Here is a 229888-nt window from a genome sequence, read left to right as displayed (position 1 = left end):
CACGTCCGAGGCGCGCGGCGTGCGGATCGCCGCCGACCGCGCGGCGGAGGCGGGCATCGACTGGCGCGACTGCCCGGCGGACTGGGGCCTCGAGAAGCCCATCCAGTGCGGCTGGGTCACCGTGCCCGTCGACTACGCGGAGCCGAACGGCCGGAAGATAAAGATCGCCGTCGACCGGATCGGCAACACCGGCTCCGCGGAGGACCGCCAGGGCGCGCTGCTCTACAACCCGGGCGGCCCCGGCGGCTCGGGCCTGAGGTTCCCCACCCGGGTCACCAAGAAGAACCCGGTCTACACGAAGATGGCCGCGGCGTACGACTTCGTGGGCTTCGACCCGCGCGGCGTCGGGCACTCCTCGCCCATCTCCTGCGTCGACCCGCAGGAGTTCGTCAAGGCGCCGAAGCCCGACCCGGTGCCCGACAGCGAGGCCGACAAGCGCGCCCAGCGCAAGCTCGCCGCCGAGTACGCGGACGGCTGCCAGGAGCGCAGCGGCTGGCTGTTGCCGCACATGACCACGCCCAACACCGCGCGCGACGTGGACGTCGTCCGCGCCGCGCTCGGCGAGAAGAAGCTGAACTTCCTCGGCGTCTCGTACGGCACCTACCTCGGCGCGGTCTACGGAACGCTGTTCCCGGGCCACGTCCGCCGCATGGTCGTCGACAGCGTGGTCAACCCGTCGAAGGAGAAGATCTGGTACCAGGCCAACCTGGACCAGGACGTCGCCTTCCAGATGCGCTGGAACGACTGGAAGGCGTGGGTCGCCGAGAACGACGCCACCTACCACCTCGGCGACACCCCCGAGAAGGTCGAGCAGCAGTGGGTGAAGCTGCGCGCCACCGCCAAGAAGAGTCCGCTCGGCGGCGTCGTCGGCCCCGCCGAGCTGATCGGCTTCTTCCAGAGCGCGCCGTACTACGACTCCGCCTGGGCGTCCACCGCCCGGACCTGGAGCAAGTACGTCGCGGGTGACACGCAGGCGCTCGTCGACGCGATCGCCCCCGACCTGTCGGACACCGCGGGCAACGCCGCCTCGGAGAACGGCAACGCCGTCTACACGGCCGTCGAGTGCGCGGACGCCAAGTGGCCCACCAACTGGAGGACGTGGGACCGGGACAACACCAGGCTGCACCGGGACCACCCGTTCATGACGTGGGCCAACGCCTGGATGAACCTGCCCTGCGCCACCTGGTCGTCGAAGCAGCAGACCCCGCTGAACGTCAAGTCCGGCAAGGGGCTGCCGCCGGTCCTGATCGTGCAGGCCGAGCGTGACGCCGCCACTCCGTACGAGGGCGCCGTCGAGCTGCACAAGCGCTTCAAGGGCTCCCGCCTGATCACGGAGAAGGGCGCCGGCTCGCACGGCGTCACCGGGATCGCCAACCCGTGCGTCAACGACCGGGTCGACACCTACCTGCTCACCGGGAAGACCGGCAGCCGCGATGTGACGTGCGCCCCGCACGCCGCACCGAAGCCGTAACGGTCTGAACACGGGAGGGGGCGGCCGGAGTTTCCGGCCGCCCCCTCCTCGCGCCTACCGGCCGGCGAGCCAGGCGTCCTCCTGCGCGTAGTCGAACGGCCCGTCGCCCCCGGGGGCGTACCTCTGCGACAGCTTGGGGAACGCCTCCCGCCAGTCCTGGTCGCGGAGCACCTCCGCCAGCCATTCCACGGTGGCGGGCAGCGAATCGGCGTAACCGGTGACAGCCCGGTAGCCGAGCTCCCGCTCGGCGGCGGACATGTCGTAGACGATGGGGTGGCCGTTGCCGCTCCAGGGGGTCTCCCCGACCGAACCCACCGGCGGGGGCCCGTCCACCAGCACCAGCTCGCTCTCCACCCCCATGACCGCGTCGATCGCCGTACTGATCTCCGCGACCGTCGGCACGTCCGGATCGCCCCCGTTGAGCACCCGGGAGCCGGGCCGCGCCGCCGCCAGCCGGATCAGCTCCCCGAGGTTGGAGACGTGCACCGGGTGGAACCGGCTGAGCCCGCCGTACGCCAGGACCCGCACCGGCCGCCCGTCCAGCGCCCGTTTGACGAAGTGGATCTCGCGCGGAGTCCGGCAGTACGGCCCGTGGACCGCGCCAGCGCGCAGCAGGGTCGTCGGCAGCCGGTCGCCGGCGGCCAGCAGGCGCCGCTCGACGGCGATCTTCCTGGTGCCGTACGTCGCGTCGCCCGGTGCCACGGTCGCCTGGGTCTCGCGGATCGGCACCGGGTACCGCGGGAACCCGTCGGGCTCCTCCTGGGTGTCGAAGCCGCGGCCCTTGTCGTCCTCGTAGACGGCGCCACTGGAGATGACGACCGCGGAACCGATCCGGTCCGCCAGCCCCGTCAGCTGCGCCGCGTGCCTCTCCTCGAACGCGACCATGTCCACCAGGACGTCGCAGCCGTCGCCGAGCGCGGCCGCCAGCGCCGCGTCGTCCTCCCGGTCGACCGCCACCGCCCGGACCTCCCGCGGCCAGGTCGCGTCGCGGCCGCCGCCGCGCGATCCGGCTCTCACGTCCCAGCCGTCCTCGGCGAGCGCCCGTACGGCGGCCCGCCCGATCTGTCCTGTTGCTCCGACGACGAATGCGCTTCCTCTGGTCATACGAGGGACGCTACGCGCGGTTCCCCGCCGGCGGGGAACCGTTCGCCGTCCGCTGATCCGCCGTCAGCGCAGCTTCCTGGGGAACTTCTTCACCCGCTCCTGTTCCTGCTCCGCCTTGACCTCGGCCGCGTACCGGTCGACGTACTCCTGACCGGACAGACCGAGGATCGCGTACATGATCTCGTCGGTGACCGCGCGGAGCGCCGCCTTCTCGTCCTCCATGCCCGCGTACCGCGAGAAGTCCAGCGGCTCACCGAACCGGATGGTGACGCGCTTGATACGGGGTACGGTCTGTCCCGGCGGCTGGATCTCGAACGTACCCACCATCGCGCACGGCACCACGGGCACCTGTGCCTTGAGCGCCATCGCGGCGACCCCGACCTTGCCCTTGTAGAGCCGGCCGTCGTGCGAGCGGGTGCCCTCCGGGTAGATGCCCAGCAGCTCGCCCTTGCTCAGCACCCCGAGGCCCTCGCGGATCGCCGCCTTCCCCGCGTCCTTGCCGGACCGGTCGACGGGGATCTGTCCCGCGCTGCGGAAGAACGCGGCGGTCAGCCGGCCCTTGAGTCCGGGGCCCGTGAAGTACTCCGCCTTGGCGAGGAAGGTGATGCGCCGCTTGATGATCGCGGGCATCAGGAAGTGGTCGGAGAAGGACAGGTGGTTCCCCGCCACGATCGCGGCCCCTTCGTCGGGGACGTGGCCGAGCCCCTCGATCCTCGGCCGGAAGAGCAGCCTCAGCAGCGGCCCCAGGAGGACGTACTTGAGCGCGTAGTAGAACACGGGGCGGCTCCTAGCTCTGCCGGATCGGCTCCAGGGCTGCGTACTGCCAGGTCAGCGGAGATCTCGGGGGAGGACAGCCTATGTGCAGCCGTCGTCACGTGTAACCGTCTTCGGGCGGGTCGATGCCTGCCTCGTACCGACTTTGTCGACCGGGCATCAGCGGAACTCCTCGACGCCGCAGGACCCGGCTCGCCGACCGCCGTTCCCCAGCGCGCCCTTCAGCGACACCGGCAGCCGGGCCGCCAGGTCCTCGGCCTCTTCGCCGGGCGTGACACGGTGGGCCGGGACCTCCCGTACGGCCGTCGTGGTCTGCGCGGACCCCTCCTGGCCGGCGTACTCACCGCCCCCGCGCGCACGAGCCAGGAATGCGTCATGTCTCATCGGTCTCCCCCTCGTCCCGGGCACGCACGCCCACCGGTTGTCCCGTGGCATGCTGCCCCGTATGGGTGATCGTGGACATCACAAATCCGTACGCCTCAGCTATGACACCGTGGCCGAGGAGTACGCGGCCCGGCTGCACGACGAGCTCGCCGGGAAGCCGCTCGACCGGGCGCTCCTGGCCTCCCTCCTGGAACAGACCGAGCCAGGGACCGCGATCGCCGACCTCGGCTGCGGCCCCGGACACGTGGCGGCCTGGCTCGCCGGGAAGGGCGCGCGTACGGTCGGGATCGACCTGTCCGCGGGCATGGTCGAAGCCGGCCGACGCCGGTTCGCGCAGGTGGAGTTCCGGGAAGGCGATCTGCTGGAACTTCCCGCCGAGGACGGCGAGTTCGGTTCCGCCGTCGCCTTCTACACGATCACCCACCTCGCCCCCGGTGACCTGCGCCGGGCCTTCGAGGAGGCAGGGCGGGTCCTGCGCCCCTCCGGCCTCCTTCTCCTCTCCTTCCACATCGGCGAGGAGGTCCGGCACCTGGACGAGTGGTGGGGGCATGCCGTGGACGTCGACTTCCGCTTCCTCGAACCCGCGCACATCACCGGGCTGCTCGAAGCGGCCGGCTTCACCGTGGAGATGCACATGGAGCGCACCCACTACGCCCACGAGGTCGAGACCCGCCGGGCCTACCTCCTGGCCCGCCGCGGCTGACCCTGCCGCTGGTCTACCCTTCAGTTCCGCCACTCCGTCAGCGTGAGACCGGAACGCGACATCGGAAGGCGGAGCGGGACCCGGCCCGGTTCGTACGGATCGTCTCCGGGCGCGGCCGCTCCGCACGAAGAGGCCGGCGGGATCCCGCGGGCCGTACGCCGCGGTGTCGGACCACCACCATCGCGGACGGCGGGTCCGGCGGTCCGGTCCCGGCACTGCCGGCCTGTTTGTTACGTATGCGGGGTGGCGCGGGGGGTACCCGCAGAAGCGTGCTGGACGTCCGTGCACGCACATTGGTGTCGCTTCCGCAGGAGTCTCGATGACGAGCCGTACGCCGGCCAACAGGGCCGGCACGAAGAGTGCCCACGGCACTCTCGCCGACCGCTACCGGCTCGACGAGCTCTTGGGCCGGGGCGGGACGGCGGACGTGTACCGGGGGACCGACCTGCGCCTGGGACGGCCCGTGGCGGTGAAGATGTTCCGGCCCGGCGCCGACGCGGTCTTCGAGGAACGATTCCGTGACGAGGCCGTGCTGCTCGCACGTCTGCACCATCCGGCGCTCGTCACCGTCTACGACGCCGGACGGTACGAGAACCACTCGTATCTGGTCATGCAGCTCGTCCGGGGCACCACCTTGCGGCAGCAGCTCGCGACCGCGCCCATGACACCGCGGTCCGTCGCTCGACTCGGCGTCCGCCTGGCCGGCGCCCTCGCCCATGTGCACGCCGCGAACATCGTGCACCGGGACGTCAAACCCTCCAACATCCTGCTGGACGCCGACGACAGGCCCTACCTCACGGACTTCGGCATATCCCGCCTCATCGACGCCACGTCCAACACGGTGTCCGGCGCCCTCATCGGTACTGCCGCCTACCTCGCGCCCGAGCAGGTCCTCGGCACAGGGGCCGGCCCTGCGGCAGACGTGTACGCACTCGGGCTCGTTCTCCTCGAATGCCTCAAGGGCGAACTCGAATACAGCGGCCAGCCCCTGGAAGCGGCGATAGCCCGCCTGCACCGGCCGCCGGACATCCCCTCCCACGTGCCCACCGCCCTGGCCGGCCTTCTGCGTGACATGACGTCCAAGGACGAGACCGCCCGCCCGGACGCACGGGAGTGCGCCGCCGCCCTGACGGGCATCGCCCTCGACCCCGACACCGCGCAGGCCGGAGCCGTGCACCGCCTCGCGGGCGAAGAGGACGAGGCGGGAGCCGCCCTGCTTTCCCCCGGCCCGGCCACCACGAGAGAGGAGACGCCGCAGCGGCCCGCGAAGGGACCAGGGGTCCGGCGTACGCGCACACTGCTCGTCAGCGGCACCGCGCTCGCGGCCCTGCTCGGCGCCGTCCTCACCACCACGGCCCTCCTGCCCGGTGGCACGAGTGGGCAGGAGGCGCCCACTCCCCGGGCACCCGAGTCCGCACCGCACACCACGAGGGCGCCCTCCCCCGGCTCCTCGACGCCCGGGCGCGTACGGCACACCACCACCGAGCCGTCTGACGCCGCACCGGCGGACGCCGCCTCTTCCGGTGCCTCCCACGGCCAGGCCGGCCAGGTCGGCCAGGGAAGCCGGACCGGCCAGGGAAGTCAGACCGGCCAGGGAAGCCAGGCCGGCCAGGGAAATCAGGCGGGCCAGGACAGTCCGGAGTCCGGCGAGAGCGCGGGCCGGCGTGACAAGGAGCACGCCCGGAACAGCCGTGCTCCCCGCAAGCCGGCCGGAGACGCCGGAGACGAACACGCGCGGGGCAGCGGCTCCCAGAACGGCGGAATCAGGGAGAACGGCCCGAAGAAGCCCAAGGCCGACAAGGGTGTGGTCCCTCCCGGCGACGGAAAAGGACAGGGGGGCAAGGGGCCGAAGAAGTCCGAGCGCCGCTGACGCGAAGGCGTGCCCGCCGAGGGGAGGGAACGGCCCGGATCCGCACGGCCTGGTGCGCTGGAGATCGGCGCCGCTTCTCCCGGGAGCAGGTGTCGGGGTACTCTGCCTCGTAATTTTGTCGCACGGCAACGATCCCCGATCGAAGACGTGCGGCGCAGAGGGAGGGCGGCCCTGACCGAGGGCCGTGATGGTGTCCTGTGTCCCTTTGGTGGGGTGCCCGGTGAGCGCAACGAGGATTGGTCATGGCTGAGACGACAGTTGAGAGCTCACGTCCCGTGCAGCGGACACGGCCGCGCGGCACCGGCAAGGTGGGGGAGCCGGAGCTGCGACAGCTGCTGGACGGACTCACCGCGGTACGCGACGGAGACTTCGGCACCCGCCTGCCCGACGAGGCGGACGGCCTGCTCGGTGAGATCGCCACCGTGTTCAACGGCATGGTCGACCAGCTGTCGCTGTTCACGTCCGAGGTGACCCGGGTCGCCCGCGAGGTCGGCACCGAGGGGACGCTGGGCGGCCAGGCCGTGGTGCCGGGCGTGTCCGGCACCTGGGCCGACCTGACCGACTCGGTGAACGCGATGGCGGGCAACCTCACGACGCAGGTCCGCGACATCGCCCATGTGGCCACCGCGGTGGCCCGGGGCGATCTGTCGCAGAAGATCGACGTGGACGCGCGGGGCGAGATCCTGGAGCTGAAGGAGACCATCAACACGATGGTCGACCAGCTGTCCGCGTTCGCCGACGAGGTGACGCGCGTGGCGCGTGAGGTGGGTACGGAGGGGCGTCTCGGCGGTCAGGCCGACGTCAAGGGCGTCTCCGGCACCTGGCGTGACCTGACCGACTCCGTGAACTTCATGGCGGGCAACCTGACCGCCCAGGTGCGCTCCATCGCCCAGGTCGCCACCGCGGTCGCCCAGGGTGACCTGTCGCAGAAGATCGGCGTCGACGCGCGGGGCGAGATCCTGGAGCTGAAGGAGACCATCAACACGATGGTCGACCAGCTGTCCGCGTTCGCCGACGAGGTGACGCGCGTGGCGCGTGAGGTGGGTACGGAGGGGCGTCTCGGCGGTCAGGCCGACGTCAAGGGCGTCTCCGGCACGTGGAAGGACCTCACCGAGTCGGTCAACGTCATGGGCGACAACCTGACGGCCCAGGTGCGCTCCATCGCCGAGGTCACCACGGCCGTCGCCCAGGGAGACCTCACCCAGAAGATCCGGGTGGACGCCCGCGGCGAGATCCTGGAGCTGAAGGAGACCATCAACACGATGGTCGACCAGCTGTCCGCGTTCGCCGACGAGGTCACCCGCGTCGCCCGCGAAGTGGGCACCGAGGGGAACCTCGGCGGACAGGCGACCGTACGGGGCGCCTCCGGCACCTGGAAGGACCTCACCGACAACGTCAACGTGATGGCCTCCAACCTGACGGGCCAGGTGCGCTCCATCGCCGACGTGGCCAACGCCGTGGCGCGCGGTGACCTGTCGCGGAAGATCACGGTCGAGGCCAAGGGCGAGGTCGCCGCGCTGGCCGAGGTCATCAACACGATGGTGGACACCCTGTCCGCGTTCGCCGACGAGGTGACCCGCGTGGCGCGCGAGGTCGGCACCGAAGGACAGCTCGGCGGCCAGGCCCGCGTGCCGAACGTCGCCGGCACCTGGAAGGACCTCACCGACAACGTCAACTCCATGGCGAACAACCTGACCGGACAGGTCCGCAACATCGCCCTGGTCACCACCGCCGTCGCCAACGGCGACCTGTCCAAGAAGATCGACGTCGACGCCCGCGGCGAGATCCTGGAGCTGAAGACCACCATCAACACGATGGTCGACCAGCTGTCGTCCTTCGCCGCCGAGGTCACCCGCGTCGCCCGGGAGGTGGGCAGCGAGGGCCGTCTCGGCGGACAGGCCGAGGTCGAGGGCGTCTCCGGCACCTGGAAGCGTCTCACCGAGAACGTGAACGAGCTGGCCGGCAACCTCACCCGCCAGGTACGGGCCATCGCCGAGGTCACCAGTGCCGTCGCGGAGGGCGACCTGACGAGATCGATCACCGTCGACGCCTCCGGTGAGGTCGCGGAGCTGAAGGACAACATCAACTCGATGGTCGGCTCCCTGCGCGAGACGACCCGCGCCAACCACGAACAGGACTGGCTGAAGTCCAACCTGGCCCGGATCTCCGGCCTGATGCAGGGCCACCGCGACCTGGCCGTGGTCGGCGAGCTGATCATGGACGAGCTCACCCCGCTGGTCAGCGCCCAGTACGGCGCCTTCTACCTCGCGGAGGAGAGTCCGGACGGGACCGAGCTCAGGCTCGTCGGCTCGTACGGGCGTCCCGCCGGCGCCGGCCACGACCGCTTCAAGCTGGGGGAGTCCCTCGTCGGCCAGGCGGCGCGCAGCCGTCGCACCATCGCCGCCGAAGGAGTGCCCGGCGACTACGTCAGCATCTCCTCCGGACTCGGCCGGACGACACCGGGCAGCCTGATCGTGCTGCCGATCGTCGTCGACGACCAGGTCCTCGGCGTCATCGAACTCGCCTCGTTCACCGTCTTCACCCCCGTCCACCGGGACTTCCTCGAACAGCTCATGGAGATGGTGGGCGTCAACGTCAACACCATCGTCGCCAACGCCCGTACCGACGAGCTGCTCGGCGAGTCGCAGCGGCTCGCCGCCGAGCTGCAGTCGCGTTCCGAGGAACTCCAGGTCCAGCAGGAGGAGCTCCAGCGCTCCAACGCGGAACTGGAGGAGAAGGCCGCCCTGCTGGCCGCTCAGAACAGCGACATCGAGGGCAAGAACCTGGAGATCGAGCAGGCGCGGCAGGAGCTCGAGGACCGCGCCCAGCAGCTCTCGCTGGCCTCCAAGTACAAGTCCGAGTTCCTGGCCAACATGAGCCACGAACTGCGGACCCCGCTCAACAGCCTGCTGATCCTCGCCCAGTTGCTCGCCCAGAACCCGAACCGCAACCTCACGGCCAAGCAGGTCGAGTACGCGGGCATCATCCACTCGGCGGGATCCGACCTGCTGCAGCTGATCAACGACATCCTCGACCTGTCGAAGGTCGAGGCGGGAAAGATGGACATCCATCCGGAACACGTCGCGCTGCGGCAGCTCCTCGAGTACGTCGAGGCCACCTTCCGCCCCATGACCACGCAGAAGAGCCTCGACTTCACGATCACCACCGCGCCCGGCGTACCGCTCGACCTGTTCACCGACGATTCCCGGCTCCGGCAGATCCTGCGGAACCTGCTGTCCAACGCGGTGAAGTTCACCGAGCGCGGCAGCGTGGAGCTGCGCATCGAACAGGCAGCCGACGGTGAGATCCCCGGCTCCGTCCACCAGGGCGGCGCCGTGGTGGCCTTCCGCGTCCAGGACACCGGTGTGGGCATCGCCGAACAGCAGCTCGAGGTCATCTTCGGGGCCTTCCAGCAGGCGGACGGCACCACCAGCCGTAAGTACGGGGGCACGGGACTGGGCCTGTCCATCAGCCGGGAGATCGCGCACCTGCTCGGCGGCGCCCTCACGGCCGAGAGCACGCTCGGCCAGGGCAGCGTCTTCACTCTCTACCTGCCCGTCGCACGCGCCGCCCTGCGGGAGCAGACGACCGCCGCCCCGGCCGACACGGCGAGAGCCGGACAAGACGACGGGGCGGCCGGGAGCGGGGAGCGCGCCCTGACCGCCGCGGCCCCGCAGCCGCGCCGGCCGCGCCGGCTGCTCGTGATCGAGAAGCGCCCGCGCGGGCTGCTCTCCCTCGTCGCCGAGAGCGCGGTGGCCGAACTCGCCGGCAGCTACGACCTCACCGACCTCGCCGACCGCGAGGACATCGAGGTCATCGCGGCCGTGGGCCCCCAGGAGGCCGCCGGCGCTCTTGCCGCCGAGCCGTTCCACTGCGTGGTCCTGGAGCTGGACATGGCCGACGGTGAGGCCCTGCGCTTCCTGGACGCGATGGACGGCGACGCCGCGCTCAGGAACGTCCCCGTCCTCGCGCACAACAACCGCCGCCTGGACGCTGCGCACGAGCGGGCGCTCCAGTCCCGGGCCGGCCAGAGGCCGCTGGAACTGCTCTCCAGCCTGGACGAACTGCGCGAACGCATCGCCCTGCACCTGTCGGCCGAGCAGCCGGGGGCCGTCGTGCCCCTGGTGCGGACCGAGGAGACCCGTCAGGGCGCCCCCCGGACCGTCGACGCCGCTCTGCACGGCCGTACCGTGCTCGTCGTCGACGACGACGCCCGCAACCTCTACGCCCTCAGCGGCATCCTGGAGCTCCACGGCATCAATGTCCTGCACGCGGAGAACGGCCGGAAGGGGATCGAGGCGCTCGCCGCGCATCCGGACATCGACCTGATCCTGATGGATGTGATGATGCCGGAGATGGACGGCTACGAGGCGACCGCCGAGATCCGGCAGATGCCCGCGCACACGAGGATGCCCATCATCGCGGTCACCGCGAAGGCGATGCCGGGGGACCGGGAGAAGAGCCTCGCCTCCGGCGCCAGCGATTACGTCACCAAACCGGTGGACGCCGACGACCTCATCGCATGCGTGCGCCGATGGCTGGACAGCTAAGGCGAAGCGGCCTTCGCCGGCCGCCGGCAGATGTCCCCGCGCCCGTCCTGCGGTACCCAGCTGAAGCACCGAGGAGTCAGCAGCACCATGAGCACTCCTGAGCACCATGGAGATCCCGACGTGGACAGCGCCGCTCCGCAGTCGCCCGCCCGGCTCCTCGCCGGGGTCGGTGAGCAGTCCCTGCCCGGCCAGACCTCCACCGTCGGCCGTCTGGCCGCCACCGTCGAACGGCTTCGCGGGGAGGTACGGGCGGCGCACGCCGCGGCCGACGGCCGCGCCCTGGTCGAACTGGCCAAGGGGATCCTGATCGAGCGGCTCCGGTGCGGTCCGGCCCAGGCGGCGCGACAGCTCGAAGAACTCGCCGACCAGGCCGGCCTGTCCCAGCTGGAGCTGGCCGCGGACATCATCAACCAGGCGGCCCGCGACCATGTCGTCGGCATCACCGGCGACTTCGTCCGGCGGACGAGCGGCGACGACCCGTACGGCGAGGCGGCCGACCCGTCCGTCGCCGTACGCCTGCGCACCGCCGAAAGCGCCGCGCTGGCGGCCGGGGACACCCAGACCGTCGCCGCATCGCTGCTCGAACACGCGCTGGCCCCGCTGGGAGCCACAGCCGTCGCCGTCTGGACCGTCGGCTCGGACTCCTCCCTCACCCTCTGCGGTCACGCCGGCTTCAGCGCCGACGAAGCGGGACGCTGGCGGTACGTACCGCCCGGTGTGGCGACCGTCGCCCGCCAGGCGCTCGGCGAGCGCCGTACCGTCCGGATCCCCTCCCTCGCCGAGGTCGGCCTTCCCTCCATCGGCCACAAGCAGACCCCCAACGGGGGCCGTGTCGCGCTGCCCGCCGGCACCGGCGGCCGCATACACGGCGTACTGGAGATCTGCTGGCCCCAGCGGCTCCCCCCGCAGTCCCCGGCCATAGCGCGTCAGATCGAAGCCCTGGCCGAGCTGTGCGCCCACACCCTCGAAAGCCTGCCGGTCACCGGGGTGCACCTTCCCTCCGCGCGGGAACTGGCCGACGTCTCCGAGCTGGTGGACCTCTCCGACGGGCTGTACGACCCCGCGCTCGTCCTCACGCCGCACCTCGGTGCTGAAGGACATCTCAGCGACTTCCGGATCCGTCACGTGAACAGCAGCTTCGTGGATCCGGCGGGACGCTCCCGCAGCGCAGTCAACGGGGCCCTGCTGCTGGAGGCCTACCCCATGGCGGTCGGCGAGAGCGAACTCTTCGAGAAGATCGAGCGCGTCTACGCCACCGGTGAGCCGTTCCGTGCGCAGCGGATGACGCTGACCGCCCTCGTCGACCAGGTGCCGCTCGCGTCCGTCGCCGACCTCAGCATCAGCCGGCACGGCGGCAGCGTCCTGCTCATCTGGCGCATCGAGGACGAGACGGCCCGGCTCGCCAGCCTGCTGCAGCACGCGCAGCGCCTCGGCCGCATCGGCGGCTTCGAGGAGAACCTGGTGACGGGCGAGATCACCTGGAACGGGCAGCTCTTCGCCCTGTACGGGCGGCCGGTCACCGAAGAACCGGTGTCCCTGCAGGACCTCACCGACCACGCGCACCCGGACGACACCGTCACCATCGGCCGCTTCCTGCAGGCAGTCCTCCACCACCGGCGACCGGCCTCGACGGCCTTCCGCCTGATGCGCCCCGACGGAGTGACCCGCCACATCCGGGTCATCGCCGAACCCGTCCTCGACGCCGACGACCGGCTCCTCGCGGTACGCGGCGCCTACCAGGACATCTCCTCCCAGCACTGGACCGAGGTGGCGCTCGCCGCCACCCGCGACCAACTCGCGCACACCGAACAGGAGTCGGCCGAGCGCAACCGGCTGGCCCTGCAGCTCCAGCACGCCATCATGCCGCCGGCCCGGGCGCCGCTCGACGCCCCCGGCCTGCAGATCGCCGTACGCTACCGGCCGGCGGAGACGGAATCGCTGGTGGGCGGCGACTGGTACGACGCCGTCGTCCTGCCGTCCAAGCGGATACTGCTCTGCGTCGGGGACATCGCCGGCCACGGCATCGACGCGGCCACCGGCATGGTGGTCCTGCGCAACGCCATGCGCGGTCTCGCCGTCACCGGCGCGGGCCCGGGGCAGCTGCTGTCCTGGCTGAACATCGTGGCGCACCACCTCACCGGGCAGGTCACCGCCACCGCGGTGTGCGGTCTCTTCGACCCGGAGACCCGCGTCCTGCGCTGGGCCAGGGCGGGCCATCTGCCGCCCGTACTGGTACGGGAGCACGAGGCCACCACCCTGCCCCTGCCGAGCGGGCTTCTCCTGGGCGCCCTCGCGGAAGCCGAGTACGAAGAGGTCGAGATCCAGCTCGAACCGCACGACACGCTGCTGATGTACACCGACGGTCTCATCGAGCGCAAGGACACCGCCGTCCACGATTCCCTCGCCCAGCTGCTCGCCAGGGCCCAGGCGCCGGCCCCGACCCTCGAACGCCGGCTCGACCGTCTGCTCACGCACAGCAGTTCGGACACCGACGACGACACCTGCCTCATCGGTATCGAGGTGTCGTGACCCCGGAGCTCCCCACGGGGCCGGCGCGGTTACCGGCTGCTGCCGTCCCTGGCCGTGACGGGTGCTTGCGCGGGGATCCCGCCGGTCCGGCCGAGCGCCTCTTCGATATCGGCGTGGACGGGTGTCATCATGCTCAGCCCCGTCAGTTCGAGGAGGCGCCGGACCGCGGGGGCGGGTGCGACGAGGCGCAGGTCGCCCCCTCCTTCCCGGGCTTCCCTGGCGGCTTTGATCAGAACGTTCATTCCCGACGAGTCCACGAACTGCAGGGCCGAGAGGTCCAGTACGAGATGGTGCCGACCGTGGAGGAACTGATTCGCCAAGTGGTGATGCAGGAAGGTCGCGGTGTCGATGTCCAGTTCACCGCCGATGGCCACAATGGCCGTACCGGGATCGTGGATCTCGACCTCGACGTTCAGGTTCGCTTCTTGAGAGGGCATCTTTTCGGCTTTCTGGCTGAGGGGACGGTTCGGGGGCTGCTGGTGACGGCGTGTTCTCCACGGCGCCTGCCGGTCACGGTCGGCGGCAGTACGCGCGAGGAGGCTCAGCCGGCACTCGCGGGCTGAGCCTCCTCGCGCACTGCCGGCTTACCAGCGGTACCAGCGCCCCTTGCGGCCGCCGCTGCCGGCGGACCGCATGACGAAGCCGAGCAGCCAGATCGCCAGGACGACGACGGCGATCCACCACAGGGCCTTCAGGGCGAATCCGGCGCCGAAGAGCACCAGCGCGAGAAGCAGGACGAGTAGCAGGGGGACCATGATTATCAACCTCCGAGCACTCGTATGCCCTGCCGGAACCCGGCTATGCAGACCATGATCCGCAGGTCGCGGCTGAGCGGCCGGCTCACCGCGAGGTGTCCCCCGCGGACCCGGGGTGGTCGCCCGGCCCCTCGTGGCGGCCGGCGAGGGGGGTCGGGGAGAGGACGGTGCTCTCCTCTCCGGGCTCCAGGAGCGTGTCCGCCGGGCCGACGATCAGCGGATCGGGCTCACCGACCGCCTTGTCGTCCCTGTCCGTGTAGTCGAACCGTGACAGCAGGCTGCGCATGGCTTCCAGGCGGCCGCGCTTCTTGTCGTTGTTCTTCACGACGGTCCACGGTGCGTGAACGGTGTCCGTCGCCCGGAACATGTCCACCTTCGCCGCCGTGTAGGCGTCCCACAGATCCAGCGAAGCCAGATCGGTCGGCGACAGTTTCCACTGCCTCACCGGGTCCACCTGCCGGATGGCGAACCGGGTGCGCTGCTCGTTGCGGGAGACGGAGAACCAGAACTTCACCAGCAGGAATCCGTCCTCGGTGAGCATCCGCTCGAACAGCGGGGCCTGCTGGAGGAAGTGCCGGCACTCGGCCGGGGTGCAGAAGCCCATGACGCGCTCGACTCCCGCCCGGTTGTACCAGGAGCGGTCGAAGAAGACGATCTCCCCCGCGGACGGGAGATGGGCGACGTACCGCTGGAAATACCACTGGCCGGCCTCGTGTTCGGTGGGCTTGTCCAGGGCCACCACGCGGGCGCCCCGGGGATTGAGCCGCTCGGTGAAGCGGTGGATGGTGCCGCCCTTGCCTGCCGCGTCACGCCCCTCGCAGATCACCACGAGCCGCTGTCCCGTGTTCTTCACCCATCGCTGGAGTTTGAGCAGTTCGATCTGGAGCAACCGTTTGCTCTGCTCGTACTCCTGGCGCCGGACCTTGTGGTCGTACGGGTGGTTCTCCCGCCACGTCCGCAGCGGCCGGCCGTCGTCGTCGAGCAGGACGGGCCGCTCGGGGTGGCGGTTGTCGACCGTCAGCCCTTCGAGAAGGGTTTCGTCCTCGGCGTCGCTCATGCGGCGCTCAGCCGCCGACGTGCCGGGTGAAACCGCCGGTCCTGGCCACGGGTGAACCCCCCATAACGCGTCACCACGTTCTCCCGTCGAGTCGTAGGTGTGTTCTCTCGGTGTGTTCTTCCCGGAAGGCGTGTGCCCGCGCCCCGCCCGCCTACTCACCGAAGGAAGGAGTCCCTGGAATCCGGTGCCGGTCCCCGGGGGGCCTCGGAGTGCACGGTGTCGACGCCGCGGCCGTGGCCGCAGGGACCGCCGTACCGGACGCGGGCGACCTCGTCGAGTCACCGTCTCCCGGACGGAGACCTCGGCGCGCCTGACGGCGGGGGCACGGCCGTAGCCGGGCGCAACGGAGGCAGCGGGCGGCAGGCGGCCGGGTACCGGACCCGTACGGTGTCCCGCCGTACGGAGCAGCGGTACGTACCCGTGGGTGCGACACCGCCGCGTGGTCGCTTGCCGGAGCCGGTGGCAGGAGGTGGCCTGGCCTCTCCCCCCACTCAGTCGCCGAGCTGCCCAGCCCCAGGAGGTCCGGATGCGCTCCCCAGCCACCCTCGCCGCAGTCGTCCTGTTCGCTCTCGCGAGCGCTGCCGTGCCCGCCAGGGCCGCCGCGGACGTCCCCGACGAGCCGACACTGCCCCACGGGCTGTTCCTCACCGTTTCGGGCGCGGAGAACACCTGGATCCGGGGCGTCCTGCTGAAGTGTCCTCCCGGGGGCCCGGGGCACCACCCGGACGCCGCCGGCGCGTGCGCGGCGCTCGACAAGGCGGACGGCGACCTCGACCGGCTGTCCGGGAATCCGCGTGCGTGCACCAAGCAGTACGAGCCGGTGACCGTGAGCGCCAAGGGCAGCTGGCGCGGGCGTGCGGCGGCCTGGCAGAAGACCTATCCGAACGCGTGCGTGCTCGATGCCGCCACCGGACCGGTCTTCCGCTTCTGAGCGCTCCGTGCCCGCGCTCCGCGCTCGGGACCACCCCGGGCGCGCCGCGCAGTGACGTCTCAGCGGCTGATCACCCACCGCTCACCGGCTGATCACCGGCCGCTCACCGGCTGTGCGTCGCGGCCAGCCCCATCGTGACCAGGCCGAGCACGATCCAGCCGAACCACAGCCAGCCGTTGCTTCCGAGTGCCACCGTGTACGCCGAGATCACGACCAGCGTCCCTACGGTGAGCACCCCCATCGACTTCGCAGAACCGGGCATGCGCACCCCCTTCTTCTGATGGAGGGCCATCGTCACCCCTGGAGGGCTCCCGCGCCACCGTGCCGACGTTACCGGCGACCTAGCGGCCGCGCGCCTGGAGCGAGGCGAGATACGCGTTGTACGCCACCAGCTCCTTGTCCCCGTCGCGGTCCGCCGCCCGGTCCGCGCGCCGCGCGACCCGCTGCTCGGACCGGTACCACTGGAACACCAGTGCGATCAGCACCAGTACCGACGGGATCTCCGAGAACGCCCAGGCGATGCCGCCCGCCGCGTTCTGGTCGCTCAGCGCGTCGATGCCGAGCGACGCGGGCGGGTTCGCGTACGTACCGATCATCGGCTGGGACGCCATCATCAGCGCGATGCCGAAGAACGCGTGGAACGGCATCCCGGCGAAGAGCTCCAGCATCCGCATCACGTAACCCGGGCGGTGCGGCCCCGGGTCGATGCCCATGATCGGCCAGAAGAAGACCAGGCCGACGGCGAGGAAGTGGACCATCATGCCCAGGTGGCCCGGCTTGCTCCCCATCAGGAAGTCGAAGACCGGAGTGAAGTAGAGCGCGTACAGGGACGCGATGAACAGCGGGATCGTGAACGCCGGATGTGTGACGATCTTCATGTAGCGGCTGTGCAGCAGCATCAGCAGCACCTCGCGCGGCCCCTTGCGGTTCCCGCGCCCCGCCACCGGCAGTGCCCGCAGCGCCAGCGTCACCGGCGCGCCGAGCAGCAGCAGGATCGGCGAGAGCATGCTGATCACCATGTGCTGCACCATGTGCACGCTGAACATGACCATGCCGTAGTCGTTGAGCTTGGTGCACATCACCAGCGCCACGCTCAGCACGCCGATGACGAAGAGGACCGTCCGGCTGACCGGCCAGCCGTCGCCGCGCCGGCGCAGCCGCACCACGCCCCACCCGTACAGGGCGACCGCCAGCACGCACCCCACCAGGAAGAAGAGGTCGGGGGAGAACTCCAGCCCCCGTCCCAGCGTGAACGGCGGCAGATCCATGTCCATGCCGCTGCCGTGCCCGCCGTGATCCATCTGCGTACTCCCGTGGGGCTGCCCATTCGTACCGGTTGTCCGCTACAGACTAGAACGGCCCCCGGCCGCGTCCGCAGCCGGGGGCCGTCACTCAGACGACTGTCGAGATCGTCACAGCACGCACTCGGCCTCGGCGTACCGCTCGGAGGGCACCGTCTTGAGGGTCTCCACGGCCTCGGCCAGTGGGACCATCACGATGTCCGTGCCGCGCAGCGCCGTCATCATGCCGAACTCGCCGCGGTGCGCCGCCTCCACCGCGTGCCAGCCGAAGCGGGTCGCGAGGACGCGGTCGTACGCCGTCGGGGTACCGCCGCGCTGGACGTGGCCCAGGATGACCGGGCGCGCCTCCTTGCCGAGGCGCTCCTCCAGCTCGACGGAGAGCTGCCGGGCGACGCCCGCGAAGCGCTCGTGGCCGTACATGTCCTTGCCGCCGATGTCGAACTCCATGGAGCCCTCGCGCGGCTTGGCGCCCTCGGCGACCACGACGATCGCGAAGCGCTTGCCGGCCGAGAAGCGCTTGCCGACCAGCTCGGTCAGCTCACCGATGTCGAAGGGCCGCTCGGGCACGACGATGGCGTGCGCGCCGGCCGCCATACCGGAGTGGAGCGCGATCCAGCCGGTGTGCCGCCCCATGACCTCGACGATCAGCACCCGCTGGTGCGATTCGGCGGTGGTCTTGAGCCGGTCGAGCGCCTCGGTCGCGACGCCGACGGCCGTGTCGAAGCCGAAGGTGACGTCGGTCGACGCGATGTCGTTGTCGATGGTCTTCGGTACGCCGACGATCGGCAGCCCCGCCTCGGACAGCAGGTTCGCCGCCTTCAGCGTGCCTTCGCCGCCGATCGGGATGATCGCGTCGAGTCCGAGGTCCGCGACATGGCCGCGGGCCGTCTCGACGCCGCCGCGCAGATGTGCGGGCTGGACCCTGGAAGAGCCGAGGATCGTGCCGCCGCGGGCCAGGATGCCGCCCACCGCGTCGAGGTCGAGCTTGCGGTAGTCGCCTTCCAGAAGACCCTTCCAGCCGTCGTGGAAACCGATGACCTCGTCGCCGTGGTCGACGACGGCGCGGTGCACGACGGAACGGATGACAGCGTTCAGGCCGGGGCAGTCGCCGCCGGAAGTGAGTACACCAATGCGCATGCCCGGAATACCTTTGCAACGTGGGCCGAGGACCGGACCACGTCGTCCGGCTGGATCCCCGTCACCCTACTCGCGCAGAGTGACGGGGCCGAACCGGGCGTCCGCCAGCTGGACACCCCAAAAACGTACGAACCGCGACAGTCCGTCAGGCGGGCTGCGTCGCCGACGCGATGCGCTCGGCGCGCAGCGCCTCGTACCACCGGTCGTCGGTGGGCGGCAGCGCGTTGACGTCGAGGGCCAGCTTCAGCAGCAGGTCCGCGATGAGCGGGTTGCGGGCGAGCACGGGGCCGTGCATGTACGTGCCGAAGACGGTGTCGTTGTACGCGCCCTCCGTGCCGTCGCCGGTCCCGTTGCCCTTGCCGATCCGCGTCCGGGCGAACGGCCGCGCCGTCGGGCCCAGATGGGTGATGCCCTGGTGGTTCTCGAAACCGGTCAGCGGCGGCAGGCCGAGCCGCTCGTCGATGTCCCCGAGGACGTCGCCGACGCACCGCTCGCCCTCGCCGCGCGTGCTGACCACGTCGAGCAGCCCGAGGCCCTGCTCGCGCTCGCCGAGGTCGTTGATGAACTCGTGGCCGAGGATCTGGTACCCGGCGCAGACCGAGAAGACGATCGCGCCGTTGGACACGGCGCGCTCCAGGCCGCCGTCGCGGCGCAGCCGCTCGGCCGCGAGGCGCTGCGGACGGTCCTCACCGCCACCGATCAGGTAGATGTCGCCCGACGTGGGGATCTGCTGGTCGCTGCGTACGTCCACGCGGTGGACGTCGAGGCCGCGCTGGCGGGCCCGGCGCTCCACGACGAGGGCGTTGCCCTGGTCGCCGTACGTGCTCAGCAGGTCCGGGTAGATCCACACCAGGCGCAGGCTGTTGTCGCTCATGCTTGCTCGTCCTTTTTGGGGGTACGCGGGCCTAGTTGCCGACACGGCGGCGCAGGTCCTGGAACGCGGTGTAGTTGGCGATCGTCTCGATCAGCCCGGGCGGCGCGAGCTGCACGGCCTCGTCGAGGGTCTCGCAGACCCGGAAGTCCAGGTTCGCGACCTCCAGGCGCACGGCGAGGTCCAGCTTGCGGTCACCGAGCACGAAGATCGGGTGGCCGGCGAGCCGGGTGTAGTCGACGTCCCACAGCCAGGAGGTGTCCGTGCCGTCCGCGCCGCGCGCGTTGACGGCCAGGATCACCGGCGTGGGCGGCGGGTTGATGAGGGAGAACGTCTCGAGCCAGCCCGCCGGGTTCTTCGCGAGCAGCAGCCGCAGCTCGCGCTCCTGGAACCGCACCACGTCGTACCGGCCGGCGACCGCCTGGACCTCGTACATCCGCTCCAGCGCCACCTGCGGCGGGACGCCGAACACGGCCGCGACCGCGGCGGAGGTGGCGGCGTTCGCCTTGTTGGCGCGGCCGGGCAGCTGGAGGTGGATCGGCCAGGCCGAGCCGTGCGGGTCCAGGACGTGGTCACCGCTCAGCACCCAGCTCGGGGACGGACGGCGGAAGCCGCACTCGCCGCAGAACCAGTCGTCGCCGGGGCGCTGCATCACACCGCCGCAGGACGGGCAGGACCAGGCGTCGTCCTTCCATTCCTGACCCGCCGCCACCCACACCACGTTGGGGGAGGAGGACGCGGCCCAGACGATCAGCGGGTCGTCGGCGTTCGCGATGACGACGGCCTTCGTGCCGGACAGGCCCTCGCGCCACTTCTCGGCGAGCATCCGCGTCTCGGCGGCCCGGTCCAACTGGTCGCGGGAGAGGTTGAGCAGGGCGATCGCCTTCGGCGTCACGTCCCGCGCGACTCCGGCGAGGTACTTCTCGTCGACCTCGATCACGCCGTACTTCGCGTCCGAGCCGCCCGCCAGGGCGGAGGTGATGCCCGCCGGCATGTTGGCGCCGAGCGCGTTGGAGACGACGGGGCCGCTGGCCCGCAGCGCCTCGGCGATGAGCCGGGTCGTCGTCGTCTTGCCGTTCGTCGCGGAGACGAGCACGACGTCGAGATGCTGGGCGAGCCGCCCGAGCAGGTCGGGGTCGAGCTTGAGCGCCACCTTGCCGCCGATCACGGATCCGCTGCCGCGTCCCGCGGCGCGGGACACCGCCGCCGCGGCCTTGCCTGCCGTCACGGCCAGCTTGGCCCGCGGCGACAACGGCTCCGTGTTGCCTGCCATCGTCACTGATCCTCCTTGCATCCGGCGCCGCATCTGCCCCAGGTCCACCGGTCAACGTCGGGGCTCAGCCTATCGAGATCCAGTCGCGCCCCCGCACCCCGGCACCACCGGGGGCACTGGAGCACCCGGTGGAACGTACGCTTGCCGCCATGCGACACCGCCCGATTCCCGGCAGTTCCGGGCTCGTACGACCCATGACACTGCTCGGTGACCCGGCGCTGCACGCGCCCTGCGGGGCGGTGACCGATTTCGGTCCCTCACTGGTCCGGCTCGTCGAGGACATGTACGCGACCATGTACGCCGCCGAGGGAGTCGGCCTCGCGGCCAACCAGGTCGGCGTACCGCTGCGCGTCTTCGTCTACGACTGCCCGGACGACGAGGACGTCCGGCACGTGGGGCACATCGTCAACCCCCGACTGGTCGAGGCCGACGGCATCACCGTACGCGGTCCGGAGGGGTGTCTGTCCCTGCCGGGCGTCGAGGCGGGTACCGAACGCTTCGACCGGGCGGTGGTGGAGGGCGTCTCGGTGACGGGTTCGCCGGTGCGGATCGAAGGCACCGGCTTCTTCGCCCGCTGCCTTCAGCACGAGTGCGACCACCTGGACGGCCTGGTCTACACGGACCGCCTCACCGGCCTGCGCCGGGCCAGGGCGCTGCGGGCGGCGCGGCGGGCGCCGTGGGGCGGCCCGGCGTAGGCCGGGGGAAGGTCCCGCGCGGCGGTTCAGGCCGAAGCGGGGTCAGAAGCCGGGGCCGCCCGCGCGGTCGCCCGCGGCGGCCAGCCGGCCCCACAGCAGGTCCGCGAGGCTGGACACCAACCGCTCCCGCGAGCAGGGGCGTTCGCCCAGCCACCAGTCGCCCGCCGCGTGCATCATGCCGACGATGCCGTGTCCCCACACCCGGGCCAGCTGTGCGCTGTCGGGCCCGAGGTCCACGCGTTCGGCGATCACCGTGGCCAGTTCCTCGCCGAGCCTGCGCAGCAGCGGCGCCGAGTGGCGGCCGACGTCGAAGCCCTGCTCCGGCTGGTGCGCCTCCTCGGCGGGGTGCATCAGGAACCGGTAGACCTGCGGGCGGGCCTCGATCGCGGCGAGGTAGGTGTCGAGCGTCGCCTCGACGCGCTCACGCCGCTCGGCGGGCGCGTCGAGCGCGGCCCGCAGCGCCGCGAGCAGCGCGTCGGTGTGGCGTTTGGCCAGGGCGCGGTAGAGGCCGCCCTTGTCGCCGAAGTGCCGGTAGAGGATCGGCTTGGTGATTCCCGCCTCGGCGGCTATGGCGTTCATGGAAGCCTGCGGGCCGTCCCGCAGTACCACGCGGTCCGCCGCCTCCAGCAGCTCCCGCCGTCGCTGTGCGGCGGCGGAGCGCTGCCGCCCGTCCTGTTGTGTGGTTTCCATGGTGTGTCTCCCCGCCCAAAGCGATTCCGTGACGCCTGCGCAACGTAACACCATGACTGTGGCCCGCGCGGTCCGTACCGCGCGGGTACTACGGCGGTTGACACCGTCTACTTGGCGGTAACAGACTCGGGTTACCGTAAGTAACGCACGTAATGAACACAGTGCTGGAGGGGACATGGCCGAGTTCACGCTCGAACTCAACGATGACCAGAAGCAGGTCCGCGACTGGATCCACGGGTTCGCCGCCGATGTGATGCGCCCGGCCGCCGCCGAATGGGACGAGCGCGAGGAGACGCCCTGGCCCGTCATCCAGGAAGCGGCCAAACTCGGCATCTACTCCCTGGATTTCTACGCGCAGCAGTTCTTCGACCCGACGGGCCTGGGCATCCCGATGGCGATGGAGGAGCTCTTCTGGGGCGACGCGGGCATCGGCCTGTCCATAGCCGGTACGGGCCTGGCCGCCGTCGGCGTCCTCGCGAACGGCACCGAGGAGCAGATCGGCACCTGGATCCCGCAGATGTACGGTGACGCCTCCGACGTCAAGGTCGCCGCCTTCTGCTCCTCGGAGCCGGACGCCGGCTCCGACGTGTCCGCGATGCGCACGCGCGCCGTGTACGACGAGGCGAAGGACGAGTGGGTGCTGAACGGCACCAAGACGTGGGCGACCAACGGCGGCATCGCCAACGTCCATGTCGTGGTCGCCCTCGTGGACCCGGAACTCGGCTCCAAGGGCCACGCCTCCTTCATCGTTCCGCCCGCCACCGAAGGGCTGTCCCAGGGGCAGAAGTTCAAGAAGCACGGCATCCGCGCCTCGCACACCGCCGAGGTCGTACTGGAGAACGCGCGCGTGCCCGGCCACTGCCTGCTCGGCGGCAAGGAGAAGCTCGACGAGCGCCTCGCCCGGGCCCGCGAGCGGGTCAGGAAGGGCGGCGAGCGGGTGAAGAACGCGGCGATGGCCACCTTCGAGGCGTCCCGCCCGGCCGTCGGCGCCATGGCGGTGGGCACCGCCCGCGCCGCGTACGAGGTCGCGCTCGACTACGCGAAGACGCGGGAGCAGTTCGGCCGCCCGATCATCGACAACCAGGGCGTCGCCTTCCAGCTCGCCGACATGCGCACCCGGATCGACGCGGCGCGGCTGCTGGTCTGGCGCGCCTCCTGGATGGCGGCCACGGGCAAGCCGTTCACCGCGGCCGAGGGCTCGATGTCGAAGCTGTACGCCAGCGAGACGGCCAAGAAGGTCACGGCGCAGGCCGTGCAGATCCTCGGCGGCAACGGCTTCACGCGGGAGTACCCGGTGGAGCGCATGCACCGCGACAGCGCGATCTACACCATCTTCGAGGGCACGAGCGAGATCCAGCGCCTGGTGATCGCCCGCACCCTGTCGGGCATGCCGATCCGCTGACGCCCGGCAGCACGCAGGTGCGCGGGAGTACGGGAGTACCTACGCGAAGGCGCCGGAACCGCCGGGGGCGGGGCCGGCGCCTTCGCGCGAGCGGGTCAGGCCGAGAGCTGCGCCTCGATGGCCGCGACGACCTCGGCGGCCTCCGGCTCGGTACGCGGACGGAACCGCCCGACGACCTCGCCCTTACCGCTGACCAGGAACTTCTCGAAGTTCCACTGGACGTCCCCGGCCTCGCCGTCCGCGTCCTTCACCTGGGTCAGCTCGTCGTACAGCGGGTGCCGGTGATCGCCGTTGACCTCGATCTTCTCCAGCAGCGGGAACGTCACGCCGTAGCTCGCCGAGCAGAACGTCCCGATCTCCTCCGCGCTGCCCGGCTCCTGGCCCGCGAACTGGTTGCACGGCACACCGACCACCGTGAAGCCCCGGTCCGCGTACTTCTGCTGGAGCCGCTCCAGACCGGCGTACTGCGGCGTCAGTCCGCACTTGGACGCCACGTTCACCACCAGCACCACCTTGCCCTGGTGGGCCGCGAGGGTGGTCGGCTCGCCGGTCAGGGTGCGCAGGGGGATGTCGTACAGGCTCATCGGTGTCTCCTATGGCTACGGGTGGCCGGGCGCTGCCGGCCGTCGGTCACTGGTCCGTACTGTTCCAGAGACCGGGGGCGGCGTGCCGCGCGGGCACGCAGGCCCATGGATCGGCGAGCTCCCGCGGCCGGCCGCCGGCCTCCCGTAACAGCCCCGTGAACGCGCGTTCCGCCGGGGACGGCAACCGGTCGCGGCGCCGTACGGGAGTGACGGGGCGCGACCGCGGCCGCGGGCCGGCCGGGCCCACGGCCGGCGATCCGGCCCGTACGTCGTCGACGGCCCCGTGCTCCCGGACCAGCGGGCCCCGGGGCCCGCCGCCACGCACTGCCTGATCGCCCCGGGCCCCGGACGCCGCCGTGCGGCACCTTCGCGAGCCCCCGCCCGGCCAGCACCCGCTCCCGGAGCGCACGGGTCCGCGCACCGGGCTCGCGCAGCAGGAAGCGCGAGTCCGTGAGCTCCGACGGTTCAGCACCCCGGCCGGCACGCCCGCCTGCCGGAAGACCTCGACCAGCAGCGCCGAAGTGGGCGGCGTCGGCGGCGACGGTCTCGGTACGGCCGTACACCCGGAGAGCAGCGCGGGCGCGGCCTTCCACAGGGGATGGCGAGCGGGAGGTTCCAGGGCGGGACGAGGCCGACGACGCCGACGGGCCGGGCGTGGCCGGCCTCGTCCAGCAGGAGGCTGTCACCATGCGCGATGCGTGAATGCGCCCCATGGCGGGGGCCTGTCCACGGCCCCGGGCTCCACGGCCCGCGGCTCCGCGATGCGCGCAAGCTCCGCGGCCCGCGGCCGCTCAGACGGCCGGCAGCGGGCGGAACAGTCCCTCCTGCACCACCGACACCAGCAAGTTGCCGTCCCGGTCGTAGATCCGGCCGCGCGCCAGCCCCCGCGCGCCCGTCGCGACGGGCGACTCCTGGTCGTACAGGAACCACTCGTCGGCCCGGAACGGCCGGTGGAACCACATCGCGTGGTCCAGCGACGCGATGTCGAAGGTGCGCGGCCCCCACAGCGGCTCCACCGGGATGCGGACCGCGTCGAGCAGCGTCATGTCGGACGCGTACGCCAGCGCGCACGTGTGCACCAGCTGGTCGTCGCCCAGCGGCCCGACCGCGCGCATCCACACCGCGCTGCGCGGGTCCGCCTCCTCGACCTCCTCGGCGGTCCAGCGCAGCCGGTCGACGTAACGGATGTCGAAGGGCATCCGGCGGGCCATCCGGTCCAGCGACTCGGGCAGGCCCCCCAGGTGCGCACGGATCTCGTCCGCCACCGGCGGCAGCGACTCCGGGTCCGGGAAGTCCAGGCGCGGCGGCAGCTGGTGCTCGAACGCGGCCTCCTCCGGCCGGTGGAAGGAGGCGGTCAGGTTGAAGATCGTCCGGCCCTCCTGGACGGCCGTGACCCGCCGGGTGGTGAAAGAACGCCCGTCCCTCACCCGCTCCACCTGGTAGACGATCGGCACACCGGGGCGCCCGGGCCGCAGGAAGTACGCGTGCAGGGAGTGCACGGGCCGGTCCCCCTCGGTCGTACGGCCGGCCGCGACCAGGGCCTGCCCGGCGACCTGCCCCCCGAAGACCCGTTGCAGGGACTCCTGGGGGCTGCGGCCCCGGAAGATGTTGACCTCGATCCGCTCCAGGTCGAGCAGATCGACGAGGCGTTCGGCGGGGTTGGTCGTCACGGGGGTTCTTCTCCTTGGATGTGCGGCCGGGCTGGACAGCCGGCTTCTACAGCTGACCGACCGAGGTGACGCGGACCACGGCCCGCCCCTCCTCGTCGGAGGCGGCGAGGTCGACCTCCGCGCTGATGCCCCAGTCGTGGTCGCCGTTCGGGTCGGCGAAGGTCTGACGGACGCGCCACAGGCCGTGCCCGGCGTCCTCCTCGATCATCAGCAGCTTGGGTCCGCGGGCGTCGGGCCCGGTGCCCAGGTCCTCGTACTCGTCCCAGTACGCGTCCATGGCCTCGCCCCAGGTGTCCTCGTCCCAGCCGGACTCGCCGTCCAGCTCACCCAGCTCCCGGACGTTGTCCAGGGCGGCGAGCTCGACGCGGCGGAACATGGCGTTGCGTACGAGCACCCGGAAGGCCCGCGCGTTCGCCGTGACCGGCTTGACCTGGTCGGCGCGCTCCTGGGCCTGTTCGGCCGTCTCCACCTCGGGGTTGGCGAGCTGCTCCCACTCGTCGAGGAGGCTGGAGTCGACCTGGCGCACCAGCTCGCCGAGCCAGGCGATCAGGTCCTCCAGGTCCTCGGACTTGATGTCGTCCGGGATGGTGTGCTCCAGCGCCTTGTAGGCGCCCGCGAGGTAGCGCAGCACGATGCCCTCGGTGCGGGCGAGCTCGTAGTGCGAGGTGAACTCGGAGAAGGTCATGGCCCGCTCGTACATGTCGCGGACCACGGACTTCGGGGACACCGGGTGGTCGCCGACCCACGGGTGGCTCTTGCGGTAGACGTTGTACCCGTGCCAGAGCAGCTCCTCCAGCGGCTTCGGGTAGGTGATCTCCTGGAGCCGCTCCATGCGCTCCTCGTACTCGACGCGGTCCGCCTTCATCCGGCCGACCGCCTCGCCGCGCGCCTTGTTCTGCTGGGCGGCGAGGATCTGGCGCGGGTCGTCCAGCGTCGACTCGACGACGGAGACCATGTCCAGGGCGTACGAGGGGGAGTCCGGGTCCAGCAGCTCGTACGCGGCCAGCGCGAACGTCGACAGCGGCTGGTTGAGCGCGAAGTCCTGCTGGAGGTCGACGGTCAGCCGTACGGTACGGCCGTCGGCCTCCGGGGTGTCCAGCATCTCCACCACGCCGCCGTCGAGCAGCGAGCGGAAGATGGCGATGGCCCGGCGGATGTGCCGCAGCTGCGCCTTGCGCGGCTCGTGGTTGTCCTCCAGGAGGTGGCGCATGGCGGCGAAGGGGTTGCCGGGGCGCGCGATGACCGAGAGCAGCATGGTGTGCGTGACACGGAAGCGGCTGGTCAGCGGCTCGGGGTCGGACGTGATGAGCTTGTCGAAGGTCGTCTCGGACCAGGCGACGAAGCCCTCGGGGGCCTTCTTCCGGACCACCTTGCGGCGTTTCTTCGGGTCGTCGCCGGCCTTGGCGAGCGCCTTCTCGTTCTCGACGACGTGTTCGGGCGCCTGCGCGACGACCAGGCCCGCGACGTCGAAGCCCGCCCGTCCGGCGCGGCCCGCGATCTGGTGGAACTCCCGGGCGCGGAGCGTGCGGACGCGCGTGCCGTCGTACTTCGTGAGGGCGGTGAACAGCACCGTGCGGATGGGGACGTTGACGCCGACGCCGAGGGTGTCCGTACCGCAGATGACCTTCAGCAGGCCCGCCTGCGCGAGCTTCTCGACGAGCCTGCGGTACTTGGGGAGCATGCCCGCGTGGTGCACGCCGATTCCGTGCCGCACGTACCGGGAGAGGTTCTTGCCGAACTTGGTGGTGAAGCGGAAGTTGCCGATCAGCTCGGCGATCCGGTCCTTCTCCTCGCGCGAGCACATGTTGATGCTCATCAGCGACTGCGCCCGCTCGACGGCCGCCGCCTGCGTGAAGTGCACGATGTAGACGGGAGCCTGCTTGGTCTCCAGCAGCTCGGTCAGCGTCTCGGTGATGGGGGTCAGGCGGTACTCGTACGACAGGGGGACCGGCCGGGTCGCGGAACGCACGACGGAGGTCGGGCGGCCGGTGCGGCGGGTCAGGTCCTTCTCGAACATCGAGACGTCGCCGAGCGTCGCCGACATGAGGACGAACTGGGCCTGCGGCAGTTCCAGGAGTGGGATCTGCCAGGCCCAGCCGCGGTCCGGTTCGGCGTAGAAGTGGAACTCGTCCATCACGACCTGGCCGATGTCGGCGTGCTTGCCGTCGCGCAGCGCGATGGAGGCCAGCACCTCGGCCGTGCAGGCGATGACCGGGGCGTCGGCGTTGACGGACGCGTCGCCCGTCAGCATGCCGACGTTCTCCGTGCCGAAGAGCTTGCACAGGTCGAAGAACTTCTCCGAGACCAGCGCCTTGATCGGCGCGGTGTAGAAGGTGACCTTGTCCTGGGCCAGGGCGGCGAAGTGGGCACCCGCCGCGACCAGGCTCTTTCCGGACCCGGTGGGGGTGGACAAGATCACATTCGCACCGGAGACCACCTCGATCAGTGCCTCCTCCTGGGCGGGATAGAGACTGATGCCCTGGCCCTCGGCCCATGAGGAGAAAGCCTCGAAGAGGGCATCGGGGTCGTCGGTCGGGGGCAGCTGATCGATAAGGGTCACGCCCCCCATCTTGCCTGGCTTCCCCCCTCGAGAGAGAACCGGACGGCCGTACGAAGATCGCGAGCGATACGCTGCCGTGTCAACGGGGCACACCACAAGAGCAAACGGGGCGGGAACGACCATGATGGGACCGGCGCACTCCCTGTCAGGAGCAGCGGCCTGGCTGGGGGTGGGGGCGGCGGCGGCCTCGGCCGGACATCCGATGCCCTGGCCCGTACTCGTCGTCGGAGCGCTGATCTGCGCGGGCGCGGCCCTCGCCCCCGACCTCGACCACAAGTCCGCGACCATCTCGCGCGCCTTCGGGCCGGTGTCGAAGGGCCTGTGCGAGATCGTCGACAAGCTGTCGTACGCCGTCTACAAGGCGACCAGGAAGCCCGGCGACCCGCGCAGGACCGGCGGCCACCGCACGCTCACCCACACCTGGCTGTGGGCGGTCATGACCGGCGGCGGCGCGTCGTTCCTGGCGTTCACCGGCGGCCGCTGGGCGGTTCTCGTGATCCTCTTCGTCCACCTGGTGCTGGCCGTGGAGGGGCTGCTGTGGCGGGCCGCCCGGATGTCCAGCGACGTCCTGGTGTGGCTGCTCGGCGCGACGAGCGCGTGGATGCTGGCGGACATACTGGATAAACCGGGCAATGGTGCCGACTGGCTGTTCGCCGGCGCCGGCCAGGAGTACCTGTGGCTCGGCCTGCCGATCGTCCTCGGCGCGCTGGTGCACGACATCGGCGACGCGCTCACCGTCTCCGGCTGCCCGATCCTGTGGCCGATCCCGGTCGGCCGCAAGCGCTGGTACCCGATCGGGCCGCCCAGGGCGCTGCGGTTCCGCGCGGGCAGCTGGGTGGAGCTGAAGGTGCTGATGCCGGCGTTCATGCTGCTCGGGGGAGTGGGCGGCGCGGCGGCGCTCGACTTCATCTGACGGGGGTGCCGGGAGCACCAGGTGCGCCGGATGCTCCGGAGGCGCTGGGGGCTCCGGGAGCGGCCGACGGCGCTGCCGTACGGCTGGTACGGACCGTACGCGGCACCAGCGCCAGCCCCGCCAGCGGCACCGCCGCCAGCACCAGCCACGGCAGCGCCCCGCCCATCTCCAGCAGTGCCCCGGCCGGGGCGCCGCCCGCCAGCGCCACCAGGCCCGACACGGACGACAGCGCGCCGGTGAACAGACCGAGGCCGCGGTCACCGACGAGGTCCGGCAGCCAGGCCCGGGTCGCGGGGACGACCAGCATCTGCCCCAGCGTCAGCAGCACCACGAAGGCCAGCGACGACCACAGCCCGCCCAGCGGCAGCAGTGCCCCGGCCGCCGCGAAGGACGCAGCGATCAGCAGCAGCCCGCCGAGTACGCAGCCCCGCCACGACAGCCGCTCCGCCGCCCACCGCGACAGCGGCACCTGCCCGGCGACCACCAGCACCGACGACAACGCGAAGAGCCAGCCGAGCGCGGCCTGGGACCCCGTGGCGCGGTGCAGCTCGCCGGGCAGCGCGAGGTAGAGCTGGTTGTAGGCGAGAAGGTAGGTGCTGTAGGCGAGGCACAGGCCGAGGAAAGCGCGGTTGCGCAGCAGCCGCCGCACGCCGTCCCGCACCGGCACGTGTCCGCGGCCGTCTTCGCCGTCCTGGCGGTCCTCGCCGTTCCGGCCGTGCTCCTCGATCTCAGCCGGCGGGCGGCCCGGCAGCAGGCGCCAGTGCGCCACCGTGACGGCGGCGAAGACCGCGGCGCCCGTCAGGCACGCGGCCCGGAACCCGCCGTACAGCAGCAGCGCCCCCAGTACGGGACCGATCAGCGCCCCCGCCTGCCCGCCCGCCGAGAACCGCGCCAGCATCCGGGTGCGGGGCAGGCCCGTCTCCTCCTCGTGCCGTACCGCCTGCCGGGCGATCTCCGTCTCCACCGCGGGCGAGAACAGCGCCGCGGCGAACCCCACCAGCAGGACCGCCCCGATCACCGACCACGTCGCGCCCGCGAACCCGAGCCAGCCGAACCCGGCCACGCGCAGGGCGCACCCCGCCAGGACCACCGGCCGGGCGCCGTACCGGTCGGTGAGCGCCCCGCCGACCACGAACAGCCCCTGCTGGCTGAAGGTGCGCAGCCCCAGTACGAGGCCCACCAGCCACCCCGCGAGCCCGAGCGTCCCGCTCAGGTGCCCGGCGAGATAGGGCAGGACGGCGAAGAACCCGACGTTGAAAACGAACTGACTGGAGATCAGCAGCCGGGGCAGCCGGGGCGACCGGGGCAGAGCGGCGGCGCTCACCGCACACCCCCGACGGACGGGACCGCGGCGAGCAGTTCGCGCGTGTACGGGTGCTCGGCCGTCCCGTACAGCAGGCGCGCGGGCCCCGTCTCCACCACCCGCCCGTGGCGCATCACCGCGACCCGGTGCGCCACGTGACGCACCAGGGCCAGATCGTGGCAGATGAAGAGGTACGCGAGGCCGAACCGCTCCTGGAGGTCCGTGAGGAGGTTGAGCACCCCGGCCCGTACCGACGGATCCAGCGCCGACACCGGTTCGTCGAGCACCAGCAGCCGCGGCCCGCTCGCCAGCGCCCGTGCGATGCCGACGCGCTGGCACTGCCCGCCGGACAGCTCGTGCGGACGGCGCCCGCCGGCCGCGGCGTCCAGACCGACCATCTCCAGGAGCTCGGCCACCCGCCGCGGACCGCCGTCCCGGTCCCACCGGCCCTGGACGCGCAAGGGCTCGGCCACCGCGTCGCGCACCCGCTGCCGGGGGCTCAGCGAACCGTACGGATCCTGGAACACCGGTTGCAGGGCGGGCCGCAGCGGCCGCAGCGCCCGCTCGTCCAGCGCGGTCAGCTCGCGCCCGTCGAACCACACCTCGCCGCTGTCGGGGCGGCGCAGCCCGAGCACGGCCGCCGCCGTGCTCGACTTGCCGGAACCCGATGCGCCGATCAGGGCCAGCGTCTCGCCCGCGGCCAGCTCGAAGGAGACGCCGTCGACGGCGGTGCGGCCCGGATAGCGGACCACCAGGTCCCGTACCTCCAGCAGCGCGCTCATGCGGCGGCCTCCACGGCATGGTGGCAGGACACCAGGTGCGCGCCGCCCACGGCTTCGGGGGCCTCGGCGCCGCAGCGGTCGTCCGCCAGCGGACAGCGCGGCGCGAAGGCGCACCCCGCGGGTACGTCGGCGGGCGCCGGCGGGGCGCCGCCGAGCACCGGAAGCCTGCGGTCGGCCGTCGGTTCGCCGGGCGGCAGCGAGGCGAGCAGGGCGGCGGTGTACGGGGCGCGCGGCTGCCCGAACACCCGGTCCACGGGTCCGGATTCGGTGTGCCGCCCGGCGTACATCACCAGCACGCGGTCGGCGTACCGGGCCACCACGCCCAGGTCGTGCGTGACCAGCATCAGCGCCGCGCCGGTCTCCGCGCGCCGCTCGGCGAGTACGTCGAGCACCTGCGCCTGCACGGTCGTGTCCAGCGCGGTGGTCGGCTCGTCCGCGACGACCAGGTCGGGGTCGTTGACGGTCGCCATGGCGATCACCGCGCGCTGGCGCATCCCGCCGGAGAACTCGTGCGGATACGCCTTCGCCCGCCGCGCCGCGTCCGCGATCCCCACCCGGTCCAGCGCGGCGACGGCCCTGGCCCGCGCCTGCGCGCGTCCGCACCCCGTCGACCGTACGGCGGCGGCGATCTGGTCCCCGACGGTGTGCACGGGCGACAGCACGGCCAGCGCGTCCTGCGGTACGTACGCCATGCGCCGCCCCCACAGCCCCGCGTACGCGCGGCGGTCCGCGCCGGCCAGCTCGCGGCCGTCGAACCGCACGCTGCCGGTGATCTCCGCTCCGTACGGCGCCATGCCGAGCACGGCCCGCGCGGTCAGCGACTTGCCGGCCCCCGACTCGCCGACCACGCCCAGCACTTCGCCGCGCCGGAGGTCGAAGGAGAGGGAGCGTACGGGGGTGACGGTCCGAGACCCGTCCCGGATACGGACGCGCAGATCGCGAACGGACAGCAGGGTCATGGGCGTTGAGCCTTCGGGGAGGTGAGTGACGACAGGGAGACGGCGAGTCCCGCCAGCAGGGCGAGCGCCGTCGCGGGCGCGAGCGCGGCCCACGGGGCACGCTCGACGTACATCCGCGACTCGTCGAGGAGCAGACCCCACTCCGGCGCGGGCGGCTGTACGCCGAGCCCGAGGAAGCCGAGCGAGGCGAGCGCCAGCGCGATCCCGGGCAGCCGGAGCACCGCGTGGCGGGCTACCGGACCGGCGACGGCGGGCAGGACGTGCCGGGTCAGGATGCGGTACGGGGTGGAACCGATGGCGCGCTGCGCGGCGAGGAAGCCGGACGCGCGCACCTCCTGCACCAGGGCGGCGGCGTGCGCGGCGAGCGGCGGCCAGGAGACCAGCGCGACGGCCAGCGAGGCGCCCGCCGTGCCGGGGCCGAGCACGGCGGCGACGAGGATGCCGACGACGACGGGCGGCAGGGCGTTGGCGACATCGCTGATGCCGGCCGAGAGAGCCGGCAGGAACCCGAGCGCCAGGGCGACGGCGTAGCTGACCGCGCACACGGCCAGGGCCACCCCCACCGTGGAGGCCGCCCCGTGCCCGAGCCGCGCCAGCACGTCCCGCCCCAGCCCGTCGGTGCCCAGCGGATGCGCCCCCGAGGGCGCGGTGAGCCGGGCGGCGGTGTCCACGGCGTACGGATCCCGCAGCAGCCCCCAGGCGACGACTCCCAGCAGTATTCCGCCCAGCACGACGGGGACGGCCCGCCGGAGCGGTCCCGCGGGCGCGGGCAGCGGCGCGGGCAACGCCAGGGATGCGGCGCCCGCCCCCGCTGTCCGGCCGCGCGCGGGGCTCCGCCCCGGGCTTCGGTGCTCAATCGGCGGACGGGCTTGTTGTCGCCCCGGAGCCTCAGCGGTCGGGCGGGCTTGTTCCTGCCCCGGAGTGTCAGCCGTCGGACGGGCCGGCTTCCTTGGATCTTTCGGCCCGGGCCGGGAAATCCAGCCCGTCCGGCGATCGAGGACTTCGGGGAGGGGCGGGGCGGGGGAAGAAACCGCCGCGCCGATCACCGCCGCCCCCGAACCGCTCCGCGGCCTCGGCCCGAACAGCCGGCGGCGTACGGCGAGGACCACCAGCCAGGCCGCACCCTTCGCACCCCTCACCCCCGACCGCGCCGGCGAAACGTTTCGCAGCGCCGGTCCGAGCAGCCGGCGGCGTACGCCATGCGCCACCGCCCCCGCCACCAGCCCCAGCGCCAGCAGGGCCAGTACCGCGCCCTGGAGCAGCGGCAGGTCCTGGGACTTGGCCGCGCCCAGCGCCGTACGCCCGATGCCCGGCACCGCGAACACGGTCTCCACCGCGACCGCGCCGCCCGTGAGCCCCACCGCGACCAGCCCGAACTGCGGCACCAGCGCGGGCATCGCACGGCGCGTCGCCGCGCCCGCGATCCGCCACGGCGTGACGCCGGACGCCCGCCACAGCCCCGCCCACCGCTCACCGAAGGCCGCCGGCAGCGCGTCGTCGACGAGCCGCCCCACGAGACCGCCCGCCGGCACCCCCATGGCCAGCGCGGGCAGCACCAGGTGCGCGGGGCCCGCCCAGCCGGACGTCGGCAGCCAGCCGCCCCACACACCCAGCACGATCAGCCCCACCGTCGCCAGCAGGAACTCCGGTACGGAGGCGAGCATCGCGCCCGGCGCACCCGCCGCGTGCCCCCGCAGCGTGCCCCGTGCCCCGCGCACCACCGTCCGGGCGCACAGCGCGACGGCGACCAGTACCGCCACCACCAGCGACGCACCCATCAGCAGCAGTGACACCCCGAGCCCGGACAGCACGGACGGCAGCACCTCCGCGCCCGAGACCCACGACGTACCGAGATCACCGCGCACCAGCCCGCCCGCCCAGTCCCCGAGCAGCGCGAGCGGTCCGCCGCCGAGGCCGAGGTCACCGCGGATCGAGTCCAACGCCTCGGCGGTGGGCTCCTGTTCGGCGGACCTGGCCCGCAGCACGGTGAGCGCCGGGTCCGTACCGGACAGCCAGGGCAGCAGTCCGACCCCCGCCGTGAGGGCGAGCAGACCGGCGGCACGCGTCAGCGCCGTCCTCACTTGATGTGGGTGTCGACGGTGACGAGTTCCCGCTCGCGCGGGTCCTTCGCCGAGTCGACGACGTGCGCCGCGTCACCCTGGATGACGCGCTCGTGCAGCATCGGGATCGCGGCATCCGTATTCAGTACGGCGGTCTCGGCCGCCAGAACGGCCGCGCGTCGCGCATCGCCCGACGGCGTACCGGCCGCCTTGCGCAGCGCCTTGTCCACGGCCGGGTCGCTCAGCTGCGCGATGTTGAAGGACCCGTCGCTCGCGAAGTCGCTGTAGAGGTACGCGGCCGGGTCGCCGGAGTCGAGGACGGTCGCCCGCGAGAGGACGAACGCGTCGAACGTGCCCGCGAGCGCGTCGGTTTCGATGTTCGCGTACTCCCGCACCTCCAGTTTCACCTCGAACCCGGCCTTCTGGAGCTGCTGCTGGAGCGTCGCGGCGACCTCGGGCAGTTCGGCCCGGTCCGTGAAGGTGCCGATGGTGATCGAGGCGCCGTCCGGCTTTCCGGGAGCGGTGGCGGCGGTCCGGCCCTTCCGTTCCTTCGCCCACGGCAGGGCGGGCCCGAGCAGCCCCTCGGCGACATCGGCGCGGCCCTCGTAGACCCCGTCCACGAGCACCTGCGCGTCGACGGCCCGGCGTGCGGCGGCCCGCAGCGAAGCGTCCTTGAACGCGCCCTTCGACGTATTGAGGTAGAGGGTGTTGGTGCGCGGCATCGGCACCTCGGTGATCTGCTTCTCGTCCAGCAGCGACGCCTGCGACACCGGTACGGACTCGACGATGTCGGCCTCGCCGCTGCGCAGCGCGGCGGCGCGGGCGGTGCTGTCGGGTACGAAGGTCACGTCGATGCCGGGGGCCTTGGCGGCGCCGCCCCAGTAGTGCTCGTTGCGGTCCAGCGTGGCGGAGCTGGTTCCGTTCACCTTCGTCAGGACGAACGCGCCCGTACCGGCGCCCACCGGGTTCACCGTCTTGCCCCGGTACGCCTTGGCGGCGAGGACCGACAGCTGCGGCGACGACATCCGCTCGGGCACCAGCGGGTCCGCCTCGGCGGTGGAGACGGTGACGGTGTCGCCCCGTGCCTCGACCGTGAGCCCGACCCCGTCCAGGATGCGCGGCTTGGGCGAAGCGGTGGCGGCCGCGGTGAGCGAGCGGGCCACGGCGGCGGCGGTCAGCGGTGTGCCGTCGTGGAAGCGCACGCCGTTCCTGATGGTGAACTCCCAGCTCAGCCTGGTCGTACGCCGCCACTTCTCGGCGAGCGCGGGGCGCGCGTTGCCCTCCGCGTCGAGCTTCACCAGTGTTTCGGCGGTGCTCCAGCGAGACAGCTTGAAGGCGTCGTCACTCAGCGGCGAGAGGGCGGACCGGGGCGGTTGCATCATCGCCACCCTGATGCGCTTGTCCCCGGAGACGGCGGAATCCGCGGCACCGGTGGCGCCGGAAGCGAAACATCCGGTGAGCAGCAGGGAGGACGCGACGGCTATGGCCGCGACGGGCAGGACCTTGGGCACAGGCACGGGGGACTCTTCCGAGGGCATGGAGCAGGCGGTTTGCGCCCAGAACATAGCTCATGAAAATCATATTCAACAAATAGCCGTCTCTGCTCCTGCGCTCGGCAGTGCGACCGTCGCCACCACCGGGGCGACGGCACGCGCGAGGGGCGATGCGGCCCCATTCGCGGAGAGTCGACCCGGCCGTAGACCGCCGAGCTGCTGTCCGGTGCCTGCTCCTGGACGCCATGGAGCCGGCTTCCGCACGAGGGCACGACGACTCGACGACACGGATTCGACGACACGACGTCACGGGAAAGGCGCGACGTCACGGGAAAGGGGGACCGTGCTGCGGATCACCGCGGCCGCCAAGGCGATGTGGGCGGACCGGCACAACGAGGAAGGGGTCGAAGCCGTGAAGGTCGCGGTCTGACCCGCCGCGAGGCACGGCTCCGGTCCCGGACCGGTCCCAGGGCCGGGCGCTGCCGCGGCCGCGCCCACCCGCCCCGCACAGAACGCTCTGTCCGGGGCGGCGCGGAGGTTTTGCCGGCCGGGTGCACCGGCTGGGCGGAAGGCCGGGGCGGTCGAGGTGCGCGAGACCGGACGGGCACGGCACGGGCGGCTGACCGGCCGACGGCGCTCAGGGAACTCCGGACCCCGGAAGCCGCGCACCGGAGGCATCGCTCAGCCGTGCCAGGACCGCCACAGCGCCGCGTACGCCCCGTCCGCCGCCACCAGTTCGTCGTGGCTGCCCAGTTCGCTGATCCGGCCGCCCTCCACCACCGCGATCACGTCCGCGTCGTGCGCGGTGTGCAGCCGGTGCGCGATCGCCACGACCGTACGCCCGTCCAGCACCCGGGCCAGCGACCGCTCCAGGTGCCGCGCGGCCCGCGGATCGAGCAGGGACGTCGCCTCGTCGAGCACCAGGGTGTGCGGGTCGGCGAGGACCAGCCGGGCCAGCGCGATCTGCTGCGCCTGCGCCGGGGTGAGCGCGTGGCCGCCCGAGCCGACCTCGGTGTCCAGGGCGCCGTCCAGCGCCCGCACCCAGCCGTCCGCGTCGACCGCGCCGAGCGCCGCCCACAGCTCCGCGTCGTCCGCGCCCGTGCGGGCCAGCAGCAGGTTGTCGCGCAGGGAGCCCACGAAGACGTGGTGCTCCTGGTTGACCAGTGCGACATGCGTACGCACCCGCTCGGCCGGCATCCGTGACAACTCGGCCCCGCCGAGCGTCACTTCACCCGTACGCGGCGCGTAGATCCCGGCGAGCAGCCGCCCCAGCGTGGACTTGCCGGCGCCCGAAGGGCCGACCAGGGCCATCCGCGTGCCGGGAGCCACGTCCAGCGTCACCTCGTGCAGTACGTCGACGTCCGCCCGGTACCCGAAGCGCACCGCGTCGGCGCGCACCGTGCGCCCGTCGGGCACGACCCCCGGGTCGCCCGCGTCCGGCTCGATCTCCCGTACGCCGACGAGCCGGGCCAGCGACACCTGGGCGACCTGGAGTTCGTCGTACCAGCGCAGGATCAGGTTGACCGGGTCGACGAGCATCTGCGCGAGCAGGGCGCCCGTCGTCAGCTGGCCGACACTGATCCAGTCCTCCAGGACGAAGACGCCACCGATCAGCAGCACCGAGCACAGGATCGTCATGTGCGTGACGCTGATGACGGGGAAGAGCACCGACCGCAGCCACAACGTGTACCGTTCCCACGCCGTCCACTGACTGATCCGCTGTTCGGAGAGGGCCACCCGGCGGTCACCGAGGCGGTGGGCCTCGATGGTCCGCCCGGCGTCCACCGTCTCGGCGAGCATCGCCGCGACCGCCGCGTAGCCCGCCGCCTCCGAGCGGTACGCCGACGGTGCCCGCTTGAAGTACCAGCGGCAGCCGATGACCAGGACCGGAACGGCCACCAGCACGGCCAGCGTCAGGGGCGGCGCGGTGACGGTCAGGCCGCCGATGAGCAGTCCCGCCCACACCACACCGATGGCGAGCTGCGGCACGGCCTCGCGCATCGCGTTCGCCAGCCGGTCGATGTCGGTGGTGATGCGCGACAGCAGATCACCGGTGCCCGCCCGCTCCAGCACGCCCAGCGGCAGACCGACCGACCGTACGAGGAAGTCCTCGCGCAGGTCGGCCAGCATCTCCTCGCCGAGCATCGCGGCCCGCAGCCGCATCTGGCGGGTGAAGAGGGTCTGGACGACGAGCGCGACCGCGAACACCGCCGCCGTACGCTCCAGATGGAGCTCGCGCGCGCCGTTCGCCAGGTCCTCGACGAGCGAACCCAGCAGGTAGGGGCCCGCCATCGAGGCGATGACCGCGATCGCGTTGAACGACACGAGCACGGCGAACGCCCTGCGGTGCCGCCTCATCAGCGCGCGTACATAGGTCCGCACGGTCGCGGGACTGCCGACGGGCAGGGTCGTCGCCGACTCCGGTGCCGCCGGGTCGTAGGCCGGTGGTGCCACGCCGGTCATGCCGATTCCTCGATCTCCTGGAGTTCCCGTGTCCGCGCGTTCGCGGTGTTCGCGGTGTCCCCGGCGTGTTCGCCGTGTTCGCCGTCGGGCTCGCGGGTGACGACCGCGCGGTAGCGCGGGTCGGCGCGCAGCAGTTCGCGGTGCGCGCCCACCGCGGCGACCTCGCCCTCATGGACGAACACCACCCGGTCGGCCTGGTCCAGCAGCAGCGGTGACGACGCGAAGACGACGGTCGTACGTCCCGTACGCAGCCCCCTCACGCCCGCCGCCACCCGCGCCTCGGTGTGCGAGTCGACCGCCGAGGTCGGCTCGTCCAGGACGAGCACCCCGGGGTCGGTCACCAGCGAGCGGGCCAGCGCCAGGCGCTGGCGCTGGCCGCCGGAGAGCGAGCGCCCGCGCTCCGTGATCCGGGTGCGCATCGGGTCGCCCGTGCGGTCCGCCGACGCCTGGGCGAGCGCGGCCAGCACGTCGCCGCACTGCGCCGCCTCCAGCGCGTCCACCGCGGTCACCTTTCCCGAAGCCGGTACGTCGAGCAGCTCGCCCAGCGTGCCGGAGAGCAGCACCGGGTCCTTGTCCTGGACCAGGACGGCGCCCCGCGCGGTGATCAGTGGCAGGTCGTCGAGCGCCACCCCGCCCAGCAGCGCCGACGGCGGTTTCTCCTCGCCGGTGTCCGAGATGGCGTGACCGCCGAGGCGCTCCGCGAGCAGGCCCGCCAGGTCGGGGTCGCCGCACACCACGGCGGTGAACCGGCCGGCGGGCGCGAGGAGTCCGGTGGCCGGGTCGTACAGGTCGCCGCCCAGAGCCGCCTGAGCGTCGGAAGCCGCCGCGCCGCCCGCCGCGTCCTCCGCCATGCCGTCCTTCGTGTCGTCCGCCGTGCCGTCCGGCGCGTACGCCGTGCGCTCCAGCGACAGCACCCGCGCGGCCCGCTTGGCCGAGGGCCGGGAGAAGGAGTACGCCATCGCGATCTCCTCGAAGTGGCGCAACGGGTAGAGCAGCAGCGTCACCGCGCTGTAGACGGTGACCAGTTCGCCGACCGCGATCCGCCCGTCGAGGGCGAGCTGCGCTCCGTACACCACGACCGTGATCAACAGCAGGCCCGGCAGCAACACCTGGGTCGCGGAGATCAGCGCCCACATGCGCGCACTGCGCACGGCGGCCTTGCGGACCTCCTGCGAGGCGCTGCGGTAGCGGTCGAGGAACAGGTCCTCGCCGCCGATGCCGCGCAGTACGCGCAGGCCCGCGACGGTGTCGGACGCCAGCTCGGTGGCCTTGCCGGCCTGCTCGCGCTGGGTGTCGGCCCGCCGGGTCGCCTTCGGCAGCAACGGCAGGACGGCCAGGGCCAGCACGGGCACGCCGATCGCCACGACGATGCCGAGCGCGGGCTGGTAGACGAACAGGCCCGCACAGACGACGACGAGCGTGAGGGCGGCGGCCGCGAAGCGCGAGAGCGCCTCGACGAACCAGCCGATCTTCTCGACGTCACCCGTGGAGACCGCGACGACCTCGCCCGCCGCGACCCGGCGGGTCAGCGCCGAGCCCAGTTCCGCGGTCTTGCGGGCCAGCAGTTGCTGCACCCGCGCGGCGGCGGTGATCCAGTTGGTGACGGCGGTCCTGTGCAGCATGGTGTCGCCCAGGGCCACCGCCACGCCGAGCAGCGCGATCAGCCCGGCGGCGAGCGCCAGCCCGCCACCGGATCCGTCGACCACGGCCTGTACGGCGAGACCCACGCCCAGCGGCAGGCCGGCGACGCCGCACTGGTGCAGCAGGCCCCAGGAGAGGGACTTCAGCTGGCCGCCGAGCTGGTTCCGCCCGAGCCAGTAGAGAAATCGGGGACCGGACCGGACGTCGGGGACGCCCGGATCGGGATACGGAAGATCGCGAATCTGCATGACGTCCCACGGCTCGGTGCGGCTGGCTGAAACCGTGCAAGGTTCGCTTTTTTCTCCTGGAGAAGGCAATCGATTTATGAGCGCCGAAGGTGAACACCTTGCACGGCCGCGTCGTCACCACCGTCGGCCGGACCCTCGCCCACACCTCCGTCCACCGCTGGACCGACGGCGAGGACCTGGACGCGCTCAAGGGCGAGTGGACGGACGACGAGACCGTCACCACCGACGGCCGCGGCCCGGCCACCACCGTGCGCGCCCACCGCACGTACACGATGGACGGTACGACGACGCTCGGCGCCGGTGACCGGCTGCGCACCGTCCTCGCGCTCGGCGACCGTGCCGCCACTTCCACCGAGCGGAGCGGCGAACGGGTCTCCTGGTCGCGGCTGGACGGCGCGTACGAGGGCGACGCGACGTACACCACGAACGTTCCCCGTGAGGACCGGCACGCGGTCGGCACGTCGAGCGAGCGCTACCGGCTGTACGGGACGGGGGGCTGCTACGACCGGAGCCTGAAGACGGCCCAGGGGACGGTGACGGAGGACCGGCTGCGCTGGTCCCCGGCGGGTTGAAAACGAGGGCCCGGCCCCGTGCGGCCGGGCCCCGCTCGTCCGGCGCCCGGTTCGTCCGGCGCCCGGTGAGGGCGAGTCAGCAGGGACGCTCCGGCATTCCGTCGACCAGTGCGGACAGCAGGCCGCCCAGCACCTCGCGCTGTTCGGTGGTCAGGGGGGCCAGGATGTCCTCCGCGGCGTCGCGGCGCGCGCTGCGCAGCGATCTGAGGGTGGCGCGGCCGGTGTCGGTGAGCTCGATCCTTATCACCCGGCGGTTGGTGGGATCGGGCACACGGCGCACCCGGCCGCTCGCCTCCAGGCCGTCGACGAGGGTGGTCACCGCGCGGGGGACCACGTCCAGGCGCTTGGCCAGGTCGGCCATCCGCGGCGGCGGCTCGTGGTGGAGCTCGTAGTGCGAAACCGTGCGGAGCAGGCGTGACTGGGCGGGGGTGATGCCGATCGGCTCCATCTGCTGCCGCTGGATCCGGTGCAGCCGGCGCGTCAGCCGGAGCAGTTGCTCGGCCAGCAGGCCGTCGGCGTCCGAGGCCGAGTCCGGGGCGGCGTCGGGGGTGGTGCCGGAGTCGGCGTCGGAGGGGCTCATACCGGGAACGATAACAGGACCTTGTGCATTGTGAGTAGGGGTAACAATGAGCTAGGCTCTCATAATCTCCGTTCTCCCACTCCGCGCGAAGGAGCCCATGCATCCCGAACAACCCACGTGGACACCCCCCGCCCGCGATCCCGCGGAGCCGGAGGAGCCCGCGCAGGTACGCCGCATCCTCCGGCTGTTCCGCCCGTACCGGGGCCGGCTGGCCTTCGTCGGCCTGCTCGTGGCGGCCTCCTCCCTCGTCTCCGTCGCCTCCCCGTTCCTGCTCAAGGAGATCCTCGACACCGCCATCCCGCAGGGGCGCACCGGGCTGCTGAGCCTGCTCGCCGCCGGCATGATCCTGACCGCCGTGGTGACGAGCGTCTTCGGCGTGCTCCAGACCCTGATCTCCACGACGGTCGGCCAGCGCGTCATGCACGACCTGCGCACCGCCGTCTACGCCCAGTTGCAGCGCATGCCGCTCGCCTTCTTCACCCGGACCCGCACCGGCGAGGTGCAGTCCCGTATCGCCAACGACATCGGCGGCATGCAGGCGACGGTGACCTCCACCGCCACCTCGCTGGTCTCCAACCTCACCTCGGTCGTGGCCACGGTCGTCGCCATGCTGGCGCTCGACTGGCGGCTGACCGTCGTCTCGCTGCTCCTGCTGCCGGTCTTCGTGTGGATCAGCCGCCGGGTCGGCCGCGAGCGCAAGAAGATCACCACCCAGCGGCAGAAACAGATGGCCTCCATGGCCGCCACCGTCACCGAGTCGCTGTCGGTCAGCGGCATCCTGCTCGGCCGCACCATGGGCCGCGCCGACTCGCTCACCCGGGCCTTCGCCGACGAGTCCGAGCGGCTCGTCGACCTCGAAGTGCGCTCCAACATGGCGGGACGCTGGCGGATGTCCACCATCGGCATCGTCATGGCCGCCATGCCCGCCGTCATCTACTGGGTCGCGGGCCTGGCCATGCAGGCCGGCGGGGCGGACGTCTCCCTCGGCACGCTCGTCGCCTTCGTCTCGCTCCAGCAGGGCCTCTTCCGGCCGGCCGTGAGCCTCCTGTCGACCGGTGTGCAGATGCAGACCTCGCTCGCGCTCTTCCAGCGGATCTTCGAGTACCTCGACCTGCCGGTGGACATCACGGAACCCGAGAAGCCGGTCCACCTGGAGGAGATCCGCGGCGAAGTGCGCTTCGAGGACGTCACCTTCGCCTACGACGAGAAGAACGGCCCCACGCTCACCGGCATCGACGTCACGGTCCCGGCCGGCGGCAGTCTCGCCGTCGTCGGGCCCACGGGATCGGGCAAGAGCACCCTCAGCTATCTGGTGCCCCGGCTGTACGACGTGACGGACGGCGGCGTCACCCTCGACGGCGTCGACGTGCGCGACCTGGACTTCGACACGCTGGCCCGCGCCGTCGGCGTGGTCTCCCAGGAGACCTATCTCTTCCACGCCTCCGTCGCCGAGAACCTGCGCTTCGCGAAGCCCGACGCGACCGACGAGGAGCTGCGCGCGGCCGCCGAGGCGGCGCAGATCCACGACCACATCGCCTCACTGCCCGACGGGTACGACACCCTGGTCGGCGAGCGGGGGTACCGCTTCTCCGGCGGCGAGAAGCAGCGTCTGGCGATCGCCCGGACCATCCTGCGCGACCCGCCCGTGCTCATCCTCGACGAGGCGACGAGCGCGCTCGACACCCGCACCGAACACGCCGTGCAGCAGGCCATCGACGCGCTCTCGGCGGGCCGTACGACCATCACCATCGCGCACCGGCTCTCCACGGTGAGGGACGCCGACCAGATCGTCGTTCTCGACGGCGGAAGAACCGTCGAGCGCGGCACCCACGAGGAACTGCTCGCGCGGAACGGCCGGTACGCGGCCCTGGTGCGCAGGGACGCCCAGCTGTCGCCCGCCACCTGACCTGAAAGCCCGCGGCGGTGCGGGAGGCGGGAGGGCGGGAACGCGGCAGCGCCGCCCCTCCCCTGGGACGGGGGAGAAGCGGCGCCGGGCGAGACCTCGGTCAGACCAGCCAGCCCAGGAAGTGGAAGACGCCGGCGAGAAGGTCGGTGATGAGGTTCATGATCTCGGGTTCTCCTTGGTGCTCTGTTCTCTGTATCAGCGGGACATGCGCGGTCGAGGTCTGCAGCCCGTCGCCTGCGCACCGTAAGCATCATGCGTCGCAGGGGAGTTGGGCGATGGAATGCGGTACGACGACGCGTTCGGGCGAACACCCGATCCCCTGTTCGTGTGTTCGTGTCGCCCCCGGCGGGCTGTTCGCCGCCCCCGGGCTCCCCGGAACGCCGCGCCGGGCGGGTTAGCGTGCCCGCATGGAGAACGAGTCCGCACGGAAACGGCCCGCGAGCAGCCCCCCTCTGACGCACCGCGGGCGACTGCTCCTCATCGTGGGTATGGCCGCGGCGGTGGTGGCGGCCGTGGTCCTGGTGCCGCTGATGCTGTTCGGGGAGGAGGAGCGCGAGCCGCGTACCCTCCTGATCCCGGAGGGGCGGCGGTCCTTCCAGGTGTACGCGGTGGTCGACAAGGCCCTCGGTGTCGCCCCGGGGACCACCGCGAAGGCGGCGGGCACGGCGGACCTGAAGCTGCCGCCCGAGGCCGGGGGGAACCCGGAGGGCTACCTCTTCCCGGCCACGTACCCGATCGACGAGGGGACGACGCCGGCGAGTCTGCTCTCGTACATGGTGAGCACGGCGAACAAGAACTTCGGGTCGGCGCCCGCGACGTACCGGAACGTCGCCATCGCCAGCATCGTGCAGGCCGAGGCCGACACGGTGGAGGACATGGGGAAGGTCGCGCGCGTCATCGACAACCGGCTGGCGCGGGGCATGCCGCTCCAGATGGACTCGACGCTCAACTACGCGCTGAACCGCTCGACCCTCGACACCACGCACGCGGACACGAAGATCGACACCCCGTACAACACGTACGAGCACACCGGCCTGCCGCCCACGCCGATCGGCAACCCGGGCCGGCAGGCGATGGAGGCGGCGCTCGAGCCGCCGCCGGGGGACTGGCTCTACTTCGTCACGGTCGCGCCGGGGGACACGCGTTTCACCGGCGACTACGCGGAGCAGCGGAAGAACGTCGAGGAGTTCAACGCGAACCGCAGGAGCGCGGGCGGATCCGGCGGCTAGGTCCGGCGGCCGGGCCCGGCGGCCGGCGTCTCGTCCGGCGGCCGGTGTCCCGCCCGCCGGCCGACGCCTCACCGGCCTGCGGGGGCCGGCTCGGTCCCCACCGGATCCACCCGCCGTTCCAGCAGCCGCATGATCCCGCGCACGGCGGCCCGGCCCGCCCGGTTGGCCCCGATGGTGCTGGCCGAGGGCCCGTAGCCCACCAGGTGGATCCGCTCGTCACGCGTCGCCCGCGTGCCCTCCACGCGGATGCCGCCACCCGGCTCACGCAGCTTGAGCGGCGCCAGATGGTCGATCGCGGCACGGAACCCGGTCGCCCACAGGACAACGTCGGCGCCGACCGTCCGCCCGTCGGCCCAGGACACCCCGTTCGGCGTAATCCTGTCGAACATCGGCAGCCGGTCCAGCACACCCTCCGCGCGGGCCCGCGCGACCGCTCCGGTCACCGCCAGACCGGTCACCGACACGACGCTCCGCGGCGGCAGCCCGCGCCGTACCCGCTCGTCGACGAGCGCGACGGCGGCCCGTCCCTGCTCCTCGTCGAAGGGGCCCTCGCGGAAGACCGGCGGCCGCCGCGTCACCCAGGTGGTCTCCGCGGCGACCTCCGCGATCTCCATCAGGTGCTGCACGCCGGACGTCCCGCCGCCCACGACCACCACCCGCCGGCCGGCGAACTCCTGCGGCCCCGGGTAGTCCGCCGTGTGCAGCTGCCGCCCGCGGAAGGTCTCCTGGCCGGGGTAGCGGGGCCAGAAGGGCCGGTCCCACGTGCCCGTCGCGTTGATGAGGGCGCGCGCGGACCACACGCCCTCCGACGTCTCGACGCGCAGCCGCCCGTCCTCGTCCTCGCGCACCGCCGACACGTCCACCGGACGGCGTACGCGCAGCCCGAAGGTCCGCTCGTACCGCGCGAAGTACTCCCCGACGACCTCGGAGGAGGGCCGATTGCCGTCGGCGCCCGTCAGCTCCATGCCCGGCAGCGCGTGCATGCCGTGGACCTTGCCGTACGTCAGGGTGGGCCACCGGAACTGCCAGGCGCCGCCCGGGTGCGGGGAGTGGTCGAGCACGACGAAGCCGCGGCCGGGTTCGAGGCCCGCGCGCCGCAGGTGGTAGGCGCTGGACAGGCCGGCCTGCCCGGCACCGATCACGACCACGTCGACGTGCATGACCGCTTCCCCGTTCCGCACCCCAATGTTGTTCATGTTTCTACTAACGGGGGCGGTGGTGCGGATCTTCCCGACCTCACGTAATTCCCGCCGATGCGGGTACGGTGCCGGAATGACCACCGCCACATACGTGTACCGGGTGGACGCGCCCGCGGGAAGCGCCGGCTGGCACCCGCTGGGTGAGCGCTACCGGGGAACCGTCACCACCGCCACCCAGCCCGAGGACGCCGAATTCGTCGCCGCGGTGGTGGTGCGTGACCTTGCGACGGAGTGGGACCACGAGGGCTCGGGGGTCCGCCACGTACGGATCTGCGTATGGCGCGACGCGGAGGGCGTGGGCCCGGAGGACGCCGAGTGCACAGTGGAGGTCCAGCCGGACCTGGACACCCTGCCGGGCGCGTAGTCCCGTGCATGATGGAGGCATGTCCGACGTCTTCACCACCCGCATCCTGAACATCGCCACCGGCTCGGACGAGACCGTGGCCGATCTGACGCAGGAGTGCGAACAGTTCCTCCAGCAGGCGGCGCGGGGCAGGGACGGCCTGCTCAACATCTTCGTCCCGCACGCGACGGCCGGCATCGCGATCCTCGAAACGGGCGCCGGCAGTGACACCGACCTCCTCGCCGCGCTGCACACCCTGCTCCCCGCCGACGACCGCTGGCAGCACCGCCACGGCAGCCCGGGCCACGGCCGCGACCACGTACTGCCCGCCCTCGTACCTCCGCACGCGACGTTGCCGGTGGTCGGCGGCCGGCTGGAGCTGGGCACCTGGCAGTCCGTCTGCCTGGTCGACACGAACAAGGACAACCCGGAGCGGCAGGTGCGGTTGACGTTCCTCGGATAGCGGGGGTACGGCGAGACCGCAGGCGGGATTTCCGGCCGTACCGAACGGCGCGACGCCTGGCGCCGGTTCTCGCCGCGCACATGACGGGTCGTCGGCGCCCGGGCTGTCCGGCATGGCCCGGGGAATCCCGCGAAGCACCGGAGGCGCGGCTGGGCTGTATCGGACCGCGGCCCCTCCTTTTCGGCATCTGTCCGGTTCCGCCTCCCGGCCCGACCGCCGACGACCGGTGCCCCGCTACCTCTGGCCCGGCTCCCCGAGGAGTGAGCCGGCCTGCTGACTCGCCCGCACACGGTGTTCCACGAGGAGAGACGGAGGGCCCGGGGAACGTACGGCCGGTCGTCCAGCCCTGGCGTGAGGGGCCGGTGCCGGGCTCGCCGCGCCGTACCGCGTCATGGGCGGCGAGCGCGGCGGGCAGCCCCGTACGCGTCGCCCCACCGTCATTCAGGTGGCGGGACGAGATCTCCGCGCAGCCGCCGGGTACGGAGCACCAGCTCCAGCTCGAAGCGGCGGTCCGGGTCGTCGAGGTCGTCGCCCCACAGCTCACGGAGCTGTCTCAGCCGGTAGCGCACGGTCTGCGGGTGGACTCCGAGCCGGGCGGCCACCTCCGGGGCACCGCCCCGCGTTTCCAGCCAGGCCAGCAGTGTCTCGGCGAGACGGTGGGCGTGCGCCGGGCCGCCCGACTCGTCCAGCTGCGCCAGCCGCCGTCGCGCCAGATCGTCGATCAACTCGCTCGCGGGCAGCAGGACCAGGGCTTCGACATGCTCGCCGCAGTGCAGGAGCCGCCCTCGCGGCAGCAGGCCCTGCTCGATCATCCCGACGGCGGCCTCGGCCCAGCGCAGCGACGTGGCGGCCTTCGCCACGGGAACCGACGGGCCGATCGCACCGGACCAGCCGGCGACCGCCCGGTGCAGCAACTCCGCGCGTCCGGGGGCATCCGGGTCCGCCACGACCAGACGCGGCCGCTCGCCCTCCATGTCCAACAGGACCTCGTCGCCCACGGCAGGGGCGACAGCCTCCACGGCAGGGCGGAGCAGCACCGCCACCGCCACCTTCTCGGGCAGTTGCCAGCCCACGTCGGCCGCGCGGTCGGCGAGGAAGGGGGACGGATCCGAGCGGTGCTCGGCGAGCAGGAGATCGATGAGAAGACGTTGGAGGCGCAGCCGCTCACCGGCCTGGCGGGCGACGGCCTCGGCGTAGCCGCGTACCGACTGGGCCACGATCACGTCGAGGTACTCGAACGCGGACTCGGCGAGCTCGTACATGGCCGAGGACGGAATGTCGACCTGGTGGCCGACTTCCGCCATGCGCCGCCAGGAAAGGCGCACGCCCAGCCGGTAGATCCCCTGCAGGGAGTCCAGACTCCGGCCGTGCGCGACCTCGCCGCGTCCGAAGTCCCGGAACATCTCGGGAAGAGCGCGCGGCCGGTCCGACCCCGTGGCCATCTGCTCCACGAAGAGCTCCAGCGCGTGCCGTATCGCCACCAGGGCCTTCGGCTCCCCGGACTCGTCGACGATGAACACCAGACCCGGGTACTCCCGTCGGATCTCGGCGAGGATGTCCTGTGCCAGCTCGGGGACCTGCTCCAGGGCTCGGTCGGCGAACTGCTGAATCCGTTCTCGTGGCACGTTGCGCCACGCTGACGAGGCTTCCAAACCAGCGCTCCAGGGTGTCCGGTCTGCATGAGTTCGGTCAGCCGGCCTGCATGGGCCCAAACTAACCCGCGCCGGGGCCCGGCGTGCTGGAAGGCCCGTGGGCGGGCGGATCGGGGAATGTGACGAGCGGCACGTTCTGCTGCTCGGGTACGGCGTCGAGTGCGGCGACGATTCCGAAGGCGGCGCCTGTGGCCAGAACGGCGGCGACGGCGCAGGTCAGGAAGGCGGCGAGCAGTCTGGACATGAGGATGATCTGCCTCTCAGTCGATGAGGTCTGTCACCCAGCGCGCCGGCCCGGTCCGGCGCGGTCAGTATGCGAGGCGCATTGACAGGTGGTCAAGCGCCACCTAATTTCGCCGTTCACAGCAGTGTTACTCCCGGGTAAGCAGCTCATCGCCCCGGACAGGCTGTGATCCGTGCGCGCGGCCCTTCCCGCACAGCCCTGAACTCCCGCATCTCGCGTCCGTATCGGAGTACCCGCATGCGTCGTTCAACATCACCTTTTTCCCTGTTGCTGCTGGGTGTCGGTGTCTTTCTGCTGGTGCTCACCCAGCTGCTCGCCTGGTACGTGGAGCCGCGTGCCAAGCGCACACCGACCGATGTGAACTCCACGACGGTCTTCGAGGGGCAGGGCAGCTACTTCGACACCGGGTCCGTTTCCAGGGTGGACGACCAGACGATAACGATCACCCGCCGGGTGCTGGGGGACGTCGCCGGCAGTGAGCGCAGCGGAAACGCGATCTGGGACGTGTCGACCCAGATCGATACGCCGAAGACGCTGCCGCTGGCCGACCCGCGGAAATCCCTGCAGTGGACCACGGAACGCTGGGTGACCGACCGCCGGACGAACCTCCCGGTGCACTGCTGCGAGGAGAAGCCCGGATTCGAGGGCGAGGCCTACCTGAAGTTCCCGTTCGATGTCGAGAAGCGCACCTATACCTGGTGGGACAGCACCCTGGGTGCCGCCGTGCCGCTGAAGTTCGAGGAGGTCACCGAGACCAACGGGCGCGAGGGCTACCGCTTCGTCGGCACTGTCAAGGCCACCGCGACCGGTACCCGTCTGGTGCCCGGCGTGCTGGTGGGCAGTGCCAAGCCGGGTCAGGTGCTGGCCGAGGAGTGGTACTCCAACGCGAGGATCGAGCTGACCGTGGACCGGCGAACGGGTCGGATCATGAACGCGCTGATCGCGCCGAAGAAAACGCTGCGGGCCCCGGGATCGCAGAAGGACGCGGTCACCCTGCTGTCCAGCAAGCGGCTGGAGTTCACCGACGCGACCCGGCGCGAGCAGGTGAAGCTGGCTTCCGAAGACGCTGGCCGGCTGAAGCTGCTCGGCGAGACCGCGCCCCTGGGGGGCGGGGTCGTGGGCGGCCTGCTCGCCGCCGTCGGCGTCGTGCTGCTGATGCGCGGCAGCCGACGGCCGGAACACTCAGGGGAGTGATAAAGCGGCGGCTGACCGGTGCCCCGAACTTGTCACCCGGTTGAGTAGCCGGAACGACTCGCCTGAAAGAAGACTGAGGTTACCCCCCAGTAAGAGCAAGGTGTCGGTGTGAGCGGGCTCCTGCCCTCAGGAGTCCGCCGTCGGCCAGGTGCTGAGACGACCGCACATCCACCGTCCGGCGCCGCAGTGCCCGCAGTGCCCGCAGTGCCCGCAGTGCCCGCAGTACCCGCACACCGAACCAGCCAGCCCAGCGCTTCATCCCCGGAAGCCCGGCAATCCCTCACCCGCCTGCCTCCCGCAGCCGCCGAGTTGGAGCACCCCCTATGCCCCAGCGCGCGTCCGCTCTGCCCCTCGGTCAGAAGGACTCCCTTTCCGTCCCCGCTCAAGCCCGCACCGGCAGCCATGTCGCCGACTCGCTCGCCACCGATCCGCACCTCGCATCCCCCGGGACACCACTACCGCGTCGGATCACCTTCCTCGCCCGCCGCGACCTGGCCAACCAGGCCGCCGGCGGCTCGGAACTGCTCATCGATCGAATAGCCGAGGGCCTGACCGCCGCCGGCCATGAGGTCACGCTCGTGTGCGGCGGCCCGGCCGCCGAACGCGACTACCGGGTGGTCTCCGCAGGAAGTGACGCGGGTCACTTCCTGCGCGCCAGGGCGATCTTCGCCCGCGAGGTCGGCGACTGCGACCTGCTGGTCGAAGTGTGCAACGGCATGCCGTACCTGGCGCCGCTGTGGCATCGCGGACCAACGTTGTGCCTGGTCAACCATGTGCATACTGATCTTTGGCAGATGCGTTACCCGGGCCCGGCAGCACGGCTCGGACGCAGGCTGGAGCACTGGGCACTGGCAGGCACCCACCGCGACAACCTGATGGTGGCCGTCTCCGAGTCGACCGCCTCCGAGCTGCGCGGCATCGGCGTGGCCGCGGACCGCATCCGAATCGTCAACAACGGAGTCGAAGACCCCGGCGCGCTGATTCCCGAGGCGAAGGAACCGCTGTTCCTGGCCGTCGGCCGCCTGGTGGAGTACAAGCGCATCGACCTGCTCCTCAGGCTGTGGGAGCGGGTCCGCCCTGTCACTGGCGGCCGGCTCGTCATCGTGGGTGACGGCCCCGAACGGGAGCGGCTGGAAGCCGTGGCAGGCCCCGCCGTGACCTTCGCAGGCCGGGTGTCGGAGGCCGAGAAGCACCGGCTGATGTGCGAGGCGTGGCTGCTGCTGCACCCCTCCCTCGTCGAGGGCTGGGGTCTGGTTGTCACCGAGGCGGCCGCCCGGGCCACCCCCGCGATCGGTTTCGACATACCCGGCCTGTGCGACTCCGTCGAGGACGGGGAGACCGGGGTGCTCGCCCGGGGCGAGAGTTCGTTCGCCGCGGCGTGGTGCGCCCTTTCCCTCAGCACCGACCGGCGTGCGGCCATGGGACGTGCCGCCGCGCATCGCGCCACGCGCTTCCGCTGGAGCGCGACGGTCCGCCAGTTCCAGGCGGTCGCCGCCGAGGCCGCGGCGCTCGCCGCCGCCCCGAGAGGCGCCAGGAGCGACCGTGCCTGAGATCACCGAACGCGGATTCAAGGATCCGTCGCTGAAGCGATCGGCCGCCCTCTTCCGGGCGTTCATGCGCGAACAGAGCGATCCCGAGCGGTGCTACACCCTGCTGGCCCGCGACTCGGTCGCACAAGTGGCACGTCATATCGACCTGACCGGCAAGATCGTCGTCGACGTCGGCGGCGGCAGCGGCCGCTTCACCGAGGAGTTCCGCCGCCGTGGCGCGCAGAGCTACCTCTTCGAGCCCGAACTGCGGGAGCTGAGCGCCCGCGGCCCGGTCACCGAGGACGCGGTGCTCGCCGACGGATATCTGCTGCCGCTCGCCGACGGGGCGGCGGACGTGTGTTTCTCGTCCAATGTGCTGGAGCACGTGTCGGACCCGCAGACGTTCATCAGCGAGATGGTGCGGGTCACCCGCCCCGGCGGACTGATCTACCTGTCGTTCACCAACTGGCTCTCCCCCTGGGGAGGTCACGAGACCGCGCCGTGGCACTACCTCGGGGCCGACCGGGCCCGCGAACGCTACGCACGACGTACCGGCCGCGAGGCCAAGCACACGCTCGGCGAGAACCTCTTCCCCGTCCATATCGGTCCCACCCTCCGGTACGTCCGCAGTCGCGACGATGTGCAGGTCGTCACGGCGCGTTCCCGTTACTGGCCATTCCTCGCGAGCACGATCACCCGGGTGCCGGGACTCCGCGAGATCGCCACCTGGAATCTGCTGCTGATTCTCAGGCGAAGCCCATGAGCATGCGAAGTGAGGAACGGTCATGACCACTACGGTCCAGGCGCCCGCCCGGGTGCCGCAGCCCGGCCCGACGCCGTCGGAGGCGTTCGGCGAGCCGCGCGGACGACGCCTGCTGTTCGGCTTCTGGGCCGTCGTGCTGGCGTCGTTCCTCGCGGTGTCGCCGGGGAGGATGACGTTCGAGACCAAACTCGGCGTCGCCCTCGACCCCTGGCGCTTCGTCGGCGACCTCGGTTCGCTGTGGAACGGCAACGTGGGCCTCGGCGGCATAGCGAACCAGTACATCGGCTACGCCTTTCCCGCACTCCCTTACTACGCGTTCATGGACCTGCTGCGGGTTCCGGTGTGGCTGGCCGAGCGGCTCTGGCTGTCGATCATCGTGACCGTCGCCTTCTGGGGTGCGCTCAGGCTCGCCGAGCGGCTGCGCGTGGGTGCGCCCGCGACCCGGGTCGTCGGCGCCGTGGTCTACGCGCTGTGGCCCACCTTCACGATCGTCATCGGATCGACTTCCGCCGCCGCGCTGCCCGGCGCCCTCCTGCCCTGGGTGCTGCTGCCGCTGACCTCCGCGACGCTGAGCCACCGGATGGCCGCCGCGCGTTCGGCCCTGCTGATCCCCTTCATGGGCGGCGTGAACGCCGCCTCCACGTCGGCCGCGCTGCTGCCCGTGGGGCTGTACCTGCTCAGCCGCCCGCCCGGCCGGCGCCGGCGCGCGCTGCTGGGCTGGTGGATACCGGGCGTTGTGCTGGCCACCGTCTGGTGGGTGGCGCCGCTGTTCCTGCTCGGCATCTACGGCGAGGACTTCATGCCGTACGTCGAGCAGGCCGACACGACCACCGCCACCATGTCCGCGACCGAACTGCTGCGCGGTGCCGGCAACTGGGTTGCCTATCTGAACTTCGGCGAGGCATGGCTGCCGGCCGGCTGGGCCGTCGCGACCTCCGTCGTCACCGTCCTCGGTTCGGCGTTCGCCGCCGCGCTGGGGCTGGCGGGCCTGGCCCGGCGGGACCTGCCGGAGCGCCGCTGGCTGCTGCTGACCGTCCTGGCCGCCGTTCTGATCACGCTCGCGGGATACGGCGGAGCGTTCGGCGGCCCGTTCCACGGTGTCGTCCAGGACTGGCTGAACGGGCCGCTCAAGCCGTTCCGCAACATCTACAAGTTCCAGCCGGGACTGGCCCTCGCGCTCGCCCTCGGACTGGCCCATCTGACGGCCGTGCTCTCCGTGGGCAGAGGTTCCCGCGCACTCCGCGGTCGGCGCCGGGTGCCCGCGGCCGCGGCGTTGCTGGTACTGCCCGGTCTGGCGCTCCCGTACGTCAACGGCTCGATCCTGCAGCCAGGGGCGTTCACCAAGCTGCCGACCCACTGGGAGCGGGCCGCCGACTGGCTCGAGGACAACGCCCCCGACAGCCGGGCACTGGTCGTTCCGGCGACGGCGCACGGCATCTACACCTGGGGTTCCCCCATCGACCAGCCGTTCGACGTACTGGCCGAGACCCCCTGGGGGCAGCGGGACTTCGTCCCCTTCGGTACTCCCGGAGCACGCCGTATGACCGACGCCGTCGAGCAGGCGCTGCTGTCCGGCAGCGAGGTTCCGGGCCTTCGGGCGTACCTGGCGCGGGCCGGCATGCACGAGGTGGTCGTCCGCAACGACCTCGACCCCGACCAGATCGGCTACGTCCCGCCGCAGACGGTGAAGCGGACCCTGGAGTCGTCCGGCTACCGCAAGGTCACCGGGTTCGGCCCGCTGGTGACCGGCGGACGCATCGCCGCCGACACCCCGCTCCAGGTGCAGGGGCTCTACCCGCGGCTCCGGGCCGTGGAGATCTACCAGCCGCAGGACCGCGATGCGCGGCCCGGCAGGGTCGGTGTCTCGGCCGTGGCCGACACGGCCGTCGTCAGCGGCGGACCCGAGGCGCTGCTCCGGCTGTCCGCCGACCCCTCGATGGCCGGGCGGCCGGCCGTACTGGCCGGGGACAGGCTTCCCCGGGGAGTCGTCGCACCGGTGAAGGCGGTCGCGGACGGACTGCGCCGAGCCGACACCCGGTTCGGCCTGGTCAACAACAACACCTCGTACACCTACACGGCGGACGAGCGCAATCACTCCGGCAGTCTGCAGAACCCGGGGGAGAAGCCCAAGCAGATCCTGCCGCGGGAGGGCACCGGTCATCAGACGACGGCGGTGCTGCGCGGCGCCGAGTCCGTCACGGCATCCAGCAGTGGCAACTGGCTGTTCCACCTGCCGCAGTACGACCCTGTGAACGCCTTCGACGGCAACCCGGACACCGCGTGGGCCGAGGGCAGCCCGGGCAGGCCGGCCGGCCAGTGGCTCAAAGTGGACTTCTCCCGGCCGACCGACATCCCGGCCTCCATCCAGCTGACGCCCCTGCCGGGCGACGCCATGCGCGCGGCGCCCACGCACGTGCGGATCGAGACCGACCGCGGTTCGGCCGAAAGCCCGTTGCAGACGAACGGCCTGCCGCAGACCGTCAAGGCCCCGTCCGGCGAGGCGTCCTGGATGAAGATCACCGTCGTTGCCGCGCAACAGGCGCGGCCGGGCCTGTCCGGAGCCGGATTCTCCGAGGTGTCGATCCCGGACGTGCAGGTGACACGCATGCTGGTGCTGCCTGCCGACGCGGAGCGCACCGACGCGGCGGCGAGCGTGTACTCCCTGCACCGGGGCACCGACGCGGGCGGCTTGTCGCCGGTATCGGCCGAGGTGGGACTGCACCGGCGGTTCAGCACCCAGGAACCGGGCGAGTACAAGGTGTCGGCGCGGGCCGTCGCCGTAGCCGGCGGCCCGTTGGACGGACTCCTGGACCGTTCGGCTCCCGGATCGAAGAACCGGGTGACGGCCTCCGTGGATTCCACCAGCCGCAACGGCACGTCTCTCAGCGCCCGCAACCTGGTCGACGGTGATCTGACGACCGCCTGGACAGCGGGCGACCGGCCGGTCGTCCACCTGAGCTGGCCCGGGAAGAAGAAGATCGACGAGATCGTCCTCGTGCCCGCGGGCGGGGTGTCCACCCGGCCCGAGCAGGTGACGATCAGCTCCCCGCACGGCGCCGCCGTGGCTGACGTGGACGAGAACGGACGGGTCCGCTTCCCGGCGGTCAAGACGAACCGGCTGGACATCACCATCAGCAGGGCCGCCCCGCTCACCGTCCACAATCCGGTGGCGAACGCGCAGTTGCAGCTGCCGGTCGGGCTGAGCGAGGTGCATGTTCCCGCACTCGCCGATCTGCGGGTGCCGCGGCCCAAGCCGTCCGCGCGCTTCTCGCTGCCGTGCGGTGAGGGCCCGGACCTCGCTGTGGGCGGTGTCCTGCACAAGACGAAGGCCTCCGGACTCGTCCGGGACCTCACCGAGCGGCGTCCCGTCACCGTCGCCCTCTGCGCGGGGGAGGAGAAGGGCGGCACCCTGGAACTTCCGCGCGGCGACCACGAGGTGGAGGCGGGTGACGCGGGGCCGCTGGCGATCACCGACGTCACGCTGACCCGGGGCACCCCGCAGGAGACGGCGGGAGCGGCGGGTCGCGAGGCCACTGTCACCAGGTGGACCGACGACAGCCGGACCGTCTCGGTGTCGGCCGGCGCCGGCGAGGCCACGTACCTGCGGACCTACGAGAACGCCAACGACGGCTGGAAGGCCACCCTGGACGGCACGGAGCTGCAGTCGGTGCGTCTCGACGGCTGGCAGCAGGCCTGGGTGATCCCGGCCGGGGCGTCCGGCACGGTGACCATGGAGTTCGAACCCTCCACGGCGTACCGGGCAGCCCTGACCGGCGGTGCGATCGCGCTCGTCGGGCTGGCCGCCCTGGCCTTCGTGGGCCGCCGGCGCGACGCCGGTGGAACCGGCGAGGAGCTGCCCGAGCCAGCGGCTCCGGGGATGCTGCTCGGGACGGTGGCGCTGACCGCCGTCGTCGCGGTGGCGGCAGGGCCGCTGGCCCTGGTCGTGCCCGTACTCGCTGTGGCGGCGCGGCTTCGGCCGGCCGTTCTGGTGCCGGTCGCGGCGACGGCGATGGCCGGAGCCGGCCTCGTCGCGGCCCTCGGCGCCGGGGAGCCGGTCGCCGCAGGGGAGGGCGCGTTCAGCGGCTTCGCGCAGGTGCTCGCACTGGTGGCCCTGTCCGCCGCGCTGGTGACGGCGGTGAGGCCGGTGCCCGCGGACGCCGGGCGCGAACATGACGACGGGCATGAGGACCACGACGTTTCCGAAGCGCCGGAAGCCGGACCGGTGGTCACGGCCAGGCCGCGAAGCACCGGCGACGGGCACCGGCCCGATCCGCCCCTTCGGCGGCCGGAAGGCGGTGGCCTCTCGTGATCGCGCCGTGGACCGCCGGCGGGAGGGGGACCGCGACCCCTCCCGGCGGGGTCCGGATCCCCTTTCCGGCCGTCGACGAGGTGTCGCGGCACTGCCTCAGTGACGACGAGCCCGAGAGCGTACACATCGAGGTCCATCTGCCCGGACGGCTAGACCCGGTGCGGCTGCGGGCCGCCTTCCGGCGGGCGCTGCTGGCGCACCCCAGGGTGCTGATGCGGGAAGTGCCCGGCCGTCTGCACCGGCGGTCCTTCGCGTGGGAGCTGACCGGCCGACCGGACAGCGATCCGGTGAAGCTCGCGGGGCGGGGCCCCGACGCGTTGGCCCGGGCCCGGGCCCGCGCCCTGAGCGAATGCCCGCCGCTCACCCTGTCGCCGCCGATGCGCCTGGAAGTCGTCGAGGCGGGCAAGGGAAGGGCCGTCCCGGAGCCGTCGGCGACGGGCGTGGCTTCCGGGACCGGGACCGTACTGCTACTGACGATGCATCACACGGCCCTCGACGCGCCGTCCGGGCTGCGGGTGCTCGCCACGACCGCCGAACAATACGGCGGCGTGGCCGGCCTCCCGGTCACCGGGCGGGTCCGGCCGGGGCGCTCGGGCCCGGCTCCGAGCGGGACCGGCCGCACCGTACGTGCGCGCCCCGCACGCGTCGCGCCGGACTCCCGCCCCGGGCAGGTACGCGCCCGCGCCGTGGGCAACGGCATGCTGCAGGCGGACCTGCCCGTTCCGCGGCGTGCGGCGCGGAACGGAGGACTCCAGCCCTGGACCGTCAACGACCAATTGCTGGTCGCCACCTCACTGATGGTGGGCCGCTGGAACGTCTCGCAGGGCCGGCCGGCCGGTCCGGTACGGATCACGATGCCCGTGGACGACCGGCCGCGTGGCCCGGAGATGCCGATGGGCAACGGAACCCGGCTTGTCGAGGTGGCCATGACCTCCGAGGACCCGCGCGACACGGACCTGCTGCTCGGCGAGAGGCCGGACCCGGCAGCCGTGGACCGGTTGCTGCGCACCACGGCTCGGCGCACCCGCGCGCTGAAGTCGGCCCATGGTGCCCCCCTGGGTGCCGGGGCGAGTCTGCTCACCGCACCGCTGCTACCGGTCGGCATCCGGGGCGTGCTCACCCGTGGCGCACGGCGGGCGGCGGCGTCCTGGACGTCGACGGCGCTGGTCACCAATCTCGGACGCGTGCCGTACGCGCTGGACTTCGGCGACGCCGGCCGGGCGACAGCCGTGTGGTTCTCCGCGCCGGCGCGAATGCCGCGCGGGCTGAGCGTGGCGGCGGCTTCCACCGGCGGGCGACTGCATGTGACGCTGCGCTGGTCGCGGGCGCTGCTCGGTGACGCGGCCGGTGCGGACCTGGCGGACCTGTTCCAGGAGTCGCTGTCGAGGACGTCTCCCACCCCGGTCGGGGCGAATGCTCCGGAGGCGGGGCGGGGAGCCGGAATCCGGGAGGCGGAGGCCACCGCCGCGGACGCCGAGGCGTCCACGGACCGGGATCACGCAGGGACCCCGGGCGGGCCGTACCACCACGACACACCGCATCCGGATCCGACACCACGTGGGGCCCGCTCCACCCAGGACAGCCAGAAGAGGCCATCATGACCCTCTCCGCCGACGGCTCCGCAGCACACGGGAAAACGTCCGAGCCGGCGGTGACCTCGCCGGGCCGACCGGTCCCCGGGCTGCGGGACTTCTACGAGAACCCCACCGTTCCCGTCGCCTCCGGGGAAGCCCGTACCCTGCGCCAGGCCCGGATGCTGGCCGATGTGCTCGGCCCCGTGGGGCCCGGCCGCCCGGCCGCCACCGTGCTCGACGTGGGCTGCGGGGACGGCTCGGCCGGCGCGACCGCAGCCCGCGTCCTGGACGGGCACCGCGTCGTGGGGATCGACTGGTCGCAGGACGCGCTGCGCCGGGCGGCGCCGCGCCTGAGCCAGGTCGTCCGCGGCGAACTGACCGGCAGTGGGCTGCCGTTCGCCTCCGGCAGTGCCGACGCCGTGCTGTTCAGCGAGGTCGTCGAGCACCTTGTCGACCCCGACAGCGCCCTCGACGAACTGCGCAGGGTGCTGCGACGCGGTGGGCATCTGATGCTCTCGACGCCGAACCTGGGTGCCTGGTACAACCGCGCCCTGCTGCTCGCCGGGGTCCAGCCGGTGTTCTCCGAGGTGAGTCTGCGCCGCATCCACGGCAGGCCGGGCAAGGAGGTGGTGGGTCATCTGAGGCTGTACACGGCGCGTGCGCTGCGCGAGTTCGTGGCGGCGTCCGGGTTCGAGGTGGTGGCGGTCGCCGGTGCGCCGTTCCACGGAGTGCCGCGCCCGCTCCGCCCGCTGGACCGCCTGGCCTGTGGGCTGCCGTCCCTCGCCTCCATCCTCCTCGTGCATGCGAGAAAGGTGTAGCCCGTGGTGTGGGGTGTGGTCGCCGCGCTGGTGGCGAACGTCCTGTACAGCACCGGCTTCGTCCTGGAGAAGCGGGCGCTGGCCGGCATGCCGCCGCTGAGTGCCGCACAGCCGGGCCGGGCCCTCGTCCTGCTGGCCCGCAGGCCCTTGTGGATCTGCGGGGCCATGGCGCTGGCCCTGGGATTCGCCGCGCAGCTGGCCGTCTACCGCACACTGCCGATCGCCGCCGCCCAGGGCTTGTTCCTGTCCGGTCTGGTCCTCCTGCTGGTGCTCTCGTCGGTGGTGCTCGGTGAGCGCCCCTCCGGCCGTGAGCGGCGTGCGGTGGCTGTCATCGGTCTGGCGCTGGTGATGGTGGTGGCCTCGCTGCACGGGACCAGCGAGGAGATCAGCCGCAGCGCGCCCACAGGCATCCTGCTGGCACTGTGCGTGCCGTCCCTCGTGGCTGGGCTGGTGCTCTACACGGCCGCGGAGCGGCGCGCCCGCCGGCGCCATCGGCAGCCGACGACCGGGCTGGCCTACGCGGTCGCGGTCGGTCTGATCTACGGCGTCAGCTCGCTCGCCATCAAGGGCGTCTCCGGGCATCTGGACACCTCGGACCTCCCGGGTTCCGTGCCCGCCCTGCTCGCCACCCCGTACCCGTACCTCCTCCTGCTGACAGGGTTCAGCGGACTGGTGCTGTCGCAGACCGCGCTGCAGCGCTGCCGGGCGTCACTGATCGTCCCGGTGTGCTCGACGGTGACCTGTGTGTTCACGATCGTGAGCGGCACGATCGCGTTCGACGAACCGCTGCCCGACGATTCGTTGCGGCTGTTACTGCGTCTCGGCGGCACCTTGCTCGCGCTGACGGTCCTGCTCATCCTGCCGCGACACGACGCGGATACCCCCACCTCCGAAGGAACCCGTTCATGAAGCCTGACCACCCGCTGCTGAAGATTCTCGCCTGCCCGCTCGACAAGGGCCCGCTGGTCCTCGACGAGACCGGGGACGCTCTCTACAATCCGCGCCTGCGCCGCCGCTATCCGATCGTCGACGGCATTCCGCAACTGCTCCCCTCCTCCGGTGTGCCCGCCGTCGAAGAGGAACCTGCCGCCGAGAACAGGCATGACGTGTCCGCCGGACCATCCGACTCCGCCGGTGGGGACCGCGCCTAGCCGCTCCCGGATCCTTGCGGAGGCTGGCGGACACGAACAAGGACAACCCGGAGCGGCAGGTGCGGTTGAGCTTCCTCGGCCGAGCTTTCCCCGCCGAGCTTTCCCGCCCGCCCGGAAGGTGGTCGGCCCGGTTTCCGTACGGTGGACGGAGACCGGGCCCGCGCGGGCGAGCGGACCGGAGCCACCCGCGCGGGGTGGCCCGGCATCCGCCTCACCTGCGTCTCACATGTGCCGGCCCATCGGGGGCATCATCGGCATCATCCTGTGCCGCATGCCCCGGGACTGCTGCGAGGGGCGCTGTTGTTCCCCGTGCAGGGCGCTGAGGACCAGCAGGCCGCCGGTCATCGCGGGCACCGCCCACTGCATCCATGCCAGGTGGCGCTGCGCCTTCTCCAGGTCGACCGGGTGCTTGGCCGCCTTCTCGGTGTCCTCCGGGTCCGAGGAGGACGCGAGTTCCACCTTCTTCCCGAGCAGCCGGGCGTACGCGGTGGCGGCCAGCGCCCCACCGGTGAGAACCGTCTTGGCCAGGGTGGAGGCCGCCACCCCCTGCTGGTTCGCGACACGGGCGGCGTTGGCCGCCAGCAGGCCGCTGCTGCCCACCAGGTGCACGGCGATGGCGGTGGCGTTGACCGGCGTCCATTTCGCCCAGCCGCAACTGGCGATCCGCGCGGCGGCGGCCTCGGTCCCTCCCTCGGACACGGCGGCGCCGTTCAGGCCCACGGCGCCCATCAGCGAGCCGCCGAACCACGCGGCCAGGCCCAGATCGTGCATGCTGCGCAGGACGGTATTGCGTTCCGACATCTGAAGGCTCCCTGGGGCAGAAGGTCTCGACGGCGCCTGTCCGCGACATCCCGACCACGCTCACACACCCCACCGGCCACCACCACAGGAAGTAGTACGAACGGACCATCCCTCCCGGCCCCGTCCCCCCACCGGAGTCCGGGAGCGGACGGACCGCGGGGGCGGCACACCGGGGGACGCGTGCGTACACGCGTCCCCCGGTGTGCCGGAGCGGCGTCAGCCGGTGGTGCAGTCCTTGCCTCCCTGGGTGAACGCCACAGGTCTGTCATTGGTCCCCGACCAGCTGCCGGTGAACCCGAAGCCGACCGACGCGCCGGGTGGCACCTTCCCGTTCCAGCCCAGGTTCCTCACCGTCACCGCAGCGCCCTGCTGTGCGTACGAGGCGTTCCACAGCTGGGTGACCTTCTGGCCGTTCGGGAAGGACCAGCCCAGCGACCAGCCGTCCCAGGCCGCGCTGCCGCTGTTGGTGAGGGTCGCCTCGGCCTGGAAGCCGCCGGACCACTGGTTCGTGATCCTGTAGGTGACGGAGCAGGTGCCCGGCCCCGGAGGGTCACCCGGGGCGCCGGGACCGCCGGAGTCCGCCGTGTCGCCGTACACGATGCCGCGGCCGTTGGTCGCCACGTACACCCGCCCGTAGACCCGGGGGTCACCGGTGATGGCCGCGCCGGTCCACCCCCACTGGTGGGCGTCGTCGTTGATACGGGTCCAGCTCGCCCCGGCGTCCGTGGAGCGGAAGACGCCGCGCACACCGCCGATCTTCGCGCTGGTGTAGAGGGTCTGGTACGAGGCGCCCGGCGCGGCCTTGCCGAAGCCGATCGTGTCGGCCTCGTCCACGCCGGTCAGCTGGGTGAAGGTGGCGCCACCGTCCTTCGAACGCCACAGCCCGTACGCGCCCTTCGTCGAGCCGCCGGCCAGCCAGATGTCGCCCTTGGCGCCCGGCACCGCCTTGAAGCGGACGCCGCCGTCCGTGGGCAGCCCACTGGACGCCTTCGCGGTGAAGGTCGCGCCGCCGTCCGAACTGACGTAGAAGGTACCGGACTTGAAGCCGTAGAACGTCTTCGGGTCGACACGGTCGGCCTCCACGACCGCGTCCGCCGGCAGGCCGGCGGACGCGGTCCAGGAGGAGCCGGATCCGGTCTGCACCCCCGCGCCCTGCGGACTCCACACGAACCGGCCGCCGTCGGCGGACACCGCGACCGTACCGCCGCCGGTCACGCCGGCCGGGTCGTTTCCCGCCTGCCAGGTGGCTCCGTTGTCCCGGGAGAAGGAGACGTGCGGGCCCGTGTCGGCGTTGCCCACCCGTACCACCGTGTCCGGTGCCGACTCGGCGAAGTCCAGGCTGGTCGTGGTGGAGAAGTTCGGCGACTGGTACATCAGCGGCGGCACCTTGGTGACGTCGGTGTGCCGGAAGCCGCCGATGTCCCCCAGCGCGCTCAGCAGCGGCGCGCCGGACGGCGGCGCGGCGAGGTCGGTGACCGCGGTCTCCTCCAGGCCCCGCACCATCGGCTTGACGGTGAACCTGCCGCCGGAGTCCCACGCGCCGAGGTCCTCGGTTCCGTAGACCGTCGCGCCCGTCCCGTACATCATGCGGTCCGAGTCGAACGGGTCGATCTCCAGGGCCTCGGTCATCCAGCCCAGCTTCGGGCTCTGTTCGGGCGGTGCGGGATTCGCGCCCCAGGACAGCCACGGCACGGACGAGACGTCCATCGTGTAGCGGTCGGCGCGCTCGGGATACGAGGAGTAGGACCAGGCCGTCGTCCAGGTGGCGCCCCGGTCCGTGGAGCGGAAGATCTGCGTGTCCGGCCACCAGGAGCTGTAGCCGGTCACCATGACGGTGCCCGGGCGCTGCCGGTCGATGCTCAGTCCGCTGAAGCCGTAGTGCGTGTCGGCCTCGGCGACCGGGCTGATGTCCTTCCACTCCCCGGTCTTCGTCGCGTACCGCCACACCTGGCCCTTGCCGCCGTCGTACGGTCCGCCCTTGTCGCTGTAGGGGAGGTAGAGGTAGCCGTTCTCGGCGTCGAGGACGCCCTTGTGGGCGAGCAGACCGGTGGGCTGGCCCGCGAGCCGCGACCAGGTCGCACCCGCGTCGGTCGAGCGGTAGACCGCGTTCTCCTTGTCGGCGACGCCCACGTAGAGCGTTCTGGTGGCGTTGCCCGGTGAACCGGTGGACTCGTCGAAGGTGACCCAGGCGATGCCCTGGTTGTCGGAGGCGTACCCGCTCGTGTCGGACGGGTCCTGCCGGTAGTTGCCGGGATTGGGGAAGGCGGTCACCTGCGACCACGTGACGCCCGAGTCCGTGGAGCGCCACAGTCCCTTGCCGCTGGGCGCCCCGAGGTAGAGCACACTGTTCTTGTGCGGGTCCACCGCGAGGCGCTCGCCCATGCCGCGCCCCGGCATGTTGCCGCCCAGCTTGAACGGCAGGTCTGCCTTCTTCCAGCTCGCGCCCCGGTCCGAGGAGCGCAGTACGGCGCCGTTGTCCGGGTCCCAGTCGTTGGTGTACGTGCCCACGGCGGCGTACACCTTGCTCGGCTCGGCGGTGTCGGAGGCGATGCTGATGACGCCGGTGTGCCCCCAGTCGTCCCAGCCGACCGAGTCCAGGAGTGGTGTCCACGTCCGGGTGTCCTGCTGCCAGCGGTAGGCGCCGCCGATGTCGGTGCGGGCGTAGGCGAGGTTCTTCTCGGTGCGGTTGAAGACGATGCCGGGGACGAAGCCGCCGCCGTCGATCCGTACGTTCTTCCAGGTGTAGGCATCCGCGGCGGTCGTCGCGGCCGGTCTGTCCCTGTCCGCGACGGCCCGGCCGGCCGGTTCGGCGAAGCCCGGTGGCGCACCGGCGAGGAGGCCGCCGGTGAGGGCCGACAGGGCGAGCAGGACGGGGAGCAGGCGTGTTCTGCCCGCCCGTGGCACAGGGGATCGCATGGGGGGTGTCCCTTCAGTGGTGCCGGTGGGGCCCGGAACCGGTGATGACGTGGAGACGGGTGCGGCTCCGCCGACGGGAGTGGAATGCGGCTCTGCTGTGCTGCTCACTCCGTCGGCGGAACAACAAGCTGCGAACCAGTGGGAGCGCTCCCAGAGTGGAGAGGGGAAGCGAGGGGGGTCAAGGGGCTTGAAGAGTCGAACTAATTCGACAGAGGAATACGTGAACTCCTCTGTTCCTTTACGGAACTTGACGCTAGCTTCAAAACACCAGTGGGAGCGGTTCCATCAGTCGACGCGTCCGTGACGACGTGTCGGAGCTGCAAGGAGTCGCTCATGTGACGCCCCCCGCATTCCCTCGCACCGCTTGTCGGTGCCACCCTCGCCCCGGCTCCGGTGGCGAGCCGGAACACCACGCTCATGCCTGTCGCCGCGCCGTGGCCCGACCAGCACGGACCGGCGTATCCCGGTTGGTCCCGAACACCTGGAACACCTGGAACACCTGGAACATCTGGTGCTCCAGGAACTCCTGGAGCACCGCCTTCGGGCCGCCGCTGATCAGCAGACCTGACGGCACACCCATGCGCCGTCACGACCTCGGACGACTCGACAGACAGGACCCGAGATGAACCGCACAAGAATCGCGTTACTCGCCGCGCTCGCGCTGGTGTCCGGGACGGCCGGAACCGCCATGGCGGCACTCCCCACAGGCACGGGCACGGGCGCGTCCGCCGTCCCCTGCACCGTCGACTACAAGGTGCAGAACCAGTGGGGCGGTGGGTTCAGCGCCGCTGTCACCGTCACCAACCACGGCGCCGCCAAGAACGCGTGGGCCGTGAAGTGGTCGTACGCCGGCGACCAGAAGGTCACGCAGGGGTGGAACACCAGGATCAGCCAGAGCGGCGCCCAGGTCACCGCCGCCAACGAGAGCTACAACGCCTCACTCGCCACCGGTGGTTCGGTCAGCTTCGGCTTCAACGCCACCTACAGCGGATCCAACGCCCTGCCCGCCGCCTTCACCCTCGACGGCGTCACCTGCAACGTCGACGGCGGAGGCGGTACGGACCCGGGCCCCGGCCCCACGGACCCACCCGCGCCGGGCACCCGGGTGGACAACCCGTATGCCGGCGCCAAGGGGTACGTGAACCCGGAGTGGTCCGCGAAGGCCGCCGCCGAACCGGGCGGCGCCGCCGTAGCCCGCCAGCCCACCGGTGTCTGGCTCGACCGGACCGCCGCGATCGAGGGTGTGGGTACGGGCATGGGCCTGCGCGACCACCTCGACGAGGCGCTCAAGCAGAAGGGCGCCGGCGAACTCTTCATACAACTCGTCATCTACAACCTGCCGGGACGCGACTGCGCCGCCCTCGCCTCCAACGGCGAACTCGGCGCGACGGAGATCGACAAGTACAAGCGCGACTACATCGACCCGATCGCGGCGATCCTCGCCGATCCGAAGTACGCCTCCCTGCGGATCGTCACCACCGTCGAGATCGACTCACTGCCCAACCTCGTCACCAACGTCACGCCGCGTCCCACCGCCACGCCGAACTGCGACGTCATGAAGGCCAACGGCAACTACGTCAAGGGGGTCGGCTACGCCCTCAACAAGCTCGGAAACGCGCCCAACGTCTACAACTACGTCGACGCCGGACACCACGGCTGGCTCGGCTGGGACGACAACTTCGGCCCCTCCGCCGACCTGTTCAAGCAGGCCGCCACGGCCGAGGGCGCCACGGTCGGCGACGTCCACGGGTTCATCGTCAACACCGCCAACTACAGCGCCCTGAAGGAGAACAACTTCACCATCGACGACAGCGTCAACGGTGTCCCGGTCCGCCAGTCCAAGTGGGTCGACTGGAACCGCTACACCGACGAGCTCTCCTACGCGCAGGCCATGCGCAACAAGCTCGTCTCGATCGGCTTCGACACGAAGCTCGGCATGCTGATCGACACCTCGCGCAACGGCTGGGGCGGCAGTGCCCGGCCCGCCCAGCCGGGGCCGAGGACCAATGTCGACACCTATGTGGACGGTGGCCGCTACGACCGCCGCATCCACCTCGGCAACTGGTGCAACCAGGCGGGTGCCGGGCTCGGCGAACGTCCGCAGGCCGCGCCCGCCGCGGGGATCGACGCGTACGTCTGGATGAAGCCCCCGGGCGAGTCCGACGGCGCCAGCAAGGCGATCCCCAACGACGAGGGGAAGGGCTTCGACCGGATGTGCGACCCGACGTACACCGGCAACCCCCGGAACAACAACAGCATGTCGGGCGCCCTGCCCGACGCACCGCTGTCGGGCCAGTGGTTCTCCGCCCAGTTCCAGCAGCTCCTGAAGAACGCCCATCCGGCGCTGTAGCGTCCGGAGCACCGGTGCGGCGTCCCTCCCGGGGCGCCGCGCCACCGTGTCTCCGTCCCGTACGTCCACCGTACGCCCGGCACGGGCGAGCATAAATGCGTCGAAGCGCTTCGACTCATCCTCTGGACAGCTCTGAAGTGCCCCTCTAAGGTCGGAACCAGTATCTGTCACTGACACTGCGGCAGCCGGAGGCGAAGCGTTTCGCCGACCCGGCCGCCATGTTCGGGAGATGTCCAATGGTCACCCTCGCCGAGGTCGCCCGACACGCCGGAGTCTCGGCCAGCACGGTGAGCTACGTCCTCAGCGGCAAGCGGTCGATCTCCTCCGCGACGCGCCTGCGTGTCGAACGCAGCATCCAGGATCTCGGGTACCACCCCAATGCGGGCGCCCGGGCCCTGGCGAGCAGCAAGTCCAACATCATCGCGCTGATGATGCCGCTGCGCACCGACATGTACGTACCCGTGATGATGGAGATCGCCGTCGCCGTCGCCACCACCGCGCGCACCCACGGGTACGACGTGCTGCTGCTGACCGGCGAGGAGGGGGCGTCCGCCGTACGCCGGGTCACCGGCAGCGGGATGGCGGACGCCATGATCCTGATGGACGTCGAGCTCGACGACGTCCGGCTGCCGCTGCTGCGCGAGAGCGGGCAGCCCGCCGTGCTCATCGGCCTGCCCGCCGAAACGGTCGGACTGACCTGCGTGGACCTCGACTTCGTGGCGACGGGCGCGCTCTGCGCCGAGCACCTGGCCGGCCTCGGCCACCGCGACATCGCGGTGATCGGCGAGGCGCCCGCCGTCTACGAGCGGCACACCGGCTTCGCCGAGCGCACCCTCGAAGGGCTGCGCACCCGCGCCCGCGAGCTGGACCTGCGCCTGCTGCACCGCCCCAGCGACGGCGGGTACGACGCGCTGGCCGCGACCCTCGCCCGGATCTTCGACGAGCGGCCCGGCACCACCGGCTTCGTCGTACAGAACGAGTCGGCCGTCGAGCCGCTGCTCGCCCTGCTGCGCCGGCAGGGCCGGGCGGTCCCCGAGGACGTGTCCGTGGTCGCCGTCTGCCCGGACCCGGTCGCGGTCCAGGCCTCCGTACGGCTGACGTCGGTGGCCATCCCGGCCCAGGAGATGGGGCGGCGGGCGGTGGAGCACGTCGTCGCCAAGCTGGACGGACACGGTACGGACGGCATCGAACTGCTCGCCCCGGAACTGACGGTGCGGGCCAGCACGGGGCCCGCACCCGCCTGACCCGCACCGCCCCGACCCGTGCCGTCGGTTCCGTACCGTCGGTTCCGGGCCTCACCTGGCCGTAACCCGAGCCCGCCGAGCCCGACCGGCGGTGGTCGAGGAGTTCACGGTGGGCATCGCCGTTCCACCGGATCACGGAGTTGTACGAGGCGCCGCCGCCGAAGGCCGGGACCGTATCGCTGATCCTGGTGCCGTCGGCCGCGCAGAGCCCGCCGCCGCTGGGCCGGCCCCCCGGCTCCGGCGTGGCTGCGGGCCGGGTCCGCGCAGATGCCGCGGCCGACGTCGGTTCCGGTTCTGCCGCCCCACACGATCGCGCCGGTCTTCGCGTCGTGCATCTCGTAGGCGTACGCGGAGCCCGTGTGCTCGTGCACATGGAAGGACTCCGGACCGGGGCGGGCCGGGTCCGGGTCACCGACGTGCAGCGCGTCGCCGTGCCCCAGCCGGGTCGCCGCGGCCTCCGGAAAGGCTGCCGCGGCGACCCGGCGACCGGCGCCCGCGTGATGCGGGGATGCGTGATGCGGGGATCAGCTGGAGGAGACCGTCAGGTTGTTGGTACGGAAGTCCAGACCGCCGGGCGAGCCGCTGATCTCGTAGCCGAACTGGACGTCACCGATGGTCTCGTCGCCCATCCAGCGCTTGGTGTCCTTGATCCACTTCAGGACGGGCAGGATGTTCACGGTGCCGGAGGAGGAGTCGGAGGTGCGGAGGAAGGAGAAGACCTCGTTGGCACCGTTGCTGCCCTTGTAGGTGGCCCAGGTGTGACCGCCGAGGGTGACGGTCCCCTGGTACGGGCCGAGGGCGCCGACGTTGCCGTTGTGGTTGACCCAGAGCATGATCTCGTAGTCGTAGTCGGTGTCCCAGACGTCGTACGACGTGTTGTAGTCGCCCGACGACGGGACGGTGACGTTGTAGTTGCTGGAGAGCGAGGAGAGGGAGGTGATCGTCTTGCCGATCACCTTCTTGGAGTTGGGGTAGGACTTGATGCCACTGGTGGCCGGGTGGTCGGCCCGGACCCCCCAGGTGGTGCCGGAGTCGGCCCACACGCACTGGCTGCCGGCGCCGGCCCCCCAGATGTTGTTGTAGAGCGTGTAGCCGTTCAGGCTGGTGTTGCCCCACTTGTCACAGGTGTTCCAGACGGCGGCGTGGGCGGGGGCCGACGCGAGGCCGGCCAGACCGGTGAGGGCCAGTGCGGGGGCGAGGAGGGCTGTGGTGAGCGTGCGACGTGCCATGGGTGTTCCTTCCATGGGAGTGGGGGGGACGCGCCACCGCGTGGTCAGGGGGGCCGCACGGTGGTTCGGGGGCGTACGAGCGGGTGTGGGAGGAGGAGCGGGGAGGGTGGAAGGGGAGGGGTTACGGGCGGAGTACCGCCACGCCGTAGCGGCCCAGCACCAGCGAGCCCTCGATCGAGGCGCCGCTGAGCAGGTCGTCGTGGCTGCCGGGCACGTCCACGGTCACCGGGTCGCGCCCGTGGTTCAGCAGGAAGACGAACGCGCCGCGGCGTACGGCCTCCACCCCGGCGGGGAGACCGGAGAGCGGAGGCCGTACGCCGGCTTCCCGGGTGACGCCCGCGAGCAGTTCGCGCAGCGCCTCCGGCTCGGGGAGGGTGGAGACGTACTGCGCGCGGCCCCTGCGCAGGACGGCCGGCAGACCGTCGAGTTCGCCACCCTTGTAGCGGACGAGGACCTCGGCGTCCGCCGCGGCTTCCAGTTCCTCGGACCACAGCGTGCCCCGGAAGCCCTCGCACTCCACCGCCTCGCCCGCGTCCAGCGGCCACCACTCCTGGACCGTGCGGATGCCGAACAGCTCCCTGAGGCGCGCGTCCATGCCGCCGGGGCGGACGCGGTCGTCCTCGTCGGCGGCTCCCGTGTGGAAGCCGCACACGAGGGTGCCGCCGTCGCGCACGTACGCCAGGAGGTTGTCGATCGCGGCGTCGGTGAGGAGGTAGAGGTGCGGGACGACGACCACGGCGTACGCGCCCAGGGCGCCCTCGGGGCGGGCGAAGTCGGTCGCGACGCCCTCCTCCCACAGGGCGTGGTGCCAGGCCCGTACGACCTCCGGGTACTCGACGTGGACCGAGGGACGGCCGTCCTGCTGGCCGGCCCACCAGGACTCCCAGTCGTGCAGGATCGCCACCTGGGAGGGGGAGTGGGCGCCGGCGACCTCGGGGGCCAGCCGGGCGAGGTCGGCACCGAGGCGGGCGACCTCCCGGAACGTACGGCCGTGCTCGCCCGCGTGACTGACCATCCCGGAGTGGTACTTCTCCGAGCCCTGCCGGGACTGCCGCCACTGGAAGTAACAGATGGCGTCCGCCCCGCGGGCCACGGACTGGAGGGAGAACAGGCGGTTGAGGCCGGGCGGCTTCGGGTGGTTGACGCCGCGCCAGTTGACCGGTCCCGCCGCCTGCTCCATCACCATCCAGGGGCCGCCCGCCTGGGAGCGGGTCATGTCGCCGATCATGGCGTTGTACTGGCCCGCCCACGGGTCCTTGGGGTCCGGGTAGACGTCGACCGAGACGATGTCCTCGTGACCGGACCACTTCCAGGCGTCCTGCCCCGTCCAGAACGGCATGAAGTTGGTGGTGACCGGGATGTGCGGGGTGTGGCGGACGACGATGTCGCGCTCGGCGAGGTAGCACTCCAGGAGCGCGTCGGACGTGAAGCGCTTGAAGTCGAGCACCTGGGCCGGGTTCTTCATGTACTGCGCGCGGCGGGGCGGGAGGATCTCCTCCCAGGAGTCGTAGCGCTGGCTCCAGAAGGCGGTGCCCCAGGCCTCGTTGAGGGCCTCCGTCGAGGTGTACTTGGCGCGCAGCCAGTCACGGAAGGCACGGGCCGCCTCGTCGCCCCAGTCGTGGGTGCAGTACTCGTTGTTGATGTGCCACATGGTGAGCGCCGGGTGGCTGCCGTAGCGGGCGGCGAGGTCCTCGGTGATGGCGGCCGCGTACCGCCGGTAGACGAGGCTGGAGTGGGAGAACTGCTGCCGGGAGCCCCACCAGACGGTCCGGCCGTCCTCGTCGCGCGGCAGCGTCTCGGGATGCAGCTTGCCCATCCACGGCGGCGGGGAGGCGGTGGGGGTCGCGAGGACCACTCCGATGCCGTTCTCGTGCATCAGGTCCATCAGGCGGTCCAGCCAGCCGAACTCGCGGGCCCCGGGGCGCGGTTCCAGCTTCGCCCAGGAGAAGACGCCGAGGGTGACGGAGTTGACGCCCGCCTGCTTCATGAGGCGTACGTCGTCGGACCAGACCTCCTCGGGCCACTGCTCGGGGTTGTAGTCGCCGCCGAAGAGCAGTCGTTCATTGATCACTTGGGGTCTCCGTACTGGATGCCGCGGCCGTTGGTGCCGAGGTAGACACGGCCGTGGATTCTGGGGTCGCCGGTGATCGTCTCGCCGGTCCAGCCCCACTGGTGGGCGTCGTCGTTGATGCGGATCCAGGTCTTCGCCCCGTCGTCGGAGCGGTGGACGGCGGTGACGGTGTCCACCGCTCCGACCTGGTAGACCGCCGGGTACGGCGCTCCGTCGGCGGCCCTGCCGAAGCCGAGGGCGTACGAGGCCCGGCAGCCGGCGACCCTGGTGAAGGACGCGCCGCCGTCCACCGACCGGTACAGGCCGTTCTCCTTGGCGGACAGCCACAGGTCGCCGCTGCGCCCGGGGGCCGCCGCGATCCTGAACTGGGCGTCGCCGGACGGCAGCCCGGTCGCCCGCGCGGTGAAGGTACGGCCGCTGTCCGTGCTGGCGTACAGGGTTCCCGCATCGGAGTCGTACGCGTAGAAGAGCGCCGGGCGGGCCGGGTCGGCGACCGGCGTGGCGCCCTTCGGGAAGGAGGGGACCTCGGACCAGGTGGCGCCGTCGTCGGTGGAGCGGTGTGCGGGGTGCCTGGTTCCGTCCCAGTGGACGAAGGACCACAGCAGGGCCTTCCCGTCGGCGCTCACGGCGATCGGCCCCGGCGCGCCGGCGGCGAGGGACGGCTGGGCCGCGAAGGGCGCCCAGGTCCGGCCGCCGTCGTGGGAGTGCGCCCCGTTGCCGTGGTCGCCCCAGCCGGCCCGCACCACGTACGAGGGTCTGAGCGCGGCCTGGGCGAGCCCGGTGGCCGTCCCCATGACGGGGTTCGACGCCATGCCGCGCGAAGGGGAGGCCGTCAGCCGCTCGTGGTACATCACGCCGAGGTCCCCGAGCCCGCTGATCAGGTGCGCCTCGCCGGCCGGGGGCGAGATCAGCTGGCGGACGGAGGCTTCCTCCAGGCCCCGGACCCGCGGTGCCCAGTGGACGAGGTCGCGGGTGCCGAAGAGAGTCGCGCCCGTCCCGTACACGATGTGCTCCGAGTCGTACGGGTCGATGGCGACGGTCTGGATCCACCAGCCGAACTTGGGCTCGTCCTCGCCCCACTTCAGGAAGGGGGTCTCGGAGACGTCGAGGACGGCGGTGTCCTTGAGGGAGGTCCAGGACGTCCCGCCGTCGGTGGAGCGGAAGAGCGTGTCGACCTCCGACCAGCGGTTGTTGGTCGACACGACGACCGTGCCGGGGCGGCGCGCGTCCACGGCGAGACCGCCGTAGCCGAAGGCGCCGCCCGTCCGCACCGGGGTGACGTCCGTCCACCGGCCGGTCACGGTGTCCAGCTTGTGGACCGAGCCGCCGGTCTGGCCGTTGGGCCCGGGACGGTCGGCGTACGTGACGTACAGGGCGCGGGTGCCGGTGTCGTACGCGGCGTGGATCGGCACCCTGGCGCTCTCGCCGGCCGGCTGGCCGGGCACGGCCTCCCAGCCCGTGCCGGTCCTCCGGTACAGGTTCGCCGCGCCGCCGTCGCCCCAGCCGGCGTACACGGCCCGTCCCGCGGCGGCGAGGAAGGTGACGCCCTGGCCGGAGGCGGACGGCGCGGCCGGGAAGTCCGCCGCCGCCCAGGTGGCGCCGCGGTCCGTCGACTTCAGCAGGCCGTCGTGGCGGGTGCCCAGCCACAGGGTGCCGCCGGCGGCCGGGTCGACGAGCAGGCGTTCACCGGTGCCGCGGCCGTCCTCGTTGGCGCCGAGCTTGACCGTCAGGTCGGTGCGGGACCACGTGGCGCCCCTGTCGTCCGAGCGGAGCACCGCGCCGTTCCCGCTCCGGGGCTGGGAGTACGTGCCGAGGGCGAGGTAGAGACGGTTCGGGCGGGCGGGGTCGACGGCGATCGCCTCGACACCCAGCAGGTTCCAGTCGTCCCAGCCGAGGTGGTCGGTCAGCGGGGTCCAGGCGCCGGTGGTGTCGGACCACCGGTAGGCGCCGCCGATGTCCGTACGGGCGTAGGCCAGCCCCTTCACCCGGGGGTGGAAGAGCACGCCGGTGATGAACCCGGTGCCGCCGATGACGGCATTGCGCCAGCGGTACGGCCGGACGCCGGCGGTGCTTCCGGCGGTGGCGGACGCTCCGGCGGGGTTCGCGGCGGACGCGGCGTGGGCGGGGCCCGGGGCGGCGGGCAGCGCGGTGAGCGCGGCCGCGGCCGAGGCGCCGGCGAGCAGGGAACGTCTGCTGGGCGTGCGCAGCGGTTCCGGCATGGCGGTCTCCTTCTGGTGGGGGTGAGGAGGAGCACGAGCAGGGGGTGCCGCCGCGCGCGGGCGGTTCAGGTGCGCTCGCGCGCGGCGGCGGTCCGGCGCCCCGGCCGCGGGAGCCGGGGAGGAGGGTCCCGGCCGCGGGAGCCGCGGGCGGGGCAGGGCCGTCAGCCCTTGATCGCGCCGGTGAGCATGCCTTGCTTGAAGTGCTTCTGCACGAAGGGCGAGAGCACCGCGACCGGCACGAGGGCCAGCACCATCACCGCCATCTGGATGGCGAGCGGCGACAACTGCCCGGTGTTGATGACCTGCGCCAGGCCGGTGGGCCGGGTCTGCTTGATGACCAGCTGCTGCATGATGTTCTGGAGCGGCAGCATGTCGGGGTCGCTGATGTAGATCGAGGCGTTGAACCACGCGCTCCAGTAGCCGACCGCGTAGAAGAGCGTGATCACCGCGATCACCGCCCGGGAGAGCGGCATGACGATCTGCCAGAGGATGCGGAGGTCTCCGGCTCCGTCGATCCGGGCGCTCTCGATGAGCTCCTGCGCGGTGCTCATGAAGAACGCGCGCAGCACCAGGATGTTGAAGACGTTGAGGGCGCTCGGCAGGATCAGCGACAGATAGGTGTCGGTGAGCCCAAGGCCCTGCACCACCAGGTAGGTGGGGATCAGCCCGGCGCCGAAGAACATCGTGGCGATCAGGAACACGAGGATCGGCCGGTGGAGCACGGACCCGGGGCGCGAGAGACCGAAGGCGCAGAGGACGGACACCGTCATGCTGAAGAGCGTGCCGACGACGGTGACGCCGACGCTGACCAGCGCGGCGCGGGTGACCTGCCCGCCGCTCAGCAGCTCCTGGTAGGCGATGAAGGTGATGTCCCGGGGAATCACCACCAGGCCGCCGGTCTCGGTGATCGTCTTCGCCGAGGACAGGCTGGTGACGATCACCACCCAGACGGGGAAGAGCACGGCCAGGCAGACCAGGACCAGCGTCACCCCCTTGGCGGCGAGCCCCGCCCGGCCGGGTTCCTCCTCCCACGCCGGGCGCAGCCGGCCGCGCACGAAGCGGCCCCGTGTGGTTCCCATGAGCGCGCTCATCGCTTGTACACCCCCTGTTCGCCCATCAGGTGGGCGACCTTGTTGGCTCCGAGCACCAGCAGGAGGCCGAAGATTCCCTTGATGATTCCGACGGCGGCCGCGTAGCTGAAGTTGCCGTTCTGGATGCCGACGTTCCAGACGTAGGTGTCCAGGACCTCGGCGGCGGTCGGCCCGACCGCGGTGCGCTGGAGGAGGATCTGCTCGAAGCCGACCGTGAGCGCGTTGCCGACCTGGAGCACCAGGAGCAGCGCCACGACCGGACGCAGGGCGGGCAGGGTGATGTGCCACATCCGCCGCCAGCGGTTGGCGCCGTCCATCGCGGCGGCCTCGTACAGGTCGGGGCTGACGGAGGCCAGCGCGGCGAGGAAGACGATGACCCCCCAGCCCGCGTCCTTCCAGATCATCTCGAAGGTGATCAGGAATTTGAACAGGCCCGGATCGGTCATGAGGTCGAACGCGCCGTGGCCGTGGTCGCGCAGCGTCTGCGCCACCAGGCCCGCCCCGCCGAACATCTGCTGGAAGATCGTGACGACCAGGACCCAGGAGAAGAAGTGCGGCAGGTAGAGGATCGCCTGGGCGACCGCCCGCACCCGGGGGCGTACGAAGCTGTTGATGAACAGCGCGAGCAGGACCGGGACCGGGAAGAACAGCGTCAGCTGGATCAGGAAGATCGCGAGGGTGTTCCCGAGCGACTGCCAGAACAGCCGGTCCTCGACCATGTGGCGGAAGTGTTCGATTCCCACCCACGGGCTCTGTGCGATCGCCTGGAACGCGTTGTCCGCGATGTACGGGTCGTAGTCCTGGAAGGCCACGACATTGCCGATCAGCGGCACGTAGTGGAAGACCATCAGCAGCAGAAGGGCCGGCACGACCATCAGCAGCAGGGCGCGGTCCCGCCGCAGCCGGTGCCGCAGCGTGATGCCGCCCGCCGCCCCGCCGGAGCCGGGGCGTTCCTTCCCGGTGCCTGCCGGCCCCTCGCTCCGGCCGGTCTCCTCCCCCGCGTCCGGTGGCGGCCGCCGCGTGCCGCCGCGGTCCGCCCGGGTCACCCCCGCTGTGCTCCCCCCGGGGGCGGTCCCCGGGTCCTTGGCCGAAGTGCTGTGGGCCATCGTGTCTCCTCGGTGCCGCGCGGCGCTGGTCAGGTGGCCGAGCTGCCCGTCTCGTCGAGCAGCTTCTTGTACCAGTCGCGCAGCTCGTCGCCGCCGCCGGACTTCCAGTCGGAGACCGCCCGCTGCATGTCGCCGATCTTCTTGCGGCCGCGCACGATGTCCTTCTCCAGGTCCTCGAACTGGCTGTTGAGCTCGGTGTACCGGTTGGGCTCCTGGATCTGCATGCCGTAGAAGAGCGGCTTCCTGAGGTGCGCCCCCATGCGCTGCTGCCACCCGGTCATGCCCTCGACCACATCGGGCTGGTCGGGATAGGCGATGAAGGGCGCGGAGGACGCGATGTACTCGTACGTCCCGAAGACCTCGTCGTTGCCCTTGCCGTTCTTGGTGAGCACCCCGTCCTCCAGGGTGTGGTGGACCCCCTCGACACCGAACTGCCGCAGCCGCTGCTCCTTCGAGCCGTACGGCGCCGCGGTGAAGTTGGCGAGCGCGAGGACGTCCCGGACCTTCTTATCGTCGGCCTTCTCGTTGACGAAGCACCACATGTGGGAGGGCGCGGCCGTGTAGAGGGTGGGCTTGCCGCCGTCGTGGGCGAAGTAGTCCATCGCCGCCATGGCGAACTTCTTGTCCTCCACGCGCTGGACCGCGGTCTTCCCGTACCAGTCGGACAGGTCGGCGTTGTACATCAGGACCTTGCCGCCGGCGAAGAGGTTGCCGATGTCGCCGCTCTCGGACTTGGCGTCCGGGTGCACGAAGCCGGCCGAGTACAGCGACCGCGACCAGTCCAGGGCTTCCAGGAACTCGGGGGTCTCGTAGCGGTTGACCAGCTTGCCGTCGACGAGCTGCCAGTAGTGCGGTTTCTCGGGCAGTACGCCGAAGAAGGCGTGGGCCGCCCAGGTCATGTCACCGCAGGCCCAGACCCTGCTCTTCGGAGCGTTGAGCTCCTTGCACAGGTCGAAGAACTCCTGGGTGGACTTCGGCGCGGTGAGCCCCTTCTCGTCGAAGAGGTCGGCGCGGTAGAACGCCGCGATGTTGGGGGTGTCGGCCCCCGGCATCGGCAGGCCGCGCAGCTTGCCGCCGAAGACCGACCGCCGCCAGGCCGGGGTGGGGATCGCGGCGAGGTTCGGGTAGTCCTTGACCTTGTCGCCCGACAGATACGGGCCCAGATCGGCGAACTTGTTGCTGATGGCGCTGGGGATCTTCCCCATCAGCTCCCAACCGGGGATGACGACCGCGTCCGGCAGGGAGCTTGAGGCGAGGACCGCGCCCAGCTTCTGACCGTAGGAGGCGCCGTCCTGGTTCTGCCACTTGACGCGGACACCGGCCCCTTCGTCCATCGCCGTCCAGTACGGATTGCCCGTCTTCGGGGGAGTGCCGTAGTTCGGCGCCATGACGGTGAGCTCGCTGCCCCTGCCGAGCTTCTTCGGGACCGACACGACCAGCTCGTCGACGGGCAGCGCGGTGGTGAAGCCGGCCGCGGAACCGTTCCTGCTGGGGAAGTCCGGGGTGACCAGAGCCGACGCCGTGTAGGCGGGAAGCAGGTCCTTCAGCTTCCTCCCCGTCGTCGTGCCCTCGTTCTTCGACCCGCCGCTGCCGCCGCAGGCGGTGAGCAGCGGCATGCCGCCGGCCACCGCCACCGCGGCGACCGCGGTGGACGAGAGGAGGCTTCTTCGGCTCAGGGCGGAGCGGGAGGATGGGAAGTTCGGCGTCATTGCGTCAACCCTTCGTGGCGCGCCTGGACACACAGCGGTAACCGCCGGTCAGCTTTCGAAGCGCTTCAATATTGCTGCGAGGTTAAGTGAAGCTGCGGGCCGGAACAAGGCTCGATACGCACATTCCTCGCCCCGTACCCGGAAGTTGGGGCATCCCGTCCGTCGCTCGGGGTGGCCGTGATGGGTCCGCTTGACTCCTTGACATGCGAACCGTCGAGCACCGAGCATCGAAGCGCTTCGAAGATTTCCTTCTCCAGCGCCACAAGGGGATATGTACGTGACGACAAGCCCGCCACCGTTCCGCGACCCCGGCCTTCCCTTCGGCACGCGCGTCGACGACCTGCTGGCCCGCCTGACGCCCGACGAACGCATCGCGATGCTGCACCAGTTCGCGCCCGCCGTGGAAAGGCTCGGCATCGGCCCCTTCCGCACCGGACAGGAGGCCCTGCACGGTGTCGCCTGGATGGGCCCCGCGACCGTCTTCCCGCAGGCGGTGGGGCTCGGCGCGAGCTGGAACGAGGATCTGGTGCGCAGGGTCGGCGAGGCGGTCGGCACCGAAGCGCGGGCCATGCGCTCCCGCGACGACCGCGTCGGCCTCAACGTCTGGGCGCCCACCGTGAACCTGCTGCGCCACCCGCTGTGGGGCAGGGGCGAGGAGGGCTACTCGGAGGACCCCGCGCTCACCACGGCGATCGCGGTCGCGTACACCAGGGGCCTGCGCGGCGACCACCCGGTCTACTGGCGCACCGCGCCCGTGCTCAAGCACTGGCTGGCCCACAACAACGAGACGCGCAGGGACACCTCGTCCTCGTCCGTACGGCCGCGCGTGCTGCACGAGTACGACCTGCGCGCCTTCCGGGGAGCCGTCGAAGCGGGCGCCGTCGCCGGGGTGATGCCCGCGTACAACCTGGTCAACGGCCGCCCCAACCACCTGTCGCCCCAGCTGTCCGAGCACCTGCGCACCTGGACCGACGAGGAGCTGCTGGTGTGCTCCGACGCCGGCGCGCCCACCAACCTGGTCGCGTCCGAGAAGTACTTCGACACCCACGAGGAGGCCACCGCCGCCGCGCTCCGCGCCGGCGTGGACAGCTTCACCGACCACGGCACCGACGCGTCGGTCGTCACCGGCCGGATCCGCCGCGCCCTGGAGCAGGGGCTGCTCACCGGGGCGGACATCGACACGGCGGTACGCCGCCACCTCCTGGTCCGGTTCCGGCTCGGCGAGTTCGATCCCGGTCTCGACCCGTACGCGGGCACCACACTGCGGGACTTCGACACCGCCGGGCACCGGGCCCTCGCCCGGGAGGCCGCCGAGCAGGCGATCGTGCTGCTCAAGAACGACGGGATGCTGCCGCTCGCCGAGGGCACCCGGATCGCCGTCGTCGGACTGCTCGCCGACGAGTGCAAGACCGACTGGTACAGCGGCACGCTGATCCGCCGCTCCTCACCGCTCGACGGCCTGCGCGAACGCTTCGGCGCCGCGCACGTCACCTTCGCCGAAGGCGCGGACCGGGTACGGCTGAAGTGCGGCGCGGGCTGGCTCCAGGTGCCCGGGGCCCCGGCGGACGGCGGGGCCCCGGCGGGCGAGCGGCCGGCGGAGGAAGGCGCACTGGACCCGGCGCTGCTCGCGGGCCGCACCGATCTGCCACCCCTGACCGCGGGACCCGAGCCCACCGAACTCGCCCTGATCGACTGGGGCGGCGGCGCCTGGACGCTGCGCGCCCCCGACGGCCGGTACCTCTCGGTCGCCGAGGACGGCTTCGTCCGCGCCTCTGCGGACCAGCCCGGGGGCTGGGTCGTCCAGGAGACCTTCGCACCGGAGCACCACGACGACGCAGGCGGACACCTCCTCAGGCACACGGGGACGGGTGGATACGTCTCCGTCACCGCCGACGGCGTGCGGATCGCCGAGAAGGGCGAAGTCTTCACGGTCGAATTCCTGGAGCGCGGCGAGGAGGCGGTGACCCGCGCCGCGGCCACCGCGGACGCCGTGGTCGTCGTGGCCGGAAACGACCCGCACATCAACGGACGCGAGACCGAGGACCGTACGACGCTGGCCCTGCCACCGCACCAGGAGCGGCTGTGGCGCGCGGCCCGGGCCGCCAATCCGCGTACCGCGCTGGCCCTGGTCTCGGCCTATCCGTACGCGGTGGCCGACGCCCACGCCGAGCTGCCCGCACTGCTCTGGAGCGCGCACGGCGGCCAGGCCGCGGGCACCGCGCTCGCCCGTGTGCTGGCCGGCGACGTCTCGCCGGCCGGGCGACTGCCGCAGACCTGGTACGCGGCCGACACCGATCTCCCGGACCTGTTCGACTACGACATCATCGGCTCCCGCCAGACGTACCTGTACTTCGAGGGCTCCCCGCTCTACCCCTTCGGGCACGGCCTGGGCTACTCGGCCTTCGCCTACGAGGACCTGACCGCCGAGCGCGACGCACATGACGCGGACCTGCTCCGCGTCTCGCTGACCGTCACGAACACCGGCCCCGTCGACGCCGGTGAAGTGGTCCAGCTCTACACCCGGGCGGTGGACCCGCCGGTCCTCCGGCCGTCCCGGCAGCTCGCCGCGCACCGCCGCGTGCACCTCGCCGCGGGGGCGGCGCGGCGCCTGGAGTTCCGCCTCCCGCTGTCGGAGCTGGGGTTCTGGGACGTCGCCCACGCCCGCTGGACCGTGGCGCCCGGCACGTACGAACTGCTCGCCGGGGCGTCCAGCGCGGACATCAGGCTCACCGCGTCCGTACGGGCCGAAGGGGACCCGCACGCCGCCAGACCCGTACGGGAGGCGGGTCTCGAAGCCGTGTCGTACGACGAACAGCGCGGCACCGAGATCGTCGACCGCACCAGGACGTCCGGTGACGCCGTGACGCCGGCCGACGGCGCCGCCGGGGGACAACTGGTCTTCCGGAACTGCGACTTCGGGGAAGGCGGCGTCCGTTCCGTCACCGTCGAGGCGTCCGGCGGAGGATCCGTCGAACTCACCCGGGGCGCCACGGCCACCACCGTCGCCGTCACCCCGGCCGGCGGACCGTACGACTACGCGACCCGCACCGCCCCCTTCACCGCCTCCGGCGTGCACGACCTGGTCGTGCGGCTGCGCGGCTCCGTCCGCCTGGCACGGCTCACCTTCCCGTCCGCACCGAACCCGAGGAACACCACTCGATGAAGTTCACCGACGGCTTCTGGCTCATGCGCGACGGCGTACGGGCCTCGTACGCGACCGAGGTACGCGATCTGCGCGCGGGCGACGACCACTTCACGGCGTACGCGGCCGTCAAGCGCGTACGCGGCCGGGGCGACACCCTCAACTCCCCTCTCATCACCGTCGAATGCTTCTCCCCGGCCGAGGGCGTCATCGGCGTCCGCACCACCCACCACGCCGGCCGGGCACACCGCGGCCCCGACTTCGCCCTGCCGGGCGCGCAGGTGGCACCCGGCGCCGCCAAGGTCCGCCGCGAGGCAGGCGTCACCGAGCTGACCAGCGGACCGCTCACGCTGCGCCTGAACACCGGCGCCGAGGCGCCCTGGAGCCTGGAGTTCCTCGACGCCGACGGGCAGCGGCTGACGGCCGTCGAGCGCCGGGGCACCGCCTTCGCCACCACCCCCGACGGCGCCCACCACATGATCGGGCAGCTCGCGCTCGGTGTCGGCGAGCACATCTACGGCCTCGGCGAACGCTTCACCCCGTACGTCAAGAACGGCCAGAGCGTCGAGGTCTGGCAGGCCGACGGCGGCACGAGCAGTGAACAGGCGTACAAGAACATCCCCTTCCACCTCTCCTCGCGCGGTTACGGCGTCTTCGTCAACCACCCCGGCAGGGTGTCGTACGAGATCGGCTCCGAGTCGGTCGGACAGGTGCAGTTCAGCGTCGAGGACCAGTCGCTGGAGTACTACGTCGTCGCCGGGCCCACACCCAAGGAGGTCCTCGCCCGCTACACCGCGCTGACCGGCCGTCCCGCGCTGCCCCCCGCCTGGTCGTTCGGGCTGTGGCTGACGACCTCCTTCTGCACGCCGTACGACGAGGAGACCGTCACCTCCTTCGTCGACGGGATGGCGGAACACGACATCCCGCTGAGCGTCTTCCACTTCGACTGCTTCTGGATGCGCGAGTACCAGTGGTCGGACCTGGAGTGGGACCCGGAGGTCTTCCCCGACCCGGAGGGCATGCTGCGCAGGCTCACGGAGCGCGGCCTCAAGGTCAGCATGTGGATCAACCCCTACATCGCCCAGAAGTCCGCGCTGTTCGCCGAGGCCGCGGCCCGGGGGTTCCTGGTACGGCGCCCGAACGGCGACATCTGGCAGTGGGACCTGTGGCAGCCGGGCATGGCCCTGGTGGACTTCACCCACCCGGGCGCGCGCGAGTGGTACACGGACAAGCTGCGCGTCCTCCTCGACCAGGGCGTGGACTGCTTCAAGACCGACTTCGGCGAGCGCGTCCCCACCGACGTGGTCTGGCACGACGGCTCGGACCCGGAGCGGATGCACAACTACTACACGCACCTCTACAACAGCACGGTCTTCGAACTCCTGGAGAAGGAGCGGGGCGCGGGCCAGGCGGTGCTCTTCGCTCGTTCGGCGACGGCCGGAGGGCAGCAGTTCCCGGTGCACTGGGGCGGCGACTGCTTCGCGTCCCTGGGCGCCATGGCCGAATCCCTGCGCGGCGGCCTGTCCCTGTCCCTGAGCGGCTTCGGCTTCTGGAGCCACGACATCGGCGGTTTCGAGGGCACACCGGAACCGGAGGTCTTCAAGCGCTGGCTCGCCTTCGGACTGCTGTCCTCGCACAGCCGGCTGCACGGCAACGTCTCGTACCGGGTCCCGTGGGCGTTCGGTGAGGAAGCGGTGGCGGTCGCACGCAAGTTCACGCTGCTCAAGCACCGCCTGATGCCGTACCTCTACGGAGTGGCGGTCGAGGCGCACCGCACCGGTGTACCCGTGATGCGCCCCATGCTGCTGGAATTCCCCGACGACCCCACCTGCCGCACCCTGGACCGCCAGTACATGCTCGGCCCCGATCTCCTGGTGGCGCCCGTCTTCACCACCGGCGGAGACGTCGAGTTCTACCTCCCCGAAGGCGCCTGGACCCACCTGCTGACCGGTGAGACGGTCCAGGGACCGGGATGGAGGCGCGAGGTCCACGGCTTCGACAGCCTGCCCCTGTACGTGCGCCCGGGGGCGCTGCTCCCGCTGGGCTCCGACGACCGGCGCCCCGACGGCGACTGGCTCGACGGCCTGACGCTGCTCGTGACCCCGGACACGGACGGCGCCGTGGTCACCGTCCCCGACCTGGAGGGGCGCCCCGCGGGCGTCTTCCGCGCGGTGCGCGAGGGCGACGGGGTGCGGGTCACGGCGGAGGGCTCGGGGCGGGCGTTCCGGGTCCAGGAGGTGGGGACGGGCCTCCTGCCCCGGACCGGCCCGCGATGAACGGCCCACCACGGCGGCGGCGAGGCACAGCCGGTCCCGGTCCCGGCGCCGGCTGTGCCGCCGCGACGGCCGGCGGTGCGTACGTGGCGGCGGACGGCCGGCCGCGTCCGGCCTCGTGGACGCGGTGCGCCCCGTGCTTCTTCGGACGCGGGGACGTCGCGACACCGGACGCCCTGGCGCTGGACGGCGCCGGCGCCAGGGCGTCCGGTACGCGAGCGACCCGGAGCCGCCGGCCCCGTCCGCGTACCGGAACCGCAGGAGCGCGCCGCTCGGCGGTGTTCCCGGTCCGCGCCGCCGGACGCGGCGCGCCGTGGCGCCGCTCCGCGGGCGGGGGAGCGGCCCGCATCACCCCTGACGCACACGCGTGCCCCGCCCGGATTCGGGGCACGCGCTCACCATGCCGATTCTGAGGAAAGCCGCACGCCCCCTGCTCGCCTCCGTCTTCCTCTCGGGCGGACTGCGCACCTTCCGCGACCCGCACTCCGTGCTCTCCGCCGCCGACCCGGTCGTCCAGCCCGTCACGGACCGGATCCCACAGCTGCCGGACGACACGGTCCGGCTCGTACGGATCGGCGGAGCCGTTCAGCTGGGGGCCGGCACCCTGCTCGCGACGGGCCGCCTGCCGCGCGCCGCCGCCCTCGCGCTGGCGGTCTCGCTCGTCCCCACGACCCTCGCCGGGCACGCCTGGTGGAAGACCGAGGACCCTGACGAGCGGGCCCGTCAGCGCACCCAGTTCACCACGAACCTGTCCCTGCTCGGCGGGCTGCTGATCGCCGCCGCGGACACGCACGGGAAGCCGTCACTGGCCTACCGTTCGCGCGCCGCGGCCTCTTCCGGCCGTCGCCGCGTCCGCCGGGCCGGGCGCGAGGCGGGCGCCGGCGTCTCCGGTGCGGTGCACGGCGTACGCTCCGCGGCCGCCTCCGTGGGAGACCGGCTCCCGGTCGGCTGACCCGGACGCCGGACTCCCGTGCGAGGGCGCCGCCGGTACGGGCGGACCCGGCCCGGCGGCGCCCTCGCCGGGGCACGGCGACGGGGCCGGGACCGGCCCCGTCCCGGCAGCGGGGAACCACACCTGCCGGGACGGGACGGTCAGCCCGCCGCGTACACGTCCTCGACGTAGCGGCCGGAGGCGGTCAGTTCGCGCAGCCATGCCTCGGATTCCTGCGCCGAGGCGCCCGTGCGCGCGCCGTGCAGGTCGCGGAAAGCGGCCCGGACTCCGGGTGCCATCCGGCTGCCGTCGCCGCAGACATGGATCCGCGCACCGGCCCGCAGCAGCTCCCACACCTCGTCCGCCTCGGCGGCGATGCGGTGCTGCACGAAGCGGTGGCCGTGCTCGGGCCGGGCGCTGAAGACGGGACGTACGCGGACGGCACCGGCCTTCTCCGCGGCGGCGAATTCCGCGGCGTGCAGGAAGTCGCCGTCCGGGTCGTCGCACCCGAAGTAGAGCCGCGCGGGCGCGGTCGCGCCGGCGGCGACGCGGTCGGCGACGGCGCCGCGGAAGGGCGCGAGACCGGTGCCGGCCGCGACCATGATGACGGGGGCGGGGTCGGCCGGGTCCAGGCGGAACGCCTCGCGGCAGGGCTGGACGCGGGCCAGGACGGTGTCGCCGGGCCGCAGGGTGTGCAGGTGCGTCGAACCGGTGCCCCCGGGCAGCAGCGAGACCATCAGATCGGCGTGGCGGGGGCCGGCGGCGGGCGACGACGAGACGGAGTAGTGCCGGATGCGCATCGGGGGCAGCAGCTCCAGGACGACCGGCCAGGGCAGGGTGCCGCGCAGGGCGGGGTGGGCCTCGATCAGATCGATCACGGTACGCGGGTCGTCCTCGGCGAGGGCTTCCAGGGCCGCCCGCTCGGGCGGACACGGGTTGTGGGCGGCCAGCAGGGCCGTCTGTCCGGCGGTCGGCCGCGCGCCCAGCTCCAGGTGGTGGGTAAGGAGTTGACCCACCGTCAGAGGCCGGTCGACCGGGAGGGTGTCGCGGCCGGGGCGGTCCGGGCGCAGCGCGAGGACGGCGTCCGGGTCCGCGCCGAGGGCGCTGACCGCCCGCCCGACCGCGGCGGGCGCGTTGGCCGGCAGTACGGCGAGGTGGTCGGCGGTGCGGTAGGCGACCCCTTCGGGCAGCGCGATCCGCAGGAACCGCTTGGGCCGGGGCCAGCCCCGGGCGGTGAGGTCACGGGCCTCCGTGACGGTCATCGGGACGAGGCCGTGCCGGGCGGCGAGCGCGTCCAGCGGTCCGCCGGTGATCTCGGTGACGGTGTAACCGGCGTCCCCGGCGGCCGGTGTGCCCGTGCCCGCGCTCGTGGGATCGCCGTACCGCGCCAGCAGCTGTGTGCGCAGCGCCGCCGTGAACTCCTTGACGGTGCCGCCGAGATCCCCCGAGGCGTCGGCCTCGGCACGCTCCAGCAGCCGCCGGCCGCCCAGCGCGCCGAGCCGGTCGTCGATCAGCTTCGGCACGTGCTGGTACGTCGCGGCCCAGTTGCGGTCGCCGACACCGAGGACGGCGTACGGCACACCGGCCGCTGCCCCTGCGGGCGCGGTGCCCAGCCACCGGACGAAGGCGGCCGCGTCGTCGGTGGGCTGCCCGTTGTAGGAGGCGGCGACGATGACGGCGGGACGGTCGACGGGCAGCCCGCCGGCGAACGCGTCCAGCGGCGCCACGTCGGCCGAGAACCCCAGACCGGTCGCCTCGTCGGCCAGCCGCTCGGCGAACTCGCGGCAGGTGCCGTAGTTGGTGCCGTGCAGCACCAGCAGCCCGGTGCCCTGCGGAACGCGGACCGGCAGCCCTTCCGCGGGGCCGGCCGCCGCGCCGTCCGCGACGGTGGCGCCGCCGCCCGGGAGCACGGCGAGTGCGGCGCGGGTCGCGGCCCGGTCCCCGGGCGTACGGGCGGCCAGGGTCAGGGTGAACCCGTCGGGCTTGAGGGTCAGCGTCTCCTTGACGCGCAGCCGGTAGCCGGTGTGGTCGATCAGACGGTAGCGGTGCACCAGGAGCGCGAGCAGCATGGTCGCCTCGTGCAGCGCGAACTGCCGTCCGATGCAAGCGCGTTCACCGGTTCCGAACGGCTTGTACGCGTGCGGTGAGCGCGCCGCCTCGGCCTCCGGACCGAAGCGGGCCGGGTCGAACATCTCGGGATTGTCGCCCCAGGACGGGTCGCGGTGCAGCATCGGCGTGAGCACCGTGACCATTTCCCCGGCCCTGACCGGGAAGCGACCGCCGATCAGGGTGTCCTCGCGGGCCTGGCGGCTGAAGGCGGCGGCGGTCGGCCACAGGCGGAGCGCCTCGTTGAGGACCTGCCGGGTGAACGGCAGCCGGCCGATGTCCTCGAAGGACGGGTCGGGGTCCGCCTCGTCGCCCCACAGCTCGTCGGCCTCGCGCTGGGCCATGCGCAGCGCGACCGGGTCCTTGAGCAGGTAGTACAGGGCGAAGGAGAGCGCGCCCGAGGTGGTCTCGTGGCCGGCGATCAGGAAGGTGATGATCTGGTTGCGTACGTTGGCGGGATCGAGAGCGGGACCGGGGCGTGCCGTACCGCCCTCGCCCTCCCCGCCCTCTCCGTCCTCCCCGGGGTCCGTGGCGCCGAGCATCAGGCCCAGCAGGTCGTCGTCCCCCGTCTCGCCGCTCGCGGTCCGGGCGGCGATGACCTCGTCGACGACGGACGCGAGGTACTCCGCGTCGGCGCGGAACGCCGCGTCCTGCGCGCGGTGGTCGGCGCCGGGCCCGCGGGCGAACTTCGCCATGCTCCACTGGAGGCAGCGCACCATCGACTCGACGAACGGGTGCGGGGTGTCGCGTGCGAACGATTCGAAATCGAATCCGAAGCCGGCGAGCCCGATGGTGTCCAGCGTCATCCTGGTCATGTCGTCCGCGACGTCGACGGGCGAGCCGTCGGCCGCCCGCCGGTCCCAGCAGGCCATGACCCGGCGGGCGACCTCCAGCATCACCGGATGGTAGGTGCGCATCGAGCCGAGCGCGAAGGCCGGCATCAGGATCTCGTGCGCCTTCGCCCAGTTCGGCTCGTCGTTGTACGCGGTGAACAGGCCGTCACCGGCGAACTCCCGGACGTTCTCCAGGACGACGGACACGCCCTTGGCGAAGCGGCTCTCGTCGGCCACCTCGGTGACCAGGTCCAGCGAGGAGACGAACAGCGTCTCGTGGCCGTTGACCCTGCGCTTGAAGACCGGGCCGTGCGTCCGGGCGAGGTCCATCGCCTGCTGGAGGGGGGTCGTGGTGAGACCCGTCGCCGAACTGTCGGCGACCGGGATCGTGTCCGAGGAAGCCGCAGAAGCCTTGGAAGCCTCAGGAGCAAGTTCGTCGGGGCGGGGCGCGAGGGTGTCGGTCATGTCTCCAGCGTCGCCGGGCCGGTGCACGCCTCATGACCGGGCGACTACATGATTGTGCAGTGGTTTGTCGCTGGGGGATCTTGCGTGCGGACCGCGGAAGAAGCAGGGAAGAAGCAGGGGAAGAAACGGGAGAAGGAGCAATGGACAACGGGATGGCGGACGGCGCGGCGGGCGGCCCGGCGGGAACGGCCGGAGCGGTCGAAACCGCCGGCCCCTGGCGCAACCACTTCCTGATCCTGCTGGACCGGATCCCCCTTCCCGTCGCGGTGTGCCACGCCTACGGCGAGGTGCTGATCGCCAATCCGGCCATGGCCGCGCAGTGGGGCACGGTTCCCGGGCGGTTGCGCGGCCGCAACCTGCTGGACCTGTTCAGGCCCCGGGACGGGGCCCAGGTCGAACGGCTGACCGAGGCGCTGCGGCTGGGGCACCGGTCGCGCTATCCGTTGGAGGTGCGCTGGCACGCCGGGCCCGACGGAGCCGAGCGGGAGGGGGAACTGACCGTCGATCCGGTCGGGGATCCCTCGCTGCGGCCGCCCGCGCTGCTGGCGCTGCTGCGGATCCGCGACACCGGCCCGCCGCCCCCGCCCAGGGGCCGGGCGAGCCCGGTGGAGGCCCGGATCCTGGCGCTGGCCGCCGGGGGCGCCACCACGGCGTCGATCGGCGCGGCGCTGGGGCTGACGGTGGACGGCGTCAACTACCACCTCACCCGGCTGGCCCGCCGCTGGCGGGTGCAGGGCCGCACCGCGTTGGTCGCCAGGGCGTACGTACTGGGCGTGCTGTCCCCGGACAGCTGGCCGCCGACCCCCGCCTGAGCCACCCGCCGTACACCCCGGTCCCGGTCGCCTTCGCGCGACGGAGGCTCCCCCGTCCGACCGCCGTCGCCGGAGCGTGACAATGAGGCAAGAATGGCCTTATGGGATGATTCGGCCGGATCGTGGCACGGCTCCGCGGGGCCGGCCGCCGGCCGCATCGGCGCGGTGGCGGAGGACGCCACAGCCATGGGGATTCCGCACCGCCCGGCCGGGAGACGCCGCCCCGGCCGCCCGGCCCGCGCTTCCGATCCCTCTTCGGCGTACGCAGTGTGGCGGGGCAGGTGTTCCTGCTCCTGCTGGTCTTCGTCGTGCTGCTCATCACCGCGGCAGTGGTGTCCCAGGTGTTCCAGGTGCGGCGCGAGAGCAGGCAACGGGCTCCGAGCAGCCGACGGACGCGGGTGAACCGGTGGTGAGCGGGTGAGCGGCGCAGCACGCCCCGGCGAGACGCCCGCGCCTGCCCGGGAACACCCTGCCGGAGCCGGTTCCCGGGCCGACGGCCTCCCTCCCGGCTTCAGTGCCGGGGGAGCCCGCCCCGCCCCGGACCGCACCCAGTGTGCCCGCCCGCCCCGCCGGTGGGGCGGGCGGGGCGGGCATGACGGTGGCCGGAGGGGGGACCCGAAGCGTCGGAGAGACCCGGTGACGAGGAGACGAGGAGAGAGGCCATGCGCGCACTGACCTGGCACGGAAAGCGGGACGTACGGGTGGACACGGTGCCCGACCCGGAGCTGAAGGAGCCGACCGACGTGATCGTACGCGTCACCTCGTCCGGCATCTGCGGTTCCGACCTCCACCTGTACGAGGTGCTGTCCCCCTATCTGGACCCGGGGGACATCCTCGGGCACGAGCCCATGGGCATCGTCGAGGAAGTGGGCGCCGGCGTCACCGCGCTCGTGCCGGGCGACCGGGTCGTGATCCCGTTCAACGTCTCCTGCCAGCACTGCTTCATGTGCGAACAGGGACTGCACTCGCAGTGCGAGACCACCCAGGTGCGGGAGCGCGGCACCGGCGCGGCGCTTTTCGGATACACCAAGCTCTACGGCCAGGTCCCGGGCGGACAGGCCGAGTTCCTGCGGGTCCCGTTCGGTGACAGCCTGCCGATCAAGGTGCCCGAGGGGCCGTCCGACGAACGGTTCGTCTACCTCTCCGACGTGCTGCCCACCGCGTGGCAGGCCGTCGAGTACGCGGCGATTCCGCCCGGCGGCACCGTGACCGTCCTCGGCCTGGGGCCGATCGGCGAGATGGCGGCCCGCATCGCCCTCCACCGGGGCGCGAGTCTGGTGATCGGTGTCGACCTGGTACCGGAGCGGCTGAACCGCGCGGGCGCCCGAGGCGTCAGGACGCTCGACCTGCGCAGTTACGGGAAGAACCTTCCCGACGCCGTCCGCGATCTGACCGACGGCCGGGGCACGGACTCCGTGATCGACGCCGTCGGCATGGAGGCCCACGGCGCGCCCGTCGCCAAGGCCGCGCAGTGGATGGCCGGCCTGCTGCCCGACCCGGTCGCGCAACGGGTGATGGAACACGCCGGAGTCGACCGGCTGCACGCCCTGTACACCGCGATCGACGTGGTGCGCCGGGGCGGGACGATCTCCCTGTCCGGCGTGTACGGCGGCATGGCGGACCCGATGCCGATGCTGACGCTCTTCGACAAGCAGATCCAGCTGCGGATGGGCCAGGCCAACGTGCACCGCTGGGTGGGCGACATCCTGCCGCTCCTCGGTGACGAGGACCCGCTGGGGGTCGAGGGGTTCGCCACCCACACCATGCCGCTGGAGGACGGACCCCAGGCGTACAAGACGTTCCAGGCGAAGCAGGACGGCATGATCAAGACCCTGCTCAAGCCTTGACCGAGGCCGGGGAAGCCGTGGGGAAAGGCGGGCGGATCCGGTGGGGAACGGCGTCACCCGGCCCGGCGACGGGCGGCGACCGCCCGGTGCGTCTCCTCGGCGGTCAGGTCCGCGTTGAGCGCCACGCCGGCGCGTACGCCCGCGCCGGCGGCGCCGACGACCTGCTCGGTCAGGTTGGCGACGTTGCCGGCGACCCACACCCCCGGCACCGCCGTCGCCCCGGTCGCGTCGGCGGCGACGTAACTGCCGATGACGTGCCCGTCCCGCTCCTGCTCGGTCGTCCCCAGGCCCAGCGCGGTGAGGAAGCCGGCCCGTGCGGTGAAGCGCGGCGCGACCACGACGGCCCGGCAGGGGATCACCTTGCCGCCGTCCAGGGTCACCCCCGTGAGCCGGTCGTCCGTCACCTCCAGGCCCGCCACCCGGCCGTCCACCACGGCGATCTCGCGGGCGGCGAGCTGCTCGTACTCCTCGTCGCCCGGCTCGGGCGCGGTGTGCAGGAAGAGCGTCACGTCCTTGCTCCACTGCCGCCACATCAGTGCCTGGTGCACCGAGAGCGGCCCCGTGGCCAGGACGCCGATCGGCTGGTCGCGCACCTCCCAGCCGTGGCAGTACGGGCAGTGCAGCACCTCGCGCCCCCACCGCTCGGCCACACCGGGCACGTCGGGGAGCTCGTCGACCAGCCCGGTGGTCACCAGCAGCCGGCGTGCCGTGACCGCCGGCCCGTCCTCGAGGACCACGCGGAAGTCCCCGTCGTCCAGGCGCTCCGCCGCCACGACGTTGCCCGTGACGATCTCCCCGCCGTAACCGGCCACCTCCGCCCGCCCCTCGGCCAGCAGCCGGGCGGGGGCTACGCCGTCGCGCGTCAGATAGCCGTGGGCGTGGGCCGCCGGCGCGTTGCGCGGCCGGCCCGAGTCGATCACCAGCACCGAGCGGCGCGCCCGGGCCAGGGTCAGGGCCCCGCTGAGCCCCGCGGCGCCGCCACCGACGACCACAACGTCAAAAGTCATGTGAAGTACCTCCCTTTCACCGGAGATACTGCGCCCGGGCCGCGCCCCACGGGAAACATTCTTGCCGGTACGGCAAAAGCGCCCCGGCCGGAAACGATCCGGCCGGGGCGCTCTCACCGCGTGCGAGGTGCGACTAGTCCTGCTCGGCTCCCGCCGGGAGCGTGCGCAGCTTCATCGTCGTGCGCGTGTTGAACGCCCAGTCCAGCATCTTCTTGGCGTCCGTGTAACGGTTGGCGTCGTTCAGGACGACCCCCACGACCGTGCGGTCGCCCCGCTTGGCGGCGAACACCAGGCAGGGGCCCGCGACGGAACCCGTACCGGTCTTGATGCCGATGGCGCCGCTGTACGAACCGAGCAGCTGGTTCGTGTTGTACCAGGTGTAGACCCGGCCGTTGGTGGCCGTCTGCTTCGTGCTGGTCGCCTTCACGACCGCCCCGAAGGTCGAGTTCCCGATGGCGCGCCGGGCCAGCTTGGCCGAGTCCCGGGGCGTGGTCAGGTTGTTCCCGGCCCGCGAGATGCCGTCGAAGGAGTCGTACGTGGTGTTGCGCATCCCCAGGTCGGAAGCCTTCTTGTTCATCTTGGAGATGAAAGACTTCGTGCGGGCCGCCTGGGTGCTGCCCGTGCCGAACGTGTCGGCGAGGGCGTACGCGGCGTCGCAGCCCGACGGCAGCATCAGCCCGTACAGCAACTGACGGACCGACAGCTTGTCGCCCGTGCGCAGATCGGCCGTGCTCGCGCCGTTGCGCGCGACGTAGTCGCGGTAACTCTGCTTGACGGTGATCTTCTTGTTGAGGTCGACGCCCTGGGTCTCCAGCACCACGACGGCGGTCATGACCTTCGTCGTGCTGGCCATCTGCCGCTTGGTGTCGGCGGACTTGCTCCACAGCGTCTTGTTCGGCTTGCTGTCGAGCAGGAACGCGCCCTTCGCGGTGACGGAAGGACCGGTGGCCGCCTGCGCGGTGGCAGGTGTGATCACCGCGAACGCCGCCGCCGACGCGACCAGTGCCGTCCCCCACCGGCGGACCGATATGCCCCCTGATTTCACGTATGGTGCTCCGTTTCCCTCACTGTGCGAATGCTGTCGAACGGCATGCTCGCATCAAGTGCGCCGCGCGGGAACGGTGGGGTGTGCGAAGGGCCGGTGACCCTCCTCTCACCAGGCGGCGACGAACGGGCGCCACCCGCCGCCGTCACGCCGTCCCCGTACGCCTCGCGCGGGATCAGGCACACCACAGGCACGCCCGGAGGGGCGCCGGTGACGAGGATCCGTGAGAAGTGCCCCACGGCCGCCGTCCGTTCGGAGTCCGGCCCGACCATGAGGCCGGAGGAGTCGCGCAGCGAGACGCCGGGCGGGCCGAAGGCGTCGCACAGCTGGGGGAGGCGGGCGGCCCTGTCGGCGGCGTCCCGGTCGGTCGCGCCGCCCGGACGCTCCGGGTCGCCCGCGATCGGCCCCGCCGGGCGGCCCTCGGTCCGTACGGGCGCGGCGGTCCGCACGCCGTACGCGAGCCGGTCACCGCTGCTTCGCGGCCGCCCTGCCCACCGACTCGACCAGCGGAAGCAGCCGGTGCGGCACCCGCTCGCGCAGCGCCACCTCGGTCCGGGTCCGCACCACGCCGGGAATCTGGATCAGCCGCTGGATCACGTCCTCCAGGTGCCCGTTGTCGCGCGCCGCCACCCGCGTCAGCAGGTCGCCGCCGCCGGTGATGGAGAACGCCTCGATGATCTCGGGTACGGCCGCCAGCGCGTCGCCGACCTCGTCCAGGTGTCCCTGGGTGACCTCGACGTGCACGAAGGCGAGCACCGGGTGGCCGAGCGCGGCGGGGGACAGGGCCGGGCCCGTGCCGGTGATCACGCCCTCGCGCTCCAGCCGGTCGAGCCGGGCCTGGAGCGTCCCGCGGGCGATGCCGAGGAGGCGGGCGTACTCGCGCACGCTGGTGCGCGGCTGCTCGATGAGCAGGCGCAGGATGCGGGTGTCGAGCTCGTCCACGGCCATGACCGGTCGATCTCCTCCTGATGCGGATGTCCGTCTCTCGACTGTACCAATGGCCCAGTACGGACGAAGTGCGCTGAGCCACTGTTTCCCCTGGCTCTCCGTGGCCCCAACTCGCTGGAAGAACAAGGGACTTGTCGTGCGCGAAGCATTGACGAAACACAAGTGCGGCCCTAGTTTCATCGCGTCGTACTTCGTACGTCATATACGAGACGCGATACGCCAGATACGAAAGAGCGCCCATGCACAGGAAGCACAACAGGGTGGGGAGGGCGGCCGTGGCGTCGCTGACCGCGATGGCGCTCGCCGTGGCGGCCACGGCCTGTGGTGACGACGGCAGCGGCTACAACAGCGGGAAAGAGGGTTCCGGCACAGGCGCGATCACCTTCTGGGACAACAACGGCGGCGCCCGCACGGCCGTGTGGCAGAAGATCATCGACGCGTTCGAGAAGGAGAACCCGGCCATCGACGTCACGTACGTCCCGGTCCCCATCACGGACGTGCAGTCGAAGTACGACACGGCCATCGCGGGCGGCGGCCTGCCCGACGTCGGCGGTGTCGGCACGTCCTACCTGGCCGGCATGGTGGCGCGGGACGCGCTCGACCCGGTCACCCGGCGGATCGAGGACGGCGGCCTCCGGGGCAGGCTCTCGGAGAGCATGGTCGAGAGCGTCGCGTCGGCCGGCGGCAGGGGCGAGGAGCTGTACTCCGTGCCGACCTCCGGGAATCAGGGCGTCCTCTGGTGCCGCACCGACCTGTTCCGGGCGGCGGGCCTGGAGGTGCCCGGCACGTGGGACCAGTTCTACAGCGCCGCCGAGCGGCTCACGGACGCCGACCGGAACGAGTTCGGCTTCACCCTGCGCGGCGGCGCCGGATCGGTGGCCCAGGCGCTCGACATGATGTACGCGCAGTCGGGCATCGACACCTTCTGGAACGGCGACCGGACCACCGTCGACCACCCGGAGAACGTCAAGGCGCTGGAGAAGTACGTCGCCCTCTACGAGAAGGTGACGCCGTCGGCCGACCTGAACAACGACTTCGCCGGGATGGTCGCCCAGTTCGGCCAGGGCGAGATCGGCATGCTCCAGCACAACCTCGGGTCGTACACCGATCATGTGGAGGCGTTCGGCAAGGACCGGATCGACGGGTCCCCGCTGCCCCCGGCCACCGACGGCGGTCCGCGCACCGTCGTCTCCAGCCCCGTCGACGGTCTCGGCCTCTTCAGGAGCGGCAAGAACAAGGCGGCCGCCTGGAAGTTCATCGAATTCGCCGCGTCGCACGAGATGAACAGCCTCTGGAACCAGGAGGCCGGCTCCATCCCCGCGAACAAGGACGCCATGGGCGACACCTGGATCGACGGCGTCGAGCCCGTCAAGGCGGCCATGCGGTCGCTGAACGACCCGCGGACGAAGGTCGTCCAGCTTCCGTACCACCTGCCGGACTGGAGCCACATCAGCAGGGCCGGCACCGAACTGGACTTCCAGGAACTGCTGCTCGGCGAGGTCACCGCCCAGCGGTTCGCGGACACGCTGGCCGACCTGCTCAACGACTCCCAGGCGGAGTGGAAGCAGCAGCAGAAGCAGAAGCAGCAGCGGTAACAGCAGAGGTGGCAACAGCGGCGGTAGCGGCAGCGTCCGGAGAGGCCGCACCGGCCCGAGAGTCCCCACCCGGTCCCGGAAAGGCACCCCGACATGCAGTTGTCCCGCAGACGCCTGGTGGCGGCGGTCGCCGCGCTGCCCCTGGCCCCGGCCCTCTCGGAACCCGCGGGCGCTCTCACCCGTTCCGGCGGCGGAGACGGCAGGCGCACCCGCCGCCGTACGATCCACCTCGCCGGCGACTCGACGGCCGCGCAGAAGACGTCGGACGCGGCCCCCGAGACCGGCTGGGGCATGGCCCTGCCGTTCTTCCTCGCACCGCACCTCGCAGTCGCCAACCACGCGGTGAACGGGCGCAGCTCGCGCAGCTTCGTGGAGGAGGGGCGTCTCGACGCGCTGTCCGGGGCGCTGCGCCCCGGTGACTGGCTCCTCATCCAGTTCGGCCACAACGATGCGAAGGACGACGACCGGCACACCGACCCCTGGACCACCTACCAGGACTGCCTGAGGCGGTACGTGACGGAGGCGCGCGGCCGCGGGGCGCGGCCCGTGCTCCTCACCTCCGTGGAGCGCCGCAGGTTCGATGCCGGGGGCAGCGCCCTGCCCACCCACGGCGAGTACCCGGCGGCGATGCGCGCGCTCGCGGCCGCCGAGGGCGTGGCGCTCGTCGACACGCAGGCGGCGAGCCTCGCCCGGTGGCAGGTGCTCGGGCCCGAGCGCACCAAGGACTTCTTCCTCTGGCTCGGTCCCGGCGAGTCGCCCCACTACCCCGGGGGGCAAGCAGGACAACACCCACTTCCGGCCTCCGGGCGCGATCGAGGTGGCGCGGCTGGTGGCCGCGGGGCTGCTCGGCCGCGACGTGCTCACCCCGCGCCACGTCCGGCGGCTGGACGAGACGGTCCCGCCCGAATGGATCACCTGGCCGGCCGCCGGCTGAACCGGCCGATCGGCCCCCCGCCGGGCCGGCCGGCCCGCCCGCCCCGAGTCCACTTCCGGCGCCGTGGTCCGTTGGCCCGCATCGTGGCCGTGATCGATGGGCTTCCCTGGGCCAATGGACCAGTCGTTCGCGAATCACTTGAGCCACTGGGGTCGCAGATGTTCTGATGGGGAGGTCGATGGCGCCGCGGACTCCGTGGCGCCTTTTTCATGTCGGGCGAAGGCGGGGCGGAAAGCAGTGTTGAAGAGGATGTTCGTGGCGCCGGACCCTGGGTGGCTGCGGCTGCGCAGCGCCACTCGGTCCGTCCTCGGTATCGGTCCGGCGGTCGCCGTGTGCGGCCTCACCGGTCACACCCTCACCGCGGTCATCACCGGCGGCCTCGCCGCGCTCCTCGCCCTCTTCACGGTCACCGACGCGACGGTCCGGGGCCAGGTCGTCACCACCGCCCTGCTGCCCGCCGTCGGCTTCCCGGTGCTCGCTCTGGCGGCAGGGCTGCACGACGTACCGGTCCTGCGCGACGTGGCGTTCCTGGCCGTCGCCGGCCTCGGGGTGTACGCCCGGCGCTGGGGACCACGGGGCCACTCCCTGGGCGTCTTCGCCTTCATGACCTTCTTCGTGGCGCAGTTCCTGCACACGGTGCCCGGACAGCTGCCCGGCCTGTACTCCGCCGTCGCCCTCGCGCTGCTCACCTCCTCGGGCGTCCGTTTCGGCCTGTGGTGCTACGAGCGGCGGCTGCCGCCGCCCGTCGCCGCCCCGGCCCTGCCCGCCGGATCCGGCCTCGCCCGCATCACCACCCGCCAGGCGGTCCAGGTCGTCGTCGCGGGCGGGTTCGCCCTCGTGGTGGGCCAGGTCCTGTCCGAGGGACGCTGGTACTGGGCCGTCGGCGCCGCCTGGTGGATCTTCGTGAACACCTCCTCGCGGGGCGAAACCCTGATCCGCGGCTTCCGGCGCGTCCTCGGTACGGTCGCCGGCATCGCCGCCGGTCTCTTCCTCGCCCTGCCGCTGCACGGAGCGGTGGCCCCCACGGCCGCGCTCGTGGCGGTGTGCGTCTTCGGGATCTTCTACACCGCCCCGGTCTCGTACAGCTGGATGATGACCGCGGTGACGCTGATGGTGGCCCTGCTGTACGGACTGCTGGGGGTGCTGGAGCCGGGCCTGCTCGCGCTGCGTCTCGCGGAGACCGGCGTCGGCGCCGTGGGGGCGGTGCTGGCCGTGGCCTTCGTGCTGCCCGTCACGACGCACGCCGCGACCAACGCCTGGATCGAACGCGCCGTGCACAGCGTGCACGGCTGCACCACCGCCGCCGCGCGCCGCCTGGCCGGCGACCCGGACGCCGACCCGGCTCCGCTCGCCGCCGAGCTGGAGGTGGTGCTCGGCCGGGTGAGGCTCTCCCTGGCCCCGCTCGTCCACCCCCTGAACCCGCTGCGCGGCCGCAAGGCCCGCGCCCGCCGGATCCTGGCCCTGCTGGACGACTGCGCCCGTGAGGTGCGCGGGCTCGCCTCGGTCGCGGCCGACCCGCAGGCGTCGCACGACGCCCGACTGGCAGCGGCCTGCTGGCGCGTGGAGGCCGCCGTCGAGGCCCTGGTGCCGCCCGGCGCCCGGCTTCCCGCCGCGCCGGCGCCCGGGGCCCGGACCCCCGTCGCCCACCACCCCGGCGCCGAGGCCGCGCTGCGCCACCTGCACGGACTGGAGAGGGCGCTCGCCGACCTCGCCACGCCCCTGCGCACCTCACCGCGCGCACCGCTCGTCCCGTCCTAGGCGCCCGGACCGGCTGCTAGCGTCTGCCCGGCAGGATGTGATCAAAGCTGTCACGGCTCTTGCGGCTGTGCGCGGTCAACTGGCGGAAAGGGGCTCCACGGTGAGCAGCAGCAACGAGGCCGGGCGGGCGTTCATAGGGTCGTTCACCTCGGCAGGGGGACGCGGGATCGTCGCCGCCGCCGTGGACCGGGAGACGGGCGCCCTGACCGTGCTGGGGGCGACCGACGCCGTCTCCGACCCGTCGTTCCTCGCACTCGCTCCCGGCGGCACGGTCCTGTACGCCGTGAGCGAGACCGAGGACGGGGCGGCCGCGGCGTTCGACGTGACCGGCGACGGCGCCCCGATCCCGGTCGGCGAGCCGGTGGCCGTGGGCGGCGCCGCCCCCACCCACCTCGCGCTCGCCGACGGGCACCTGGTGACCGCCAACTACGGCTCGGGCAGCGTCACGGTGCTCCCCGTCGGCGCGGACGGCGCACCGGAGGCGGCCACCGGCGTACTGCACCACCGCGGCAGCGGCCCGCGCCAGGGCCGCCAGGGCGGGCCGCACGCCCACCAGGTGCTGCCCGATCCCACGGGGCGGTGGGTGCTCAGCGTCGACCTCGGCACCGATTCCGTACGGATCTGCGAACTCACCGCGCCCCCCGGGACGCTGCGTGTGCACACCGAGACCGCGCTGCGGCCGGGCACCGGACCCCGTCACCTGGCCTTCCACCCCGACGGCGGTCACGCGTACGTCCTGGGCGAGCTGGAGCCGGCCGTCACCGTCTGCCGCTGGGACGCCGAGTCCGGAGTGCTCGTACCGCTCGGCGAGACCCCCGTCGTGGAGCCGGGCACGGACGTGACGACGTACCCCTCCGAGGTCGTCGCCGCCCACGACGGGCGCTTCCTGTGGGTGGCCAACCGCGGGCACGACAGCATCGCCGTGCTCGCGCTCGACGCCTCGGGGGCGCGGGCGGAGTTCGTGACGGCGGTGGAGTGCGGCGGCCACTGGCCGCGCGACCTCGCCCTGGACCCCTCGGGGAGCAGGCTCTACGCCGCCAACGAGCGGTCGGGGGACGTCACCTGGTTCGACATCGACCAGGAGACGGGCATCCCGCGCCGGGCGGGCTCCATCGAGGCGCCCGCGGCCTCCTGCGTCGTCTTCGGCTGACACAGCGGCTGTGACACACGCGGCCGGCACACGGCCGAGGGCCCGCACCGGTCACCCGGTGCGGGCCCTCGGCCGCTCTCCCGCGCTCCGTACCGCGGTCGGCGTGCGGCAGGAGCGGATCGCTCAGTGCACCGGCATGCCCTGCGCGAGCTGCTGCGGGGCGATGCCCAGAGCCGTCGTGTAGTGCGACAGGGCGAGCTTGCCGATCGCCGGGTAGGCGCCCAGCGGCTCGGCGGTCGCGCAGTCCGCCTCCTTGACGGCCGCGTCCAGGAGGCTGTCGGGAACCTCGGGGCCGATCACGTACGGCGCCAGGGCGAGCTGGGTCGAACCGGAACCGCGCAGCTGCTCCGCGACGGCGGCGACCGAACCCTCCTCGTCCAGCGCGGCCGCCATCACCGGTACGGCGAGGCGCGCGGCCAGCAGCATGCCGGTGATGCCGGCGGCCTGCACGGCCTCGTCGCCGCCCACGGTGGCCAGGATGATGCCGTCGGCCGCGGTGGTGACCGTGAACAGCCTGGCGCGGTCGGCGCGGGCCAGACCGGTCTCGGAGAGGCGCACGTGCAGGGCCTCGGCGAGCAGCGGGTGCGGGCCGAGGACGTCGGTCAGCTCGACGGCGGTGCGGCTGTCCATGACGGCCTGCCGTATGCGGCGCATCAGGGCGCTCTCGGGGCCCGCGAGGAGCGGCACCACCACGGCGGCCGGCCCCTGCGGCTCGGCCGCCTCGCGGCCCGCGGCGAGGGCCTGCTCGTAGCGGGCGGTGCGCTCGGCGGCGGTGCGCGCGAGGACGCTCTCAAGCGTGGGGTACTCGTCGTCGTCGCCGTCGAGGTAGCCGATCCTGGCGTCGAGGCCGGGCAGCTCGGAACGGGCGATACTGACGACTTCCTCCGCCAGGCCGCGCGACGCGCTGCCCGGGGTGCCGGGGACGGCGAGGACGAACGCGGGCGCGCCCTCGGGCGCCACCACGGGTTCCGGCCGGCGGTGCCGTCCGGGCTGGCGGGGGCGCGGCATTCGTACAGGCAGGCCGGATGCGGGCCCAGTGGGGGAGCTCATGGCGCCGCATGCTACTGCGTTCGGGTGGCATCCTGTTCGGGGAGGGGGCGTTCGAGCGGTGTCTGTACCGGTTTATCCCGTGAGTCGTTTTGAGTTCGGATAGCCTGCTCTGTCGGTACGTGCAGCAGACGCCCGTCGACCGGCAGCCGAAGGCCGTCCGCGGCGAGCGAAGCGGCGAGGCGCACGGCTCCGGCCAGCGGGTCTCCCGCGGCCGGGACGGTACGCGCCTGCGGCAGTCGCTCGGCGAGAGCGGCCCGCAGGGGTACGAGCAGCGCGTCGCCCGTCCTGAACAGGCCGCCGGTGAACGCGACGTCGCACTCCCCGGACGGCGGGCAGACGGCGGCGGCGGCGTCGGCGATGTGCCCGGCCGCCTCCCGCAGGATGTCCGCGGCGACGGGGTCGGCGGGGTCCGCGGCGGCGCAGTGGGCCACTTCCGGCGCGAACGAGGCGAGCACGGCGGGCCGGTCGGTGCGCGGGTAGAGCAGGCCGGGCAGTTCGGGCGCGGGCCCGAACACCGCTTCCACGCGGGCCAGCAGGGCGGGGGAGCCGCCGCGCCGCCCGTCGTGGGCGCGCATCGCCGCTTCGAGTCCGGCCCGGCCGATCCAGGCCCCGCTGCCGCAGTCGCCGAGCAGATGCCCCCAGCCGTCGGCCCTGCGCCAGGCGGACAGGTCCGTACCGAGCGCGATCAGCCCGGTTCCGGCCGCGACCACCGCACCCGGCCGCAGGCCGAGCGCCCCGACGTACGCCGTGACGGCGTCGGCGGCCAGCGCGAGACGCCGTACCCCCAGCGCGCTCTCCAGCGCTCCGGGCAGCCGGGCGCGCAGATCGCCGCCGAGGGTCGCCATTCCGGCGGCGCCGACCGCGACGGCACCGATCGTGACGGGGGACGCGGCGCCGCCCCCGGCGGCGTCGAGGAGGGCGCGCGCCATGGGCAGCAGCTGGTCCAGCAGGTGCACCGCGTCGATTCCGGCGGGGCCCGTCCGTACGGGCTCACGCGACACGGCGGTCTCCGTGCTCCCGGCGGCCCCGGCGTCCGAGACGTTCGCGAGCGCCACCCGCAGCCCCGATCCGCCGGAGTCGACCCCCAGTACCCACGGGGTCACGGCAGCCACCGGTCCGCCGGCCGCGCTTCGGGCGCTGCGGAGGAGGCCGACGCCGGTGCCGGACAGGCGAGTCGAGGATGCCGCTTCCCGAACGAGGGGGCCGGGCCGCGCCGATGACGGAAGCCGGGCGGCTCGACCGCCGGGCGCGACGGGCACCGCTGCTTTCCGGCGAACGCCTGCGTGACGCCCATGAACCGTCTCCAGGAAGAACAGGAAGAAGAGGCAGTGACGGCGGCAGCCTATCCCGGGCCCTGTACTCCTGGGCCCTGTGCTCCCGGGCCGGTCGGCCGTCGGTGCCGGCCCCGGCGCCGAGGGGGCCGGGGCGGGGCCGCCGGCCTTCGCTCGGGCCGCAGTTGCCGCACCGGGCGCGTACCGCTGGAGTGCGTGCCGCTGGGTGCGGGAGCGCGTCCCGTGCGCCAGTAGAGTGACGTTCCGTGGCAGCACTACCGTTGAACGAACTTGTCGAGCCCGGATGGGCGGAGGCGTTGCACCCCGTCGCCGGGCGCATCGCCGCGATGGGCGATTTCCTGCGTGCGGAAATCGCGGCCGGCCGTACCTACCTGCCGGCCGGAGCACATGTCCTGCGCGCCTTCCAGCAGCCCTTCGACGACGTTCGTGTCCTGATCGTGGGGCAGGACCCGTACCCGACCCCGGGAATGGCCATCGGGCTGAGCTTCGCGGTCGCGCCGGACGTCTCCCCTGTGCCCGGTTCCCTGGAGAACATCTTCAGGGAGCTGCACACGGACCTCGGACTGCCCCGGCCCTCCAACGGTGATCTGACGCCCTGGACGCGTCAGGGCGTGCTGCTGCTCAACCGGGCGCTCACCACGGCACCCCGCAAGCCCGCGGCCCATCGCGGCAAGGGCTGGGAGGAAGTGACCGAGCAGGCCATCCGCGCTCTGGTGGCCCGTGGCAAGCCGCTGGTCTCCGTGCTGTGGGGACGTGACGCCCGTAATCTGCGGCCGTTCCTCGACGGCTTGCCGGCGATCGAGTCCGCCCATCCCTCTCCCATGTCGGCGGACCGCGGTTTCTTCGGTTCGCGACCCTTCAGCCGCACCAACGAACTCCTGGTCGGTCAGGGGGCCCAGCCGGTGGACTGGCGGCTTCCGTAGGACAGCGCCCGGCGTACGAGCGGTCGGGGCTCCGCCGGGACCGGGACCCGCGTTCCGTAGGGGCGTGCGGGGCTCGACGCGAGTGCGGCCTTGCTGCACACTGACCGGCACGGCGGCGAAGTCGGCCGTCAGGTGATCCGCCCCGGGCGGGGGCGCAGCGAACGGCAAGCAGCGGGAGCGCCGGTGGAACACTCGCTCGTACGGGAATCCGGGCAGGACGGGCGCGAACCGTCGCCGGGGGCGCCCCGTGCGCACGGCCGGGGCCGGGGCCGTACGGACACTCTGCCGCAGAGCCCCGTTTCGCCGGAGTTCCGGACGGCGCGGCCCGCGGCGCCCCGCCGTGGTTCCGAGTCGGGCACCGGGCCCGTGCTGGGCCGCGCGCTGCAGATCCTCGGGGCGTTCAGCGCGGACTGCCCGGAGATGACGTTGAGCGAGCTGTCCCGGCGGTCCGGGCTGCCGGTGTCGACCGTGCACCGGATGCTGGGGGAGCTGATGACCTGGGGGGCGCTGGAGCGCGGCCGCGACGGCTGCTACCGCGTCGGCCTGCGGCTGTGGGAGGTCGGCTCGCTGGCGCCGCGCGGCCAGGGGCTGCGGGAGCGGGCGCTCCCGTTCTTGGAGGACCTCTCGCGGATCACCCGCGAGAACGTCCAGCTCGCGGTGCGCGAGGGGGCCGAACTCGTCTTCGTCGAGCGCATCGCGGGCACCGGCGCGGTGCCCGTACTGACGCGCGTGGGCGGGCGTTTCGCCCTCACGGCCACCGGCGTCGGGCTGGTGCTGCTCGCGCACGCCCCCGCCGAGGTGCAGGACCAGGTGCTCGCCGGTCCCTTCGAGCGCTTCACGCCGTGCACGGTCACCGATCCGCGTGAGCTGCGGCGCATGCTGGCCGAGGCGCGGACCAACGGCTGCGTGGTCAGCGACCGCCAGGTCACCCTGGACGCCCTGTCGGTCGCCGCTCCGGTGCACGGCAGCGACGGCGCGGTGATCGCCGCGGTCTCGCTGGTGGTACGCCACGGCAGCACCTCCCCGCACGCGCTGGCCCGGCTGGTCTGCACCAGCGCCCGCGCGATCTCCCGCGCCATGGTCGCGCCGGCGGCCTGAGCCGCGCCGGAAGCCTGAGCCGTACCGCGGGCCCGAACCGCTCCGCGGCGAACGTTTCGCAGATGTTTCCCGGCATCCGGAAAGGCCCCTGGTGACCCGGCCCGGCGGGCCGCACGATGGTCCGCACCGGTCGACGCCCGGGCTCCGGCCCGCCGGAACCGCACCTGCCCGGTGGGCGGAGCGTGCGGAGGGGGCCGACGACCACCACGCAGTCGACGACGGAGTGCTGCCATGGTTCTGCCACGCTCTTCCCCTTCACCGAGCCCGGGGACGGACTCCCTGCGCGCCGCCCTCGACGAGGGGCCGATGAGCCGCTTCCAGTGGGGCGCGATCACGGTGTGCGTACTGCTCAACACGCTCGACGGCTTCGACGTCCTCGTCATGGCCTTCACCGGCAAAGCCGTGTCGGCGGAGTGGGAACTCAGCCCCTCCCAACTGGGGTTGCTGCTCAGCGCGGGCCTCGTCGGCATGGCCCTGGGCGCGATGTGCGTCGCCCCGTGGGCCGACCGGATCGGCCGCCGGCCGGTCATCCTCGGCTGCCTGGTGGTGGCCGCCGCCGGGATGCTGCTCTCCTCGGTCAGCCAGTCGCCCGTCCAGCTCGGAGCGCTGCGCGTGCTCACCGGGGTCGGCATCGGCGGCGTCCTGGCCGGCAGCAACGTCATCGCCGGTGAGTACGCCTCCCGCCGCTGGCGCGGGCTCGCCGTCAGCCTCAACTCCACCGGCTACGCGGTCGGCGCCACCGTCGGCGGGCTGCTCGCGGTCTCCATGATCGAGGGGTCCGGCTGGCGCTCGGTCTTCCTGGCCGGTGGCCTGGCCACCGCCGCCGCCGTCCCGCTGGCCTTCTTCCTCCTGCCGGAATCCGTGGACTTCCTGGTCTCCCGCAGGCCCGAGCGCGCCCTGGAGCGGATCAACGTCCTGGCCCGGCGCATGGGGCAACCGCCGCTGGAGAGCCTGCCCGGGCCCACCGCCGTACCGTCCGGGATCGGGGCCGGGTTCCGGGAGCTGCTCTCGCCCGCGCTGCGCCGCTCGACGCTGCTGCTGTGGTCCGCGTTCTTCCTCGTCATGGCCGGCTTCTACTTCGTGACCAGCTGGACGCCGACCCTGCTGGTCGAGGCCGGCCTGTCCGGCACCCAGGGCCTCACCGGCGGGACCCTGCTCAACCTCGGCGGCATCTTCGGTGCGGCCGGACTCGGGGCGCTCGCCGCCCGCTTCGCGCTCCGCTCCGTACTCATGGTCTACCTGATCACCACGGCCGTGATGCTGTCGGCCTTCATCGCCTCGACCTCCTCGCTGGGGGCGGCCTTCGCCCTCGGTGCCGTGATCGGCCTGTTCGCCAACGGCTCCGTGGCGGGCCTGTACGCCCTCACCCCGGCGACGTACGGCACGGGCATCCGGGCGACCGGACTCGGCAGCGCCCTCGCGGTCGGCCGCATCGGCGCGATCCTCGCCCCGACCGTCGCGGGCGGCCTCCTCGACAGCGGCTGGACCCCGGAGAGCCTCTACCTGTCCGTCGGCGTGATCTTCGTCGCCACCGCGGCCCTCCTCCTGCTGATGCGCCCCGCCGCGGCGCCGGACACGGGACCCGCCGCGGCCCCGGCCACCGGCACCGCGCACTGAACCCCACACCCCAGGGAGACGATCATGACTGCTTTCGTACGCGATCAGTGGTACGTCGCCGCCTACGGCCGCGAGGTCGGGCGCGAACTGCTCGGACGCACCGTGCTCGGGGAGCCGGTCCTGCTCTACCGCACCGAGGACGGCCGGGCGGTGGCGATGTCCGAGCGCTGTGTGCACCGGCGCTTCCCGCTCTCGCAGGCGCCGAGCCGGCTGGACGGCGACCGGGTGGTGTGCGGGTACCACGGCTTCACCTACGGCACGGACGGCGGCTGCGTCTCCGTGCCCGGCCAGCAGCGCATCCCGCGCACCGCCCGGCTGAAGACCTACCCGGTGGTCGAGCAGGACTCCTTCGTGTGGGTGTGGATCGGCGACCGCGAGCCGGGGGACGCCCTGCCGCCCCGCGCCCCGTGGCTGGACTCGCCCGACTACACCGTCGTGTCGGGCATGGAGCCGATCGACGGCGACTACGGTCTGCTGGTCGACAACCTCATGGACCTCTCCCACGAGACGTACCTGCACGGCGGTTACATCGGCACCCCCGAGATCGCCGAGACGCCCATCACCACCGAGGTCGACGACACGGCCGGCATCGTCTGCGTCAGCCGCCACATGGACGACGCCGAATGCCCGCCGTTCTACGCGAAGTCCACGGGCATCGAGGGCCGGATCACCCGCTGGCAGGACGTCGAGTACCACGCCCCTTGTCTCTACCTCCTCCACTCGCGCATCGCCCCCGTCGGCGCCCCCGGCCCGAATCCGGACGGCACCGACCCGCACGCGTTCCACGTGGAGGTCGTCTACGGCATCACCCCGTCGACGGAGAGGACCACGTACGACTTCTGGGCCGTGGCCCGCGACTTCGCCCTCGACGACCAGGACGTCACCGAATTCCTGCACACCAACAACCGCACGGTGGTCATGCAGGACGTCGTGGCCCTCAACGTGCTGCAGAAGTCCCTGGACACCGAGCAGGCCGGCTACCAGGAACTGAGCATCAACATCGACACCGGTGGTCTCGCAGCCCGCCGGATCCTCGCCCGCCTGGCGGCGGCCCGGTGAACGGCCCGGCGAACGCGGCGCTCCCCGCCGTGCTGACGGGCGAAGGCGTCTTCCGCATCCACTGGGTGCTGGGCACCGACCGGCTGTCGGCCGTCTGCCACTGCGGTGCGGAGCGGGAGTTCGAGGATCCGGTGGAGCTGTGGGACTGGCTGCTGGGCCATCCCGAGGACCACCGCCCGCGCACGGCGGCCGAGGCCGGAGAAGAGAAGAACGGTGAGGGAAGAACTGTGAAGGAGGAACTGTGACCGCCGTGCCCCCTCCGCGCGCTTCGGCCGGGACCGAAGTCGACCTGACCCTGGCGCGCAAGGAGCCTCTCGCGGAGGGCGTCACGCTGCTGACGCTCACCCACCCCGCCGGATCCCCGCTGCCCGAGTGGAGCCCCGGCGCCCACATCGACCTGCTGCTCGGGTCCGGCCTGGTACGGCAGTACTCGCTGTGCTCGGACCCGGCCGACCGCTCCCGGTGGCATGTCGCGGTCCGGTACGCGCCGGACAGCCGGGGCGGTTCCGCGTGGGTCCACGAGCACCTCCACGAGGGGGCCGGGGTACGGGTGCGCGGACCGCGCAACCACTTCGCCCTGGAACCGTCTCCCCGTTACCTGTTCGTCGCGGGCGGCATCGGCATCACCCCGATCCTGCCCATGGTCGCCGAGGCGCACCGGCGGGGAGCCGACTGGCAGTTGGCCTACGGCGGCCGCAGCCGCCGCACCATGGCCTTCCGGGAGCACCTGGAGGCGGTGTACGGAGAGCGGGTGTCCGTACGCCCCCAGGACGAACGCGGCGTGCTGGACCTGGACGGGCTGCTGGCCGACCCCCGGCCGGACACACTGGTCTACTGCTGCGGCCCCGAAGGGCTGCTGAAGGCCGTCGAGGAGCGCTGCTCCGACCGGCCGCCCGGCGCCCTGCGCATCGAGCGGTTCACGCCCAGGGGCCTCGGCCCGGACGGCCCGCACACCCCGGACGAGTCCTTCGAGGTCGAACTGGCCCGGAGCGGCATCACGGTGGCCGTTCCGCCGGACAAGACCGTCCTCCAAGCGGTCGAGGAAGCCGGCGCGCAGGTGCTGTCCTCGTGCCGGGAGGGCACCTGCGGCACCTGCGAGACCGCCGTCCTCGACGGGACCGTGGACCACCGCGACTCCCTGCTCACCCCCGCCGAGCAGGGAGCGCACGACACCATGTTCCTCTGCGTCTCGCGCGCCGCCTGCCCCCGCCTCGTCCTGGACCTGTGACGCCCGGCTCTCCCGGCCGGCCCGCGTCGGTCAGCCGATGACCGCGGCCCGTACGCACAGCACGTCCGGCAGGTGGGAGGCGAGCAGTTGCCAGCTGTCCCCGTCGTCCGCGCTCGCGAAGAGCTCGCCGTTGCGATTGCCGAAGTACACCCCCGCCGGGTCGGCGTCGTCCGTGCAGAGCGCGTCGCGCAGCACCGTTCCGTAATGCGGCTCCTGCGGCAGGCCGGCCGACAGCGGCTCCCAGCTCCTGCCCGCGTCCCCGGTCCGGTAGACCCGGCACCTGTTGCCGGCGGGCACCCGGTCGGAGTCCGCGGTGATGGGGAAGAGGTACGCCGTGTCCGCGCGGTGCGGATGCGCCGCGACGGCGAAGCCGAACGTCGAGGGCAGCCCCGCCCCGATGTCGGACCAGTTGGCCCCGGCGTCGTCGCTGCGGAACACCCCCCAGTGGTTCTGCAGGTACAGCCGGTCCGGGTCGGCCGCGTCCTGGGCGATCTTGTGTACGCACTGGCCGAACTCGGGGTCGGGGTCGGGCAGGAAGACCGCCGACACCCCCTTGTTGGAGGGCGCCCAGCTCGCCCCGCCGTCCAGCGTGCGGAACACCCCGGCCGTGGACACCGCGACCGTCACGGCCCGGGTGTCACGCGGATCGGTGACGACCGTGTGCAGCCCTTCGCCGCCACCGCCCGGCACCCACTGCGAGCGCGTCGGATGCTCCCACAGCGGCCGTACGAGCTCGAAGGACTCGCCGCGGTCCTCGGACCGGAACAGCGCGGCCGGCTCCGTGCCCGCGTACACCACGTCGGGCGCCTCGGGTCCCGCCGGACGCAGCTGCCAGACCCGCTCCAGGGACGCACCGGTGAACTCCGGGAACTTCACGGCCGGCCGCTTCGGTTCGACCCAGGTCGCGCCCAGGTCGTCGGAGTGGAAGACCGAGGGGCCCCAGTGCGCGCTGTCCCCGCCGGCGAGCAGCCTGGGCACCGCGCCGCGGGTGTCGACAGCCAGCGAGTACACCGCCTGCGCGTTGAAGTGCGGCCCGTCGAACTCCCATCCGCCGCCGCGCCTGCGACCGATGAAGAGCCCTTTTCGTGTTCCCACGGTGAGCAGTACGTCGGACATGGCCGATACCTCCAGGACGCCGTTGTCTCAGGTACGGGGCCAGTGTGCACCCGACCACTGACAGTGGCCCTCGGAGCGGGCGTCGTCGCAGTTCAGGCGGCACGCGGGGCGTCCCGGTCCACACGTGGCCCCCAGCCGGAACCGGACGGTACGGCGCACTCGTGGTAGCGGGCGGGGGGAAGCGATCAGCGGTACGAGGTGAGGGGAGTGCGCCGGTGACCGGTGCGACGGTACGGATCGACGGGGACGGCCTGCTGCTGCCGGGCGGGGTACGGGTGCGTTTCGTACGTACGCTGCGCCTGCCCGAGAAGGGGACGCACCCGCTGCCGCCGGGCCTGGGCGACTTCCCGTTGCGCAGAGTCGAGGACTACGCCGGCACGGTGCCCCGGGAGTGGTCGGCCAGGGGCGGCGTCATGCTGCCCGTGTACCTGCGGGAGGCGATGTGGCTGAGTTTCGCCGGGACCGCGGAGCCGGGCGCCCTCCAGGTGGGGGTGGGGAAGGTGTGCGCGGTCTCGGGGAGGCAGTGGAGCGGCAGGTTGTCCCGGAATCCGCAGAACTACCTGGTGCTGCCGCGCCAGCCGTGGCTCGACGGGATCAACTCCGGGAGGGGCACGGTGCGGCAGTTCGTCGCGGTGCCGCTGGGGACGGGCGCGACCGTGGAGGGCCAGGTCACCGGTGAGGAGAAGTGGGGCGGGCTGCAACTGCAGGCGTGGCCGCTCAAGGGCGGCCCGCTGGCGGCCTGGCGGGACGAGCAGAGGCGGGCGGAGGAGCAGAGGCGGGCGGCGGAGCAGTCGGCCCTGGCGGAGGCCCCCGGCCTGACGGCCGTGTTCGGCGCGGCGGCCCCGGGGGCCGTCACACCGGGCCCGGCCCTGATGTCCGCCGGGCCCGGCAGCAGGCCGGGCGGTGCGCCCCGGCCCCGGGCGGCGGCGATGGGGCTGGGCGTGGGCGGCTCCATGCGCCAGGAGGTCTGCACGGACGACCGGCCCGCCTCCGACTGGGCCGACGAGCCGTCGGGCCGGGTCTTCGTCCACCTGGTGGCGCCCCCGGACTGGCGGCGCATCACCGGCGAAGAGCCTCCGCCGTCCCCCGTGGACCGGGCCGCGTACACCCGGGCGGGCCTGCCCTGGTTCGACTACTACGACGCCGACGGCGAGGACCTGGCGGCCACGGACACCCTGGGCGACGTGAAGCCGGTCGGGGAGTGGCTGGGCGAGGACCACACTCCGTGGCAGCAGCCGTCGCCCCACCAGGTGAAGCCGCTCGGTGACGCGCCGGGCAAGCCGGTGGCCGACGGCGACTGGTAGCGGCCGGGAGACGGGGAGCGCCCCGCGATCCGCGATCCGCGAGACCAAGGACCTGGAGCCGTGGCAGGGGACCGGAAGCCGGTTACCGGTTACCGGTAACCGGTAACCGGGGGATCATGGAGGGCGTTCCCCAAGCACCCATCGGCACGGTCACGGTGGGCGCGCACGCCTGAGGAGAGAAACATGCCCGACATCCGCATGCACACCACCCCGGACGGACCGGCGGCCCTCGTCGAGGTCGCCCCGGGGCCGTCCGTGGACGCGGAGGCGGGGCAGGTCCACATCGGTGCGCGGGGCAGCGCGTACGTCCCCCTGGTGGCCACTCCCGCGCAGGCCCGGGAGCTGGCCGCGGCGCTTGTGCGGGCGGCCGAAGCGGCGGAGGCGCAGGCCGAGGACACGTACCCGACCGTCAGGGCCGGCGAGCTGCGCCGCGGTGACGTACGCGGCGGGGAGCGCGCGCTCACGGTGGACCGCGTCAGGAGCGACGGCGACACCGTCCACGTCACGTGGACGTCGGACGCCGGGCGCCACTGGACCCAGAGCTACCCCGCGGACGCGGAGATCGGCCTCCGGCGCCGCGCGTAATCCGCCGCGAAGAATTTCTTCCTGATGCAGGGGAGTTGACCTTCTGCGGGCACCTGCCTATGTTCTCGTTCGGGATTGTGGTCAATGTCCGATATTTCGAACGAAACACCAGGAGCCCAGATGCAAGGTCCGAGAAGGTCCGGACGCGGTCTCGCCGTCGCGGCCGTCCTCACCGGTCTGACGGCCGCACTCGTCGTCGCACCCACCGAAGCCCCGGCCGCGGCGGAAGCGGCCGACTACTCGATCGAGGTCGACCCGACCGGTACCGGGCCCACGATCGACGACTCGATGTACGGCGTGTTCTACGAGGACATCAACCACGCCGCCGACGGCGGCCTGTACGCCGAACTCGTGCAGAACCGCTCCTTCGAGTACGACCCCGTCGACAACCGCGCGTACACCCCGATGACCGCCTGGAGCGAGACCGCGAGCGGTGCGGCGACCGGCACGGCGCGCGTCGTGGACGACGGCGGGCGCCTGAACGAACGCAACCGGCGCTACCTGCGGCTCGACCTCAACGGCGACGGCGGCGGCCGCTTCGGCATCGCGAACTCCGGCTACAACGCGGGGATCGCGGTGCAGGCCGGCAAGAAGTACGACTTCTCGGTGTGGGCGCGCACCGACCGGGCGGGCGGCACGCCGCTCAGCGTCGAACTGCGCGACGGATCGGCCCAGCTGGCGAAGCCCCTGCGCATCACGGCGCGCGGCGACCGCTGGACCAAGTACACCGGAACACTCACCGCCCGCACGACCGGCGACGCCGGCCGGCTCGCCGTCACCGCCGGTGGCAGCGGCACCGTACGGCTCGACATGGTCTCGCTCTTCCCCCGCGACACCTACAAGGGCCGGCCGAACGGCCTGCGCAAGGACCTCGCCGAGAAGATAGCCGCCCTGAAGCCGGGCTTCCTGCGCTTCCCCGGCGGCTGTCTGGTCAACACCGGCAGCCACGAGGCGTACGAGGCACCGGACTTCGAGCGCAAGCGGTCCTACCAATGGAAGGACACCGTCGGCCCGGTCGAGGAGCGGGCGGTGAACGCCAACTTCTGGGGCTACAACCAGACCTACGGCCTCGGCTACTACGAGTACTTCCAGTACGCCGAGGACATCGGCGCGATGGCCCTGCCCGTCGTCCCCGCCCTCGTCACCGGCTGCGGCGAGAACAAGGCGACCGACGACCCCGCGCTGCTCCGGCGCCACATCCAGGACACGCTCGACCTCATCGAGTTCGCCAACGGCCCCGTGACCTCACCGTGGGGCAAGAAGCGGGCGCGGATGGGCCACCCCAGGCCCTTCGGCCTGACCCACCTGGAGGTCGGCAACGAGGAGAACCTCCCCGACGAGTTCTTCGCGCGCTTCACCGAGTTCCGCAAGGCCATCGAGGCGAAGTACCCGGACATCACCGTCATCAGCAACTCCGGCCCCGACGACAGCGGCACCACCTTCGACCGCGCCTGGCAGCTGGGCCGCGACGCCGATGTCGCCATGATCGACGAGCACTACTACAACAGCCCGCAGTGGTTCCTGGAGAACAACGACCGCTACGACGCCTACGACCGCAAGGGCCCCAAGGTCTTCCTCGGCGAGTACGCGTCCCTGGACAACCGCTTCTCCAACGCCCTCGCCGAAGCCGCCTACATGACCGGCCTCGAACGCAACGCGGACGTCGTCAAGCTCGCCTCGTACGCCCCGCTCCTCGCCGACACCAACGACGCGCAGTGGCGGCCGAACATGATCTGGTTCGACAACACCGCCTCGTGGGGCAGCGCCAGCTACGAGACGCAGAAGCTCTTCATGAACAACGTCGGTGACGAGGTGGTACCGAGCCGCGCGTCCGGCACCCCCGCCGTCAGCGGCCCGATCACCGGCGCCGTCGGCCTCTCCACCTGGGCGACCGCCGCCGCGTACGACGACGTGCGGGTCACCTCGGCGGACGGCGCGAGCCTGTTCGCCGACGACTTCTCCGGTGGTGACAGCCGCTGGACGAAGGCGGCCGGCACCGGCTCCTGGTCCGTCCAGGACGGGGCGTACGTCCAGTCCGACGCAGCCGCCGAGAACACCCTCGTCACGGCGGGCGATTCCGCCTGGCACGACTACGACCTGAAGCTGAAGGCCACGAAGAAGTCCGGCAAGGAGGGCTTCCTCGTCGCCTTCGGCGTCAAGGACACCGGCAACTACTACTGGTGGAACCTCGGCGGCTGGGGCAACACCCGCTCCGTCGTGGAGAAGGCCGCGGGCGGCGCCAAGCAGACCCTCATCGAGCGCGGTACGACCGTCGAGAGCGGCCGTACGTACGACATCGAGGTCAAGGTGCGCGGCCGGCAGGTGACCCTCTTCCTGGACGGGAAGGAGTGGGGCGGCTTCACCGACGACAAGGCCGCCGAGCCCTTCCGCCAGGTCGTCACCCGCGACAAGGCCACCGGCGAGCTCATCGTCAAGGTCGTCAACGCCCAGGACGCCCCCGCCCGTACGAAGATCGACCTCGGCCGCCACGCCGACGTGGCGGCCACGGCGCGGCTGACCACGCTCCAGGGCGCCCCGGACGCGGTCAACACCTCCACCGACCGGCCGATCAGGCCCCGCAGCTCCACTCTCCGCGGGGTCGACGACACCTTCACGTACACCTTCCCCGCGCACTCCGTCACCTTCATGCGCGTCAAGACCGGCTGACACCCGGCCCGACGCGGTCCGAAGCCCCCTGCCGGGACCTGATCCGGCAGGGGGCTTCAGCGGTGTGCCCAGTGGTGCGCCCAGTCGTGTGCTCGGCGATGTGCCGTTCCCCGACGGCCCCTTCGGGTCAGTCCTTCCCGGGAGCGGTGACGGGGAACCGGTGCAGAGCCCCGGGCAGCCGGGAGCCGAGCGGCGACATCCCGCCGTCCGCGCCGTGCCGGGCGAGCAGATCGAGTACGAGGCGCCCCCGGCGTACGCGCTCACGGGCGCCGGCCAGCGCGGTGTCGCGCAACTGGGCGCCGTACGGGTAGATGCCGGGGGAGTTCGAAAGCCCGAACTTCAGGTAGAGCGGCGCGCCGCGCCGGATCAGCTCCGCCGCCTCGTACATCCGGATGTAGCCCCCGAGGTCGTCGGGCGCCTCCACGTAGAGGTCCATGGGGGCGCGGCTGACCCGGCGGATCTCGGTGAAGTGGGCGAGCGCGAGGTCGGAGGGGATGTTGACGGAGTCCGCCCCGAGCCTCTCGTACACGGCGTACGAAGCCGGATTGACCGGGCCGATCAGCGCGGACACCTTGAGGGTGGTGTCGGCGGGCAGCAGGCCGTCGGCGCGCAGCCGGTGCAGCGTCCACAGCACGCCCTCGTCGGCGACCAGCAGGCACCTGACCCCCAGCGCCGATGCCCGCAGGGCGTCTTCGACACATCCGGCCAGGGCGTCGTGGCCGCGGGCGCGGAGCCCCGCGCCGCCCGAGTCGGTGCGGGTGGCCGCACCGGTGTCCCAGGTGCCGCGCGGTCCGGTGAACAGGCAGAGCTCGATGTCGCGTTCCGCGCAGGACTCCACCATCTCGGTGATGTCGGCGTCGGTGAGCATCCAGATGCCGCTGCCCTGGCTGACGCGGTGGATCGGGACGTCGAGGCGCGAGCTCTCCTTGAGCACGACGGCGAGCGCCTCCGGCCCCTCCACCGAGGGCACCTCGGTGCGCCAGGTGCCGCCGTCGGGGAACGCGTGCGGGGAGGAGTCCGCGGGGTTGTCGTCCGGTGTGGCGTGACCGATGCGGGCGAGGGCGTCGGCGCCGGGGCGGCGGGGGGCTGACGGGGCTGTCACGGGACTCCTTGGTTCGGCATCTCGGTCAAGATTCGGTTCGTGGCGCACACCTGCGCGCCGGTCCTGGTCGCTGCCGGGCGGCTGCGGCCGCGACCGCGCCGGGGGGAGGGGAGGGGAGGGGGCTGCGGTCGCTCACGACGGCCGCAGCAGCACCTTCCCGGTCTTCGGATCGCCGCCCCCGACAAGCGCCACCGCGTCGCCGAACCGCTCCAGCGGGAACTCGTGGGTGATCAGCGGCCGCGGATCGATCAGCCCGGAGTCGAACGCCCGCACGGCGAAGGCCCAGGCCGACGACGGGGCCCCGAAGACGGACCGCACGGTCAGCTGGCTCAGTGACAGATGCACCAGATCGATCCCCGTCGCGCCCGCGGTGAAGATCCCGGTGAGGATCACCCGGCCGCCGCGGCGGGCCAGCAGGCAGGACGAGGCCGCGGTGGAAGGCGCCCCGGCGGTCTCGACGACCAGGTCGTAGCGGCCCGCGAGGTCTTCCGTCTCCTCGGGCGTACGCGCGTGGGTCGCCCCGAACTCCAGTGCCTGGACGGCCCGTTCCATGCGCGGGTCGAACACCGCCAGCTCACCGGGGCTCGCGGCCGCCAGCAACTGCACGGCCAGCAGCCCGAGCGTGCCCGCGCCCACCACGGCCACCCGCTCGCCCGCCCCGGCCTGCCCGGCCCGCACGGCGGAGGCGACCACGGCGGCCGGCTCCAGGAGCGCGGCGGCCCGCAGGTCGGCGTCGTCGGCGAGCGGATGCAGCAGCCGGGCGGGCACGGCGACATGGTCGGCGAAGGCGCCGGGCCGGGTGAAGCCCGTCTCGTCGTACCCCGAGGCGCACAGTGACGTGTCGCCGCTGCGGCACCGCTCGCAGGCGCCGCAGGACCGGAACCCCTCGGCGACGGTCCTGCGCCCGAGGAGCCCCGTGCCGACCCCCTCGCCCACCGCCTCGACGGTCCCGGACCACTCGTGCCCGGGAATCACCGGGTAGCGCACGTACGCCGGGTCGCGATGGCCGTCGTACACCTCGCGGTCGCTCATGCAGATCCCGGCGGCGGCGACCCGCACCACCACCTCGCCGGGGCCCGGCTCGGGCGGCGGCCCCGTCACCAGCCGGTGCGAGCCGGGCCGCTCGACGACGATCGCGCGGCTGTTCACCCGCTCTTCCTCTGCTCCCAGCCCTCGGCCCACAGATCGAACTTGGCCTGCTGCTGCGGGAATTCGGCCGCCGCCGCCACGTCGAGCTCGACACCGAGGCCGGGTGCGTGGGAGACCTCGAAGTAGCCGTCGACCACCTCGGGCGCCCCGCGCACCACCTTCTTGATCTCCGCGTCGGCGAAGTCGTTGAAGTGTTCGAGGATCTTGAAGTTCGGGGTGCAGGCGGCCAGCTGGAGGCTCGCCGCGGTCAGTACGGAGCCGCCCACGTTGTGCGGGGCGACCTGCACGTAGTGCGTCTCGGCGGTCGCGGCGAGCTTCCTGGCCTCCAGGATGCCGCCGATGTGCCCCACGTCCGGCTGGATGATGTCGGCGGCCTGCGACTCGAACAGCTCGCGGAACTCGATCCGGTCATGGACGCGCTCCCCGGTGGCGATGGGCATGTCCACCTTGGCGGCGACCTTCTCCAGCGCCTTGAGGTTCTCCGGCGGCACCGGCTCCTCCAGCCAGGCGGGCGCGAAGGGCGCCAGCTCGCGGGCGAGCCGCACCGCCGTGGCGGGGGAGAACCGCCCGTGCATCTCCAGCATCAGCTCGGTGTCCGGGCCGATCGCGTCCCGTACGGCCTCGATCAGCGACACCGCGTAGCGGGTGCCGGCGTGGTCGAGCTCGTAGTGCCCGGTTCCGAACGGATCGATCTTCAGCGCGCGGTAACCGCGCTCGACGACCGTCTGCGCCGCCTTGTGGTACGCCTCGGGGGTGCGCTCCGTGGTGTACCAGCCGTTGGCGTACGCCTTGACCTTGTCGGTGACCTTTCCGCCGAGCAGCTGCCAGACCGGTACGCCGAGCGCTTTGCCCTTGATGTCCCAGCAGGCCATCTCCACGACCGCGATGCCCGACATGACGATCTCGCCGGCCCGCCCGTAGTCGCCGTACTTCATCCTGCGGACGAGGTCCTCGACGGCGAAGGGGTCGGATCCCGCGATGTGGTTGGTCTCGGCCTCGCGGAGATAGCCGAGCAGCGCGTCGGTGCGGCCCAGCATCCGGGTCTCGCCGACACCGGTGAGACCTTCGTCCGTACGGACGACGACATAGGTGAGGTTGCGCCAGGGTGTCCCGACGACGTGCGTGCTGATTCCCGTAATGCGCAAGGCGGTTGCCCCTCGGAGGTGTTCGAGATTTCGTTATGTGTTCGAAATTCTGGCGTGACCGTAATCAGCCGGTCCTCGGAGTGTCAATGGCCTGCCCGCCACCCATGCGTCACCCCGCGCCGGCCTCGCGTTGGCCGCGCGTCGACCACGCGCGGCCATTGCCGGGTGAACGGACCTGCGGCTAGCCTGTGTTCGTCATACCGGCCAACGGCCGGAGTTTCGAACAGAAGAGGTGGGTGGCCGATCGTGGGACGACTGGTTCCGGCGGTGACCAGGTCGCTGGACATACTCGAGCTGTTCCTGGAAGGGGACGGCACGCTGTCCGCGCCCGATGTCACGCGCAAGCTCCAGCTGCCGCGCACCACGGTGCACGAACTGCTCACCACGCTCGCCGCGCGCTCCTACGTGGTGCCCGTGCCCGACCAGCCCGGCCGCTACCGGCTCGGTGTGCGTACGTACCAGCTCGGCAGCCGGTACGCGGAACAGCTCGATCTCGCCGCCGAGGGGCAGCAGGTGGCCCGGGAGGTCGCCGAGACCTGTGACGAGACCGTTCATGTCGCCATCCTGGAGGACGCGGACGTCATCTACATCGCCAAGGTGGACTCGACGCACGCGGTCCGGATGGTCTCGGCCGCCGGCCGCAGACTGCCCGCGCACTGCACCTCCGTCGGAAAGATGCTGCTCGCCTCGCTGCCGCAGGCCCAGCTCGACGCCCGCATCGAAGGCCGTGACTTCGCCGCGATGACTCCCAACAGCATTACCGATCCCGGGGAACTGCGCACCGCACTCGCGGAGATCCGGGAGCGCGGGCTCGCCTTCGAGCACCGGGAGTCCAACCCGGACGTGAGCTGCGTGGCCGCCCCGGTGCGGGACGGTGCGGGCCGGGTCGTCGCCGCGCTCTCCATCTCCGTGCCCATGATCCGGTGGAGCGAGGAGCGGGAGGCCGAGCTGGCCGAGCTGGCGGCCAAGGGCGCGACCGACCTGTCGGCCCGCCTCGGTCACCGGGCGCGCCCGTGAGTCCGGCCGCGAGCCCGTTCGCGCGCCTGTCCGGGGTCCGTCCGTGAGGCCGTCCACGAGGCCGTCCACGGGGCCGGAGGTCGCGGTACGGGAGCGGGCGTCGCTCGGCGAGGGGCCGACCTGGGACGCGGCGGCGGGCCGGCTGGTCTGGGTCGACATCCTGTCCGCGCGCGTCCACACCTACGACCCGGCGAGCGGCCGTCGTACGGTCATGGCCACCGGACAGCACGTCGGCGCGGCCAAGCCGCGGGCGGGCGGCGGTCTGGTCGTCAGCCTCCGCGACGGAATCGGCCTGTACGGGCCCGACCTGGCCTTCTCCTGGCTGGTGCGCGAGCCCGTGCCGGGCCGCCGCGGCAATGACGCGGCCGTCGCCCCCGACGGGGCGCTGTGGGCGGGCACCATGCGCTACGACGAGGAGCCGGGCGGCGGAAGCCTCACCCGGATCGCGCCGGACGGCACGGCCGTGCGGGCGCTGACCGCCGCCGTCAGCAACGGCACGGGCTGGAGCCCCGACGGACGGCTCATGTACTACGTCGACAGCCCCACCCGCGGCGTCGACGTCTTCGATTTCGACGGGCGGCAGGCCGTGAACCGGCGCCGGCTCGCGGAGATCGAGACCGGTGCGGGCTTCCCCGACGGTCTGACCGTCGACGCCGACGGCTGCGTCTGGGTGGCGCTCTGGGACGGCGCGGCGGTCCGCCGGTACACACCGGACGGGCGGCTCGACCGGACCGTGGAGCTGCCCGTGCGCCGCCCCACGGCCTGCGCTTTCGGCGGCGCCGACCTGCGTGACCTGTACGTCACCACGGCCCGGACCGGCCTGGCCCGCCCGCATCCGCTCTCCGGTTCGCTGCTGGTGCTCCCGGGCGCGGGCCGGGGGCTGCCCCCGACACCGTTCGCCGGCTGAGGCGCGGTTGTACGAAGGGCTTCGTAGTTTGACGTTCGCCGTAGTACGGTGTGTATCGTACTAAGCGCAGTCGATCCAGCTGCACCAGCTGAAACGGAGTCCCTCGTGAGTGCCCTCTTCGAGCCCTACACCCTGCGATCGCTGACCATTCCCAACCGCGTCTGGATGGCGCCCATGTGCCAGTACAGCGCGGAGGTGTTCGGGCCGAACGCCGGTGTCGCGCACGACTGGCACTTCGCCCACTACGCCGCCCGTGCCACGGGTGGCACCGGCCTGATCCTGGTGGAAGCCACGGCGGTCAGCCCCGAGGGCCGGATCAGCCCCGCCGACCTGGGCATCTGGAACGACCGGCAGGTCGAGGCGCTGCGTCGCGTCACCACGTTCCTGGAGGGCCAGGGAACGGTCCCCGGCATCCAGCTGGCGCACGCCGGGCGCAAGGCGTCCACCGACCGCCCCTGGCGCGGCGGCGCCCCGATCGTCGCGGACCCCGAGGCGTGGCAGCCCGTCGCGCCGAGCCCGCTGCCGTACGACGAGGACCATCCGGCGCCCGCCGAGCTGTCCACCGGGCAGATCGCGGAGATCGTCGGACAGTTCGCGGACGCCGCGCGGCGGGCCCTCGCGGCCGGCTTCAAGGTCGTCGAGATCCACGGCGCGCACGGCTACCTGATCGGCGAGTTCCTCTCCCCGCACAGCAATCACCGCACCGACGCGTACGGCGGCTCCTTCGAGAACCGCACGCGCTTCGCCCTGGAGGTCGTGGACGCGGTGCGCGCGGTGTGGCCCGAAGACCTGCCGCTGTTCTTCCGGATCTCGGCCACCGACTGGCTGACCGAGAACCCCGAGGACGAGCGGGACGGCTGGACCGCCGACGACACCGTCCGCTTCGCCCGTGAGCTGCGGGCGCACGGGGTGGACCTGCTCGACGTCTCGACGGGCGGACTCGCGCCGCGGGCGCGGATCCCCGTCGGCCCCGGCTACCAGGTGCCGTTCGCCGAGCGGGTCCGCACCGAGGCCGGGCTGCCCGTCGCCGCGGTCGGCCTGATCACCGACCCGGTGCAGGCCGAGAAGATCCTCGCCGACGGCCGGGCGGACGCCGTACTGCTCGGCCGGGAACTGCTGCGCAACCCTTCGTTCGCCCGCCACGCCGCGCGCGAACTGGGCGGCGAGGTGCACACCCCCGACCAGTACCACCGCGCGGTCTGAACATCCCCTCGTGGGCGGGACCGGCCGCGAGCCGGCCGGTCCCGCCCGCAGGGCGATCCACCCCGAATTACGATAGGTGTCGTACAATGGCGCTTCCGGACGAACTGGAGAGGCCGTGAACGCCGTGACGACGAGTACGCGTGAACTCGCGCACCCCACGCGCGACGAGATCCGCCTCGAAGGGGTGCTCCACGCGCTCTCCGACCCCATGCGGCTGCGTATCGTCCGTGAGTTGGCGGTGGCCGAGTCCGATCTCTCCTGCTCGTACTTCACGCTCCCCGTCACCAAGTCCACGACCACCCACCACTTCCGCGTACTGCGCGAGAGCGGTGTGATCCGGCAGGTCTACCGGGGAACGGCCAAACTCAACGGGCTGCGCCGCGAGGATCTGGACCTGCTCTTCCCCGGTCTCCTCGACCGCGTCCTCGCGGCGGCCGCACTGGAGGCGGACCGGCTCGGCACCGACGGCTGACGCGGAGGCGACGGCTGACGGCGAGGGGGTGCCGGCGGACCGCGTCAGACCCCGCCGTGCGCGGCGGCCAGCAGCCCCGCCCAGTCGTGGAGCTTCACCGAGCGGCGCCCCAGGGAGACGCCCAGCGCCGCCTCCGCCGCCTCGATCGCCCGCCAGTCGTTCCACACCACCGGGCGGATCCCCGACTCCCGCAGTGCGCCGAGCGGGTCGTCCACGAGCGGGCGCCGGGCGAGCGCCGGGGCGTCCGCGAGGAGCGACGCCACCGTCTCCTTGGCGCACGGCCGGTTGGTGCCGATGACGCCCGTCGGGCCCCGCTTGATCCAGCCCGCCACGTACTCGCCCGGCGACGGGACGCCCTCCCGCAGCACGTGTCCTCCGGCGTGCGGCACCGTCCCGCTCCCCGGATCGAACGGCAGACCGGCGAGCGGCGCCCCCCGGTAGCCGACCGACCGCAGCACCAGCTGCGCCTCGATGTCCTCGTACGTCCCCGTGCCGCGTACGCCGCCGCCGCCGTCGGGCACCGTGCGCTCGAAGCGCACCCCCGCCGCCCGTCCGCCATCCTCCAGCACCTCCACCGGCCGCAGGAAGAACCGCACGTGGACACGGCGCGCCCGTTCCCCGCTGCCGCCCGCGGCCCAGCCCCTCAGCACCTCGACATTGCGCCGGTTCACGGCGGGAAGGGAGGCGGCCGCCGCAGATCCGGGATCCGCGTACGCCGGGTCCAGGGCGAGCTCCTCGGTCCGTACGGCCACCCCGGCGTCCGGCAGGGTGCCGAGCTCCCGCAGTTCCTTGGTGGTGAACTTCGCCTGCGAGGGGCCGCGCCGGCCCACCATGTGCACCTCGCGCACCCGGCTGCCCGCCAGCACGTCGAGCGCCGGCTGCGGCACGTCGGTGGACCGCAGCTCGTGCGCGCCGCGCGCCAGGATGCGGGCCACGTCCACCGCCACGTTGCCCACCCCGATCACGACGGCCGAACGCGCGCCCAGCGTGAAGCCGCGCCCGGACGCGTCCGGATGCGCGCTGTACCAGGAGACGAAGTCGGTGGCCGACCAGCTCCCGGGCAGGTCCTCGCCCGGGATGCCGAGCCTGCGGTCCGTCGCGGCCCCGACGCAGTACACCACCGCGTGGTAGAGCTCCAGCAGTCGCGCGCAGGTCAGCCCGGCCGCTCCCACCTCGGCATGGCCCACGAAGGTGATCCGTTCGTCCTCGAGCACGGTGCGCAGGCTGCCCTGGAGCGACTTGATCTTCTCGTGGTCCGGTGCGACGCCGTAGCGCACCAGTCCGTACGGACAGGGCAGCCGGTCCAGCACGTGCACCCGCACGTCGGGCACCGCACTCTGCTGCACCAGGGCCTGCGCGGTGTAGACCCCGCTGGGGCCTGAACCGACGACTGCGACTCGAAGCACGGCGGGGGCTCCTTCCCGCGAAGGTCTCCAGCATGGCATCGATCGGCGGGCCGGGGGAGGTGTCCGCCCATGAGCCGAACGGTGCGGGAGGCCCCCACCGGGGTGCCTTGCGCCGTACCCGCTGCGCGCCGTGGCGGGCCCGGGGCGGGACGGGGTTACGTTTCCGCCGTGCTGGAAAGTGCTTTTTTTGACGTCAACAACCATTATGAACCGAATGCGACGGCGCCGGTATGGCCCGTACCGGACCCGGAGGGCCGCTCCGCCGACACCGCCTCCCCGCCCCGGCCCGCCTGGTTCACCGTGCGGCTCACCCTCGCCGACGGCGCCAGGATCGACGTACTCGCCGCGATGTCGGCGGAGCGGATCACGGTCGAGGAGGTGCGCGCGGATCTGCCGCTCGACGGCTTCACTGCGGTCGCGGAGTGGGCCGAAGGGCCGGCCGGCGACCGCCGGGCCGTCGGGGCCCCGCGTACGCCCGTCATCGCGCCCGACGGGCCGCAGCCGCCCCCCGTCGGGCGCGCCCGGCCGTCCTGGCCCGGCGGCAGGGCGGGCCGGCGGATCGCGGCCCAGGCGTACCGGGCCGCCCAGCAGGCGGGGCGGGACCCGGTGCTCGCGGTGATGTGCGCGACGGGCCGCAGCCGCCGCAAGTCGCTCAGGCTGATCGCGGGCGCGCGTGACGAGGGCCTTCTGTCGCCCCGCCACAACCGCCGCTAGAGCCGGGGACGTTCACATCATGTCGCGCATCCTGCCGATCTCGGCGCTCTGCTGCGCGAGCACATCGGTCGCCATCTCCTCGACCTGGACGTTGTTCCCCTGCGAGAGGACATCGGTCGCCATGCCGACCGCGCCCTCGTGGTGAATGACCATCAGTTCCAGGAAGAGCCGGTCGAAGTCCTCGCCCCTGGCCGCGCGCAACCGCGCGAGCTGCTTCTCCGTGGCCATTCCCGGCATCGAGGCGTGGTCGTGGCCGCCCCGGTGCTTCTTGCCGCCGTTGCTGTCGAGCCAGCCCCGCATGGCGCCGATCTCCGGCCCCTGGGCCGCCGCGATCCGCTCGGCGAGCCGCTTGACCTTCGCAGACGCGGCGCGCTCGGGGGCGAGTTCCGTCATCACCAGCGCCTGGCCGTGATGTTCGATCATCATCCGCGCGTACGAGAAGTCCGCCCCGTTGGGGGAGCCGTCGGGCAGGGCCTTCTCCGCCTCGTCCGCCGACATGGTCCTCGCCGGCTCGCCCGGCTTGCCCGGCGCGACCACCGAAGGCCCGGCGGCCGCCTTCGTCTCCGGCGCGGTCCCGCCCCCCGCGTCGCAGGCGCCCAGGCCGAGCACGGCGATCGCGGCCGTCGTCGCCACGCATGAGAGTCTGCGGGCGCGTGCGGAGCTGCGGCGGATCAACACGGCGACCTCCTGGGGCATGGGGGGCGATTGATGTCTGTTTTTAGCACGCTTCCGCACACCGATGATCAAAAACTTTCATTACGTCTTCGTTGCCATCTGTTGAGATGTGCATGCAAACGACGATACTGCCGGGGTGTACCAACCGTTCAACTACGAACGGATACAAGGGAGGACGCAGTGACCTCGTTGCACATCACCCGCGTGCGGCGCAGAGGCCTGGGCGTGGCAGCAGCCGCGGCAGGGCTCTTCGCCACGCTGCTGACGGCCGGTCCCGCGGTCGCGACCCCCGACCCGGGGGACGCGCCCGCGAAGAAGAAGGGCCTGTCCACCTCACAGCAGGCCGAAGCCAGGGCCGCCATCGAGAACGGCGAGATACCCGGCGTGGACGAGATCGTCCACAGCAAGAACATCGAGCACCTGGTGAACATCCCCAAGGACGCGATCAAGGGCACCAACTCCGACCTGGCGTTCCAGGGCGAGTACGCCTTCGCCGGCAACTACGACGGCTTCCGGATCTTCGACATCAGCAACCCGAAGGCCCCGAAAACGGTCTCCCAGGTCCTGTGTCCCGGTTCGCAGAACGACATCTCCGTCTCCGGGAACCTGCTCTTCCTCTCCACGGACTCCTCGCGCAGCGACAACTCGTGCACGAGCACCTCGCAGCCCGCGACGGAGAAGTCCTCCTGGGAGGGCATGAAGATCTTCGACATCAGCGACAAGAGCAACCCGCGGTACGTCGCCGCCGTCGAGACCGCGTGCGGCTCGCACACGCACACCCTGGTGCCCGGGGGACGCAACGTCTACGTCTACGTCTCCTCGTACTCGCCGAGCGAGACGTTCCCGGACTGCAAGCCGCCGCACGACGGCATCTCCATCATCAAGGTGCCGCGCCGCGCCCCGGAGAAGTCCGCGGTCGTGGACTTCCCGGTGCTCTTCCCGGACGGCGGAAACCCGGGCGCGCCCACCAACCCGGGCGTCTCCAGGACCACCGGCTGCCACGACATCACCGTGCTGCCCTCGAAGGACCTGGCCGCCGGTGCCTGCATGGGTGACGGCATCATCTTCGACATCGAGGACCCGGAGAGGCCCAGGGTCATCGACCGCGTCCAGGACAACGTCAACTTCGCGTTCTGGCACTCGGCGACCTTCAACCAGAAGGCCGACAAGGTCGTCTTCACCGACGAGCTCGGCGGCGGCTCCGCCGCCACCTGCAACGCGGCCACGGGCCCCGAGCGCGGCGCCGACGGCATCTACGACATCACCGGCAAGGGCGACCAGCGCAAGCTGGTCTTCAGGAGCTACTTCAAGATCGACCGCCACCAGGCCGACACCGAGAACTGCGTCGCCCACAACGGCTCGCTGATCCCCGTCAAGGGCAAGGACATCATGGTCCAGGCCTGGTACCAGGGCGGCATCTCCGTCTGGGACTTCACCGACTCGGCCAAGCCCGAGGAGATCGCCTTCTTCGAGCGCGGTCCCCTCAGCACGACCACCATGTCCACCGCCGGATCCTGGTCGGCGTACTACTACAACGGTTACATCTACTCCAACGACATGGCCAAGGGCTTCGACGTCCTGAAGCTCAACGACAAGCGCACCGACGGCGCCCAGCGGGTGCGGCTGAACGAGCTCAACGTGCAGACGCAGCCCGACTACCGACGCTGATCCACCCCGTGCACGAGCGTGCCGCCGGGCGGTTCTCCGCCCGGCGGCACGCCGAGCTCCCAGTCCAGCCCGTACCGCTGGAACAACTCGGCCCGCAGGCGCGGCAGTGGCATCGGCGCCCCCGGCAGCAGCGCGGCGAACACCGCGCCCATCAGCAGCGCGCGCAGCAGCGGATAGTCGGCGTCCGCGTCCCGCGATCCGTGGCGCACGACGGCGCCCCGCAGCAGCTCCGCGAGCCGCTGCTGTTCGGGACACCGCACGAAACCCTCCGCCTGGAGGATGCCCGCCATGTGCGTACGCATGAGCACCGGGTGGTCGCACGTGAGGCCCAGTACGGCGTCGATCGCGCGGGCCAGCAGTTCACGGCCGTCCTCGGTGCGCGGTTCGCGCTCCAGGGCCGCTTCGAGCGTCCGGTGCATCAGCCGGTGCACGGCCGACTGCAGCAACTGCCGTTTCCCGGGAAAGTAATACGAGACCAGCCCGCGCGCGGATCCGGCCCGGTCCGCGATGGCGCCGAGCGTCGTCGCCTCGTATCCCCGCTCCCCGACGAGCTCCACCGTGGCCTGCAGCAACCGCTCACGGGAACGGCGGCGCAACTCCTCGTTGACCGATGCGCTGCGCGGGGACATCCTGAATAACTCCTGCGTTGACTGGCCCGTAGCCAATATACTCAGTGCTCCCACGACAGGCGCCCTGCCGGGCCTGCTCCGTGGGCTTGCCGTCCGTATCCGGCGGCGCGGGGGACCGCCGGATACGGACGCTTTTCCTGTCAGGCCACGAGTGAGGGCACCGGGCGCGGCCACCCGCCGGTGGGTCCGGGCCCGAGCAGCGTGCCGGAGAAGCCGAAGAGCGCGTTCCCGGCCGTCATGCGGACGTTCCTTCCCGGGAAGCGACCAGGCGGCCGTACGCCACCACCGAGAGCGCCACCACGGCTGCTCCCAGCAGCCAGCCGCCCAGCACGTCGGACATCCAGTGCACGCCCAGGTAGAACCGGGTGACGCCGACGCCGAGGCAGGACACCCCTCCGGCGACGAGCACGGCCGTGCGCACCCCGGTACTCGCGCCGCGCAGGACGAGCAGCCACAGCAGCAGCCCGCAGGTGACCACGGCTGTCATCGCGTGGCCGGACGGCCAGGCCGCGAAGTGCGCGGAGTCGACCGGGTCGGGCCACTGGGGGCGCTCACGGCCGACCGCCGCCTTGAGGCCCTGCTGCACGAGCGAACCGAGCACACTGGTCGCGGCGATCCACAGCGCCAGGAGCCGTTCCCCCTGCCACAGCAGCCACGCGAAGACCACGGCCACCAGCGCGCGCATCGTCCACGGGTCCCACACCCAGTCGGACAGGATCCGGCTGGTGTGCGTGATGCCGGGATGGCCGACCGCCGAGCGGTGCAGGGCGTCCCCGACCGAGCGGTCGAGCGACATCAACGGCCGCCACTCGAACGCGACGAGCAGCAGGAGGACGACCGAGAGGGCCGAGCAGACCAGGGCCGTGCGTACGGGCGCGGGAAGGGCGGGGCGGGAGGGCGGAGCCAGTTGGGGGGAGTGCATGAGGAGATCCTTGCCCAGAGGCGGCGCCACGGGCCACCCCGGGGCCGGGCGGAGGGGCTGCCGCGGCATGCCGGCCGCCCCCGCACACGCCGGCTACCCCAGTGCGCTGAGCCCCGGCACGAACGCGACCAGCAGCGGTACGGCCGGAACGAGCGAGGCCGCCGCCGTCAGCCGCAGCCGGCGGCCCGCGGTGAGGCGGGGGGCCGCTGTCAGCAGCCGGTCGACGCGCTGCGGCAGTCCGGCGTGCGAGGCGGCCGGACACGGCCCGAACACGCCGCGGTCCTCGTTGAGTTCCACCAGGGCGAGAGCGATCGTCAGCCGGCCGAAGCGCCGCGAGGCCACATCGTCGGCGGCCAGCTCCACCAGCCGGTGCATCTCGTCGCGGAACGCGGCGAACACCGGAACCTGCGGAAAGCCGGTCGCCAGAGCGGACGCGCAGTGCAGCAGCCAGTCGTGCCTGGCCCGCGCGTGCCCCTGCTCATGGGCGAGCACGGCGTCCAGCTGCCGTCCCTTCAGGCGCCGCAACGCCGCCGTCGTGACGACCAGGCGCGGAGCCGCGCCCCCCGGCAGCCACCACGCGTCCGGACGCTCCCCCTCCAGTACGACCAGCCGGTCGGCGCCGGGCTCCTCGCCGGGCAGCAGCGGGGAGCGTACGAGCAGGTCCGCGCGCCGCTGCCCACGCCCTGCGCGCGCCCTGCGGACCTCCCGGACCAGCATCGCCGCCGTCCAGGCTCCTCCGCACGCCAGCAGCACCGCGATGACGGCGGACCACGGCCCGTACGCGGCGAGGGCGTACGCCTCCACGACGCCGTGCGGGGCCGGGGCGAACACCCGGCCCCGCACGGCCTGCCAGGCGGCGGCCGCGCTGAACGTCATCGACAGACCGAAGCACAGCAGCACGGCGGCCACCACGCACTGCCACACCCACAGGGCCACCACGGGTTCGCGCTCCCGCCAGTCGGCGCGCGACAGGAGCCGCGGGGCCGCGACGGCGGCGACGACGCCGAGCAGCAGAAGTGCCAAGGAGAGCGTCATGGGGCCAGCCTATGAGTGCGGGCCTACTCGCGGGTATGGCCTTGCGCGCCAAGTGACGCAGGCCACGGTTTCGCGGCGGCGCCTCACAGGGTGACCAGCATCGCGATCATGCCGATCCCCATCGAAACCCGGCAGGCGAGGGCCAGTTCCGACCGCGCGCCCCAGGGGACCGCCTCCCTGCCACCGCCACTGCTGCCGCCCGCGCCGCCGTTCACCTCCACCTGCACCTCCGCTCCCGCGGCGGTGCTCCCCGCCGCCGCGGCCACCGGCATCAGTCTCACCCCCGAGCACAGCACGTACGCGGCGTAGTACAGCAGCAGTGCGCCGGTCAGCAGCGGAATCCCACCGGCGGCGGCGTAACCGGACGGGTGCCCCGCGTGCGCGGAACCGCCGCTTCCCGGTGCCATCGCCAGCGCCATGTAGACCATGGCCAGCGAACCCACCAGATGGTGGGCGTGGTGCGCGCTCCCGCGGGCCTGCCACAGCGCCCGCAGCGCCGCCCCGCCGAAGACCCCGGCGTACGGCATCCATCCCCACGCCGGCGGGGCGAGCACCGCGGCGGGCACCGCCATAGCCGCCATCCCGAACCCCATCAGGGCGTCACCGCCCGCCTCTTCACGGTGTTCCCCGCCGCCGCTGCGCAGGCGCAGCAGACAGTACGCGCCGGTCGCCGCGCACAGTGCCACGAGCAGCCAGCCGGACATCGCCTGTCCGTGCACGGTGTACCTCCCCGTCGACGGTGTCGTCCCGTCGATGCCCGCCGCCTCCGCGCGGTATGCGAGCGCACGGGGGTGCACGGGGAGCGCGCCGGGGTCAGGGGCGGTAGCGCAGCGGATGGTCCGCGGGCACCTCGACGACGGCGATGCGCACACCGTCGGGGTCGGCGAGCCACATCTCGATCAGGCCCCACGGCTCCTTGACCGGCGGCCGCAGCACCTCGACGCCGCGCGCCGACAGTTCCTCGTACGCCGCGACGGCGTCCTCGACCTGGAGCCACAGCCGGAGGCCGGGGGAGGGAGGGGTGTCGGAGCGCCCGGAGACCTCCAGGAAGCCGCCGCCCAGGAAGTACACCGTCCCGCGCTCGGGCCCCGTGCCGAACTCGCGGTAGACGGCGAGCCCCAGCGCCTCGCCGTAGAACGCGCGGGAACGCTCCGGATCCGTGGGACGCAGAAGAGTCCTGCTGCTCAGTACCTGCACCATGCACCGGGACCTTAGCGCGCGTTACGCTCGGGGCGCCCGACCGCCGCACAGATCCGGAGACCACCCCCCATGGAGACCACCCCTCGTCCGGCCGCCACCGGACTGACCTTCCGCGACGCGACGGAAACCGACGTGGACGCGCTCGTCGCGCTCATAGAGTCGGCGTACCGGGGGGACGCCAGCCGTGCGGGCTGGACCACCGAGGCGGACATCCTCCAGGGACAGCGGACCGACCCCGAGGGCGTCCTCGACGTGGTCAAGTCACCGGACAGCCGGCTGCTCACGGTCGAGCGGGACGGTGTGCTGGTCGCCTGCTGCCAGCTCGAACACCGGGGCGAGGCCGCCTACTTCGGGATGTTCGCGGTCCGTCCGCAGATGCAGGGCGCCGGTCTCGGCAAGGTCGTCATCGCCGAGGCGGAGCGGACGGTGCGCGAGATGTGGGGCGCGCGTGAGATGCACATGACGGTGATCTCCGTACGGGAGGACCTCATAGCCTGGTACGAGCGCCGCGGCTACCGCCGTACCGGGAGGACGACCCCTTTCCCGTACGGCGACGAGCGCTTCGGCGTTCCGCAGCGCGACGACCTGGAGTTCGAGCTGCTGGTGAAGAGGCTGGGCTGAAGCGGCCGGGCCGGGCAGGGGCGGCGACGCCCGGGGCGGACGGGGAACGGCGCCGCCGACCCGCTCACGCGGTGAAGCGGCCCGTGCGGCGGATCTCCGGATAGTCGGTCGTCGCGCCGTCCAGCTCCAGCGCCCGCACCAGCCGCAGCTGCTCCTGCGTGTTCACCACCCAGCCGACGACCCGCAGCCCCTCGGCGTGCGCGCGCTCCACGGTCTCCAGGGTCAGCCTGCGGATGTTGAGCGCCAGCGTCGCCGCGCCCACTGCCCTGGCGCGGTCCACCACGTCGCTGCCGTAACGGCTGGCGATCAGCGCGGTCCGTACACCGGGGACGAGCGAGGCGATCTCGGCCACCGCCTCGTCGTGGAACGACGACACCTCCACGCGGCCCGCCAGATCGCGCCGGAGCATCACCGCGGCGAGCGCCCGCGCCGCCGCGGTGTCCTTGATCTCGGCCTGGAGCGGTGACCCCACCGCGTCCAGGACCTCCCCGAAGAGGGGGACGCGTTCGCCCTGCCCGGCGTCGAGTGCCCGCAGCTCCGCGAGGGTCAGGTCGGCGATCGCGCCCCTGCCGTCGGTCGTACGGTCCACCTCGGCGTCGTGCATGACCACGAGCGCGCCGTCCTTGCTCAGGTGCAGGTCGAGTTCGATGGCGTCCATGCCGGCCTGTTCGGCGCGGACGAAGGAACGGAGGGTGTTCTCCGGCTCGACGCCCATGACCCCGCGATGACCAATGGTGAGGAAACTCAAGACAGTCTCGCTTCCGTCGACAGCTCCTCCGGGCAGCCTAACGGCCCGCCTCCCCGGAGGAGGCCGTCTCGCGCGGAGAAACGGAGCGCTCGGCCCGGACCCCGGCGATCCCCCGGACCGGGCCGGTGAACGGGAGGTGACAAGGGCTGGAACGGGTACGCGCGCTGTACGGCCCCCGGAGAGCTGAGAGGGGTGGAGAGGGCAGAAGCGTGCGCTGCTGCGGGACTGGGCAGGAAGAACAGCGGCGATCAGGGGGGCTCGGCAGGATAATTTGCTGGACCCGCTCTTGAATGGAAGAGTCGAAGACCTATACGGTGCCTTGACGCGAGGTTCTCCCGTGAAGGAAGTGACATGACGGAAATTCTTGTGCAGGACGCAGTCGCCGACGGCATATCCGGTGCCCGGCGCGTGGTCGAGCACCCGGCCTGGCTCGAGCTCAAGAATGCCGTGGAGGCGATCCGGCCCTGGCAGTCGGCGGACGGGTCCATAGATTTCGGCGCCGAGGGCGCACCGACGCCCGCCGAAGCGGAAGCCGCCGTCGGCCGTGTGACCGGCGCGGTCGAGGAGCTCTCCCCCCTGGTGGAGCACGACGCCGCGTACCACCGGGCCCTCGTGGCCGATCTCCGCAAGTGGGTCGCCGGTGGGTTCACGGTGCCCGACTTCCTGGACTCGCTGCTCGCCTTCCAGCCCGCCCGGCGGCGCGCCGACGGCCGCCAGCACCTGGCCGTCTTCCCCATGTACACGCAGAACGGCAACCCCGACCGCAATTTCGAGGCGGTCGTCCTGCGCATGGTGTGGCCCGAGTGGCTCGCGGAGCTGGAGCGCACCCGCTACGACAACCCGCTGTTCCTCGGCATCACCTTCGAGGACTTCACCGCCGGGTACGACACGCACTCCGCCGTCCTCTTCCCCGAGACGATCGCCGTCCGCGAAGCCCCCGAGCGCTTCTCCTGGGGCGGCATCTTCTGCGACCGCGAGGCGGCCCGCTTCCGCCGGGTCACCGAGGCCGCGGTGGACATCCTCGGCCTCGAACTGCCGGAGGACATCCGCGCGATGGTCTCCGACCAGGACCGCTGCGAGCAGGCGTTCGTCCTGTGGGACATGGTCCACGACCGTACCCACAGCCACGGCGACCTGCCGTTCGACCCCTTCATGATCAAGCAGCGCCAGCCGTTCTGGATGTACGGCCTGGAGGAGCTGCGCTGCGACCTCACCGCCTTCAAGGAGGCCGTGAAGCTGGAGGCCGAGGGCAACGCGCACGGCCGTGACGTCCAGTACGCCGTGCTGTTCGACCGGATGTTCCGCTTCCCGGTCAGCGGCGACCGCGTCCGCAACTACGACGGTCTCGGCGGCCAGTTGCTCTTCGCGTACCTGCACAAGCACGACGTGGTGCGCTGGACCGACAACACGCTGAAGATCGACTGGGAGCGGGCCCCGCAGGTCACCAACCAGCTCTGCGCCGAGATCGAGGACCTCTACCGGGCCGGCATCGACCGTCCCAAGCTGGTCCACTGGTTCGCGGCGTACGACCTGGTCTCGACGTACCTCGCGCCGCACCCCGGATCGCGCTGGGCCAAGGGGCCCGACGCCCTGGACCTGTCGCTGCCGCCGCGCAAACTCGTGGACGACGTGCTTCCGGACGAGTTTCCGCTCAGCATGTTCTATGAGGCGCTTTCCAAGAAGTTGAAGAACGTGATCGCCTCCACCCGGGGGATCACCGCGGCGAGTGCCGAGCGGGTGGCCGCGTGAGCCCTCGCGCCCAGGAGGCGACGACCATGACCAACGGCAGCAGCAACGGCAACGGCGGAGCGCTGGAGGGCGCCGTGGTCGCGGTGGCCGGAGCGGCGGGACCCGCGGGCCGTGCCGCCCTGCTCAGGCTGGCCGAGGCGGGCGCGACCGTGGTCGGCGCGGACGCGAACGCCGCGGGCCTCGCCGAGGCCGTCGACGCCGCGAGGTACGCCCACGGCGGCGCCACCGTCACCGGCGAGACCGTCGACCTCCTCGACCTCGAAGCCACCCGCGACTGGGCGGACAAGACCGAGAAGGAGTTCGGCCGGATCGACGGGATGGTCCACCTCGTCGGCGGCTGGCGCGGCAGCGCGACCTTCGCCGAGACCAGCCTCGCCGACTGGGACCTGCTGGAGAAATTGCTGGTCCGCACCGTCCAGCACACCTCCCTCGCCTTCCAGGCCCCGCTCCGGCGCAGCGACCGCGGACGCTATCTGCTGATCAGCGCTGCGGGCGCGTCCAAGCCCACCGCCGGCAACGCCGCGTACGCCGCCTCCAAGGCCGCGGCCGAGGCATGGACCCTGGCGCTCGCCGACGAGTTCCGCAAGACGGGGGGCGAGGAAGGGCCGCGCTGCGCGGCTGCGATCCTGGTCGTCAAGGCACTGGTGCACGACGCGATGCGCGCCGAGCGCCCGAACGCGAAGTTCGCGGGCTTCACGGACGTCAAGGAACTGGCCGATGCCATCGCCGGAGTCTGGGACCGGCCCGCCAGGGAAGTGAATGGACAGCGCCTGTGGCTGACCCCCAAGCCGTGAACCCGGATCCGACGAACGCGGCGAAGACCGACGCGCGCCGGCACCACGACCCGCGGGTGCGCGGTTTCGCGAGCGACAACTACGCGGGCGCCCACCCCGAGGTGCTCGCCGCGCTCGCCCTCGCCAACGGCGGCCACCAGGTCGCCTACGGTGAGGACGACTACACGGAGAACCTCCAGCGGATCGTCCGCAGCCACTTCGGCGGGCGGGCCGAGGCCTTCCCGGTCTTCAACGGGACCGGCGCCAACGTGGTCGCCCTCCAGGCGGTCACCGACCGGTGGGGCGCGGTCATCGCCGCCGAGACCGCGCACATCAACGTGGACGAGGGCGGCGCCCCGGAGCGGATGGGCGGCCTGAAGCTGCTGACCGTACCGACGCCGGACGGCAAGCTCACCCCCGAGCTCATCGACCGGCAGGCGTACGGCTGGGAGGACGAGCACCGCGCGATGCCGCAGGTGGTGTCGATCACCCAGAACACCGAACTGGGCACGGTCTACACACCGGACGAGATCCGGGCGATCTGCGAGCACGCGCACGAGCGCGGGATGAAGGTGCACCTCGACGGGGCCCGGGTGTCCAACGCCGCGGCCTCGCTCGACGTACCGATGCGGACCTTCACCCACACCGTGGGCGTGGACATCATGTCCTTCGGCGGGACGAAGAACGGCATGCTGTTCGGCGAGGCGGTCGTCGTCCTGAATCCGGACGCGGTGCGCGCCATGAAGCACCTGCGCAAGCTGTCGATGCAGCTCGCCTCCAAGATGCGCTTCGTCTCCGTGCAACTGGAGGCGATGCTCGCGCGCGACCTGTGGCTGCGCAACGCGCGCCACGCCAACGCCATGGCCCAGCGGCTCGCCGACGGCGTCCGCCAGGTGGACGGCGTCGAGATCCTCTACCCGGTGCAGGCCAACGCGGTGTTCGCGCGGCTGCCGCACGAGGTCAGCGAGCGTCTCCAGAAGCACTACCGCTTCTACTTCTGGGACGAGGCGGCCGGCGACGTCCGCTGGATGTGCTCCTTCGACACCACCGAGGACGACGTGGACGGCTTCGTGCAGGCGCTCAAGGAAGAGATGGCCAGGTAACCCACTCGCGACGCATAAATATGCGGCCAAGCGGAAAGTGATTGACTTCCGTCCGGCCGCGTATTTACGCTCGACCGCCATGGAGCTGATCCAGGAAAAGCCCGACCTGGCCGCCTACTTGGCCGCCGACGACGTCGTCGACCATGAACACCCGCTGGTGCGCGAAACCGCGGCCCGGCTGCGCGCCCCAGCACCCGATGCATACGCATACGCCAAAGCGGCCTATGAATTCGTACGCGATGCCATCCCCCACTCCCACGACGCGGGCGACATGCGTGTCACCTGGCGCGCCTCGGACGTGATCGCGCGACGCACCGGTATCTGCCACGCCAAGGCCCACGCCCTCGCGGCGCTGCTGCGTGCCGAAGGCGTCCCCACCGCCCTGTGCTACCAGCGGCTCGCGGACGACGACGGTTCGAACGCCGTGATCCACGGACTCGTCGCGGTCAGGCTTCCGGGGCGTGGGGGCTGGGCGCGGCAGGATCCGCGCGGCAACAGGCCCGGTGTGGACGCGCAGTTCTCCCCGGACGGCGAACGGCTGGCCTTCGCCGTACGTCCGGAGTTCAGTGAAGTGGACTATCCGGTGCTGTACGCTGCACCACATCCGGTCGTCCTGCGCGCTCTGCGAGCCGCCCCGGACCGGCCCTACCTCTGGCGGACCCTCCCCGGCGCCCTCTGAAAGCCCCGAGACAAGGCAGACATGACACTCACACTTTCCGTGTCGGACGAGGTGCGCGCCCTCGCTCCCGGCTTCACCCACCTCGCCGTCGAGGCTCACGGCCTGGTCAACGGCCCCAGCGACGCGGGCAGCTCCGCCCTGCTCGACGACGCGACGCGCCGCCTCGCCGAGCGGCTCGGCGGCCGGGCCCCGCACGAGGACCCGCACATGGCGGCCTGGCGCGCGGCGTACACGGCCTTCGGCACCAAGCCGTCCCGCAACCGCAACTCCGCCGAAGCGCTCGCCAGGCGCGCCCTGTCGGACGCCGGACTGCCGCGGATCAATCTGCTCGTCGACCTCTACAACGCCATCAGCGTCGCGCACCTCGTCCCCGTCGGGGGAGAGGACCTGGACCACGTCAAGGGCGCCATGCGGCTCGTGCGCTCCACCGGCGAGGAGCCGTTCCTCACGGTCGCGGGCGGCGAGGACGTCGTCGAGCACCCGGACGCGGGGGAGGTCGTCTGGCGCGACGACGAAGGTGTCACGTGCCGGCGCTGGAACTGGCGTCAGGGTGTCCGTACACGCCTGACCGAGGAGTCCGTCAACGCCGTCTTCCTGCTGGAGGGCATGGCCCCCATGACGCTCGGAGAGCTCCGGGCCGCGGGGGCCGAACTCGCCGAGTCGCTGGAGAAGGTGAGCCCCGGGGCGCGGATCACGGTCCGGTCCCCGGAGTGAGAACCGCGGGACGCGGTCAGCCGGCCTCGCGCACCTGCGCCGCGGTCGGCGCCGTACCCCCCAGGTGCGCCGGGATCCACCAGGTGTCCTCGGCGCTCTTCGGGTGTACGGGGTACGCGCGCTGGGCGGCTTCGAGCAGCTCCTGCACCCGGCCGCGCAGCCGGCGCGTGATGGCGCCCGCGAACTCGTCCACGGGTGCGTCCATCGGCTCGCCGACCCGGATCGTCACGGGGATGTGGTTGCGGCCGAAATTGCGCGGCCTGCCCTTGGTCCAGATCCGCTGGGTGCCCCACAGGGCCATGGGGATCAGCGGAACACCGGCCTCCTGGGCCATGCGGGCAGCGCCCGACTTGAAGCTCTTGAGCGTGAACGACTCGGAGATCGTCGCCTCGGGGAAGACCCCGATGATCTCGCCCGAGCGCAGCGAGTCGAGGGCGTGCGCGTACGCGGCCTCACCACGCTTGCGGTCCACGGGGATGTGCTTCATGCCGCGCATCAGCGGTCCGGAGATCTTGTGGCGGAAGACCGAGTCCTTCGCCATGAAGCGCACCAGGCGCTTCTGCGGCAGCGCGCCGAGTCCCGAGAAGATGAAGTCCAGGTAGCTGATGTGATTGCTCACCAGCACGGCGCCCCCGGTGCGGGGGATGTTCTCAGAACCCTGCGCGTCGATCTTCAGGTCCAGCGCCTTGAACAAGGTACGTGCGGCACCGATGACCGGTCGATAGACGAGTTCTGCCATGTCTGGGGGGACCCTTCTGTGCCCGGGGAGGCTTTCCCGGCGGAAGCTACGCAGCCGTAGGTTTAGCGGCGTTGGGCAGATCGTGCCCCATGAACGGCCGAGTAGCCAGTCCTGGTGTCCTTCATGCGCGAGATTCTCGTCACGTACGGAAACACGGGGAATGGTCTTCCCGTGGTGAACGCTGGAAACACAGACGCGGGGAAGAGACCGAGATCAGCGGAGGCGAAGGTGCCGGGGCACGACGGCGGTACACGACTGGGCGCGGCCGAACTGGGTGCGGAGCCGGGGGAGCGCGCGACGCTCGTCCAGTTCTCCAGCGCCTTCTGCCAGCCCTGCCGCGCGACGCGCGGAACGCTCGCCGAAGTGGCGGGCATGGTCGAGGGCGTCGCCCATGTGGAGATCGACGCGGAGGCGCGTCTCGACCTCGTACGCGCACTCGGCATCCGCTCCACGCCCACCGTGCTCGTCCTCGACCGGGACGGGCGGATCGTGCGCAGGGCCTCGGGACAGCCGCGCCGGGCCGATGTCATCGCCGCACTCGGCCGCGCCGTATGACCCCCGCCCGCCCGTATCCACCGCAGAAGGACACCAAGGACAGTTCCATGACGGCTTCACCCGGACTCGGCGTTCCGCTCCCGACGCAGGCCCCCGCGGCCTCCTCCGACCTGCTCCGCTCGGTCTTCCGGCGCCACGCCGCCGGCGTCGCGGTGATCACCGCACAGGGCTCCCGTCCCGTCGGATTCACCGCCACCTCCCTCAACTCGGTGGCCGCCGAACCGCCCCTGATCTCCTTCGGCGTGGGCACCGGCTCGTCCAGCTGGCCGGTGCTGGCCGAGGCCGAGCACGTCGGCGTCCACATACTCGCCGAGGACCAGCGGGATCTGGCGGCCACGTTCGCCCGCAGCGGCGCCGACCGTTTCGCGCCGCCCACCCGGTGGCGTACGGGGCCCGAGGGGGTGCCCGTGCTCGACGGCGTACTGGCGTGGCTGGTGTGCCGGGTGGTGGCCCGCGTACCGGCGGGGGACCATCGTGTCGTGCTCGGACAGGTCGTCGCCGGGGACCCCTCGGGCAGCGGCCGGCCGCTGCTCTACCACCAGGGGCGCTTCAACGCCCTGAGGGACTGAGGGTTCCCGGCACCCGCCGATTACGCAGCGTTGGCAAGGTCACAGTTCAAAGCGCTTGCTCAGTGGGCAGGTACTGGATGTACTGACGAGTAATATTCCAGTCGGAGCGGGGGTCCACCCCGACCGGAATCCGCCCCTTCAGGCGCCTATGCTGCCTGCAACGAGGCAGTCAAGAAATAGACGATGCAGTAGGAGAGCCGGCGTGAGCTTGAGGATCGTTGTCTGTGTGAAGTACGTGCCCGACGCCACCGGCGACCGGCACTTCGCCGATGACCTGACCGTCGACCGCGACGACGTCGACGGCCTGCTGTCGGAGCTCGACGAGTACGCCGTCGAGCAGGCGCTGCAGATCGCCGACGAGGCGGACGACGCGGAGATCACCGTGCTGACGGTCGGTCCCGAGGACGCCAAGGACGCCCTGCGCAAGGCGCTGTCCATGGGCGCCGACAAGGCCGTCCACGTCGAGGACGACGACCTGCACGGCACCGACGTCATGGGTACCTCGCTCGTGCTCGCCAAGGCCATCGAGCAGACCGGTTACGACCTGGTCATCACCGGTATGGCCTCGACCGACGGCACCATGGGGATCCTTCCGGCGATGCTGGCCGAGCGCCTGGGCGTCCCGCAGGTCACGCTGCTCTCCGAGGTCTCGGTCGAGGGCGGTGCCGACGGAACGGTCAAGGGCCGCCGTGACGGCGACAGCGCGAGCGAGCAGCTGGAGGCGTCCCTGCCGGCCGTCGTGTCCGTGACGGACCAGTCGGGCGAGGCCCGCTACCCGTCCTTCAAGGGCATCATGGCCGCCAAGAAGAAGCCGGTTCAGTCCCTGGACCTGGACGACCTCGGCATCGACGGCGACGAGGTCGGCCTGGAGGGCGCCTGGACCCGCGTCGACTCCGCCACCGAGCGCCCGGCGCGCACCGCGGGCACGATCGTCAAGGACGAGGGCGAGGGCGGCAAGCAGCTGGCCGAGTTCCTCGCGGGCCAGAAGTTCATCTAAGGCCTGCGCGCCACCTCGACGCCCCCAGATTCTTCGCACTCGTCACTCGCAGGAGAGCATTCCCATGGCTGAAGTTCTCGTCTATGTCGACCACGTGGACGGCGCCGTCCGCAAGCCCACCCTCGAACTGCTGACGCTCGCCCGCCGCATCGGCGAGCCCGTCGCCGTCGCCCTCGGCAACGGTGCCGAGGCCACCGCCGCGGTGCTGGCCGAGCACGGCGCCGTCAAGGTCCTGACCGCCAACGCCCCCGAGTTCGCCGACTACCTCGTCGTACCGAAGGTGGACGCGCTCCAGGCCGCGTACGAGGCGGTGTCCGCCGGAGGCTCCCTGGCCGCCGTGCTCGTGCCGTCCTCCGCCGAGGCCAAGGAGATCGCCGCCCGCCTCGCGGTCCGCATCGGCTCCGGCATCATCACCGACGCCGTCGACCTGGAGGCCGGCGAGGAGGGCCCGGTGGCCACGCAGGCCGTGTTCGCCGCCTCGTACACCACCAAGTCCCGTGTCTCCAAGGGCACCCCGGTCATCACCGTCAAGCCGAACTCGGCGCCGGTCGAGGCCGCCCCGGCGGCGGGCACCGTCGAGGCGCTCTCCGTCTCCTTCGGCGAGAAGTCGACCGGCACCAAGGTCGTCTCGCGCACCCCGCGCGAGTCCACCGGCCGCCCCGAGCTGACCGAGGCCGCGATCGTGGTCTCCGGCGGCCGCGGCGTCAACGGCGCCGAGAACTTCCACGTCATCGAGGAGCTCGCCGACTCGCTCGGCGCCGCCGTCGGCGCCTCGCGCGCCGCCGTCGACGCCGGCTGGTACCCGCACTCCAACCAGGTCGGCCAGACCGGCAAGTCGGTCTCCCCGCAGCTGTACATCGCCTCCGGCATCTCCGGCGCGATCCAGCACCGGGCCGGCATGCAGACCTCGAAGACGATCGTCGCCGTCAACAAGGACGCCGAGGCCCCGATCTTCGACCTCGTCGACTACGGCGTGGTCGGCGACCTCTTCACGGTCGTCCCGCAGCTGACCGAAGAGGTCAAGGCCCGCAAGGGCTGACCTGCGCACCTCGTGACGCGCCGGAAAGCGCCGGGGCCGTGCGGTGATCTTCACCGCGCGGCCCCGGCCGCTTTCCGGAGACCATTGACGCAGGTCACGACCGGCCATTAACTTCGCTATTCGGATTGTTGATTCCGTGAAGCGGAAAACTGGAGGGTTGGAATGGGTCAGCAGGAGAAGGTGGCGACAAGCCTCGCAGGCGCGGTCAGCGAGGGCATCAGCGCCTCCCTCGTACCGGTCGACGAGGAGCTCGCCCGCCGCTACCCCGGAGACCCAGGCACCCGCCAGCCCGTGCACACGGTCTACGTGCCCGGCGACGTCTTCGCCGCCGACACCGTCCGCTCCTGGGGCGACCGGGCGCTCGAGGCGCTCGACGAGCACGCCCCGGACGCCGCCTCCTTCGCCGCGGTCCTCGGCCTCTCCGACGACCTCGCCCAGCCGGTCCACGACCGCGTACGGGCCAAGCTGGAGCGCGAGCCCGTCGAGGACCTGCGCGTCGACTTCGAGGACGGTTACGGAGGCCGCACCGACGCCGACGAGGACGCGCACGCCGCCCGCGCCGCCCGGCTGATCGGCGAGGCGTACGCGAAGGGCACGGCCGCCCCGTACATGGGCATCCGCATGAAGTGCATGGAGGCCGCCGTACGCGACCGCGGCATCCGCACCCTCGACATCTTCCTCACCGGCCTGATGGAGGCCGGCGGCCTGCCCGACGGGCTCGTCCTGACGCTGCCCAAGGTCACGTACCCCGAGCAGGTCACCGCGATGGTGCGCCTCCTGGAGGAGTTCGAGAAGGCGCGCGGCCTGGACGCGGGCCGGATCGGCTTCGAGATCCAGATCGAGACCAGCCAGTCCATCCTCGCCGCCGACGGCACCGCCGCCGTGGCCCGGATGATCGACGCCGCCGAGGGCCGTGCCACCGGACTGCACTACGGCACCTTCGACTACAGCGCCTGCCTCGGCGTCAGCGCCGCCTACCAGGCCAGCGACCACCCGGCCGCCGACCACGCCAAGGCGATCATGCAGGTCGCCGCCGCGGGCACCGGCGTACGCGTCTCGGACGGTTCCACCAACGTCCTGCCGGTCGGGACCACCCAGCACGTCCACGAGGCCTGGCGGCTCCACTACGGACTCACCCGCCGCGCCCTGGCCCGCGCGTACTACCAGGGCTGGGACATGCACCCGGCGCACATCCCGACCCGTTACGCCGCCGTCTTCGCCTTCTACCGCGAGGGCTACGAGCAGGCCGCCGCGCGCCTCGCCGCGTACGTCAACCACGCCGGCGGCGACGTGATGGACGAGCCCGCGACCGCCAAGGCGCTCAGCGGCTACCTGCTGCGCGGCATCGACTGCGGCGCCCTCGACACCGCCGAGGTCGCCCGCCTCACCGGCCTCACCCGCGCGGACCTCGACGGTTTCGCGTCGCCGCGCCGCGGCGGCCTCACGGCCGCGACCCAGTGATCAGGAGCCGGTCCGGGGCCTGACCCGCCGGCCCGTCCACCGCATGACAGCGCCGGGCAGCGCCGGGTGTCCGGCGCTGCCCGGCGGACGGACCCGAGCGGGTCGTCGAGCGGCCGGACCGCCGAGGCGGCGGTCGGGGCGGCTGAGGCGGCGGTCGGGGCGGCTGAGGCTGCCGGTCCACCGCTGCCGCACCCCGGGGGCAGCTCCGCGAACTCGTTCCGTCCACCCGTCATGGGAGCCCGTCCCGCCCGTCCCGGCACGCGCGCCGCAAGCCGCCGGCAGGGCCCCGTACTGTGTACCCCGTCTCAGTCGGAACAGAGGAACGGGGCAGTGGTGGCTACGGGGGAGAACGAGCGGTTGGCCGGCCGCTACCGCGTGATCGAGCAGCTCGGTCGCGGCGGCATGGGCGTGGTCTGGCGCGCGGTCGACGAGGTGCTCGGCCGTGAGGTGGCGGTCAAGGAACTGCGGACGTACAACGACTCGTCGGCCCCCGAACTGGACGGCCTGCGGATCCGCATGCAGCGCGAAGCGCGGGCCGCCGCGCGGGTACGCCACCCCGGAGTCATCGCCGTCCACGACGTCACCGAGCACGACGGCCGCCCGGTCATCGTCATGGAACTCGTCGACGGGCCCTCCCTGGACGACGTACTGCGCGAGCGGGGCCTCCTGGACCCCCGCGAAGCCGCGTCCATCGGTGCCAGGGTGCTGGAGGCGCTGGGCGCCGCACACGCGGTCGGGGTGCTGCACCGCGACGTCAAACCGGGCAATGTGCTGCTCGACCGCGCCAGCGGACGGGTGGTGCTCACCGACTTCGGGATCGCGGCCATGGACGATCCGGGCGACGGCTCCACGGCCCACCTCACCCGCAGCGGCGAACTGGTCGGCTCCCTCGACTACTTGGCGCCCGAGCGCGCCCAGGGTCAGGAGCCGGGCCCCGCGTCCGACGTCTGGGCGCTCGGCGCGACACTGTACGCGGCGGTGGAGGGCGGCTCTCCGTTCCGCCGTACGTCAACCTGGTCGACGCTGACCGCGATCGTCGAGGAGCCGCTGCCGGAGCCGCGGCGGGCCGGACCGCTCGGGCCCGTACTCCAGCGGCTGATGAGCAAGGACCCGGCACAGCGTCCCGATGCCGGGGAGGCGGCCCGGCTGCTCACGGCGGTGGCCGCCGGTGAGGACCCGGCGGGTACGGCGGCGCTGCGCGGCGGTTCCGGTTCCGGTGCTGGTTCCGGTTCCGGTTCCGGTTCCGGCGACAGTGGTGCACAGGCCGGGTTCGCGCACGGCGGCCCTCGCAGCTCCCAGGCCCCTCAGCCCCCTCACGGCGCTTACGGTCCGCCCCGGGAAGTGACGGTGCACGATGTGCTTCCGCACCGGCCGGAGGGGTTCGGCCCCGTGGCCGGTCCTCCGCCCGCCGCGCCCGGCCCCGCTCCGGGAAGCAGGCCCGGGCGCGGCAGGACCGCTCTGGTGGCGGCGGGGGTCGCGGCCGTCCTGCTGGCCGGCGGCGGTGTGACGTACGCCCTCACCGACCGTAAGGAGCCGGTGTCCACGGGGCAGGCGAAGGGGGCGGAGGAGCAGGAGAGCGCCTCGCCCGGCAGCCTCGGCCGGATGCCCGCAGGCGACGAGCCTTCCGCCACGAAGAAGCCGGCCGGCTCCGGATCCACCGGGCAGGAGGCCGAGAAGAGCCCGCGGCCGGACGCGAAGCCGCCCGTCGGCGGCAGCGGCGATGACGACGGCGACGGCGGCAAGGACTCCGGCGGCTCGGACGGCGGCAGGGACTCCGGATCGGACGGCGGCAAGGACGACGACGGTTCCGGTACGTCGGATTCCGCCGACGGCGCCGACACGTCGGGCGGTTCGGGCGGCGCGGCGACCGGCGGGTCCGGCGACGGCGGCCCGGCGACCACGGCCGGCGGCGGGAACGGCCCGGACGAACCGGCTCCCGACCCCGCCTGCCACAGCATCGGCGGCGGCAAGTACAACTGCACGGTCTGGCAGACCGCGAAGTCCTACACGGCGTCCGGAGCCGAGGCCGGTGTGCTGAACGCGGGCACCAACTACTTCTACTGCCAGCAGAACCTCGGCCGCAGGGAGACCTCCGGCCAGTGGACGAACGTCTGGTGGGCCAAGACCGACGACGACAGCGGGAACACCGGCGTCTTCGTCAGCGACGTCCACCTCAAGGGCGGCGACAACGACAAGCCCGTGCCCGGCCTGCCGGTCTGCTGAGGCCGCGCCGGGCGCCGGGCCGGCCCCGGCGGGATCGGGCCCGGCGGGCGGCACCCGGCGGGATCGGGTCCGCCGGGCCCGGGCGGCCGGACCGGGCTCAGGGCGTCCAGGGCTGGATCTCGCCCGAGCCGCGCACGATGAGGCGCGTCGGGAGTTCCACGCGCGCGGGCGCGTCGTTCGCACCGTCGAGACGACGGAAGAGGCGGTCGGCCGCGGTGCGGCCCAGCGTGGCGGCGTCCTGCGCGACGACGGTGAGGCCCGGCTGGAGCAGGTCGGCGAGCTCGATGTCGTCGAACCCGACCAGGGCGACCGGGTGCTCCCGGCCGGCGAGGACCCGTACCGCCGTCACCGTCACCCGGTTGTTGCCCGCGAAGATCGCGGTGACGGGCTCGGGGGCGTCCAGCATCGCGGTGACCGCGTCCCGCACCCGCTCGGGAGCCGTGGAGCCGAGCGACACCCACGCGTCGTCGGCCGGCAGCCCGGCCTCCTCCATGGCGGCGTAGTAGCCGCGAAGCCGCTCGTTGGCCGTGTGGATGCGCGGCTGGTCGCCGACGAAGCCGATACGCCGGTGCCCGTGCCCGATCAGATGGGCCACGCCCTCGCGCGCGCCGCCGAAGCTGTCGGAGAGCACCACGTCCGCGTCCGTCTTCCCGGCGGGGCGGTCCACGAAGACGGTGGCGACGCCCGCCGCGATCTCCGGCTCCAGGTAGCGGTGGTCGTCCCCGGCCGGGATCACGATGAGACCGTCGACGCGCCGGGCGCAGAGCGCGAGCACCAGCTCCTGTTCGCGGGCGGGGTCCCCGGCGCTCGATCCGTTGATGAGGAGGGCGCCGTGGGCGCGGGCCACTTCCTCCACGGCGCGGTTCAGCGGCCCGTAGAACGGGTCCGCGAGGTCTTCGAGGACGAGGCCGATGCTGGCGGTGCGGCCCTTGCGCAGGACGCGCGCGCTGTCGTTGCGGCGGAAGCCCAGCGCCTCGATCGCCTCCTGGACGCGCTGTTCGGTGTCGGGTGTGACGCCCGCCTCGCCGTTCACGACGCGGGAGACCGTCTTGAGGCCGACTCCGGCGCGGGCGGCGACGTCCTTCATGGTCGGCCGGTTGCCGTAGCGGGGTTCGGGGCGGCGGCTTTCGGTCTCGGCCACGGTGCGCTGTCCTGTCCTCGTCGGTGCGGTGTCCGGCCAGCAGGGCGTGCTCGCCGGTGTGCGAAGGGTGTGGCGTCGAGCATAGGGCCTGGACAACGTTGTCATGTGAAGAGAGACTTGCTCTGACCTGCTGCCACCCCCTGCCCCGCTGGAGACCAGACACCGATGCGCACCGACCTCGTCGCCGCTCTCGACATCGGCGGCACCAAGATCGCCGGAGCGCTGGTGGACGGTGACGGCCGGATTCTTCTGCGCGTGCAGCGGCCGACGCCCGCGCGTGAGGACGCCGAGAGCGTGATGCGTGCGGTCGGCGGGGTGTTCGGCGAGCTGACCGCCTCCCCGTTGTGGGAGCGCGCCACGGCCGTCGGTATCGGCAGCGCGGGACCGGTGGACGCCTCCGCCGGTACGGTCAGCCCGGTCAACGTCCCGGGGTGGCGCGACTTCCCGCTGGTCGAGCGGGTACGCCGGGCGGCGGGAGGCCGGCCGGTCACCCTGGTCGGCGACGGCGTGGCGATGACGGCCGCCGAGCACTGGCAGGGCGCGGCCCGCGGTTACGACAACGCGCTGTGCCTGGTCGTCTCCACGGGCGTCGGCGGCGGCCTGGTCCTGGACGGACGAGTGCATCCGGGCCCGACGGGCAACGCGGGCCACATCGGTCACATCAGCGTCGACCTGGACGGCGACCCGTGCCCGTGCGGGTCGCGCGGCTGCGTCGAACGGATCGCCAGCGGCCCCAACATCGCGCGCCGGGCGCTCGACCAGGGCTGGCGACCGGGCCCGGACGGCGACACCACCGCCGCCGCGGTGGCCGCCGCCGCCCGGGCCGGAGACCCGGTCGCCGTCGCGTCGTACCGGCGGGCGGCCCAGGCCCTGGCCGCCGGGATCGCCGCGACCGCGACGCTGACGGAGATCGAGATCGCCGTCGTCGGCGGGGGAGTGGCCGGCGCGGGCGACGTGCTCTTCGCGCCCCTGCGCCGCGCGCTGCGCGAGTACGCCACGCTCTCCTTCGTCCAGCGCCTGAAGGTCGCTCCGGCCCTGACCGGAACCGACGCGGGCCTGGTGGGCGCGGCCGGCGCCGCCTCGCTCGGCGGGCGGCCGGGGGAGGCGGCGGCGTACGCCGGCTGACGCGGACGACCACCCGGCCGGACAAGGTACTTGCCCGGCCGGCGACCGAACCCACCGGCCGTTGTAGCGTGGGCCGATGAACGGTGATCACGAGCGGGACACAGCGCTGGCGCAAGCGGTACGGCTACGGGAGGAGGGCCGGGCCGCCGAGGCCCGGGACCGGCTGGTGACACTGGCCGAGCGGTATCCGCAGGACGCCGTGATCGCCTATCAGACCGCGTGGGCGCACGACGTGCTCGGCCTGGAGGGCGAGGCCGCCCCGTACTACGAACGCGCCCTGAGCCTGCCGGGCCTGCCGCCCCAGGACCGCCACGGTGTCTTCCTGGGCCTGGGCAGCACCTACCGCGTGCTGGGCCGCCACGAACCGGCCCTGCGCACCCTGCGCCGCGGCCTGGCGGAGTTTCCGGACGACCCGGCCCTGGAGTCCTTCCTCGCCATGGCCCTGTACAACACCGGCCGGGGCCGTGAGGCCGTCCGGACGCTGCTCAAGGCCCTGGCGGCCACCAGCGACGATCCGGGCGTGCGGCGTTACCGCGCCGCGATCGAGCACTACGCCGACGACCTCGACGCCACGGAGTAGCCGGACCCGGCGCGCGCGCCGGCCTCCGTCACCCGCTCCGTCACGACCACCAGGAACGCGTCCGACTCCAGGTCCATCACGACCTCCGCCGGGCATCCCTCCGCGCGTCGTGCCAGGGCGAACTCCTCGGCCGGCCGGCTGCCCCGCGGGCCGCCGGCCGGGAACTGTTCCAACACCATGCGACTCATGCCGCACCCCACTCCCATGCCTGCTGAACTGTTGCTCCCGTTGCCCCAACGAGACTCCGCACACATGCGTCACGGTTCCCCGTTCGGGCCGGGCACTCTCCTGTACGGTCCGACGCCACCTGTGCCCCGCGCCGTTGCCCCCGGCATGCGACAGCATCGGCACGGTTGTGTGCCCAAACGGTCGCGGGCACGATGCGGTGACCCGGGGTTTCCGTGGCGGTGTGTCGCGGACGAACCACTGGGGGCTACGGAAGAGGGGGAACCGTGATCGTCTGGATCAACGGTGCGTTCAGTGCGGGCAAGACCAGCGCCGCACGCGAACTGATCGATCTGATCCCGAACAGCACCTTCTACGACCCCGAACTGATCGGCGGGGGACTGCGTGACCTGCTGCCGCAGAAGCGGCTCGCGGAGGTCGGCGACTACCAGGAGCTGCCGATCTGGCGCCGCCTGGTCGTCGACACCGCGGCCGCGCTGCTCGCCGAAGTGGGCGGCACGCTGGTGGTGCCCATGACACTCCTGCGCCAGGAGTACCGCGACGAGATCTTCGGTGGTCTCGCCGCGCGGCGCATCCCGGTGTGCCATGTGCTGCTGTCGGCAGACGAAACGATCCTGCGCGAACGGATCGCCGCCCGTGAGGAGTGGGCGGACGATCCCGAAGAGAACGGGCGCGTACGGCAGTGGGCGTACGAGCACATCGATCCGTACCGTGCCGCGCTCCCCTGGCTCGCCGACGACGCCCATGTCATCGACACCAGCGGACTGACCGCCGCCGAGACCGCCGTACGGATCGCCGACGCCGTACGGACCGGGGCGGCCAGGACCTGCGAGATCGTGCAGACACCCGCGCCCACCGCCGAAACCCTCGCCGCGGGCGTGCTGCTCTTCGACGAGGCGGACCGGGTGCTGCTCGTCGATCCCACCTACAAGCCGGGATGGGAGTTCCCCGGCGGTGTCGTGGAGCGGGGGGAGGCACCCGCACGCGCCGGTATACGCGAGGTCAAGGAGGAGATAGGGATAGAACTCACCGACGTACCCAAGCTGCTGGTCGTCGACTGGGAGCCGCCGCGGCCGCCCGCCTTCGGCGGTCTGCGGCTGATCTTCGACGGCGGCACGCTCGACAGCGCGGCGGCCGGACAGCTGGTGCTGCCCGGCTCCGAGCTGCGCGGCTGGCGCTTCGTCACCGAGGGGGAGGCCGCCGGTCTGCTGCCCCCCAACCGTTACGAGCGGCTGCGCTGGGCCCTGCGGGCCCGCGAGAGGTCAGCCGTGCTCAATCTGGAGGCCGGAGTCCCGGTCGGCTGATGCCCGCAGAGCGGCAGCCGTGCCGTCCGTCAGCGGGTCGCCGTGGCCGGGGCGGGCCGCAGCGGGGGCGGGCGCCGCCAAGCGGCGGAAGGACTCCAGGGCCGGCTCGCGGTCGGTGCGGAACACGCCCGGCACGACCCGGCCGACGCCGGCGGCACAGTCGCCCGTGAACAGCACACCGTGCCGCGGCGGGTGGACGGCGATGCTGCCGTCCGTGCGGCCGGGCGAGCGCACCACCCGCGCCCCGTCGCCGGAGCCGGGCAGGACGCCGTCCCCGGTCTCCCGGTCCACCCGGGGGGCCGGGGACGGCTCCACTGTCAGCCCGTGGGCGTACGGCGGACGCTCCCAGTCCAGCGGCACGGGCTCGGGCACCGGCGGCTCGCCACGGATCACGGGCGCGTCGAGCCGGTGCGCCGCCACCTCGGCGCCGTACCGCCGCGCCGGTTCCCCGGCGGCGCCGAGGTGGTCGCGGTGGCCGTGGGTGAGGACGATCCGGTGGGATTTCCCCCCGGGCGCGGGCCCAGGCTCCGTACCGCCTCGTCGCTGTCCGCCGTCGCGCCCTTGCGGGGCCCGCGTCGATCAGGATCAGCCCCTCGCCGTCGCGTCAGAGGTACGGCGGACCGGCCGGCCGCTCGCCGTACGGGTCCACGCTGTCGGCGTCGGCGATCTCCGCTCCGCGCGTAACCGCTCCGCTCTCAGCCCTGCTTCGAGCGCGCGTAGTTGACGAGGAACAGCGCCTCGGCGACGGACATCCGCTCCAGTTCCCCGGGCGAGACGCTCTCGTTCACCGCGTGGATCTGCGCCTCGGGCTCGCTGAGGCCGACGAGCAGGATCTCGGCCTTCGGGTAGAGGGCGGAGAGCGTGTTGCACAGCGGGATCGAGCCGCCCATGCCGGACGTCTGCATCTCCTCGCCCGGGTATGCCACGCGCATCGCCTCCGCCATCGAGGCGTACGCCGGACTGCTGACGTCCGCCTGGAACGGCTGGCCCTGGCCCACCTGCTCCACCGAGACCCGCGCGCCCCACGGCGTGTGCGCCAGGAGGTGCGCGGTCAGCAGCTTCGTCGCCTCGGCCGCGTCCTGCCCCGGCGGCACCCGCAGGCTGATCTGCGCCCGCGCGCTCGCCTGGAGGGACGGCGTCGCGCCGACCACCGGCGGGCAGTCGATGCCGATGACCGTGACGGCGGGGCGGGCCCAGATGCGGTCGGCGACCGTGCCGTGGCCGATCAGCCCGACACCGTCGAGGACGCGCGCGTCCTTGCGGAACTCCTCCTCGGGGTATTCCAGACCGTCCCACGAGGAGTCGGCACCCAGCCCGTCCACGGTGGTCGAACCGTCCTCGGCGCGCAGCGAGGCCAGCAGCTGGATGAGCGCGGCCAGCGCGTCCGGGGCGGCGCCGCCGAACTGTCCCGAGTGCAGGTTGCCCTCAAGGGTGTCGATCCGTACGCGCAGCATGGTCATGCCGCGCAGCGTCGCGGTGACCGTCGGCAGGCCGACGCGGAAGTTGCCGGTGTCGCCGATGACGACCGTGTCGGCGGCCAGCAGCTCCGGGTGCGCCTCGGCGTACCGCTCCAGGCCGCCCGTGCCCTGCTCCTCCGAGCCCTCCACGACGACCTTCACCGAGACCGGAACGCCGCCGTTCGCCTTGAGCGCGCGCAGCGCGAGCAGGTGCATGATGAGGCCGCCCTTGCAGTCGGCCGCGCCGCGCCCGTACCAGCGGCCGTCGCGCTCGGTCAGTTCGAAGGGCGGAGAGACCCAGGCGGACTCGTCCAGCGGCGGCTGCACGTCGTAGTGCGCGTACAGCAGAACGGTCGGAGCGCCTGCCGGGCCCGGCAGGAAGCCGTAGACCGACTGGGTGCCGTCGGGGGTGTCGAGCAGCGCGACGTCCTCGAAGCCCTCGGAGCGCAGTGAACCGGCGATCCAGACCGCGGCCGCCTCGCACTCGCTCTTCGGGAACTGCGCGGTATCCGCCACCGACTGGAAGGCCACCAGCTCGGCCAACTCCGTCTTCGCGCGGGGCATCAGCGAGGCGATGGTCTCGGCGATCGGATTCGCGTTCATGGGCACGCTCCTCGTGGGTGCGACGTTGTTGTACGTATATGCGTTCGTACGGGGTATGCCGACAAAAGCACGCCCGATCCTCCCACAGCGAGATCGGCGACTCCTGCGCCGTAGGATGCGTCAGCAGTACGGACCACTGGGCGGATCAGGAGCAGAAGCACATCGTGAGCAGCGAGAACGCAGACGCCGGACGTGAGCGCGAAGAGCCGGTGTGGGACGTCGTGGTGGTCGGTGCCGGGCCCGCCGGGTCGTCGGCGGCATATGCGGCCGCGGTCGCGGGGCGGCGCGTCCTTCTCCTGGAGAAGGCGGAGCTGCCCCGTTACAAGACCTGCGGCGGCGGCATCATCGGACCTTCGCGCGACGCGCTGCCACCCGGCTTCGAACTCCCGTTCAAGGACCGCGTGCATGCCGTGACGTTCTCGCTGGACGGGAAGCTGACGCGGACACGCCGCTCGAAGCAGATGCTCTTCGGTCTCATCAACCGGCCGGAGTTCGACGCCGGGCTGGTCGAAGAGGCACGGAAGGCGGGCGCCGTGGTCCGTACCGGCGCGTCCGTCGCGCGCGTCGAGCAGCACGGCTCGGCCGTGCCGGACCGGCGTACGGTGGCCGTCGTCCTGGCGGACGGCGAGACGGTGCTCGCCCGTTCGGTGGTCGGCGCGGACGGCAGTGCCGGCCGGATAGGGGCGCATGTCGGGGTCAAGCTCGACCAGGTGGATCTCGGCCTGGAGGCGGAGATCCCGGTGCCCGCGACGGTCGCCGAGGACTGGGCGGGGCGGGTGCTCATCGACTGGGGACCGCTCCCGGGGAGCTACGGCTGGGTGTTCCCCAAGGGGGAGACGCTGACGGTCGGCGTGATCTCGGCGCGCGGTGACGGCGCCGCCACCAAGCGGTACCTGGAGGACTTCATCGCCCGCCTCGGGCTGGCCGGTTTCGAACCCGCGGTGTCCTCCGGGCACCTGACGCGGTGCCGCAGCGACGATTCGCCGCTTTCGCGCGGCCGGGTGCTGGTGTGCGGGGACGCGGCGGGGCTGCTGGAGCCGTGGACCCGTGAGGGAATCTCCTTCGCGCTGCGGTCGGGGCGGCTCGCGGGGGAGTGGGCGGTGCGGATCGCGGAGGCGCAGGACGCCGTGGACGCCCGCCGACAGGCGCTGAACTACGCCTTCGCCATCAAGGCGGGACTGGGTGTGGAGATGGGTGTCGGGCGGCGGATGCTCGCGCTGTTCGAGCGGCGGCCGGGGCTGCTGCACGCGGCCATAACCGGATTCCGGCCGGCCTGGAAGATGTTCGCGGGGATCACGCGCGGCTCGACGACGCTGGCCGAGACGGTGCGTACGCGCCCTGTCGTCCAGCGCGCGCTGAGTGCGCTGGACAGGCCGTGAACCGCAGGCCGTAGGTCGCAGGCCGTGGGCGCGTAGGACGTGGGGCGCGGCCCCGCGTGGCCGGTGCTCGGGGCGGCCCTTGACGGCGGTGCGGAGGGCCGGCCGGGGAGGCGCGGGGGGCCCGGGCCGGCGCCGTCGGAGAAAACGCCCGCCTCGGCCCTCCTGCCGAGGCGGAGCCCACCTCCGCCGACGGCGCGCACGGTGTGCGCCGCCCGGAAGCGTCAGCGAGGTGCGTGGCCCGGCGGATCACCGCCGGCTTGGCCCGGGACCGCCCGGCCCCCGCTCCCGCCCACGCCGTGAGCCCGCGGGCGCCGCCCCCCGCAGCAGCGACGGGTCCTGGCACAGCACCCGCTGGTGCAGGGAGCGCAGGGCCGGGCCCGGGCCGATCGCCTCCGCGAGGCGGCGCCGCGTCTCCTCGTACGCCAGCAGCGCGTCCGACGAACGGCCGCCGCGGTACAGCGCCGGCCTCGGCAGCCAGGTGAGCCGCTCCCGCAGCGGATGGGCTGCCACCCGGCGTACGACTCGTGCACGTACTCCGGACAGCGCCCCAGCTCGATCTCGCCCTCCAGCCACGCCTCCGGCACGGTCAGCCGCTTCTCCGCCCACCGTCGCCGTTCGGCTTCCAGGTACGGCCCGCCGAGCCCCTCGGGGAAGTCGCCGCGTCACAACGCCTCGCCCCGCTCCGCCGGTTCACCGGCGCGTCGCGGATCGCCCGCCTCCCCGGCCCGCAGCAGCGCGTGCCACTCGCGCAGGTCCTCGGTCCGGGCGCCGGTCAGCCGGGCTGGGTCCCGGGCGCGCCCCGGTAACCCCACAGCACGTGCACGACCCGCAGGACGAAGACGACCACCGCCAGGGTGCCCCCGGCGACCAGCATGACCTTGCTCAGGGCGGGAGAGGCGCCGAGGAGGTGCCAGGGGCCGGTGACGGCCGCGAAGGTGACGCCCGCCAGGACGGCCGCGCTCAGCAGGGCGTACCCGATCTCGACCGTCATCGCGTCGCGTTGCGCCTGCGTCCTCGTCGCCATGTCCCGGATTCTCGCAGCGGGTGCGACCGGCGGGCAAGAGGCACCTGCCGGCCGCTCCCGTCCCCCTCGCCGGCCCGTCCGGGGCGCCGACCCGCTCCGGTGCGGCCTCCGGTACGGACTTCGCGAGGACGGGGGTCTGCCGGGCGCGGTACCTGCGCAGCCCGGTGAGCGTGATGAGCAGCCCCGCGGCCGCGACCGCCGTCACCGCGGCCGGGCCCGGCCGGAAGCTGCCCGGCACCGCCCGGGGGCGGCACGGTCAGACGGCCGACTTCTCCTCCCACAGGCGCGCGAGCGCGTCGTCACCGGACGCGGTGAGCGCGGAGAGCGGCAGCCTGTTCCAGAGGGCCAGCCAGAGCTGCCCGGCGGGCCCGCTCAGCTCGCAGTCGGCGGGCCCCTCGTCGCCGCGCTCCGTGCGCGGCGGACCGTCGGAGAGCCGCACCGTCCATACGTCGCCCGAGTCCGTCGCCCGTACGCGCAGCACGCGTGGCGCGTCGGTGCGCACCCGGCTGCGGTCGCGGGCATGGAATCCGCGCAGCAGCTCGTCGACGCCGTCCGCCGCGAACTCCGGCCGCACCGGGGACAGTCCGGTGCCCAGTGCCGACTCCGCGTCCGCGCGGTGGACCGCCGTCTCGTGCGCCTGGCGCCGCGCCCAGAAGGCGAGCGGCGACGGTGCGGGCAGGAAGGACCAGCACTCCAGCTCCTTGGGGGCCGTGCTCAGCGCGGCCACCAGCAGGCCGTGCCCCTCCCGGAACCAGTGCAGCAGTGCCTCCCCGTCCAGGCCGGGGTCGCTCCCCAGGGGGCGGCGCTCCGTATGGCCTGCTATGACATACGTCATGGCCCACCGGTGGACCGCGCCCGTGTGCCGCAGCAGGTCCCGCACCTGCCAGCCGGGGCAGGCGGGCACGAGGGCGTCCGGGCCCGCCTGCTCGGCGGCGGCGGCCATCAACTGGCCCTGCTGGTCCAGCGTTTTGATGAAATCGGCAGTCTCCATGGTTTCCATGCGGCCGATTGTGCCAGCCGCCGTGCGGGGGTCAGGCGCCCTGGGGACGGGCGGGACGCGAGACGCCGCGGAGCAGCCGGGAGAACCAGCCGAGGGCGAACGACTGGATGAGTACGGAGACCGGCAGGGCGACGTACAGGAACCAGACCGACTCGCTCACGGCCTCTCCGAAGAGGTCACCGCCGATGAGGAAGACGAAGATCGTGGGCGCGCTGAGCAGGAACAGCCACGCCCCGGCGAACGAGGCGTCCGCGTGGGCGACGAAGAGGGCGTCGGCCGTGAGGAACACCGCGGCCGCCGCGACCAGGCCGAGGTAGACCAGCGAGGCGGGGTTGCGGAACGTCAGGCGCGCGACGGTGCGCAGCTGTCGGGTGGTCATGGTGATCTCTCCGTCCGGTGGGTTGCCTCCAGGGTGTGCCCGCGGAGCCGGACACGCCTGAGTACGCCTACTCAGACGGGTCGGACTGGCGGCCCGGTGACGCGTTCCGTGCCGAGTACCCCAGGAGCGCGGCGACGACGGCCAGTGCGGCCACCGTCGTCAGGGCGACGGGAAGGGAGAACCAGTCGGCGAGGAATCCGATGACCGGCGGCCCGACGAGCATGCCGCCGTAACCGAGCGTGGACGCCGCCGCCACACCGCTCGGCCCGGCGAGCGCGCCGGCCCTGGCGACGGCCACGGGGAAGATGTTCGCGAGGCCGAGCCCGGTCACGGCGAAGCCGAGGAGCACCAGCCAGGTGGCGGGTGCGAGCGCGCCGAGGAGCATGCCCGCGGCGGCGAGCGATCCGCCCGCCACCAGGGTGCGGGTCTGGCCGAGCCGTTCGAGCAGCGCGGTGCCGCTGAGCCGGCCCACCGCCATGGCCAGTGCGAAGAGGGAGTACCCGGCGGCGGCGACGCCCGGGTGGGCGTGGAGGTCCTGCTGGAGATGGAGGGTGCCCCATTCCGCGAGCGCCCCTTCGCCGTACGCCGTGCACAGTGCGATCACACCGAAGAGGGCGACGGCCTTTCGGGCCGTTCCCCGGAGCGGTCGCGGGCCGTTCCCCGGCTGCTCCTGAAGGCGTTTCGGAGAAGGCACCCGGTTGCGCAGCAGTGCGGGAGCGGTCAGGGCGGTCACGACGAGCCCGATGCCGGTCAGCCCCAGCAGATGGGCGGTGGGGGAGAGGTGGGCGGCGACCAGGCCGCCCAGCCCGGCCCCGGCCATGCCGCCGAGGCTGAAAGCGGCGTGGAAACTCGGCATCACCGGACGCCGCATGGCCGCGACCAGATCGACCGCGGCACTGTTCATCGCGACGTTGATGCCACCGTACGAAGCGCCGAAGACCAGCAGCACCAGACCGAGCGCGAGTGTCGAGTGCGTCTGCGCGGGCAGCGCGATGCTCAGCGACAGCAGCACGCCGCAGACCACGGTCACCGGGTGGCTGCCGAAGCGCCGGCAGAGCCGCCCGGTGAGCATCATCGTGATCACCGCGCCCCCGGACACCCCCAGGAGGGCGAGGCCGAGGTCGCTCGCGGAGGCCCCGGTCTGTTCCTTGATGGCGGGGATACGGACCACCCAGCCGGCGAAGAGGAAGCCGTCGAGGGCGAAGAACACGGTCAGCGCGGTGCGGAGGCGGGACAGGGAGGCTGCGGCGGCGTTCCCGCCCCGGCCCCCCGGAACGGCCGTCCGCAGTTTGTTTAGGTGCGGCACAAAGTCAGCATAGGGGCCGCGCCCGGATCCGTACAAGGCGAGCGGTGGCGCCGCGGACCGGCGGAGCCGGGCCCGGACGATCTTTCCCGGCATGGGAGACTCGCCCCCATGAACGGGAAGGCGACCACCATCAGAACGAGGCTGGAGAGGGGCCGGAGCGCGCTCGGGCCCGCCCTGGAACTGGTGCACACAGGACGGGCGCCCACCCGTGCCGTCCTCACCGCCGAGCTCGGCGTCACCAGGGCCACCGCCGGCGCGGTCGCCGCCGAACTGGAGTCCCTGGGGCTGATCCAGGTCGACTCCCGGCCGGGCGCGGCGGCCGGCTCGCAGGGCCGCCCCTCGCACCGGCTGGCCGTCAACGACTCGGGCCCCGTCGTCCTCGCCGCGCAGATCCACGCCGACGGCTACCGCGCGGCGCTCGTCGGCCTCGGCGGCCGGACCGTCGCGACCGCGCCCGGCTGCGAGACGGTCTCCGCCGATCCGGCGCAGGTCATCGGGGCGGCGGTCGAGGCCGGCGCCGAGCTGCTGCGCGAGAGCGGCCGCCGCTGCGTCGGCGCGGGCCTCGCCGTGCCGTCCGCCGTGGCCGAGCCGGAGGGCACCGCCCTCAACCCGCTGCACCTCGCGTGGCCCGCGGGCGCCCCGGTCCGCGACATCTTCGCCGACCAGGTACGCGCGGCGGGCATCACGGGCCCCGCCTTCGCCGGCAACGACGTCAACCTCGCCGCCCTCGCCGAACACCGCCACGGAGCGGGACGCGGCGCCCAGCACCTCCTCTGCGTCGCCACCGGCCACCGGGGCGTCGGCGGCGCACTGGTCGTCGACGGCCGCCTGCACACCGGCAGTTCGGGCCTCGCCCTCGAAGTCGGCCACCTCACGGTCAACCCCGACGGCCACCCCTGCTACTGCGGCGGCCGCGGCTGCCTCGACGTCGAGACCGACCCGCTGGCCTTCCTCACCGCGGCCGGCCGCCCCCCGGGGCCCGAGGTCTCGCTGCTCCAGCAGTCCCGCGAGCTGCTGCGCGGGAAGTACGACGACCCCGCGATCCGCGGAGCCGGTGAACAGCTCATCGACCGCCTCGGCCTCGGCCTCGCCGGACTCGTCAACATCCTCAACCCCGACCGCATCATCCTCGGCGGCCTCCACCGCGAACTGCTCGACGCCGACCCGGAACGGCTGCGCGCCGTGGTCGCCGACCGCAGCCTCTGGGGACGCAGCGGCGGCGTACCCATCCTGCCGTGCACGCTCGACCACAACAGCCTCGTGGGAGCGGCCGAGCTGGCGTGGCAGCCGGTGCTCGACGACCCGCTCGCCGCGCTCGCGGGCACGAAGGCCCCGGCATGACCGACCGCCATCCGCCCATCGACCCCTACGACCAGGGCATGCTCGACGTCGGCCACGGCAACCTCGTCCACTGGGAGGTCTGCGGCAACCCCGAGGGCAAGCCCGCGCTCGTCGTCCACGGCGGCCCCGGCTCCGGCTGCGACCCCGGCGTACGCCGCTGCTTCGACCCGGAGCGCTACCGGACCGTCCTCTTCGACCAGCGCGGATGCGGCCGCAGCACGCCCCACGCGAGCGACCCCGCCACCGACCTCACCCACAACACCACCCACCAACTGGTCCGCGACATGGAACGGTTGAGGGAGCACCTGGGCATCGACCGCTGGCTGCTCTTCGGCGGCTCCTGGGGATCCACGCTGATCCTCGCCTACGCCGAGGCCCATCCGGACCGCGTCTCGGAGATCGTCATCTCCGGTGTCACCACGACCCGCCGCTCGGAGATCGACTGGCTGTACCGGGGCGTCGCACGGTTCTTCCCCGAGGCGTGGCAGCGGCTGCGGGCGGGCGTTCCTGGGAACGCCCGCGACGGCGACCTCGTCGCGGCGTACGCACGGCTCGTCTCGGACCCCGACCCGGACGTACGGGCCAGGGCGACCGCCGACTGGTGCGCCTGGGAGGACGCCGTGCTCTCCCTGGAACCGAGCGGCAGCGACCGTCCCTACGGCGACCTCCCCGACGCCGCCCGCACCGCGCTGGTGCGCCTCGCCTCGCACTACTTCGCCCACGGTGCCTGGCTGGACGAAGGGCAGCTGCTGCGCGACGCGGGACGGCTGGCCGGCATCCCGGGTGTACTGCTCCACGGCCGCCACGACCTCAGCAGCCCGCACGGCACCGCCTGGGAGCTCGCCCAGGTCTGGCCGGACGCGGAGCTGACCGTCGTCGACGACGCGGGGCACAAGGGCAGCGAGACGATGCGGGCCCTGGTGATCGGCGCACTCGACCGGTTCGCGGGACGCCGGGTCAGCCGCTGAGCCGCTCCGTCCCGAAGGCGCGCCGCGTTCCCGGTGAGCATCCGCTCCAGGAGCGCGAGAGGGCGGCCAGGTCCTCAGCCCGGCGCCCCGTCCCGTAGGGAGTCCACTGCACGGCCGACTGCCCGCCGGACCCGCGGAAGGCGCTCGGCCGGGCTCGCGCCGCCTCGGTGTCGTCGAGTTCCCGGCCGGGCAGTCGAGGCGTACGCAGGAAGAGGTGGCCGTGGGTGTCGCGGATGCCCAGCCCGGTCGCGGGAACGTCTCCGAGGACGGTGCGGACCAAGCTCACCACCGCACCGGCGCATGGCGCGCCGGGCGGCGTGGACCCGGACCCTGGCGGGAGCGGGCGTCGTACGGCGAGAGCTCGCCGATCGCGCCGCCCGGCCGTACGGCCTCGGAGGACGGCGCCGCATGAGCGCCGCCGGGCGCCCCGCCCGGCGGGACCGCCGTCCGGTCAGCCCACTGCGGCGGACCGGACGGCGGCGGGTACATGCGTCGAAGGGACGGCTCCGGGATCGGCCCCGGCGTGCGAGAACGGTCCGTCGGGCGTCGCCCCGTGCACGGGATGCTGCGACAGTGTCACGGCGGGGAGCGGTGTGGGCAGCGTGAACCACACGGCCTTCCCGGCGTCGCCCCGCGGGCGTACACCCCAGCTTTCGCTGACTGCCTCGATCAGAGCGAGACCGCGCCCGCTCGTCTCGGACGCGTCGGCCTCACGGATCGTGGGCGGACGCGGATCGTGGTCGTGGACGGACACCGTCAGGCGGTCGAGCAACAGCTCGATCTCCACGGTGCACATCTTGTCCGGCTCTGCGTGCCGGTGGACGTTGGTCAGCAATTCGGTGACGCCGAGCGCCGCCGGTTCTATCAAGGAATCGAGATGCCAGTAGCGCAATTGCGCCGATACGATTCTGCGGACCTGACCGATCCGCGACGGCAGGGCCTGGAGCTCCACCGTGCAGTGCCTGCTTGGCTCGCTGATCACGGCTGCGACTCCCCGAATAGGTCCGGAAGAAGACGGAGAACGGATCCAGCAGTGGCTGTCTGCTGTCTGGTCCGGCGGGGCTGGTTCGCAGCGTAACCGCCGTTGCACCCTGAGTGACGTGAGACCAGGGTCACCCAGGTGCCGCCGCCGCGCAACTCGCATGCCATCAGTCCCGCGCGTCCCGTACGACGCGTAGGTTCCGCGTGCCGCGGACCGCCTCCAGGAACTGCCCGGCCAGCTCCTCGCCGTCCTTGGCGTGACCGTACTGTCCCATGGTGAGCCGGTACCGGGTGCCGTTGACCGTCGCCACCGTGCAGTCGTCCCCGGCGTACCAGGGCTTCTGGGCGGTCACGGCGCCCAACGGCGCGTTGTCGATCTCCCGTCCGTTGCTCGTCAGCAGGACGAGCCTGCCGTCCTGGACCAGTACCTGGCCGGCCCTGGTCAGTGAGCGGGGCCAACGCCCTATCCGTACGCCCGTCGCGTTGAACTCGGGCTCCGCCATATCACTTCGCCCCCTTCGCACGGTGTCCTTGGGCAGTCTGCACAAGCCCGGGCCCGCGCACCAGAGCCCCTCGGTGGCCGGCCGCCGGGGCGCGAGGCCGTGAGCCACTTCCGCGCCGTCCCGCTCCACCCCCGCCCCAGCTCGCCCCACAAGTGATCCCTATGGCTGCCCAAAGTCAACGTTTGTGCAGGTGAGAGGCATAAAGTGGCAACCGGGGGACCGGAGTTCCCGGAGCGGAAACGAGCTGCCCCGGAGGACGCTACGACGAGGAGTGGCCCGCATGAGCACCGCTGACCAGGCACGTACCGGCAACGCCGTGGCGACCATCGACGTGGACCGCAGCGATCCGCAGTACCGGGCCTGGCTGAAGGAAGCCGTCCGTAAGGTCCAGGCGGACGCCAACCGCTCCGCGGACACGCACCTGCTGCGCTTCCCGCTGCCCCAGGAGTGGGAGATCGACCTGTACCTCAAGGACGAGTCGACCCACCCGACCGGCAGTCTCAAGCACCGACTCGCCCGCTCGCTCTTCCTCTACGGCCTGTGCAACGGCTGGATCAGGCCCGGCAAGCCCGTGATCGAGGCGTCGAGCGGCTCGACCGCCGTCTCGGAGGCGTACTTCGCGAAGCTGATCGGTGTGCCCTTCGTCGCGGTGATGCCCCGCACCACCAGCCCCGAGAAGATCCGGCTGATCGAGTTCCACGGCGGGCAGTGCCACTTCGTCGACGACTCGCGGAAGATGTACGAGGAATCGGCCGCCCTCGCGGCCCGGACCGGCGGCCACTACATGGACCAGTTCACCTACGCGGAACGGGCCACCGACTGGCGCGGCAACAACAACATCGCCGAATCCGTCTACCAGCAAATGAGGCTGGAGCGGTATCCGGAACCGGCCTGGATCGTCGCGACGGCCGGGACGGGCGGCACCTCGGCGACCATCGCGCGCTACGTCCATTACATGCAGTACGACACCCGTATCTGCGTACCCGACCCGGAGAACTCCTGCTTCTTCGACGGCTGGACCAACGGCGACCCGCTCGCCACGAGCGACTGCGGTTCGCGCATCGAGGGCATCGGCAGGCCCCGTATGGAGCCGAGCTTCGTGCCCGGCGCCGTCGACCGCATGATGAAGGTCCCGGACGCGGCGAGCGTGGCGGCCGTACGTGCGCTGGACGCGGCCATCGGCCGCAAGGCGGGCGGCTCCACCGGCACCGGACTGTGGAGCGCGCTGAAGATCGTCGCGGGGATGGTCGCCGAGGGGCGCAAGGGCAGTGTGGTCACGCTGATCTGCGACCCCGGCGACCGCTACCTCGACAAGTACTACTCGGACGCCTGGCTCGCCGAACAGGGCCTGGACATCGCTCCGTACAGCGCCGCGATCGACCGGTTCCTGGCCACCGGCACATGGCCGTGCTGAACGTTCCGGCCCAGACCCAGACCCAGACCCAGACCCAGACATAGAACCCGGCCCCGGCTGCCGGTCCAGCCCCGTACAGGCCGCCGGCGCTGCGTCAGGTGCCCGCGGTCCCCGCGGCGTCCGGGGACTCGCCCGCGACCACCAGGCCCGGGAGGCGCTCCTCGATCTCCTCACGGGTCCGGGCGGACAGACCCCCGTCCGTCACCAGGGTGTCGACCTCTTCGAGCGTCGCGAACGAACTCAGCCCCACCGTGCCCCACTTGGTGTGGTCCGCGACCACGACCACCCGGCGCGCGGACCGCACCAGCCGCCGGTTCGTCTCCGCCTCCGCCAGATTCGGGGTGGAGAGCCCCGCCTCGGCCGAGATCCCGTGCACCCCGAGGAAGAGCACATCGAAGTGGAGCGAGCGGATCGCCTGGTCGGCCACCGGGCCCACCAGTGAGTCCGACGGTGTCCGTACGCCGCCGGTGAGCACCACCGTGGCCGAGCCGGGGCGCGGCCCGCTCCCGCCGCCCGCGCGCTGAGCGGTGTGGAACACGTCGGCGACCCGCACCGAGTTGGTCACCACCGTCAGATCCGGCACCTCCAGCAGGTGCCGGGCCAGCGCGTACGTCGTCGTACCGCCGGACAGCGCGATCGCGCTGCCGGGCACCGCCATCGCGGCGGCCGTCCGCGCGATGGCCTCCTTGGCGTTCTGCTCCAGGCCCGACTTGGCCTCGAAGCCCGGCTCGTGCGTGCTCGCCTCGACCACCGGCACCGCACCGCCGTGCACCTTCTCGACCACACCCTGGCGTGCCAGCGCGTCCAGGTCCCGGCGGACCGTCATGTCGGAGACATTGAGCTTCCTGGTCAGCTCTTGGACCCGGACACCGCCGCGCCGCCTGACCTCGTCGAGGATCACGGCACGGCGCTGCTCCGCGAGCAGGTTCTGACTGTCGGTCACGGTCGGTCCGGTCCCTTCGTACGGCGGTGCAGGCATGGGGGCCGTTCATCCTCGCACGGGTGCGCGGCGGCCGGACCTCGGGGAGATTCGGGGAGATTCGGCGAGAGCGGTGCGGCGGCCGCCCATGATCCGGGATCCTTGAGCGCCGCGCCGTGCCGCACGGTGCGCGGAAGACGATCCTCCCGATCCTCCCACCACGAGAGCGAGCCACAGAAGTGCCCCGTGTCACACCGACACCGACACCGCCTCGCGACGACGGAGCCGCACTCGAACTCCTGGTCCACGGAGTCGGCGGCACCACCCCCCAGGAGATGCTCGGCGACCCGCGTACGGTCCGTGTCACCGGCGACGAGACCGCCGCCGTGTACCGCCGTACCGAGGACGCCGAAGCGGAACTGCGCCCGGGAGAGCCGGACGCCGGCCCCCGCGACCGGCCGGTCCCCGAGGCGTACGTCTGGTGCAACCTCACCTCCGGCAACGGCGCCCGCGCGCTGTGGCTGCTCCTGCTGCCCTTCATGGTCGCCAACCTCACCCACTGGATGCAGCCCACCACCCGCGGCCTCACCAGGACTGTGCGCACGTACGGCGTGCTCGTGCGGCTCCTGGCCCTCAGCCTCACCGTGCTGCTGATCGCCGCCGCCTGCGAGGTGGCGCTCGACCTCACCGCGTGGCAGTGCGCGGGCTCCTCCCGCTGCTCCGGCGACAAGTCGTGGCTCGGTTTCCTGTCCCCCGAGCGGGGCGGCTGGTGGTCCCAGCCGGGCCGGCGCCTCGCCCTGGCCGCCGTGGTGCCCGCCGCGCTGACCGGCCTCCTCTGGTACCTCTCCCACCGCACCTGGAGCGCGTACGAGTCCCAGCGCCCCCTGCCCGCCGGCACCGAGCACGACCTCGACGAGCCGACGGCCCGCCCCGCCCTGGGCATGCCCGGCTTCTGGTACGGCCGCCGCCTCGTCGCCCGGCTCCGGGCCGCCCACACCGCCGCCGGTTTCCTCACCGTCGCCGCCGTCCTCGCCGTGGCCGGGGCCCGCTACGACCGCCGGGCCTCGGTCCCGTTCCTGGAAGCGACCGGCCGGGCGCTCGAACTGGCCCTGCTCGCGGGGGCCGTGGTGGTGGTCTGGGTGGTCTGCCGCAGGGGCCGCTGCGAAAGCCGCCTCGACCTCAAGCTCGACCGGGTCACCGTCGCGCTGCTGCCCGGCTCCGCGCTCGCCCTGCTGGTCCTGACCGTGCTGTACGCCGTCTGGTCCCGCCCCGGGTGGATCTCCGCGGGCCGGCTCCCCGGCGACCGCGCCTTCGGCATCCTCGTCCTCGCCCAGGGCGCACTGATCGTCGCGCTCGCCGTCGTCGCGCTCACCATGTTCCGGCGGGCGCCCGACGCCCGTACGGTGATGCGCGGACTCGGCGGCCCCGCCGTCGCCATGCTCGCCTGCGCGCTCGGCGGAGTCATGACCGGCGGCGTCGCCCAGCGCGTCGCCGACTGGCTCGACGGGACGGGCACACCGGGGGAGCCCGGTGGCACCATCGCGGGACCCCCGGTGCTGCTGACCTGGCAGGCCTCCGTCATCCCGCCGCTACTGGTGCTCCTGCTGGTGCTCGGCGCCTTCCTCGCCGTGCGCACCCGGCGCGCCCGGCGGGCGATGGCCGACGAGATCGAGGCGGAGTACCCGGACGCCGAGCCCGACTCCGTACGCACCCGCCGCATCGCCCGCGTCCGCGCCATGGCCGCGCTCACCGACCGGGCCCCCGCACTCGTCGGCCTCACCTCGGGCGCCACCCTGCTGCTGGGAGCCGCCGCGCTCGTCGGCGCCTGGGCGACCGGGAAAGCGCCGGGCAGGGCCGCGGCGGGCACTCCCGACTTCGTCGCGTCGGCGGCGCAGGCCGCGCAGGCGCTCGGCTCCTGGCTGATCGGCGTCGGCTTCATACTGTTCGTCACCTGGGGCCGGCGCGCCTACCGCGACCCCGCCGCCCGCCGCACCATCGGCATCCTCTGGGACGTCGGCACCTTCTGGCCGCGCGCCGCCCACCCCTTCGCGCCGCCCTGCTACGCCGAGCGGGCCGTCCCCGACCTGACCTGGCGCATGGCCGGATGGACCGACAGCACCGGCGGGCGGCTCGTCATCTCCGGGCACTCGCAGGGCAGCGTGCTGGCGGCGGCCGCCGTCTGGCAGCTGCCGCCGCGCACCAGGCGCCGGGTCGCGCTGCTCACGTACGGATCACCGCTGGAGCGGCTGTACGGGCGCTGGTTCCCGGCCTTCTTCGGTACCTCCTGCCTGGAGGTCCTGGGCGGCGAGGTGCACTGCTGGCGCAACCTGTGGCGCCGTACCGATCCCATCGGCGGCCCGGTACGCGTCAAGGGGAGCGGCCAGGGGCCCGCGGTGGACCGGGACGCGCTCAAGGACCCGCTCGCCTACGGACGTACCAGGGAACAGCCGTTGCCCGCTCCCGTGCTGGGACACTCCGACTACCAGGCGGATCCCGAGTTCGACCGGGAGCGGGCCGCGCTGCTCGACCGGCTGTCGCCGTGCGCGGTGCCCCGGCAGCGGCCGGACGCCCCGCTGGATCAGGGAAGTTCCGGCAGGTCCTCGGGGTAGAGGAGGGTCAGGTCGTCCGTGTTCATCTCGGTGAACCGGGCGACCCGTCCCGCATGCCGCTCCACCATCGACTCGAAGGTCTGGCGCGCGGTGCGGCCGTTGCCGAACGCGGGTCCCTTGGGCAGCGCCGTGAAGTACTTGAGAAGCGCTTCGCCCGTTCCCGCGGCGAGCCGGTACTCGTGCTCCTCGGCCTGCTGCTCGACGATCCGCAGCAGCTCCTCCGGTTCGTAGTCGGAGAAGGTGATCGTGCGCGAGAAACGGGACGCCACACCGGGGTTGACGCTCAGGAAGCGCTCCATCTCCGCCGTGTATCCGGCGACGATCACGACGACCGCCTCCCGGTGGTCCTCCATCAGCTTCACCAGCGTGTCGATGGCCTCCTTGCCGAAGTCGCGCCCGGAGTCCTCGGGGGACAGCGCGTACGCCTCGTCGATGAACAGCACACCGCCGCGCGCCCGGTCGAACGCCTCCTGGGTACGGATCGCCGTCGATCCGATGTGCTCGCCCACCAGGTCCACCCGCGACACCTCGACGAGATGACCGCGCTCCAGCACCGCGAGCGAGGCCAGGATCTCGCCGTACAGCCGCGCGACCGTGGTCTTCCCGGTGCCCGGGGAGCCGGTGAAGACCAGGTGGCGGCGGACCGAGGCGGCCTTGAGCCCGGCCTCCTGGCGGCGCCGGCCGATCTCGATCATGTCGGTGAGGGCGCGCACCTCGCGCTTGACGCTCTCCAGGCCGACCAGCGCGTCCAGTTCACCGAGCACGGCCTTCGGCGTACGGACCGGCTCGGCGTCCGGCAGGGGGGCCGTCGCGGGCGCTGTGGCGCGCTGTCCGGGAACCGCGCCGAGCAGCCCGGTGGTCTGCGTCGCGGTCAGCACGGCGGGGACCTCCGGGGCCGGGGGCCGTACGCCGCTCTCGTCGCTGGTGCAGTCCTCGACGAGCGGACCGTCCTCGGCGAACTCGTAACCGCCGCGCGCGCAGCGCTCGGTGCGGCAGCGGGTGAGCGTCGTACGGCAGCCGTCGATCACGTGGAAGCCGTAGCCGCTGCTTCCCGTCACCCGGCAGCCGTGGAAGGTGCCGCGGCCCTCCGCGGAGACGTAGAAACCCGCCTCGGCGGGCGAGGTGACCGTGCAGCGCTCCATGCGCGGGTCGGCGCCCTTGGTGACGATGACACCGGTCTGCGCCCCGTCGATGGTGCAGCCGGAGAGGGTTCCGCCGCTGCCGTGGTCGCGGAACCACGCGCCGGTCGCCGCCTCGCGGATCCGGCAGTCGTCGAGCTGCGCGGTCGCGCCGTCGCTCACGGAGACCGCCGTGTTGCGGACCTGGGACAGGTCACTGTCGACGACGTCGACGCGCGAGCCGCGGTCGAGGACGAAGAGGGCGTCGGGGACGTCGTGCACCCGGCAGGCCTCCAGGACGGCGGTCGCGCCGTCGCTGACCCAGACGGCCGGATAGTCGCCCGTACTGTCGTGGATCTCGCACTGGTTGGCGTCCACGCGCGTGCCGGGGTCCCAGACGGACAGCCCGTTGCGGCCGAACCGGCGCACCGTGGAACGGGTGAGCGTGAGGACCGCGCGTGAACGCAGGTCGATCGCGTTCTCCGGGATGTCGTGGATGTCGCAGTCGGAGAGCGTCAGCACGGCGTCGGTGTCGAGGGTGACGCCGTCGGCCGAAGTGCGGTGCACCGTGCAGTCGGTCAGATGGGCCGATCCCCGGGCGGCCACCTGTACGCCGCTGCCCTTGACCTCGTACACCTCGCACCCGACGGCCTCCAGGCCGCTGCCCTCGCCGTTCACGGACAGGCCCGCGCCCGAGGTGTGGTGGATGCGGCAGCGCTCCAGACGCGGGTGCGCACCGCCGCGCACCGAGACGCCCGACTGGCCGGCCGCGACCACCTCGCACTCCTCGAACAGCCCGCCCGCGCCCTCCAGCACGCCGATGCCGACGCCCGCGGGATTGTCCACGGTGCAGCGGCGCACGGTCGGCCGGGCCGCGGCGCGCACCTCGATGCCGACGGCTGAGCGGGTCACGATGCGCAGGCCGACGAGTTCGGGGGTGCCGTCCTCGACGAGCAGGGCGGGGGAGGCCGTGTCCTGCCCCTCGATGTGCAGGTCCTGGAGGACGGCGGAGGCGCGCACGGTCAGTGCCACACCGTCCACGGGGGCGATACGGACCGAACCGACCGTCCCCTCGGGGCCGCGCAGGGTCACGGCGCGCTGGACGACGAGGTTCTCCCGGTACGTACCGGGAGCGACGGTGAGCACGTCACCGTCCCCCGCGGCCTCCAGGGCTGCGGCGAGGGAGGCGTATTCGCCTGTGCGGCGCCGCCACCGCGATGTGCCGGTGTGCGTCACCTGGACCGTGCCCTGTGCCATGGCGTTGCTGTGCCCCCACCTTGTGCTGACGATCTGGCCGCTCCACCGTAGCGCGCGGGAGGGCGGCGAGTTGACCGGTCGGCCGTGGTTCAGCTGCCTGTGCCCGTACGTCCCCAGTCGGGGCCGGCCCCGGCCCACGCCCGGTCGAGCCGGGTGTACCGACGCAGCGTGAGCCGCCATACGAACAGGCGCCTGCCGCCCTCGAAGAACACCGCTGCCGCCGCCGTCGCACCGATGCCCGCGACGGTGGCGTGGGTGGAGGCCGTGACGTCGTCCATGGGGCGCCCGACCACCCTGCCCCGTTCGTCCGTCCAGACCGGGAAGCGGTCGCCCGGCTGTGCGGCCCGCCGGGTGGTGGGCACCGTCCCGGTGTGACGGCTGCCGTCACGCGCCGTCCAGTTGGCCACCACCCGGGTGTGGGGCGCGCGTTCCGAGGGGATCTCGGGGTCGGCGGGCATGGCCGGGCCGGGCGCGGCCCGGACGACGAGGGCCGTCGTCCGGTGGCGCTGCTCGTGCTGCACGCGCACCGACTCCTGCAGTGCCGCATGGGTGAGCGTGCCGCAGAGCCGGCCCACGGCGGGCGCCAGGAAGACGATCAGCAGCACGGTGGCGAAGGCCGCCCATGCCTCGACGAGGTCGGTCGTACGGCACAGTGGATTGCGCCGCCAGCGCCACACACCGGCTGCTGCCCGCACCGCCCCGCACCCCCTTCCGTGTCCGCCTCTTCAACGCACCCGCCGCCCCGGCGGGTTCCCACGGTCACGAGGTCCTGCGCGAGGTCCTACCGGAGGTCCTGAACGGGGTTCTGTTCGAGGATTCTGACGGGATCGCCGACCCGGAGGGTCCCGGTGTTCTCCGGCACGAGATTCTGCCCGAAGATCAGCCGGTCGCCCGAGCGGCGGTGCCTGGCGAGCGTACGCAGGGGCTCCTTGCCGCGCTCCGCCGTCCGCTGGTCCGTGGTGGTGACGACACAGCGGCCGCAGGGCTTGGCGACGCGGAAGGCGACCTCGCCGATCGCGATCCGCTTCCAGCCGTCCTCCGCCCAGGGGGCGGTGCCGTCCAGGACGACGTTCGGCCGGAAACGGCTCATCGGGAGCGGCCCCTCGTCGGAGTGGTCGCCCTGCGCGATGAGCGAGTTGAGGGCGTCGAGGGAGGCCAGGGTGGTGACCAGCAGGGGAAAGCCGTCGGCGAAGCTCACGGTCTCGCCGGGCTCCGCGTAGTCGGGGTCGACGGGGCGGCGGCGTGCCGGGTCGTCGAGGTGGACGAGACGCACCTCGGTGCCCAGGTAGTCGCTGAACCAGGCGTGTGCCCCCGCGTCCGCCTCGACCGCCTCGACCTCGTCCTTCCAGAGGTGCGCCACCATGGTGGCCGCCGGCTCCGGCACGGCGACACTCAGCGCCTCGCGGCCGGGCGCGGACAGCCGTATCCCGCCGTCGGGCAGGGGTTCGGCCCGCACCAGCGCGAGGTGGGGCTGCGGACGCTGTGTGACCACCTTGCCGGCCGGGTCGACCAGCATCCATCTGCGGTCCCCGGCCGGACCCCACGGTTCGACCTTCACTTCGTCCGGCGCACACCCCGCCACCGACTTGACCGGGTAGACATGGACCGCATGGAGAAGTGAATTCGGCATGCGGCCAATCCTGCCAGCCGGGTCGGACAGTCGTACGGCCGGTCAGTACCCCCGGCCCTGGTACTGGTGGTTGTACGGGTCGTCGTACGGCGTGGCCGCGGGCACCGGGCGCGGCGCCGCGGGGCGCATGGCCTCGTACCCGGTGGCGGCGGCGGGCTGGCGCGGCTGCTGCTGCTGGTACTGCTGGTACTGCTGCGGTCCCGGGTAACCACGGGGGCCCGTGGCCTGCTGCGGGATGTACGGCGCGGGCGCGTGCTGGAGCGCCGCCGGTTGGGGCGCGGCCTGCTGCGGGTAGCCGTACGAAGGGGCGGGAGCGTAGTGGGAAGGTGCCGAAGGGAGCGCGGGAAGCGCCGCCGGAAGAGCCGGCAGATAGCTGTTTCCGGTGTCGTACGCGGAGGGTACCCGGATGGGAGCGATCTGGGGCGTGCCCCGTTCTGCGACGAGGGAGTCGTAGATCGGAGTGTCCGGGAAGGACGGGGCGGAGGAGTAACCGCCGCCGTAGGTGGCGCGGGGGGAGGTCATGGCACCTAAGTTAAGCCGAAGATGTTCTGGTTGGGGAGCCAGATAAGAGGGTTGTTTTACGAGTTGTGCGTGATGACGGATCCCCAATCCGAGCGAACTTGGGAAAAACGGTCGCCGTGTGGCGTTGGAATCATGTAAAGGGTGCACTGGCCATGGGTTACCCGGGGTTGCCGGGTGATCTTCGGACCGGCGCCGGGGGCCTGTGGGGCGCGGAGGAATAGGTTGACCGTACATAAATCTCCAGACACCCGGACCCGTGATGGGGGCGATCATGTCCATGCTTAAAGGAACCAATGTGCCGGTGCCGGCACAGGCCGTGCGCATCGAATTGGGATGGCGTTCAGGCCCTGGCGCCCCGGACGTCGACGCTTCGGCCCTCCTGCTGATGTCGGGAAAGGTCCGCTCCGACGCGGACTTCGTCTTCTACAACGCACCCGCCCACGCCTCGGGCGCGGTCCGGCACGACGGGAAGAGGGCGTCCGGGCACAGCGTGACGGACACGCTCTCCGTCGATCTCGCGCGCGTGGAGGCCGCGGTGGAGACCGTGGTGGTGGCGGCCTCGGCGGACGGCGGCACCTTCGGACAGGTGCCGGAGCTTTACGTACGTGTGCTGGACGCGGTGAACGGCACCGAGATCGCGCGTTTCGACAGCCAGGACGCGAGCGTCGAAACGGCTTTCGTCCTCGGGGAGCTCTACCGGCGGCAGGGCACCTGGAAGTTCCGCGCCGTGGGGCAGGGCTACGACAGCGGACTGGAGGGTCTGGCGAGGGACTTCGGCATCAGCGTCGACGAGCCCCGGCAGCAGGACCCGGCCCCCGTCCAGCCCTTGGCCCCGGCTCCGGTGGCGGCCCCGGCCCCGCCCCCCGCTCCGGCCCCGCCCCCCGCTCCTGTGCGCCTCACCAAAGTCACGCTGACCAAGGAAGCCCCGGTCGTCTCCCTCGCCAAGCAGGGCGGCACCACGGGCACGATGCGCGTGAACCTCAACTGGGAGGTGCGCAAGCAGTTCAAGGGCTGGGGCGCCAAACTCGGCAGGGCCATGGCCCTGCACGGCGACCTCGACCTCGACCTGTGCGCCCTCTACGAGCTCGCCGACGGCCGCAAGGGAGTCGTCCAGGCCCTCGGCAACGCCTTCGGCTCGCTGCACCAGCCGCCGTACATCCACCTGGACGGCGACGACCGCACCGGGGCGGTGAGGACCGGCGAGAACCTGACCGTCAACCTCGACCACAAGGACGAGCTCCACCGCGTCATCATCTTCGTCGCCGTCTACGAAGGGGCGCGTTCCTTCGCCGACCTGCACGCCACGGTCACGCTCACACCGCAGCACGGCGCCCCCATCGACTTCTCGCTCGACGAGTGCACCGTGCCGTCCACCGTCGCCGCGCTCGCCCTCCTCACCAACGAGGGCGGCGATCTGACCGTGCGCCGCGAAGCCCGCTACCTGGTACCGGAGCGCGGCGTCAGCCCGCAGCGCACCATCGACCACGCCTACGGGTGGGGCATGAACTGGACGCCCGGCAGGAAGTGACGGCCCCGGAGTCCCGGCGGGACCCGGCGACAGGCGCGAGGCTCAGCGCTCGGGTGCGGCCTCGGGACGGGGGTACGTACGCCCCTTCCACGCCGCGCCCCGCCCCCGGTAGTGCTGCACGGCGGAACCGACGGTCATCAGCAGATAGAGGACCGCGGTGAACGGCAGCGCCGGGGCGAGCCACAGCGGCTGCCGGTAGTAGCGCAGTACGGGGAGGTACGTAGCGGTCATCACCGCCCAGGCCAGGCCGCCCGCCCAGGCCGCCGTGCCGTCCACCGACAGCAGACCGGCGCACAGCGTGAGCGGGGGAGCGAGGTACACCAGCGCGAGCCCCGCGACCGTTCCCGCGAGCAGCGACGGGCTGTGCCGCAGCTGGGCGTACGCACTGCGGGAGACCATCCGCCACAGATCACCCAGGCGCGGATACGGGCGCACGCTGTCCACCCGCTCGGCGAGCCCCAGCCAGATCCCGCCCCCACTGCGCTGCACGGCCGCGGCGAGCGACACGTCGTCGATCACCGCCTGCCGGATCGAGTCGGGCACGCGCGCGCGGGCCGCGGCCCCGTTCCGCAGCAGCACGCAGCCGCCCGCGGCGGCGGCCGTCCGCGCCCCCGCCCTGTTGACCCACCGGAACGGATAGAGCTGCGCGAAGAAGTACACGAACGCGGGAACGACCAGCCGCTCCCACGCGCTGACGACGCGCAGCCGCGCCATCTGGGAGACCAGGTCGAGACCGTCGGCACCGGCCGCGGCCACCAGTTCGCGCAGACTGTCCGGGGCGTGTGCGATGTCGGCGTCCGTGAGGAGCAGGTACTCGGGTTCGCCCTCGGGCCCCCGCGCGCGGGCCAGCGCGATGCCGTGCCGCAGGGCCCAGAGCTTTCCGGTCCAGCCGGGTTCCGGGGCGCCGGGCGAGACCACGGTCAGCGGCAGCCCGCCGTGCAGGCGGGCCAGCTCCCGCGCCAGCGCGCCCGTACCGTCCTGGCTGCCGTCGTCGACGAGAAAGATCTCCGCACGCCCCGGATAGTCCTGGGAGAGGAGCGACGGCAGGCTCACGGGCAGTACCCCGGCCTCGTCGCGCGCCGGGACGACGACGGCGACATCCGGCCACCCGTCGGGCTCCTCGCGCCGCGGCAGCCGCTGGTCCGTGCGCCAGAAGAAACCCCGGCCCAGCAGCAGCCACACCCACGCGGCCAGCGATCCCACGGCAATCCAGGCAATGGCGCTCATCCGCCGCAGTCTGCCCCACCCCGGCGCCGACGCAAGGACGGTCGACTATGGTGACCGGGTGAAGATCGCGCTCATGGACTCGGGAATCGGCCTGCTCGCGGCGGCCGCCGCGGTACGTCGGCTGCGGCCCGACGCCGATCTGGTCCTCTCCTCCGACCCCGACGGCATGCCCTGGGGGCCGCGTACGCCGGCCGACGTCACCGAGCACGCGCTCGCCGTGGCACGGGCCGCCGCCGTACACCGGCCCGACGCGCTGATCGTGGCCTGCAACACCGCTTCCGTGCACGCCCTGCCCGCGCTCCGCGCGGAGCTGGAGCCCGGCGTCCCGGTCATCGGGACCGTGCCCGCGATCAAGCCGGCCGCCGTGGGCGGCGGCCCCTTCGCCATCTGGGCCACCCCCGCAACGACCGGCAGCCCCTACCAGCGCGACCTCATCCGCGACTTCGCCGACGGCATCGACGTCACCGAAGTGCCCTGCCCCGGCCTCGCCGACGCCGTGCAGCATGCCGACGAGGAGGCCGTCGACCGGGCCATCGCCGCGGCCGCCGCCCTCACCCCCGGCGAGGCAAGGGCCGTCGTCCTGGGCTGCACCCATTACGAACTGGTCGCCGAACGCATCCGCACCGCCGTCCGGCCGCACGGTCTGCCGCCCGTCGTGCTCCACGGGTCCGCCGAAGCCGTGGCCGCCCAGGCGCTGCGCCGCATCGGCGCGCAGCCCGCCCCCGCGGCCGCGCCGGGCGCCGCTCTCACCGTGCTGCTCAGCGGCCGGCACTCCGCGCTGCCCGGCGCCGCTCTCGCGTACGCCGAAGGCCGTCTGCTCGACACGGTCGACGTCGCGCGCTGACCCCCACCGGGCCCGGTGGCCCGGCCTGGCGCTGCCCCGAAAGCGGAACGTGAGTACGCTGCTCGTATGAGTGACCACTCCCGCGGTACGGTGCCCGGGGCAGAGCCCGCTCCCGCGGTATGGAGCGGCCGTGCGACCAACCGCGCGCAGTGGCTGCTCGCGGTCGCCGGCGGCGGCTGCATCGCGCTCGGCGTCCAGCTGGCCTTCGGCTCCCCCTGGAGCGCCCCACTGCTGATGTCGGTCGTGGGCTGCCTGGCGGCCGGCCTGCTCATCCTGTTCGGGACCCTGGCCTTCGTCCATGTGGCGGTCAGGATCGACAGCGACATGTTCGAGGTGCGCTGCGGCCACATGGGCCTGCCCCGTCGGCGCATACCGCTCACCCATGTGGTGGGCGCGGAATTCGCGCCGAGCGTCACGCCACGGCAGTGGGGCGGCTGGGGCTACCGCTGGCGCCCCGAGAAGGGGATGGCCGTGATCGTCCGCAGGGGCGAGGGAGTCGTCCTGCGTCTCGGTGACGGCCGGATCTTCACGGTGACCGTCGACGACGCGGAAACGGCGGTACGCGTCGTCCGCGCGCGTCTGCGCGCCGCCGCGGCCGGCAAGACGTCGTAAGCCCGGCAAGACCCCGTAACCGGGACCGGGCCGGGGGAAGGCCGGGGAGGAAAGCACCACCGGGCGGGCGCCGCAGCCGACGGCTGCGCGCCCGCGCCTTCGCCCCCGCAGCGGCTGCGCCGTCCCCAGCGACCGGACGGCGCGGCCACCGGGGGCACGTCGCCGGCGGCACCGGTGAGGGCGCCGCGTTCGCACGCCGGGAACGGTACGGCCGGTACCGCCGGTGCAGCCATCCCCTCGCCCCCGGCCTGGGACGGATCCCGCCGGCCACGGCCCGGACCGGCCGGATGCCAGGGACTGGCGCACACGGCAGGGGCAGGGACGGCCAGGTGGGTACGGGTGGCGCGGGAACGCTGCTTCAGCTGCCGAGGCCGCCCACTCCGGCCCCCGCCCCGCCACCGTAGACTCCGCTGCGTGAGCGCCACCCCCACTGCCGTGGACCAGCCCGCAGCACAGCTGGCCCCGCACTCCGATGCCCCCTCGCGCGGGAGAAGCATGCTGACCCGGCTCGCGGCCCCCGCGGCCGCCGTACTCTCCGGTCTGCTGCTGTACGCCAGCTTCCCGCCCCGTCCGCTGTGGTGGCTGGTACTGCCGGGCTTCGCCCTGCTCGGGTGGTGTCTGCACGGGCGGCGGGCCCGGGCCGCGTTCGGTCTCGGCCTCCTCGCCGGCCTCGGCTTCCTGCTGCCGCTGCTCAGCTGGACGGGCGAGGAGGTGGGCCCGGTGCCGTGGCTCGCGCTGGCCGCAGCCGAGGCCCTGTTCGTCGCCGTGTGCTGCGTCGGTATCGCCGTGGTGGCCCGACTGCCGCTCTGGCCGGTGTGGGGCGCCGCCGTGTGGGTCCTCGGCGAGGCGGCACGCGCGCGCGTGCCGTTCGGCGGTTTCCCCTGGGGCAAGATCGCCTTCGGTCAGGCGGACAGCGTCTTCCTGCCCCTGGCGGCGGTCGGCGGCACGCCCTTCCTCGGTTTCGCGGTCGTGCTGTGCGGCTTCGGGCTCCACGAAGCGCTGCGGCAGTTCCGGACGTACCGCTCGACCCGCCGCGTACCGCGCGGGGGAGCGGCCCTTGCGGCACTGAGCGTCGTCGTACCGGTCACGGCCGCCCTGGCCGCCCTGCCGCTCGTCGACAACTCCGCGCAGGACGGCACTGCGACGGCCGCCGCGATCCAGGGCAACGTGCCACGGCTGGGCCTCGACTTCAACGCCCAGCGCCGCGCCGTGCTGGACAACCACGCACGGCGTACGGAAGAGCTCGCCGAGGACGTCACGGCCGGCAGGGTGCCCCGGCCCGACTTCGTCCTGTGGCCGGAGAACTCCTCCGACCTCGACCCCTACCGCAACAGCGACGCCCGCATGGTGATCGACCGTGCCGTGCGCGCGATCGGCGCCCCGACGGTCGTCGGAGCGGTGCTCACGCCGGACGAGGGCAAGCTGCGCAACACCCTGATCGCATGGGACCCGGAGCGCGGCCCTGTCGCGACGTACGACAAGCGGCACGTCCAGCCGTTCGGCGAGTACATTCCGATGCGTTCCTTCGTACGGCTCTTCAGCTCCGACGCCGACCGCGTCCGCAGGGACTTCGGACCCGGTGACAAGGTGGGTGTCTTCGACCTCGCCGGCACCAAGGTGGGGCTTGCCACCTGCTACGAGGCGGCCTTCGACTGGGCGGTGCGGGACACCGTCACGGGCGGCGCCCGGCTCATCACCGTACCCAGCAACAACGCCACCTTCGGGCGCAGCGAGATGACCTACCAGCAGCTCGCGATGTCGCGGGTGCGGGCGGTCGAGCACAGCCGGGCCGTCGTCGTTCCCGTGACCAGCGGGGTCAGCGCCGTCATCCGGCCGGACGGCAAGGTCGTGCAGAAGACGCAGATGTTCACACCGGACGCACTGGTCGCCGAGGTGCCGCTGCGTTCCTCGCTGACCCCCGCGACGCGGCTGGGCCCGCTTCCCGAGGGCGTACTGGTGGCGCTCGCCGGAGCCGGTCTCGGGTGGGCCGCTCTCCGTGGGGTACGGGCCCGCAGGCGTACGTCGGAGTGAGCTCAGGGTGAGTTTTGGGTGCGTTCCGTCCCGGGAACGGCCCGTTAGGGTCGGATCATGGCAACTCCCGAATTCATCCGCGAGCTCCGGGCCACCGCGGGTCACCAGCTCCTCTTCCTGCCGGGCGTCAGCGCCATCGTCTTCGACGAGGCGGGCAGAGTGCTGCTCGGACGCCGCACCGACACCGGGAAGTGGTCGGTCATCGGTGGCATCCCCGAACCGGGGGAGCAGCCGGCGGTGACGGCCGTGCGGGAGGTGTACGAGGAGACCGCCGTGGAGTGCGTGGCGGAACGCGTCGTTCTCGTACAGGCCCTGAAGCCGGTCGAATATCCGAACGGCGACCGGTGTCAGTACATGGACATCACGTTCCGGTGCCGGGCCGTCGGCGGTGCGGCGCGCGTCAACGACGACGAGTCGCTGGACGTGGCCTGGTTCCCGGTGGACGCGCTCCCGGACCTCGACGAGTTCTCCCTCCTGAGGATCAAGCAGGCCCTCACCGACGAACCCACATGGTTCGAGCCCACCACGCAGTTCTGAAGTATGGGCCGCGACCACATGGGTGGTGTGGTGAGCGCTGCTTAGTGTCGTGGTCATGACCGCGCCCACCACAGCCTCGCCGCACGCACCCGGACCCGACCTCGGCGGCCGTACCGCGCTCGTCACCGGGGCCGCGGGCGGCATCGGCCGCGCCTGCGCGCTGCGGCTCGCGGCCGCCGGCGCCAAGGTCAGAGCCGTGGACCGGGACGCGGAAGGGCTCCACGCCCTCACCGGGCAGGCACAGGGCCTGGCGGGCGCGGTGGAGCCGCGGACCCTGGACCTCACCGATCTCGACGCGGCGGAGCGGGCGGCGGCGGGCACGGACATCCTGGTGAACAACGCCGGACTCCAACTGGTGCGCGCCATCGAGGAGTTCCCCCCGGACGTCTTCCACACCGTCCTGACCGTGATGCTCGAAGCGCCGTTCCGGCTGATCCGGGGGGCGCTGCCGCACATGTACGGGCAGGGCTGGGGGCGTATCGTCAACATCTCCTCCGTGCACGGGCTGCGCGCCTCCGCGTACAAGTCGGCGTACGTCGCCGCCAAGCACGGCCTCGAGGGGCTCTCCAAGACCGCGGCGCTCGAGGGCGCCGAGCACGGCGTGACATCGAACTGCGTCAACCCCGGGTACGTCCGCACCCCGCTCGTCGAGCGGCAGATCGCCGACCAGGCCGCCGCCCACGGGCTGCCGGAGGAACGCGTACTCGCCGACGTACTGCTCAAGGACACCGCGCTCAAGCGTCTCCTCGAACCGGAGGAGGTCGCCGAGGCCGTGGCGTATCTGTGCGGCCCCCAGGCGTCGTTCATCACGGGAACCTCGCTGCCCCTCGACGGCGGCTGGACCGCTCACTAGCTGATTGAGTGTGCCCATGTCCCACGACCAGCCACAGAGCGGCGGCGAAACCCCGTACCTGGAACTCCTCGCGCGCGGGGCCGCCGCCGACGCCTACGAGCGGCCCGTGCTGGTCGCCCGCGCGGACGGCGCGACGCCCGAGACGCTCGCCGCACTCGAGACCGCGAAGCTCCACGCGCTGCGGGTGCGCGCCGAGCTGGAGGGGCGGCGGCGGCGCGAGGCCGAGCTGTCCGCGCTCTACGAGACCGCCCACGACCTCGCCGGGCTGCGCGATCTGGACGCCGTGCTGGCGGCGATCGTGCAGCGGGCGCGGTCGCTGCTCGGCACGGAGGTCGCGTATCTGAGCCTCAACGATCCGGTGGCGGGCGACACGTACATGCGGGTCACCGAAGGGTCGGTGTCGGCGCGCTTCCAGCAACTGCGGCTCGGCATGGGGGAGGGGCTCGGCGGGCTGGTCGCCCAGACCGCCCGCCCCTACGCGACCGAGAGCTACTTCGACGACCCCCGTTTCCAGCACACCTGGACCATCGACTCGGGCGTACGCGACGAAGGGCTCGTCGCGATCCTCGGCGTACCCCTCACCCTCGGCAGCCAGGTGATCGGTGTGCTCTTCGCCGCCGACCGCCGCGCCCGTGTCTTCGAGCGCGAACAGATCGCCCTGCTCGGTTCGTTCGCCGCGCATGCCGCTGTCGCCATCGACACCGCGAACCTGTTGGCGGAGACGCGTTCCGCGCTCACCGAACTGGAGAGGGCCAACGAGATCATCCGTGACCGCAGCGGCGTCATCGAGCGCGCATCGGACGTGCACGACCGGCTCACCGAACTGGTGCTGCGCGGCGGCGGCGTCGACGACGTGGCGCGCGCGGTGTCCGAAGTGCTGGACGGGACGGTGGAGTTCACGGCCGCGGACGGGGAGCCGGCGGGAGCGGACGGCCATGCGGTACGGCGCGGCGACGACTGGGTGGCCACCGTAGCGGCCGGCGGGGAACTCCTCGGCGCGCTCGTCCTGCACGGCCACCCCGCCCTGGACCCCGTCGACCAGCGCACGCTCGAACGCGCCGCCATGGTGACGTCGTTGCTGCTGCTGGCCAGGCGCTCGGCGGACGAGGCCGAGCAGCGCGTACGGGGCGAACTCCTCGACGACCTCCTCGACGCCCCCGACCGCGACCCCCGCCTGCTGCGCGAACGCGCCGCCCGGCTGCACGCCGACCTCGACGCCCCTCACGTGGTGCTCGCTGCCCGCGTCGAAGCGCCGCGGACGGCCGGCGCCGAGCGGGAGAGCGCGGACCGCAGGCGGCTCTGGTCCGCGGCCTCGCACCTGGCGGCGACCGGGCGGGGCCTCGCCGCGGCCCGCGACGGCGGCACCGTACTGCTGCTCCCGCTGGACAGCGGTGACAGCGCCGCGGCCCTCGCCCGCCGGACGGCCAAGCACCTGGGAGGCGCCCTGCGCGATCCCGTCACGGTCGGAGCCTCGGGACCGGTGGGCGCGCCCGCGGCCCGCCCCGGTGCGGTGGCGGGGGCGTACGGGGAAGCACGCCGCTGCGTCGACGCGCTGCGGCTGCTCGGCCGTTCCGGGGAAGGCGCCGCAGCGGAGGACTTCGGCTTCCTGGGCCTGCTGCTCGCGGGCGGCGGGGACGGCCGTTCCGGCGGCGCCGTCGAAGCGTTCGTACGCCGCACGATCGGCGAGGTCGTCGCGTACGACGGGCGGCGGGGAACCGACTTGGTGCGCACCCTGGACGCGTACTTCGCGTGCGGGATGAGCCCTGCCCGGACGAAGGACGAACTGCACGTCCACGTCAACACGGTGGCGCAGCGCCTGGAGCGCGTCGGCAGGCTGCTGGGTGCGGACTGGCAGTCGCCGGAGCGGGCCCTGGAGGTGCAGCTGGCGCTGCGGCTGCACGGGCTGCTGTCGGCGATGACGCGCTGAAAGCCACGCGCGGGAACGTCCGAGGACCGTTCCCGCGCGTGGCTGTTCCGTCGTCGCTCGCGTCGGCCCCGTCCGCGTCGGTTCAGACCGTACGAGCGCCGGCGGTCCGTACGGCAGGCCCTTCGTCCTCCTCGCCCGCCCCGGCCCCGATGTCCCCCAGATCCCGGTTCCGGGTCTCCTTCGCGCATCCGATCGCGACCACCGTGATCAGCGCGGCGGCGATGACGTACAGGGCGATCGGTGTGGAGCCGCCGTAGCGGTGGAGGAGGGCGGTGGCGATCAGCGGCGCCGGGGCGCCGGCCGCGACCGAGGAGAACTGCGCGCCGATCGAGGCACCGGAGTAGCGCATCCGGGTCGCGAACATCTCGGAGAAGAAGGCCGCCTGCGGCGCGTACATCGCCCCGTGGAACACCAGCCCGACCGTGACGGCGAGGAGGAGGTTTCCGAAGCTCCTGGTGTCGATGAGCATGAAGAACGGGAACATCCAGAGACCGACCCCGACCGCACCGATCAGGTAGACGGGCCTGCGCCCGAGCCGGTCCGACAGGGCGCCCCAGGCGGGGATCACCGCGAAGTGGACGGCCGAGGCGATCAGTACCGCGTTGAGCGCCGTCTGCTTGCTCAGCTCCGCCGCCGTCGTCGCGTAGACGAGGATGAAGGCGGTGATGACGTAGTAGCTGATGTTCTCCGCCATACGGGCGCCCATCGCGATCAGCACATCGCGCCAGTGATAACGAAGGACGGCGACCAGCGGCATCTTCTCGGCGACGGCGGAGGCGGTCTTACGGGCCTCGGCCTGGGCCAACGCGGCCTTGAAGACAGGGGATTCATCGACAGAGAGACGAATCCACAGGCCGACGACCACCAGTACGCCCGACAGCAGGAACGGTATGCGCCAGCCCCATGCGAGGAAGGCGGAATCCGAGAGCAGGGCGGTCAGCGCGGCCAGCACCCCGGTGGCGAGCAGCTGCCCGGCGGGCGCTCCGGTCTGCGGCCAGGAAGCCCAGAACCCACGCCGCCCGGCGTCCCCGTGCTCCGAGACCAGCAGCACCGCCCCGCCCCACTCGCCACCGAGCGCGAAGCCCTGGACGAGCCGCAACACGGTGAGCAGGACGGGCGCGGCGGTACCGATCGAGGCGTGCGTCGGCAGCAGACCGATGGCGAAGGTGGCACCGCCCATCAGCAGCAGACTCAGGACCAGCAGCTTCTTGCGGCCGAGCCGGTCGCCGTAATGCCCGAAGACGAGCGCCCCGAGCGGCCTGGCGGCGAAACCGATCGCGTAGGTCAGGAAGGACAGAAGAGTTCCGACGAGGGGGTCGGACTCGGGGAAGAAGAGCTCGTTGAAGACCAGCGCGGCTGCGGATCCGTAGAGGAAGAAGTCGTACCACTCGATGGTGGTCCCGATGAGGCTCGCGGCGACGATCCTCTTGAGGGAGTTGGGTGGTGTGGGGGAGGTTGTTGCGGCGGCCATGTGCACCACTTCCAGGCGGGTACGGGGACGTTTCGGTGTCGCCACACCGTAGGAAACGGCAGGTCAGGGGCGTATGTGGTGGGGCACCACAGTTCGGGTGGGTCGTGTGCGCCCGGCATCCATGGCCTGCTGTGGTGACCTGCCGAAGGCGCTCGAGGGGCCCGGTGCGGAACTGTCCGGATTGTGCTGATCAGGAACGTTTGGTCTGGACCGTGATGGGGCTCTTCTGCAGGCGGATGACGGAGGCCGGCAGGTTGGGCGTGCGGACGTGAGGGCCGGTGCCGGTGCCTGCGTGGACGGGGTCGGCGAAGTCCCAGGCCGGCTGCATGCCGCCGCGGCGCCGGAACCCCTCGGGAAGAAGAACCGGAAGAACTGCTCCGGCAGGAACGAATGCCACGGCCTGTTCGTGATAGCCCTCACCGTCGCCCGGGGCCGACCGCTGTGGATCTCAGCGGCCCGCCCCGGGCGCACCTCGGAGATCGCCGCCTGCCGGCACGCCGAACTCACTCGGAAGCTGCGGGAAGCCGGGCTCAAAGCCGTCGCCGGCCTGGGATTCGTCGGCCTCGACGACGGCGGCCCCGACGCCGGCCCGGCGGTGATCACCGGCTGCAAGGCCGTCCGGAACCGGCCCCTGTCGCGAGGCAGAAGCTGTCCAGCACGGTACTGGCGGCCGTCCGGGTACCCGGCGACTTCGGCTTGCACACCGCCCATGAGGACCTCAGAAGATCACTTCTGAACAAGCCCTAGCACTCTCCGCGCCATGTCACCTTGTTGATGACGGCGTCGTGCTGGAAGTTGAGGCCGTAGTGGCCCGGTCCGGGGTAGTGGTGGACGCACTCCGAGCCGCTGCCGATGCCCTTCCACTCGACCTGGATGTGGTCGAGGCCGGGAAGGGGTGCGCCGTTGTTGAAGATGGACTGGCCGGTCACCCTGCCCGACCAGTTGCCGTCCGACTTCAGGACGAGCCGACCCGTCCCGGAGTCACCCGAGTAGATGCAGAAGTAGCCCTTGTCGCAACCCGGCGGAACCTCTGCGGCCGAGGCCGTCGGCGCAGCCGTCAGTACGCAGGCGATCGCCGCCGCCGTGGCCAGGGCTCCAAGTGCACGCTTGTTCATCACAGTTCTCCTTGTCCGAAGGTTGTCCCACGACGGGACGGCGAGTCGGTACTCGCCGTATGAGCCCCGGGCCGTTCCCCCCCCGGCCCGGTCAGCAGACCGGCACTCCGGGCACCTGGTTCTCCGGCACGCTGAGATAGATGTTGGTCATGTAGCCGCTGTACTGCGGCAGGTGGGCCCACCAGTCGTTGACGTAGGGCGGTTGGCTGACCTGCTGGCCGCGCTTCTGGCAGCCGACCAGGACCTCGACTCCGGCGGGCAGCGTGGTGATCGCCCCGGACTCGGTCGTCGCCTGGGTGCGGACCCGGACCCCGCTGCCCCAGGTGCCGATCCATGTGCCGGCGGGGCGGGAGGCGCCGGGGACGTTCAGCGAACGGGTCAGCCGGCCGATGTCCGTGTAGGCCTTGCCGTAGGACGTTCCGCTGGGGTGCAGGGTGAGGACCGCCACGATGGAACGGTCACCCGCGCCCACCACACCCGTCGTGTGCAGTGCCGGACGGGAGAGGTCCACGGCGTCGGCGCCCGCCGGCGTCCGGGCGGCGGCCGTTCCCGCCGGTTCCCCAGCGGCCTTCGCGGCCTTCGCGGCCTTCGTGGTCGGCGCCGTGCAGCCGCCCGAACTGAAGCCCGACCAGCCCTGCTTGACGGCCCAGGGGCGGTTGAAGGAGCCGGCGATGCCGAAGTGCTGGTCGTAGCCGTCGGTGGCGCAGCGGGTGGACTGCCGCAGGCCGCCGAGGAGGTAGTCGCGTGTCGCCGCCGGGGCGGAGTCCAGCAGATGGCGGTAGATCTTCACGGTGTCACGGGCCGAGAGAGCCGTGTAGCCCCAGTAGCCGGGGTGGGTCGACGGCGGCCGGGCGGTGTCCGTCAGGCCGAGCCGGGTGACCATCCGGTCGACGATCGCCCCCGAGCCGTTGTTCGACCAGAACGTGCTCGCGGCCGTGTCGTCGCTGCCGCGCAGCATGGTGTCGATCCGGGCCCGGTCGGCGGCCGACAGGGCGCCGGGGCTGCGGTTCCAGAGCACGTCCAGGGCGATCAGCAGTTTCACCACGGACGCGGACCTGAACTGCGCGGCGCTGTTCAGTTGTTCGGTGAAGGTGCCGGTCTGGCGGTCGAAGACGGCGACGCCCGCCGTCACCCCGGCCGGCACGTCGGCCTGCACCGTCGCCGGGCGCGGCGAGGGAGACTCGGCGGACGCGACGGAGGCGGTGGTCGCGGTGGTGCACAGGAGCGCGGCGAGGGCGGCGGTCAGCACGCCCGCCCGTACCGCGCCCCGTGCGCTGCTCAAGATGATCATGGTTGTCCTCGGGATCGGTGGAGAGGGAGGTGGTGGAGGTGGAGCCGGAGATGCGTCGCCCGCACCACACGTAGGACGGGGGTACGTCCCGTGCCGTATGAGAGCCCGGACGCCGGATGCCCCCGGGAACCTGTCGGGGTCCCGGGGGCATCCGGTCGGCGCGGGCCGTCGCTCAGCAATTCGGCAGACCCGAGTCCCGCTCGTCGTTGCCGCCTCCGACGAGGAAGATCTCGCTCATGTACGCGGACGGGGCCATGCCCACCGCCGGGGTCTTGACCCACCAGGTGTGCCAGTAGTCGCCGTAGGTCGCACGGCCGCCCTTGACCTGGCACTGCACTCTGAGGAAGCCGCCGTCGGGCGACGTGGCGACGACCGGGGCCTGCGGGTCGGGGGCGGACCGCAGGTTGACGTTCGAGCCCCAGATCGGGCACCGGAACATGCCCCTGTAGTCCGGGTCGGGGGTGCAGGGCGCCGAGTCGGCGGCCTGCGCGGACGAGGTGAGGGCGGGGGAGAGGAGCAGCCCGGCGGCCAGCGCGACCGCCGCGGCACCCTTCGTGCCGGCGCGGAGACGGCTCAGGGGGACGGTCAGCACTGGTTCACCCCCGGCAGCCAGGCGGCGGGGTGGTCGATGTAGATGTTGGTGATGTAGCCGCCGAGCGCCGGGATGTAGGACCAGGCGTCGTTGGTGTGGCCCTCGGCGGTGACCGAGTCGCCGCGCGTCTGGCACTGCACGTAGACCGCAGTCGGCCCGGTCAGCGTGCGCACGACCGCCGCGTTCAGCCGCGGCTCCTGGCGCACCCGGACCGATGTGCCCCAGGTGGTGAAGTTGGTGCCGGGCGTTCCGCTGCCCGGGGTGCACGGCAGGTTCACACCGCGCGCGGACAGGTAGGAGACGGGGTCCATGCCCCGGGTGCTGGCCGTGGAGGCGTGCGCCTCGAAGTGCAGGTGCGGCCCGGTGGACTGGCCCTCGGAGCCCATGCGCGCGATCAGCTGACCGCTGTTCACCCGCTGGTTCACGGAGACGAGACGCTCGTACATGTGGCCGTACTCGGTGACGGTGCCGTCGTCGTGCCTGATGCGGATCCACTGGCCGTAGCCGCTGGCGGTGCCGGAGACGATGACGGTGCCGGCCCCGGTGGAGTAGATCGGCGTACCGCGGTTGTTGGCGATGTCGACGCCGTCGTGGCCGGAGTGGTACCCCTGGGTCACCGTGCCGGCGGTCGGGCAGGAACCGGTGGCCGCGGCTGCGGCGACCGGGGCGGCGCCGGCCGTGCCGGCCGTGAGCGGGACCAGCCCGGCAGCGACGACCGTGGCGACGAGCAGGCCCATGGACTTGGTGCGCTTGAGTGTGCGCATGGCGGAGTCTCCTCTGTGAGAGATGTCGGGTGTGCGAGGTGTCAGGTGTGGGAGGGATGTGGTGTGCCGACCCCGTGGATCAGCAGGTGGGAACCCCGGGCAGCCAGGCCGCCGGGTCGTTGATGTAGATGTTCGAGATCCATGCCTTGTACTGCGGCAGGTAGGACCAGGCGTCGTTGGTGTAGCCCTCGGCGGTGACCGACTCCCCGCGTGCCTGGCAGAGCACGTCCACGGCCGTGGGGCCGGGCAGCCGGCCCACGGGAGGCTGCCGGGTGCCGGGATCGGCACGCAGGCTCACATCGGTGCCCCAGGTCATGAACCGCTTGGTGCCCGCGGGCGGCTGCGCGGCGCCGGCGATGCGCAGGGCCCCCGCGTACTGGGAGGTGAGCCGTACGTCACTGACCATCACGAGCGTCCCGGACTCCCGGGCCTCGACCATCCTGCCGTTGCCGAGATAGACGGCGATGTGGTGGACGCTGCCGAGGTCGGCCGGGTCCGTCCCCCACAGCAGCAGGTCGCCCGGCTGCAGCGGAGCGATCCCCTGGGCGCGGGTGAACCGGGCGGTGGCACCGCTCCACTTGGCCTGGTTCCACGTCCCCTCGGGCAGGGCGATGCCCGCTCCCTGCCACGCCGCGTACTGCACCAGGTGCGAGCAGTCGAAGCCCTTCACCTGGCTGTCGTGGGCGCCGGGGCCGCCGCCGGGGTAGTCCTGACCGTACGTCGGCCCGTGGACGGAGCCGCCGCCCCACGAGTACGGCACCCCGATCTGTGAGCACGCGGCGTTGACGATCGCCTGTGCCCGGGCGGGCGCGTCCGCCAGGGGACGGCAGCCGGCGGCGGCCACGGCCGTCGAGGAGACCGGCGACGGGGCGGCCATCGCCGTACCGGTACATGTCAGCGCGGTGGCGAGCAGCAGCCCTCCCGCCGTCGCGAGGGTGAGGTTGGTGCGGCGCATGGGGTTCCCCCTTGTGTGGTCGGTGCGACGTGCGCGGGCGCTGTACGGGTCGGTGGCGTCCGGCAGTCGGTCGTGCTGCCGTCGCGCGTGTCGTCGGTTGCTGCCGGTCGTCGTCGGTTGTCGTCGTGGAGGAGGCGGCCGGTGCGGCGGCCGGTTCCTATGCGTCGAGCGCGGCGCGGATCTTGGCGAGGCCGCGCATACGGTTGCGCTGGACCGTGCCGCGGTGGGCGCCGAGCCGTTCCCCCGCCATGTCGTGGGTCAGGCCCTCGATGTCGACCAGGATCACGGCCGCCGCCTCCTTGGGGGACAGCCCGCGCAGCAGCGCGGCCGTCACCGCCTCGGCCTCCCGCCTCGCGAAACCGCCGTCCCAGCCGTGTTCCGGCAGCCGGTCGGTGCAGCGCTCCTGACGCGAGGGGTGCCGCCACAGGTCGCGCAGCAGGTTCAGCGCCGCCGCGCAGGTGTAGGCGTACGGCTGCTGTTGACGCGTCAGGGTGTGGGCACGTGCCCGGCGGGAGAGTCTCAGGTACGTCTCCTGCAGCAGGTCGTCGGCGTCGTACGGATTGCCGGTCAGGGCCAGCAGCCTGCGCCGCAGCCTCGGCATCACGGCGGTGAACGCCTCGTCGAACTCGGCGGCGGTCATGTGGTCGGTGAAGGCCGCCGTGGTCGTGCTCGGCGTCGTGGTGTCGGAGGTCTTGGACGACGTGGTCATCGTCGTCGCGATGCAGGTGTTCTCCACGGTGTTCCCCCGGGGTCCGGCTGTCTCAGACTGTGGTTGGGCTCAGGGAGGCGGGACCGTACTTGGCCGTCGGCGCTTCGGTCAGGAGCGCCCAGTACCGGTCCCCGTACGACCAGTGCCACCACTCGGTGGGGTAGTTGACGAACCCAGCGGCCGTCATGGCCCGCCCCATCGCCGCCCGGTTGGCACGGGCGTCGGCGTCGATGTTGAGCGCGGCGGTGCGGCAGCCGCCCTCGCTCTCCTCGGGGGTGGCGTTGACCTGCGTACCGAGGGACAGCTCGGCACCGTCGTCCGTGCACAGCGTCAGGTCCACCGCGCCGCCGCTGACGTGCGGGGCGACCTCCGGGGGCGAGATGTACGCGCTGGCCAGCTCGCGGATCCGGTCCGCTCCGGCGTCCGGATGCGCCGCGCGCAGCGTCGCCGCGTAGGCGTCGAAGTAGCGGCGCTGCAGGGCGGGCGGCCGGAAACCCTCCACCATCAGCAGGCGGATGCCCGGAGGCAGCGCGTCCTGTGCGAGCAGGAGCCGGCGCAGCACGTCGGCCCTGAGATGTGCGTACGAGCCGTCGTGGTCGGTCTTCCGCGTGTCGACCCGCAGTGCGGCGACCTCCCGGGCGTCGACCAGGGGTTCACCGTTCTCGTTGACACGCGTGGCGGCGACCCGGGGGTCCGAGAGAAGGATGATGTCCGTCACGCTCACAGCGTGGAGGCGGGCGATGCAGGATCGATGCAGATCCTCTGCAGGACGCATGCAGCGCCGGGAACGGGCCACCCGCACCGGCAGACCTGATGGGTTCCGGCCACCCCGTAGGCCACATCGGCCAGCTGTGAAACCGGTGGTCCGGTGTCCGGCGTGAGTGTCCCCGGGGGCCGATAAATTGTCCCCGACCGCGGAAACGTGAAATCGGGGGACACGGTGGACGTTTGCCTTCTGGGTCCGGTCGAGGTGGTGAGCGGGGGACACCGGATCGCGCTGAACGGCGCCAAACCGACCGTGATCCTCGCGGCTCTCGTCGTGCATCTCGGCGAGGTGCTGTCCGTCGAGCGGCTGGTCGACCTGGTCTGGGAGGAGGAGCCGCCCGCCACCGCGCGGGCGCTCGTCGCCTCGCACGTCTCCGGGCTGCGCCGGTCCCTGGCCGGTACGGAGGGCGCGGAGGCCATCCGTACCCGCTCCCCGGGTTACGTCGCCGAGTTCCCGCCCTCCGCCGTGGACGCCCGGTGTTTCGAGGTGGCGTTCGCGGCCGGACGGAAGGCGGCCGCCGCCGGGCGGGCCGAGGAGGCTGTCGGGATCCTGCAGGCGGCGTCGCGCCTGTGGCGTGGCCGGGACGCCCTGGAAGGGCTCGGTCAGTCCTTCGCCCGTGTCGAGGCCATGCGTCTGACGGAACTCCGGCTGGAGGCGACAGAGCTCCGCTTCTCCGCCGAACTGGACCTCGACCGGCGCACGGATCTCGTCTCCGAACTCGTCGCCCACGTCGCCGCCCACCCCCTCCGGGAGCGCCCGCGCGGCCAGCTGATGACCGCCCTGTTCCGCGCCGGCCGGATGCCCGACGCGCTGCGCTGCTACGACGAGGGCCGCCGTCTGCTCCGTACGGAACTGGGCGTGGACTGCGGCCCGGAACTGCGCGCGCTGCACCAGGCCCTGCTCCGGGCGGACACGACGGTGCTGGGAGCGCCGGCTGCCCGAAAAGCCGCGCCCGCCGGGAAGGGACCCGTGCCCGCACCGGCGGTGGCTCCCCCGCGCTCGGACGAGGACACACCGGCGACCCGCCGTTCCGAGCGGTCCCACGACGACACCGGTCATCCGGCGCCCAACCAACTCCCGCCCGACGTGGCTGACTTCGTAGGCCGTACCGAACAAACGGCCTGGGCGACCGCCCTCCTCGAGGAGGCGCGCAACCCGCTGCGCACCGCGCCGCCCATCGGGGTGATCTCCGGCCGGTCGGGCACCGGCAAGACCGCCCTGGCCGTCCACGTGGGCCATCGCACCGCCGCGCTCTTCCCCGACGGACAGCTCTTCGTGGACCTGCGTGCCTCGGACTCCGAGCCGGTACGGACCGCGGACGCCCTGGCCCGACTGCTGCGCGCCCTCGGGGTGGACCCGGAGAGCCCGGCACGCGACGAGGAGGACCTCCTCGGGCTGTACCGCACGCACATGGCGCGCCGCCGGGTCCTGCTCATCCTCGACAACGCCGTCAGCGAGGCCCTGCTGCGCCCGCTGCTCCCGCCGGGCGGCGGCTCGGCCGTGCTGATCACCGCCCGCCGCCGGCTGATCGCCCTGGAGGGCGCCGCCCACCTCGATCTGGGGGTGCCGTCCGAGACGGAGGCACTGGACCTGCTGGCCCGCGTGGCCGGTCCGACCCGGCCCGCCCTGGAGCCCGACCGGGCCGCCGAGATCGTCGCGCTGTGCGGTCGGCTTCCGCTCGCCGTCCGTATCGCCGGTGCCCGGCTCGCCGCCCGCCCCCACTGGACACCGGCGCGGCTCGCGTCGCGCCTGAGGGACGAGCGCCGCCGACTGGACGAACTGCAGGCGGGCGACCTGGAAGTGCGCGCGAGCCTCGGACTGGGCTACGCGGACCTGGACAGGCAGGAGCAGCGCGCGCTGCGCCGCCTGGCCCTGATGGATCTGCCCGACTTCGCCGCGTGGGTCGCCGGGCCGCTCCTGGACGTGAGCGAGGACGACGCGGAGGACGCGGTCGAACAACTCGTGGACTGCCACTTCGTGGAGGTCGTGGCCACCGACGAGACGGGCAGAACGCGCTACCGCATCCACGATCTGGCGCGCGAGTACGCCCGGGAGCGCTGTTTGGCCGACGAGGCCAGGGAGGGACGGGAGGCGGCGGTCCGCAGACTGGTCGCCCGCTGGCTGGACATGGCCCGCGTCGCGGCGGCCCATGGCCCGGGCGGCGCGTCCCGGCTCCTCCCGGTCACCACGACCGCCGGGCCGGCGCGGGTCGTGGACGGGTCGGCGCAGGTCGCGGGCGGGGCCGCGCGGGAGGTGGACGGGGTGGTGCACGCTGCGGGCGGGTCGGCCCAGGTCGCGGGTCGGACCGCGAGGGTCTCGGACGGGTCGGCCCCACCGACGGAAGCGTGGGCCCACCTGACGGACGAGCCGGCCGCGTGGTTCGCCGCTGAGCAGCCGTGCCTGCTGGCCGCCGTCATCCACTGCGCGGACCACGGAATGTTCGACGCCGCCCGCGAACTCGCCGCCACCCTCATGGCCGCCTCCGTGGCCCTCTACAACCAGTTCGACGCCTGGTCCCGTTCCCACGACGTGGCCCTGGCGGCGGTACGCCGTGGCGGGGACGTCGAGGGGGAGGCCTGGCTGCTGAACGGTCTCGGCCAACTTCGCCTGGAGCAGGACCGCTTCGACGAGGCGCACGCGTTCTTCGCCCTGGCGCTGCGGCTGTTCGAGGAGCGATCCGTACGCATCGGCTGCGCGGACGCGCGGGCCGGCATGGGTGCGGCCCGCCGTGAACAGGCCCGCTTCGACGAGGCGCTGCCCCTGCTGACCTCGGCGCTCGAACAGTACCGGGAGCCGGAGGACACCTTGTCCATGGCCCATGTGCTGTACGGCATCGGGTACGTGCACCGGGAACAGGGCCGCGACGACGAGGCGTGGGAGGCCCTCTCCCGCGCCCACCGTCTGTACGTCACCGCCCGGGACCGGCACGGCGAGGCGCTCGCGCTGCGCTCACTGGGCCTGTGTCACCGGGCGCGGGGGGACCTGGCGGGTGCGGAGACCCTCCTGCGGCAGTCCCTCGCCATCTTCGAGGAGACGGACGACGCCTACGGCGTCATGTACGCGAGCCAGTCCCTGGCCAAGGTCGAGTTCCGGCAGGGCCGGATGGCCGAGGCCCGGCAGCGGCTCGACCGGTGTCTGGAGATCACCCGCGAGCGTCAGGACATGTTCGGCGAGGCCCTCGTCCTGCGCACCATCGGCGAGTGGCACCTCGTCGCGTCCGACTGGGAGACGTCGACCGAGACCCTGCGACAGGCCCTCGGCCTGTGGGACGAGCTGCAACTGCCGCTGTGGCGTGCCCGCACCCTGCGGGACCTGGCCCGCGCCGCACTGGCCCAGGGCGAGACCGGAAGGGGACGCGAGTTCGAGCAGGAGGCGTACGAGGTCTTCCACCGGCTCGGCACCCGCGAGGCGCTGGAGCCCCTGGAGCCCCTGGAGCCCCTGGAGCCACGGGACACTCCGGGGCACTGAGGCAGCCGCCGTACGGCGAGCGATGCGGTGCCGTACTCATACGAGAGGCGACCACCCCCCGTCGCTGGTGTGAACGGCGCGGCACCCGCCGCCCGCGACCACCTGCCGGAAGATGCCTCCACCATGACGAACACGTCACCACGCATGCTCAGAGGGCTGACCACGGCCTTCCTCGCCGCCGCCGCGGCGCTGGCAGGTCCCGCGACCGCGACGGCGACCGCGCAGCCCGCCGCTGCCGAGGCGGCGGCGATGGACTTCACGGAGGTCCACGTGTGGGCGACCGGAGTCAACGTACGCAACGCCGCCTCGGGAGCCCCCTTCGAGCAGTGCAAGACCTTCCCTTCCCGTCAGAACTGCCAGGTCGTGGCAACGGTGTCCCAGACCACCGTGACCGCCTACTGCCAGAAGCGGGGAGAGCTCATCAACGACTCTGGCTACAGCAGCCGGTGGTGGACCTACCTGGAGTCACCGAGCCGGCAGTGGGGCTGGGTGAACAACGTGTACATCACGGGGGACGAGCACCTGGCGCACGTCAGCGACTGCCCGTTCTGACAGGAAACACATTCGCGAAGGTGGCCCGCGACACTGTCATACGGACGCACCGCCCCTTCCGTCGTAGAGCCGAACAGCAAGCATCCACCAAAGCGGCAAAGGGGAAAACAATGGCGAAGCGGTCCACCAGGCTGTCGGCAGTGGGACTGGCGCTCGGCGCGGCTGTCTCCCTGCTCGGCACGGCCGGCAGCGCGGAGGCCGCCGGGCAAGCCGTGAACACCACCGTCCAGGCCGGCAGCAACATCCGGGCGGGCGCCACCACGAACAGCCGGCTCGTCGGCACCACCGAGTTCCTGAGCACGGCGTACATCGAGTGCTACACGCGCGGCCAGTACGTGAAGGTCGGCAACTACGGCACCGACGTCTGGTACTACGGCAACGTCTTCGACGACGACGCGACACCGGCGCACTTCTACGGGGACGTGTGGGTGTGGGGCGGCAACGTCAACGTCGGCGCCGACCCGTCCCCCGACGTCGCGCCCTGCTGATTCCGTTGATCCCGCGACCGAACCGAGGAGCATGCTCATGACCAAACGAAGTGTGTCGACCGCGGCTGCCGGGCTGGCGCTCGGCGCGGCCCTCTCCCTGCTCGGCACCGCCGGGACCGCCGAGGCCGCGCCCCCCAGCACCGACGGCTACGCGGCGACCGTGCAGGCGCACAGCAACCTGCGCGACGCCCCCAACACCAGCAGCCGGATCTGGGGCACCACGACGAAGGTGACCGAGGCCGGCGTCGCGTGCTACACGCGCGGCCAGTACGTGAAGGTCGGCAGCTACGGCACCGACGTCTGGTACTTCGGCACCGTCATCGACTACGACATCGGCCACATCTACAGCAACGTGTGGATGTGGGGCGGCAACGTGAACGTGGGCGCCGACCCGGCCCCCGGCATCCCCGGCTGCTGACCGACTCACCCTGCCCGGTCCCCCGCGCTCCACGTTCCCCCTCCGTGTTCCCCCTCCGTCCTGTACGGATGCCCGGGGTCGCGGTCGTGTCCGGGACGAGGCACGGCACGGGACCTGGTCGGACACCGTCAGGCCGTGTGTCGAAAGTGCATCTTGAGCGGTGGAATGATCTCGGATCACCGGTCGGGGGGATCTCACGGACGCTTGAGGCGGGCCCGGACCCGTCGGTGTTCGGCGTCGCCCTCCTCTTCGCCGGGCAGCAGGGCTCGTCCGGGGCGTTTGCGGTGCGGGACGACGAGCCCGGTGTTGATGTACGCGCCGTCGGCCGGCACGGTCACGCCTTCGGGCTCCTGCGCTACGGTGAGTGACCGTCCCTGTGCCTGTCGTCGGTCGGCGGCCGGCCGGAGAGCCATGACCTCGTCGCGCAGCCAGCACGAGAGTTTCCCGTGCTGGCCCGGTGCTGACTTCGGGCGGCCGATGACAGCGAAACCGCAGCTGGTAGCCCTGATCGGGTGCGTTGTCGTACCACTCGACGGTGGTCGCGATGAGGCTCGCGGCGACGATGCGCTTGCTTGAGTGAACTGGGCGTGGGCGGGGCGGATGCCGGGGCGGCCATGAGTACCACCTCCGGACAGTTGGCGGGGACGTTTCCGTGGCGACACACCGTAGGAACACGCAGGTCAGTGGCGTATGTGGCGGGTCACCACAGTTCCGGGGGCGGTTGTGCCCCCGACCACCACGACAGGCACTTCGACGCTGCTCCGGCCGGCCGCGGCGGTGCCCGGTCACGTGCCTGCCGGCAGCGGGGCGGAAGCGCGTCCGGTGAACTCCTGGCGGCGACTGCCGGGCCGGGGAGCAGACTGCCTGTCACCTGGCGTCCACTCGGTCCGGCAGGGGCTGACGCAACCGCGCAGGTGGATGCGGCCGTCCGCGCCACTCGTGGGGGGCACCCCACCGGTGCCTCCCCGAAGCGGACGCCTTCGCGCCAGGTGGTGCACGGGATGTGCGGATGGCCGTAGACCATCGTCGTCGCGCGGAAGCGGCGTCGGGGATCCCGGCGGGGCGACGGCCCGGTGGCGATGCCGCGAGCCCGGCACCGGGCTGCACGGCCGGCGCAGGGGGCGGCGGGTCGAGGAGGCACTCCGTCGGTGCACACCGCACCGGCGCTGTGGGCGTAGGCCAGGCCCTCTTCGCGGGTGGCGCCCCCGGTCGGCAGGAGGCTGTGGTCGTAGGGGAGTCACCACGGCATCGCCGAGGCGATGGCCTGGCTGATCGCCGCCGCCCTTACCCGGCTCCACCTCGCCCGCCCACTGGCCGAGGGCCCGCGCCGCCCCTGGGAACGCCCCGCCGAGCCCCGCCACCTCACCCGCCTTGCCCCCGCCCGGGTGCGCCGGGGGTTTCGCAATGTCCGCGAACAGGCAACAGGGTCCGGCGCCATGACGTCGGCAAGGCGGCCGAACGCGCCGCATCGGTCAAGGAGCATTCAGCTCGACGAGGTCAAACGTCGAGCCGGCACCCGCGGAAGCGGACCCTGCACGCAGGCTCCGGCAGCGGTGACGCGCAGAGCCCTCTGGCGGGCAGGTGGATCCTTGCACGCACGATGATCACCATGCAAGATCATGTGGCACTTGACACATGGTCAAGAGCCTTGATTTTACGGTTTGATGGCGCAGCCATATGGCGACTGATGCTTCGGATCTCATCACTTGGGACTCGACCGCCAATGCTTGACATGATCCATCGGCGCCGACCTAAATGTGCACGAGTGCCGACGGCCCGGTCTCCGGCCGGCAGGTCATCCCGGGAGCCGCTCCGCTCCAATGACCCAATCCTCGAAAGGGATTGACGATTGCTCAGGTCCGAACGACTATTCAACACGGCCGATGTGGGATCGCCGGAGGCAAATTCCCGCCGAGGCCGACCTTGCCTGCCGGCAGCGGCTCACCGTCGTGTCGGCACCCGCCTGAACAGCAGCAATGGCACGAACGACAGGAGGAGGGCCGCCCCGGCGCGGTCGGAGCCGGAGCGCACCCGGGCACGCCGGGAAGGCCCGCGCCCCCGGCCGGAAGGGGAGACGGACATGGAGTCCAAAAACAGATTCCAGCGCAAATCGGCAACCGGGCCTCAAGGTGCCTGAACGATTGAGGTTAACAGTGACCAAACACTGCGATAACCCTAACCATTAGTGCCGAAACGGACAGAAGAGCAGCATTCTCACGGATCGCCATTCTGGGCGCAGTCAAGAGAGACCAGGTTGAATACCGCACGCGTCGTAAAGCGGATGGACGCCTTCCGCATTGACGATCTGAACCAGTTCGGAGGCGAACGAGCGCATGATGGAGATGGCCGGCCACCCGCGGGCGGGGAACGCCGTCACGTGAACCCGCTGACGTATTCGCCGCGCCTGGTCAAGGCGCTCCCACCGCTGGATGTGTCCGGCCGGGTTCTGAAGGTGTACGGGATGTTCGCGGAGCCGGAGCGCTGCTCCACCCTCCCGGCGCCGGAGTGGCTGCAGCAGCAGGTCGCCTCGGTGCTGCGCGAACCCCCGCAGGAGGGGGACCACCCCGTCGGCTTCCTGATCCTGCACTACGGGGAGGAAGGCGACTACCTGCTGGTGAGCCAGTGGTACGACGCCAACATGCTCAAGCACTGGGTGCGCGGCACGGCGGTCGACGCCGAGGGGAACACCACGGTCGCTCCCCTCGCCCAGCGTGACCTGATCGCCTGCGTCTGGGAGCTCGAGGTCATCAAGTTCGAGCGCGACGCCTGGGTCAACACCGTGCTGGCGCAGGGCCGTCTCGACCAGGCCTCGCTCGACGCGTACCTGGCCACGACCTTCTCGGGGTGGGTATGAGCCGCGTCGTCCGCGACATCCGCGACATCAAGGTGCAGCCGATCGAGCCGTGCCACCTGGACGCGCTGCTGGCGCTGTGCCGCGAGCACGCGGCATACGAGAAGGCGGACTTCCGTGAGAACGGCCAGGTCGAGCGCTGGCGTACGGCGTTGTTCTCGGAGCAGCCGGCGCTGCACGGCTGGGTGGCGACGGACGGCGGGAAGCCCTGCGGCTTCATGACCGTCACCATCGACTACGCCACCTGGAGCGCCGAACCGTTCGCCTACATGGACTGCCTCTACCTCCAGGAGCCGTACCGGGGGATGGGGCTCGGCCGCATGTTCTTCGAGCGGCTGCGGGAGTTCGCCGTCGCCCGTCGATGCGGCTGGGCCGAGTGGCAGACCCCTCCGCACAACGAGCTCGGCATCGGCTTCTACCGGCGGATGGGCGCCGGAGCCAAACCCAAGGTCCGCTTCCACTACGGCGTTGAAGGGAAGGGTGTCTCGTGACGGAGACCTCTCTGCCGGTGGCGTTGCCGGCACCGCTGCCCCCATGGTCGCTCGACCCCGCCGACCAGGCATTCCCGCCGCCGGCGCTCGGCGACATCGTCCGAGCGGCGGCGAGCAACTGGCCGGACCGCCCGGCGGTCCACGACGGACGAAGCGGTCTCACCTTCGCCGAGCTGGAGCGGCAGGCCCGAGCGCTCGCGGCCTGGCTGAGCGAGCAGGGCGTCGGTCACGGTGACCGGGTCGCGATCCTGGCCGAGAAGTGCGCGATCATGCCCGTCCTGGCCATCGGGATCTGGAAGTGCGGCGCTGTCTATGTGCCGCTCGACGCCGCGCAGCCGGTACCCCGCCTGCGCAGCCTGCTCGGTCGCCTGCGGCCGCGTGTCGTGATCGCGTTGGACGACCGGGAGCCGGCGGTCGCCGACGTCCGCTGGGCCGGCCGGACGGAGCTTGACGCGGCCCTGTCGGGACCGGCCCCGGAACGGCCGGCCGTGGCGCACCGTCCCGAGGACACGGCGTACATCATCTTCACGTCGGGGTCGACGGGAGAGCCGAAGGGCGTCGAGATCAGCGTCGCCAACCTGGTCGCGTACTTCGGGAACCACAACGAGGTGCTCCGTTTCACGCCGGCCTCACGGGTCTTCAGCCTGTCGCCGTTCCACTTCGACGTGTCGATCGAGGACACGCTGCTGCCCCTGTCGCTGGGCGCGTTCGTCCACCAGTTCCGCGGCGTCCACGCAGGCGCCATCATGCGCACGATCATCAAGCGCGAGCGGATCACACACCTGATCGCGGTGTCCACGCTCCTGACCATGATCACGGAGAACGGGCGTCACGTCACAAGGGAGAACTTCCCCTGTCTGCAGATGGTGATGACGGGCGCGGAGGTCTGCGACCCCGGTGTCATCAACGTCTGGAAGACCGGTCTCCCCGAGGTGCGCGTCATCAACGCCTACGGGCCGACCGAGGCGACGATCGTCTGCGTCACCCATGAGATCGAACGGGCCGACGCGGAGCGGACGAGTTCGTACCCGATCGGCCGGCCCCTGCGCGGCGTGGCGGCGCGGATCGTGGAGGACGGGGCCGAGGTCCACGAGCACGGCCGGGCCGGCGAGTTGTGGATCGGCGGCGAGCAGGTGATGCGCGGCTACTTCGGTCAACCGGAGGAGACCGCCCGCCGCGTGGTCGAGGTGGACGGCGTCCGCTACTACCGCACGGGCGACATGTGCAGCTACGACGAGGACGGCAACATCGTGTTCCGCGGCCGGAACGACGACGAGGTGAAGCTGGCCGGCCGTCGGATCCACCTGGGTGAGATCCGGCAGATCGTGCTGGGCTCCCCGGGCGTCGAGCGGGCGGCCGTCGCGCTGGTCCCGCGCCACGGCCACGACGTGATCGCCCTCGTGGTGATGGCGCCGGACCGGGCGGTGGTGGAGGACGTCGAGAAGCGGCTGGCGGACCTGCTGCCTGCGTACATGCGCCCGGCCCTCGTCGCCTGGTCACCCGTGCTCACCGTGTCCTCGACGGGCAAGACGGACGAGAAACTGCTGATGCGGCGGCTCGCCGAGGCGGCTGGAGGGTCGAGCGCGACGCACTTCGCGTTCACGCCTGCCGGGGGCGTCGAGCCCGTCGACGGGGACGGCGATGTCTGACACGGAAGTGCGTTCCCTGAACGTCGAGTTCGGCCGCCTGGCCGCCGCCAGGAAGATCATGGGGGTGAGGTCGTCCACGGGCTCGCTCGCGGACGACCGGGTGAACGCCGAGCGTTGGATCGCGCGCTTCGGGAGCGTGGACGAGCCTGACGACGGCGCGACGATCGACGCGGGTGAGCACTCGGTGATCATCCGGCCGGCACAGGAGGACGCGGCCCGCCCGTATGTCATGTACATCCATGGCGGTGGGATGGTCTACTACTCGACGGCCGTCTTCCGGCCTTTCCTGCGGGACTTGGCGAACACCCTGCACGCACCGGTGGAGGCGTTCGAGTATCCGAAGGCGCCGGAACACACCGTCGAGGAGGCGGTGGAGCGGCTGGGGAAGCACATCGCGGCACGGTGTCGCGCGCTGGGGGACCGGCAGCTCGTCCTCGCCGGTGACAGCGTCGGCGGACTGCTCTCGCTCTACCTCGGCCTACGAGTCCTGCCCGGGGTCTTCTCGCGCATCGTGCTGATCTACCCGGTCCTCGACCTTCACACGGAACGCGAGTCCTACCGGACGTTCGGCGAGGGCCACTTCCTCGACGGCGCCGCCATGCGGCTCTTCAAGTCGCTGCTGAACCCCTTCTTCTCGGAACGGGCCTTCGACCCGTTCGCCCTGCCGGAGAGTGATCTGGCCCGGTTGCCGGCCTGCTCGATCGTGACGGCCGGCTGCGACGTACTCCGTGACGAAGGGCTCGCCTGGGTGGAGCACCTGGCCGGTCGGTCGGCCGGGCTGCGCCATCAGCACTTTCCGGATCTCCCACACGACTTCTGCCTGTACGCCGGCAAGCTGAATTCAGCCAGGAGTGCCGTGGCCGAAATCGCCGGGACCGCATTTCATCTCGAGGAGGGGCATGTCCAGTCGCTCATCGAATTCGCGGCGACGGCGGAGTCATGAATTTGCTTGACGGTCGATCTTGCTGGTCAATAAAATTAGTACAGGAAATGCGAACGGAAGGGCAGGACTGAGAGTGGTAGTCAAAGCTGAGGCGGTAGCACTACCACCCTGGTCGATCGATCCTGCCGACGAGGCCAACCCGGCGCCCGCTCTCGGTGATCTGCTGGTGGCTCCGGCCCTCAAGTGGCCGGACCGCGTCGCGATCGGCGACGGAGACGCCGACTACACGTTCGCCCAGCTCGAGCAGGGCGCCCAGGCGGTCGCGGCCTGGCTGACCGCGCAGGGGGTCGGCGCCGGGGATCGCGTGGTGGTGCTGGCCGAGAAGCGCGCGGTCATGCCGATGCTCGCCGTCGCCATCTGGAAGTGCGGGGCCGTCTACGTCCCCCTCGACGCCGCTGAGCCGGCGGCCCGGCTGCGAGGACTGCTCGCGCGTCTGCGGCCGGTGGCCGTGATCGCGCTGGACGACCGGGACCCGGTGGCTCCCGTCGGCTGCCGGCTGGACAGGGAACAACTGGCCAAGATTCTTTCCGGGCCGGCGGCGACCCATTCCACTGTGGCCCATCGACCGGAGCAGGCCGCGTACATCATTTTCGCGTCCGGTGCGACGGGTGAGCCGCAAGGGGTCGAGAACAGCGCCGCCGGTCTCGTCGCCTATTTCGGCAACCACAATCAGGTGCTCCGCTTCACATCGGAATCTCGTGTTCTGAGCCTGTCGCCGTTCAATGTGGATGTCTCGATCCAGGACACACTTCTTCCCTTGTCGCTGGGAGCCTTTGTCCACCAATTCCGCAGCCTCCCCGCCGGCGCCGTCATGCGCGCCGTGATCGGCCGGGAGCGGATCACTCATCTGATCGCGGTCTCGATGCTCCTGGCCATGATCACCGGGGACGGGCGTCAGATCACCCGGGCCAAGCTGCCCAGCCTGGAGACGGTGATGACGGGCGCCCAGGTGTGCGACCCCGCCGTCATCAACACATGGAAACAGCAACTGCCGGAGACCCGTGTCATCCACGCCTTCGGTCCGCCCGAGGCCACGGTCTTCTGCCTGACCCACGAGATCGAGCACGCGGATGCGGAGCGCACGATCGCGTATCCCATCGGCCGGCCCCTGCGGGGCATGGACGCCAGGATCATGAAGGACGGGGTCGCACTCCACCAGCCCGGCGCACAGGGGGAACTCTGGGTCGGCGGCGACCAGGTCATGCGCGGCTACTTCGACCACCCCGAGGAAACCGCGCGTCTCGTCGTCGATCTGGAGGGGACGCCCTACTTCCGGACCGGGGACATATGCAGCTACGCGGAGGACGGCACCATCGTGTTCCACCGTCACGACGACGAGGAGATCACGTGGTTGGCGGGCCGCCGTACCCACCTGGGCGAGATCCGTCGGGCCGCCCTGAGCTGCTCCGGCGTCGACCGGGCTGCTGCCGCCGTGATCCGGCGCAACCAACGCGACGTGGTCGCTCTCGTCGTCACGTCACAGGAGCGACAGGTGGTGGCCGACGTGGAGGCGCACCTGCGCGGTGTGCTGCCCGACTACATGCGTCCGGCCCTGATGGCCTGGTCGCCCGCCGTACCCACCCCATCGACTGCGCAGGCCGGTGAACGTCAACTGATCGAGCGGCTCACGACAGCGGCTCAGCAGTCGAACTCCAACTATTTCGCGCTGTCGGCCGATGGTGCCGTCGAGCCTATTGAGAAGGTGTAGCGATGTCTGTAGCGGTGAAGGACAAGGTCGCCGAGAACCTGGAGGCGGCGCTGGGCAAGCCGGTGGACCTCGACCCGCTGCCCGACGACACGTCCCTCAGCACCCTTGGTCTGGACTCCCTCCTGACCATCAGCGTCCTGGTCACGCTCCTGGAGGACTGCGGCGTCGACCTGGGAGAGCACGCGGACTCGCTGGTCACTCCGAGCACCCTCGGCGATCTGTACGCCATAGCGGGCCGGTTCATGGGAGACGAGGACTCGGCCCCGGGCGAGAGCGGCATGTCCCGGGAGCAGCGATCCCAGTTGGACTACTACCAGGAGAAGCTGGCCTACGAGATCGACTCCGCGGATCTGAAGGCGGCTCTCGAAGAAGGCCAGGAACTGGTCGTCGTGGACGGCCGCAGCAGCGAGTCCTACGACAGGGAGCACATTCCCGGCGCGATCAGCATTCCTCATCGCTCGATCTCTCAGGATTCGCTGGCCGGTCTCTCCAAGACACCGCTGTACGTCGCCTACTGCGACGGCATCGGCTGCAACGCCTCCACCAAGACGGCAATCAAACTGGCGACCTCGGGCTTCCGGGTCAAGGAGCTGATCGGCGGCCTGGACTGGTGGAAGCGTGATGGCTATGCCACCGAAGGACACGCGTCCCGACACGATGCCCACGCCCACGTCGACTGCGGGTGTGCGGGCTAGGCAGCGGGGAGAGAGAGTCAGCCCGAGCAGAGAGATGGTAGTCAACCTGTGAGTAATCCGAAGTTCGACCAGTCGCAGTTGGACGTCGCGGTGGTGGGCGGGAGCATCGCCGGCTGCGCCACCGCGATCCGCTTCAGCCAGATGGGTTATCGGGTCGGGATCTTCGACAAGAAGGCGATGAACGACCAGTCCCACAAGCGGCTCTGTACCCATTTCATTCAGCCGCACGCGGTGCCGCTACTGGCCGAGCTCGGGCTGGCCCATCTGTACGAGCCTGCCTGGTCCGTGGCCACCAAGGCCGTCTTCGTCACCCCCGGGGGCGTGGTCGAGGGACCCGGAGGGTACGTCCCGGGGCCCCCGGATTCCTACGCGCTCAATCTGGAACGGCGGGTGCTCGATCCCGCGCTGCGGGCAGCCGTGCAGAAGCAGGGGGTCCAGTACATCGACTCCACCACCGTGGAGAGCATCGAAGAAGACGAATCGGGCTGGAACCTCGATACTCGCGGTGAGACCGGTCCCCGCCGCTTCCGGGCCCGTCTGGTGGTGGCCGCGGACGGGCGCCGTTCGCGGCTGGCCAAGGAGCTCGGCAACCCGACCGAACATCATCCGAACGAGCGGGCAGCCCTCTTCGGTTACTTCTCGGGGATCAGGACCCGGGAGGACAACCGCTCGGTCTTCATCATGAACGACCGGGACCTGGCCTGCGTCTATCCGCTCGTCGAGGGCAGGACGCAGCTCGTCCTCTTCGCGGACAAGTCACGGGTCGAGGGCTGGCACGGGGCGGACGGCCGGCTCCAACAGTTCTTGAAGTACTTCGATGAGCTGCCGGACGCGCCCTCGGTGTCCGATGCGGTCCCGGAGACGGGCCTGCTGGGCTACAGCGACTATCCGAGCCAGATCCGTCAGCCGGTGGTGGGCTCGGTCCCCTTCGTCGGAGACGCGGCCCTGTCCGTGGACGCCATGAGCGGCGTCGGTTGTGGATTCGCGTTGGTGTCGGCCGATCTGCTGGCCCGCTCGTTCACTGACCGGTCGTTGGACAAGGCTGATCTCGGAGACGGACTGGCCGAATACCGGCAGCGGTTCGAAGACGCCATCCTCCCGCACGTCGAGGGCATATGCGGGGACTCCCTCGTCGACAAGAACGAGGCGTCCCGGCAGAGGATGTTCCAGACCATCAGCGGCAACCAGGAACTGAGCCAGAAGTATCTGGCCCTCACCGGTCGCATGCTGATGCCAGGGGAATTCCAACGAGACCTCATGCGTGCGCTGATGACCCGGGGTGCTGCTGGTCTCAAACGCTAGCCCGGCCCATACGCCCCGTAGAGTCAAGAAACAGTGATATTCGTATGAAACAAGCTCCGTCACTTCTCATCGGGGTGCTGTGCGGCGTCAGCGCCAACCTGATCTGGGGGCTGGCGTTTCTGATGCCGGTACTGCTCCCCGACGCGGACGCTGTCGCACTCGCGCTGGGACGGTACCTCGTCTTCGGACTGGTGTCGCTCGGCATCGTGCTCTTCACACGCGGCGCCGGGATGCGCGGCTTGGGCCGGCGCGTATGGTTCACGGCCCTGGCGTTCGCCTTCGCCGGCCACCTGGGCTACTACTTCTTCCTGGTGCAGGGGATCAGGCACACCGGGGCTCCCATCACCACCGCGATCATCGGAACGCTCCCTGTGACCGTCGCGCTGACGGGCAACTGGGTCCGCAAGGAGTTTCCGTTCTCGCGCCTGCTGATTCCTCTCGGATTCATCACGGTCGGTCTGGTCCTGGTCAACCTCGTGGAAGTCGACTGGGGAACCGCCCTCGGCGGCCACTCGGGAACGACTTGGGTGATCGGCATCGCTTCGGCGCTGACGGCGCTCGGCCTGTGGACGTGGTACGCGGTCTCCAATGCCAGTTTCCTCAGAAGGCACCCGGAGATCTCGTCGTCCGCCTGGTCCACGCTCATGGGCGTGTGCACGCTGGCGCTCTCACTGGTCGCCTTGCCGATCGCCGCAGTGTCCGGCGGAGTACACATCGAAGGAACGGGTTCGCTCCTTCCTCTGGTCATCGGCAGTCTGGTGCTCGGCCTGCTCGTCTCATGGGTCGGGACAGTGCTGTGGAACCGCTCCTCGGGACTGGTGCCGATTTCCATCGCGGGGCAGCTCGTCGTCATCCAGGTGATCGCCGGACTGCTCTATGTCTTCACGTGGGACGGCCGTATGCCACCGCCGCTGGAGCTGGCCGGAATCGCACTGCTCATCGGCGGCGTGCTGCTGGCCATCCAGCGCACCCGCAGAACTCCGCCGGCCGCTGAGGCCCGACTCACCGAAAAAGCCGAGGTGAGTTCATGAACCGCCGGACGCTGTGACGGTGAAGAGCGACCTTCGGGGCCGAAACCCGGCAGGGTACACACAAGGGGAGGACAGAGACTGATGTCGCGCGTCGCGTTCACGACTTTCGCCATCCTGAAGAAGCCGTACGGGAATCCCGAGGTTCAGGAGTTCGACGACCTGACGCCGCCCACGTTCGAAGAGGCGGAACGCAGTCCGGGATTCATAGCCCGGGCGAAGGAGAGCCCCGACCAGAGTCATCTCACCAACTTCGAGCGGGACTGGGGCGACTGGGGCAAGTTCGACGTACCGCGCTTCTACACGGGCGGCCGGACCAACGAGACCGACAGCCGTGCTTCCACCCTGTCGCTGTGGAACGATCTGGAGTCCGCCTTCTCCTTCGTCTACACAGGTCTGCACCGCAGCACGTTGCGCAAGCGGCACGAGTGGTTCCTCAAGCCCGAGTGGCCCTCCTACGCGATGTGGTGGGTCTCCGACGACACCATCCCCACCTGGTCGGACGCCTGCCATCGGCTGGAGCACCTGCACGACCACGGCCCGACTCCCGAGTCGTTCAGCTTCCGCCGGCCCTTCGCCGCCGACGGCACCCCGACCCGGCTGCGCGGCATGGCCGAGCGGCGAGGGGCCGATGCCTGACCGTCCTCCCGGTCCGCGTCCCTGAGGCGCTCGGCTTCCCGCACGGCATGACGCGTGCGGGGACCGAACTCACCTCGCGCGGACCGGTGGTGATCGAAGCGCCGCCGCCGGCCCGGGTGGGCACCGAGCCCCGCCGCCCACCCGCCGAGTACCTGACGCGCTTCGCCCACCGTGTCGCCGCAGGAGCCGGCCTCGAAGGCCGCACGGCCCCTCTCGACCGTCCGGACAGGCCGTCCGCTTGCCCAACGCGCCCGCGGTCCGCATCGCCGGCGCGCTGATCCACCTCATCCACTCCACACCACCCAGGGATTTTCTGTGATCACGCGTGCCTTCGACAGGTCGGCGATGAGCTGGTCCTATGAGATGCACCTCCAACCCATGCTGTCCGCCACCGACATCGAGGGACTGCCGTTCGGGTCCGTCTTCGGCAGCGTCCCCGCGCACACCGTCTCGAAGCGCCACGCCCACCAGGACGGCGAGATGTTCATCGTCCTGGCCGGCAGGGCCTCCGTAGTGCTCGGGGACGAAGAGCGCGAGCTGGGCCCCGGCGAGGTCGTCTACCTGTCGCCCTTCGGCTACCACGAGATCCGCAACGAGTCCGACGAGGCGTTCGACATCGTCTCGATCTACTGGGAACACATCCCGAGCGCCGTCAAGGTCCTCGAACAAGCCCCTCCGCGCGACGGGTTCCCCGAGCGGACGCTGGTCTTCTGCCCCCCGCCCACGCCCAACGGCGGCTTGCACCTGGGCCACCTCGCGGGTCCGTACGTCCGGGCCGACATGCTGGTGCGCGCGCTGCGCAGCATGGGCCGCGACGCCCGGTACGTCACCGGCACCGACGACCACCAGTCGTATGTCGCCGCCGCCGCGCGACTGCGCGGTACGGGTCCGGCCGACGTGGCCACGGCCGAAGGCGACGCCATCCTGGCGACCCTGCGCGCGGCCGGCATCGGCTGCGACCGGCTCACCCGCCCCGCCGGGGACCCTGAGCACGCCGACCGGATCCGGGAGCTGTTCGCCCGGGTGGCCGCCTCCTCCGCCGTCACGGAGGAGGAGCGCGAGACGGCTTACTGCCCGACGTGCGACCTCTCGCTGCACCAGGCCTTCGCGCGCGGGGCCTGCGGGCACTGCGGCGCGGCCAGCGACGGGGAGATCTGCGAGGCATGCGGCCGGCCCAACGAAGCCCGGGAGCTCACCGGCCCGCAGTGCCGGATCTGCGGCACCCCGGCCGTCACCCGCCCGGAGCGGGCTCTGTGGCTGGACCTCAACGCCTACGCCGAGCAGCTGCGGGACTACCTGCGGGACTCCTACACCTCGCCCGACCTGCAGGCCCTGGTGGAGAGGCTGCTGGACGAGGGGCTGCCCCCGTACCGGCTCGCCCGGAGCAGCGAGTGGGGCGTCGCCGTGGGGGACGGCCAGACCGTCGACGCCTGGGCGGACCTCGCGCTGACCTTCCTGGACGCTGCCCGAGCCGAGTCCGAGCAGGGAGGCCCGGCGAGGATCACGCTCTTCCTCGGCTACGACAACAGCTTCTACTACGCGGTCCTCCTGCCGATCCTGGCCTTCGCGGCCGAACTCACCGAGCACCTGCCCACCGCGTTCGTCACCAACCAGTTCCTGCACCTGGAGGGCGAGAAGTTCTCCACCAGCCGGGGCCACGCGGTCTGGGCCGACGACGCCCTCGCCGCGGCGGGCCCGGACGCCGTACGCCTGGCCCTGCTGCGCAACGCCCCGGAAGGACGCGTCACGCGGATCACCCAGGAGCGCGCCGGCCAACTCGCGCGGGACCCGCTGTATCTCGACGCCCAGGAGTGGCTGGCCGGCTTCGCGGCCCTGACCGAGCGGTCCGGCGGCCAGGTGCCGGGCACCGGTGCCTGGACGGACGCGCACCGCGAGTTCTACCGGTACCTCAACCTGGCCACCCGGCAGCTCGACGGTCTGCTGCTCCCGGAGTCGTTCAGCGCGCGTGGATACGTCCGCCTGCTGGAGTCCTTCGTGGCACGCTCCGCCGAGTTCCGGGCGACGGAGGAGGCGCTGCGCCAGGTCCCGTCACTGGCGGAGGAGGCGCGCACGAGCCTGGCCCTGGAGTACCTGGCGGCCAAGGTGTTCGCCGCGCTGGCCTGGCCGGTCGTCCCCGAGCTGTCCCAGCGGGTCTGGGACTGGCTGGGCCTGCCCGCGCAGCCGGTCCGCGAGGCCGACTGGTCCTTCCTGCCCTCCGGCACCCGGTGCGTGTCGGCCGCTCCCGGCCTGGCGACGGCCGCCGTCTCCTCCGCGGACGGACGATCGTGAGCCAGGCCGGCACGACAGCGTCCTCTTCCGGTGGGGACCTGCCCGCCCGTGCGGACGTCGTGGTGGTGGGCGCCGGGATCACCGGTGCCTCCGTCGCGCACCACCTGGCACGCCGGGGTGTGTCCGTCGTCGTGATCGAACAGTCGCCGCGGTCGGGTGCCGGGGCCACCGGCCGCTCCGGCGGCATGGTGCGTGCTTTCGACCCCGACACGGCGATCGCGGAACTGGCGCTGCCGAGCCTGGCCGCCTACCGGGACGCCGGGCGCTGGGCGTCGGGGCAGGCTCCACTGCACGCCGTCGGCGCCGTGACCGCGGCCGACCGTGCCCAGGAGTCCGCTTTCCGGGAGGCCGCCGGGCAGATCAACGGCGCGCTGCGTACCTCGGCGCACGTGGTGGCAGAGCGTGAGGAGGCGGCGGGGGTACGCCTGGCCGGCGGCGTCGCCCTCGTCGAGCCGGAAGCGGGCTGGGTGGCGCCGGCGGAGGTCACCGCGGACTGGCTGGTACAGGCACGCGCCGACGGCGCCGTCGTCCGCCACGGAGTTCGCGTGCTCGAAGTGGAGGAACGCGGCGGACGCCCGGCGGTGCTCACGGACGCGGGCGTGATCAGTGCCGGGGCCGTGGTCGCGGCAGTCGGGCCCTGGGCGGCCGACCCGGTGCGCGGGTTGCGGCCGGCTTCGCCGGTCCGATCGCGATCGATCCAGGTGAGCATCGTCGAGCGCCGTCCTCCTGCGCCGCCCCACGCGACCTTCGTCGACCTGCGCACCGGGCTGTACGCCAAGCCGGTCGGCACGGACCGGACGCTGATCGGCATGCCGCACCTCGTGTGGGACGCGCCCTTCGACGCGCAGCCGGACCCCGCGCACGCACAGGCCACCGTTTCCGCGCTCACCGCCCATTTCCCGTGGCTCACGACAGCGGCGCACCTCAGCACGGTCCGCGCCACGGACGCGTACGGCCCGCCCGGGGGCGGCGGGCCGGCGGCCGGCCTGCTGGAAGGCACCGGCGTGCCGCACGTGTGGTCGGTACGGGGCTGGAACGGCGGCGGTGTCAAGACGGCACCGGAGGCCGGCCGCCGCATCGCGGAGGCGTGCGTGGCCGACGCCTTCTGCGAAGCCGCCTGACAGCCGCCCGCTCGGCGACACCCCCACCTGCTATCGACTCCCTCTCACCACAGCAACGAGGTGCTCCATGCCGGACGCAACCGCTCCACGCTTCCTCATCGAGCGCGTGGACGCGTCCAATTTCGAGGCGACCCTGCCGCTCATCGCCGAGTACCAGAGGTTCTACGGCCAAGAGCCCGACGACTCCGGAAACCGGCGGTTCTTCGGCGAGCTGCTGGGGGACAACCCCCACGGACTCCAACTGGCCGCCCGCCAGGGGCCGCACGTGATCGGCTTCACCACCCTCTACTGGGCGCGCGTCTCCACCAGGGCCACCACCGTGGCCCTCCTCAACGACCTGTACGTCCGTCCCGGCCACCGGGGCGGCCGGGAAGCCGGCGTCGGAACGGCGCTGCTGCGCGCCGCCGCACGCGAGGCCGGCGACCGCGGTTTCTCCCAGCTCACCTGGGAGACCGCGCCCGACAACCGATCGGCGCAGGCACTGTACGACCGCTTCCTGCGCGAGGCCCCGGAACCCGGGGCGCCCTCGACTTGGATCCACTACTCGTATCCGCTTCCCACCAAGGGGGAACAGTGACCCACTGCCACGATGTGCTGGGCATAGGCTTCGGCCCGGCCAACCTGGCCCTGGCCATCGCCTTCGAGGAAGAGGGCCACGACCTCGACGTGCGCTTCCTGGAAGCCAGACCGGGCCCGTCCTGGCAGAGCGCCATGATGCTCCCCGGGTCGGACATCCAGAACCACCCCGTGCGCGACCTCGTGTCGCTGCGCAATCCGCGCAGTCGCTACAGCTTCATCAACTACCTCTTCGAGAACGGGCGGCTGCTCGATCACCTCAACCTCCCGGTGGAGTTCCCGCTGCGCAAGGAGTACGCGCAGTACGTCTCCTGGGCCGCCGGCCACTTCAGCCACTTGGTCGACTACGGCGTGCACGTCACCGGCGTCACCGTCGACCGCGATGCCGAGGGCCGTCCGCTCTACACCGTCACCACCTCCGCCGGAGACACCCTCCAGGCGCGCGCTCTCGTGATCGGCACCGGGCGTACCCCCTTCATCCCGGAACCGTTCGACGCGGTGGACTCCCCGCGCGTCTTCCACCTGACGCGCTACCTGCCGGCTCTGCAGGAGCTGGAGGAGCTGGGCGTCGCCGGAGAAGGCGACCGGTCGCCGCGCGCGGTGACGGTCATCGGTGGCAGCCAGAGCGCGGTCGAACTCACGCTCGACCTCGCGCGGCGCTATCCCCGCGCCCGCGTGACCACCCTCGTACGCTCCCTGACGCTCCGCCAGAAGGACACCAGCCCGTTCAGCGAGGAGGGGTACTTCCCCGGCTTCACCGACTACTACTACCGCGCCTCCCGCGAGCGCAAGCACGTCCTCGACGCGTACATGCGCCCGACGAACTACTCGTCGGCCGACGGAGATGTGCTTCACGAGTTGTACCGGCTCATCTACGAGCAGCGCCTGGACGGCGACCAGAAGGTGTTCGTCAGCGGCAGCCGCCAGGTGCAGGGCCTCGAAGTCCGAGAGGACGGCGTCCACCTCGGTGTCGAGGAGCTGAACACCGGGGAGACCGAGGAGCACCGGGCCGACTTCGTCGTCCTGGCCACCGGATTCCGTGATCTCGGCCCGGCTGCCCACCAGGACCGCGTCCCCGCTCTCATGCGTGACATCGCCGACGACTTCGTCTTCGACAGCCACGGGTACCTGGCCGTCGGCCCGGACTACGAAGTGCAGCCGCTGGACGCCGGCATGCCCGCGCTCTTCCTCAACGGCTTGTGCGAGTCCTCCCACGGAATCGGTGACGCCGGCTCGTTCAGCCTTCTGTCGCTCAGAGCCAACGTCATCGCAGAGGGCCTCCGGAAGCGTCTTCCGTAATGGAGCCGGCAGGCACCTCTGTCCCCGGCGCGGCGGTCGCGCCGCGCGGACCGGGAACGGATACGGGCGGCCGGGCGGCGCGAAGGCCGGAGCTGGAGATCGCCGCACACGTCTCCAGCGGTGTCCTCGGCGCCGGGATGCTGGTCATGCCTTCCGTCGTCGCGGCCTTGACCGGCGGGCGCAGCCTCCTCGTCTGGTCGGCCCACATCCTGCTCGGCGGATCGGTCAGCCTCATGCTGGCCATGCTGGTCCGCGCGAGGGTGCGGCCGACCTCGTTGGCGGGTGCCGTCGGGACCCTGCTGGGCACGTGGGCGGAGCGGGCGGTGGACGGCGTCTTCGCCATCGCCTTCACCGCCGGGCAGGCGGCGATCGCATGGTTCGCCGCGACCTGTCTGCTGACGGCCGCCGACGGTTCTCTGCCGCGTCCGGGGGCGGACGGTCTCCTTCTCGCCCTCGTCATTCTCGCGGTGGCCGTGCTCGCGGCGCTCAGTCCGCTTTCGCTTCCGGCCGCTGTGCTCCGGCTGCGTCTTTGGGTCGCCGGGGCCGTGGCGCTGGCCTGCGCCGCATGGGGCTGGCCAGCCGCGCTTGCGGTCGGTTCGCACACGCCGCTCGCACCGTCGGGACTCTCTCCCGAAGGTGCCCAGTGGCTGGCCCTCGCGGCGCTGTTCTTCGCCGGTGTCGGATGGGAAGCGGTCACCGCCGTGGTCCCCGTCGCCGCCGCCGGGCCGAGGCGCACCGCCGCGGGCGTGGCCCTGGGAGTGGCCGCGGTGGCCGCCGTCTACCTGGGGCTGGCCACGGTCCACCGTCTGGCCGCCGGGACACCGGCAGCCCAGGACCCGGTTTCCGCACCGCTGCGCTGGGTGCTCGCCGGGGCGACGGTCGCCGTGCTGACCTCCTACGTCTTCACCAATGTGCGCACCGCCGCCCGGATCGCCGTACGGCTGCGCCCCGGCGAACGGAGCCCCTCCGAACGAGGCCCCGGCAAGGCCGTCGTCACGGCCGTCGGCATCGCGTGCTGCGCCTTCGCCTGGGCGGGGACGCTGGACGGCGCCGTCCCCCTCCTGCTGCTGGGACCGGCCGCGGCCGCGCTGGTCGGCTACGCGCTGGCAGCCGCCGCCGCCGTGCGCTGCGGCGGGCCGCTACTGCGGTGCGCCGGAGCCTCGGTACTGCTCGTGCTCGTGGGCATGGCGGTCCTCGCCGTGCCTTTCCTGTTCGGTGGATGAGTGATGGCCACGTTCCTCCGCCGTCGTTCGGCCGGCCTCATCCGCCCCACCGCCATCGTGGCCCCGGGTGTTTCCGTCACTGGAAGGGGAGGATTCCTCAGCCTCTTCCGCACCGTCGTCAGCCTCTTCCACACCGTCGTCCTGGCCGGCCACGGGCACCGGTCCCGCGAGATCACCACCGCCTCGGCGCGCACCGCGGCGACCGGCACGGCGGGAGCCGGGTTCTCCGGCCGGGTGGCCCGCAGGGTCAGCCTGCGCGGCGCTCTCCGGCCGAGCGCCGGCTCCACCGCGACCTGCGCGTACGCGGCGTCGGCCGCCCGTGGACCGGCTGCCCCCGGGCTGGTGGCCGCCGTGCTCGGCATGGGGGTCCAGGCTTCCGGGCCGGTGGCGCAGACGGTCGTCGGCAACGGTGCGGCGGCGGCCACGGCCTCGGTCACACCGTCCCCGTCGGCCCTTCCGGCCTCCTCGGCCGAGAGGCGGGGCGGGGCTGAGGCCGGCGAGCCGGGCGGACCGCGCGGGAAGCAAGGGCGGCAGACCGGCGCTTTCGCCCTGAGCATGCCCCACTCCGGCGAGAACGGTCAGCTCCGCCGGTGGCTGCCCACGCTGAACGCGCTTGTCGTCACCTTCTTCAAGGCACCGATGACCAGGGCCGCCGGCCGACGGCAGCGGCGTACCACCGCCGGCATGGCGCCGCGTGCGTCTGCGGAGGCTACGCCGTGAACGTGCTCGGTATCAGCGGGGGCGCGCTCTTGTGCGGTGTGCCGGTCCGGACACCGGGCGAGATGCTGCCGGCGCCGGTGGCCGCGGCAGACACGAGCGGGGCCGCTCCGCCCGGCGTCTTCGCCTTCGGTCCGGACCACCGGTTCACCTGGCTGCTGTGCGCGGCCGTGCTGCTGATCACCACACCCTGCCCGTACGCCCTGATCCCCCCGCCCCGCGCCGCCGTCACCCACGACGGCGATGGGCACCCCTGGGCGCCTTCTCCGTTCACTACGGCTTCCTTTTCCAGGTCCATCTCCGAGGAGAGATCATGATTGCCCCCACAATCGAATCCGAAGTCCGCAGTTACTGCAGGAACTGGCCAGTGGTGTTCGACCGGGCGCGCGGCAGCCGCATGTTCGATCGTGACGGCCGCGCCTATCTGGACTTCTTCGCCGGTGCCAGCGCCCTGAACTACGGCCACAACCACCCCGCGCTCAAGCGGGCGCTGCTCTCCTACCTCGAGCAGGACGGGGTTGCCCACAGCCTGGACATGCTGACCGTCGCCAAGGAGGACTTCCTCACCGAGTTCGCGGCGCGGGTGCTCGGCCCTCGCGGACTGGACTACCGGGTACAGTTCCCCGGTCCCACCGGTACCAACAGCGTGGAGGCCGCGCTCAAACTGGCGCGCAAGGTGACCGGGCGTCAGACGATCGTCGCCTTCACCGGTGCCTTCCACGGCATGTCGCTGGGTTCACTGGCCGTCACGGGGAACGCCGCCAAGCGCGCGGGTGCCGGCATTCCGCTCGGACACACCCTGCGCATCCCCTACGACGGCTTCTCCGGGGGCCAGGTGTCGGGGCTGAAGCTGCTGGACAGCATGCTCGCCGACAGCAGCAGCGGCGTGGATCTCCCCGCAGCCGTCATCGTGGAGACCGTGCAGGGTGAGGGCGGCGTCAACCCGGCCGGCGCGATCTGGCTCGCCGACCTCGCGGAGCTGTGCAGCCGCCGGGACATCCTCTTGATCATCGACGACATTCAGATGGGCTGCGGCCGCACGGGGCCCTTCTTCAGCTTCGAGGCCGCCGGGATCACTCCGGACATCGTCTGCCTGTCCAAGTCCATCAGCGGATACGGCCTTCCGATGTCCCTCACGCTCTTCCGCACCGAGTTGGACGTATGGCAACCGGGCGAGCACAACGGCACGTTCCGCGGTAACAACCCGGCATTCGTGACGGCAGCCGCTGCCCTGCGGGAGTTCTGGGCGGACAGCACCCTGGAGAAGCAGACCGAAGAACGGAGCGTCCTGTTCGAGGAGAGGCTGGGTGAGCTCGCAGACCGGCACGCGGAGCACGTAGCGGCGTCGCGTGGCCGTGGTCTGGTGTGGGGTCTGGACTTCCGGGAGCCGCACCTGGCCAGGCGGGTCGCTGACGCGGCATTCGCCCGCGGGCTCCTGGTGGAGACGTCGGGTTCCTGCGACGAGGTGGTGAAGCTCATGCCGTCCCTGACCTCGACGGACGAAGAACTGGCCGAGGGGCTCGGCATCCTGCGGGACTCGGTGGCGTCAGCCGTGGGTGGCTGAGCGCGCCCCCAGAGCCACAGCGGGGCTGCCGACGGATCCCCGCTGTGGCTCGTACCGGGCGGGCGGATCGCGGCTCTGGCCGAAACCGCAAGGAGTGCGAGCCGATCCGGTGCCGGAGCTGGTGCGCGACGCCCAGTTCCTACAGCGCCCACTGCGAAGGTCCTTCCGTTGGACGACGGCCGGGCAGCCGCCGCCCGCGCATCACTGCTGATGGAGGCGTGGCGCTTTGACGACCACCCCTGAGGCTTGTGCCCTGTGTGGTGGATTCGAGGAGTCGTGTGCGGCGGCGGAGGGCTGCGGTGAGAGGCGGGTCTCGTTCAGGACGCGCGTCTCGGAACCCGGCCCGCCCCGGTCCACGGGGCTCGGGCCGGTGAGTTCGCCCCTTTTCCAGCCCCGACCTGGGCGGAGTCCAGGAGTGCACGGGAGAGGTCGAGCCGACTGGCGCCGGCCCGGCGGTACAGGATCTCCTCGTACGGCCCGCCCCGCACACCGGCTCTGGACCAGATCATTACCTGCGGTGGGCCGTCGACTTCGAGATCCCGGAGCACGGCGGCAGAGCCCGCCGGGCGCATCCACCGACCAGAACGCGGACGATCGCCGCGGACAACGTCTCATCAGGCGTGTCCGCGTCCCCCTCCTGCGCCTCTCCTCCTGCGTCCCCCCTCCTGCGCCACCCCGCCCTGTGGCCGCACTCCCGACGGCGGGATCAGCGGTCCCGCGACCTCCCGCAGCCCGTCCGGAACAAGCCAACTCCGCGTACCCGCCCCCTGATCGGTCGGCGACCGGCCCTCACCTCTTGACCTCCGTGACCCCAGCCACTACTTTGCGGTAGACGCCGACCCATGACTACCGAAAGGAGGCGACCAGCGGATGTACACCAACTCTGATCTCGGTCGCCTCGCCCAGTGCACGGTCTGGGCTCCGGGTCAAATCGCGCACGGCTGCTGACCACGCCGTTCTGATGTGCCCGTCTGTGGCACATTCCGGGTTTCCCGTCACCATCTTCCGACACGTCGCTGTCGCATGCCGTTTTGCGCCCGCTTCTCTCACGTGGCGCGTTTGAGCACAGAAAGCTGCCCGAAATTGGCGAACATGATGAATCGACCCGTCACGCACCGGAACGAAGGCCTGTCATGGTAGCGGCGCGGATCAAGGTCAATGGGAAAGAAGCACCGATCTCACCGGCTGCGCCCCACACCACAACACTGGATTTCCTGCGCGAGCGTGGTCTCACCGGCACCAAGGAGGGCTGCGCCGAGGGTGAATGCGGCGCCTGTTCGGTCCTGGTGGCCCGTCCCGGGGTGAACAAGCCCACCGACTGGGTGGCGGTCAACGCCTGCCTGGTCCCGGTCGCGGCGCTCGACGGTCAGGAGATCATCACCTCCGAAGGGCTCGCCACCGTCGGCGAACCCGGCACCCGGCCCTCCCTGCACCCGGTGCAGGAGGAGATGGCGGTCCGCGGCGGCTCCCAGTGCGGTTACTGCACACCGGGATTCGTCTGCAGCATGGCGGCCGAGTACTACCGGCCCGACCGCTGCGCGCACGCGGACCCGTCCGGCGGCGCGGACTCGGGCGACAGCACCGACGCCGAGCACGGCCCGAACGGGTTCGATCTGCACGCGCTGAGCGGAAACCTGTGCCGCTGCACCGGCTACCGTCCGATCCGCGATGCCGCGTTCGCCGTCGGTACACCCACCGACGAGGACCCGCTGGCGCGGCGTCGCGAGCAGTCCCCGCCCGCACCGGTCGCCACCGAGTACACCCAGGACGACAGCGCGTTCCTGCGGAAGAACACCCTGGCCGAAACGCTGGAGTTGCTGCGCGAGCGGCCCGACGCGGTGGTGGTCGCCGGCTCCACCGACTGGGGGGTCGAGGTCAACATCCGTTCCCGCCGGGCGGATTGCGTGGTCGCCGTCGACCGGCTGCCCGAGCTGCGCGAGCTGCGCGTCGAATCCGACTCCATCGAGATCGGGGCGGCGCTGACGCTCACCGAGATCGAACGTCGTCTCGACGGCCGCGTCCCGCTGCTGGCAGAGCTGTTCCCGCAGTTCGCATCCCGGCTCATCCGCAACGGGGCGACCCTCGGCGGCAACCTGGGTACCGGCTCGCCCATCGGTGACAGCCCGCCGGCGCTGCTCGCGCTGGAGGCGTCGCTGGTGCTCGCCGACGCCGACGGTGAGCGCGAGGTCCCGCTGGCGGAGTACTTCACCGGTTACCGGCAGAGCGTGCGCCGTCCCGGTGAGCTGATCCGCGCGGTGCGCGTCCCGCTGCCGCTGTCGCCGGTCACGGCCTTCCACAAGATCGCCAAGCGGCGCTTCGACGACATCTCCAGCGTGGCGGTCGCTTTCGCGCTCGACATCGAGGACGGGACCGTCCGCAAGGCACGCATCGGCCTGGGCGGCGTGGCCGCCACCCCGATCCGCGCCCTCGCCACCGAGGCGGCCCTGGAGGGCCAGCCGTGGTCGGCGGAGACCGTCGAGGCCGCGGCCCGGGTACTGCGGGGTGAGGGCACGCCGATGGACGATCACCGCGCCAGCTCCCTCTACCGTTCCGCGATGCTCGGCCAGAGCCTGCTGAAGCTGCACGCACAGACCCCCGAGGCGGTGTCGTCATGAGTCATCTGTCCGAGCGTCCCGAAAAGCCCGTCGTCGGCCTCTCGATGCCGCACGAGAGTGCCTTCCAGCACGTCACCGGCACCGCGCTCTACACCGACGACCTGGTCCAGCGCACCAAGGACGTGCTGCACGCGTACCCGGTCCAGGTGATGAAGGCCCGCGGCAGGATCACCGCGTTGCGCACCGAGCCCGCGCTCGCCGTGCCGGGTGTGGTCCGCGTGCTGACCGGCGCCGACGTGCCCGGGGTCAACGACGCCGGCATGAAGCACGACGAACCGCTGTTCCCCGACGAGGTCATGTTCCACGGCCACGCGGTCGCCTGGGTGCTCGGCGAGACCCTGGAGGCGGCCCGGCTCGGTGCGGCGGCCGTCGAGGTCGAACTCGACGAACTGCCCTCCGTCGTCACGCTGCAGGAGGCGATCGCGGCGGGCAGCTATCACGGCGCCCAGCCCCTGATGGTGCACGGCGACACCGACGCGGGCTTCGCCGACTCCGCGCACGTGATCACCGGCGAGTTCCAGTTCGCAGGGCAGGAACACTTCTACCTCGAGACGCACGCGGCGCTGGCCCTGGTCGACGAGAACGAGCAGCTGTTCATCCAGAGCAGCACCCAGCACCCCTCGGAGACGCAGGAGATCGTCTCGCACGTGCTCGGTGTGCCCGCCCACGAGGTGACCGTGCAGTGCCTGCGGATGGGCGGCGGCTTCGGCGGCAAGGAGATGCAGCCGCACGGGTTCGCGGCCGTCGCCGCGCTCGGCGCCAAGCTGACCGGTCGGCCGGTCCGGTTCCGGCTCAACCGGACCCAGGACCTGACCATGTCCGGCAAGCGGCACGGGTTCCATGCCACGTGGAAGATCGGCTTCGACGCCGACGGCCGCATCCAGGCCCTCGACGCCACCTTGGTCGCGGACGGCGGTTGGAGCCTGGACCTGTCCGAGCCGGTCCTCGCCCGCGCACTGTGCCACATCGACAACACCTACTGGATCCCCAACGCGCGCGTCGCCGGTCGCATCGCCAAGACCAACACGGTCTCCAACACCGCCTTCCGCGGCTTCGGCGGACCGCAGGGCATGCTGGTGATCGAGGACATCCTGGGCCGCTGCGCGCCGCGGCTCGGCCTGGATCCCATGGAGCTGCGGGAGCGCAACTTCTACCGGCCGGGCCAGGGGCAGACGACGCCGTACGGTCAGCCGGTCACCCAGGCCGAGCGGATCTCCACCGTCTGGCAGAAGGTCAAGGAGAACGGCGGCATCGCCGACCGCAAGCGCGAGATCGCCGCCTTCAACGCCGCGCACCCGCACACCAAGCGGGCCCTCGCGATCACCGGCATCAAGTTCGGCATCTCGTTCAACCTCACCGCCTTCAACCAGGGCGGCGCGCTGGTGCTGATCTACAAGGACGGGTCGGTCCTGATCAACCACGGCGGCACCGAGATGGGCCAGGGCCTGCACACCAAGATGATGCAGGTGGCCGCGACCACGCTGGGCATCCCACTGCACAAGGTGCGCCTCGCCCCGACGCGTACCGACAAGGTGCCCAACACCTCCGCCACCGCCGCCAGCGCCGGGACGGACCTCAACGGTGGGGCGATCAAGAACGCCTGTGAGCAGTTGCGCGATCGGCTGCTGCGGGTGGCCGCCTCCCAGCTGGGTTCGAACGCGTCGGACGTGCGCATCGTCGAGGGCGTCGCGCGGGCCCTGGGCAGCGACAGGGAGCTGGTCTGGGACGACCTGGTGCGCACCGCGTACTTCCAGCGGGTCCAGCTGTCGGCGTCCGGTTTCTACCGGACCGAGGGGCTGCACTGGGACGCGAAGTCGTTCCGGGGCACGCCGTTCAAGTACTTCGCCCACGGCGCCGCGGCGACCGAGGTGGAGGTGGACGGCTTCACCGGTGCGTACCGCATCCGGCGCGTGGACATCGTGCACGATGTCGGCGACAGCCTGTCCCCGATGATCGACATCGGCCAGGTGGAGGGCGGTTTCGTGCAGGGCGCGGGCTGGCTGACGCTCGAGGACCTGCGCTGGGACACCGGCGACGGCCCAAACCGCGGCCGGCTGCTGACCCAGGCGGCGAGCACCTACAAGCTGCCGAGCTTCTCGGAGATGCCCGAGGAGTTCAACGTCACGCTGCTCGAGAACGCCGCCGAGGAGGGCGCGGTGTACGGGTCCAAGGCGGTGGGCGAGCCTCCGCTGATGCTGGCGTTCTCGGTGCGAGAAGCGTTGCGGCAGGCCGCCGCCGCGTTCGGGCCGAGCGGCGTCGGCGTCGAGCTGGCCTCGCCCGCGACGCCGGAGGCGGTGTACTGGGCGATCCAGGCGGCTCGCCGGGGCGATGCCTCCCGGGGCGGTGAAGCCGGCGACGGGCTCGCCACCGTCGGCCACGCCGGAAACGGGCTCGCCGACGGCACGCTCCGTACCGACGCCGAAGCATTGAGCGGTGCCTGACATGACATGGGTCGCCGCGGTCGCACGGTTGCGGGCACGCCGGGAGCCCGGCGTGCTGGTGACCGTCGCGACCGTGCGCGGCCATGCCCCGCGCGACGCCGGCGCGAAACTCGTGGTGGGACGGACCGGGACGTGGGGCTCGATCGGTGGCGGCAATGTCGAGGCCGTCTCGATCGACCGGGCCCGGGAGATGATCGCCGCGTCCACGCCCGAGCCGGAGCTGATGGATTTCGCCCTGAACGACAAAGTGACCAACCAGCACGGCGTGCAGTGCTGCGGCGGCACGGTCTCGGTGCTGCTCGAACCGCTGCCGGTGGTACGGGCGGTGGCGATCTTCGGCGTCGGACACGTCGGGCTGGAGCTGGCGCGCATCCTGGCACGCCAGGACCTCGACCTCCATCTGATCGACACCCGCTCCGACCTCCTCACCGAGGAGCGGCTCGGCGTGCTGGCAGACGCGGTGGCGCAGGTGCACACGCACCACACGCCGCTGCTGCCCGAGGAGGTGCTGGAGGAGTTGCCGCCCGGCACCCACGTCCTGATCATGACCCATGACCACGCCGAGGACGCCGCGCTGTGCGACGCCGCCTTGCGCACCACGCATCTCGGCTCCATCGGACTGATCGGGTCGGCGGCCAAGTGGGTGCGATTCCGCAAACGCCTCGCCACCGAGGGCGGCCACGACGAGGCCGCCATCGACCGGATCAAGACCCCGATCGGGCTGGCCGACATCACCGGCAAGGAACCCGCGACCATCGCCGTGAGCGTCGCCGCTGATTTGCTGTGCACCTTCGAGAGCGAGGGGAACTGACCCCCCGGACCCTTCCACCGGATCGACAGGGGTGCCCCGCGCTCGTGCGAACGCACGGATGCGGGGCACCCTTTCGGCACGACCGTGCCCGTCACTTCAGCAGGCATCGGCCTCACCGGGGCAGGAACCGGCTTGTCCCCTTCGACGCCCCGTACGTCATCTTGGGCGCGGTACTCAGCTGCAGGTCATGATCTTGCTGGTCGGAGCCGGTTGCGGAACGGGCGCGGCCACTGGTGATCATCGGTGCGCGACGACAGAAGACTCAGACGGTGGTCGCAGGCCACAGCATCTGTTGTCGGGGGCGAGTCGGGCCCCGGCGACGGTGGTCGCGAACGGATGGCTGCGCGGACTTGCGCTCGGTGGGATTCCCGAGCACGTTCTCCTGGGGGAACGCCGGAATCCGTACCGGCTGGGCATCGGCTGTGCCGGCCGGCTGCCGCTGACGTGTTTGGGTCAGGTGCGGTGTGCGGCCCACACGGTGCGTTCGGTGCGGACCGCGAGGTCGCTGCGGCGCAGGATGCTGCGGGGGCACGCTCACCCGCGGAACACGGGCGATGACCGCGTGGTCCTCGTCCCCGCGCAGGAACCGCGCCCGGGGGTCACGGAGCACGCGCCGCGGATTTCGCGGCTAGAAACACGCGTTACGGGAGAGTGCGGAGGAAGGTCAGCAGAGCGGAGGCCAGCACGGCGGGGGCGTCCAGGGGTACGAGATGTCCGGCGTCCGGGATCACGGTGAGCCGCGCTCCGGGAATGGCGGCAGCCAGTTCATGACCTTTGGCCATGGGAATCCAGGTGTCCTCCGCACCCCAGCACACCATGACCGGAAGGCTGATCCGCGGGTACAGCTCCTGGATTTCGTCCGTGTGCCGCTGATCGGCCTGCGCGATCTGCCGGTAGAAGGCGGCTCGGCCGTTCTCGTCCGACCAGGGTGCGACCAGTTGTTCGGCCGCCCCGGGACGCAGTCCCTGAAAACTTGCCGAGCTGATGTATGCGCGTACCAGCGCCCGGTGCAGCGGGAGTGGAAGCTGCTCGAACGTTTCGGCGTTCTGTCCCGCCAGGCGGAAGAACGGCGAGCCCCACGGCGCCAGAGCGACGGGGTCGACGAGGGCCAGTCCGCGGTAGGCGGCATTGTGCAACAGGTGGGCCCTCAGGGCGACGGCGCCGCCGAAGTCATGCGCGATCACGGCGGGGTCGGACAGCTGCCAGTGCTCCAGCAGTTGGGCGAAGACCTCCCCCTGTGCGGCCAGGGAGACGTCCTGCCCCTGGCGCTTCTCGGAGGAGCCGTATCCCGGCATGTCCCAGACGAACACCTGGTGCTGCTGTGCGAGCGCTTGTGCGGTTTCCCGCCAGATGAACGAGGAGAAGGGCGTGCCGTGCAGCAGTACGACGGGCTTCCCGTTCTCCGGTCCCTGCCGGTCCCACCGGACCGTACCGGACGTGCTGCGGAAGGTCTCTTTCAACTGCCGGTTGGTCAATGTCCTCACTCCTTCGACATGTGGGTCGCCCCAGCGCGTACCTTCTGCGGAATCGCCCGAGTGCCTGCTGCCTGTTGCCCGTGAAGCGGAGCGGCGTCATGGCCGCACACGGACGGGCTTGACCGTGCGACGGCCTTCGTTCGTCCGGCGGAGGGCTTCAGTGGTCGCGCGTCCGGCGTCCGGCGGCCGGTGCCTCGCCGCTCCGCTGCTGACGGGCGCGGTGGTTGGCGACGTTGAGGCGGTTGCCGCACAGGCCGGGCATGCAGTAACGGCGGCGCCCGGCCTTGCTGGTGTCGACGAACATGCCGCCGCACACCGGCGAGGCGCAGTGCCGGAAGCGGTCGTGGCTGAGGGTGTGCAGGACCCCGAGCAGCCCGGCGCCCACGACGACGGCGAGTTCGTCGGCGACGGAGGAGCGGGGCATGGTGGTGATGTGCCACTGCCAGCGGCCGTCGGCGTCCCGGAGCAGGGCCGGGCCGGTGGCCGCCCGCCGGACGAGCCGGTTCGCGCCGTCGGCGACCTCGTCCTCGGTGGCGGCCTCCAGCAGGGCGCGGGTCTCCCGGCGCAGGGCGTGCACCTGGGTGAGGTCCTCGTCGGTCGGCCGGCCGCCCCGGAACCCGGCGCCGAGGTGGAGGCCGTGTTCGTCGAGGAACCGCGCCAGAGCGGCCGGGTCGTGGAGGGCCTCGCCCGTGCTGACGCGTACCGCGGCTGAGGTGTTGACGAGATCGGTGGCCACCCCCGCCCCCAAGGCGTAATTCGAAAAAAGCACCTTCAAGCCTTACCTCACGCTACGGTAACCGGTGAAAGGCAACTATACCCCTTAGCTGGGCCGAGGGGGCGGTGTGAGCGTGAGAAGCGACCGCACCGAACGGCGGAAGCACCGCCGCGCCCGGCGCCCGGACGCCCGCTGATAAACTGGGGGCACGCTTCGACACCGCCGGGGCCCGTACCGAGGGGTACGGGCCCCGGCGCGTTCCGGGCGCCAGACCCAGGAAGGTTCCCCATGAACGCGAAGCCGCCGGCCCCCGGACTCTCCCGTACCGGCAAGCCCCAGCGGGCGACAGCGCCGCCGGGCGAACTCCCGACGCCGCAGCCGGCGGCCCCGGGCCTGCCGCCGGCCGAGTCCTTCGACGCGCTCGGGCTGCCGCCGGAGCTGGTGAGCACGATGGCCGGCCTCGGGGTGAAGGAGCCTTTCCCGATCCAGGCGGCCACTCTGCCCGACGCGCTGGCCGGCCGTGATGTCCTCGGCCGCGCCCGGACCGGCTCGGGCAAGACGCTCGCTTTCGGGCTTGCGCTGCTCGTCCGGATCGCCGGCCTGCGGGCGGAGCCGAAGCGGCCGCTCGCGCTGGTCCTGGTGCCGACCCGTGAACTCGCGCAGCAGGTGAGCGACGCGCTGACGCCGTACGCGCAGGCGCTGAACGTGCGACTGGCGACGGTGGTCGGCGGGCTGTCCATCAACCGGCAGGTGGCGCTGTTGCGGACCGGCGCCGACGTGGTCGTCGCGACGCCGGGGCGCCTGGCCGACCTGGTGTCGCGTCGGGACTGCCACCTGGGCCAGGTGCGGATCACGGTGCTGGACGAGGCGGACCAGATGTGCGACCTGGGGTTCCTGCCGCAGGTCTCGGACATCCTGGACCAGGTCCGCCCCGACGGGCAGCGGCTGCTCTTCTCGGCCACGCTCGACCGCAACGTCGACCAGCTGGTGCGGAGCCACCTGCACGACCCGGTGCCCGTCTCGGTCGACCGGGCGGCGGCCTCGGTCACCACGATGGAACACCATGTGCTGAACATCCACGCCGCCGACAAATACGCGATCGCGACCGAGATCGCCGCGCGGGACGGCCGGGTGCTGATGTTCCTCGACACCAAGGCCGGTGTCGACCAGTTCACCCGTCACCTGCGGGCCGCCGGTGTACGGGCCGCCGCCCTGCACAGCGGGAAGTCGCAGCCGCAGCGCACGCACACGCTCGCCCGGTTCAAGGACGGTGAGATCACCGTGTTGGTGGCCACCAATGTCGCGGCGCGGGGCATTCACATCGACGCGCTCGACCTTGTCGTCAACGTCGACCCGCCGGCCGACGCCAAGGACTACCTGCACCGTGGCGGGCGTACGGCACGCGCCGGGGAATCCGGGAATGTGGTCACGCTGGTCACCCCCAACCAGCGGCGCGATGTGAACCGGATGATGACCGACGCCCGCATCCGGCCGACTGTCACACAGGTGCGCTCCGGCGAGGAGCAGCTGACCGCCATCACCGGGGCGAAGCGCCCGCCGGTCGAGGTGAAGGGCAACAGCGGCAACGCCCCCTTCCGCGGCCTCGGCACCCGTCCGGGCCGCCCCGCGAAGGAGTCCCGCAAAGCCGCCGAGGTCCGCAAGACAGCGGAAGCCCGCGCGGCGGCCCGGGTGCGCAAGGGCCGCTGACGCCGGACGCGCCTGCCGCATCGCCGCCGCGAGCTGTTGTGGGAGGCGGCGGAGCGGGCGAGGCCGGGTGACGGGTGACGGGTGTCCGATCGGTCGCAGGCCGCCCGCTCCGGTCCAGGTGCCGGATGGGTGCCTCAGCCGACTCCTGGGTATGCGGGCCATCCTTCGCGATCGGCGCCTTGGCGTGCGTGCGGATGCGGCTGACACCCGTGTACGCGAAGTCCGCGTCCCTGGGGCGCCGGGTCCGCGAAAGCCTCCGCGGTCTTGTGCTCGCCGATGGCGCTGGGGTGGGTAGCGCCTTGGGATCCTGGCCGGATTCCGCAATCGGCCAGAACCTTGCCAGTCCAGCGGACGCCACCCTATGCTCGCGAATGGAAAGCGCTTTCCCCGGGTTGTGGGAGCCGTTCCGGTGGAGGCGGTCGCCGCGGCTTCTCGCGGCGGACGGCTGTTCGCGCCGCCGGCTCCGGCGGTCGCTGCGCAGGTGATGCCTGGCTGCCGGCTCCGGCGGTCGCGAAGGTCCGGGCCGCAGTGGAACCGCCGGCCCGATCCGTATCGAGAAGGGTGCTCGTGTCGGGTCGGCGGTCCCGATGACTTAGTGACATGAGCATGACATTCGACAGCGCCACTCAGGATTCGAAGACGAAAGGCGAGGCGAAGATGAGACGACCAGTCGCACTGCGACTCTATGCGGCGCTGGCCACGACGGCCCTTGCGGCCGCGGCCGGTGTGGTCCTGTCGGTACCCGAGGCGTCGGCGGCGACCGGCACCGCCACCGGCTACGCGACCCAGAACGGGGGGACCACCGGCGGGGCGGGCGGGCAGACGGTACGGGCCACCACGGGGACCGCGATCCATGCGGCCCTGTGCGGCCGGGCCAGCAGCAGCACCCCCATCACCATCCAGGTCGAGGGGACCATCAACCACGGCAACACCACCCAGGTGTCGGGCGGCAGTTGCAGCACCGCCGCCGGCGTGATCGAGCTCAAGCAGATCAGCAACGTCACGCTCGTCGGCGTCGGCAGCGGAGCCGTCTTCGACCAGCTGGGCATCCACATCCGCGACTCCAGCAACATCATCATCCAGAACGTGACCGTCCGGAACGTCAAGAAGTCCGGCTCGCCCACGTCCAACGGCGGTGACGCGATCGGCATGGAGAGCACCGTCCGCAACGTCTGGGTCGACCACACCACCCTGGAGGCGTCGGGCGGTGAGTCGGAGGGCTATGACGGCCTCTTCGACATGAAGGGCAACACCCAGTACGTGACTCTCTCCTACAGCACCCTGCGCAACTCCGGCCGCGGCGGTCTCATCGGCTCCAGCGAGAGCGACCTCTCGAACGGGTTCATCACGTTCCATCACAACCTGTACGAGAACATCGACTCCCGTACGCCCCTGCTGCGCGGCGGCATCGCGCACATCTACAACAACCACTACGTGAAGCTCAACGAGTCCGGCATCAACTCCCGGGCCGGGGCCCGCGCCAAGGTGGACAACAACTACTTCAAGGACTCCAAGGACGTCCTGGGCACTTTCTACACCGACGCGCCCGGCTACTGGCAGGTCGGCGGCAACATCCTCGACAACGTGACGTGGTCCGCCCCCGGCACCGACACCAAGCCGGCCGGCCCCGACCTCAAGTCGACCACCACGGTCAGCATTCCCTACTCCTACAGCCTCGACGCGGCGAGCTGTGTGCCGAGCATCGTCAGCGAGACGGCAGGCGCCAACAAGGGGCTGAAGGTCTCGAACGGCAACTGTTCGCCGCAGACGCCCACTCCCACCCCCACCGACCCGACTCCCACGCCGACGCCGACTCCCACGCCGACCCAGCCCGGCGGGACCAACCTCAGCATCGGCGCCGGCTCCGACGGCTCCAGCAAGGCCGACGGCACGAGCTACGGCAACGTGCGGGACGGTGACCTGAGCACCTACTGGTCGCCGACGGCTTCCACCGGTTCCGTCTCGATCAAGTGGGGCACTGCCACCGCCGTGTCCAAAATCAACATCCGCGAGGCGGCGGGCTCCGCGGGCAGCATCGGGTCCTGGAGGGTCGTCAACGCCGACACCGGAGCCGTCCTGGCCTCCGGCAGCGGTGCGGGCGTCATCACCTTCCCCCGCACCTCGCTGCACAAGATCACCTTCGAGGTCACCGGCTCGACCGGCGCCCCGAAGGTCGCCGAGTACGAGACCTACGCCGGGTAGCGGCGCACGGTGTCCGCGAGGACCTCGGTCAGGTGCCGACGTAGGCCGCGAGGTGCTCGCCGGTGAGGGTGGAGCGGGCGGCGACGAGATCGGCGGGTGTGCCCTCGAAGACGATCCTGCCGCCGTCGTGGCCGGCGCCGGGGCCGAGGTCGATGATCCAGTCGGCGTGCGCCATGACCGCCTGGTGGTGCTCGACGACGATGACCGACCTGCCGGAGTCGACGAGCCGGTCGAGCAGGCCCAGCAGTTGTTCGACGTCGGCGAGGTGGAGGCCGGTGGTCGGCTCGTCGAGTACGTAGACGAGGCGGTCGCCGCCCTTGGTGCCCATGTGGGTGGCCAGCTTGAGCCGTTGCCGCTCGCCGCCGGACAGCGTGGTCAGCGGCTGGCCGAGACTGACGTAGCCGAGCCCGACGTCGACGAGCCGGTCGAGGACGGCGTGGGCGGCCGGCGTGCGGGCCTCGCCGGCGCCGAAGAACTCCTCGGCCTCGGTCACCGACATCGCGAGCACCTCGCTGATGTCCTTGCCGCCGAGGGTGTACTTGAGCACCTCGGCCTGGAACCGCTTGCCCTCGCAGTCCTCGCAGGGGGTGGCGACGCCGGCCATCATCGCCAGGTCGGTGTAGACGACGCCGGCGCCGTTGCAGGTGGGGCAGGCGCCCTCGGAGTTGGCGCTGAACAGCGCCGGCTTCACGCCGTTGGCCTTGGCGAACGCCTTGCGGACCGGGTCGAGCAGCCCGGTGTACGTCGCCGGGTTGCTCCGGCGCGAACCCTTGATCGCTCCCTGGTCGACCGAGACGACCCCCGCCCCGGCGGGGACCGACCCGTGGATCAGCGAGCTCTTGCCGGAGCCGGCGACGCCGGTGACCACGCAGAGCACCCCGAGCGGGATGTCGACGTCGACACCCCGCAGGTTGTGCGTCGTCGCGCCGCGGATCTCCAGCGCGCCGGTGGGCTTGCGCACCGTCGCCTTGAGGGTGGACCGGTCGTCGAAATGGCGGCCGGTGACGGTACCGCTGGCCCGCAGCCCCTCGACGGTCCCCTCGAAGCAGACGGTGCCGCCCGCCGTACCGGCGCCGGGGCCGAGGTCGACGACATGGTCGGCGATCGCGATCGTCTCCGGCTTGTGCTCCACGACGAGCACGGTGTTGCCCTTGTCCCGCAGCCGCAGCAGCAGGTCGTTCATCCGCTGGATGTCATGGGGGTGCAGGCCGACGGTGGGCTCGTCGAAGACGTAGGTCGTGTCGGTGAGGGAGGAGCCCAGGTGGCGGATCATCTTGACGCGCTGTGCCTCGCCGCCCGACAGCGTGCCCGAGGGCCGCTCCAGCGAGAGGTAGCCGAGGCCGATCTCCACGAACGAGTCGAGGCTCTGCCGCAACGCGGTGAGCAGGGGCCCCACCGACGGCTCGTCGAGGCCGCGGACCCACTCGGCCAGGTCGCGGATCTCCATCGCGCACGCGTCGGCGATGCTGATTCCCCCGATCTTCGACGACCGGGCCCCCTCACCGAGCCGCGTGCCGTCGCACTCGGGGCAGGTGGTGAAGGTGACCGCCCGCTCCACGAACGCCCGGACGTGCGGCTGCATCGCCTCCTTGTCCTTGGACAGGAACGACTTCTGGATCTTGGGGATCAGGCCCTCGTAGGTGAGGTTGATCCCGTTGACCTTCACCTTGGTCGGCTCCCCGTAGAGGAAGTCCTGCATCTCCTTCCGGGTGAAGCCGCGGATCGGCTTGTGCGGGTCGAGGAAGCCCGACTGGGCGTAGAGCCCCACGGTCCACTGGCTGTCCGACTTCCAGCCGGGGATGGTGAACGCGCCCTCGGCGAGCGACTTGGAGTCGTCGTAGAGCTGGGTGAGGTCGATGTCGGAGACCGTGCCCCGGCCTTCGCAGCGGGTGCACATGCCGCCGGTGCGGTTGAAGGTCGCCTTCACCGTCTTCTTCGCGCCGCGCTCGACGGTGATCGCACCGCTGGCCCGGACCGAGGCGGTGTTGAAGGAGTACGCGCCGGGCGGGCCGATGTGCGGCTCACCGAGCCGGCTGAAGAGGATGCGCAGCATGGCGTTGGCGTCGGTGGCGGTGCCGACGGTGGAGCGGGGGTCGGCGCCCAGCCGCTGCTGGTCGACGGTGATCGCGGTCGTCAGTCCGTCGAGGACGTCGACCTCCGGCCGGGCCAGCGTCGGCATGAATCCCTGTACGAAGGCGCTGTAGGTCTCGTTGATCAGCCGCTGCGACTCCGCGGCGATCGTGTTGAACACCAGCGAGCTCTTGCCCGAGCCGGAGACGCCGGTGAACACCGTCAGCCTGCGCTTGGGGATCTCGATGCTGATGTCCTTGAGATTGTTCTCGCGCGCGCCGTGCACGCGGATCAGGTCGTGGCTGTCGGCAGCGTGCTGCGCGGGCGACTGCGTGTCCGTCCTCTTGGCCGTGCTCATCGTGTCTCCATCTGTGGGATCTGGTGGGCGGGACCGCTGCCGCGGTCTCCGGCTGCGTCGCCCGGCTCGATCCGGCCGGCTTCGAGCGGTACGTCTGGTTCTGCTTCGCCTTCTGCCGCGCCGGCCGGAACCGTGCCCGGCGCAGGAACCAAGGCATCCACGCCGCTGCGGTCCGTGACCGCGGCCGCCGGACGGCTCAGCGGAGTTCCTGGACTCGGATCAGGTTGCCCGCGGGGTCGCGGAAGGCGCAGTCGCGGATCCCGTACGGCTGCTCGGCCGGTTCCTGGACGACTTCGGCGTCACCGGCCCGCACCTTCTCGAAGGTGGTGTCGAGGTCCTTGGTGGCCAGCAGGATCCAGCCGTAGGTGCCCTTGGCCATCATCTCGACGATGGTGCGGCGCTCGTCCTCGGTGACGCCGGGGTCGGCGGCCGGCGGTGCCAGCAGGATGGAGGTGTCGGGCCGGCCGGCGGGACCGACGGTGATCCAGCGCATCTTGCCCTGTCCGACGTCGCTGCGGACCTCGAAGCCGAGAATGTCGCGGTAGAAGGCCAGGGAGGCGTCCGGGTCGTCGTGCGGGAGGAAGCTGGTGTGAATGGTGAGGTCCATGGTGGTCAGGCTAGGCGCGGCTCGGTGGCTCGCGCTTCTCGATTCCTGACCGGTCCTGGTCACCGTTTCGTCACGCACGACGGCATCCCCGCCGTCGCGCGGCCGACGTCTCACCGCCGGGCCGGGCCGTGACGGCCCGCCCCGAACCGCGCGGAGCCCTGTGGCCTCCAGCGGTCCGGGGCGGGCGGTCACCGGCGGGCATCGGGGCCCGCCGGTGACCGGTCGCCCCGTTGTTCCGTTGCTCTACGGCGCCATCTCGTACGCACCGGACAGTGCCTCGACGCGCTCCCAGACGCGCGCCGAGCGGGCGTCGTCGACGACCGGGCGCCGGACCGCGCCCAGCGCCCACTGCTGCTGTTCCACGGTGGCGGAGTCCTTGCCGTGCAGTTCGACGGCGTGCGCGGAGAAGTCGCGTACGAGCACGGCGAACAGTTCGTCGAGCACGTCCTCCTCCAAGCCGGTCAGGCGCGCCTGCTCCAGGATCAGCTGACCGTGCACGACCAGGGCGAACAGCTGGCCGACGGCGAGCAGGAGATCGAGGTCGCGGCTCTGCTCCTCGTCGGGGGCCGCGGTGGTGACGAACGCGCACAGGGCGTCCGCCTGCTCCCGGAACCGGCCGACATTGGGCACACCGGCATACGCGTCGTAGGCGGTGCGCCAGTCGTGGAAGCGTACGGAACCGAGACCGCGGGCCGGTCCCTGGCGGAAGAGGAACGCGTCGTCGGCCGCGTCGAGGCGCGTCGGCACGGGCGCGTACCCGGCCGGGTCCAGCAGGTGGTTGCGCATGAACTTGAGAATCAGCGCGAGGTTGACGTGGACCGTACCCTCCAGCTTCGGCAGCCCCCGGATCTCGACAGCTGCCTGGGCGAAGTAGGTGTCCTTCTCGAAGCCCTTGGCGGCGACGACGTCCCACATCAGGTCGACGACCTTCTCGCCCTCCGTGGTCACCTTCATCTTCGTCATGGGGTTGAAGAGGAGGTAGCGGCGGTCGTCGGGGCCGGCGGAGCGGAAGTAGTCGACGGCGCGGTCGCTGAACAGCTTCATCCCGACGAGCCGGACGTACGCGTCGGTCAGTTCGCGGCGCACGTGCGGGAAGGCGGTCACGGGGCGCCCGTAGAGGATGCGGTTGTGGGCGTGGGTGACGGCCTCGTACATCGCGTGCTCGCAGATGCCGATCGAGGCGGTGCAGAGGTTGAACTTGCCGACGTTGACGGTGTTGAGGGCGGCGTCGAAGGCGGCACGGCCGGTGTGCAGTACGTCCTCGGGACCGACCGGGTAGTCGTCGAGACGGAACTCGCTGACGTACTTCGAGGAGTCGACGACGTTCTTCACCAGGTGGTACGCCGGGTGGCGGCTGTCGGCGGCGAAGAAGACGTAGCCGTCGGGACCCTCGACGTCGGTGCGGCGGCCGAAGACGGAGACGAGCCCGGCGGTGTTGCCGTTGCCGATGTAGTACTTGGAGCCGCTCGCCCGGAAGCCGCCGGCACCGTCACTGTCCGGCTCCAGCAGCATGTCGGTGGAGTAGATGTCGGCGCCGTGGGCCTTCTCGGACAGGCCGAAGGCGAACACCTCGCCCGCCGAGAGGAGCTTTGCCGCGCGGCTGCGAGCGTCGGCGTTGTCGCTCTGCCAGACCGGGCCGAGGCCGAGGACGGTGACCTGCCACGCGTACCAGTAGTCCAGGCCGTAGAAGCCGAAGATCTCGTTGAGGGCGGCGATGCGCGCGGTGTCCCAGCGCTTGTCCTCCTGCCCGGCGGCGGCGGAGGCGGGGGTGAGGAAGGTCGCGAACAGCCCCTCCTTGGCGGAGAACGTGAGGAAGTCCGCCAGCCAGGCACGGGAGCGGTAGTCCTCGATCAGCTTGCGCTTGCCGCGGTCCTCGAACCAGTCGACGGTGGCGCGCAGCAGCCTGCGGGTCTCGGGGTCGAAGTGCGCCGGGTCGTAGGTGCGCGGGTTGAACAGCAGCGGGTCGGCCATGGTTGGTCGCCTTTCCGGCTTGGGAGGTGAGGATTCGGGAGCGGGGGAAGCTTCAGGTGCAGAGGGGTGAGCGGAGAGGCCGGGGCGGACGGGTGGCCCCGTCGGCGCCGGTTCAGCGCGCCGGACCGAGCCGGCGGAGGGTGACGAGCACGTCGTCGAGCCAGGCGAGCGTCATCCGTTCGTACGCGATGCCGCCGCGCAGCACGACGTGCTGGAGCTCCCGCCCCGCGTCGGGTGTCCCGGGAGCCCCGGGCCCGGTGAAGTCACGCCACTCCCCGGCGAGATAGTGCGTGAGCCGGTCGGTGTGTGCCTGATGGTGCCGCTCGACTTCGCGGATCAGCGCGGCGGGGTCGTCGAAGGCCGCGCCCCGGATCTTCACCGCGAGATCGTGCCGGACGCTCTCGAGTTCGATCGGCTCGTGCAGCCACTGGGAGAGGGCGGCCCGGCCGAGGGCGGTGACGGAGTACTCCTTCTTGTCCGGCCGGGTCTGCTGCGGCATCTCGCGGACGTCGATCCAGCCGTCGCCCTCCATCCGCTTGAGAACGCGGTAGATCTGCTGATGGGTGGCGGTCCAGAAGTAACCGATGGAACGGTCGAACCGCCGGGCCAGCTCGTACCCGGAGCCCGGCTTCTCGAGCAGGGAGACAAGGATCGCGTGTTCGAGCGCCATGTCCCGATCTTTCTATGCAACTTGTTGCATAGGCAAGCGGCTCGGCCCGGGTGAGACACGGCTCACCCGGGCCGGGCGGGGCCGTGGCGCCCACCCTCGCCCCAGGCGCCGTCCTGTCCGATCGTGGTGGTGGGGCCGGCGACGGCGATGTGCCCGACCGGGCCGGGCGCCGGCGGGGCGGACTCGGTCACGGGCTGCTGCCCGTACGCCGGTGGTGGTCACCTCCTCGGAGGAGCCCCGGCCTTCACCGGAGAGGCGCCGGAGGCCGGTACCGCCGTTCGCCTGCGCAGGGATCTCGCCGCGGAGCCGGGGTGGTCCTCTTCGCGGTCCCGGCGGGAAGATGGAAGCCGGACACACCGTCCGGTCCTGACCCGTTCCAGGGAGGTCTCATGGCAGATCACGCACAGGACCGCCGGGCGGGTGACGAGCGCCGGATCCGCCTTCTGTCCGTCGACGGGCCACGGGCCGAGCTGGCCCTCTCCGAGGAGGTGACCGGCGCCGTCGCCGCGCAGATCGAGGAGGTTCTGCTCGATCCGGCGCTGCGGGACGTCAGTGAATGGGTATTCGATCTGAGCCGGGTCCGGCAGCTGGACGCGATCTGCGCCTATGCCCTCGTCCGGCCGGTGACGGCGGCCGCGCCACCGGCCGCCGTACATATCCGGGGCGCCTCCAGGCAGGCCCGCCGGGCCCTGCACCGGACCGGTGCCGAGCATCTCCTGACGTTCGAGGACTGAGGCCGGCGGCCCGCGCGTGAACAGCACGTCCCGCCACGGGCGCCTGTCCCGCGTTTCGTTTCGGGGCGGGACCGGTCCGGTCGTTCGCAGGGACCGGCAGGGCCGGGCTCCGGGCGTGCCGCGGTCAGTCGTCCGCGGCAGTGACGAAGCCTCCCCTCACCGCGCCGCCGCGCGTCCCGGGCGCCTCCCGGCCGGGCGGGCGGGGGACAGGTGACAGATAGGCGCGGAAGCCGGCCCGACGGCCCAGGTCGGGAAGCGGGTGGACGCGCCACTCGCGGGCGTACGCAGGGGGGCGCCCCCCTGTGGAGACGAGGACCGCGACGGGCTGGTGGAGCGCCGTGGCGGCGAGGGCCCGCGGCGTGATGCTCCCGTCGTGACCGCTGGGCTGGCGGGAGGCGCAGCCGGTCCGGAACGCGACCCGGACCGCCTCGTCGCCGCTGATCACACACGGCGGGCGCACACCCTGGGCGCGCAGTTCGGCGGCGATCCGGGTGAGGTCGGCGGTGTCGCGCCGTACCCGGTTTGCCACCCCGTCGACCAGGGCGTACTGGATCGTCAGGTGGCCGGCGACGGCCACGGCGACGAGCCCGGCCGCGGTACGCCGCCACTGCGACCGGGGGCCGCACATCCGGACCAGGCACTGCGCCACGGGCAGGGCCAGCAGGGCGTACGCCGGCAGCAGGAAACGCGGCGCCGCGTACCCGACGGTGAACAGGTACGGCGCCGCCATCACCGCCCCCACCACCGTGGCCAGGGCGATCGGCGCGCGGCGCCCGGCACGGGCGGCGGCCCGCACACCGGCCGCGACGAGCAGGGGCAGCGCGAAGAACCAGAGGGCCGAGGCAGGGTAGCGCCAGGGCACGTCGCAGGGCCGGCACAGCGCACGGCCGCCCAGGGCCCGCACGTGGTCGTCGACGGCGAAGTACCAGCCCAGGTGGCCCTGGATCTCGCTGGCCCGCCGCAGCCGGGCGGCGAGACCCCCGTAGTGGGTGTACGCCTCGGCCACCCAATCGGCGCAGCCGAGGGCCACGCCCGCGGTCGCCACGACGACCAGCAGGGCCCGGCGCCGTGTACGCGGCATCACCAGGGCCGCCACGGCGAGCGCCAGGTACAGCCACCCCGCGTCGGACGGACGCATCAGCGCGGCGAACATCACCCCGGCCCCCATGCCGATCAGTGCCCAGTGGTCCCAGGGGTCCCGGGCGGCCCGCAGGAAGCACCCCACGGCGGCGAGGGCCCCGTACGCGACCCAGAGGTTGGGCATCGCCTGCGAGGCGTAGAACATCGTGACCCACAGGCTCGCGAACAGCGCCCCGGCGACCGCGAGCACGGAAGCGGGCAGCAGCCGCCGCCATACCCACAGCGCGAGGAACAGACCACCGCCGGCCAACAGGGCCATGTACACGCGGAGCGCCGCCGTCGAGGTCGTCAGCGCCGCGACCGGAGCGACGAGGTAGGTGATGCCCCGGGCCCGGGGCGCGCTGAAGAAGGCCGCCGGTGCCTGTGGGCTGACCTGGCTGACGTACACGCTCTCGTCCCAGCCGAGGCCGAGACCGGGCGCGACCAGGGCGAGGTGGGTGACCGCGAAGACAGTGGCGACGGCCGCCAGCAGGGGCAGCGGACGTGCGAACGCTCCGCCGGAGAAGCGGCGCGCACGCACCTCGCGCGGCACACGCTCCGGCGTACTGACGACGAAACGTATTTCCTGCATGGCCTGGCCTCGCTCGGGATACGGCGGGTGACGGTTCCCCGCCCTGTCCTCTCCACGCTGCGGGTGGTGGCGCCGGGCCCACCACGCGGGGCGGGGCACTCGGCTGAACGGTTCTCCCGAAGGAGTGAGCGGGCACATCCCGGCGCCCGTGGTTAGCATCCGACCAGGGGGCAAGCCACCGATGGCACGGAGGCCGTCATGCAGCAGACACCCGCTTCGCGCCTGTCGGCGAACCGTTCACGTCTCGGCCACAAGGTGCGGTACGCGCTGCGGCACCCGGGGCGCGTGGCGCCCTACCTGCGCCGGGCGGGGCGGGACAGCTGGCTGCGGCTGCGGCACCGGGGAAGCCATGTCGCGTACTACCGGGCCGTGATGGCGTCCGACACGGCCCGCAGTCCCGAGGCGGCGGTCGGCGGCGGCCCCTCGCACGAGCGCTGGCTGGCCATCGGGCAGATGCAGTACGACTACCTGCTGGGGCACGGGCTGACGTCGCAGGACCGGATGCTGGAGATCGGCTGCGGCAACCTGCGCGCCGGCTGGCGGTTCATCGAGCACCTGCGGCCCGGCCACTACTACGGGATCGACATCTCGCCGGACATCCTCATCGAGGCCAAGAAGACGCTGGTCCGCTACGGGCTTCAGGCCAGGGTCCCGTACCTGACCCCCGTCGAGGACCTGAAGCTGGACTTCCTTCCCGACGCCTGGTTCACGGTGGTGCACGCCCACAGTGTCTTCTCGCACTCACCGCTCGAAGTCATCGACGAATGCCTCGCGCACGTCGGGCGGGTGCTGGCGCCCGGCGGCTTCTTCGACTTCACCTTCGACCGCACGGAGGGGGCCGAACACCAGGTACTGGGGGAGGACTTCTACTACCGTACGGAGACGCTGACCCGGCTGGCCGCCAAGCACGGCCTCGTCGCACGCTTCATGGACGACTGGGAGCGGCTGCCGCACGGCCAGTCCAAGCTCCGGGTCACCCACCCCGTGGCCGAGCGGGCGCCCGGTCCGGCCGGGGAGGCCGAAGTGCCGGCGGGGGAGTTCTGAGGCGAGCCCACCGTGTCTCACGTGATTCGGCCCCCGGAGGAGCCTGCCCGGCCTTCCTGGCTTCCTGGGCCGGCGCCGGTTCCTTCTGCCGTTCCGGCGAGGCCCTGATCCCGCTCCGGCACTCGGCCGAGGGCTTGGACGCCGAGGTGACCGGCCAGTCAGGATGTGCGGGTCCCAGTCGGCGTGCGGACAGCCGCCTCCCCTTGATCACCACCCCTGATCACCACGGGAGGAAGACGTGCACGGTCTTGCCGCCCGCCTCCGGAACGATGATGGTCTGTTCGGCGAGCGTGTTGATCAGATGCCAGCCCACCCCGCCACGGCCGGCGAGGTCGAAGGGCCGTGGCCGGGGTGCGGTGGGATTGACGTCGGTCAGGGAGACGTGCAGGGTTCCGGTCGTGGTCGCCCGCAAGGTCAGGGTGAAGGGCCCGGGGGCAAAAGCGAACGCGTTCGAAGCCAGTTCGGTGACGACGAGCAGTACGTCGTCGTGCGCGTCCGGAGCCGCGGGCGGATGGGCGCGAGCAAGGCCGTAAAGGAAATCCGAGGCCCGGTCGCGGGCTTCGCTCACGTCGCTCAACACACCCTCGAAGTGCCAGCTCTGTTGGATGTTCATGGTGGTCAGCAGGCTCGTTTCCGAATGATCCCGGTCAGCAGCCACATTTCGCTCCTTCGTCCCGTCGGAACCTGGAGCCTTACGGGCTGCCCGATCTTTCGGTACTCATGCCGATGACCCGCATCTGCACATGAATGACCCACATCTACACATGACGCGCACAGCCGGTGAGGACGGTCGGAACCAGGCATGCGGCGCGTCAGGCCAGCATGCCGGTGCGGAGCTTGGTCAGGGTGCGGTTGAGCAGGCGGGAGACCTGCATCTGGGAGACGCCGAGTTCGGCGCCGATCTGGGACTGGGTCATCTCCTGGCCGAAGCGCATGGTGAGGATGCGGCGTTCCCGCTCGTCGAGGCGCGCCAGGAGCGGGGCCAGGGTGTGGAGGTCTTCGACCGTCTCCATGGCGGCGTCCGGCTCCCCCAGCACGTCGGCCAGCGCACGGACCTGGGACTGGCCGGCCTCGGTGTCCGTGGGCGTGTCGAGGGAGCCGGCGGTGTAGCCGTTGGCGGCCACCAGGCCCTCGACGACCTCGTCCTCGGTGAGCCCCAGATGCGTGGCCAGTTCCTTGACGGTCGGCTCGCGGTCCAGGCCGGTGGCGAGCTGCTCCTTGGCCTTGGTGATCTCCACGCGCAGTTCCTGCAAGCGCCGGGGCACGTGGACGGCCCAGGTGGTGTCGCGGAAGAACCGCTTGATCTCTCCGACGATGTAGGGCACGGCGAAGGA

The 229888-nt window shown here is 72.0% G+C and carries 194 protein-coding genes and 5 pseudogenes (1 of these 199 cut by a window edge); 104 read left to right on the top strand and 95 right to left on the bottom strand.

Annotation, left to right across the window (positions count from 1 at the left end; genetic code table 11):
- Positions 1-1471, top strand: partial view of an alpha/beta hydrolase gene (locus ABD374_RS10620; protein WP_344493822.1) — the 3' portion only. 107 nt of this gene lie to the left of the window's left edge; only the last 1471 of its 1578 coding nucleotides appear in the window; its start codon lies off the left edge, out of view; its stop codon occupies positions 1469-1471.
- A gap of 54 nt (positions 1472-1525) precedes the next feature.
- Here ABD374_RS10620 and ABD374_RS10615 read toward each other — a convergent pair whose 3' ends face one another.
- The 3 genes from ABD374_RS10615 to ABD374_RS10605 all read right to left on the bottom strand — a co-directional run bounded on the left by ABD374_RS10615 (position 1526) and on the right by ABD374_RS10605 (position 3733).
- Positions 1526-2575, bottom strand: coding sequence for an NAD-dependent epimerase/dehydratase family protein (locus tag ABD374_RS10615; RefSeq protein ID WP_344493820.1), 1050 nt, complete (start codon positions 2573-2575; stop codon positions 1526-1528).
- 63 nt (positions 2576-2638) lie between these two features.
- Positions 2639-3352 (bottom strand): lysophospholipid acyltransferase family protein, encoded by a 714-nt coding sequence (locus tag ABD374_RS10610; RefSeq protein WP_344493818.1) that lies wholly within the window; start codon positions 3350-3352, stop codon positions 2639-2641.
- Between the two features lie 156 nt (positions 3353-3508).
- Positions 3509-3733: a DUF2267 domain-containing protein gene (locus ABD374_RS10605; RefSeq protein WP_344493816.1), complete on the bottom strand. Its 225-nt coding sequence runs from the start codon at positions 3731-3733 to the stop codon at positions 3509-3511.
- A gap of 61 nt (positions 3734-3794) precedes the next feature.
- On the opposite strand from ABD374_RS10605, the gene ABD374_RS10600 reads away from it, so the two are divergent.
- The 4 genes from ABD374_RS10600 (at position 3795) to ABD374_RS10585 (ending at position 13385) form a co-directional block, all read left to right on the top strand.
- Complete coding sequence (locus ABD374_RS10600; RefSeq protein ID WP_344493814.1) at positions 3795-4436, top strand: class I SAM-dependent DNA methyltransferase; 642 nt, start codon at positions 3795-3797, stop codon at positions 4434-4436.
- Between the two features lie 319 nt (positions 4437-4755).
- Positions 4756-6306: a serine/threonine-protein kinase gene (locus ABD374_RS10595; protein WP_344493812.1), complete on the top strand. Its 1551-nt coding sequence runs from the start codon at positions 4756-4758 to the stop codon at positions 6304-6306.
- Between the two features lie 242 nt (positions 6307-6548).
- Complete coding sequence (locus tag ABD374_RS10590; RefSeq protein WP_344493810.1) at positions 6549-10856, top strand: HAMP domain-containing protein; 4308 nt, start codon at positions 6549-6551, stop codon at positions 10854-10856.
- Positions 10857-10943: 87 nt separating this feature from the next.
- Positions 10944-13385 (top strand): SpoIIE family protein phosphatase, encoded by a 2442-nt coding sequence (locus ABD374_RS10585; protein ID WP_344493809.1) that lies wholly within the window; start codon positions 10944-10946, stop codon positions 13383-13385.
- A gap of 29 nt (positions 13386-13414) precedes the next feature.
- Here the strand turns inward: ABD374_RS10585 and ABD374_RS10580 are convergent, their stop codons facing one another.
- From ABD374_RS10580 to ppk2, 3 genes are all read right to left on the bottom strand, one after another.
- Positions 13415-13822 (bottom strand): STAS domain-containing protein, encoded by a 408-nt coding sequence (locus ABD374_RS10580; RefSeq protein ID WP_344493807.1) that lies wholly within the window; start codon positions 13820-13822, stop codon positions 13415-13417.
- Positions 13823-13969: 147 nt separating this feature from the next.
- The gene (locus ABD374_RS10575; RefSeq protein ID WP_344493805.1) at positions 13970-14140 is read right to left on the bottom strand and encodes a hydrophobic protein; all 171 of its coding nucleotides are present in this window, start codon (positions 14138-14140) and stop codon (positions 13970-13972) included.
- A gap of 85 nt (positions 14141-14225) precedes the next feature.
- A complete protein-coding gene (ppk2, locus tag ABD374_RS10570; RefSeq protein ID WP_344493803.1) occupies positions 14226-15197 on the bottom strand; it encodes a polyphosphate kinase 2 in 972 nt (323 codons plus the stop codon).
- A gap of 526 nt (positions 15198-15723) precedes the next feature.
- Here ppk2 and ABD374_RS10565 point away from each other — a divergent pair.
- Entirely contained in the window at positions 15724-16128 is a 405-nt protein-coding gene (locus ABD374_RS10565) for an SSI family serine proteinase inhibitor (protein ID WP_344493801.1), read from the top strand.
- A gap of 103 nt (positions 16129-16231) precedes the next feature.
- Here the strand turns inward: ABD374_RS10565 and ABD374_RS10560 are convergent, their stop codons facing one another.
- The 5 genes from ABD374_RS10560 to ABD374_RS10540 all read right to left on the bottom strand — a co-directional run bounded on the left by ABD374_RS10560 (position 16232) and on the right by ABD374_RS10540 (position 20710).
- Entirely contained in the window at positions 16232-16390 is a 159-nt protein-coding gene (locus tag ABD374_RS10560) for a hypothetical protein (RefSeq protein WP_344493799.1), read from the bottom strand.
- A 79-nt stretch (positions 16391-16469) separates the two neighbouring features.
- Positions 16470-17429: a cytochrome c oxidase assembly protein gene (locus tag ABD374_RS10555; RefSeq protein WP_344493797.1), complete on the bottom strand. Its 960-nt coding sequence runs from the start codon at positions 17427-17429 to the stop codon at positions 16470-16472.
- A 111-nt stretch (positions 17430-17540) separates the two neighbouring features.
- Positions 17541-18566 carry a 6-phosphofructokinase gene (locus tag ABD374_RS10550; protein ID WP_093802049.1) on the bottom strand — a complete coding sequence of 342 codons (1026 nt, stop codon included), beginning with the start codon at positions 18564-18566 and terminating at the stop codon, positions 17541-17543.
- A gap of 145 nt (positions 18567-18711) precedes the next feature.
- Complete coding sequence (locus ABD374_RS10545) at positions 18712-19440, bottom strand: type 1 glutamine amidotransferase (RefSeq protein WP_028811872.1); 729 nt, start codon at positions 19438-19440, stop codon at positions 18712-18714.
- 31 nt (positions 19441-19471) lie between these two features.
- A complete protein-coding gene (locus ABD374_RS10540) occupies positions 19472-20710 on the bottom strand; it encodes a Mur ligase family protein (RefSeq protein WP_344493792.1) in 1239 nt (412 codons plus the stop codon).
- Between the two features lie 149 nt (positions 20711-20859).
- On the opposite strand from ABD374_RS10540, the gene def reads away from it, so the two are divergent.
- Positions 20860-21405: a peptide deformylase gene (gene def / locus ABD374_RS10535; RefSeq protein WP_344493790.1), complete on the top strand. Its 546-nt coding sequence runs from the start codon at positions 20860-20862 to the stop codon at positions 21403-21405.
- Positions 21406-21447: 42 nt separating this feature from the next.
- On the opposite strand, the gene ABD374_RS10530 is transcribed toward def, so the two are convergent.
- Complete coding sequence (locus tag ABD374_RS10530) at positions 21448-22095, bottom strand: TetR/AcrR family transcriptional regulator (protein WP_344493788.1); 648 nt, start codon at positions 22093-22095, stop codon at positions 21448-21450.
- A 175-nt stretch (positions 22096-22270) separates the two neighbouring features.
- On the opposite strand from ABD374_RS10530, the gene ABD374_RS10525 reads away from it, so the two are divergent.
- Positions 22271-23497, top strand: coding sequence for an acyl-CoA dehydrogenase family protein (locus ABD374_RS10525; RefSeq protein WP_344493786.1), 1227 nt, complete (start codon positions 22271-22273; stop codon positions 23495-23497).
- 95 nt (positions 23498-23592) lie between these two features.
- On the opposite strand, the gene ABD374_RS10520 is transcribed toward ABD374_RS10525, so the two are convergent.
- The 4 genes from ABD374_RS10520 to ABD374_RS10510 all read right to left on the bottom strand — a co-directional run bounded on the left by ABD374_RS10520 (position 23593) and on the right by ABD374_RS10510 (position 28311).
- Positions 23593-24081, bottom strand: coding sequence for a glutathione peroxidase (locus tag ABD374_RS10520; protein WP_344493784.1), 489 nt, complete (start codon positions 24079-24081; stop codon positions 23593-23595).
- A 46-nt stretch (positions 24082-24127) separates the two neighbouring features.
- Positions 24128-24700 carry an aldehyde dehydrogenase family protein gene (locus ABD374_RS34555; protein WP_425577183.1) on the bottom strand — a complete coding sequence of 191 codons (573 nt, stop codon included), beginning with the start codon at positions 24698-24700 and terminating at the stop codon, positions 24128-24130.
- Positions 24701-24872: 172 nt separating this feature from the next.
- Positions 24873-25751 carry an acyl-CoA thioesterase gene (locus ABD374_RS10515; protein WP_344493782.1) on the bottom strand — a complete coding sequence of 293 codons (879 nt, stop codon included), beginning with the start codon at positions 25749-25751 and terminating at the stop codon, positions 24873-24875.
- A gap of 46 nt (positions 25752-25797) precedes the next feature.
- The gene (locus ABD374_RS10510; RefSeq protein WP_344493781.1) at positions 25798-28311 is read right to left on the bottom strand and encodes a DEAD/DEAH box helicase; all 2514 of its coding nucleotides are present in this window, start codon (positions 28309-28311) and stop codon (positions 25798-25800) included.
- A 121-nt stretch (positions 28312-28432) separates the two neighbouring features.
- On the opposite strand from ABD374_RS10510, the gene ABD374_RS10505 reads away from it, so the two are divergent.
- The gene (locus tag ABD374_RS10505) at positions 28433-29224 is read left to right on the top strand and encodes a metal-dependent hydrolase (protein ID WP_344493779.1); all 792 of its coding nucleotides are present in this window, start codon (positions 28433-28435) and stop codon (positions 29222-29224) included.
- Here ABD374_RS10505 and ABD374_RS10500 read toward each other — a convergent pair.
- The 7 genes from ABD374_RS10500 to ABD374_RS10470 form a co-directional block, all read right to left on the bottom strand.
- Positions 29217-30548 (bottom strand): MDR family MFS transporter, encoded by a 1332-nt coding sequence (locus tag ABD374_RS10500; protein WP_344493777.1) that lies wholly within the window; start codon positions 30546-30548, stop codon positions 29217-29219. The genes ABD374_RS10505 and ABD374_RS10500 overlap by 8 nt on opposite strands.
- Entirely contained in the window at positions 30545-31309 is a 765-nt protein-coding gene (locus tag ABD374_RS10495; RefSeq protein WP_344493775.1) for an ATP-binding cassette domain-containing protein, read from the bottom strand. Before ABD374_RS10495 ends, ABD374_RS10500 begins: the two co-directional genes overlap by 4 nt.
- On the bottom strand, positions 31306-32268 hold the full coding sequence (locus ABD374_RS10490) for an ABC transporter ATP-binding protein (protein ID WP_344493773.1): 963 nt from the start codon (positions 32266-32268) through the stop codon (positions 31306-31308). Before ABD374_RS10490 ends, ABD374_RS10495 begins: the two co-directional genes overlap by 4 nt.
- Positions 32265-34349: an ABC transporter permease subunit gene (locus tag ABD374_RS10485; RefSeq protein WP_344493771.1), complete on the bottom strand. Its 2085-nt coding sequence runs from the start codon at positions 34347-34349 to the stop codon at positions 32265-32267. The genes ABD374_RS10490 and ABD374_RS10485 overlap by 4 nt, the downstream gene beginning before the upstream one ends.
- Entirely contained in the window at positions 34346-35866 is a 1521-nt protein-coding gene (locus tag ABD374_RS10480; RefSeq protein WP_425577181.1) for an ABC transporter substrate-binding protein, read from the bottom strand. The genes ABD374_RS10485 and ABD374_RS10480 overlap by 4 nt, the downstream gene beginning before the upstream one ends.
- Positions 35867-36502: 636 nt before the next feature.
- Complete coding sequence (locus ABD374_RS10475; RefSeq protein WP_344493767.1) at positions 36503-38284, bottom strand: ABC transporter ATP-binding protein; 1782 nt, start codon at positions 38282-38284, stop codon at positions 36503-36505.
- On the bottom strand, positions 38281-40173 hold the full coding sequence (locus tag ABD374_RS10470; RefSeq protein WP_344493766.1) for an ABC transporter transmembrane domain-containing protein: 1893 nt from the start codon (positions 40171-40173) through the stop codon (positions 38281-38283). The genes ABD374_RS10475 and ABD374_RS10470 overlap by 4 nt, the downstream gene beginning before the upstream one ends.
- Positions 40174-40262: 89 nt before the next feature.
- Here ABD374_RS10470 and ABD374_RS10465 point away from each other — a divergent pair.
- Positions 40263-40745 (top strand): annotated as a pseudogene (locus ABD374_RS10465) (peptide-N4-asparagine amidase); the annotation flags it as partial.
- 76 nt (positions 40746-40821) lie between these two features.
- Here the strand turns inward: ABD374_RS10465 and ABD374_RS10460 are convergent.
- The gene (locus tag ABD374_RS10460; protein WP_344493764.1) at positions 40822-41325 is read right to left on the bottom strand and encodes a MarR family winged helix-turn-helix transcriptional regulator; all 504 of its coding nucleotides are present in this window, start codon (positions 41323-41325) and stop codon (positions 40822-40824) included.
- A 97-nt stretch (positions 41326-41422) separates the two neighbouring features.
- Here ABD374_RS10460 and ABD374_RS10455 point away from each other — a divergent pair, with 97 nt between their 5' ends.
- Together ABD374_RS10455 and mltG are read left to right on the top strand one after the other, a co-directional pair.
- The gene (locus tag ABD374_RS10455; protein ID WP_344493762.1) at positions 41423-43231 is read left to right on the top strand and encodes an ABC transporter ATP-binding protein; all 1809 of its coding nucleotides are present in this window, start codon (positions 41423-41425) and stop codon (positions 43229-43231) included.
- 407 nt (positions 43232-43638) lie between these two features.
- Positions 43639-44460 (top strand): endolytic transglycosylase MltG, encoded by an 822-nt coding sequence (gene mltG, locus ABD374_RS10450; protein WP_344493760.1) that lies wholly within the window; start codon positions 43639-43641, stop codon positions 44458-44460.
- A gap of 68 nt (positions 44461-44528) precedes the next feature.
- Here the strand turns inward: mltG and ABD374_RS10445 are convergent, their stop codons facing one another.
- Positions 44529-45656 (bottom strand): NAD(P)-binding domain-containing protein, encoded by a 1128-nt coding sequence (locus ABD374_RS10445; protein WP_344493758.1) that lies wholly within the window; start codon positions 45654-45656, stop codon positions 44529-44531.
- A 76-nt stretch (positions 45657-45732) separates the two neighbouring features.
- On the opposite strand from ABD374_RS10445, the gene ABD374_RS10440 reads away from it, so the two are divergent.
- On the top strand, positions 45733-46023 hold the full coding sequence (locus ABD374_RS10440; RefSeq protein WP_344493756.1) for a hypothetical protein: 291 nt from the start codon (positions 45733-45735) through the stop codon (positions 46021-46023).
- A 19-nt stretch (positions 46024-46042) separates the two neighbouring features.
- The gene (locus ABD374_RS10435; protein WP_344493754.1) at positions 46043-46465 is read left to right on the top strand and encodes a secondary thiamine-phosphate synthase enzyme YjbQ; all 423 of its coding nucleotides are present in this window, start codon (positions 46043-46045) and stop codon (positions 46463-46465) included.
- Positions 46466-46902: 437 nt separating this feature from the next.
- Here the strand turns inward: ABD374_RS10435 and ABD374_RS10430 are convergent, their stop codons facing one another.
- Complete coding sequence (locus tag ABD374_RS10430) at positions 46903-48090, bottom strand: PucR-like N-terminal domain-containing protein (protein ID WP_344493752.1); 1188 nt, start codon at positions 48088-48090, stop codon at positions 46903-46905.
- An 88-nt stretch (positions 48091-48178) separates the two neighbouring features.
- Positions 48179-48361: a hypothetical protein gene (locus ABD374_RS10425; protein WP_344493750.1), complete on the bottom strand. Its 183-nt coding sequence runs from the start codon at positions 48359-48361 to the stop codon at positions 48179-48181.
- Between the two features lie 237 nt (positions 48362-48598).
- Here ABD374_RS10425 and pgfA point away from each other — a divergent pair, with 237 nt between their 5' ends.
- The 8 genes from pgfA to ABD374_RS10385 all read left to right on the top strand — a co-directional run bounded on the left by pgfA (position 48599) and on the right by ABD374_RS10385 (position 59699).
- Entirely contained in the window at positions 48599-49555 is a 957-nt protein-coding gene (pgfA, locus tag ABD374_RS10420) for a cell envelope lipid trafficking protein PgfA (RefSeq protein WP_344493954.1), read from the top strand.
- Between the two features lie 323 nt (positions 49556-49878).
- Positions 49879-51105, top strand: coding sequence for a glycosyltransferase family 4 protein (locus tag ABD374_RS10415; RefSeq protein ID WP_344493748.1), 1227 nt, complete (start codon positions 49879-49881; stop codon positions 51103-51105).
- Positions 51106-51169: 64 nt separating this feature from the next.
- Complete coding sequence (locus ABD374_RS10410; RefSeq protein WP_344493952.1) at positions 51170-51847, top strand: class I SAM-dependent methyltransferase; 678 nt, start codon at positions 51170-51172, stop codon at positions 51845-51847.
- A gap of 22 nt (positions 51848-51869) precedes the next feature.
- Positions 51870-56156, top strand: coding sequence for an alpha-(1->3)-arabinofuranosyltransferase domain-containing protein (locus tag ABD374_RS10405; RefSeq protein WP_344493746.1), 4287 nt, complete (start codon positions 51870-51872; stop codon positions 56154-56156).
- A complete protein-coding gene (locus ABD374_RS10400; RefSeq protein WP_344493744.1) occupies positions 56153-57757 on the top strand; it encodes a condensation protein in 1605 nt (534 codons plus the stop codon). Before ABD374_RS10405 ends, ABD374_RS10400 begins: the two co-directional genes overlap by 4 nt.
- Positions 57754-58548 carry a class I SAM-dependent methyltransferase gene (locus ABD374_RS10395; RefSeq protein WP_344493742.1) on the top strand — a complete coding sequence of 265 codons (795 nt, stop codon included), beginning with the start codon at positions 57754-57756 and terminating at the stop codon, positions 58546-58548. The genes ABD374_RS10400 and ABD374_RS10395 overlap by 4 nt, the downstream gene beginning before the upstream one ends.
- Positions 58549-58551: 3 nt before the next feature.
- A complete protein-coding gene (locus ABD374_RS10390; protein ID WP_344493741.1) occupies positions 58552-59457 on the top strand; it encodes a DMT family transporter in 906 nt (301 codons plus the stop codon).
- Entirely contained in the window at positions 59454-59699 is a 246-nt protein-coding gene (locus ABD374_RS10385) for a Trm112 family protein (RefSeq protein WP_344493739.1), read from the top strand. The genes ABD374_RS10390 and ABD374_RS10385 overlap by 4 nt, the downstream gene beginning before the upstream one ends.
- Before the next feature lie 222 nt (positions 59700-59921).
- Here the strand turns inward: ABD374_RS10385 and ABD374_RS10380 are convergent, their stop codons facing one another.
- The 3 genes from ABD374_RS10380 to ABD374_RS10370 form a co-directional block, all read right to left on the bottom strand.
- Positions 59922-60500 carry a hypothetical protein gene (locus ABD374_RS10380; protein ID WP_344493737.1) on the bottom strand — a complete coding sequence of 193 codons (579 nt, stop codon included), beginning with the start codon at positions 60498-60500 and terminating at the stop codon, positions 59922-59924.
- A 216-nt stretch (positions 60501-60716) separates the two neighbouring features.
- Positions 60717-63416: a cellulose binding domain-containing protein gene (locus tag ABD374_RS10375; protein WP_344493736.1), complete on the bottom strand. Its 2700-nt coding sequence runs from the start codon at positions 63414-63416 to the stop codon at positions 60717-60719.
- Positions 63417-63831: 415 nt separating this feature from the next.
- On the bottom strand, positions 63832-63996 hold the full coding sequence (locus ABD374_RS10370) for a hypothetical protein (RefSeq protein ID WP_344493735.1): 165 nt from the start codon (positions 63994-63996) through the stop codon (positions 63832-63834).
- Between the two features lie 42 nt (positions 63997-64038).
- Between ABD374_RS10370 and ABD374_RS10365 the strand changes: the two genes are divergently transcribed.
- A complete protein-coding gene (locus ABD374_RS10365) occupies positions 64039-65766 on the top strand; it encodes a glycoside hydrolase family 6 protein (RefSeq protein WP_344493733.1) in 1728 nt (575 codons plus the stop codon).
- Positions 65767-66002: 236 nt separating this feature from the next.
- The gene (locus tag ABD374_RS10360; protein WP_344493731.1) at positions 66003-67010 is read left to right on the top strand and encodes a LacI family DNA-binding transcriptional regulator; all 1008 of its coding nucleotides are present in this window, start codon (positions 66003-66005) and stop codon (positions 67008-67010) included.
- Positions 67011-67114: 104 nt separating this feature from the next.
- Here the strand turns inward: ABD374_RS10360 and ABD374_RS10355 are convergent, their stop codons facing one another.
- The 7 genes from ABD374_RS10355 to ABD374_RS10325 form a co-directional block, all read right to left on the bottom strand.
- Positions 67115-67450: a rhamnogalacturonan lyase family protein gene (locus tag ABD374_RS10355; RefSeq protein ID WP_344493950.1), complete on the bottom strand. Its 336-nt coding sequence runs from the start codon at positions 67448-67450 to the stop codon at positions 67115-67117.
- Positions 67451-67534: 84 nt separating this feature from the next.
- Complete coding sequence (locus ABD374_RS10350) at positions 67535-68239, bottom strand: GH12 family glycosyl hydrolase domain-containing protein (protein ID WP_344493729.1); 705 nt, start codon at positions 68237-68239, stop codon at positions 67535-67537.
- Between the two features lie 121 nt (positions 68240-68360).
- Positions 68361-70310, bottom strand: a complete 1950-nt coding sequence (locus tag ABD374_RS10345) for a beta-galactosidase (RefSeq protein WP_344493727.1) — start codon at positions 70308-70310, stop codon at positions 68361-68363.
- A complete protein-coding gene (locus ABD374_RS10340) occupies positions 70307-72529 on the bottom strand; it encodes a sialidase family protein (protein WP_344493725.1) in 2223 nt (740 codons plus the stop codon). The genes ABD374_RS10345 and ABD374_RS10340 overlap by 4 nt, the downstream gene beginning before the upstream one ends.
- Positions 72530-72690: 161 nt before the next feature.
- Positions 72691-73608, bottom strand: coding sequence for a carbohydrate ABC transporter permease (locus ABD374_RS10335; RefSeq protein WP_425577179.1), 918 nt, complete (start codon positions 73606-73608; stop codon positions 72691-72693).
- An 8-nt stretch (positions 73609-73616) separates the two neighbouring features.
- Positions 73617-74726, bottom strand: a complete 1110-nt coding sequence (locus ABD374_RS10330; protein ID WP_344493721.1) for an ABC transporter permease — start codon at positions 74724-74726, stop codon at positions 73617-73619.
- 29 nt (positions 74727-74755) lie between these two features.
- Positions 74756-76435, bottom strand: a complete 1680-nt coding sequence (locus ABD374_RS10325) for an extracellular solute-binding protein (RefSeq protein ID WP_344493719.1) — start codon at positions 76433-76435, stop codon at positions 74756-74758.
- Between the two features lie 277 nt (positions 76436-76712).
- On the opposite strand from ABD374_RS10325, the gene ABD374_RS10320 reads away from it, so the two are divergent.
- The 3 genes from ABD374_RS10320 to ABD374_RS10310 all read left to right on the top strand — a co-directional run bounded on the left by ABD374_RS10320 (position 76713) and on the right by ABD374_RS10310 (position 82802).
- A complete protein-coding gene (locus tag ABD374_RS10320; protein WP_344493718.1) occupies positions 76713-79598 on the top strand; it encodes a glycoside hydrolase family 3 C-terminal domain-containing protein in 2886 nt (961 codons plus the stop codon).
- A complete protein-coding gene (gene yicI, locus ABD374_RS10315) occupies positions 79595-81853 on the top strand; it encodes an alpha-xylosidase (RefSeq protein ID WP_344493716.1) in 2259 nt (752 codons plus the stop codon). The genes ABD374_RS10320 and yicI overlap by 4 nt, the downstream gene beginning before the upstream one ends.
- A gap of 397 nt (positions 81854-82250) precedes the next feature.
- Positions 82251-82802: a DoxX family protein gene (locus ABD374_RS10310; RefSeq protein WP_344493714.1), complete on the top strand. Its 552-nt coding sequence runs from the start codon at positions 82251-82253 to the stop codon at positions 82800-82802.
- Between the two features lie 140 nt (positions 82803-82942).
- Here the strand turns inward: ABD374_RS10310 and ABD374_RS10305 are convergent, their stop codons facing one another.
- Positions 82943-86185 (bottom strand): cytochrome P450, encoded by a 3243-nt coding sequence (locus ABD374_RS10305; RefSeq protein WP_344493712.1) that lies wholly within the window; start codon positions 86183-86185, stop codon positions 82943-82945.
- Between the two features lie 140 nt (positions 86186-86325).
- Between ABD374_RS10305 and ABD374_RS10300 the strand changes: the two genes are divergently transcribed.
- The 3 genes from ABD374_RS10300 to ABD374_RS10290 all read left to right on the top strand — a co-directional run bounded on the left by ABD374_RS10300 (position 86326) and on the right by ABD374_RS10290 (position 88844).
- Positions 86326-86997 carry a PAS domain-containing protein gene (locus ABD374_RS10300; RefSeq protein ID WP_344493710.1) on the top strand — a complete coding sequence of 224 codons (672 nt, stop codon included), beginning with the start codon at positions 86326-86328 and terminating at the stop codon, positions 86995-86997.
- 269 nt (positions 86998-87266) lie between these two features.
- Positions 87267-87410 (top strand): hypothetical protein, encoded by a 144-nt coding sequence (locus tag ABD374_RS10295; RefSeq protein ID WP_344493708.1) that lies wholly within the window; start codon positions 87267-87269, stop codon positions 87408-87410.
- 249 nt (positions 87411-87659) lie between these two features.
- Positions 87660-88844 (top strand): zinc-dependent alcohol dehydrogenase, encoded by a 1185-nt coding sequence (locus ABD374_RS10290; protein ID WP_344493706.1) that lies wholly within the window; start codon positions 87660-87662, stop codon positions 88842-88844.
- A gap of 53 nt (positions 88845-88897) precedes the next feature.
- Here the strand turns inward: ABD374_RS10290 and ABD374_RS10285 are convergent, their stop codons facing one another.
- From ABD374_RS10285 to ABD374_RS10270, 4 genes are all read right to left on the bottom strand, one after another.
- The gene (locus tag ABD374_RS10285) at positions 88898-89851 is read right to left on the bottom strand and encodes an NAD(P)/FAD-dependent oxidoreductase (protein WP_344493704.1); all 954 of its coding nucleotides are present in this window, start codon (positions 89849-89851) and stop codon (positions 88898-88900) included.
- Between the two features lie 133 nt (positions 89852-89984).
- A complete protein-coding gene (locus ABD374_RS10280; protein WP_425577178.1) occupies positions 89985-90896 on the bottom strand; it encodes a D-alanyl-D-alanine carboxypeptidase family protein in 912 nt (303 codons plus the stop codon).
- Positions 90893-91345, bottom strand: coding sequence for a carboxyl transferase domain-containing protein (locus tag ABD374_RS10275; RefSeq protein WP_344493702.1), 453 nt, complete (start codon positions 91343-91345; stop codon positions 90893-90895). The genes ABD374_RS10280 and ABD374_RS10275 overlap by 4 nt, the downstream gene beginning before the upstream one ends.
- Positions 91346-91361: 16 nt before the next feature.
- On the bottom strand, positions 91362-91844 hold the full coding sequence (locus tag ABD374_RS10270; protein ID WP_344493700.1) for an Lrp/AsnC family transcriptional regulator: 483 nt from the start codon (positions 91842-91844) through the stop codon (positions 91362-91364).
- Positions 91845-92083: 239 nt separating this feature from the next.
- On the opposite strand from ABD374_RS10270, the gene ABD374_RS10265 reads away from it, so the two are divergent.
- The 4 genes and pseudogenes from ABD374_RS10265 to ABD374_RS10250 all read left to right on the top strand — a co-directional run bounded on the left by ABD374_RS10265 (position 92084) and on the right by ABD374_RS10250 (position 97281).
- Positions 92084-93439, top strand: coding sequence for an ABC transporter substrate-binding protein (locus ABD374_RS10265; RefSeq protein WP_344493698.1), 1356 nt, complete (start codon positions 92084-92086; stop codon positions 93437-93439).
- A gap of 93 nt (positions 93440-93532) precedes the next feature.
- Positions 93533-94373 (top strand): annotated as a pseudogene (locus ABD374_RS10260) (rhamnogalacturonan acetylesterase).
- A gap of 237 nt (positions 94374-94610) precedes the next feature.
- Complete coding sequence (locus tag ABD374_RS10255) at positions 94611-96131, top strand: FUSC family protein (protein WP_344493697.1); 1521 nt, start codon at positions 94611-94613, stop codon at positions 96129-96131.
- Between the two features lie 100 nt (positions 96132-96231).
- Positions 96232-97281 carry a lactonase family protein gene (locus ABD374_RS10250; RefSeq protein WP_344493695.1) on the top strand — a complete coding sequence of 350 codons (1050 nt, stop codon included), beginning with the start codon at positions 96232-96234 and terminating at the stop codon, positions 97279-97281.
- A 123-nt stretch (positions 97282-97404) separates the two neighbouring features.
- On the opposite strand, the gene ABD374_RS10245 is transcribed toward ABD374_RS10250, so the two are convergent.
- Both ABD374_RS10245 and ABD374_RS10240 read right to left on the bottom strand, forming a co-directional pair.
- Positions 97405-98331, bottom strand: coding sequence for a sirohydrochlorin chelatase (locus ABD374_RS10245; RefSeq protein ID WP_344493694.1), 927 nt, complete (start codon positions 98329-98331; stop codon positions 97405-97407).
- An 11-nt stretch (positions 98332-98342) separates the two neighbouring features.
- The gene (locus tag ABD374_RS10240) at positions 98343-99443 is read right to left on the bottom strand and encodes an N-acetylglucosamine kinase (protein WP_344493692.1); all 1101 of its coding nucleotides are present in this window, start codon (positions 99441-99443) and stop codon (positions 98343-98345) included.
- 425 nt (positions 99444-99868) lie between these two features.
- Here ABD374_RS10240 and ABD374_RS10235 point away from each other — a divergent pair, with 425 nt between their 5' ends.
- The 6 genes from ABD374_RS10235 (at position 99869) to ABD374_RS10210 (ending at position 105548) form a co-directional block, all read left to right on the top strand.
- The gene (locus ABD374_RS10235) at positions 99869-100546 is read left to right on the top strand and encodes a uracil-DNA glycosylase (protein ID WP_344493691.1); all 678 of its coding nucleotides are present in this window, start codon (positions 99869-99871) and stop codon (positions 100544-100546) included.
- Positions 100547-100729: 183 nt separating this feature from the next.
- Entirely contained in the window at positions 100730-101644 is a 915-nt protein-coding gene (locus ABD374_RS10230) for an IclR family transcriptional regulator (RefSeq protein WP_344493690.1), read from the top strand.
- A gap of 231 nt (positions 101645-101875) precedes the next feature.
- A complete protein-coding gene (locus tag ABD374_RS10225) occupies positions 101876-103261 on the top strand; it encodes an MFS transporter (RefSeq protein ID WP_344493689.1) in 1386 nt (461 codons plus the stop codon).
- A gap of 24 nt (positions 103262-103285) precedes the next feature.
- Complete coding sequence (locus ABD374_RS10220; RefSeq protein ID WP_344493688.1) at positions 103286-104320, top strand: Rieske 2Fe-2S domain-containing protein; 1035 nt, start codon at positions 103286-103288, stop codon at positions 104318-104320.
- Positions 104317-104565 carry a hypothetical protein gene (locus ABD374_RS10215; protein WP_344493687.1) on the top strand — a complete coding sequence of 83 codons (249 nt, stop codon included), beginning with the start codon at positions 104317-104319 and terminating at the stop codon, positions 104563-104565. The genes ABD374_RS10220 and ABD374_RS10215 overlap by 4 nt, the downstream gene beginning before the upstream one ends.
- Positions 104562-105548 carry a PDR/VanB family oxidoreductase gene (locus tag ABD374_RS10210; protein ID WP_344493686.1) on the top strand — a complete coding sequence of 329 codons (987 nt, stop codon included), beginning with the start codon at positions 104562-104564 and terminating at the stop codon, positions 105546-105548. The genes ABD374_RS10215 and ABD374_RS10210 overlap by 4 nt, the downstream gene beginning before the upstream one ends.
- A 30-nt stretch (positions 105549-105578) precedes the next feature.
- Here ABD374_RS10210 and ABD374_RS10205 read toward each other — a convergent pair whose 3' ends face one another.
- Positions 105579-106664 carry a WD40/YVTN/BNR-like repeat-containing protein gene (locus ABD374_RS10205; protein ID WP_344493685.1) on the bottom strand — a complete coding sequence of 362 codons (1086 nt, stop codon included), beginning with the start codon at positions 106662-106664 and terminating at the stop codon, positions 105579-105581.
- A gap of 215 nt (positions 106665-106879) precedes the next feature.
- On the opposite strand from ABD374_RS10205, the gene ABD374_RS10200 reads away from it, so the two are divergent.
- The 3 genes from ABD374_RS10200 to ABD374_RS10190 all read left to right on the top strand — a co-directional run bounded on the left by ABD374_RS10200 (position 106880) and on the right by ABD374_RS10190 (position 111220).
- On the top strand, positions 106880-107968 hold the full coding sequence (locus tag ABD374_RS10200) for a hypothetical protein (RefSeq protein ID WP_344493683.1): 1089 nt from the start codon (positions 106880-106882) through the stop codon (positions 107966-107968).
- A 183-nt stretch (positions 107969-108151) separates the two neighbouring features.
- Complete coding sequence (locus ABD374_RS10195; RefSeq protein WP_344493681.1) at positions 108152-108553, top strand: hypothetical protein; 402 nt, start codon at positions 108152-108154, stop codon at positions 108551-108553.
- A gap of 120 nt (positions 108554-108673) precedes the next feature.
- On the top strand, positions 108674-111220 hold the full coding sequence (locus ABD374_RS10190; RefSeq protein WP_344493680.1) for an alpha-L-arabinofuranosidase C-terminal domain-containing protein: 2547 nt from the start codon (positions 108674-108676) through the stop codon (positions 111218-111220).
- 127 nt (positions 111221-111347) lie between these two features.
- Here the strand turns inward: ABD374_RS10190 and ABD374_RS10185 are convergent, their stop codons facing one another.
- From ABD374_RS10185 to ABD374_RS10175, 3 genes are all read right to left on the bottom strand, one after another.
- Positions 111348-112322 carry a hypothetical protein gene (locus ABD374_RS10185; RefSeq protein ID WP_344493679.1) on the bottom strand — a complete coding sequence of 325 codons (975 nt, stop codon included), beginning with the start codon at positions 112320-112322 and terminating at the stop codon, positions 111348-111350.
- Between the two features lie 132 nt (positions 112323-112454).
- Positions 112455-113471: a zinc-dependent alcohol dehydrogenase gene (locus ABD374_RS10180; protein WP_344493677.1), complete on the bottom strand. Its 1017-nt coding sequence runs from the start codon at positions 113469-113471 to the stop codon at positions 112455-112457.
- On the bottom strand, positions 113468-114616 hold the full coding sequence (locus ABD374_RS10175; protein ID WP_344493675.1) for a mandelate racemase/muconate lactonizing enzyme family protein: 1149 nt from the start codon (positions 114614-114616) through the stop codon (positions 113468-113470). The genes ABD374_RS10180 and ABD374_RS10175 overlap by 4 nt, the downstream gene beginning before the upstream one ends.
- A gap of 246 nt (positions 114617-114862) precedes the next feature.
- Here ABD374_RS10175 and ABD374_RS10170 point away from each other — a divergent pair, with 246 nt between their 5' ends.
- The 4 genes from ABD374_RS10170 to ABD374_RS10155 all read left to right on the top strand — a co-directional run bounded on the left by ABD374_RS10170 (position 114863) and on the right by ABD374_RS10155 (position 118215).
- On the top strand, positions 114863-115633 hold the full coding sequence (locus ABD374_RS10170; RefSeq protein ID WP_344493673.1) for an IclR family transcriptional regulator: 771 nt from the start codon (positions 114863-114865) through the stop codon (positions 115631-115633).
- A gap of 43 nt (positions 115634-115676) precedes the next feature.
- Positions 115677-116540, top strand: a complete 864-nt coding sequence (locus tag ABD374_RS10165; protein ID WP_344493671.1) for an SMP-30/gluconolactonase/LRE family protein — start codon at positions 115677-115679, stop codon at positions 116538-116540.
- A 105-nt stretch (positions 116541-116645) separates the two neighbouring features.
- Positions 116646-117743 (top strand): NADH:flavin oxidoreductase/NADH oxidase, encoded by a 1098-nt coding sequence (locus tag ABD374_RS10160; protein ID WP_344493669.1) that lies wholly within the window; start codon positions 116646-116648, stop codon positions 117741-117743.
- Between the two features lie 124 nt (positions 117744-117867).
- A complete protein-coding gene (locus ABD374_RS10155) occupies positions 117868-118215 on the top strand; it encodes an ArsR/SmtB family transcription factor (protein ID WP_344493946.1) in 348 nt (115 codons plus the stop codon).
- A 44-nt stretch (positions 118216-118259) separates the two neighbouring features.
- Here ABD374_RS10155 and ABD374_RS10150 read toward each other — a convergent pair whose 3' ends face one another.
- Positions 118260-119621 (bottom strand): FAD-dependent oxidoreductase, encoded by a 1362-nt coding sequence (locus ABD374_RS10150; RefSeq protein WP_344493667.1) that lies wholly within the window; start codon positions 119619-119621, stop codon positions 118260-118262.
- Positions 119622-119789: 168 nt separating this feature from the next.
- On the opposite strand from ABD374_RS10150, the gene ABD374_RS10145 reads away from it, so the two are divergent.
- Positions 119790-120335 (top strand): DUF6214 family protein, encoded by a 546-nt coding sequence (locus tag ABD374_RS10145; RefSeq protein ID WP_344493665.1) that lies wholly within the window; start codon positions 119790-119792, stop codon positions 120333-120335.
- A 12-nt stretch (positions 120336-120347) separates the two neighbouring features.
- Here ABD374_RS10145 and ABD374_RS10140 read toward each other — a convergent pair whose 3' ends face one another.
- Positions 120348-121031: a DUF305 domain-containing protein gene (locus ABD374_RS10140; protein WP_344493663.1), complete on the bottom strand. Its 684-nt coding sequence runs from the start codon at positions 121029-121031 to the stop codon at positions 120348-120350.
- Positions 121032-121190: 159 nt separating this feature from the next.
- On the opposite strand from ABD374_RS10140, the gene ABD374_RS10135 reads away from it, so the two are divergent.
- Positions 121191-122678: an LVIVD repeat-containing protein gene (locus tag ABD374_RS10135; RefSeq protein ID WP_344493661.1), complete on the top strand. Its 1488-nt coding sequence runs from the start codon at positions 121191-121193 to the stop codon at positions 122676-122678.
- On the opposite strand, the gene ABD374_RS10130 is transcribed toward ABD374_RS10135, so the two are convergent.
- From ABD374_RS10130 to ABD374_RS10110, 5 genes are all read right to left on the bottom strand, one after another.
- Complete coding sequence (locus ABD374_RS10130; RefSeq protein WP_344493659.1) at positions 122666-123307, bottom strand: TetR/AcrR family transcriptional regulator; 642 nt, start codon at positions 123305-123307, stop codon at positions 122666-122668. The two genes, ABD374_RS10135 and ABD374_RS10130, sit on opposite strands and share 13 nt — an antisense overlap.
- Before the next feature lie 235 nt (positions 123308-123542).
- Positions 123543-124229 (bottom strand): phosphatase PAP2 family protein, encoded by a 687-nt coding sequence (locus ABD374_RS10125; RefSeq protein ID WP_344493657.1) that lies wholly within the window; start codon positions 124227-124229, stop codon positions 123543-123545.
- Between the two features lie 93 nt (positions 124230-124322).
- A complete protein-coding gene (locus ABD374_RS10120; RefSeq protein WP_344493655.1) occupies positions 124323-125264 on the bottom strand; it encodes a M56 family metallopeptidase in 942 nt (313 codons plus the stop codon).
- An 83-nt stretch (positions 125265-125347) separates the two neighbouring features.
- Positions 125348-125983 (bottom strand): DUF5134 domain-containing protein, encoded by a 636-nt coding sequence (locus ABD374_RS10115; protein WP_344493653.1) that lies wholly within the window; start codon positions 125981-125983, stop codon positions 125348-125350.
- Between the two features lie 94 nt (positions 125984-126077).
- Positions 126078-126464, bottom strand: coding sequence for a VOC family protein (locus ABD374_RS10110; protein ID WP_344493651.1), 387 nt, complete (start codon positions 126462-126464; stop codon positions 126078-126080).
- A 69-nt stretch (positions 126465-126533) separates the two neighbouring features.
- Between ABD374_RS10110 and ABD374_RS10105 the strand changes: the two genes are divergently transcribed.
- On the top strand, positions 126534-127085 hold the full coding sequence (locus ABD374_RS10105; protein ID WP_344493649.1) for a GNAT family N-acetyltransferase: 552 nt from the start codon (positions 126534-126536) through the stop codon (positions 127083-127085).
- Positions 127086-127149: 64 nt separating this feature from the next.
- On the opposite strand, the gene ABD374_RS10100 is transcribed toward ABD374_RS10105, so the two are convergent.
- On the bottom strand, positions 127150-127833 hold the full coding sequence (locus ABD374_RS10100; RefSeq protein WP_344493647.1) for a glycerophosphodiester phosphodiesterase: 684 nt from the start codon (positions 127831-127833) through the stop codon (positions 127150-127152).
- A gap of 351 nt (positions 127834-128184) precedes the next feature.
- Between ABD374_RS10100 and ABD374_RS10095 the strand changes: the two genes are divergently transcribed.
- The 5 genes from ABD374_RS10095 (at position 128185) to ABD374_RS10075 (ending at position 132851) form a co-directional block, all read left to right on the top strand.
- Positions 128185-129582 (top strand): DUF6421 family protein, encoded by a 1398-nt coding sequence (locus tag ABD374_RS10095; protein WP_344493645.1) that lies wholly within the window; start codon positions 128185-128187, stop codon positions 129580-129582.
- A gap of 26 nt (positions 129583-129608) precedes the next feature.
- Positions 129609-130376, top strand: a complete 768-nt coding sequence (locus tag ABD374_RS10090; RefSeq protein ID WP_344493643.1) for an SDR family NAD(P)-dependent oxidoreductase — start codon at positions 129609-129611, stop codon at positions 130374-130376.
- Entirely contained in the window at positions 130355-131458 is a 1104-nt protein-coding gene (locus ABD374_RS10085) for a threonine aldolase family protein (protein ID WP_344493641.1), read from the top strand. The genes ABD374_RS10090 and ABD374_RS10085 overlap by 22 nt, the downstream gene beginning before the upstream one ends.
- A gap of 79 nt (positions 131459-131537) precedes the next feature.
- The gene (locus ABD374_RS10080) at positions 131538-132137 is read left to right on the top strand and encodes a transglutaminase domain-containing protein (RefSeq protein WP_344493639.1); all 600 of its coding nucleotides are present in this window, start codon (positions 131538-131540) and stop codon (positions 132135-132137) included.
- Positions 132138-132158: 21 nt separating this feature from the next.
- Positions 132159-132851 carry a B3/B4 domain-containing protein gene (locus tag ABD374_RS10075; RefSeq protein WP_344493637.1) on the top strand — a complete coding sequence of 231 codons (693 nt, stop codon included), beginning with the start codon at positions 132159-132161 and terminating at the stop codon, positions 132849-132851.
- A 16-nt stretch (positions 132852-132867) separates the two neighbouring features.
- Here the strand turns inward: ABD374_RS10075 and ABD374_RS10070 are convergent, their stop codons facing one another.
- Entirely contained in the window at positions 132868-133590 is a 723-nt protein-coding gene (locus ABD374_RS10070; RefSeq protein WP_344493635.1) for a lysophospholipid acyltransferase family protein, read from the bottom strand.
- Positions 133591-133818: 228 nt separating this feature from the next.
- Between ABD374_RS10070 and ABD374_RS10065 the strand changes: the two genes are divergently transcribed.
- The 6 genes from ABD374_RS10065 to ABD374_RS10040 all read left to right on the top strand — a co-directional run bounded on the left by ABD374_RS10065 (position 133819) and on the right by ABD374_RS10040 (position 140434).
- The gene (locus tag ABD374_RS10065; RefSeq protein ID WP_344493633.1) at positions 133819-134145 is read left to right on the top strand and encodes a TlpA family protein disulfide reductase; all 327 of its coding nucleotides are present in this window, start codon (positions 133819-133821) and stop codon (positions 134143-134145) included.
- 47 nt (positions 134146-134192) lie between these two features.
- The gene (locus tag ABD374_RS10060; RefSeq protein WP_344493631.1) at positions 134193-134714 is read left to right on the top strand and encodes a flavin reductase family protein; all 522 of its coding nucleotides are present in this window, start codon (positions 134193-134195) and stop codon (positions 134712-134714) included.
- A gap of 202 nt (positions 134715-134916) precedes the next feature.
- Positions 134917-135711 carry an electron transfer flavoprotein subunit beta/FixA family protein gene (locus ABD374_RS10055; RefSeq protein ID WP_344493629.1) on the top strand — a complete coding sequence of 265 codons (795 nt, stop codon included), beginning with the start codon at positions 134917-134919 and terminating at the stop codon, positions 135709-135711.
- A 64-nt stretch (positions 135712-135775) separates the two neighbouring features.
- A complete protein-coding gene (locus ABD374_RS10050) occupies positions 135776-136750 on the top strand; it encodes an electron transfer flavoprotein subunit alpha/FixB family protein (RefSeq protein ID WP_344493627.1) in 975 nt (324 codons plus the stop codon).
- 162 nt (positions 136751-136912) lie between these two features.
- The gene (locus ABD374_RS10045) at positions 136913-138211 is read left to right on the top strand and encodes a DUF6986 family protein (RefSeq protein WP_344493625.1); all 1299 of its coding nucleotides are present in this window, start codon (positions 136913-136915) and stop codon (positions 138209-138211) included.
- Between the two features lie 333 nt (positions 138212-138544).
- Entirely contained in the window at positions 138545-140434 is a 1890-nt protein-coding gene (locus ABD374_RS10040) for a serine/threonine-protein kinase (RefSeq protein ID WP_344493623.1), read from the top strand.
- A 97-nt stretch (positions 140435-140531) separates the two neighbouring features.
- Here the strand turns inward: ABD374_RS10040 and ABD374_RS10035 are convergent, their stop codons facing one another.
- Positions 140532-141575, bottom strand: coding sequence for a LacI family DNA-binding transcriptional regulator (locus ABD374_RS10035; protein ID WP_344493622.1), 1044 nt, complete (start codon positions 141573-141575; stop codon positions 140532-140534).
- A 165-nt stretch (positions 141576-141740) separates the two neighbouring features.
- Here ABD374_RS10035 and ABD374_RS10030 point away from each other — a divergent pair, with 165 nt between their 5' ends.
- Both ABD374_RS10030 and ABD374_RS10025 read left to right on the top strand, forming a co-directional pair.
- The gene (locus tag ABD374_RS10030; RefSeq protein ID WP_344493621.1) at positions 141741-142700 is read left to right on the top strand and encodes an ROK family protein; all 960 of its coding nucleotides are present in this window, start codon (positions 141741-141743) and stop codon (positions 142698-142700) included.
- A gap of 76 nt (positions 142701-142776) precedes the next feature.
- Positions 142777-143280, top strand: coding sequence for a tetratricopeptide repeat protein (locus ABD374_RS10025; protein ID WP_344493619.1), 504 nt, complete (start codon positions 142777-142779; stop codon positions 143278-143280).
- Here the strand turns inward: ABD374_RS10025 and ABD374_RS10020 are convergent.
- Complete coding sequence (locus ABD374_RS10020; RefSeq protein ID WP_344493617.1) at positions 143250-143468, bottom strand: hypothetical protein; 219 nt, start codon at positions 143466-143468, stop codon at positions 143250-143252. The two genes, ABD374_RS10025 and ABD374_RS10020, sit on opposite strands and share 31 nt — an antisense overlap.
- 264 nt (positions 143469-143732) lie before the next feature.
- Between ABD374_RS10020 and ABD374_RS10015 the strand changes: the two genes are divergently transcribed.
- Positions 143733-144770, top strand: coding sequence for an NUDIX hydrolase (locus ABD374_RS10015; RefSeq protein WP_344493615.1), 1038 nt, complete (start codon positions 143733-143735; stop codon positions 144768-144770).
- On the opposite strand, the gene ABD374_RS10010 is transcribed toward ABD374_RS10015, so the two are convergent.
- Both ABD374_RS10010 and ABD374_RS10005 read right to left on the bottom strand, forming a co-directional pair.
- Complete coding sequence (locus tag ABD374_RS10010) at positions 144729-145262, bottom strand: MBL fold metallo-hydrolase (protein WP_344493944.1); 534 nt, start codon at positions 145260-145262, stop codon at positions 144729-144731. The genes ABD374_RS10015 and ABD374_RS10010 overlap by 42 nt on opposite strands.
- Before the next feature lie 203 nt (positions 145263-145465).
- Positions 145466-146830 carry a dipeptidase gene (locus ABD374_RS10005; RefSeq protein WP_344493614.1) on the bottom strand — a complete coding sequence of 455 codons (1365 nt, stop codon included), beginning with the start codon at positions 146828-146830 and terminating at the stop codon, positions 145466-145468.
- Positions 146831-146994: 164 nt separating this feature from the next.
- On the opposite strand from ABD374_RS10005, the gene ABD374_RS10000 reads away from it, so the two are divergent.
- On the top strand, positions 146995-148209 hold the full coding sequence (locus ABD374_RS10000; protein ID WP_344493612.1) for a geranylgeranyl reductase family protein: 1215 nt from the start codon (positions 146995-146997) through the stop codon (positions 148207-148209).
- A gap of 246 nt (positions 148210-148455) precedes the next feature.
- Here ABD374_RS10000 and ABD374_RS09995 read toward each other — a convergent pair whose 3' ends face one another.
- From ABD374_RS09995 to ABD374_RS09975, 5 genes are all read right to left on the bottom strand, one after another.
- Positions 148456-148782 (bottom strand): BTAD domain-containing putative transcriptional regulator, encoded by a 327-nt coding sequence (locus tag ABD374_RS09995; protein WP_344493610.1) that lies wholly within the window; start codon positions 148780-148782, stop codon positions 148456-148458.
- 199 nt (positions 148783-148981) lie between these two features.
- Positions 148982-149233, bottom strand: a complete 252-nt coding sequence (locus ABD374_RS09990; RefSeq protein WP_344493608.1) for a DUF6332 family protein — start codon at positions 149231-149233, stop codon at positions 148982-148984.
- Between the two features lie 256 nt (positions 149234-149489).
- Positions 149490-150224, bottom strand: a complete 735-nt coding sequence (locus tag ABD374_RS09985; protein WP_344493942.1) for a maleylpyruvate isomerase family mycothiol-dependent enzyme — start codon at positions 150222-150224, stop codon at positions 149490-149492.
- Between the two features lie 40 nt (positions 150225-150264).
- Entirely contained in the window at positions 150265-150612 is a 348-nt protein-coding gene (locus tag ABD374_RS09980) for an SCO4225 family membrane protein (protein WP_344493606.1), read from the bottom strand.
- Positions 150613-150679: 67 nt separating this feature from the next.
- Positions 150680-151918, bottom strand: a complete 1239-nt coding sequence (locus ABD374_RS09975) for an MFS transporter (protein WP_344493604.1) — start codon at positions 151916-151918, stop codon at positions 150680-150682.
- A 108-nt stretch (positions 151919-152026) separates the two neighbouring features.
- Between ABD374_RS09975 and ABD374_RS09970 the strand changes: the two genes are divergently transcribed.
- The gene (locus ABD374_RS09970; protein ID WP_344493602.1) at positions 152027-153259 is read left to right on the top strand and encodes an ROK family protein; all 1233 of its coding nucleotides are present in this window, start codon (positions 152027-152029) and stop codon (positions 153257-153259) included.
- A complete protein-coding gene (pip, locus tag ABD374_RS09965) occupies positions 153256-154227 on the top strand; it encodes a prolyl aminopeptidase (protein ID WP_344493600.1) in 972 nt (323 codons plus the stop codon). Before ABD374_RS09970 ends, pip begins: the two co-directional genes overlap by 4 nt.
- A 52-nt stretch (positions 154228-154279) precedes the next feature.
- On the opposite strand, the pseudogene ABD374_RS09960 reads toward pip, so the two are convergent.
- The 3 genes and pseudogenes from ABD374_RS09960 to ABD374_RS09950 form a co-directional block, all read right to left on the bottom strand.
- Positions 154280-154513 (bottom strand): annotated as a pseudogene (locus ABD374_RS09960) (phosphotriesterase family protein); the annotation flags it as partial.
- Between the two features lie 165 nt (positions 154514-154678).
- On the bottom strand, positions 154679-155209 hold the full coding sequence (locus tag ABD374_RS09955; protein ID WP_344493598.1) for an ATP-binding protein: 531 nt from the start codon (positions 155207-155209) through the stop codon (positions 154679-154681).
- 166 nt (positions 155210-155375) lie between these two features.
- A complete protein-coding gene (locus ABD374_RS09950; protein WP_344493596.1) occupies positions 155376-155711 on the bottom strand; it encodes a hypothetical protein in 336 nt (111 codons plus the stop codon).
- 280 nt (positions 155712-155991) lie between these two features.
- On the opposite strand from ABD374_RS09950, the gene cds1 reads away from it, so the two are divergent.
- Complete coding sequence (gene cds1, locus ABD374_RS09945; protein ID WP_344493594.1) at positions 155992-157125, top strand: L-cysteine desulfhydrase Cds1; 1134 nt, start codon at positions 155992-155994, stop codon at positions 157123-157125.
- 94 nt (positions 157126-157219) lie between these two features.
- Here the strand turns inward: cds1 and ABD374_RS09940 are convergent, their stop codons facing one another.
- Positions 157220-158068: a DeoR/GlpR family DNA-binding transcription regulator gene (locus ABD374_RS09940; RefSeq protein ID WP_344493593.1), complete on the bottom strand. Its 849-nt coding sequence runs from the start codon at positions 158066-158068 to the stop codon at positions 157220-157222.
- Positions 158069-158283: 215 nt separating this feature from the next.
- Between ABD374_RS09940 and ABD374_RS09935 the strand changes: the two genes are divergently transcribed.
- The gene (locus ABD374_RS09935; protein ID WP_344493591.1) at positions 158284-160653 is read left to right on the top strand and encodes an alpha/beta hydrolase family protein; all 2370 of its coding nucleotides are present in this window, start codon (positions 158284-158286) and stop codon (positions 160651-160653) included.
- On the opposite strand, the gene ABD374_RS09930 is transcribed toward ABD374_RS09935, so the two are convergent.
- From ABD374_RS09930 to ABD374_RS09915, 4 genes are all read right to left on the bottom strand, one after another.
- Positions 160623-163028 (bottom strand): right-handed parallel beta-helix repeat-containing protein, encoded by a 2406-nt coding sequence (locus tag ABD374_RS09930; RefSeq protein WP_344493589.1) that lies wholly within the window; start codon positions 163026-163028, stop codon positions 160623-160625. The genes ABD374_RS09935 and ABD374_RS09930 overlap by 31 nt on opposite strands.
- 89 nt (positions 163029-163117) lie before the next feature.
- Entirely contained in the window at positions 163118-163723 is a 606-nt protein-coding gene (locus ABD374_RS09925; protein ID WP_344493587.1) for an Rv1733c family protein, read from the bottom strand.
- 86 nt (positions 163724-163809) lie between these two features.
- On the bottom strand, positions 163810-164658 hold the full coding sequence (locus ABD374_RS09920; protein ID WP_344493585.1) for an MOSC domain-containing protein: 849 nt from the start codon (positions 164656-164658) through the stop codon (positions 163810-163812).
- A 42-nt stretch (positions 164659-164700) separates the two neighbouring features.
- Entirely contained in the window at positions 164701-165180 is a 480-nt protein-coding gene (locus ABD374_RS09915) for a DUF6643 family protein (protein ID WP_344493583.1), read from the bottom strand.
- A 271-nt stretch (positions 165181-165451) separates the two neighbouring features.
- Here ABD374_RS09915 and ABD374_RS09910 point away from each other — a divergent pair, with 271 nt between their 5' ends.
- Positions 165452-166708 (top strand): TerD family protein, encoded by a 1257-nt coding sequence (locus tag ABD374_RS09910; RefSeq protein ID WP_344493581.1) that lies wholly within the window; start codon positions 165452-165454, stop codon positions 166706-166708.
- A 42-nt stretch (positions 166709-166750) separates the two neighbouring features.
- Here ABD374_RS09910 and ABD374_RS09905 read toward each other — a convergent pair whose 3' ends face one another.
- A complete protein-coding gene (locus ABD374_RS09905) occupies positions 166751-167935 on the bottom strand; it encodes a glycosyltransferase (RefSeq protein WP_344493579.1) in 1185 nt (394 codons plus the stop codon).
- On the opposite strand from ABD374_RS09905, the gene ABD374_RS09900 reads away from it, so the two are divergent.
- From ABD374_RS09900 to ABD374_RS09875, 6 genes are all read left to right on the top strand, one after another.
- Positions 167925-168779, top strand: a complete 855-nt coding sequence (locus ABD374_RS09900; RefSeq protein ID WP_344493577.1) for a glutamate racemase — start codon at positions 167925-167927, stop codon at positions 168777-168779. The genes ABD374_RS09905 and ABD374_RS09900 overlap by 11 nt on opposite strands.
- A 66-nt stretch (positions 168780-168845) precedes the next feature.
- Positions 168846-169391 carry a hypothetical protein gene (locus tag ABD374_RS09895; protein WP_344493575.1) on the top strand — a complete coding sequence of 182 codons (546 nt, stop codon included), beginning with the start codon at positions 168846-168848 and terminating at the stop codon, positions 169389-169391.
- A gap of 414 nt (positions 169392-169805) precedes the next feature.
- Positions 169806-171422 (top strand): apolipoprotein N-acyltransferase, encoded by a 1617-nt coding sequence (gene lnt, locus ABD374_RS09890; RefSeq protein ID WP_425577176.1) that lies wholly within the window; start codon positions 169806-169808, stop codon positions 171420-171422.
- A gap of 57 nt (positions 171423-171479) precedes the next feature.
- Complete coding sequence (locus ABD374_RS09885) at positions 171480-171959, top strand: NUDIX hydrolase (RefSeq protein ID WP_344493573.1); 480 nt, start codon at positions 171480-171482, stop codon at positions 171957-171959.
- A gap of 55 nt (positions 171960-172014) precedes the next feature.
- Positions 172015-172812, top strand: coding sequence for a 3-hydroxybutyrate dehydrogenase (locus tag ABD374_RS09880; protein WP_344493571.1), 798 nt, complete (start codon positions 172015-172017; stop codon positions 172810-172812).
- Between the two features lie 16 nt (positions 172813-172828).
- The gene (locus ABD374_RS09875; protein ID WP_344493569.1) at positions 172829-174739 is read left to right on the top strand and encodes a helix-turn-helix domain-containing protein; all 1911 of its coding nucleotides are present in this window, start codon (positions 172829-172831) and stop codon (positions 174737-174739) included.
- A gap of 82 nt (positions 174740-174821) precedes the next feature.
- Here the strand turns inward: ABD374_RS09875 and ABD374_RS09870 are convergent, their stop codons facing one another.
- From ABD374_RS09870 to ABD374_RS09835, 8 genes are all read right to left on the bottom strand, one after another.
- On the bottom strand, positions 174822-176210 hold the full coding sequence (locus ABD374_RS09870; RefSeq protein WP_344493567.1) for an MFS transporter: 1389 nt from the start codon (positions 176208-176210) through the stop codon (positions 174822-174824).
- Positions 176211-176953: 743 nt separating this feature from the next.
- Positions 176954-177325, bottom strand: coding sequence for a peptidase inhibitor family I36 protein (locus tag ABD374_RS09865; protein ID WP_344493565.1), 372 nt, complete (start codon positions 177323-177325; stop codon positions 176954-176956).
- Between the two features lie 91 nt (positions 177326-177416).
- Positions 177417-178616: a hypothetical protein gene (locus ABD374_RS09860; RefSeq protein ID WP_344493563.1), complete on the bottom strand. Its 1200-nt coding sequence runs from the start codon at positions 178614-178616 to the stop codon at positions 177417-177419.
- 172 nt (positions 178617-178788) lie between these two features.
- On the bottom strand, positions 178789-179208 hold the full coding sequence (locus ABD374_RS09855) for an SH3 domain-containing protein (RefSeq protein ID WP_344493561.1): 420 nt from the start codon (positions 179206-179208) through the stop codon (positions 178789-178791).
- Positions 179202-179972 carry a M23 family metallopeptidase gene (locus ABD374_RS09850; RefSeq protein WP_344493559.1) on the bottom strand — a complete coding sequence of 257 codons (771 nt, stop codon included), beginning with the start codon at positions 179970-179972 and terminating at the stop codon, positions 179202-179204. Before ABD374_RS09850 ends, ABD374_RS09855 begins: the two co-directional genes overlap by 7 nt.
- 79 nt (positions 179973-180051) lie before the next feature.
- Positions 180052-180927 (bottom strand): NlpC/P60 family protein, encoded by an 876-nt coding sequence (locus ABD374_RS09845; RefSeq protein ID WP_344493557.1) that lies wholly within the window; start codon positions 180925-180927, stop codon positions 180052-180054.
- 157 nt (positions 180928-181084) lie between these two features.
- Positions 181085-181663 (bottom strand): RNA polymerase sigma factor, encoded by a 579-nt coding sequence (locus tag ABD374_RS09840; protein WP_425577175.1) that lies wholly within the window; start codon positions 181661-181663, stop codon positions 181085-181087.
- 25 nt (positions 181664-181688) lie between these two features.
- Positions 181689-182354 (bottom strand): M15 family metallopeptidase, encoded by a 666-nt coding sequence (locus tag ABD374_RS09835; protein ID WP_344493555.1) that lies wholly within the window; start codon positions 182352-182354, stop codon positions 181689-181691.
- A gap of 255 nt (positions 182355-182609) precedes the next feature.
- Here ABD374_RS09835 and ABD374_RS09830 point away from each other — a divergent pair, with 255 nt between their 5' ends.
- The 4 genes from ABD374_RS09830 (at position 182610) to ABD374_RS09815 (ending at position 187328) form a co-directional block, all read left to right on the top strand.
- Positions 182610-185870, top strand: coding sequence for an AfsR/SARP family transcriptional regulator (locus tag ABD374_RS09830; RefSeq protein ID WP_344493553.1), 3261 nt, complete (start codon positions 182610-182612; stop codon positions 185868-185870).
- Positions 185871-185993: 123 nt separating this feature from the next.
- Positions 185994-186422: a hypothetical protein gene (locus tag ABD374_RS09825; protein ID WP_344493551.1), complete on the top strand. Its 429-nt coding sequence runs from the start codon at positions 185994-185996 to the stop codon at positions 186420-186422.
- A 110-nt stretch (positions 186423-186532) separates the two neighbouring features.
- The gene (locus tag ABD374_RS09820) at positions 186533-186910 is read left to right on the top strand and encodes a hypothetical protein (RefSeq protein WP_344493549.1); all 378 of its coding nucleotides are present in this window, start codon (positions 186533-186535) and stop codon (positions 186908-186910) included.
- 37 nt (positions 186911-186947) lie between these two features.
- Entirely contained in the window at positions 186948-187328 is a 381-nt protein-coding gene (locus ABD374_RS09815; RefSeq protein WP_344493547.1) for a hypothetical protein, read from the top strand.
- Positions 187329-187531: 203 nt separating this feature from the next.
- Here the strand turns inward: ABD374_RS09815 and ABD374_RS09810 are convergent.
- Positions 187532-187669 (bottom strand): annotated as a pseudogene (locus ABD374_RS09810) (IS5/IS1182 family transposase); the annotation flags it as partial.
- Positions 187670-189705: 2036 nt separating this feature from the next.
- Between ABD374_RS09810 and ABD374_RS09805 the strand changes: the two are divergent.
- The 17 genes from ABD374_RS09805 (at position 189706) to ectB (ending at position 207423) form a co-directional block, all read left to right on the top strand.
- Positions 189706-190182, top strand: coding sequence for a hypothetical protein (locus ABD374_RS09805; RefSeq protein WP_344493545.1), 477 nt, complete (start codon positions 189706-189708; stop codon positions 190180-190182).
- Positions 190179-190670 (top strand): GNAT family N-acetyltransferase, encoded by a 492-nt coding sequence (locus ABD374_RS09800; protein WP_344493543.1) that lies wholly within the window; start codon positions 190179-190181, stop codon positions 190668-190670. The genes ABD374_RS09805 and ABD374_RS09800 overlap by 4 nt, the downstream gene beginning before the upstream one ends.
- Positions 190667-192319 (top strand): amino acid adenylation domain-containing protein, encoded by a 1653-nt coding sequence (locus tag ABD374_RS09795; RefSeq protein ID WP_344493541.1) that lies wholly within the window; start codon positions 190667-190669, stop codon positions 192317-192319. Before ABD374_RS09800 ends, ABD374_RS09795 begins: the two co-directional genes overlap by 4 nt.
- Positions 192312-193262, top strand: coding sequence for an alpha/beta hydrolase fold domain-containing protein (locus ABD374_RS09790; protein WP_344493539.1), 951 nt, complete (start codon positions 192312-192314; stop codon positions 193260-193262). Before ABD374_RS09795 ends, ABD374_RS09790 begins: the two co-directional genes overlap by 8 nt.
- A 73-nt stretch (positions 193263-193335) precedes the next feature.
- Positions 193336-194970, top strand: a complete 1635-nt coding sequence (locus ABD374_RS09785) for an AMP-binding protein (RefSeq protein WP_344493936.1) — start codon at positions 193336-193338, stop codon at positions 194968-194970.
- A gap of 2 nt (positions 194971-194972) precedes the next feature.
- A complete protein-coding gene (locus tag ABD374_RS09780) occupies positions 194973-195665 on the top strand; it encodes a rhodanese-like domain-containing protein (protein WP_344493537.1) in 693 nt (230 codons plus the stop codon).
- 48 nt (positions 195666-195713) lie between these two features.
- Complete coding sequence (locus tag ABD374_RS09775; RefSeq protein WP_344493536.1) at positions 195714-196967, top strand: NAD(P)/FAD-dependent oxidoreductase; 1254 nt, start codon at positions 195714-195716, stop codon at positions 196965-196967.
- Positions 196968-197011: 44 nt separating this feature from the next.
- Positions 197012-197998 carry a DMT family transporter gene (locus ABD374_RS09770; protein ID WP_344493535.1) on the top strand — a complete coding sequence of 329 codons (987 nt, stop codon included), beginning with the start codon at positions 197012-197014 and terminating at the stop codon, positions 197996-197998.
- Positions 197999-198079: 81 nt separating this feature from the next.
- Complete coding sequence (locus tag ABD374_RS09765; protein WP_344493533.1) at positions 198080-198634, top strand: DUF3291 domain-containing protein; 555 nt, start codon at positions 198080-198082, stop codon at positions 198632-198634.
- 315 nt (positions 198635-198949) lie between these two features.
- Positions 198950-200923, top strand: a complete 1974-nt coding sequence (locus tag ABD374_RS09760) for a class I tRNA ligase family protein (RefSeq protein WP_344493532.1) — start codon at positions 198950-198952, stop codon at positions 200921-200923.
- Positions 200920-202044, top strand: coding sequence for an NAD(P)/FAD-dependent oxidoreductase (locus ABD374_RS09755; protein ID WP_344493530.1), 1125 nt, complete (start codon positions 200920-200922; stop codon positions 202042-202044). Before ABD374_RS09760 ends, ABD374_RS09755 begins: the two co-directional genes overlap by 4 nt.
- Positions 202045-202111: 67 nt before the next feature.
- Complete coding sequence (locus tag ABD374_RS09750; protein ID WP_344493528.1) at positions 202112-202621, top strand: GNAT family N-acetyltransferase; 510 nt, start codon at positions 202112-202114, stop codon at positions 202619-202621.
- A complete protein-coding gene (locus ABD374_RS09745) occupies positions 202618-203919 on the top strand; it encodes a lysine N(6)-hydroxylase/L-ornithine N(5)-oxygenase family protein (RefSeq protein WP_344493526.1) in 1302 nt (433 codons plus the stop codon). Before ABD374_RS09750 ends, ABD374_RS09745 begins: the two co-directional genes overlap by 4 nt.
- Positions 203919-205142, top strand: coding sequence for an amino acid:polyamine antiporter (locus ABD374_RS09740; RefSeq protein ID WP_344493524.1), 1224 nt, complete (start codon positions 203919-203921; stop codon positions 205140-205142). Before ABD374_RS09745 ends, ABD374_RS09740 begins: the two co-directional genes overlap by 1 nt.
- A gap of 3 nt (positions 205143-205145) precedes the next feature.
- The gene (locus ABD374_RS09735; protein ID WP_344493522.1) at positions 205146-205862 is read left to right on the top strand and encodes a hypothetical protein; all 717 of its coding nucleotides are present in this window, start codon (positions 205146-205148) and stop codon (positions 205860-205862) included.
- On the top strand, positions 205859-206176 hold the full coding sequence (locus tag ABD374_RS09730) for a hypothetical protein (RefSeq protein WP_344493520.1): 318 nt from the start codon (positions 205859-205861) through the stop codon (positions 206174-206176). Before ABD374_RS09735 ends, ABD374_RS09730 begins: the two co-directional genes overlap by 4 nt.
- The gene (gene ectB, locus ABD374_RS09725; protein WP_344493518.1) at positions 206173-207423 is read left to right on the top strand and encodes a diaminobutyrate--2-oxoglutarate transaminase; all 1251 of its coding nucleotides are present in this window, start codon (positions 206173-206175) and stop codon (positions 207421-207423) included. The genes ABD374_RS09730 and ectB overlap by 4 nt, the downstream gene beginning before the upstream one ends.
- Before the next feature lie 210 nt (positions 207424-207633).
- On the opposite strand, the pseudogene ABD374_RS09720 reads toward ectB, so the two are convergent.
- Positions 207634-208238: pseudogene (locus ABD374_RS09720) on the bottom strand (transposase); the annotation flags it as partial.
- A gap of 318 nt (positions 208239-208556) precedes the next feature.
- On the opposite strand from ABD374_RS09720, the gene ABD374_RS09715 reads away from it, so the two are divergent.
- From ABD374_RS09715 to xdhC, 3 genes are read left to right on the top strand one after another with little or no spacing between them, the layout of a single operon-like run.
- Positions 208557-210038 carry a xanthine dehydrogenase small subunit gene (locus ABD374_RS09715; RefSeq protein WP_344493516.1) on the top strand — a complete coding sequence of 494 codons (1482 nt, stop codon included), beginning with the start codon at positions 208557-208559 and terminating at the stop codon, positions 210036-210038.
- Complete coding sequence (gene xdhB / locus ABD374_RS09710) at positions 210035-212479, top strand: xanthine dehydrogenase molybdopterin binding subunit (RefSeq protein ID WP_344493514.1); 2445 nt, start codon at positions 210035-210037, stop codon at positions 212477-212479. Before ABD374_RS09715 ends, xdhB begins: the two co-directional genes overlap by 4 nt.
- A gap of 1 nt (position 212480) precedes the next feature.
- Positions 212481-213290 (top strand): xanthine dehydrogenase accessory protein XdhC, encoded by an 810-nt coding sequence (gene xdhC / locus ABD374_RS09705; RefSeq protein WP_344493934.1) that lies wholly within the window; start codon positions 212481-212483, stop codon positions 213288-213290.
- Positions 213291-213931: 641 nt separating this feature from the next.
- Here xdhC and ABD374_RS09700 read toward each other — a convergent pair.
- Both ABD374_RS09700 and ABD374_RS09695 read right to left on the bottom strand, forming a co-directional pair.
- The gene (locus ABD374_RS09700) at positions 213932-214765 is read right to left on the bottom strand and encodes an alpha/beta fold hydrolase (protein ID WP_344493512.1); all 834 of its coding nucleotides are present in this window, start codon (positions 214763-214765) and stop codon (positions 213932-213934) included.
- Positions 214766-214922: 157 nt separating this feature from the next.
- On the bottom strand, positions 214923-215534 hold the full coding sequence (locus ABD374_RS09695) for a CGNR zinc finger domain-containing protein (RefSeq protein ID WP_344493510.1): 612 nt from the start codon (positions 215532-215534) through the stop codon (positions 214923-214925).
- Positions 215535-215768: 234 nt separating this feature from the next.
- Between ABD374_RS09695 and ABD374_RS09690 the strand changes: the two genes are divergently transcribed.
- Positions 215769-217187: a DEAD/DEAH box helicase gene (locus ABD374_RS09690; protein WP_344493508.1), complete on the top strand. Its 1419-nt coding sequence runs from the start codon at positions 215769-215771 to the stop codon at positions 217185-217187.
- 657 nt (positions 217188-217844) lie between these two features.
- Positions 217845-219389, top strand: a complete 1545-nt coding sequence (locus ABD374_RS09685; protein WP_344493506.1) for a pectate lyase family protein — start codon at positions 217845-217847, stop codon at positions 219387-219389.
- A gap of 28 nt (positions 219390-219417) precedes the next feature.
- Here the strand turns inward: ABD374_RS09685 and ABD374_RS09680 are convergent, their stop codons facing one another.
- The 5 genes from ABD374_RS09680 to ABD374_RS09660 all read right to left on the bottom strand — a co-directional run bounded on the left by ABD374_RS09680 (position 219418) and on the right by ABD374_RS09660 (position 225256).
- A complete protein-coding gene (locus ABD374_RS09680) occupies positions 219418-221817 on the bottom strand; it encodes an ATP-binding cassette domain-containing protein (RefSeq protein ID WP_344493505.1) in 2400 nt (799 codons plus the stop codon).
- Between the two features lie 196 nt (positions 221818-222013).
- Entirely contained in the window at positions 222014-222424 is a 411-nt protein-coding gene (locus ABD374_RS09675; protein ID WP_344493503.1) for a VOC family protein, read from the bottom strand.
- 243 nt (positions 222425-222667) lie between these two features.
- Positions 222668-224395 (bottom strand): acyl-CoA dehydrogenase family protein, encoded by a 1728-nt coding sequence (locus ABD374_RS09670; RefSeq protein ID WP_344493502.1) that lies wholly within the window; start codon positions 224393-224395, stop codon positions 222668-222670.
- Positions 224396-224507: 112 nt separating this feature from the next.
- Positions 224508-225065 (bottom strand): PadR family transcriptional regulator, encoded by a 558-nt coding sequence (locus tag ABD374_RS09665; protein WP_344493501.1) that lies wholly within the window; start codon positions 225063-225065, stop codon positions 224508-224510.
- A 62-nt stretch (positions 225066-225127) separates the two neighbouring features.
- Positions 225128-225256, bottom strand: a complete 129-nt coding sequence (locus ABD374_RS09660) for a hypothetical protein (protein ID WP_344493500.1) — start codon at positions 225254-225256, stop codon at positions 225128-225130.
- A gap of 198 nt (positions 225257-225454) precedes the next feature.
- On the opposite strand from ABD374_RS09660, the gene ABD374_RS09655 reads away from it, so the two are divergent.
- On the top strand, positions 225455-225799 hold the full coding sequence (locus ABD374_RS09655; protein ID WP_344493498.1) for an STAS domain-containing protein: 345 nt from the start codon (positions 225455-225457) through the stop codon (positions 225797-225799).
- Between the two features lie 124 nt (positions 225800-225923).
- Here ABD374_RS09655 and ABD374_RS09650 read toward each other — a convergent pair whose 3' ends face one another.
- Positions 225924-227510 carry a hypothetical protein gene (locus ABD374_RS09650; RefSeq protein ID WP_344493497.1) on the bottom strand — a complete coding sequence of 529 codons (1587 nt, stop codon included), beginning with the start codon at positions 227508-227510 and terminating at the stop codon, positions 225924-225926.
- A 198-nt stretch (positions 227511-227708) separates the two neighbouring features.
- Here ABD374_RS09650 and ABD374_RS09645 point away from each other — a divergent pair, with 198 nt between their 5' ends.
- Positions 227709-228554, top strand: a complete 846-nt coding sequence (locus tag ABD374_RS09645) for a class I SAM-dependent methyltransferase (RefSeq protein ID WP_344493496.1) — start codon at positions 227709-227711, stop codon at positions 228552-228554.
- A gap of 220 nt (positions 228555-228774) precedes the next feature.
- Here the strand turns inward: ABD374_RS09645 and ABD374_RS09640 are convergent, their stop codons facing one another.
- Together ABD374_RS09640 and ABD374_RS09635 are read right to left on the bottom strand one after the other, a co-directional pair.
- The gene (locus ABD374_RS09640; protein ID WP_344493494.1) at positions 228775-229212 is read right to left on the bottom strand and encodes an ATP-binding protein; all 438 of its coding nucleotides are present in this window, start codon (positions 229210-229212) and stop codon (positions 228775-228777) included.
- 154 nt (positions 229213-229366) lie between these two features.
- On the bottom strand, positions 229367-229888 hold a 522-nt coding region (locus ABD374_RS09635; RefSeq protein WP_344493492.1), incomplete at its 5' end, for a sigma-70 family RNA polymerase sigma factor.

The sequence above is a fragment of the Streptomyces enissocaesilis genome (assembly GCF_039533765.1).
GTDB lineage: Bacteria > Actinomycetota > Actinomycetes > Streptomycetales > Streptomycetaceae > Streptomyces > Streptomyces enissocaesilis.
This window is presented reverse-complemented; position numbering and strand designations above follow the sequence as displayed.

Excerpts from the sequence above, each read along its gene's own strand:
- ABD374_RS09645 (WP_344493496.1), top strand. The coding sequence starts at position 227,709 with ATGCAGCAGACACCCGCTTCGCGCCTGTCGGCGAACCGTTCACGTCTC.
- ABD374_RS09680 (WP_344493505.1), bottom strand. The coding sequence starts at position 221,817 with ATGAGCACGGCCAAGAGGACGGACACGCAGTCGCCCGCGCAGCACGCT.
- ABD374_RS09870 (WP_344493567.1), bottom strand. The coding sequence starts at position 176,210 with ATGGCCGCCGCAACAACCTCCCCCACACCACCCAACTCCCTCAAGAGG.
- xdhC (WP_344493934.1), top strand. The coding sequence starts at position 212,481 with ATGACATGGGTCGCCGCGGTCGCACGGTTGCGGGCACGCCGGGAGCCC.
- ABD374_RS10455 (WP_344493762.1), top strand. The coding sequence starts at position 41,423 with ATGCATCCCGAACAACCCACGTGGACACCCCCCGCCCGCGATCCCGCG.
- ABD374_RS10560 (WP_344493799.1), bottom strand. The coding sequence starts at position 16,390 with ATGCCCGGTTCTGCGAAGTCGATGGGGGTGCTCACCGTAGGGACGCTG.
- ABD374_RS10325 (WP_344493719.1), bottom strand. The coding sequence starts at position 76,435 with ATGACGCCGAACTTCCCATCCTCCCGCTCCGCCCTGAGCCGAAGAAGC.
- ABD374_RS09845 (WP_344493557.1), bottom strand. The coding sequence starts at position 180,927 with ATGCGCCGCACCAACCTCACCCTCGCGACGGCGGGAGGGCTGCTGCTC.
- ABD374_RS09860 (WP_344493563.1), bottom strand. The coding sequence starts at position 178,616 with ATGATCATCTTGAGCAGCGCACGGGGCGCGGTACGGGCGGGCGTGCTG.
- def (WP_344493790.1), top strand. The coding sequence starts at position 20,860 with ATGCGACACCGCCCGATTCCCGGCAGTTCCGGGCTCGTACGACCCATG.
- ABD374_RS10445 (WP_344493758.1), bottom strand. The coding sequence starts at position 45,656 with ATGAACAACATTGGGGTGCGGAACGGGGAAGCGGTCATGCACGTCGAC.
- ABD374_RS09685 (WP_344493506.1), top strand. The coding sequence starts at position 217,845 with ATGAGACGACCAGTCGCACTGCGACTCTATGCGGCGCTGGCCACGACG.
- ABD374_RS10365 (WP_344493733.1), top strand. The coding sequence starts at position 64,039 with ATGAACCGCACAAGAATCGCGTTACTCGCCGCGCTCGCGCTGGTGTCC.
- ABD374_RS10110 (WP_344493651.1), bottom strand. The coding sequence starts at position 126,464 with ATGGTGCAGGTACTGAGCAGCAGGACTCTTCTGCGTCCCACGGATCCG.
- ABD374_RS09770 (WP_344493535.1), top strand. The coding sequence starts at position 197,012 with ATGAAACAAGCTCCGTCACTTCTCATCGGGGTGCTGTGCGGCGTCAGC.
- xdhB (WP_344493514.1), top strand. The coding sequence starts at position 210,035 with ATGAGTCATCTGTCCGAGCGTCCCGAAAAGCCCGTCGTCGGCCTCTCG.
- ABD374_RS10305 (WP_344493712.1), bottom strand. The coding sequence starts at position 86,185 with ATGACCGACACCCTCGCGCCCCGCCCCGACGAACTTGCTCCTGAGGCT.
- ABD374_RS10395 (WP_344493742.1), top strand. The coding sequence starts at position 57,754 with ATGACCCTCTCCGCCGACGGCTCCGCAGCACACGGGAAAACGTCCGAG.
- ABD374_RS10575 (WP_344493805.1), bottom strand. The coding sequence starts at position 14,140 with ATGGTCCCCCTGCTACTCGTCCTGCTTCTCGCGCTGGTGCTCTTCGGC.
- yicI (WP_344493716.1), top strand. The coding sequence starts at position 79,595 with ATGAAGTTCACCGACGGCTTCTGGCTCATGCGCGACGGCGTACGGGCC.
- ABD374_RS10590 (WP_344493810.1), top strand. The coding sequence starts at position 6,549 with ATGGCTGAGACGACAGTTGAGAGCTCACGTCCCGTGCAGCGGACACGG.
- ppk2 (WP_344493803.1), bottom strand. The coding sequence starts at position 15,197 with ATGAGCGACGCCGAGGACGAAACCCTTCTCGAAGGGCTGACGGTCGAC.
- ABD374_RS10440 (WP_344493756.1), top strand. The coding sequence starts at position 45,733 with ATGACCACCGCCACATACGTGTACCGGGTGGACGCGCCCGCGGGAAGC.
- ABD374_RS10195 (WP_344493681.1), top strand. The coding sequence starts at position 108,152 with ATGCCCGACATCCGCATGCACACCACCCCGGACGGACCGGCGGCCCTC.
- ABD374_RS10370 (WP_344493735.1), bottom strand. The coding sequence starts at position 63,996 with ATGGGTGTGCCGTCAGGTCTGCTGATCAGCGGCGGCCCGAAGGCGGTG.
- ABD374_RS10470 (WP_344493766.1), bottom strand. The coding sequence starts at position 40,173 with ATGCAGATTCGCGATCTTCCGTATCCCGATCCGGGCGTCCCCGACGTC.
- ABD374_RS09690 (WP_344493508.1), top strand. The coding sequence starts at position 215,769 with ATGAACGCGAAGCCGCCGGCCCCCGGACTCTCCCGTACCGGCAAGCCC.
- ABD374_RS10080 (WP_344493639.1), top strand. The coding sequence starts at position 131,538 with ATGGAGCTGATCCAGGAAAAGCCCGACCTGGCCGCCTACTTGGCCGCC.
- ABD374_RS09825 (WP_344493551.1), top strand. The coding sequence starts at position 185,994 with ATGACGAACACGTCACCACGCATGCTCAGAGGGCTGACCACGGCCTTC.
- ABD374_RS09865 (WP_344493565.1), bottom strand. The coding sequence starts at position 177,325 with ATGAACAAGCGTGCACTTGGAGCCCTGGCCACGGCGGCGGCGATCGCC.
- ABD374_RS10105 (WP_344493649.1), top strand. The coding sequence starts at position 126,534 with ATGGAGACCACCCCTCGTCCGGCCGCCACCGGACTGACCTTCCGCGAC.
- ABD374_RS09750 (WP_344493528.1), top strand. The coding sequence starts at position 202,112 with ATGCCGGACGCAACCGCTCCACGCTTCCTCATCGAGCGCGTGGACGCG.
- ABD374_RS09765 (WP_344493533.1), top strand. The coding sequence starts at position 198,080 with ATGTCGCGCGTCGCGTTCACGACTTTCGCCATCCTGAAGAAGCCGTAC.
- ABD374_RS09815 (WP_344493547.1), top strand. The coding sequence starts at position 186,948 with ATGACCAAACGAAGTGTGTCGACCGCGGCTGCCGGGCTGGCGCTCGGC.
- ABD374_RS09790 (WP_344493539.1), top strand. The coding sequence starts at position 192,312 with ATGTCTGACACGGAAGTGCGTTCCCTGAACGTCGAGTTCGGCCGCCTG.
- ABD374_RS10120 (WP_344493655.1), bottom strand. The coding sequence starts at position 125,264 with ATGACGCTCTCCTTGGCACTTCTGCTGCTCGGCGTCGTCGCCGCCGTC.
- ABD374_RS10405 (WP_344493746.1), top strand. The coding sequence starts at position 51,870 with ATGACCACTACGGTCCAGGCGCCCGCCCGGGTGCCGCAGCCCGGCCCG.
- ABD374_RS10265 (WP_344493698.1), top strand. The coding sequence starts at position 92,084 with ATGCACAGGAAGCACAACAGGGTGGGGAGGGCGGCCGTGGCGTCGCTG.
- ABD374_RS10525 (WP_344493786.1), top strand. The coding sequence starts at position 22,271 with ATGGCCGAGTTCACGCTCGAACTCAACGATGACCAGAAGCAGGTCCGC.
- ABD374_RS09950 (WP_344493596.1), bottom strand. The coding sequence starts at position 155,711 with ATGGCGGAGCCCGAGTTCAACGCGACGGGCGTACGGATAGGGCGTTGG.
- ABD374_RS10490 (WP_344493773.1), bottom strand. The coding sequence starts at position 32,268 with ATGACCCTGCTGTCCGTTCGCGATCTGCGCGTCCGTATCCGGGACGGG.
- ABD374_RS10580 (WP_344493807.1), bottom strand. The coding sequence starts at position 13,822 with ATGCCCTCTCAAGAAGCGAACCTGAACGTCGAGGTCGAGATCCACGAT.
- ABD374_RS10130 (WP_344493659.1), bottom strand. The coding sequence starts at position 123,307 with ATGTCCCCGCGCAGCGCATCGGTCAACGAGGAGTTGCGCCGCCGTTCC.
- ABD374_RS09915 (WP_344493583.1), bottom strand. The coding sequence starts at position 165,180 with ATGACCTCCCCCCGCGCCACCTACGGCGGCGGTTACTCCTCCGCCCCG.
- ABD374_RS09910 (WP_344493581.1), top strand. The coding sequence starts at position 165,452 with ATGTCCATGCTTAAAGGAACCAATGTGCCGGTGCCGGCACAGGCCGTG.
- ABD374_RS10190 (WP_344493680.1), top strand. The coding sequence starts at position 108,674 with ATGCAAGGTCCGAGAAGGTCCGGACGCGGTCTCGCCGTCGCGGCCGTC.
- ABD374_RS10050 (WP_344493627.1), top strand. The coding sequence starts at position 135,776 with ATGGCTGAAGTTCTCGTCTATGTCGACCACGTGGACGGCGCCGTCCGC.
- ABD374_RS10245 (WP_344493694.1), bottom strand. The coding sequence starts at position 98,331 with ATGAGCTCCCCCACTGGGCCCGCATCCGGCCTGCCTGTACGAATGCCG.
- pip (WP_344493600.1), top strand. The coding sequence starts at position 153,256 with ATGACCGACCGCCATCCGCCCATCGACCCCTACGACCAGGGCATGCTC.
- ABD374_RS09895 (WP_344493575.1), top strand. The coding sequence starts at position 168,846 with ATGAGTGACCACTCCCGCGGTACGGTGCCCGGGGCAGAGCCCGCTCCC.
- ABD374_RS10220 (WP_344493688.1), top strand. The coding sequence starts at position 103,286 with ATGACTGCTTTCGTACGCGATCAGTGGTACGTCGCCGCCTACGGCCGC.
- ABD374_RS09900 (WP_344493577.1), top strand. The coding sequence starts at position 167,925 with ATGGCGCTCATCCGCCGCAGTCTGCCCCACCCCGGCGCCGACGCAAGG.
- ABD374_RS10505 (WP_344493779.1), top strand. The coding sequence starts at position 28,433 with ATGATGGGACCGGCGCACTCCCTGTCAGGAGCAGCGGCCTGGCTGGGG.
- ABD374_RS09655 (WP_344493498.1), top strand. The coding sequence starts at position 225,455 with ATGGCAGATCACGCACAGGACCGCCGGGCGGGTGACGAGCGCCGGATC.
- ABD374_RS10330 (WP_344493721.1), bottom strand. The coding sequence starts at position 74,726 with ATGGCCCACAGCACTTCGGCCAAGGACCCGGGGACCGCCCCCGGGGGG.
- ABD374_RS09970 (WP_344493602.1), top strand. The coding sequence starts at position 152,027 with ATGAACGGGAAGGCGACCACCATCAGAACGAGGCTGGAGAGGGGCCGG.
- ABD374_RS09850 (WP_344493559.1), bottom strand. The coding sequence starts at position 179,972 with ATGCGCACACTCAAGCGCACCAAGTCCATGGGCCTGCTCGTCGCCACG.
- ABD374_RS10090 (WP_344493643.1), top strand. The coding sequence starts at position 129,609 with ATGACCAACGGCAGCAGCAACGGCAACGGCGGAGCGCTGGAGGGCGCC.
- cds1 (WP_344493594.1), top strand. The coding sequence starts at position 155,992 with ATGAGCACCGCTGACCAGGCACGTACCGGCAACGCCGTGGCGACCATC.
- ABD374_RS10600 (WP_344493814.1), top strand. The coding sequence starts at position 3,795 with ATGGGTGATCGTGGACATCACAAATCCGTACGCCTCAGCTATGACACC.
- ABD374_RS09990 (WP_344493608.1), bottom strand. The coding sequence starts at position 149,233 with ATGGCGACGAGGACGCAGGCGCAACGCGACGCGATGACGGTCGAGATC.
- ABD374_RS10340 (WP_344493725.1), bottom strand. The coding sequence starts at position 72,529 with ATGCCGGAACCGCTGCGCACGCCCAGCAGACGTTCCCTGCTCGCCGGC.
- ABD374_RS09880 (WP_344493571.1), top strand. The coding sequence starts at position 172,015 with ATGACCGCGCCCACCACAGCCTCGCCGCACGCACCCGGACCCGACCTC.
- ABD374_RS10545 (WP_028811872.1), bottom strand. The coding sequence starts at position 19,440 with ATGAGCGACAACAGCCTGCGCCTGGTGTGGATCTACCCGGACCTGCTG.
- ABD374_RS10070 (WP_344493635.1), bottom strand. The coding sequence starts at position 133,590 with ATGGCAGAACTCGTCTATCGACCGGTCATCGGTGCCGCACGTACCTTG.
- ABD374_RS10360 (WP_344493731.1), top strand. The coding sequence starts at position 66,003 with ATGGTCACCCTCGCCGAGGTCGCCCGACACGCCGGAGTCTCGGCCAGC.
- ABD374_RS09650 (WP_344493497.1), bottom strand. The coding sequence starts at position 227,510 with ATGCAGGAAATACGTTTCGTCGTCAGTACGCCGGAGCGTGTGCCGCGC.
- ABD374_RS10475 (WP_344493767.1), bottom strand. The coding sequence starts at position 38,284 with ATGACCGGCGTGGCACCACCGGCCTACGACCCGGCGGCACCGGAGTCG.
- ABD374_RS10530 (WP_344493788.1), bottom strand. The coding sequence starts at position 22,095 with ATGGAAACCACACAACAGGACGGGCGGCAGCGCTCCGCCGCCGCACAG.
- ABD374_RS10005 (WP_344493614.1), bottom strand. The coding sequence starts at position 146,830 with ATGAACGCGAATCCGATCGCCGAGACCATCGCCTCGCTGATGCCCCGC.
- ABD374_RS10595 (WP_344493812.1), top strand. The coding sequence starts at position 4,756 with ATGACGAGCCGTACGCCGGCCAACAGGGCCGGCACGAAGAGTGCCCAC.
- ABD374_RS09875 (WP_344493569.1), top strand. The coding sequence starts at position 172,829 with ATGTCCCACGACCAGCCACAGAGCGGCGGCGAAACCCCGTACCTGGAA.
- ABD374_RS10225 (WP_344493689.1), top strand. The coding sequence starts at position 101,876 with ATGGTTCTGCCACGCTCTTCCCCTTCACCGAGCCCGGGGACGGACTCC.
- ABD374_RS10460 (WP_344493764.1), bottom strand. The coding sequence starts at position 41,325 with ATGAGCCCCTCCGACGCCGACTCCGGCACCACCCCCGACGCCGCCCCG.
- ABD374_RS10565 (WP_344493801.1), top strand. The coding sequence starts at position 15,724 with ATGCGCTCCCCAGCCACCCTCGCCGCAGTCGTCCTGTTCGCTCTCGCG.
- ABD374_RS10285 (WP_344493704.1), bottom strand. The coding sequence starts at position 89,851 with ATGACTTTTGACGTTGTGGTCGTCGGTGGCGGCGCCGCGGGGCTCAGC.
- ABD374_RS10410 (WP_344493952.1), top strand. The coding sequence starts at position 51,170 with ATGCGCGAACAGAGCGATCCCGAGCGGTGCTACACCCTGCTGGCCCGC.
- ectB (WP_344493518.1), top strand. The coding sequence starts at position 206,173 with ATGATTGCCCCCACAATCGAATCCGAAGTCCGCAGTTACTGCAGGAAC.
- ABD374_RS09740 (WP_344493524.1), top strand. The coding sequence starts at position 203,919 with ATGGAGCCGGCAGGCACCTCTGTCCCCGGCGCGGCGGTCGCGCCGCGC.
- ABD374_RS10140 (WP_344493663.1), bottom strand. The coding sequence starts at position 121,031 with ATGCCCCAGGAGGTCGCCGTGTTGATCCGCCGCAGCTCCGCACGCGCC.
- ABD374_RS10205 (WP_344493685.1), bottom strand. The coding sequence starts at position 106,664 with ATGTCCGACGTACTGCTCACCGTGGGAACACGAAAAGGGCTCTTCATC.
- ABD374_RS10435 (WP_344493754.1), top strand. The coding sequence starts at position 46,043 with ATGTCCGACGTCTTCACCACCCGCATCCTGAACATCGCCACCGGCTCG.
- ABD374_RS10495 (WP_344493775.1), bottom strand. The coding sequence starts at position 31,309 with ATGAGCGCGCTGCTGGAGGTACGGGACCTGGTGGTCCGCTATCCGGGC.
- ABD374_RS10270 (WP_344493700.1), bottom strand. The coding sequence starts at position 91,844 with ATGGCCGTGGACGAGCTCGACACCCGCATCCTGCGCCTGCTCATCGAG.
- mltG (WP_344493760.1), top strand. The coding sequence starts at position 43,639 with ATGGAGAACGAGTCCGCACGGAAACGGCCCGCGAGCAGCCCCCCTCTG.
- ABD374_RS10520 (WP_344493784.1), bottom strand. The coding sequence starts at position 24,081 with ATGAGCCTGTACGACATCCCCCTGCGCACCCTGACCGGCGAGCCGACC.
- ABD374_RS09930 (WP_344493589.1), bottom strand. The coding sequence starts at position 163,028 with ATGGCACAGGGCACGGTCCAGGTGACGCACACCGGCACATCGCGGTGG.
- ABD374_RS10385 (WP_344493739.1), top strand. The coding sequence starts at position 59,454 with ATGAAGCCTGACCACCCGCTGCTGAAGATTCTCGCCTGCCCGCTCGAC.
- ABD374_RS10075 (WP_344493637.1), top strand. The coding sequence starts at position 132,159 with ATGACACTCACACTTTCCGTGTCGGACGAGGTGCGCGCCCTCGCTCCC.
- ABD374_RS10125 (WP_344493657.1), bottom strand. The coding sequence starts at position 124,229 with ATGCACTCCCCCCAACTGGCTCCGCCCTCCCGCCCCGCCCTTCCCGCG.
- ABD374_RS09985 (WP_344493942.1), bottom strand. The coding sequence starts at position 150,224 with ATGGAGACTGCCGATTTCATCAAAACGCTGGACCAGCAGGGCCAGTTG.
- ABD374_RS09920 (WP_344493585.1), bottom strand. The coding sequence starts at position 164,658 with ATGCCGAATTCACTTCTCCATGCGGTCCATGTCTACCCGGTCAAGTCG.
- ABD374_RS10020 (WP_344493617.1), bottom strand. The coding sequence starts at position 143,468 with ATGAGTCGCATGGTGTTGGAACAGTTCCCGGCCGGCGGCCCGCGGGGC.
- ABD374_RS09885 (WP_344493573.1), top strand. The coding sequence starts at position 171,480 with ATGGCAACTCCCGAATTCATCCGCGAGCTCCGGGCCACCGCGGGTCAC.
- ABD374_RS10025 (WP_344493619.1), top strand. The coding sequence starts at position 142,777 with ATGAACGGTGATCACGAGCGGGACACAGCGCTGGCGCAAGCGGTACGG.
- ABD374_RS09715 (WP_344493516.1), top strand. The coding sequence starts at position 208,557 with ATGGTAGCGGCGCGGATCAAGGTCAATGGGAAAGAAGCACCGATCTCA.
- ABD374_RS10375 (WP_344493736.1), bottom strand. The coding sequence starts at position 63,416 with ATGCGATCCCCTGTGCCACGGGCGGGCAGAACACGCCTGCTCCCCGTC.
- pgfA (WP_344493954.1), top strand. The coding sequence starts at position 48,599 with ATGCGTCGTTCAACATCACCTTTTTCCCTGTTGCTGCTGGGTGTCGGT.
- ABD374_RS09780 (WP_344493537.1), top strand. The coding sequence starts at position 194,973 with ATGTCTGTAGCGGTGAAGGACAAGGTCGCCGAGAACCTGGAGGCGGCG.
- ABD374_RS09980 (WP_344493606.1), bottom strand. The coding sequence starts at position 150,612 with ATGACCACCCGACAGCTGCGCACCGTCGCGCGCCTGACGTTCCGCAAC.
- ABD374_RS10310 (WP_344493714.1), top strand. The coding sequence starts at position 82,251 with ATGCCGATTCTGAGGAAAGCCGCACGCCCCCTGCTCGCCTCCGTCTTC.
- ABD374_RS09670 (WP_344493502.1), bottom strand. The coding sequence starts at position 224,395 with ATGGCCGACCCGCTGCTGTTCAACCCGCGCACCTACGACCCGGCGCAC.
- ABD374_RS10045 (WP_344493625.1), top strand. The coding sequence starts at position 136,913 with ATGGGTCAGCAGGAGAAGGTGGCGACAAGCCTCGCAGGCGCGGTCAGC.
- ABD374_RS10425 (WP_344493750.1), bottom strand. The coding sequence starts at position 48,361 with ATGTCCAGACTGCTCGCCGCCTTCCTGACCTGCGCCGTCGCCGCCGTT.
- ABD374_RS10300 (WP_344493710.1), top strand. The coding sequence starts at position 86,326 with ATGGACAACGGGATGGCGGACGGCGCGGCGGGCGGCCCGGCGGGAACG.
- ABD374_RS10060 (WP_344493631.1), top strand. The coding sequence starts at position 134,193 with ATGACGGCTTCACCCGGACTCGGCGTTCCGCTCCCGACGCAGGCCCCC.
- ABD374_RS10480 (WP_425577181.1), bottom strand. The coding sequence starts at position 35,866 with ATGCCCTCGGAAGAGTCCCCCGTGCCTGTGCCCAAGGTCCTGCCCGTC.
- ABD374_RS09800 (WP_344493543.1), top strand. The coding sequence starts at position 190,179 with ATGAGCCGCGTCGTCCGCGACATCCGCGACATCAAGGTGCAGCCGATC.
- ABD374_RS10290 (WP_344493706.1), top strand. The coding sequence starts at position 87,660 with ATGCGCGCACTGACCTGGCACGGAAAGCGGGACGTACGGGTGGACACG.
- ABD374_RS10335 (WP_425577179.1), bottom strand. The coding sequence starts at position 73,608 with ATGGGAACCACACGGGGCCGCTTCGTGCGCGGCCGGCTGCGCCCGGCG.
- ABD374_RS09665 (WP_344493501.1), bottom strand. The coding sequence starts at position 225,065 with ATGGCGCTCGAACACGCGATCCTTGTCTCCCTGCTCGAGAAGCCGGGC.
- ABD374_RS10350 (WP_344493729.1), bottom strand. The coding sequence starts at position 68,239 with ATGGCACGTCGCACGCTCACCACAGCCCTCCTCGCCCCCGCACTGGCC.
- ABD374_RS10030 (WP_344493621.1), top strand. The coding sequence starts at position 141,741 with ATGCGCACCGACCTCGTCGCCGCTCTCGACATCGGCGGCACCAAGATC.
- ABD374_RS09820 (WP_344493549.1), top strand. The coding sequence starts at position 186,533 with ATGGCGAAGCGGTCCACCAGGCTGTCGGCAGTGGGACTGGCGCTCGGC.
- ABD374_RS10555 (WP_344493797.1), bottom strand. The coding sequence starts at position 17,429 with ATGGATCACGGCGGGCACGGCAGCGGCATGGACATGGATCTGCCGCCG.
- ABD374_RS10605 (WP_344493816.1), bottom strand. The coding sequence starts at position 3,733 with ATGAGACATGACGCATTCCTGGCTCGTGCGCGCGGGGGCGGTGAGTAC.
- ABD374_RS10095 (WP_344493645.1), top strand. The coding sequence starts at position 128,185 with ATGACGGAAATTCTTGTGCAGGACGCAGTCGCCGACGGCATATCCGGT.
- ABD374_RS09735 (WP_344493522.1), top strand. The coding sequence starts at position 205,146 with ATGGCCACGTTCCTCCGCCGTCGTTCGGCCGGCCTCATCCGCCCCACC.
- ABD374_RS10380 (WP_344493737.1), bottom strand. The coding sequence starts at position 60,500 with ATGTCGGAACGCAATACCGTCCTGCGCAGCATGCACGATCTGGGCCTG.
- ABD374_RS10615 (WP_344493820.1), bottom strand. The coding sequence starts at position 2,575 with ATGACCAGAGGAAGCGCATTCGTCGTCGGAGCAACAGGACAGATCGGG.
- ABD374_RS10550 (WP_093802049.1), bottom strand. The coding sequence starts at position 18,566 with ATGCGCATTGGTGTACTCACTTCCGGCGGCGACTGCCCCGGCCTGAAC.
- ABD374_RS09905 (WP_344493579.1), bottom strand. The coding sequence starts at position 167,935 with ATGAGCGCCATTGCCTGGATTGCCGTGGGATCGCTGGCCGCGTGGGTG.
- ABD374_RS10415 (WP_344493748.1), top strand. The coding sequence starts at position 49,879 with ATGCCCCAGCGCGCGTCCGCTCTGCCCCTCGGTCAGAAGGACTCCCTT.
- ABD374_RS10585 (WP_344493809.1), top strand. The coding sequence starts at position 10,944 with ATGAGCACTCCTGAGCACCATGGAGATCCCGACGTGGACAGCGCCGCT.
- ABD374_RS10540 (WP_344493792.1), bottom strand. The coding sequence starts at position 20,710 with ATGGCAGGCAACACGGAGCCGTTGTCGCCGCGGGCCAAGCTGGCCGTG.
- ABD374_RS09675 (WP_344493503.1), bottom strand. The coding sequence starts at position 222,424 with ATGGACCTCACCATTCACACCAGCTTCCTCCCGCACGACGACCCGGAC.